The sequence below is a fragment of the Actibacterium sp. 188UL27-1 genome (assembly GCF_016901225.1).
In the GTDB taxonomy this organism is placed as follows: Bacteria; Pseudomonadota; Alphaproteobacteria; order Rhodobacterales; family Rhodobacteraceae; genus 188UL27-1.
Window position 1 is genome coordinate 1 of the sequence record NZ_JAFEUL010000004.1, and the last position, 230,686, is coordinate 230,686.

Below are 230,686 nucleotides of genomic sequence, written 5' to 3' on the forward strand. Positions count from 1 at the left end.
AAAGTAGGGTTCAAGACGCGCCATTTGCGCGTCATCCAGCCAATATAGATCGATCATATCACCACTCGATTTTCGACCGGTGAATCATCCCGCTCAAAGGAAATCAATGGGTCCTGACCCTAGTGAACAGATGGTCTCTTAGTCGTCGAAAATCGATCCGGTGTTGAACCGTCCGATATTGCCAAAGAGCTGCCGCAAGAAGCTGAGCCCCTCGACATTGCTGTCGGTCACCCGGCGGGACAGGGCCACGATATTGCCGTCCTGCAGGCCGAACCGTTCGACATTGCGGACCACGCCATTGGGTTGGAACGTGATGGCCACGACCTGTCGGTCCACAACCTCCGGTTCCTGATAGGCGAATTTCTTGATCCGCTGCTCGACGTAGTAATATCCGCTGTCACGCAGCACACCGGAGGAGGAAGGCGCACCGATGACCTCATCCACGGTATCCTTGGTGTCGACGCCCACCGTGATCTTGGCCAGGTCCTGATCGGTCGGCGTGTAACCATGGGTGCGATACAGGGGCGTGCATGCCGTCACCGCCGCAACACAGAGGATCAGTACAACGGATCGTAAAATCCGCGTTCCGATGAATGCCATACCCGCCCTCTTGTGTTACTCTTTTTCACCTTCTATCGGCACTTACATCAAGGTGCGCCCCCTATTCAAGGAAGGAAGGTCTGACCTATGCGTTATCCAAATGCGGCGGACGATCCAGACACAGTCGCCTTGGCGAAGATCCCCCATGGCAAACCGTTCGATTTTCGGCTGGTGCCGGATCAGGATCTGCGGGACAGCTTGATGGCGCAGCTTGATTTGCTGGATCTGCGCAAGGTGGTGCTGGAGGGGCAGTTGTCCCCGCGGGGACAGCGCGATTGGGCCCTGACGGCCACGCTGGGCGCGACGGCGATACAACCTTGCAGTGTAACGCTGCAGCCGGTGACGACGCGGGTCGATACGGTGGTCGAACGACTTTATCTGGCTGATCTGACAGCGCCGACCGAGGCGGAGGCCGAGATGCCGGAAGATGACCGGGAAGAGCCGCTGCCGGAGATCGTGAACCTCGCGGATCTCATGGCGGAAGCACTGGCCCTGGCCTTGCCGGATTATCCGCGCGCCGCCGATGCCGATCTGGGCACCGCTATCTTTACCGAACCGGGAGCTGAGCCGTTGCGTGACGAGGATCTGAAACCCTTTGCCGGTTTGGCAGATCTGAAAAACCGGCTGGAAAAGGGATAGCGCCCTGAAACGTTGCGTTCTGGCTGGAACTGTCGCGATATTATCCTTGCCCTTTGGGCTAAATCGCGTATTTTCTCGCTTCCTTTCGACCACATACCCTTGAATGGTGTGGTCATGCGGCGTAAGCACGCCAGCAGATTCAATGACAATACGGGTGGCCCCGGTCCCCGACCAAATCGAGGTTGTGACATGGCTGTCCCTCAGAATAAAATTACCCGCTCGCGCCGCAACATGCGCCGTGCCCATGATGCGCTGGTCGCAGGCAACCCGGCGGAATGTTCCAATTGTGGTGAGCTGAAGCGTCCTCATCACGTCTGTGGCGCCTGTGGCCATTATGATGACCGTGAGGTCGTTGCTCAGATCGACGAGATCGATCTGGACGAAGACGCGGCTTAACCACGGCAGCCCGGCGCGATCGCGCTCGCATGACCTCTCCCGCTGATCCCACCCCCGAGGTGCCGGACGTTCTGCGCGGAAAGGTTGTGATTTCGGTCGACGCCATGGGCGGTGACCTTGGGGCCAGTGCCGTGGTGAGCGGGCTGGCCAAATCGCGTGACAAGAACCCCGACATCGCCTTTATCCTGCATGGACCCGAGGCTGAGCTGACGCCGCTGATCGCAAAGCGTCGCCTGGATGATTGCTGCGTGATCCGGGATGCGGCGGGCATCGTGACGATGGATGAAAAGCCTGCCCAGGTGATGCGCCACGGCAAGGGCACTTCCATGTGGTCGGCCATTGAGAGCGTGCGCGACAAGGAGGCCTCTGTCGCGGTCAGTTGCGGCAATACCGGTGCCCTCATGGCGTTGTCCATGGTGCGGTTGCGCAAGTTGCCCGGGGTCAACCGGCCCGCGATTGCCTGTCTTTGGCCGTCTCGCTCGCGCAATGAATATGCCGTGATGCTGGATGTGGGGGCCGACATTCGCGCGGACGAACATGACCTGCTGCAATATGCGCTGATGGGGGTCTCTTATGCCCGGAACGGCCTGGACATTGAAGCGCCACGCGTCGGCTTGCTGAATGTCGGCACCGAAGATCACAAGGGCCGGGCCGAGTTGAAGGCCGCCAGCGAATTGATCGAGGATGCCGCGGCAGAGCACCGGTTTGTCTATGTCGGGTTTGTCGAAGGCGGCGATCTGCCATCGGGCGATATCGATGTGATCGTGACCGATGGGTTTACCGGCAATATCGCGCTGAAAACCGCGGAAGGCACGGCCAAGCTGATCAGTGAATTGCTGCGCAAGGCGTTTCAATATTCGCCGCTTTCCCGGTTTGCGGCGCTGCTGGCCTATACGTCACTCGGTCGGTTGGGCAAGCGAATCGATCCACGCCGGGTGAATGGCGGCGTCTTCCTTGGCTTGAACGGAACGGTGGTTAAATCCCACGGGGCCGCAGATGCAACCGGGGTCTCTGCCGCGATCAAGTTGGCATTTCAACTGGCGAACTCCAAGTTTTCCGATAAGTTGGCCGCCAAGGTTGCGATGCGACCTCAAACAACATCAGACCCCGCCGATCACGGGGCAGAGAGCGGTAAGACTGCATGACAATACGCGCCGTCGTTCGTGGTGTGGGCCACTATCTGCCGTCCCGGGTGGTGCCGAACAGCTATTTCGAAGACCTGGTCGACACGAATGATGAATGGATCCGGGCCCGCACTGGGATCGAGCGTCGCCATTTCGCCGCTGAGGATGAGACAACCTCGAAGCTCGCGGCCAATGCCGCAAATGCCGCCTTGGGACAGGCCGGGATGGCAGCGAGCGACATCGACGCGTTAGTCCTGGCGACCTCTACGGCGGATCTGACCTTTCCGTCTGCGGCGACGATGGTGCAGCACCAGATTGGCATGACCGGCGGTTATGCTTTTGACGTTCAGGCCGTTTGTGCCGGGTTCATCTATGCGCTGGCCAATGCCAATGCGCTGATCGTGTCGGGCCAGGCCCGGCGGGTGTTGGTCATCGGGGCAGAGACATTCAGCCGGATCCTTGACATGACCGACCGGGCGACCTGTGTGTTGTTCGGGGATGGCGCGGGTGCCTTGGTTCTGGAGGCCGAGGAGGCCACGGGCACGGCGGCGGATCGCGGGATCCTGGCCACGGATCTGCATTCGGATGGTACCTTTCGCGATCTGCTTTATGTGGATGGCGGCGTGTCGACCCGGACGACCGGCCATCTGCGGATGCAGGGCAAGGAAGTGTTTCGCCATGCGGTGGAAAAGCTGGCAGAGACGGCGCATACCAGCCTTGGCAAATGCGGGTTGACCGGTGCGGATGTGGACTGGATCGTGCCCCATCAGGCCAATCTGCGGATCATCAAGGCCACCGCCCAGCGGATGGATGTGGCCATGGAGCGGGTGATCCTGACGGTTCAGGATCATGGCAACACCTCTGCCGCATCGATTCCCCTGGCCCTATCCGTCGGGCAGGATGCTGGGCGCTTTACCCAGGGTCAGGTTCTGGTGATGGAGGCCATCGGTGGCGGCCTGGCCTGGGGATCGGTGGTTTTACGCTGGTAGACCAACGGTTTAACGCGCAACTGCAAGCCATTGTTATTGACTCGAAAACGCCCCGCCCCCTAGGTTGCTGAAAACACCGGGGAGTTGAAATGGGTGAAAGAACATTGACCCGCATGGATCTGAGCGAAGCCGTTTTTCGCGAAGTGGGATTGAGCCGCAACGAATCTGCCTCGCTGGTGGAAAGTGTGTTGGGCCACATGTCCGACGCCCTTGTGCGCGGTGAACAAGTCAAGATTTCCTCCTTTGGCACGTTCAGCGTGCGCGAAAAGGCCGCCCGGGTCGGGCGCAATCCCAAGACGGGTGAAGAAGTTCCGATCCATCCCCGCCGTGTGCTGACATTTCGCCCCTCCCATTTGATGAAAGATCGGGTTGCCTTGGGCAACAAGGGTTAGGGTCAGCCCGATGTCGAAAGCGCCGGACGCATTCCGTACCATCAGCGAGGTGGCCGACTGGCTGGGCGTGCAGACCCATGTCCTGCGGTTCTGGGAAAGCAAGTTCAGCCAGATCAAACCGGTCAAGCGGGCAGGCGGTCGGCGCTACTACCGCCCCTCGGATATGGCGCTATTGGGCGGCATCAAGAAGCTGCTCCATGAAGATGGTATGACGATCAAGGGCGCCCAGAAGGTTTTGAAGGATCAGGGCGTGTCGGCGGTATCGGCCATGTCCCGACCGTTGGACGGAGCGCCAGAGGCTGAGCCGACCCCGGAACCCGCGCCCAAGGTCGTGCCGATGCGGCCCGAGCCGAAACCTTCGGCCCAGATCGAGATGTTCGACCAGCCGGATCCCGTTGTGGACACGGATGATGCGCCGGTTGATGCGGTCGACACGGTTCCTGCCTTTCTCAAGGCGCCATCTGTTGAACCGGTGCCCGAGGCAGCGGAGCTTGCCGAACCGGAGGCCCCCGTGGCGGAGGTGAATGAGCCGTTGGCGGAGGTCGAGGCGACATTGCCCGAGCAGCCAGAGCCTGTCGCATTGCCCTCCGCTGACACGCCTGTTCTGGAGGCACTGCATCAGCTGAAACCTGGCCAGGTTCCGGCACTTCAGTTGCAGGCGATCCACCAACAGATGGTTCTGTTGCGCGCCCGGATGGATGGTGCGGCAGCAGCGGGATAACCGCTTGCGCCAGGCGCAGGATTTGCTACACAACCCGAATGTCGGGCTATGGCGCAGCCTGGTAGCGCGTCCGTCTGGGGGACGGAAGGTCGCAGGTTCGAGTCCTGCTAGCCCGACCAATATCACACCGCCCGCCGCCCGACCGGGGCGCGGGCGGTTTGTGTTTACGGGGGGTGGTGCATGACAGGATCGACGGGTGTTCTGCCCAGCCAGGGGATCGCGGCGATGATGTCGGCTGGTCACATCACCGCGACGCCTGCCGTATTACCGGAGCAGATCCAGCCGGCCAGCCTTGATCTGCGCCTTGGTGCCGTGGCCTACCGTGTGCGCGCATCGTTTCTGACGGGGCAGGGACACCGCGTGGCCGACCGGCTGACCGAGTTCGAGATGCACAAGATCGATCTGTCGGACGGGGCCGTTCTGGAGAAAGGCTGCGTCTATGTCGTGCCCCTGATGGAGGTGTTGGCCTTGCCCGCCGACATCACGGCCGTAGCCAATGCCAAAAGCTCTACCGGGCGGCTGGATCTGCTGACCCGGACCATCACCGATGGTGGCATGGAGTTTGACCGGATCGCCGGGGGGTATACCGGACCTCTTTATGCGGAGATCTGCCCGCGCTCCTTCTCGGTCAAGGTGCGGCCGGGGATGCGGCTGAACCAGATCCGGTTTCGCCGGGGGCAGGCTGTGCTGGACGATACTGCGCTGACGGCACTGCATGACGCGGTCAACCTGGTGTCGGGCGAGGCCGTGATCGATGATGGTTTGGGTTTTTCGGTGGATCTGACACCCGGCGCTGGCGCGTTGGTCGGTTACCGCGCCAAACCCCATACCGGGGTGATCGATCTGGACCGGATCGGCCATTACGACCCTGCGGAGTTCTGGGAGCGGATCGAGACAGATGCGGGCCGCATCATCCTGGACCCATCCGCATTTTACATCCTGGTGAGCCGTGAAGCTGTGCATATCCCCCCCGACTATGCCGCGGAGATGGCGCCTTATCTGGCCATGGTCGGCGAATTCCGGGTTCATTATGCCGGTTTTTTCGATCCCGGTTTCGGCCATTCCGCGGCAGGAGGCACAGGCTCCCGCGGGGTGCTGGAGGTCCGCTGCCACGAAGCGCCCTTTGTCCTGGAGCACGGTCAGATCGTGGGGCGCCTGGTCTATGAACGCATGTCCGAACGCCCCGAACAGTTGTATGGCGCGGGTCTGAAATCCAACTACCAGGGCCAGGGCCTGAAACTGAGCAAGCATTTCAAATCCGGTGCGGCGACGCAGACGGTGATCGAGGACGTGGGGCGATAGCATGTGGCGAAGGGGATTGCGCTTGGCGGCGCGGTCCCTTAGCTCGCGGCCATGGCACGCGCACCTCTGTTACAGCTTTCGGATATCTCGCTGACTTTCGGCGGCAATCCGGTTTTCGACAATCTTGGTCTGGTGGTTCAGCCGGGCGATCGGGTCGCCTTGGTCGGGCGCAACGGATCGGGCAAGTCAACCTTGATGAAGGTCATGGCGACGCTGGTAGAGCCGGATATGGGCGAACGGATTGTGCCGCCCGGCAAATCGGTGGGTTATATGGAGCAGGAACCCACGATGGACGGGTTCGCGACACTGGGCGATTTTGCGGCGAGTGAGTTGGACCCATCCGAGGCCTACCGCGTGGAGATGGTGGCCGAGGGGCTGAAACTGCGCCCTGAAGCGGACGTGGCGACCGCGTCGGGCGGGGAACGGCGGCGGGCCGCCCTGGCCAAGCTGCTGGCCGAAGAGCCCGATCTGATGCTGCTGGACGAACCGACAAACCACCTGGATATCCAGGCGATTGCCTGGCTGGAGGCGCAACTGTCCAGCACGCGCGCGGCGTTTGTGCTGATTTCCCATGACCGGGCGTTTCTGACGGCATTGACCAAGGCGACATTGTGGATTGACCGGGGGCAGGTGCGGCGGCAGGAGGCCGGTTTTGCTTCGTTTGAGGCGTGGCGCGAAAAGACCTGGGCCGAAGAGGATGAGGCGCGCCACAAGCTGGATCGCAAGATCAAGGCAGAGGCGCGGTGGGCCGTCGAAGGGATCAGTGCCCGCCGCAAGCGCAACCAGGGCCGCGTCCGCGCGCTGGCGGAATTGCGGGCCGAGCGGGCCAGTCAGATCCGGCGGCAGGGCACGGCCGCGATGGAGTTGGAGAGCAGCGGCAAGTCGGGCAAGCTGGTTCTGGAAGTCCGCGATATCTCAAAGCGTTACGATGAGAAAGTGATCTTGAACACCCTGAGTTTGCGGGTCCAGCGGGGTGATCGGGTCGCCTTTGTTGGGCCCAATGGGGTGGGCAAGACAACCGTGTTGAACATGCTGATCGGCAAGACCGAACCGGATGCGGGCACCGTTAAGCTGGGCACCAATCTGGATATCGCGGTGTTCGACCAGACCCGCGCGCAGCTGGATCCCGAGGCGACGTTGTGGGAGAGCCTGACCGGTGACAAGGCGATGCGGATTTCGGGCAGTGCGGATCAGGTGATGGTGCGGGGCACACCGCGCAATGTGGTCGGGTATCTCAAGGATTTTCTGTTCAGCGAGGCGCAGGTGCGCGCCCCGGTGCGGTCGTTGTCGGGGGGCGAAAAGGCGCGGTTGCTGCTGGCGCGGATCATGGCGCAGCCGTCGAACCTGTTGGTGCTGGACGAGCCGACGAACGACCTGGATATCGAGACGCTGGATCTGTTGCAGGACCTGCTGGGCGAGTATGATGGCACGGTTCTGCTGGTGAGCCACGACCGCGATTTCATCGACCGCGTGGCCACCACGACGATTGCCATGGAAGGCGGCGGAAACGCGGTGGTCTATGCCGGCGGTTGGAGTGATTACCGAGCGCAGCGCAAGCAGGATGCACCTGAAGAAAATAACAATAAATCAAGGGGTAAGGCGGCGAAGCTCACTCAAAAAGAGGCGGCTCAGGCCGGCCTTAGCTTCACCGAACAACACCGGCTGAAGGCGCTGCCCGACGAAATCATGCGCGTCGAGGCCGAGATCGCCAAGCTGGAGGTTTACTTGTCTGACCCCGATCTTTTCACCACCGCGCCTGTCAAATTTCAGAAAGCTACCGATGCCTTGGTCGAACGCCACGACGTGTTGGGCACCCTCGAAGAAGAATGGATGGCACTGGAGGAAAAGGCCGCCGCGGCGGGGTGATACCCGCGTTCTGCAGTTCAGCGTAATGTTTCGGCGAACGGACATGATTGTGGCGCGTGGGTGGAGCAGGCCCGGGACACATCAATGGAACTCTTGCGTGACTTCCATGTGGCCTAAAGCGTCATGCGAAAAACACCGATCACTTAACGCCGTCTGAAATCAAAGATTTCCGCGCGTCAAGTGATGGTTGATGTTTCAGGTATATCGTCGGACGCTATGGAATGGTGTCGTTGAACCTGCTCAGAAGCTCGTTAACCAGTGCCCTAAACTCCAGATGAGTTATCTTACCTGCTTAATGTTCCCCGGTAGGCCCGGTAGGTATGGAGGTGAGATTGAAGGATATTAAGACGGGTGACAGACCCAGCAGCGCTCACTTTTACATTTCAATCACTGGCAGTCTTTATGGCACCTATCACGGCATACGCAGGGCGCCGTCGAGGCGTATGGTTTCACCGTTCAGGTAGTCGCATTCGATAATGAAGCGGGCGAGGGCGGCGAACTCTGCCGGGTCGCCCAGGCGCTTGGGAAAGGTGACGTCGGCTGCCAGGGTGTCCATCACCTCTTCGCCCAGACCTTCCAGCATGGGCGTGCGGAAAATGCCCGGAGCGATGGCCATCACGCGGATCCCTGTGCGGGACAGATCGCGCGCGGCGGGCAGGCTGAGCCCGGCGATCCCTGCCTTCGATGCGGCATAGGCCGTCTGGCCCTTTTGCCCGTCAAAGGCCGCGATGGAGGCGGTGTTAATGATCACGCCGCGCTGCCCCAGGGCGTCTGCAGGATTGTCCGCCATCCGGGCGGCGGCCAGGCGCAGGCAGTTGAAGCTGCCGATCAGATTGATGCTGACGGTGCGTTCAAAGCTGTTGAGCGTGTGTGTGCCGTCGCGGCCCAGCACCTTTTCGGCACGCGCGACCCCGGCGCAATTCACGAGGGTGGTCAGACCTCCCATGGCGTCGGCGGCGGCATCGATCCCAGCCGCCACGTCAGCCTCTTCCGTGACATCGACCTTGTGAAAGTGCGCCCCATCGGGCGGGGCGCCGGAGAGATCGAACACTGTGACCTTGGCGCCTGCGGCCAGCAATCCTTCGGCGGTTGCGCGGCCAAGGCCAGAAGCGCCACCCGTGACGATTGCCTTTGTTTCAGGGAGGTTCATCTCGCGCCTTTCTCAAGCAATTGATCCGTCAGTTCGGCGCTCAATATCTGGCTAAGGGCGCTGAAGTCGCCGTCGGTGAACATGGCCGTGGCGGCATCGTGTATAATTTTATGGGTTGCGCGGGCCAGCCCACCGCCAAGGGAGACGCGCGCGACCCCGATGGCTGCGAAATCCGCCAGCGTTGCCACCGTCATAGGGCCGACCGACAGCACATTGACCGGTTTCGAGGTGGCCGTGCAGATCTGGGCAAGCTCTGCCATGGTGGCCACCCGCGGAACATAAAGACAGCAGGCCCCCGCCGCGTCGAATGCCTGGATGCGGCGCAGGGCCTCTGCGTGGTCATAGTGCCCAGTGAGACATCCGTCGGCGCGGGCTGTCAGAACGAAATCGCGTGGCAAGGCATGGGCGGCATCGGCGGCGGCGCGGATCCGGTCAACGGCCAGGTCGAACGGATATGGTGCGTCGCCCGGCAGGACGGTGTCTTCGATGCAGATCCCGGCCAATCCTGCCTCGGCAGCCAATCGAACGGTTTCGGCAACCGTTTCCGGTGCATCGCCAAAGCCATTTTCGAAATCACCCTGGACTGGCAGGGCGGTCGCGGCGACGATGTCCTGGGCATGGGCGAGTGCCTCATCCCGGCTGAGTTGGCCCATATCCGGACGCCCGATCGTAAAGCCATAGGCGGAGGAGGATGTGGCCAGCGCCCGTGCCCCGAGCGCGGCCATCATGCGGGCGGACCCGATATCCCAGATATTGGCCAGAATGAACGGCTGGCGTGGCAGGTGCAGCGCCCGGAACTCGGCGACGGGATCAGCGGGCATGGTGCATCCTTGCTTTGTGGGTGATCTGCGATTGCGCGAAGGTCAATATGGTCTGAAGGGCGGTCCGGAACGCGGTGTCATCAATGGTCATGGCGATGCGAATGTGACCGGCGGCGGCCGCGCCGAAGCTCTCCCCCGGCATCACGGCGATCTGGTGTGCGTCAAGCAGCGCGCCCGCAAAGGCTTTGCCGCTGAGCCCGGTCGCGCGGATGTCGAGCATCAGGTACATCGCGCCATCGGCAGGCAGGGCGCGCACCGCGTTCTGGCGCGCGATCAGGCTTTGGGCCAGGTCGCGGCGGCGGCGAAAAGGGGCGGCGATCTTTGCTTCGAGGTCTTGGCCCTGTTCGAGGGCAAAGACGCTGGCATCCTGGATATAGCCCGGAACGCCATAGTTGGTGACGGTGGCCAGATCGATCAACGCTGCGATGGCCTCCGCCGGGCCGACAAGCCAACCGACACGGCTGCCAGTCATGGCGTGGCTTTTAGACATGGATCCCACGACCAGGGTGCGTTCTGCCATGCCCGGCAGACTGCGCGGGCTGATATGGGTGCCGGACCATACTTGCGTGTCATAAACCTCGTCCGAGATCAGGCAAACGTCGTGGTCCTGGCAAGCCGCGGCAATTGTGTCCAGGGTTGCGGGGGAATACACGACACCGGTCGGGTTGTTCGGCGAATTGATCAAAAGTGAGGCGCAGCCGGGTAGACCGGCATCAAGGGCCGCACGCGTGGGTTGAAATGCCTGTTCGGCCTGGGTGATGATGGATTTTGCGACCCCGCCTGCGCCGCGGATCGTACCTGGATAAGTGGCATAATACGGATCGATAAAGGCTCCATTAGCACCGGGATCAAGGACGGCGACATGGGCCGCGAAAAGGGCCGCTTGGCCACCCGGGGTGATCAGGACATTGTCACGCGTCGTGTGCTGGCCTGTCCGCTGGGCAATCCGTGCGGCAACGGTATCGCGCAAGGTGTCGGTGCCGGGCACGATGGCATAGCCGGTATGCCCGCCGGTCGCCGCCCGGTGCATGGCGGACAGGATCGAGGGGTCGGTCCGGATGTCATGCTCGCCGATCGTGAGTTCCACGATCGGGTGGCCTGCATCTTTGAGTGCGCGTGCCTTGTAGAACAGACCCCAGCCATCGTCGCCGTCATCCGTCAGCAAGGTGATGTGTCGTGAGAGTTTCATCGGTGTAGGTGGCCATGGGTGTACGGGCTTGTCAAATGGATCGACAGGTTGAGGGGGCGCCCCCGCAGACGGTCGTCCCACCCACCCACCCCCGCCCGCCTGCGGGCGCGCGCCACAGCTTCAAGATCCCGTGACCCATTCCATTATGTGTTCAAAAATATCCCCGCCGGAGGCCTCGGTTTCGGCCAAGCCAGGGCGGCTCATCGGCGTTAAAGCGCATCGCGCACCTTCTTGGTCAAGGTTGCGCGAACGGTCTGGTAAGAGGTCTCGACCCGTTCGGCCAGTTCTTCTCCCTCCATCCTGTCCCACGGGATCAGAACCCAACCACCGCGTTTGAGATATGGGGCTGGTTCGGCGCGCCCCATATCAATCAGCAAAGCAGCCGTATCAGGATTGGCACATTTCAGCGTTGTACCACGACCCTTCGCACCAACTATGGCAAAGATCTTTCCTCCCACTTTCCATGTATCCAGATCATCGCCAAAGGGATGCTCCAGCGTTGCGCCGGGTCGGGCGGCGGCGGTTCGGTTTGCAATATCGCGATCCATCCCCGAAAGATGCCATGCCTGTGGGGCCTTGGCAAAAGGCATTGGCCAAGGTATTGATCTGCCATGACGATGGTTTGCCCAATTACTTGTATCTGCCACTGACACTCTGTCGGTGGGCTGCATGCTTTGGGTAGACCTTTTCGTTTCCTCCCTGTGACATTTGCTGCTAGGCCCGCCGCGCAAAACCGCGAGGACCGACGCCATGGACGCGATCCAGCTTTATAACACCGCCACCCGCCGGAAGGAGGCTTTGGAGCCTTTGGACCCGCAAAACGTGCGGATGTACCTGTGTGGGCCGACGGTTTATGACCGCGCGCATCTGGGCAATGCGCGGCCTGTGCTGGTGTTCGATGTGCTCTACCGATTGCTGCGGCATCGCTATCCTCAAGCAAACGTCACCTATGTGCGGAATTTCACGGATGTCGACGACCGGATCAACGAGACGGCGTTGAAGCGGCGGGAGGCTGGGGCCGAGGGGGCGCTGGAGACGTTGATCCGGGAGCGGTCGAACGAGACAATCCAATGGTACCACGAGGATATGGATGCGTTGGGGGCGTTGCGCCCGACGCATGAGCCGCGCGCGACCGAGTATATCGCGCAGATGATTGCGATGTGTGAGGATCTGATTGCCAAGGGCCATGCCTATGCCGCCGAAGGGCATGTTCTGTTCGCGGTGGAGAGCTATTCCGAATATGGCAAGCTGTCGGGCCGGTCCGTGGATGACATGATCGCGGGTGCCCGCGTCGAGGTGGCGCCGTATAAGCGTAACCCGATGGATTTCGTGCTGTGGAAGCCTTCGGATGATGAATTGCCGGGCTGGGACAGTCCGTGGGGGCGGGGGCGTCCGGGCTGGCATATCGAATGCTCGGCGATGGCGGCGGAGCTGCTGGGCGATAGCTTTGACATCCACGGGGGTGGGATCGACCTGCAATTCCCCCACCATGAGAATGAGATCGCGCAATCCCGTTGCGCGGGCCATGGCTTTGCGCAGATCTGGATGCATAACGAAATGCTCCAGGTCGAGGGCAAGAAGATGTCGAAATCCCTCGGCAACTTCTTCACCGTCCGCGACCTGCTGGACCAGGGCGTGTCGGGTGAGGTCATCCGCTTTGTCATGCTCTCGACCCACTACCGCAAGCCGATGGACTGGACCGAGAAGAAGCGGGAGGAGGTGGAGAAATGCTTGCTTGCCTGGAAGAAGATCATCGATGAGGAGCGGGATGCGGTTTCGGCGGCTTTCACCGGAAAAGCTCCACCCGATGAAATCATCCGCGCGCTTTCCGAGGATCTAAATACGCCCCAGGCTATCGCCGAACTGCACAAGCTTGCGAAAAGCGCCAAACAAGATCTGGAAGCAAAAATTGCCTTGGCCGAGGGATTGGCGTTTTTCGGGTTTGACTACCGAAATGATTGGTCGGTGGCATTTGGCTCTTCGCTAGATCGGATCTTGGGCGCACCGATTGATTTGGGGCCCTATGAGGACATGTTGTTTGAGGCCAGAAAAAAGGCCAAAGAAACCAAAGACTTTGGGGAGGTAGACCGGATCACACAACTTTTTTTGGGAGCAGGACTGGCAGTTCGGGTGTCACCGGAAAGAGTGGAGATGGATTTTACCGAACATTTCGATCCGGAAAAGTTGGACCTTTTGAATTGATCCCGTTTGGTAGATCACTTTGAAACCAGGAACACACCGACAGATAGGTGGATTTGAATGTCGAATGATGTGAAGGCGGTTTTGGCGGCGCGCATTGATGAATTGCTGGAGGAGCGGCGCGCGGCGCGGGAGCGCAAGGACTTTGCACGCGCCGACGCTATTCGGGGCGCGCTGGATGGTGCCGGTATTGAGGTGCAGGACAAGGAGGGTGCCCCGTCGCAATGGGTGCTGAAGCCTGGCTTCGATGCCTCAAAACTGGAGGGTTTCCAGTGAGTTTCGGTTGTGTTGGTTCAGGGGCGTAAGTGGTGCGGGAGCGGCTGAGCCTTTTTGATACTACGCTGCGGGACGGGCAGCAGACGCAGGGGGTCCAGTTCTCGCTGGAGGAGAAGCGGCGGATTGCCGGGCTGCTCGACGGGTTGGGGCTGGACTATGTCGAGGGCGGCTGGCCGGGGGCCAATCCGACAGATAGCGCGTTTTTCGACACGGCTCCAAATCTGAAGCGGGCGACATTCACGGCGTTTGGGATGACCAAGCGGGCCGGACGCTCGGCCGAGAATGACGATGTGCTGGCCGCTGTGTTGAATGCGGGGACGCCTGCGGTTTGTCTGGTGGGGAAGGCCAACGCATTCCATGTGGAGACGGCGTTGGGGATCTCGCTGGAGGAGAACCTGGGCAATCTGCGGGACAGTTTTGCCCATGTGGTGGGGCAGGGGCGGGAGGCGTTGTTCGATGCGGAGCACTTCTTTGACGGTTATAAGACAGATCCGGGCTATGCCTTGGCAGCCTTGCGAGCGGCCCTGGAGGGTGGCGTGCGGTGGGTTGTTTTGTGCGACACCAATGGCGGCAGTCTTCCGGCGGAGGTGGCGCGGATCACGGATGCCGTGATCGCGGCGGGTATACCGGGGGAGAAGCTGGGCATTCACACCCATAACGATACCGAGAATGCGGTGGCCAATACCCTGGCAGCCGTGGATGCCGGGGCCCTGCATATCCAGGGCACGTTGAACGGGCTGGGCGAACGGTGTGGGAATGCCAACCTGACCTCCATCATCCCGACGCTGCTGTTGAAGGAGCCCTATGCCAGCCGGTTTGAGACAGGCGTGAGCGAGGCGGCTTTGGGTGGATTGGTGCGCGCCTCGCGCTTGATGGATGACATCCTGAACCGGGTGCCAGTGAAGGCCGCGCCCTATGTGGGTGCCTCGGCCTTTGCCCATAAGGCAGGGCTGCATGCCAGCGCGATCCTGAAGGATCCGACGACCTATGAGCATATCGACCCGGCGGCGGTGGGCAATGCTCGGATCGTGCCGATGTCGAACCAGGCGGGGCAGTCGAACCTGCGCAAGCGATTGGTTGAGGCGGGGCTGGATGTGGCGCGCGATGATCCGGCTTTGGGGCGCATCCTGGACATCGTAAAAGAGCGCGAGGCGGCGGGCTATGCCTATGACACGGCCCAGGCCAGTTTCGAGCTGGTGGCGCTGGCGGAGCTGGGGCGGCTGCCTGCGTTTTTTGAGGTGAAGCGTTACAAGGTCACGGTCGAACGGCGCAAGAACAAGTATAATCGCATGATCAGCCTGAGCGAGGCGGTCGTTGTGGTGAAGATCGGAGATCAAAAGGTTCTGTCGGTCAGCGAGTCGCTGGATGAGAGCGGCTTGGACCGGGGGCCCGTGAACGCGTTGGCCAAGGCGTTGGGTAAGGATCTGGGGCCCTATCAGGGCTATATCGACGATGTGCGGCTAGTGGATTTCAAGGTGCGTATCACGGATGGCGGGACCGAAGCGGTAACGCGTGTCATCATCGACAGCGAGGATAGCGCAGGGCGGCGCTGGTCGACTGTTGGGGTTTCTCCCAATATCGTGGATGCGTCCTTTGAGGCCTTGCTGGATGCGATACAGTGGAAGCTTGTGCGGGATGGAGCCCGGGCGTGATCCAACGGAGCAGCTGCGCTGCATTTCTATGCTTTTGGGTCGACATAGCCTATTGGGCCATGTTGTTGCTGGGATTTCAGCTTTGGCTCACCAAGGCAGATCTGGCATGAGTGTTGCGGCCTGTGCGGCACTGGTGCAGCGGGGTGATCCGGACCGATTTGCAGCGACGATGGCGGTGCCGGTGGCCGCGCGAGCGGTATTGTTTCCGATCTATGCCTTTGCGTTGGAAGTGTCGCGGGCGCCCTGGGTCACGGCAGAGCCTATGATTGCCGAGATGCGGTTGCAATGGTGGCGCGATGCGTTGGGAGAGATTGCTGACGGTGGTGTCATTCGGCGCCATGAGGTCGTCACGCCATTGGCCGAGATTTTGTCGCCGGATGTTGCGCGGTTGCTGGACGGTGCGGTTGCGGCCCGACGGTGGGATATCTATCGCGAACCGTTCGAGGATGCGGCGCATTTTGAGGATTACCTGCATAAGACGGCCGCGGTGCCGGTCTGGGCGGGGATGGCCACGCTTGGCGCCGCAGAGGAGATGCGCCCGGCGGCGCTGGATTGCGGGTGGGCGATTGGTCTAGCCCGGTTTCTGATGGCGGTGCCGGAGTTGCAGGCGCGCGGGCGGCATCCGCTGGTGCAGGGGCAATCGATCGCAGACCTGGCGCAGCAGGGCCTGGACCGGCTTTCTCGGAAGCGGGCTTTGCGGCGCAGGGTAGGTTCGGTCATCGGCGCGCCCCTGTTGGAAGGGTGGATGGCGGCGCCGATCCTGGATGCGGTGCGGCGAGACCCTGACCTGTTGGGACGGGGCGGGCCATCATTCAGCCCGTTTCGGCGGCACTGGCGCCTTTTGCGTGCGGCGATTGCCCTGCTTTAGGCCGGCGCACGGTTGCGGATGTTCAACCAGATCAGCGCCGCACCGGCCAGGGTAAGGAAAGGCACCATGGCAAGGTTCACGGCTGTCCATCCCTGCACCACGTCGCCGCCTGAGCAGTTCATCAAGCCACCGGAGGCCAGGGAGGCCACGGTGACGCATCCAAAAACGATCGCATCATTCAAGCCCTGGACGCGGCCGCGTTCTTCGACCCCGTGGGCCTGGGCGAGCATTGTGGTCGCGCCGATAAAGCCGAAGTTCCAGCCAATGCCAAGCAGGATGAGAGCGCCGAAGAAGTTGCCGATCTCAACTCCTTCGAGCGCCACAACGCCAGCGGCGGCCAGGATCAGCAGACCCAGCGAAACGATGTTACGCACACCGAAACGCACGATCAGGTGACCGGTAAAGAAGGAGGGCGCGAACATCGCGATGACATGGGCCGAAACGACCCAACCTGCGGTTTCTGTTGAGAAACCGCAGCCTACGACAGCAAGTGGTGTGGAGGTCATCACCAGGTTCATCAGCGCATAGCTGACCATGGCGCAGATGATCGCGACGCTGATCTTGGGATCGGCCAGCAATTGCCGGATGGTGCGACCGCCCGCAGCCCCTTTGGCCGTGGTCTTTGGGCGGGGGATATCCAGAAAGACAAATAGGAACGCGCCCAGCACGTTGATGGCGGCAACTGCAAGATAGGTGCCGAAAAACGGGATCACGTAACTGTCCGCCAAGGCCGTGCCGAGGGGCGGGCCGATCAATGCCGACAGAAGACCGCCCGCCATGACATAGGAAATCGCCTTGGGCCGGTAGCTTTCGGAGGCCGTATCGGCGGCGGCAAAGCGGAAAAAGCCCTGCGCGGACATGTAGACACCGGTCAGGTAGCTGCCGATCAAAAAGATCACAAACGACCCCGCGAACAGCCCGTAGGCCGAGACCAGGGCGCCCAATGCGCCGCCCATGGCGCCGATGACAAAGCCGGTCCGCCTGCCGTGGCGTTGCATCAAGGGCGATAACCAGGGCGCGGTGGTCATGGAGCCAAAGACGATCAGGGAGATCGGTAGCGTCGCCAGACAGGGATTGGGCGCCAGCATCCCGCCTGCCAGGCCGCCGACGGTAAAGATCATGGGCATCTGACTGCCGAGGACCGCCTGGGCCGCAACAAGGACAGCCACGTTGCGTTTGGCGCGACGCTCGTCGGTCAGGGCCGGGTCAGCAATGGCGGTCATGGGATATCCTTCTGGCCGGTCAGGTCACACGGCACGGTCGATCACGTGGGCAAAGCTGCCGCAGACGCGGCCTGTGCGCAAGCCCATCGGCGCCAGATTATCGCCCGCAGCGTCCCGTGCGGCAAACAGTGTTTCTCCCTGAGCGCGGGTCGTGGTGGCATAGTGAAATTCATGACCGCGCCATTGCCCGGCAAAGGGGCCATGGCGCGCCTCAAGCTGTCGGTAGCCCAAGTGCAGCTTGCGTCTGGCGAAGCTGGTATCCAGATCCAGCAGGCCTGCCATGGGGTGGGTCTGGCCCTGGGCGTCAGTCAAGGTCTGGCCGAGCACCATGTAACCGCCGCATTCCCCATAAATATCAGATAGTTTCGACGCATTTCTCAAGCTTTTCAGGAAAGTCTGGGTGCGGGCCAATCGCCCGGCGTGAAGCTCTGGGTATCCGCCGGGAAGAATCACCAAATCGGCGTCTGGGACAGGATCGTCGGCCAAGGGGGAAAAGTATGAGATCTGCGCGCCTCTCTCCCGCCAATCCGCAAGAAGATGGGGATAGGCAAACGCAAAGGCCTGATCCTGGGCCATGGCGATATGTTGTGCTGGAGGAGGTGTGCGCGGGCCACATTCGATGGGGCGCGGGGTGGCATCGGGCAAAAGATCGAGATCGATATGGGCCTCTGCCAGATCCGCCAACCGGTCAAGCCAGTCTGACAAGTCACTCCGTTCGGCGGCCTGTACCAGACCAAGGTGGCGGGATGGGTGGTTGATCTGATCTTGCCGGGGGATCGCCCCTAGAACGGGCGGCAGATCGGTCCTGTCCAATGCGCCCCGCAGCATCGCCTCGTGCCGGGCACTGCCGACACGGTTCAGAATGATCCCGCAAAATCGAACATCGGGCCGGTGATGGACATATCCCCCGACCAATGCCGCAACCGAATGCGCCATGCGCACCGCGTCAATAACCAGCAAGACGGGCAGGTCTAGCAGAACCGCCAGATCGGCGGTAGATCCCTGACCCTGGGGCGGTGCGCCGTCGAACAGGCCCATGGCCCCTTCGACAATCAGGGGCGTGTCGCCGGCGGCCAGCAGGCGGATGCGATCGGGCGTCATGGCCCAGGCATCAAGGTTGATGGATGGATGCCCGCAGGCCGCTTCGTGAAACCGGGGATCGATATAGTCTGGTCCGGATTTTGCGGCGCGCACCGGTCCGCGCCGTGCGAGGGCTCGCATCAGGGCGAGCGACACCGTAGTCTTGCCGCTGCCCGAGGCCGGGGCGCCGATCACCAGCCCCCCTTTTGTGGGGGTCATACCTGTTCGGCGGGAAGGCCGCGACCCAGTGGATCAAGGTTGGTTGGCATTTGGCCCGCCGCCATGGCTTGCCAGTCCAGCACGTCACGCATCTGAACGGCCTTGCCGATACAGATGATGGCCGGAGGTTCCATACCGATCCGCGCAATATCTTTTTCGGCCATGTCGAGGGTGGTCTCCAGCACCCGTTGATCGGTGGTTGTCGCGGTCGTCACGATGGCAACGGGATCCGACGCCGGGCGCCCGGCGTCGATCAATGCCTTGGAAATCCGACCGATATGTTTCATGCCCATATAGATGACAATCACATGGCTGCCCCGCGCAATCGCGGCCCAATCCAATGTGTCAGGGGCCTCCCCGGCCTGATCATGCCCGGTAACGAAGGTGACGGATTGGTTCACATCGCGGTGCGTTACGGGGATGCCAGCATAGGCCAACCCGCCGATACCGGCCGTGATACCGGGAACGATGCGAATGGGAATGCCGTGTTGCACCAGTGTTTGCGCCTCTTCCCCGCCGCGGCCAAACACGAAGGGATCGCCGCCTTTCAGGCGCACAACCTTGCGCCCGTCGCGCGCTAGATCGATGAGCCGCAGGGAAATGTCGCGTTGTTGGGCCGATGGTTTGCCACCGCGTTTGCCCGCGTAGATCACCTCGGCCTGCGGCGCCCAGGCCAGCAATTCCTCCGAGACGAGGGCATCATAGACGATCACATCCGCCTGGCGCAGGGCGTTCATGCCATGCAGAGTCAGCAGGCCGGGATCGCCAGGGCCCGCGCCCACCAGCCACACCCAACCGGGATCCAGAATGGGCCAGTTGTCGCCCGGGAATGTCACATCTGTTTCTGTCATGGCCCGTTATTGCCCGAAGACCGAGCCATGAAAAGGGGGTGAGACGACACGCCCATATCGCAAAGCGACCCGGCCACAGGTGGGGGATGGCGGGGTGACGGGGGGCTGCCTATAATCCGGCCCATGAAGGATCTGCCGAAAACCGAATTGCGGCGTGGCTGGACGACCGGGACCTGTGCCACGGCGGCGGTGCGGGCGGCCTTGGCCCGGTTGCGGGCAGGGTTTTTTTTGGATCCGGTGACCATCACCTTACCCAAGGGGGAGACACCGGTTTTCCCCTTGGCCCACAGGGGTGCGGGCGATGGCTGGGCCGAGGCCGGTGTGACCAAGGATGCCGGAGATGATCCAGATGTGACCCATGGGTGCCTTGTGATTGCGCGGGTGGCACCGGGTGCGCCGGGCAGCGGCGTGACCTTTCGGGCCGGGGGGGGCGTGGGTCATGTGACGAAACCCGGTCTGCCCATCGCCGTGGGAGAGCCCGCCATCAACCCCGTGCCCCGGCAGATGATGGCAGGCGTGGTCGAGGCCGATGCGCCCGGTGCAGATATCGAGATCACGATCAGCATTCCAGGCGGCGTGGAACTGGCGGCCAAAACCTGGAATCCCCGTCTGGGTATTGCGGGCGGTCTGTCTGTATTGGGCACTACGGGCGTGGTGCGGCCTTTCAGTTGTGCCGCCTGGATCGCATCGATCCATCGCGGGATCGATGTGGCACGCGCCGATGGGCTGGCCCATGTGGCCGGATGCACAGGAGCCACATCCGAAGCGGTCGTTCAGGCGTTGCATGCCCTGCCGGACCACGCGATGCTGGATATGGGGGATTTTGCGGGGGGCTTGCTGAAATATCTCAGGCGCCATCCCGTCGCCCATATCACCATCGGCGGAGGTATCGGCAAGATGACCAAACTGGCCCAAGGCGCGCTGGATTTGCATTCTGCCCGCAGCCAGGTGGATTTTGATCGGCTGGCCGCCGATTTGTCCCAACCGGATCTCGCCACCGCCAATACGGCGCTTGATGCGCTGGCCCGGGCAGGAGCCGAGATGGCGGACCTGGTCGCCGCGAGCGCACGCCAGACCGTGGAGGCCGCGTTGGGGGAGGCGGGCGTTACCGTCGACACCGTGGTGATCGACCGGGCAGGCACCATCCTGGCCCGGTCCGGCGCTGTGCCGGGCCTGTCTGCCCCGTGAAGGTTTTGCTGTTGGGCGGCACCGGTGAAGGCCGCGACCTTGCGCATTTGCTGGCCGATAGCGGCCACGAGGCGACCCTGTCGATGGCCGGGGCCACACGGAACCCCGCGCAGATGCCGATCCCCATGCGCGTGGGTGGATTTGGCGGGGCGGAACCCTTTGCACAATGGCTTGTCGCGCATCAGATCGCGGCAATCATTGATGCCACACATCCTTTTGCGACCCGGATCTCTGCCCGGTCGGCTGCTGTCGCTGCGGCGTTGGGACTGCCTTACATGCAAGTGCTGCGTCCGGCATGGGAGGCCGGCACCACGGACACATGGCATCACATCGCCGTGGAAGAAGGGGCCGCGGCATTGATCCCCGACAGCGCCACCGTTTTTCTGGCGACGGGGCGGCAAACACTGCACCGCTTTGCCGACCTGCAGACCCGTACCCTGATCTGTCGCCAGATCGATCCGCCAGACAGGCCGTTCCCCTTTCCCAACGGGCGGTTTCTGGTGGGGCGTCCGCCATTTTCCGTTGAGGAGGAACTTGCCTTATTCGCTGAGCTGGGGGTGGATTGGTTGGTCGTCAAAAATGCCGGTGGCGCGGCCAGTCGCACCAAGCTTGACGCCGCCGCCCGGTTGGGGCTGCCTGTCGCCATGATTGATCGCCCTGCGCCATCCGATGCCCCAACCGTCGCCACATCGACGGAGGCCATGCGCTGGCTTAACGCGTTATGAGCGTCGGGCGCCTCATCCACTCCCATGACTGCGTCGCCGAAGGCGCGGCCTGGCTGGCCAAGGTCGAGCCACGTTTTGCCAAGGCGCTGGATCAGACCGGGCCGCTGCCCCTGCGGTTAAGGAAGGACGGGTTTGAAGCGCTTCTGAATGCAATTGTCAGCCAGCAGGTGTCGGTTGCTTCGGCCCGGGCGATCTGGGGCAGGCTGCGGGCGGCAAAGTTGACCGGACCGCGCAAGGTGCTCCGGGCCAGTGACGATGACCTGCGCGCCTGCGGGCTGAGCCGCCAAAAGATTCGTTACGCCAAGGCGTTGGCGGAGGCGCGGATCAACTATGTCGATTTGCGTCAGGCGCCGGAGCCGGTGATCCTGGAGACGCTGACCGCCGTGCCCGGCATTGGGCGGTGGACCGCGGAGATCTACGCCATGTTCTCCCTTGGTCGGGCGGATATCTTTGCCCCGGGCGATCTGGCATTGCAGGAAGCCGTCCGGATCCTGTGGGACATGGAGGATCGCCCATCGGAAAAAGCCCTGCGGGTCATGGCCGCGGATTGGTCCCCGTGGCGAGGGGTGGCGGCCCGGCTGTTATGGGCGTATTTCAAGGTCGCCAAAGACAGGGAAGGCATCACATGACCCGAGAATTAACTGTCGCGCGCCGGGAGCCAAAATCCGGCAATGTGGCCTCTGCCGTTGTGTTTTTGCACGGCTACGGCGCGAACGGAGCCGACCTGATGGGGTTGGCCGACCCATTGGCCGAGCATATGCCCGATACGCTGTTCCTGGCCGTCGACGCACCCGAGACCTGCGTCAATAACCCAATGGGATATCAATGGTTTCCGATCCCCCACATGGACGGATCCGACCCGCAGGCGGCGGGGGCCTCATTCGCGCAATCGGTGGATGATTTGAACGCGTTTCTTGATCACATGCTGTTGCAGGAACGGCTGGAGCACAAACAGGTTATCCTACTGGGCTTTAGCCAGGGCACTATGATGAGCCTGCATGTGGCTGCCCGGCGGTCTGCACCCTTTGCCGGTGTGGTCGGTTTTTCGGGCCGGTTGTTGCAGCCCGAACGGCTGGCGGCGGAGGTCACATCAAAGCCGCCGGTGATGCTGCTACACGGCGATCGGGACCCGGTCGTGCCCTATGAGAGCATGCAAGAGGCGGCCGAGCCGTTGGCGGACAATGACTTTGACGTTTATACGCACACCATGGCTGGGGCGCCGCACACGATTTCCCCGGACGGGTTGCAACAGGCCTATGCTTTCATGGCAGATGCCTTGCGCAAAGCGGCCATCTGAACCGGCCGTTCGTCGGTTCAAAAACGACGCACAGGCAGATGTCGGCCCGATCCTGTGGATAACCGTCACATCCCTGTAACACCTGCTTTGTAGCAGATGTGACAAATACCGTATCTAGCGGGGGTTGTCCGTCAGGAAACGCCATATATAGTCAGGTGCAGCCGGAACCGACGCTCTTTGTGACGGCAGGGTACTGAGTAAGGCATAGGGCAGGGCATACGAGGGCGGAGACAGGCCAATGACTGCAGAGTTTCGAACGCAATTCGTGCGAGAGCCGAACAATCTGAGGCACCATCCTGCTTTGGTTCTGAATGCTGATTATCGGCCGCTTTCCTATTATCCGCTGTCTCTTTGGCCCTGGCAGGAAGCGGTCAAGGCCGCTTGGCTGGATCGTGTGACTATCCTGGCTGAATATGATGAGGTGGTGCGCAGTCCGTCGACCTCGATCAAGATTCCGTCGGTGGTTGTCCTCAAGGACTATGTAAAGCCGCAAAAGCGGGTGGCGTTTACCCGTTTCAACCTGTTTTTGCGGGATGAGTTTTGCTGCCAGTATTGTGGTGCGCGAGGCGATCTGACCTTTGACCATGTCGTGCCGCGGGCGCGGGGCGGTGTGACGAGCTGGGAAAATGTCGTGGCCGCCTGTTCGAAATGCAACCTGCGCAAAGGGTCGCGATCCTTGCGGCAATCCGGGATGAGCCTGCGTCGCCCACCACGCCAGCCGGCAGCAGAGGAATTGCGAAACATGGGGCGGCGATTCCCCCCCAATTATCTGCACGAAAGTTGGCTCGACTTCCTGTACTGGGACGCCGAATTGGAAGCCTGATCCGGAATTTTTCACACATCGCCATATTTTGTGGCGATGTGTTGCCAGTTTTGGCGCCGGTCATGTTCCATCTGTTGCCCACCAAGTCCGGGCCCTCTCCTCCCTGCAGCTTACCGCCACCGCGAACCACATCATTTGGCGATCCAACGCGTGAAATACCCCAGTTCTGTTCCATGTCTAGTTCGGCTTGGGGCACGGTGCCATGTTCTGTTGGCGGCTCGGGACAATCCTGGCCGCCTATAAAAGAGCAACCAAAGGAGACACCCCATGAAAACGACTGTTTTGGGTCTGGGTATTCTGAGCGCAAGCATTCTTACAGCTCTGGCTGTCAGCGCCGCCACCGAAATGGACACCGATGGCGACGGGATGTTTTCGCTGACCGAGCTTCAGGTCGCTTACCCTGATCTGACGGCCGAGACATATGCATCGCTTGATGCCAATGCTGACGGCATGGTCGATCCCGAAGAGCTGGCCGCGGCCCAGGAAGCCGGCGTTTTGCCAGCCAGCTAAGAGTTATGCCCTTAGAGGTAGCTGAGATCCGCACCCCCCAGCAGCGCGGATAGCAGTGAGCGTGGCCCTCGCCTCCCGAGGGCCACGCTTTTTATTGAGTGCTGCACCCGGCATGAAAAAGTGGTATACTTGGTAGTCAATTCCGCTGCGTCCTGCTTGAACGCGGGTCTGAACACTCTTCTCGTCATGCAGACCGTCCAGTTTCAAGAACACTTTATGCCCGTCTTCGCGAAACCGGCAGCTAGCCAGACAGCAAAACGCCAACATTACCTTTAAAGCACAAGCTATTCAGGAGGCGGGTGTACGATGTCAGATTTTTGGCTCCGGCGGTAGGGATCGAACCTACGACCAATTGATTAACAGTCAACTGCTCTACCGCTGAGCTACGCCGGAACTGGCGTGCCGTATAGCAACCGGGTTTGGGTGCGTCCAGTGGCTTTCGAACCGTTATGCGGACTTTTTTCGCGTGCTGCGAAAATGGCTTTGGACGCTCAACTCACCGTCCGGTTCGACAAGGCCGCGGCCTGCCAAGTCGATCAGATGGGCAAAAACATTGCGTTCGGCGGCACGCAGCAAGGCGGTATCCGTGTCGACATAGATCTGGCGTGTCAGGCTGGGAATGTTCGTCGGCCGGTCCGACACGGTATTGAGGATCTGGGTTTCGCGCATGAGACGATGGTCGATCAGTTCGGCCAGTCTGGCCTTGGGATCGTCGATCACCTCGCCATGACCCGGATAATAGGTGCGTGCGGGATATGCCTGCAGCTTGCGGCACGATGCCATGAACGCGGTCAGATCACCATCGGGAGGCGAGACCAGTGATGTGGCCCAGCCCATCACATGGTCACCGGAAAAGATCACATCGCCCCACTGAAAACACATGTGATTTGCCGTGTGGCCCGGTGTCCAGATCGCAGTGACCTGCCATTCCGGGCTGGTGATGGTGGCGCCGTCAGGCAGACGGATATCGGGGCGAAAATGGCTGTCGATCCCTTCGCCGCCATGGGCGCGGCCGGTCTGCGCAAGTTGCGTCATGATCGATGTGCGCCCGTCCAGATGCGTACCGAATGCATGGATCTGCGCGCCGGTTTCCTGAGCCAGCAATGTCGCGAGTGGAGAATGGTCCAGATGGCTGTGGGTGACCAGAATATGGGTGATCTGCTGGCTGGGTTTCAGCGCCTCTTTGATCGCCTGAAGGTGGGCGGCATCCATCGGTCCGGGGTCGATGACGGCGATATACTGAGCGCCCAGCAGATAGGTATTCGTCCCCCTGAATGTCATGGGCGACGGGTTGGGCGCGGTGATCCGGGCCAGATCGGGGCTCAGCCATTCGGCCAAGCCGACAGGCGGATTATAGTTCGGCACTGGCGTCACTTCCCCTTCGTTCCCGACCACGATACACTTTTTTTATGGAATTCAAATGGCTGAAACACGTGATGCCCCGGGGGCTTTATGGTCGTGCTGCGTTGATCCTTGTCCTGCCGGTCATCGTCATGCAACTGGTCATTCTGGTTGTGTTCATCCAGCGCCATTTTGAGGATGTGACCCGCCAGATGACCAATACGGTGCTGCTGGAATTGCAGCATATCGTGGATCTGGTGGAGCGGGCACCGGATTCCGACGCCGCGTTGATGGCCACGGCCGAGGTGAGCGGTGCATTGCGGTATCAGCTTGATCTGCCATCCGCGCCGCGCAGTGGGTTCGAGCGGGTGTTTTACGATGTGTCGGGTCGCACGGTGGCGGCAACCCTGCGGGAGGAGCTAAGCGGGCTACAGGCGATCGATTTGGCGACATCCTTGCGCCGGGTGGCCATTCAGGTCGATACCAGACACGGGCCGATGATGCTGAAATTTGACCGGCGCAAGGTGTCCGCGTCGAACCCGCACCAGTTGCTTGTGCTGATGGTGTTCACCGGGGTGGTCATGACCGCTGTCGCCTTTCTTTACATGCGCAATCAACTGCGTCCGATCACGCGGCTTGCGCGCGCGGCTGAGGCCTTTGGCAAAGGCCGCGCGGGGCCCTATAAACCGTCTGGGGCCACGGAAGTGCGGGCCGCAGGTGCCGCATTCCTTGACATGCGCCGTCGGATCGAACGGCAAACGGCTCAGCGGACCCTCATGCTCTCCGGCGTCAGCCATGATCTGCGCACCCCCCTGACGCGACTGAAGTTGGGTCTGTCCATGGTGGAGCCGTCGCAGGACATCGCCGAGATGGAGCGCGATGTGGCCGATATGGAGGATCTGATTGACGCTTTTCTGGATTTCGCCCGGGTGGAGACCTTGGACGATCTGGAACAGATCGCACCGTTTTCCTTGGCCCGGGCGGCGGTTGAGGCGGGCAGGCGCGGCGGAGGATCGGTGACGCTTCATCCCCTCCAGGGTGAGGCGGTGAATGTGTCCTTGCGCCCAAGGGCGGTCAAACGGGCATTGGCCAACCTGATTGGCAATGCGTTGCGGTATGCCGGGCGGGCCGAGGTGTCTGTCCATGTGACGGACAAATCCGTGTATTTCCGGGTGGAGGATGACGGGCCGGGCATCCCCCCGGAACGGCGGGAGGAAGCCACGCGTCCTTTTGCCCGTCTGGACGCGGCCCGCAACCAGGACAAGGGCACCGGTGTGGGGCTTGGCCTGTCGATTGCTGCTGATATCGCCCGTGGCCATGGCGGGGCGCTGCAATTGGGGGAAAGTGCAACCTTCGGCGGCCTGCAGGCAGATCTGGTTTTGGCGCGTTAACTGGCCTCAATCGCGGACCTTGGCAAATCCCAACGGCAGATCCGGCGGCCTTTGCTACCCTACTATGCATATGCTGACCCGAAAGGACGTGTTCCTGTGACGAGTAGTTTTGTGTGCGCCCCACGAAAGATGCAGCCATATCGATCGTTTTTTCGAAAGTCTGCGGGCATGGGGTAATGCGATGAGCGTGATCCCGTTTCCGCAATCCGCCCCGCCCATGACATTTCGTTGGGACCGTGTGTTGCCGCGCCGCGTGACGCGCCCGGTGACGGTAGGACTAGATGGCCTGACGGCTTTGCTTTCGGCTGGTTTGACCGTTGATGCAGTGTTGGATCTGTCATGCGCCGCTCACATCCCGACCCTGCGGGGAGATGGCGAAACCGTCGGGCGACGGGCGCCGCTTCTTACCGTGACCATTGGCCAGGGTAATTGTGACGCACAGGCCTTTGAGGCGCTGTGCAACAATCCCGCGACGGATTGGGTTATCACGATGGTTGAGGCGTCCGGTGGGTTTTCAAAGCTCTGCCAGGAGCCTGTCGTGTTGACGACGGAGTATGTTCACCGAACTATTTTGAATACACGCGATCCCCATCTGGCATTGCGCAATGCATGTCTGGCGGTGTTTGCCCGCAGTCCGACGGCGTTCATGGTGCTTTCTCCGTCAGCCCGATCTGCGATGGGGTGTTACAGGTGGGAATGCGGAACCCGATTTGTGCGTATCGGTGGCCCAGAAAGCCCGCCGCGCCGGTCACAGGGTCTGCTATAAACAAACACAGCGCTATTGCGGGATGGTGGTAGGCCCGGCAGGACTTGAACCCGCAACCAAAGCGTTATGAGCGCTCTGCTCTAACCAATTGAGCTACAGGCCCGCCATTCGCGTTGAGTAACAGACTGCTCGGTCGGGTCAAGATCTGCATCAGCCCGGCGGAATGATGGAATAGATCTGACGCCCCATGGGGCAGCATTTTGCATCACCTTGCAGGTAGACCAGCATCTCAATCTCGATCCGCCCGATCTGCCAACTGTGGATGCGCTGGGGAAATCCAGCCTCCATCCCCTCCACCGTTCCGGAGTGAACCAACCGTCCCTCGACCCGGGTGAACAACTGTGCCTCGGTGATCACGCCATTTCCCCCCGCACCCATCAAGCGGAAGATAAAGGCCAGGGCATCGGGCGCACCGTCACCTGTAAAGTCACCTTCATAGACCGTCGCACCGGTATAAAGATCACCGTATTGGGCCCCGCCGAATGCTTGGATCTCCGCTGGGACAACGGCAGCCTGCCGCTGGGCGGCGGCGTGAAGCGGCAGGGCGAGGAAAGCGGCACTCAGGACCCGAAACAGCATTGGCAACATCTCACCTTGGAAACCGACGCTTGACCCTAGCGTGCGGGCCTGGCTTCGATCAATCGTCCTATCGGATTGCGGCACTCTCACCCATGCGGTATCGCAGCGAAAACTGCAGACGGAGCAACGATGTCTGACACTCAAAAGAACGGACTGACTTACGCCGCCGCGGGCGTTGACATCGATGCGGGCAATGCCTTGGTCGATCGGATAAAGCCCGCGGCCGCCGCCACCAACCGGGCTGGGGTGATGGCAGGGCTGGGTGGTTTTGGTGGATTGTTCGACCTAAGAGCTGCGGGCTTTCAGGATCCGGTTCTGGTTGCGGCAACCGATGGTGTGGGCACCAAGCTGAAGATCGCGGTGGAGACCGGCCAGGTTCAACATGTGGGCATCGATCTGGTGGCGATGTGTGTGAACGACCTGATCTGTCAGGGAGCGGAGCCGCTGTTTTTTCTGGATTATTTTGCCTGTGGGACGCTGGACGTGGATCAAGCCGCGACCGTGGTCGAAGGGATCGCACAAGGGTGTCAACTGGCGGGTGCTGCGCTGATCGGCGGTGAAACGGCAGAGATGCCGGGCATGTACCGGGGGGATGACTTCGATCTGGCGGGCTTTGCCGTGGGCGCCATGGAACGTGGCGCCACTTTGCCCAATGGCGTTGCCGAGGGGGATATTTTGTTGGGCCTGGCCTCAGACGGGGTGCATTCGAACGGGTATTCCCTGGTGCGCCGGGTGGTTGACCTGTCTGGGTTGGATTGGAAGAACGCAGCACCCTTTGCCGATGCGTCATTGGCGGAGGCGCTTTTGACGCCGACGCGGATCTACGTGAAACCGGCCTTGCAGGTCATGCGCGGCGGTGGGGTGCGTGGACTGGCTCACATTACTGGCGGCGGCCTGACAGAGAATGTGCCCCGTATGTTGCCCGATGGGTTGGGGGCAGAGATCGATCTGGGTGCCTGGACTCCCCCGCCCATCTTTGACTGGCTGTCCGAGACCGGCGGCATTAATGGCGACGAGATGTTGAAGACCTTTAATATGGGGGTTGGTCTGGTGATGGTGGTCGCACCCGACCAGGCCGACGTCATCGCGGACGGTTTGCGCGCGGCGGGTGAAACCGTCCATGACCTGGGCCATGTGCAGTCCGGTACCGGTGTCAGCTATGTCGGATCATCTGCATGAAAAAGGTGGCGATCCTGATTTCGGGCGGCGGCTCAAACATGGTCAAGCTGGTGGAACGCATGGCCGACAGACCGGGCTGGGTCGAGCCGTGCCTGGTGATATCAGACATGCCGCATGCGGCTGGTATTCACCGCGCCGAAGCATTGGGCCTAAAGACACGGGTCATCAGCCGGCCGCAATATCGGTCACACCGTGAAGGGTTTGAGGCCAAGATCCAGGCGGAGCTGGTCGAGGCACAAACAGATCTCATTTGTCTGGCGGGTTTCATGTATGTGCTTTCGCCAGATTTCGTTGATCAATGGGCCGGGCGCATTCTGAACATCCATCCCTCGCTCTTGCCGAAATACCGTGGTTTAAAGACACATGCCCGCGTGTTGGAGGGGGGCGATACCGTCCATGGTTGCACCGTGCATGAAGTGACGGCGGCCTTGGATGACGGCCCGATCCTGGGGCAGGCCAAGGTGCAGGTCCTACCAGGGGATACTGCCGATACGCTGGCGGACCGGGTTCTGGCCATGGAGCATCAACTGTATCCCCGCGTGCTTGAGCGATTTGCCCAGGGTATCACCGATCCGATCTATTTGCCGTAGTGCTTTCCATTTATTCGGAACTTCCATACCATCGGAGAAATTGCCGCATCGGCCCCTGAAACTGGGCAGAAGAAAAAGAACCCGAGCCGACTCAATGAGAACGATTACAACCACCGAAGATCTTGCCACTTTTTGTGACGAGGCCGCAAAAGGCCCCTACGTCACCTTGGATACCGAGTTTCTGCGCGAGCGAACGTATTACTCGAAACTCTGTCTGGTGCAGATGGCCCTTCCAGGTGAGGGGGAGGCGGTGCTTGTCGACCCCCTGGCAGAGGGGTTGTCGTTGGCGCCACTATGCGAGCTTTTCAAGGTCGAGACCTGCGTAAAGGTCTTTCACGCGGCCCGGCAGGATCTTGAGATCTTTTTCTTCGAAGGCAACGTGTTTCCCAAACCGCTTTTCGATACCCAGGTGGCGGCCATGGTCTGTGGTTTTGGTGAACAGGTCGGCTACGAAACACTGGTGAAAAAGATCGCCAAGGCAAGCATCGACAAGACCAGCCGGTTTACCGACTGGTCGCGCAGGCCGCTATCCGATGCCCAAAAAAACTATGCCTTGGCCGACGTGACCCACTTGCGTGTGATTTATGAACACCTCGCGGCTGAGATCGCCAAGACCGGACGCCAGCATTGGGTGGAAGAAGAGCTTGCGGTGCTAGTGGACTCACAGACTTACATGATCGAACCGGAGGAAGCCTGGCGCCGGGTCAAGACACGGACCCATTCCGGGCGTTTTCTGGCGCTGGTCAAATGCCTGGCTGCGTTTCGCGAAGACTATGCCCAGACCAACAATATACCGCGCAGCCGGGTCTTGAAGGACGATGCCTTGCTTGAGGTCGCCTCGACCCGGCCCAAGACGGTGGGGGATCTGGGTAAATCACGTCTTTTATTGCGGGAGGCGCGCAAGGGTGTCATCGCCGAAGGGATCCTGAATGCTGTCCGGCGCGGGCAGGACATGGATCCTGCCGATTTCCCGCGCTCCGACAGGTCGCGTGAGAACCTTACCGTCAATCCGGCCCTGGCCGATTTGCTGCGTGTGTTGTTGAAGGCCAAGTCCGAAGTGGCCGGTGTGGCGCAAAAGCTGATCGCCAGTGCCCATGATCTGGATGCCATCGCAGCGGGGGAGCGGGACGCGGCGGCCTTGCGCGGTTGGCGCAAGGAAGTGTTCGGTGACGATGCCCTTCGTCTGTGCGACGGCAAGATCGCCCTTGCTGCCAACGGTAGCCGGGTCACGGTCATCCCGGTCTGATTGCGCAGGCGCTTGCCGATCTGGTCTTTCAGAGTTGCCTTGGGGCGGGCAGAGGATAGGGTTTTGAGATGATCAAATTGACCCGCCGCTTGTTTGCTACCTCTTTGCTGGCCTTGCCTGCCGCTTGCGGGGCCGGCCCCGAAGACCCGCCGCCGCGCCGCCCCGAACCGCCGCTTTATCCGAATGAAACCCCGCAATTGCGGAACTTGATCAACGCGGCGGCGGTCGAAAATCAGATCCCGGTCACATTGCTGCACCGCGTGATCATTCGCGAAAGCACCCATCGCCCGGGTGCACGCAACGGGCCCTATTACGGGTTGATGCAGATCCTGCCCGCGACGGCGCGGTCGATGGGGTTCCGCGGTAGCCCGTCCGACCTTCTGGATGCCGAAACCAACCTGCGCTATGCGGGACGCTATTTGCGCGGGGCGTGGCTTGTTTCGGGTGGGGATGAGGGCAAGGCCGTCATGTGGTACGCGCGCGGGTACTATTTCGAGGCCAAGCGACTTGGCCTGCTGGAGGAAACCGGTCTGCGAGGCAGCCTTTATCAATAACGTTCGGGTCGGGCTGATTGCGAGACACGGGCCCGGGTGAACGTCACATGTAGAAATCTGGGGTTATCGCACGGCGGCAATCGGCCCCTCGGCGCGACCATTGATGAACTGGTCAACATACGGATCACCGCAGCTGTCCATCTGGCTGACCGGACCGGTCCATTGGATTACCCCGTCATGGAGCATGGCGACGGCATCGCCAATGGCGCGCACCGATGTCATGTCATGGGTGATGGTGACCGCGGTCGCGCCCATCTCCACCACGATTTCCCGGATCAGGTCGTTGATAACCCCGGCCATGATCGGGTCAAGGCCAGTGGTGGGTTCGTCGAAAAAGATGATCTCTGGCTCAGCCGCGATTGCGCGGGCCAGGCCCACGCGTTTTTGCATGCCACCGGATAACTCGGCGGGATACAGATCGGCCACATCTGCGCCCAGACCCACGCGGCGCAACTTGTCGATGGCTATCTGTCGGGCGGTGTCCTTGGGCTGTTTCAGGGCGCCGCGCAACAGCCGGAATGCCACGTTTTGCCAAACGGGCAGGCTGTCAAACAAGGCCGCCCCCTGAAACAGCATCCCGAACCGGGCGAGAAAGGCATCGCGATCACCAGTGCCGGTTTCCTGCCCGTCCACCGTGATCGTGCCCGCATCGGGGGCCACGAGGCCCAAGATGGTCTTGATCGCCACGGATTTCCCCGTGCCCGATCCGCCGATGATCACCATTGAGGTGCCACGTTCGACAAACAGATCCACGCCGCGCAGAACACGTTTGGAGCCAAAGGATTTATGGACATCTGCGAGACGGATCATATCGAAAAGAATATCCCCGTGAGCGCAAAATTCGCGGCAAGGATAAGGACGGCCGTCGCCTCGACACTGCTTTTGGTGGCGCGACCCACACCTTGGGCGCCGCGGGTCGAATTCATCCCGAAATAGCATCCCATCAATGCGGCAAGACAGCCAAAGACCGCCCCCTTGATCAATGATGACGTAATGTCACGCATTTCCAGGAAGTCCACCGTATTGCGGATGTAGGTCGCCGGATTGAAGTCTAGCGTTCCGGTAGCCACCGCATACCCACCTAGGACACCAATGACATCCCCGATGGCGACCAGCAGGGGCACCACGAGTGTGGCAGCCACCACGCGGGGCACGGTCAGGTATTTCATCGGATGGGTCGACAGGGTAACGAGCGCGTCGATTTGTTCCGTCACTTTCATCGTGGCGATTTCGGCAGCAATGGAGGAGGTGACGCGGGCAGCGATCATGAGGCCGACCAGAACCGGGCCCAGCTCACGCACGATGCCGATGGCAACGATCTGTGGGACGACGGCTTCGGCATTGAAGCGCGCACCGCCAGCATAAATTTGCAAAGCGAGGGCGCCACCGGTGAAAATCGCAGTGAGACCAACCACAGGAAGGGAAAAGTATCCAATGTTCAGAACGGCCTGCAAGAACTCTTTAATGTAGAATGGTGGCCTGACCACATGGCCCAGTGTTTGTCCGGTGAAGAGCGCGATGCGCCCCGTTGCGGCCAGCAGCCCGATGATCTGCCGCCCCAATGCGCCAAGGAAATGGGCGATGGCGCCCATCGGATTAAACCGCGCCGCCTGTGTAAAGGCGGCTGTATCGGGGGCCGAGGGCGGTCAGGATCTCATAGCCGATCGTGCCCGCATGACCAGCCAGGGCATCAATGGTTTGTTCGGGGCAGAGAATGTTGAGGGTTTTGGGCGCGTCCGGCAGCTCCGTCACATCGACTGTGATCAGATCCATGGAGACGCGGCCCACGACCGGGCAGGGTGTGCCATCGGCATAAAGCTGGCCCTTGTTGGAAATGGCGCGGATCAGGCCATCGGCGTAGCCCGCAGATACGGTTGCGATGCGGGAGGGGGCCTGCGCCGTCCAGGAGCCGCCATAGCCCACGGTCTCTCCTTCCGCCACGTCGCGGATCTGGATGACGGGCAGGGCAAGGCGTACAACCGGGCGCGCATCGGCGAAAGGCAGGCCGCCATAAATCCCGATGCCGGGGCGGGTCAGGTCGAAATGGTAATCCGCGCCCAAAAGTGTGCCGCCTGTGGCCGCGAGGGAGCGGGGGACCTGTACACCATCCGTCATGTCGCGAAACGCTTTTAACTGGGCGGCGTTCAGCGGATCGTCCGGCGTGTCGGCGCTGGCGAGATGGCTCAGGATCAGGCGCGGTTTCTGGGCCAGGGCCAAGGCGCCGACGGCCTGCCATTCACTTGGCTCCAGCCCCAGGCGGTTCATTCCGGTATCAAGCTGGATGCCGAATGCGCCACTTGGCAGCGCCTCGAAATGGCGGGTGAGTTGATCGACCGAGTTGAGAAGCGGGATCAGGTCCAGATCGTGGATCATATCGGTATCGCCGGGCATGTGACCGCCGAAGACGTAAATCTCCGGTCCGCGCCCCAGGGCTTGTCGGATCTCTGCGCCTTCCTCGGCCACGGCGACGAAGAACCGACGCGCCCCCGCCTTGGCCAGCGTGAGTGCAACACGCGATGCGCCCAACCCGTAACCGCTGGCCTTGACGACGGCCCCGGTTTCCGTCGTTGCGGCGGAAATTGCATCCAGCGCTCGCCAGTTTTCGGCGAGTGCATCAAGGTCGATTGTGAGAATTCCCGTAGCCATGGCGGTCGTTTTGACAGGCCCGGTCGCGAGGTCAAGGGGGAACATCCTTGCTTGGGCGGCGCTGCCGCCGTCGCGCGGATGTCCGCGACGGGGTCGCGGGGCGCAGGTTGCGCGGTGACGCCCCAAACCATTATCCCGGCTTTCTTATCGGGGAAGATACCTGTGGGATGTGTCCGCAAAGCAGGCTGAAGCCTCTATACAAACGTTTTGAAATTTTAGATCACGGGCGCGTTTACGGGATGTCGAACCCGAGGGGTGCCAAGTGAAACCCCGAAAACTGAAAACCGGGCGAGACAGTGCATCCGACCAGTGTCCAATCACCGGTTGTCCGAGCGGCTTGCCAATGGTGCCGCGGCACAACCACTTGCGGAAACTGACCCGCCTCTAGATCAGGGCCCAGACAATGGGTATGAGCTGGGCCGTCATCCGTTGCGCTGATCCGCAGGGTCAGCGGGGACCCTGCGTAATAGTGCCAGATCTCGGCCGCATCGACCCGGTGCCAATGGCTGTACTCCTCTGCTTTCAGCAGGAAATAGATCGCCGTCCCCGCGGAACGCCCATCCCCATCGGCCATCCAGGTTTGACGGTACCATCCACCTTCGGGATGGGGGGCAAGGCCAAGATGGGCTATAATCTGATCAGCGGTCACAGGTCGATGTGATAATACATAAACTGCTTCGCCGCGGCGTCGGGCAGCGACTGATAAGGCCCCCGTTCTTGAAATCCCAGCCGATCATAGAGGCGGCGTGCCGTTGTAAGGGATTTCGACGTTTCAAAGCAGAAGGATCTATAGCCGTCGGCCCGTGCCTGGTCCATCAGGGCCAGACATAGTGCCTCCCCCGCGCCTAGACCGCGGGCGACATCGCTCACGAACAGGCGTTTGGATTCGACCACATCATCGGTCAGAGGGCGGCTCATGGCACATCCCACCATTCGATCTCCGATTTCTGCCACCATGATGGCGCCTTTCGGTCGCGCATGCTCCTTGTCCAGACGGTGCATCAAGGCCGCATAATAGGGGGCCGGGTAGATGGCGCTGATTGCAGCACGGTCCTCGGGGCTGATCCCCATCAAATAGCTTCGATAGGCCCAGCACAGGCTTTTTACCCGGGTCAGGTCCAGGTCGCTGTCGACTAATCTGATGGCTACTTTTTGCGGCGCTTCACGAGCGGAGGATTGATGTCCCCGCATAGGTTGCTGTTTCGCCAAGTGCTTCTCCAATACGCAGTAACTGGTTATATTTCGCCAGTCGGTCTGTTCGCGCCACACTCCCCGTTTTTATCTGACCGCAATTGGTTGCGACTGCAAGGTCTGCGATGGTGGTATCTTCGGTTTCGCCGGATCGATGTGACATCACATTTGTATAGCTCGCGCGGTGGGCCATATCGACGGCCTTGAGCGTCTCTGTCAGGGTGCCGATCTGGTTGACTTTCACTAGCATGGAGTTAGCGCAGCCTTTGGCGATGCCATCGGCCAGGCGGGTCGGGTTGGTGACGAACAGATCGTCGCCCACAAGCTGGCAGCGATCCCCCAGTGCCTGGGTCAGGCTGGCCCAACCGTCCCAATCATCCTCGGACATGCCGTCTTCGATCGAGATAATGGGATAATCGTTCACAAGGGCTGTCAGATAATCGACATTCTCGTCAGCGGTGAGTGTTTTGCCTTCACCGGCAAGGACATACTTGCCGTCCTTGAAGTATTCGGTGGCGGCGCAATCGAGGGCCAGGTACACGTCCTTGCCCGGGGTGTAGCCAGCCTGTTCGATGGATTTCAGAACGAAATCCAAAGCGTCCCGGGTCGAACTCAGGTTGGGTGCAAATCCACCTTCATCCCCGATCCCGGTATTGTGACCCGCGGCGGTCAACTCTTTCTTGAGCGTGTGAAAAATCTCGGACCCGGTGCGGACGGCTTCCGCAATGGAGGTCGCGGCGACCGGCATGATCATGAATTCCTGGATATCGATCGGGTTGTCGGCATGTTCGCCGCCATTGATGATGTTCATCATCGGCACTGGCAGGATACGGGCCGAGGTGCCGCCCACATAGCGAAAAAGCGGCTGTTCGCAGTAATCTGCGGCCGCCTTTGCAGTGGCCAGGCTGACACCGAGGATGGCATTGGCACCCAGACGACCTTTGTTTTCGGTCCCGTCCAGTTCGATCATGGTTTCGTCAATGGCAACCTGCTCGGTGGCGTCAAAGCCCACGACGGCCTCGGCCAATTCGCCATTCACAGCCATCACGGCCTCGCGCACGCCCTTGCCCTTGTAGCGGTCCATATCGCTGTCGCGCTTTTCCACGGCCTCGAACGCGCCGGTGGAGGCGCCCGAGGGCACGGCGGCCCGTCCCATCGTACCGTCCTCCAGCGTGACATCAACCTCAACCGTTGGGTTGCCGCGGCTATCCAAGATCTCGCGGGCGAAAACGTCGATAATGGTGCTCATGGTGGGTCCCTCGCCGAAAGTTGTTTGGCGACCGTGTAGCAGGGGCGTTCCCTGGGGAAAACCGGTTATGCGGTTTGGGGATGGCGGGCGGGACGCAAGGTCGCCATGATCCACAGAGCCATGAAGAGGAGCGAGGCAATAGCGTTCCAGCTGGCCATCGACAGCCCCAGCATCGACCAGGCGACCTGATCGCACATGACCACACCGCTGGGGCCGTCCAAGCTGAGCAAATCAGCGCCGCTGAGGCCACCCAGATCGCCGCCACCCGAGCATGAACTGGGGCCCGGCCACCAGGCACGCTCGACCCCGGTATGGTAGATCCCGATGCTTGCTGTTGTGGCAGCGGCCGCGGCCCCGACCAGGGGAAACCACCGCAATGCGGTCGCTGTTGCCAGCACACCCACGATTATCGCCGCCATATGGGGCCAGCGCTGCCAGTAGCACAGCTTGCACGGGGCCAGACCGCCCAGGAACTCAAACCCCCAGGCGCCCAGAAGCAGGACCAATGATCCGCCAGCGGCCAACCATATCAAGCCGTTTCGCGTCACAGATAGCGCACCAGGAAAAAGCCTCCGATCAGAACAGCCACAAACACGATAAACATAAGGCCCAACCGCTTTTCGATGAAATCACGAATGGGTTCCCCAAACTTCCATAAAAGCCCGGCCACGATAAAGAATCGCAGGCCCCGCGCGATGATCGAGGTTACGATAAAGGTGCCCAGTGGCATCGCGGTCCAGCCCGACATGATGGTGATCACTTTGTAAGGAAAGGGAGTTAGCCCCGCGATCAGCACGGCCCAGAACCCGAAATCATTGAAACGTTCGTTGAATGCCTCGATCTCTTCACCTTTGCCCAGGCTTTCGAGGATCGGCTGGCCGATCTGTTCAAAGGCGAAGGCACCGATCACATAGCCCAAGAGCCCACCCAGGACGGAGGCTACGGTGCAAACGCCTGCAATCAGGAATGCCTTGCGCGGTGCTGCCAGGATCATCGGGATCATCAGCACATCGGGCGGGATCGGAAAGATCGAACTTTCGATAAATGAAACAATCGCTAGGGCAACCAAAGCATAGGGACCCGCGGCCAGGGACAGGGTCCAATCGTACAATCGACGCAGCATCAAAAACCTCATCAGAAACTGCATGTCTCCCACCATGCCGTTGCGTGAGGGTCAAGTGACGAACTGTTGCAAGGCAGGCGAGGGTTGAAATGCGCGGCACAGTCTGTCTCTGATATGCGCAAGGCCGAAAGGCCATGTTTTGGGAGGATACCGTATGACACATGTTTTCAAGGTGCTTGTTGGCGCCTCACTTCTGGCGCTGACGGCGGGGGCCGGTCTGGCACAAGATGTCACGCTGCGCTGCCAGCACTTTTTGTCGCCCAAGGGGTCAGTCCCCGCATTCTTCATCACGCCATGGGCCGAGAAGGTTGAGAAGGACAGCGATGGGCGGATCAAGGTCGAGATCTATCCGGCGATGCAACTGGGCGGGAAGCCTCCGGCGTTGTTTGATCAGATCCGCGACGGCGTGATCGATTGTGGCTGGGCGTTGCCCGCCTATACGCCGGGGCGATTCCCCGAGAGTGAAGTGTTTGAACTGCCCTTCATGACGTCAATGAGTGCCGAGGCATCGTCGAGGGCCGCCTGGGACTTCACCGAAAAATACATGCAGGAGCGTCTGTCGGAGATCCAGGTCCTGGCCGTTCACGTCCACGGCCCCGGTGTCATCCACAAAAAGGGTGAGCCCGTGACGACGACCGCAGACTTTGATGGCTTGAAGCTGCGCGGCCCGTCGCGGCAGGCCAACGCCCTGCTTGAAACGCTGGGTGCCACGCCAGTTGGCATGCCTGTGCCGGCCTTCCCCGAAGCGTTGAGCAAAGGCATCGTCGATGGCGGCGTTATCCCGTGGGAGATTGTGCCACCGCTCAAAGTGCACGAACTGGCCGACAGCCACACGCAACTCAGCGGTGACCGCGCGCTTTACAACACGTTTTTCATCTGGGGCATGAACAAGGCCAAGTATGACAGCCTGCCCGATGACCTCAAGGCCGTGATCGACGCCAATTCGGGGATCGAAACCTCTGCCTGGGCAGGATCTGCCATGGATCAGGGCGACGATCTGGGTGAGAAAGTCGTGGCCGACAAGGGCAATGCGATCCACACCCTGGATGACGGTGTTGTGGAAGAGTTGAAAACAATCGGCGCGGCCCAAACCGAGGCTTGGATTGCCGAGGTTTCTGGCAAGGGGCTGGATGGTCAGGCCATGGTCGATGATGCCAAGGCGCTGGTCGCGAAATACAGTGATCAGACCAACTAGGAGGAGGCGCACCGCTCAGGTGCGCGCCCTGATACCATGACTGTTCTGATTGCCGGGGCAGGCATTGGCGGGCTCAGCCTTGGGTTGAGCCTGTACCAGTTGGGCATTCCGTTTCGCATTTTCGAGGCGGTTGAGACGCTCAAACCCCTCGGGGTGGGCATCAACCTACAGCCGCAAGCGGTGCGAGAACTCTTTACCCTGGGGCTGGAGGATGGTCTGGACGGGATCGGCTTGCGGACTGAAGAGGTCGCCTATTTCTCGGTCCACGGTCAACCCATTTGGTCGGAGCCGCGAGGGCAGTCGGCTGGCTATACGTGGCCCCAATTCTCGCTCCACCGTGGCAAGCTGCAGATGCTGCTTCACGATACCTTGGTGGCGCGCGCCGGGCCGGTCGTGACAACTGGCGCTGCCGTCACCGGATGGGTGGAGGACGGGCAGGGCGTGCGGATCACCCTGACAAATCGTGGTACAGGCAAGGATCTAGGGCAGGAAGAGGGCGCGGTTCTGATCGCCTGCGATGGCATCAATTCCATCTTGCGCGCCCTGCTTTACCCCGATGAAGGCCCGGCGAAATGGGGCGGCACGATGATGTGGCGCGGCACCACGCGCGGCCCGCGGTTTTTGACCGGACGCTCCGTCGCTATGACGGGAGAGAAGGACCGCAAGTTCGTCTGCTATCCCATCGCCGATGACAGTGAAGGCAGCGTGCTGAATTGGATCGCCGATCTGACGATGCCGCCCGATTATGACTGGCGCAAACAGGATTGGAATTGCGACGGTGCATTGGATGACGTGCTGCCGCATTTCGCCGATTGGTCATTCGACTGGCTGGATATTCCCGCCGTGATGCGGGCCGCTGATGGGATCTGGGAATATCCAATGGTGGACCGGGACCCCCTGCCGCAATGGACCCATGGTCCGGTCACGCTGCTGGGCGACGCGGCTCATGCGATGTATCCGATCGGCTCCAACGGTGCGTCCCAGGGTATTCTGGATGCGCGCATCCTGGCCCGCGCGCTGAAAGAGTACGGACAGACCCGTGATGCGTTGCAATCCTATGAAAGCCAGCGGCGGGAGGCGGTGAACGCCGTCGTCGTGGCGAACCGCGGCGATGGCCCCGACAAGATCCTGGATATCGTGGCAGACCGCGCGCCCAACGGTTTTTCCGATATCGAGGATATCATGCCACTGGCAGAGCGGCAGGCCCTTGCTGATCATTACAAATCCGTGGCGGGGATGACGATTGCCGCCGTTAACGACACGGCGCCGATCCTAAAATAGCCGTCTCCGATCCCAACTGGTGAACAATCCCTTCCGACTGTTTTTAGGTAAACAGAATATTGCCAGCTTTCGGTCAAGGCAGGGTCACGCTGCCGGGGGTATAGTCGTGGTTACGGGACTTGGTCTCCGCCACGTCCCGTAACTGGTTGGAAATACGTTGCGTTGCACAGGGCAGGTTACGCCCTGCCTGCGGCTGCGGATCTGTCGAAGGATTTTCTTCGGTCGATCTGCGCCGCTTGTACAGGACCTGAGCTGCTGGACAGCCGGGTCGTGAAGGACAAGCCGCAATTGACGTATGGATCACATCCGGTTCGCAAGGCATCGGAGGGGCGGTGCTGCTCCTGCGGTGGAGTATGCGAACGGGATAGCTGGCCGGGTCTGGCCGGCCGGCGGCGCAGGCGGACTTCGGTAAATCGCTTTTCCGGTCCGCCTGCGGTCTTTCCGGGACGCGTTGGGATGGGGGCGCTGCATGCGGCCTGTCGGGCGTTGCGAAGCCGGGGTCGTTTGGGTATAGCCGATGGACTTCCGAACAGGACCGCAATGATGCCGCGCAAGCTTTTTATCAAGACCTATGGCTGTCAAATGAATGTCTACGACAGTGAGCGCATGGCCGAGGCCATGGGCGCGGCGGGGTATGAACAGACTGCTACAGCGGAAGAGGCTGATATGATCCTGCTCAACACGTGTCATATCCGGGAGAAGGCGGCGGAAAAGGTCTATTCCGAATTGGGGCGCTTTAAGGGGCTCAAGGCGGCGAACCCGGATCTGAAGATCGGGGTGGCAGGATGTGTCGCCCAGGCCGAGGGGGAAGAGATCATTCGCCGTCAGCCCCTGGTCGATCTGGTCGTGGGGCCGCAAAGTTATCACAGGCTCCCTGCGATGGAGGCCAAGGTGCGGGATGGTGGCCGCGCTGTGGACACTGATTTTCCCGAGGAAGATAAATTTGCCCATCTGCCCGCCCGCCCTTTGCCGGACCGGGCGCCTACGGCGTTTTTGACGGTGCAGGAGGGCTGCGACAAGTTCTGCGCGTTTTGCGTGGTGCCTTACACGCGGGGGGCAGAGGTCAGCCGCCCGGTCGCACGGATCCTGGCGGAGGCCGAGGATCTGGTGACGCGCGGCGTGCGGGAGATCACCTTGCTGGGCCAGAATGTGAACGCCTATCACGGGGAGGGCGAGGTCGGGCCCTGGGGCCTGGCACGGCTGATCCGGCGCTTGGCCAAGATTGACGGGCTGGCGCGCATCCGCTTTACCACCAGCCACCCCAATGACATGGAAGACGACCTGATCGCAGCCCATGGTGATTGCCCCAAGCTGATGCCGTATCTGCATTTGCCCGTGCAATCGGGCAGTGACCGGATCCTGAAACGGATGAACCGCAAACACACGGCCGAGCAGTATCTCAGGCTGATTGAACGGATCCGGGTGGCGCGCCCTGACCTGCTGCTGTCAGGCGATTTCATTGTCGGCTTTCCCGAGGAGACGGAGGCGGATTTTCAGGCCACGCTCGATCTGGTCGAGGCTGTGGGATATGGTCAGGCCTATTCGTTCAAATACTCCGCACGTCCCGGTACACCCGCTGCAGAACGCGCCACAGTGGATCCAGATGTGGCAGATGACCGGCTGCAACGGTTGCAGGCGCTGTTGAAGCGGCAGCAGATTGCGGCGCAGGAGGCCATGGTGGGCCGCAATGTGACCGTGCTGTTGGAAAAGCCTGGGCGGCTGCCTGGCCAGATGATCGGCAAATCGGATTACCTGCACGCGGTCCATGTGACGACAGATCAACCACGCGGGACCCTGCTGCCCGTGCGGATCGCAGCCTCAAGCGCGAATTCGCTGGCGGGTGAGACGATGACTGGTCTGTGACGCCGTCTTACGCAATGTGGCGGTACCGATCTGATTTTCGTGTCAGCGCGGTAAAATTTCAGGGTGGCCCCTTGCCAGACAGGCACGGCGGTTGCACCATAAATTTAGGTGTTGCGCTCAAAACCGGAGCTATATTTGGCCATTTCAGACCTTACTGTGCCCCCTGATCAAGGTTCGCCCTTGGAAAGCCTGATCGAATTTCCCGATAACCGCCTGTTAATTGAGCTTTGTGGTGAATTTGACCGCAACTTGGCGCAGATTGAGCAGGTCACCCAGGTGCAGATCATTCGCCGGGGCAACCAGCTTGTCCTGCATGGGGAGGCCGCGGCCCAATCGCAGGCCCAGCAAGTATTGCAGGGTCTTTACGAGCGGCTTGAGGCCGGGCGCAGTGTTGAGATCGGCGATGTCGATGCGGCATTGCGGTTTGAGCCTGCCCCAGAAGCCCCCGATGAGCGTGGGTTTGATCAGCTTGAGATGTTCAAGGGTGGTCGGGTCGAGATCAAGACCCGCAAAAAGATCGTTGAGCCCCGGACCGAGGCGCAAAAGGCCTATGTGCGAGCTTTGTTCGACCATGACCTGACCTTTGGCATTGGCCCGGCGGGCACCGGCAAGACCTATCTGGCCGTAGCTGTGGCCGTGAACATGTTCCTTGGGGGCCATGTTGACAAGATCATCCTGAGCCGCCCCGCCGTCGAGGCTGGGGAGCGGTTGGGTTTCTTGCCCGGCACGCAAGAGGACAAGGTCGATCCCTATATGCAGCCGCTTTATGATGCGTTGGGGGATTTTTTGCCTGGCAAACAGGTGACCAAGCTGAAGGAAGAAAAACGGATCGAGATTGCGCCCCTGGCCTTCATGCGCGGGCGGACTCTGTCGAACGCGTTTGTGGTGCTGGATGAGGCGCAGAACGCCACCACGATGCAGATGAAGATGTTCCTGACCCGGTTGGGTGAAGGCTCTCGCATGGTGATCACGGGAGACCGCAGCCAGGTCGACTTGCCGCGCGGCGTGCAATCGGGATTGCGAGAGGCCGAGCAGTTGTTGACGGGGATCGATAAGATCTCTTTCAACTACTTCACTGCCGATGATGTGGTGCGGCATCCGCTGGTGGCGGCGATCATCAAGGCCTATGAGGCGCAGGACGTTTGAGGACGCGACATTTGGTTTTGTGCCTCCGGCGGGAGTATTTTTACCAATAAGAAAGTGCGGGCGGTGTCTTTGGAGATTGATGTGATCGCTGAAGATGCATCTTGGGGTGTCGCGGATCTGCCAGGGATTTGCCGTCGCGCCGGAGCGGCGGTTGCGCGGCACCTGGTTTTACCTGTTGGCTGCGAGGCTGTGGTTCTGGGCGGCTCCGATGCGCGGATTGCAGAGCTTAATGGTCAATTCCGGGCAAGGCATCAGGCGACCAATGTGCTGTCTTGGCCGCAGCACTCCCTGGCCGCAGACGCGGCGGGCGATGTGCCGCGTGTGCCTGCCTCCGACCCGATGGAAGACGGAATTGCCCTGGGTGATATCGCGCTTGCTTTTGAGACCTGCCGCATCGAGGCGCGGGCGGCCGGCATCCCATTTGAGGCGCATATCACCCATTTGGTGGTTCATGGTCTTTTACATCTCTTGGGGTATGACCATATTCGCGATAAAGATGCGGACTTGATGGAAGCGCGCGAGGTTGAGATACTTGCGCTATTAGACGTGCCAAACCCCTATGGTTAGGGACCGCGGCGGAACTTTGGACAGGACATATGGGCGACACACCGGACGGATCTTCTAACGCAGCGCAACGCGCGCCGGATATTGATCACGCCCCCGACAAAAAAGGCCTCTTTGGTCGCCTTCTATCGGCGTTTGGCCCGCAGCAGGACCCTGAATACGTGGAACAGACCGTGGTATCAGCGAACGGATCCTCTGTTGACATTATGCCGATCGGGATCGGCAATCTGCGATCCATGCGGGTGGAAGACGTCGCCATCCCGAAAGTGGAGATCGTGGCGATCCCGTCGGATATCGACCAGAATTCCCTGATCCAGGTGTTTCGCGACAGCGGATTGACCCGCTTACCCGTCTACGATGGCACGCTCGATAGTCCGCAGGGGATGGTGCACCTGAAGGACCTTGCGCTGCGCCACGGCTTTGACTGCAACGAGACACCGTTTGAGTTGAAGCCGATGGTGCGCCCGCTGCTTTATGCGCCACCTTCGATGCCGATCGGTGTTCTGCTGCAGAAGATGCAAACTGAACGCATGCATATGGCGCTGGTCATCGACGAATATGGCGGTGTCGACGGACTGGTTACAATCGAGGATCTGATTGAACAGGTCATTGGCGAGATCGAGGATGAACATGACCCGGCCGAAGGGTCCACTTGGTCTGAGGAGAAACCAGGTTGTTATCAGGCCCTGGCGCGCACTCCCTTGGATGAGTTCGAACAGGTGATCGGCTTTCGATTGGCGGATCCTGAAGATCAGGAAGAGATCGATACGTTGGGGGGCCTGGTCTTCATGCTGACGGGGCGGGTGCCAGCCCGCGGCGAAGTGGTGCCGCATGCGACCGGGGCGGAATTTGAGGTCGTGGACGCCGATCCCAGGCGCATCAAGCGATTGCGCGTGCGGCTGCCCAGTGCCAAAGCAGCAGAGTAGCGCGGCTCGTTCAGGGCACATGCGCTTGGCGCTGATTGTGACCGGTCTGGTCATGGCGACGGGACAGGCACCGCTGGGTTGGGCCTGGCCCGCTTTTTTGGGGCTGGCGGTCGGGCTGTTTCTGGTCACGCGCGCCGATACCGTCCGCAGCATGGCTTTTCGTGGCTGGTTGCTTGGCTTGGGATATTTCGCAGGTGCGCTTTTCTGGATCGTTGAACCGTTTTTCGTGGATGCCGCACGCCATGGATGGATGGCGCCGTTTGCATTGTTCCTGCTGGCGGGCGGGATGGCGCTGTTCTGGTCCGCGGGTTGTGCGCTGGCGGCTTGGCTGGGGCGTCGGCATCGGGTGATCTGGATCGTTCTGACCCTAACAGGTGCCGAACTGGCGCGGGGCTATGTTCTGACCGGTTTCCCCTGGGCATTGATCGGCTATATCTGGGTCGATACGCCCCAGTTACAGGTCGTGGCGCTGGTCGGGCCTTACGGTCTGACATTTCTGACAATCGCTGCCGCGGCGCTTCCTGCGATCTTGGGGCAGGCACGGATCCTCTTGGGCGCTTTTATCGCGGGTGCAGCGCTGTCTGCGCCCGCCGCCTACGGTCTGTGGCAGTTGTCGCAGCCGATGCCCGTGCGGGAGGTGCCCCTGACCATGCGCCTGATCCAGCCCAATGCGCCGCAGCACTTGAAATGGGATCCGGATCATATCCCAGAATTTTTCCAACGGCAGTTGGATCTGACCGCGGAACGTGGTGCTGCTGAGCCGGATCTGATCATCTGGCCCGAAACGGCTGTGCCCTATATGCTGGAAAATGCAGGCCAGGCGTTACAAGTCATGTCCCATGCCGCAGGCGGTACACCCCTCGTGTTCGGTGCACAAAGGCGGGACGGATATGCCGCTCATAACAGCCTTGCCGTAATCGGACCAGACGCCACCGTGACCCATCTTTATGATAAGCATCACTTGGTGCCCTTTGGTGAATATTTCCCGATGGCCCATATCTTTGGACGCTTTGGTCTGCGCGGTCTGGCAGAGGTGGCGGAGTTTGGCTACACGCCCGGTCCGGGCGCGCAGGTGCTTGATCTGGGGCCCTTGGGAAAGATGCTGCCGCTGATCTGTTACGAGGCGATTTTCCCCCAAGATCTGCTGGCCGCGCCGGAACGGGCGGATTGGATCCTGCAGATCACAAACGATGCCTGGTTTGGCAATATTGCGGGGCCCCATCAGCACCTGGCCCAGGCCCAGGTGCGTGCGGTTGAGCAGGGCCTCCCATTTCTGCGATCCGCCAATACCGGCATTTCGGCGGTGATTGATGCGCGGGGGCGGGTCATCGATGCCTTGCCGCTCAATACGGCAGGATCGCTGGATGCCAACCTGCCTGCCGGCTTGCCGCCGACGCTGTATAGCCGGATTGGCGATCTGCCTATGGCAATGTTTTTGGCGGTGCTTGCCAGTGTGCTCGCTTTGTTGACCCGGCGGAAAGCGGTTGACGGTACCTCTCAAGGCACCTAAGGCCGACGGAACTCTGCCACAACGGCTTCCTGGCGTGGCAGGTGAAACACCAGTGGAGCATCCCCATGGCACGACAGAATTATATCTTCACCTCCGAATCTGTTTCGGAGGGGCATCCCGACAAGGTCTGCGACCGCATCTCGGACGCCGTCCTGGACGCATTTCTAAGCGAAGAGGCGCAGGCCCGCGTCGCGTGCGAGACTTTTGCCACCACCAATGCGGTGGTGATCGGGGGCGAGGTCGGCCTCAGCGATGCCGCCAAGCTCAAGGACTACATGGGCCGGATCGATCAGATCGCCCGCGATTGCATCCGCGACATCGGGTATGAGCAGGACAAGTTCCATTGGGAAACCTGCCAGGTGCAGAACATGCTGCATCCGCAATCAGCGCATATCGCCATGGGTGTTGACCGTGACGGCGCAGGTGACCAAGGTATCATGTTCGGCTATGCTGTCGAAGAGACTGAGCAGTTGATGCCAGCGCCCATCCATTACTCCCATGCGATTCTGCGCCGCCTGGCTGAGGTCCGCAAATCCGGGCAGGAACCCACCTTGCGCCCGGATGCGAAAAGCCAGATCTCCCTGCGATACGAAGATGGCAAGCCGGTTGAGGTCACTTCGGTCGTGCTGTCGACCCAACATGCCGATGAAAGCCAGACCAGCGACGATATCCGTGCCATTGTCGAGCCTTATATTCGGGAGGTTCTGCCCGATGGCTGGATCACCGGTGCGACCGAGTGGTGGGTCAACCCGACCGGCACCTTTGTGATCGGTGGGCCGGATGGCGATGCGGGCCTGACCGGGCGCAAGATTATCGTCGACACCTATGGCGGTGCGGCGCCCCATGGCGGTGGCGCGTTCTCGGGCAAGGATCCAACCAAGGTGGACCGGTCCGCCGCCTATGCCGCGCGTTATCTTGCAAAGAACGTCGTTGCCTCTGGCATGGCCTCCCGCTGTACGATCCAGTTGAGCTATGCAATTGGCGTGGCAAAGCCGCTGTCGATCTACGCGGATACCTATGGCACCGGTCAGGTGGACGAGGTCGGGATCGAGCGCGCCATCGCCCAGGTGATGGATCTGACCCCGCGCGGAATTCGCGAACATCTGCATCTGAACCGGCCGATTTATCAGCGTACCGCAGCCTATGGCCATTTCGGACGCGCACCCGATGCCGATGGTGGCTTTAGCTGGGAAAAGACCGATCTGACTGAGGCGCTGAAAAAGGCCGTCGCCTGACGGTTCAGCGCCGAAGCAGCACTGTGGCGAAACCGCTCAGGCATAGGCCCACCAAACCCACCAGTGCCAACGTGTCTGGGAATGTGCCGAACAGGCTCCATCCCAGCACGGTGGCCGCGACAAGCTGGAAATAAACCAGCGGGGCCATGCGGGATGCGGGCGCTTGGGCATAGGCGAGGATCAACAGCAGGTTGCCCAGCATCGACAGCAGGGCGCTGGCCGTGATGAGAAGTAGGCTCGCGCCGGTGAAGGGTGGCCACCAGGCTGCACCGAGCGGGGCCAGAACCAAGGTGGCCACCACCAGCTGGGTCAAGAGCAGTTCCTCTGCCGGTGCCGCATCCCGTGCCCATCGGCTAGCTGTCAGATAGGCCCCGTAGAACAGGCCGGCCAAAACCGCCAGGGCCAATCCGGGTGTCATGCCGAAACCCGGCTGAACCACCAGTAACACACTGATAAACCCGCAAAACAGCAGGATCGTGCGGGCGAGTGTCACAGGCTCCTTCAACAGCCAGGCTGACAGCAGGTAGGATAGGATCGGCCCAATAAAGAAGGCACCGAACGTGTTTGCCAACGGCTCGGTCCGCAAGGCGGAGACGATGCAGGCAACGCCCCCGCCGATCAGCACCCCCCGCAGCCACAGCCGCCAATCGGCAAAGGCCCGCCAGCGGGGTCGGCGACCCAGCACCAGAAGGCCAGCCAACACGACGATTGCCCCCAATCCGAAGCGGCTGAAACCCACGAAAAAGGGCGAGGCGCCGTAATCCTGCATCAGGACCTTGCCCGCCGCATCGCCAGCGGGAATGCAGGTCATGGCCAGCAGCATCAGGAACACGGCGCGAAGTGGGGTCTGGGACATGGAGCCGCTCTTAGGCTGCGCAGGCGAGAGGTGAAAGGTCAGAAGCTTGCAATCGTGACAAAACGGTGAAAAGGCCATCGTAGCGCTTGCCCCCGGCGCGCAGCTTTGATTGGATTACCCCATGAAGCGTAACGATTTTTCGCCTTCGCGGCGGTGGGTTCTTGCAGGTTTGATGACGGGCGTCGCCGATTGCGCGCTTGCCAATGCGCCCACGCGGTCGCTTTATCCGCTCCCCCGTCCGGGCGGCGCATCGACCGAGGTCTCAAAGGCCCGGCGTGCCCCCTCTGTCACGCAGTTGATCGCCGATGCCAATCTGGGCGGCAAGGTTACCTTTGTGGTGGCCGATGCCAAGACCGGAGAGGTTCTGGAAGCCCATAAACCGCTTTACCCGATGCCGCCTGCCAGTGTGACCAAATCGTTGACGGCGCTTTACGGTCTGTCTGCCTTGGGGGCGGATCACCGGTTCCGGACCTGTCTGATCGCAACCGGACCCATCGAAGACGGCACGCTGAAAGGCGATCTGGTTCTGGTGGGTACGGGGGATCCCACGCTGGATACGGACGGGCTTGCCGATCTTGCCAGTCAGATGAAGGCCAATGGCATCCACGCGGTCCAAGGGCGGTTCCTGACCTATGGGTCGCGGTTGCCGCACCTGCGCCTGATCGATCCCGACCAACCCGACCATGTCGGATATAACCCGTCGATTTCGGGCCTGAACCTGAATTTCAACCGGGTTCATTTCGAATGGAAGCGCGCAGGCGAAGGATATTCCATGGCGATGGATGCCCGCACAGCCAAGTATCGCCCGGCGGTCAGCGTGGCGCGGATCTCTGTCGCGGATCGCAAAGGGCCAGTTTACACCTATAACGACCTCGGCGGAACCGATGATTGGACCGTGGCCCGCAGCGCGTTGGGGCAGGGGGGCAGCCGCTGGTTACCGGTGCGCTATCCCGATGCCTATTGCGCTGATGTGTTTCGCACCCTGGCGCGCTCCCACGGCATTACGCTGACCAAGGCCGATCCTGCCAGCGATGCGCCAAGCGGAGAGATGTTGGCCGAATGGACCAGCCCACGCCTCGAAGAGATCCTGCGCGGAATGTTGAAATATTCCACCAACCTCACGGCAGAGGTTGTTGGCCTTGCGGCTTCCCTCGCCCGTGGTGCGCCGCAAGACAGTCTGCGTGCGAGCGGTGGACAGATGACCGATTGGCTGTCTGAGAAGACCCGGATCAACAAGGTGCGCTTTGTCGATCATTCCGGGTTGGGGGATCAATCGCGGATCTCCGCCTCTGAAATGGTGGGGGCGCTGGTGCGGCTGGGGCCGGATGCTGGGCTGCGACCGCTGTTGAAACAGGTTCCGATGCTCGATCAAAAGGGCAACCGGGTTGACAATCACCCAGCAAAGATTCGGGCCAAGACAGGCACATTGAATTTTGTCAGCGCTTTGGCCGGCTACATCGAGGCGCCGGATGGCACTGATCTGGTCTTTGCCATTTTCTGTGCTGATCTTGACCGCCGCGCCAAACTCACCAAGGCGGAACGGGAGCGTCCTGAAGGCGGCAAAAGCTGGACCCGCCGCGCACGCCGTCTGCATGGTCAGCTGATCGCCCGGTGGACAGCCGTCTATGGGGCCTGACGGTTGGTTTGCGAATGCGCGCAAAGTGATCGCCACCCGCGGCGCCGCACCGCTGCTTTGTCCACACCCTTAGAAAACGGCGCCAAAAGGTCGGGTATTCCAGAGAATTCAGCGGAAATTTCTGGGGTAAACCGGCTCCGGCCTTGAAATTGCCACCAGTTGCAAGGACTTCTGCGGTTGAGTTTCACGGAAAGAGTGACATGGCCCGGTTGGCAACTGACATTCTGCAAGGTCTGCGCCGTCCCTTTCTGGACGTGACCCTGTCGACCGGCGCCGGATATGTGACCCGCATTGTGGAGCGACCGGGCGCCTGGATGTCCGCCGATGAACTGCAAGAGCTTTCGGCGCAATTGCGCGGGATTGCGGCCAAGACGCTGCCGGCGGGTGGACTGACCTATGGCGTTTTCTCTGGCGATGCGCACCGCATGGGTCATTCGATCATCACCCTGATCACCGACGGCAAAACAGGTGCGCCTGTCGCCTTCAACGCCCTGGCCGTGATTGAGACGGACCTGAACCAGGCGCAGATCGATATCCTGCATCTGGGCTTGGTCATGGTCGATCCCGATGTGCGCAGCAAGGGCCTGGCCTGGATCCTGTATGGCCTGACCTGTATTCTTTTGTGGCTGCGCAATGGGCTGCGGCCGGTTTGGATTTCGAATGTGACCCAGGTCCCCGCGGTGGTTGGTATGGTGTCCGAGACGTTCAGCGATGTCGCCCCGCGCCCCGATCTGGAGGGCCCCCGGGATTTCACCAAGGTTCTGCTCATGCGGTCCATCATGGCCGATCATCGCCATGTCTTTGGCGTCGGGCCCGAGGCGCGCTTTGATGAAGTGCGCGGTGTGATCGAGAATGCCTATACCGGCGGATCCGATGACCTGAAAAAGACCTTTGAAGAGGCGCCCAAACACAGGGATCACGTCTATAACGACTTTTGCGCGGCCCAACTGGATTATCAACGCGGCGATGATTTCTTGCAGATCGGTCAGCTCGACCTGTTTGCGGCCAGTCGCTACATCTCTCGTTCCGTCCCACGGGGGTCCCTGGCTGCCTTGCTGGCCCTGACGGTCGTTGTTCTGTTGCAGCGGGTCGGGCTGCCGCTGATCCAGTGGTTGTCGCCGCGCCGGTCTTTTGGTGTTCTGCGGGCGCGGGAGAAGTGATGTTTACCTATGAGGCCTTGACCACCCGCAATATCGGTTTCGTTACCGAGGAGGAACAAGCCAAGCTGCGCGACGCAACCGTGTTTGTTTGCGGCACCGGGGGTATGGGCGGGGCCGTGATCATGGCCCTGGCGCGCGCCGGTCTGGGGCGTCTTTTGATCGCCGATATCGATGAATTCGAAGTGTCGAATCTGAACCGCCAGGTCTTTTGCACCATCGAAACGGTCGGTCGGCACAAGGCGGAGGCGACCCGTGATGCCTGCCTCAAGATCAATCCCGAGATGCAGATCGAGGTATATCACGGGGACTGGGCCGATCACGTGACGGAGTTGGTTGCCCAATCGGTGATCGTGGTCAACGGCACCGATGATCTGGGTGCGTCCTTGCTGCTGTACCGCACGGCGCGGGCCGGCGGGAAAGCGGTGGTTGATGCCTATGCCTCCCCGTTGCCGTCGGTCTATGTCACGCCGCCCGACGGAACAGACCATGAAACGCGGCTGGGTTATCCAACAATCGGCACCGACTGGGACAAGCTCACCGGCCTTCAGCGGCAGGCCGCGTTCCAGCGGGAGGCCGAATATGTTCTGATCCATTCGTCATCGCGCCATCACATCGATCTTGATATGGCCGGACAGGTCGCGGCCGGGCGGCGCAGCCGAATGTCATTCGCCCCCATGGTGCTCAGCACAGGCATGTTGATGGCCTATGAAGTGATCGCCGCCATCCTGGACAAACAGACGGCCACCGATGCGCGAGGCTGGTTTTTTAACCCCCATCGCGCCCGAGTCGAACATCCGCGTCCGGCCTGGCTGGCGGCCCTTTTGCGGCCTGTCATCCGGCGCGTGCTGGCACGCATGATGGCATGACATTTCTGATCCCGGATATCGCATTATCCGTCGCGGCGATTGCCGGGATGGCGACGGTCCTGTGGCACCTAGGGCGGTCACCGGGGCAGGGCGCTGTCGCCCGCCAGTTCCAGATGATCCTGATCACGGTGATCGTCTTTCAATCGGCGCGGATCATGACCTGGTTGGAGTTCACCTGGTTCTTCCGTTTTGCCACCTATGCAAGCGCGGCCCTGATCCCGTTGATGGCGCTGCTTTTGTGTGAGGTTCTACTCCGTCGCCACGCCCCGATCTGGGCGAAGGTCACGGTAGGTGGCCCGGCAGTGACCCTGATCTGCCTGGCCGCCTGGCCCGGCGTCACGGCCATGTCGGGCTTTATCGCGGCGCTGCTCTTTGCGCAGCTATGGGGGTTTGGCGTCGTGGGTTGGCTGGTCTGGCGGCGCGATCGAGGCAGCCTGTCGCGGGTCGAAAACCAGCGTATCGCATGGCTGGGCCTGTCGCTGGTTTTCATCCTGCCATTCCTCGCCTCAGACTACCGGCAGGATTGGGCTCCCGTGCCGGTGCGTCTGTCGGGCCTTGCCATTCTGGTGACCTGTTGGTTGAGCCTTTGGGGGCCGCGCAATCCGGTCACGCCGGTCTGGACGCTCGGATGGATCACTTGCGCCAGTGTGATCTCGTCTGCTGTTTTGTGGATCCACCTGGACTTGACCCCGGTCGAGGCCGTGCAGGTGGGCGTTCTGTCCATGGCGCTGATCCTTGTTTTTGACCTCTTCCGCCGGGTTGCCGTCTTGCAGCAAGACATACGACAGGCCGCGCTGCTGACCCGGCTGGCCGGGGCGGCGCACCAACCGTTCGATGATTACCTCACCCATATTAGCAACAGCGCCACGGCCGAGGGTGTGTTGATCCTGCACCGAAACGAACTGCTGGAATTCAGCACCGATGCCCTGACGGGCCTGCTGCACCGGACCGGCGGATATGGGCGCGATGACCTGCCGCCCCGTCCCGGCGATGACACGCTGGCGCAAAGCCAGATCCGCATGTTGATGCGTCGCTACCAGGCGGATCAGGTGTTCTTGTTGTCGGACGAGCCTGTCTTGCTGGCGGTCGCACGGGGGGACGGGATGGGCGGGCGCGGTCCCTCACCAGAATTATGCGCTGCATTTGCCATGGCCCGTCTGATTGCGAGGCATGGCCCGCCAACAAAGGACGCAACCGCATGACAGTGACTGTGCAGGTCGAGAATTTCGAGGCGTTCTTTGAGGCGCCCTTACAGGCGTACGGCGCAAACACGCCATATGTGTCCCCGCTCAAGGCGGATCTGGCCCGTTTCCTGTCGATCAAGGACAATCCCCTGTTTCGCGATGACAGCGCATTGACCTATTTCACGGCCCATCGTGACGGGCGGATTGTGGGGCGGATCACGGCCCATCTCCATGGTGAGTCCAATAGGCTTCATGACTGTAATCGTGGATATTTCGGCTATTTCGATGTGGCTGATGATTCCGATGCGGCAGTCGCGCTGCTGAACGCAGCAGAGAGCTGGTGCCGTGCGCGGGGCCTGTCGGAGATTGCGGGAAATTTCAACCTCACCGCGATGCAGCAGATCGGTGTCCTGACCGACGGGTTCGAGGAAGCACCATTCACCGATCAGGTCTGGTCACCCCCCCATGTCGCGCGCCTGTTGGCGGCGCATGGATATGCGGCCACCTTTCCCATGGCGACCTTTCGCACGGATCTGCGCACGACCCCGCCCCCCGCGCTTGGCCCCAAACAGCAGGCCATCGCCGGGGATCATGACTTTACCTTTGCCCCCGTCACCCGCCGCCTCGTGGATCAGCGGATGGAAGAGGCGCGGCAGATCCTCAACGCCTCCTTCGCGGAGAACCCGATGTTCGTCCCGGTCACGGCAGAGGAGTTCCATTTCCAGGCCAAAGACATGAAATGGGTGATGGATCCCCGCATCTCAGCCGTTTTGCACCATCGCGGGCAACCCGCCGCTGCGATCATTTGCGTGCCTGACCTCAACCCACTGCTCAAGGCGATGCGGTCCCGGATCGGCCTGACCACCCCGGTTCACTATCTCCGCCACCGAATGACATGCCGGCAGGCGGTGCTGATATTCTCGGGCGTTGTCCCACATCTGCAGGGGCAGGGTATCGGGCCATATGTGCTGCGGCATGTGGCGCAGGCGGCCAAGGCGGCGGGTTATCACCATATCGCCAATACATGGATCGCCGATGTGAACGCTGCGAGCCTGGCGCAAAAGGAAAAGGCAGGCGGGATATTGCAGCACCGGCTTCATCTGTTCGGAAAAAGCTTATGATCGTTACTCCTGATTGGGAAGTGGTCGTGGGTCAGGCGAACCTTTCGCCATCGGTCCACAATACCCAACCCACACGGTGGCGGATTGAGGATGGTCTGGTTCACCTGTCCCTTGATCCCGGCAGGCTGCTTGCCATCGGTGATCCGACCGGGCGCGATGCCCGGTTCAGCCTGGGTGCCGCTTGGCAGGGCACGCAGCTGGCGTTGCAGGCCAACGGATTTGATCTGGTTGAGGCAGGGCGGGAGCCTACGGGTGAACACGGACGGTGCATCACTGGTGAGGTTCTGCCAGAGGTGAAGGCCGCCTTGCCACGCTTTGACATTGGCGCGCGTCTGACATGGCGCGGCGGTTTTGCTGACGCCTCCGATCCCGCATTGCGGCACTTGCGCCAGATCACTGATGCAGCTGACTGGGCGACCTTGCTGACCCAAGCCACCGATATCGCCCATATTGCGGATCGAAACGATGTTGTTAGCCTCGCCTTCTTTCGTGATCCGGCCTATCGGAGCGAACTTTTATCCTGGATGCGGCTGGCCCGTTCCAACCCGCACTGGGCGACCGATGGCCTAAATGCCCAGGCGCTGGCCCTGTCGCGGATCGAGGCCTGGGGCGCGAACATCGCCTTACGCAAACCGGTTTTTGGCCTTCTGGATCGCGCGCGCCTAGCGGGGGGGCTGACCTCGGAGAAAGACAAGACCTTGACCGCGACCGGTATCGTGCTGTTTCACCGCCCGCAGGCTGAAGATCCGCTCGACAGCGGTGCGGCCTATTACGTGCTTCTCCTGGCCCTGGCTGCGGTGGGATTTGCCACCTGGCCCATGGCCGTGCTTGCGGATGATCCGGCCTGCCGGGCCGATCTGGGACGCCATTTCAACCTGCCGGACCAGGATCGCCTCATCACCGCCCTGCGCGTGGGGCCCATACCGCGCGTGGCGCGGCCCGGACGGGCCCGCTTGCCCGTCTCTCAAGTGCTGGACCGGCACGCATAGACACAGGATCGCCGACGCCTTGCGGTCCGCGCTTGACAAGTTTCACGCCCCCGGCTGTTGTCGGGATCAGTTTGCCGGAGGTATTCGTGTTTAAGTTCGTTGTCATGTCCGATCTGCATATCGTTGCACCCGGCACGCTGAGCCACGCCATCGACACGACCGACCGATTGCGCTGCGCCGTAAGCCATATCAATGAAAACCACAGTGATGCCGCGTTTTGCGTGCTTGCGGGCGATTTGACGGATAACGGCGACGCACCGTCCTATCACCGGATGGCGGATGTGCTGGCCGATCTGTCGATCCCGGCCCATATGACCTTGGGCAACCATGACAGTCGTACTGTGTTTCTTAAGCATTTCGGAGCCGATCAGGCCTGCGCCACCGGTTACATCGACCGAAAGATCGATATGGGCGATTACCGCGTGATCATCCTTGATACGCTGCAGGAAGGGCAGGGTGCGGGTGCCCTGGACGATCTGCAGCTGGACTGGCTGCGCCAGCAACTGGCCGGTGCCGCGGGCCGCCCCGTGATCATCGTCATGCACCACGGACCTGCCGCATTGGGTGTGCCCATGGATTTCATTCGATTGCAGCACAGCGATGCCTTTGTAGATGTGCTGAAAACGCATAGCGACATCCGCCAGATCATCAGCGGCCATGTCCACACCTCTGTGGCAGGCAGCTTTTGCGGGCTTCCGTTCACCACAATTTCTGGGAACCATTACAATATCTTACCCAAGCTGGGCGGTGATTTTTCGGATGTGCCACGCCGCGAGGGGCCCGGGCAGATCGGCCTTGTCCTGGCGACGGACGATACGGTCGTTGTGCATCACGAAACCTTCTTTGACCGTCACGCGATTCAACCGGCTGAGCTGCATTCCTGGCAACCGGCAGACGACACGCCCTAGCGCCCCTTGCAACCCCCTGCCTCTCTGTCCAGACTGGCGTCACTTCAGGAGGCGCCGATGCCAACAGATGACCCGTTGCTGCAGGCCGCCCGCGCGGTGCGCGACCATGCTTACGCGCCCTATTCCGGGTTCAAGGTTGGCGCGGCGGTCCGCACCGTGTCTGGAGCGATCTTTGTTGGATGCAATGTTGAGAATGTGGCTTATCCCGAAGGCACGTGTGCAGAGGCGGGGGCCATTGCGGCGATGGTGGCTGCCGGGGAGCAAAAGATTGCAGCCGTGGCCGTGATCGCCGACAGTCCCGCACCAGTCCCCCCATGTGGCGGTTGCCGGCAAAAGTTGGCGGAATTCGCCGAGGGGTCGACCACGGTCACCCTGGCTACGACGGGCGGTGAACAGCGCCAGATCAGCGTTGCCGATCTGCTGCCCGGCGCGTTTTCAACTGTCCATATGGAGTGAGGCTCGGATGCAGGCGCGTCGTGTCCTCAGCCATCTGCGCATGGGTCAACCCCTAACTTCGGACGATGCCAGGTGGATGGTAGAGGCGCTGAGCGCCGGTGATCTGAGCGATGCCCAAGCCGGAGCCTTTGCCATGGGCATCTGCCACACCCCCCTGTCGATGGAGGCGCGCACGGCCCTGACCCGCGCCATGCGGGATAGCGGCGACGTTTTGACATGGGATCTGCCTGGCCCCGTATTGGACAAGCATTCGACCGGTGGGGTGGGCGATTGTATCTCACTGATCCTCGCCCCGGCCTTGGCAGCGTGTGGCGCCTATGTCCCCATGATCTCGGGTCGCGGGTTGGGTCATACGGGCGGAACGCTGGACAAGCTGGAGGCCATTCCAGGCTACCGGGTCGAGGTTTCGGCGGATCGCCTGCGGCAGGTCACCCAAGACGTCGGCTGTGCAATCGTCGGCCCCAACGCCGATATTGCCCCGGCGGATAAGCGTCTTTACGCGGTGCGTGACGTGACCGGCACTGTCGAAAGCGTCGATCTGATCACGGCCTCGATCCTGTCGAAAAAGCTGGCGGCTGGGCTGGAGGCCTTGGTTCTGGACGTCAAGCTTGGCAATGGTGCCTTCATGACCACCCGGGAGGAGGCGCAGATGCTGGCCCGTTCGCTGGTCGAGACGGCAAATGCGGCAGGGTGCCGGGCCACAGCGTTGATCACCGACATGTCGCAACCCTTGGCCACTGCTGCGGGCAATGCGCTTGAGGTGATCGAGGTGATGGAGACGCTCACACGCAGCGGCGTCACCCATGCGCTGTGGGAGTTGACCTGCGCCTTGGGCGGTCAGGTCCTGCACGCCGCTGACCTTGTTCTGACACCTGAACAGGGGGCGGATGAGGTCTCCACCGCATTGTCGAGCGGTGCCGCCGCCGAAACCTTTGGCCGTATGGTCAGCGCGCTGGGTGGGCCCGCCGATTTCGTCGACCGGTGGCGGGATCGCCTGCCAGCCGCCCCGGTGATCCGTCAGATCAGGCCGCCACGCGCCGGGTTTGTGGCTGGGCTCGATACTCGGGCCATCGGGGAAGTGGTCGTGGGATTGGGGGGCGGGCGGTTGCGGGAGGGTGACCGGATCAACCCCGCAGTCGGGTTGTCCCAGATCGCGGGCCTGGGGGAAGAGGTTAGTCAGGATCGCCCTCTGGCCCAGCTTCATGCCGCATCCGAAGCGGAGGCTGATCGTGCCGAAAATGCCGTGCTTCGTGCCTACCGCATCGGTGATGTCCCGCTAGATCCGCCAACCCTGATTCTGGGGAGCGTCTACCCATGAGCCGCGCCTTTCTGGTGGTGATGGATTCGGTCGGTTGCGGTGGTGCACCTGATGCGGCGGCCTTTGGCGACGAAGGGGCGAACACGCTGGCCCATATCGCCGAGGCCTGCGCCGCTGGGCAGGCGGAGGAAGGGCGCAGCGGGCCGCTAAGCCTGCCTACCCTGGATGCGCTGGGTCTGGGTGCCGCGATCCGCTTGGCGTCTGGCAAGGCCGCGCCGGGCTTGACGGCTGTTCCCACTGGCCTCTGGGGGGCCGCGACCGAAGTTTCCAACGGCAAGGATACCCCGTCGGGCCATTGGGAATTGGCTGGCGTGCCGGTCCCTTGGGATTGGCATTATTTCCCACAAACGGTCCCGGCCTTTCCGCGCGATATTGTGGATCTGGTGACAAAGGCTGTCGGAACAGGCGGCATTCTCGGCAATTGTCACGCGTCGGGTACTGCGATCATTGCGGAACATGGCGCTGCGCAGATCCGCTCCGGCTGGCCCATCTGCTATACGTCTGCCGACAGCGTGTTTCAGATCGCCGCGCATGAGGATCATTTCGGCCTCGACCGGTTGCTCGCGCTATGCGCTGATATCGCACCTGCGCTCCATGCGATGAAAGTCGGGCGCGTTATTGCGCGTCCGTTCATTGGCACCGTAGGGGATGGCTTTACCCGCACCGCAAACCGGCGCGACTACGCCATTGCGCCGCCGTCGCCGACCTTGTGTGACTGGGTGCAAGCAGCGGGCCGGACGGTGCATGCGGTGGGCAAGATCGGCGACATATTCTCGGGCCGGGGGATCGATACCGTGGTCAAAGGCGACGACCTCACGCTGATGGAGCATCTTAGCGACCTCATTCACAGCGCCGATGAAGGCAGCCTGACTTTCGCCAATTTCGTGGAATTCGACAGTCTATATGGCCACCGCCGTGATGTTGCCGGATATGCCCGTGCGCTCGAATGGTTTGATCGGGCCATCGCCCCGCTGATCGCCCGGCTGCGCCACGATGACCTGATGATCCTGACGGCAGATCACGGCAATGACCCGACATGGCGTGGCAATGACCATACGCGGGAGCGTGTGCCGGTTCTGGTGGCTGGCCGGGGCGCGGGTCAGATCGGGCAGGTCGCCTTTTCCGATGTGGCCGCCAGCATTGCCACGCATCTGAATGTCACGCCATGCGGGCCCGGACGGAGTTTTCTATGACCGATATCCCCAAGATCGAGCTGCATTTGCACCTGGAAGGCGCGGCTCCTCCGGCGTTTATTCGGGGCCTCGCGGCTGAAAAGGGGATAGGCCTGGATGGCGTCTTTACCGAGGACGGACGGTATGCTCATCGCGATTTCGCCCATTTCCTGCAGGTTTATGAGGCCGCGACGGGGGTGCTGCAGACCCCACGGGATTTTGCGCGGCTTACGACCGAAGTCTTGGAAAACTGTGCCGAACATGGCGTGATCTATGCCGAAACCTTCCTGTCGCCGGACTTTTGCGGGGGTGGGGATCTGTCGGCGTGGCGCGATTATCTGGCGGCGATGCAGGAAGCAGCAGATGGTATGGTCGACATTATCCAACTGCGCGGCATCGTCACCTGCATCCGCCATTTCGGCCCGGAAAAGGCCAAGCCCATCGCGACCTGTGCTGCAGAAACGGCGGGTGACTTTATCACTGGGTTTGGTATGGGCGGGGCCGAAGATGTGGGTCATCCCAGCGACTACGCCTGGGCTTTTGATTGTGCGCGCGAAGCGGGTTTGCGGCTGACCACCCATGCCGGAGAATGGGGCGGGCCGGCTTCGGTGCGCGACAGCCTGGATCACCTGAAGGTCGAACGGATCGGGCATGGGGTGCGCGCCATCGAGGATCCGGCCCTGGTCGAGCGTCTGGCCGCTGAAAGCGTCGTGCTTGAAGTGTGTCCGGGGTCGAACATCTCCCTCGGGGTCTATCCGCAATGGTCCGATCACCCGATTGAGACCCTGCGGGCAGCCGGGGTGCTCGTCACCGTCTCAACCGACGATCCGCCGTTTTTCGACACCACGATGACCCGGGAATATGAGCGCCTTAGCGAAACCTTTGGCTGGGACGAGGACGTGTTTACCGCGGTGAACCGGGTTGCAGCCCGCGCCGCCTTTTGCGACGAGGCCACCAGAGAAGCGCTTCTGAAACGACTGGACGCGACATGACCGATCACCTGACCATCGTCGACCACCCTTTGGTACAGCACAAACTCAGCCTGATGCGCGACAGGGAGACGCCGACGGCAGTGTTCCGGCAGTTGCTGCGTGAGATCAGCCAGTTGCTGGCCTATGAAATCACCCGCGAGCTGGACATGACGACCCGCGCGATCGAAACGCCGATGCAGGCGATGGATGCGCCTGTGCTGGATGGCAAGAAGCTGGCCCTGATCAGCATCTTGCGCGCCGGTAACGGGTTGCTGGATGGCGTGTTGGAACTGATCCCTTCAGCCCGTGTGGGCTTTGTGGGCCTCTACCGGGATGAGGAAACGCTGCAACCGGTGGAATATTACTTCAAAGTGCCGACCGAGTTGGAGGATCGCCTGGTCATCGCATTGGATCCGATGCTGGCGACGGGCAATTCCTCTGCTGCGGCGGTCACCCGGTTGAAAGAGGCAGGCGCGCGCAACATCCGGTTCCTGTGTCTGCTGGCGGCACCCGAAGGCGTGGCGCGCATGGCCGAGGCCCATCCGGATGTGCCGATCGTGACCGCCGCCTTGGATCACAAGCTGAATGACATTGGCTATATCGTGCCGGGTTTGGGGGATGCAGGGGACCGGATGTTTGGCACAAAATAGAGTGTGTGTCGGGCGGTCAAGGGTTTCGGATCGCTGACGCTGATCCGACCGGCTGGGGGCGCTGCCCCCAGACCCCCGGAGTATTTTTACCAATAAGAAACAGGGCTGGTCAGTAATGGGGTGGGCGTTCAGAGCCTATGATGACGCCGCCTGAGGCCTCTTGTTCGGTTTCGGCGGCGCGTTCCAGCAGGAGGGCGACCCGTTGGGTGAGGCGGGCGATTTCCGTATCCTGGCGGGCAACCACGTCTGACAGATCCTCGACCATGCGGGTCAGATGGGCCAAACGTTCCTCAATCTGGTGGTTCATGTGGCACCCCTCGGTTGCAGCGGTCTGGGGCTTGGGATAGACCGCGCGCGAACCATTTGCCAAGGACCTAGCCGCAATGGCCAAGCAGAAAAAGCAGCCTCGCCCCAAGGCGGAAGCACCGAAAGGTTTTCCGGATTATTTCGGCCAGGACGTGATGGAACGCACCGCGATGCTGGCCAAGATCGCCGAGGTTTACCATCGCTATGGCTTTGATCCGCTTGAGACATCGGCGGTGGAGACGGTGGAGGCCCTGGGGAAATTCCTGCCCGATGTGGATCGCCCGAATGAGGGCGTGTTCGCCTGGGAGGATGACGATGCCGGTTGGGTCGCCTTGCGTTATGATCTGACGGCCCCCCTGGCGCGGGTTGCGGCGCAGTATCGCAATGATCTGCCGAGCCCCTACAGGCGCTATGCGATGGGGCCGGTCTGGCGGAATGAGAAGCCGGGGCCGGGGCGGTTTCGCCAATTCTATCAATGCGATGCCGATACGGTGGGCGCACCGTCCGTGGCCGCCGATGCCGAGATCTGCGCCATGCTGGCCGACACGCTGGAGGCTGTGGGCATCCCCCGTGGGGACTACGTGATCCGGGTGAATAACCGCAAAGTACTGAACGGCGTTTTGGAGGTGGCTGGCCTATCGGGTGACGACAAGGCGGCCGAGCGCGGTATCGTCCTGCGCGCGATCGACAAGCTGGACCGACTTGGCTCCGACGGTGTGCGCGCGTTACTGGGTGAAGGCCGTCAAGATGAGAGTGGTGATTTCACTAAGGGTGCGAGACTTGATGATTGGCAGATCGACAAAGTTATGGCTTTTGTCGGAGCACCTGATGCAGTGCAGGAGTTGTTAGCAAATCGGATAGGCAACAATTTATCCGATAATCCTGCCCTGACCTACTCGACACTAGCGGTGAAGACTTCGCATGATCGTCGCTGGGACGGGTCGGTCTTTACTCAACATGACCGGCGGCGCTTGAATGAGGAAATGCTCACATACCTCAGTTCGTTGGTAGGAGAGTCCGAAGCCGGTCTATCCGGCATTGACGAACTCACTAATATTTCGGATTTGCTTAATGTCCAAGGTTATCGTTCGGATCGGATCTTGATCGATCCCTCCGTCGTGCGGGGTTTGGGGTATTACACCGGGCCGGTTTACGAGGCTGAGCTGACCTTTGAGATCCAGGACGAGAAGGGGCGGCCCCGGCAGTTTGGCTCGGTCGCGGGCGGGGGGCGCTATGACGATCTGGTCAAGCGGTTCACCGGGCAAGTGGTTCCGGCAACGGGCGTTTCGATTGGGGTGGACCGCTTGTTGGCTGCCCTGCGGGCGAAGGGGCGGCTGTCACAGGAGGCTGCAGGGCCAGTCGTGGTGACGGTCATGGACCGGGATCGGATGGCGGATTACCAGGCCATGGTCGGCGAATTGCGTCAGGCCGGGATCCGAGCTGAGGTTTATCTTGGCAATCCAAAGAACTTCGGTAACCAGTTGAAATATGCCGACAAACGCGGCTCCCCCGTCGCGGTGATCCAAGGCGGGGACGAGGCGGGTCGCGGGGTTGTGCAGCTCAAGGACCTGATCCTGGGCGCCAAGATAGCCGAAAGCGCCAGCCTTGAGGAATGGAAAGCCCAGCCTGCCCAAACGGAAGTGCCGCGGGACCAGTTGGTCGCCCAAGTGCGCGCGATCCTGGACCGCGACTGATGCAAGACAGAACGCGCGTGCGGGCCGAGGCGGAGCGCCTGACGGCATTGTTCGAGGAGACCGGCGCGGTGCCGTTCCGGACCAGCATTCTGCAGCCTGCCGAAACCCTGCTGGACCTTTATGGTGAGGATATTCGCGCCCGCGCCTATGTTACTCGCGATCCGTCGGCGGGTGAGATGATGCTGCGCCCGGATTTTACGGCCCCGCTGGTGCAAGCACATCTTGCGGGTCGGGGGGGCATCACCCGCTATACCTATGTCGGTGAAGTCTTTCGGATGCAGGATGGCGGTGGGTCGGGGCGGCCGATCGAGTACCTGCAGGTCGGGTTGGAACTGTTCCCGACCGATGATCCGGCGGCGGCGGAGGCGGAGGTTTTTGCCACCATATCGCGCGCGTTGCAGGGTCTGAACCTGCGGGCAGCGATGGGGGATATCGGGCTGCTGCAAGCGGCAGTGTCGGGGCTGTCCACCAGCCCCGCGCGGCGGGCGGCCTTGTTGCGTCATCTGTGGCGACCCCGCCGGTTTCGGGCCTTGCTTGAGCGGTTTTCGGGCCGGACGGACACATTAGAACATCGTGTTAAGCTTCTGAAAAAGTTGGAAACTGCTAGCGTATCCGATGTCATGGCAGAAGCGGCACCGATGATCGGGATACGGTCAGGGGCAGAGATTGAAAACCGGATCACAGCGCTGAAACAGGATGCCCAGACACCGCCCATTTCGCCCGAGGAAGTCGCCTTGATCGATGACCTTTTGGCGATACAGGCGGCGCCCGCAGATGCCTTGGAACGGTTGCGGGATTTGGCTGTGGACATGCCGGCGATTGAGCCTGCCGTGGCCTGTGTGTCAGCGCGGTTCGCCGCGCTTGACGCGTTGGATATAGATGTCAGCGCGGCCCTGTTCGAGGGCAGTTATGGACGCACCAGCCTGGAGTATTACGATGGCTTTGTCTTTGGTTTCTATGCAGAAAATCGGCCTGACCTGTCGCCGGTCGCCACCGGTGGACGCTATGATGCGTTGACCCGCGCGCTGGGGCAGGAGGTTGCCGCGGTGGGCGGGGTCATCCGTCCGGCGCTGGTGCTGGAGGTGCAGGGATGACGCTGCTGTTGGGCCTGCCGTCGAAGGGGCGGCTGATGGAAAAGAGCTTTGACTGGTTTGGTAAAGCTGGTCTGCGGTTCGAGCGTGAGGGATCAAACCGTGAATATGCGTTCCAGACCAATGGGTTGCGCGGTGTTCAGCCGGTGCTGCTATCTGCAGGAGAGATCCCGCGAGAGCTGGCTGCGGGGCGGATCCATCTTGGTGTGACCGGCAGCGATATGGTCCGGGAGCGGATCCCTGACTGGCCCAGCACTGTGGAGGATGTCACTGGAATGGGCTTTGGCCGCGCTGATCTGGTGCTGGCCGTTCCGGGCTGTTGGATCGATGTGGACTCCCTAGATGATCTGGATGCGGTGGCTGCTTCTTTTCGCGCGAAGCATGGGTTTCGACTGAGAATTGCTACGAAATATCATAGGCTTGTGCGCGAGTTCTTACGTGACTTCGGGGTCGCGAATTACCAGCTGATGGACAGCCAGGGCGCGACCGAAGGTGTGGTCAAGAACGGCACGGCGGAATGCGTGGCGGATATTACTTCGACCGGTGAAACCTTGCGGGCCAATCATCTGAAGGTCCTGAGTGACGGGTTGATCCATTCCAGCCAGGCGACCTTGTTCCGTTCAAGAACCGCCGACTGGACCACGGCTAAGTCTGTGCTGGAGGTGCTGGCCGCGCGTCTTGGGCTACCGGTCTGATCCGCTGCATGGGTGATGCAGAACCCATGCAGAAACCATACACATCCCATACATATGCATCGCACGGTCCGTTAAGGCGGTGGTGACAGTGCAGGGCAGGTTTGCTGTTTGCGAAATTGACAGGGGTCACGCCGTCAGCCCACGCTCTGGATCGATGTAAAGCGCAGATCCGGGAGCACTGCCGTGGCCAAACCTGACATTCTGTTCGAGCCGATGCAGCTTCCATGTGGGGTGGTGTTGAAGAACCGGATCGCGAAATCCGCGATGTCGGATTCTTTGGGCGACGGGACAGGCCATCCGACGGACACCCAGATCCGGTTGTATGACCGCTGGGCGGAAGGTGGTCTGGCCGTGGCGATTGTGGGGGAGGTTCAAGGCAGTCCGTATTTTGCCGAGAAGCCTGGAAATCTGGTGTTGAATGGCGATGCCGATCTGGACCGGTTTCGGCAACTGGCGGAGGCGGGTGCCCGCAACGGCGCCCAGCTTTGGTTGCAACTGGGCCATGCGGGCGCGATGGCTTACCCGCCGATCAGCACGCCAAAGGGACCAAGTGCGCTTGATATGCCAGGCCTGACCTGTGCCCAGATGACGGCGGAGGACATCGCAGCCTTGCCCGCCATGTTTGCGCGCACCGCCATGTTGGCGCAGGAGGCCGGGTTCGGCGGTGTGCAGGTTCATGCGGCCCATGGGTTTTTGCTGAGCCAGTTTCTGTCGCCGCTTTTCAACAAACGGACGGACGCTTATGGCGGGTCGATTGACCGTCGGATGCGGCTGCTGCTGGAGGTGATTGTCGCCATACGTGCTGCCGTCGTGCCGGGTTTTGTGGTCGCCGTGAAACTGAACGCCACGGATCAGCTGGATGGCGGATTGGTGGAGGATGACGCGCTTGAGGTTATCCGCGCGCTGGAAGGGACGGGGATTGACCTGCTGGATATCAGCGGCGGGACGTATTTCCCCGGTGCCACCTCGTCCTCGGACAGTGGCGGTACCGGCCCCTATTTTCTGCGCTTTGCCGAGCGCGCGCGGCCGATCACGACCAAACCGCTGATGGTGACCGGCGGGTTCAAGACGCGGGATCACGCGATTGCCGCTGTCGCCTCCGGTGTGGTCGATCTGGTTGGCCTGGCCCGTGCCTTTGTCCTGCAGCCTGATTTCCCGGTAAAATGGCAGCGGGCGGATATTGCTTTACCCTTCCCGAAATTTACAGATCCGCCGGAAGGTGGCATCACCGCATGGTATACGATGCGCCTAACCGAAATTGGGGAGGACCGCGAGCGCCAGGAGATCAGCGACCTGCACCAGACAATTGCGACCTATGAGGCGCGGGACCGTGAGCGGGCCAAAACCTGGGCCGCGTATTTCAAGATGGGCCTTTGCCCCGTCACCTGATGTACCGGATCAATGGGGAGACCGGGGCCTGTCATTGATGATGCTCCTGTCTGACCGATAAAGTCGCGTCAACGGAAGGTCGCGTGCGGAGCTTTGGTGCTGTCCCACTGCGTCTTCCAATCGCGTAAGAGCCGGGTCCAACCGATCTTTGCGGATCACAGGACACCGATATCGGCGAGCGCGGCCTGGAGATTGGGGGGCAGAGGCGTTTCGTCTGCTTTTGTTCCGGTCAGGTCGGCGGGCGCGTCGGCGGGTTGCAGGTAGCGCCAGCCCTGGAACGGGCGTTTGGGGGCAGGTGCCGTGCGGTGGATCTGGGGGTCGAGGACGAGCGCGCAGCACCGGATGCCATCGTCGCGCGTGACCTCGTCGAGGCGCGTAATGCGTTGGCGGCACAGGATCAGGCCCTTGATGACCCAGTAGATGGACCCGCCATTCAGGAGCGCATCGGATTGCTTAGGCCACATGCGGGTGACATGGCGGGGGGCGCCGTCCGGGCCCCTGGCGCGGGGATTGGCCTGCCAATCGACAAGGTCCTGGACGGTTTCGGCGCCGACGCAGAGTTTGAGCAAGTTGATTTTGTCCACAGATTCCTCCACACCATTGCTATATATCGTAGTGGAATTACGTCTGCCTTCAAGCTATTGTAGTCGCCTGCTAAGAGTAGAGGAATCACCGATGAGCCGCTTTGCCGCCCCCATTGCCGCGCAGATCTGGGACATGAAGTATCGTTTCAAGGAGGCGGATGGAACGCCCATCGATGGCTCTGTCGAAGAGACCTGGCGGCGGATTGCGCGGGCCCTGGCGGAGGCCGAGGCGGAGCCGTCGGTCTGGGAAGACAGGTTTTACAGCGCTTTGGAAGATTTCAAGTTTTTGCCTGCTGGCCGGATCATTGCAGGCGCAGGAACGGCGCGGTCGGTGACGTTGTTCAACTGCTTTGTGATGGGAACCATCCCGGATTCAATGGGCGGCATCTTTGAGATGCTCAAAGAGGCCGCGCTGACCATGCAGCAGGGTGGCGGCATCGGCTATGATTTCTCGACCATCCGGCCCAAGGGCGCGGATGTGAAAGGCGTCGCGGCGGATGCGTCGGGTCCGTTATCGTTCATGGATGTGTGGGATGCGATGTGCCGCACGATCATGTCCGCAGGCTCGCGCCGCGGAGCGATGATGGCCTGCATGCGGTGCGACCACCCCGATATCGAGGATTTCATTGCCGCCAAGTCAGATCCGGCGCGCCTGCGAATGTTCAATGTCAGTGTCTTGGTCACGGATGCGTTCATGGCGGCGGTCAAGGCGGATGACGCGTGGGATCTGATCTTTGACAGCAAGGTCTATCGCACTGTACGGGCGCGGGATCTGTGGAATGGGATCATGCGGGCGACATTTGAGTATGCCGAGCCGGGGGTGATTTTCATCGACCGGATCAATGCGGCCAATAACCTGAATTATTGCGAGGCGATTGCCGCGACCAATCCCTGCGGAGAGCAACCCTTGCCTCCCTATGGGGCCTGTTTGCTGGGGTCGATCAACCTTGCGCGGCTGGTGCGAGATCCGTTTGGGGAGGCGGCGGCATTGGACGAGGCGGCGTTGGACGATCTGGTCGCCGTGTCGGTGCGGATGATGGACAATGTCGTGGATGTGTCGCGCTTTCCCCTGCCCGAGCAGCAAGCCGAAGCACAGGCCAAGCGACGGATCGGGTTGGGTGTGACCGGCTTGGCCGATGCATTGGCCATGGTCGGCGCGCGATACGGTGATGAGGAAGCGGCGCGTCTGACGTCACGCTGGTTGCGCGCGGTCGCCCGCGCCGCATATCTGGCGTCGGTGCAATTGGCCAAGGAAAAGGGGGCGTTTCCATTGTTTGAGGCCGCGCCCTATCTGGACAGCGGCACAATGCAGGCGATGGATGCGGATGTGCGCGATGCCGTTGCCGCGGATGGCATTCGGAATGCTTTGCTCACCTCGATCGCGCCAACGGGGACGATCAGCCTTTATGCCGGGAATGTCAGTTCCGGGATCGAGCCGGTCTTTGCCCATGCCTATACCCGCAAGGTGTTGCAGAAGGATGGCAGCCGGACCGAGGAAGAAGTCGTTGATTACGCCGTGACTCTCTGGCGCGAGATGTTTGGCGACACCCCTTTGCCGGACCATTTCGTGAGCGCCCAGACATTGGATCCGGCGGACCATGTGCGGATGCAGGCAGCTGCGCAGGAATGGGTGGATTCGAGTATTTCGAAGACGATCAATTGCCCGGCCGATATCAGCTTTGATGCGTTCAAGGATGTCTACATGCAGGCCTGGGATCAGGGCTGCAAGGGCTGCACAACCTATCGGCCCAACGCGGTGACCGGATCCGTGCTGAGCGTCACCGAAAAGACCGAAACTGTGCCCGAGACCGATACGGGGGCCGATGTTGTCTATATTTCCGAGCCATTGGACAGGCCCCAATCCCTAGAGGGGCATACCTACAAGCTGAAATGGCCCGATAGCGAGCATGCGATTTACATCACCATCAACGATATTGTGATTGGCGGGCACAGGCGGCCGTTTGAGGTTTTCATCAACTCCAAGAACATGGAGCATTTTGCCTGGACCGTGGCCTTGACACGCATGATCAGCGCCGTTTTCCGGCGGGGCGGCGACGTGAGTTTTGTGGTCGAGGAATTGAAGGCCGTGTTCGACCCGCGCGGCGGGGCTTGGATGGGGGGAAAATACGTGCCTTCGATCCTTGCGGCTATCGGTGGCGTGATCGAGCGCCATCTGATCGCGATCGGCTTCATCGAAGGCGAAGGGATGGGCCTGAAAACCGATCCCCAGGCCGAGGTCGTTGCGGTCGGCGAACGCCCCCGTGGACCGGCTTGTCCGAATTGCGGTAGCTACGATCTGCGTATGGTTGAAGGATGCATGACCTGCGGGAGCTGTGGCAATTCGAAATGCAGTTGAGACGAGGAACCGTATAATGTGGTGAAACGTGTTACCCGACATGACCTTTTGGGTCAGGAAACAGCCGTTGCTTTAGACCTCCATAATCCCTACGAAGCAAAAAATATTTTTGCATCAGAGGATTAGCTGTCTCGAAGTAGGTCTGTGATCTCAGAGACATCCGCACCCATCGTGATCTCAAGTCCCTCGCTGAGCCCGTTATGACGTCAAGCGTAGGTTGTCCCTGGAGCTCCGTCTGCAACGGTTTTAGGAAGAAACAGCGAAGTCTGGTAAACGCTGTTGATTGTGACCGAGAACAGACCCGGTAATTTCGCCGAGATTCAATCGGCCTCCAGTTATCAATCGCTGTCTTATTTTCTATTTTCGTTGCCGCCTCGAAGCGGTAGCTGTCGTTGCCTATTGCGAGAATGTGGTAGCGATGCGTCGATCCGCACATGTTCACAGGCTGTTTGCGTTTCGGCTACGGCTAGGTCTACCAGCTATTGGGAATAGACATGCAAGCTGACACGACGGTTGGCAAAACTGGCAGGCACGCTACAGCGATTTTGCTCGAATACGATCAGGCACGTCGGTGATATTCGTTGATGTGTTCAATAAAGCCATCGAAGGTGCCATCGGTTCGTGCAACCAATGGCGGCGGCTCAAACACGTCGTGGTTGGCTATCGCCTTGAACCGGATTGAATATCGCGCTGCCTGCCTTTGCCAGCAAGATCAACCGCGGTCTTCGCGTCCATTGTCCTTGGAGCAATGCCGGACAGTTCCCGCCATCGTAGATACCACGACCGTAATCGTCGGGTCTCCCCGTTCTGTCGCCGATGGCTATGACCAGATACTGCTCATTTAAAAGATAATGGACAGTTCGTGAGGGATGATTGGGCAAGAAGCGGCGTCTTCGGAATCGGTCTGACGAAGAGAAGTGGAGGATTGGCGCGCAGACGAAGACTTGGCTAGCCGTAGCCGTAGGCGTCACGGACATGCGCAAGCAGTTTGATCATTGCCCGGCAGGCGATTTGAGAGGCAAATTTGCTGAGAGGGAGGTGTCAGCTCTGGCCGAAAGCGTTTTGAAAGAGGACCCGCAATCGGAGCATCTGTTTGTATTCCGCGGTCGCGATCAGTCCTGCGCAATTGTCCATGCTGCTGGAGCGGATTGACTGGCGGAAGTCACAGCGCACCTGTCGGCCTTTGAAAGTTGGTAATTTGAAAGCAAATCCGATACTTTAGAATTCGCATTTCCTAGGCGCTCGGCGATAAGCCACAGCATGGTCGACGCGCCCATATCCCCGCCATCGATCCTGGTGAGTTACGCGTCATGGCGGAAGGTTTGATCGAACTGGCCAAGGCGCAAGCCGCTGCCGTCCGAATAGCCGCGTCATGAACAGATGCTGAGCCCGGGCGAGGCGTACAACTCCGGCGTCGCGTTGCGTGCCATCAGCGATGGGGCCTGCCTTTGTCGCGTGATGCCGGACCGTGGACTTAGGTGGCCTCAGAACCGTGAGACGGACATGACCAGGAAGACCAGGCGGCGGTTTGCGCCGCAGGACAAAGAGCAAGCGGTGGCGCGGCTGGCGTGACCTGTGCAAGCCTGTCGGCAGATCTGGGGGTGACCTGTGGTCAATCGAAGACCTGGCCCCTTGTGACTTGCTGTCGGCAGGTTCGGCGACGGGGATCGCTCAGAGCAAGTCTGAGGTGGTCGAGCTGGCGACGACAGAGCGGATACCACCGCCGGAGTCGCGTGATAAGTCCATCCGTGGAAAGGAAAAACTCGGTCAGGACAGGCTTTGTGCAACAATACCATCGCATGGTGGGTTACAAGCCGGGGATGCCGGTCAGGCATAGTCTGGCGACCAGGGCGGCATAGCTGCGGCGGGCTTCTTCATCCGCGGTGGGGTTCCACATGTAAAACCAGTTGAGCATGCCGAAGACAGACATCGTCGTCGCACGTAATTTGGCGGTATCGCCGTCAAAGACGTCGGGTGCCACCGCGGCGATCAGATCGCTGACATGGGCCACGACATCACGCTGATACCCCAGCAGCACGACTTGGCGTTCTGCCGACAGACGGCGCAGGCTGGTGGCCTGAAGACGGTGGGCATGGTCGGCACCTTGATAATCCAGCAGAATGTCCACCAGCGTGCGGCGAAACCGATCCTCGGCGGACGGGCTGGTCGGATCTGGCTGGCACACACGGTTTCGTAATCCGCAGAGCCGCTGATCCAGAATGGCGAACAGGATGTCATCCTTGCCGCCGTAATAGTGATAGATGCTCGCCTTGGAGATCTGGCACGCCTCGGCCACCCGATTGACGGGGGTGCCATCGAACCCGTCCTCCGCAAACAGCCGGGCGGCATGGTCCAGGATCGCCTGTCGTTTGGCGTCGTGGTCCTTTGCAATGGGCCGGGCCACCCGTTACGCCTTGCGGCGGTCGATCACACGCACGGCCTTGCCCTGGGACCGTGCCACCTGACCCGGCAGATCCACATGGACCTCCGTTGACAGACCCACACTGTCCTTGATCCGGCGCTCCAGGGCGATAGCGAGGGTTTGGCGGCTGGCCTCATCCGCACATTCCGGCGTGGCCTCCACATGGACGCGCATCGCATCCCTGCGATCCTGGTGAAACAGCTCGATCTGGAAATGCGGTGCCAACCCGTCCATGGCGACCAGCTGTTCCTCGATCTGGGTTGGGAACACATTGACCCCACGCAAGATCATCATGTCATCGGAGCGCCCGGTGATCTTGGCCATCCGCCGCATCGACCGCGCCGTCCCGGGCATCAACTGGGTCAGGTCGCGGGTCCGGTAGCGGATCATCGGCATCCCTTCCTTGGTCAAGGTGGTGAAGACCAGCTCTCCGCGTGCGCCATCAGCCACGGGCTCTCCGGTTTCGGGGCTGATGATCTCTGGGTAGAAATGATCTTCCCAGATATGCAGCCCGTCCTTGGTCTCCACACATTCATTGGCGACGCCGGGCCCCATGATTTCAGAGAGGCCATAGATATCGACGGCGTGCATATCAAAGGCCTGCTCGATCTCGGCCCGCATGGCATTGGTCCAGGGCTCGGCCCCGAAAATGCCGACTTGAAGGGAACTTGCCCTGGGGTCCAGGCCTTGGCTGTGGAACTCCTCCAGAATATTCAGGATGTAGGACGGCGTGACCGTGATCGCCTGGGGTTGAAAATCGTTGATCAGGGTGACCTGTTTGGTGGTCTGGCCCCCGCTCATGGGGATGACCGTGGCGCCCAACCGCTCGATCCCATGATGCGCACCCAGTCCCCCGGTGAACAGGCCATAGCCATAGGCGTTATGCACCATATCCCCTGGCCGCACACCGGCGGCGCGCAGGGACCGGGCCACAAGATCGGCAAAATTCTCGCAATCCTGCGCGGTGTAACCCACCACCGTCGCCCGCCCGGTTGTACCGGATGAGGCATGGATGCGCCGGATCTGGCTGCGGGGCACGGCAAACAGCCCGAACGGATAGTGATCGCGCAGGTCGCTTTTCATGGTGAACGGAAATCGCGCCAGATCTTTGAGCGATGTCAGGTCACCGGGATGCACGCCCGCCGCGTCAAAGCGGGCCTTGTAGAACGGCACATTCTGATAGGCATGGTGCAGCGACCATTTCAGCCGGTCCAATTGCAGCGCCTCGATCTCGTCCCGTGACGCATATTCAATCGGATCAAGCTCTTCCCTGCGGGCACCTAACTCTTTCACGTCTCAATCTCCTGCGAACAAACCTGTCCCTTCAGGGTGCGCGAGGCGCCCCGAAACTCGGCAATCACAGCACCCGTCTGGTTGGTCACGGTGACATCCGTCAACCCGCTGCGGCCGGTCAGGGTGATTTCGCGCGCGCTGGCGGTCAGTCGGTCGCCGGGCTGGGCGGGGCTGATATAGGTGATCGTGTTGTGCTGGGCGACGGTCGATTGATTGCGGCTGTTGCACGCAAAGGCAAAGGCGCTGTCGGCTAGGGCAAAGATCACGCCGCCATGGCAGATCCCGTGGCCGTTCAGGTGATGCGCCGCCACGGTCAGGGTCAGCACGGCGCGGCCTTCATCGATCTCTGCCAGCTCCATCCCAAACCAGGGGCTGGCCTGATCCGCCGCCCACATATGGTCGGCCACGGATTGAGCGCGTTCTTTTGGTGTCATGTCTGACGCAACCTTGTTTTCCAGAACCGTTGCATAAGCCGACCGCTTGGTCAATTAATTGCAGGAACGGGATGGAGGACAGTATGGGCATTCGGGATATCGCGAGTTTTGCAGCCGGGCATTGGGTCCCGCCGGGATCGGGTGCACGGGAGATCGAGGATGCCGTGACCGGCAACATCATCGCCCGCGCGGGCGATGGCGCCTTGGAGGTCGCGGGAATGCTTGATCATGCGCGGCGGGTTGGCGGCCCGGCCTTGCGCGCGCTGACCTTCCATGACCGGGCCCGGATGCTCAAGGCGCTGGCCCTGGATCTGGCGCAACACAAGCCGGTGCTTTACGACCTGTCCTTTGCGACGGGTGCCACCCAGGCCGACCACCTGATCGATATCGATGGCGGCATCGGCACGATGCTGGTCTTTGCCTCCAAGGGGCGGCGCGAGATGCCGGATGGCCATGTCTATCTGGACGGCGCGGTTGAGCAACTCAGCCGTAGTGGCACCTTTCTGGGTCAGCATATCTGCACCCCGCTCCAGGGGGTTGCGGTTCATATCAACGCGTTCAACTTCCCCGTCTGGGGCATGCTTGAAAAGCTGGCGCCGACCCTGCTGGCCGGTATGCCCGCCATCGTCAAACCCGCCACCGCAACCAGTTATGTCGCCGAACATGCGATGCGGATCATGCTGGACAGTGGCCTGTTGCCCGACGGGGCGGTGCAACTTGTTTCGGGCGGGTTGGGCGACATGCTGGATCACCTCACATGCCAGGATGTGGTCAGTTTCACCGGGTCCGCCAATACCGCGTTCAAGCTGCGATCCCAGCCCCACTTGATGCGTAATTCGGTCCGGTTCATTGCAGAGCAGGACAGTTTGAACGCCACGATCCTTGGCCCCGATGCCGATCCGGGTTCACCCGAATTCGATCTGTTCGTCACCGGGATCCACCGGGAGATGACGGCCAAGGCCGGTCAGAAATGCACCGCAATCCGCCGGATCATCGTGCCCGATGCGCGGGTGGAGGCGCTTGGCGCCGCCGTCACGGATCGGTTGCGCCAGACGGTGATCGGAGATCCCCGCGCCGCCGAGACGCAGATGGGCGCGCTGGTGTCCCAGGCGCAGCGCCGCGATGTGCTGGACAAGGCCGCCCTGATCGCCGGGGAGGCCACAGCACTGTACGGAGATCCGGGCAACTTCGCGGTGCAGGGGGCCGATGCCACCCGCGGCGCGTTTGTTCCGCCAATGCTCTATCACTGCCCTGATCCCGACGCCGCGCAACAGATCCATGAGGTGGAGGCTTTTGGCCCCGTCGCGACCGTCATGGGATACCGCGATCTGGACCATGCGGTTGCGCTGGTGAATCGGGGGCAGGGCAGTCTGGTCGCCTCGGTCATCACCCATGACAGCCAGGTGGCCCGTGCCGTCGCGCTGGGGGCAGGGGCCTTCCACGGGCGGCTCTACTTTGACAACCGGGACACGATGGCAGAGGCGACGGGCCATGGCGCACCCCTGCCGCACATGGTCCATGGCGGTCCCGGTCGCGCCGGCGGAGGAGAAGAGATGGGCGGCATCCGCGGTGTCATGCATTACATGCAGCGGACCGCGATCCAGGGCAGCCCCGACATCCTAACCGCCATCGGCGGCAGTTGGGTTCCGGGCACGGCACCGGTGAGCAAACCCCACCACCCGTTCACGCGGGGTTTCCACGACCTTGAGATCGGGGAGACGATACGAACCGCCAGCCGCACCGTCACCCTGCAGGACATCACCCATTTTGCCGAATTCACGGGCGACACGTTTTACGCGCACATGGATGCCGCGGCCGCGGAGCGGAACCCGTTCTTTCCCGGACAGGTGGCCCATGGCTATCTGCTGTTATCCTTTGCGGCGGGGCTTTTCGTCGAACCGGCAGAAGGGCCGGTCCTGGCCAATACCGGGCTGGATGAGTTGCGTTTTATGAAACCGGTGGCGCCGGGTGATGCGATCAAGGTTCAACTGACCGTAAAGAAAAAGACAAAGCGCACGGAAGACTACGGTGAAGTGCGCTGGCACGTCATCCTGACCAACCAGGACGACGATTCCGTTGCGGAATATCAATTGCTGACCATGAACCGCTACTGACGTCACCGGGGCTTTGCCTTAGACTGGTGGCATGAGTGTTGTCACCGCCACGTCGATCAAGGAAGACCTGACCACGTTTGGCGATCTCAAGGTCTGGTCGGTCCTGGTGACGCTGTTTGGCGATATGGCCGCAACGGATGGCGCCCATATCCCCGGGCCAACCCTGACCTTGATCGGGTCAGAGATCGGTCTTCGGCCCGAGGCGCTGCGCGTCGCCCTTCACCGTCTGCGCAAGGATGGGTGGCTGACGGCGGACAAGGTCGGGCGGACCAGCCAATACCGGCTCAGCGACCGGGGGCGGGCCGAAACGCTGGACGTGTCCGGCCATATCTATCGCGCGACTGTCCCCGCGGGGACAGAATGGTGGCTGACCATTCCGAACCCGGCCAGCTTTGCCGATCCTGACCCGGATAGCTTGCCTGTCGCGCCCGGGATCCTTCTGGCCAGCCGCCCGCCCGCCGATCAGGACACCCTGTTGGCGCGCGTGAACGCCCAGACCCTGCCGCGCTGGGTGACCGGGCGGGTGATGGCGGCGGAGATCACGCAAAGATATGCGGCATTGCACAGCGTTCTGTCGGGTCATCCCATACCAAGGCCGGATCTGCCGCCTTTGGAGCGGCTCGGGCTGCGGATCCTTGTCCTTCACCATTGGCGCCGCACCGCATTGCAGCACCTACCGGAGGCCGCGAGCCTGATGGGAACGGATTGGAGCGGGACGATGTGCCGCGACCTGGTACATCGCTGGCTAAAGGCGTTGCCACGGCCCGATCTGGACAACCTGACGGCATAGGCCCTTAGCTCAGCCGACGAAGCAAAAGCGCTATGGCCGCCTTGAACCGGTCGGGGTCTTCCTCTGCCCGGGCCGCCAACTGACCGCCTTCGAGGGTGGCCAACATGGCCGATGCTTCCAGCCGCGGTTCCTCCACAGCCTGAATGGTGCCATCGGTCTGACCCAAGGCAAACGTTGCCTCCATCCAGGCCAGAACCATCCCGCGAAACCGCCTGAGCTGAGCAATCACATCTTGGTTCAGGCTGTCGCGGCTGGCGGAAAACGACACGCACAGGCACAGGCTCTTACCATTGTTATGGGCCTCCCGATATTGGTGGATCAACGCCTGCAACCGGCCGCTGGCTGTTACTTCGGTTGTTTCAATCCGATGGCAAAGCTCTTTCAACTCTTGGGTGTAGCGCTCCATCAAGGCGACGGATAGATCGGCCTTTGTCGGGAAATGGTGGTGAATGCTGGCTTTGCGGATGCCCACTTCAGCCGCCAGATCGGCATAGCTGAACCCATCAAAGCCCCGGGATCGGGCAGAGCGTTCGGCGGAGTCGAGCAAGGCGGTTTTGGTTTTGGCGGGCATGGATCGGCCTGTTCTGTCTGACTTGCTGTATTTAGTCAGCCTTTCGAGGGTTACAAAGGCGCCTGGTGGCCCCCCTGTCCAGCTTGCCGTGGCGTGAACTTGCCGACGGCGCGGCGAGCCGCTTGCAACCCCTGGCCGAAATGGCGCCAATTTTAGCAAAGATCTTTGCATTCAACCGTGAGGTGTTGTGACCGTGTTATCACCTGCACGGTACGACAGGATCAGCGCCACGTGCTGGTGGCGGATTATGACGAGTAACCGTGGTGGTTGGGTGTTAGGGGAAGGGCCGGGCTGATGCCCGGCTCTTTTTACATGGGCCGCGATGTCACCCCGATTGACCCTCCGCGTGTCAGGAGGCCATCATTAGGTCACTTGCCTTTTCGCCGATCATGATCGCGGGCGCATTGGTATTGCCCGACACGATCTCTGGCATGATCGAACAATCGGCCACGCGCAGCCCGTCAATGCCGATCACCCGCAGGGTCGGATCCACCACGGCCTGATCGCCGGACCCCATCCGGCATGTTCCAGCCGGATGATAGATGGAGGAGCTGTTGCTGCGCGCCCAATCCAGCGTGCCGTCGTAATCATCCATGCCCAGGCTCGCATCGGGCCGGAACTCAGTCGACACTTTCGAGGCGAGGGGGGCATGCTGCGCGATCCGCCGCGCGATCTTGACCCCTTCTACGATCGTCTGGCAATCCGTCGTGGTCGACAGATAGTTCGGTATTATTTTGGGATATGTCTTTGGGTCAGGCCCGTTCAGCCGGATCTCCCCACGGCTTTCCGGGCGCAACTGACAGACCGACATGGTGAACGCCGAAAACGGATGAACGCCCTCACCGGGGCTGTCAGCCGACCAGGGTTGCACATGGAACTGGATGTCGGGGGTTTCGACCTCGGGCCGGGTTTTCATGAAACCGGTCGCCAGGCTCGCGGCCATCGTCATGGGACCTGCGCGGAACAACGCGTATTTCAGGCCGATCTTCATCTGGTTGACCAAGCTGCGGACCTCGTCATTCAGGGTTGGCTCGTTGCATTTATAGACCAGCCGGGCCTGAAGGTGATCCTGCAATCCCTGACCCACCCCGGACAGATCGTGCCGCACCTCGATCCCGTTCTGATTGAGGTGATCTGCCGGACCAATGCCCGACTGCATCAGGATCTGCGGCGAACCGATGGCGCCCGAAGACAGCACAACCTCGCGCCGGACATGGATCGTTTTGGTCAGCCCGTCACGGCCCGCATAGGTCAGCCCGGTGATCTTTTTGCTGTCATCCATCAGCAGTTTTTGCACATGGGCGCGGGTGATGATCTTGAGGTTGGGCCGACTGCGCACCGGGTTCAGATAGGCGACCGCGGCAGAGCAGCGCCGACCGTTTCGCGTGGTCAGCTGAAAATATCCCACCCCTTCTTGCTCTGCTCCGTTATAGTCGGGATTGAACGGATAACCGGCAGCCTGCGCCGCGGCCACCCAGGCATCGCAAATCGGGCGTTGGATCCGCATGTTTGAGACCGAGAGCGGCCCGTCATCGCCGTGATAGGCATCGGCGCCGCGTTCGTTGTTTTCGGCCCGGATAAAAAGGGGGAGCACATCATCCCATCCCCAGCCGACATTGCCCATCTGCCGCCAGCGGTTGTAGTCTTCCGCTTGCCCCCGGACGTAGAGCAGCCCGTTCAACGACGACGATCCGCCCAGCACCTTGCCACGGGGCCAGTCGATGGAGCGACCGTTCAGGCCGGGATCGGGCTCGGTCTTGTAGCACCAGTCGACGGAGGGATTATGCATGGTCTTGAAGTAACCCACGGGGACATGGATCCACGGGTTGAGGTCGCGTCCGCCGGCCTCCAGCAGGATCACCTTGACGGATGGGTCCGCGCTCAGACGGTTGGCCAGAACGCATCCGGCCGACCCAGCGCCGACCACCACGAAATCTGCATCCATTGGACATCCCCCCATTCGTTATTTTTCACATTTCAAAAAACTGTATACAAAACCGCTTTTGCCGACTAGTATTTTTTGAAACCAAAAGTCTCAATAACACGACACCAATCGGGAGGAACGACTATGGGTGTAGGTGATAAACTGGGCCGTATTACGCGGCGTGACCTTATGAAACTGTCGGGGCAGTACGGGCTGAGCTCGACATTACTGGCTGCGGGCAGCTTCGGGGGCGCGATGAGCCTGGCCAATCTGGCAAGTGCTGCGGAGTCGACCTATGAGCGTCGCTTTTCCAAAGAAGCCAAGCACACGCTGAAGTTCGGCGCCGCCGGTTTCAACGCGCGCAACCTGTTGATCGAGCGGGCCGGCGCCCTGGAATTTGCCCGCGACCTGGAAAGCCGCACCGATGGCGAGATCCGGATCGAATTCATTGGCGACAACCAGATCTGCAACCAGCCTTCTTGTGTGGAGAAAGCCCAGCAGGGCATCGTCGATATCTATGCGGCCTCTACCCAAAACTCTGCCGGTGGTGCCCCTTACCTGAACGTGCTGGACTACGCCTACATGTTCCCGGGCCGTGCGTCGCAGTACCACTTTTTGTACCACCCGGATTCCGTCAAGATCCTGCGCGATCCGTTTGAGCAGCGCCATGGCCTTAAATTCCTGTTCAGCCACTGCGAATTGCGCGGCATCCAGATGGGTCTCGCCTGGCAGGACAAGCCGACCATCACCAAAGTCGAAGAGATGTTCGGCACCAAGAACCGCGTCACCGGCACCCAGTTGGGCCGGATCGCGATGCAGGCCTTGAACCTGAACCCCGTGCCTGTTGCATGGGAGGAAACGCTTGATGGTCTGAAGCAGGGCCTGATCGACGGGGCAGAGACCTGGGCCTCGGCCGTGGCTTACGCCAACATGTCGCCGGTTGTGTCGCAGTCGGTCGACCTCAAGTTCTTCTGCGGCACCGAGCATACCGCCATGAATGCATCCGTCTTTGACGGCCTTGAGGGTTATTTGCAGGACGCTGTCATGGAAAGTGCCTACTGGGCGCAGGTCCATGTTCAGGCCGCCAACGAGGCCGCGCTGGTCAAGACAGTGGGATATTCTGACCCGCAACTGCCTGACACGATCTTTGCCAAAAACAACGTCCGGATCGCCTTCCTAGAGGACGCGGAGATAAAAGTGGCCGAAGAGATGTGTTCACCCGAATTCCAGCCGCAACTGTGGGAGCAGTGGCGCGAGCGTCTGAACGGATGGGCCGGTGGCATCGACACCTACCAGGAAATCTACGATATCGCGCGTGAAGTTGATGCGGATATGCTGCCCGAAAATGTCGAGCCGCGCCGCTGGTGGAAAGGCTGATCCGACCGGATCTAACAAGAAAGGGGCCGGTCCGCAAAAAGACCGGCCTTCTGACCAACAGACCGCGTCAAACGCGGCATTAGAACAAAAACGGGGGAGTTGCGATGTCCATCTGGGCAGAAGCAGGTGCGGTGATTGCATCAATCACGACGTTTGATTCCTTTGAGATGCAAACCGCATTTCGAAGCAGCGGCGTCTGGATTGTCTTTGGCGTTGTCACGGCGCTTGGTGCGGTCGCGACGATAGGTCTGTACCGTCTCATCCCGTGGCTGGACCGAAATCTGGAACGGTCTATTATCGTCTACACGTATCTTGTGATCGCGGGCATCATCTTTGCCGGTGTCATCCAGCGGTTCTACCTGAATGGTCAGCCCCCCTGGTCCACAACGATCCCGCCCCTGTTGTTCATGGTCATGGCGTGGTTCGGTTGTTCTTATAACGTGCGGCTGCGCACGCATCTCAGCTTTAGCGAATTCCGCACCAACATGCCCCGGCCGTTGCAGATGGGCTGTCTGATCCTGGATGCCGTTCTTTGGTTCGGGTTTTGCGTCATCGTGGTCACCACCACGGCGCGGGTCACGGCAAACTCCGCCGCCAACTTCCAGATCGTCCTGGGGACCGACAATTTGCTGCAGTGGTACTTCATCATCACGGTGCCCGTCGCCTTTGTCCTGATGGCCGGGCGCGTGCTGGAGAATTTGATCGAGGATCTGCACAATTTTCGAACCGGCGAACCGCTGATCAAACAAACCGTCATCGGGGGGGATGCGTGATGGATCAGGGCACCTGGGTCACCATTATCTCTATCACCGTGACGTTCCTGTTCATGCTGGGCGTCCCCGTTCTGCTGGTGATCATCTACTGGGTGATCGGTTGCAGCTTTGTCATGGGGCTGACGCTCGACAATATGGGGGCGGAGCTGCTGAACGTGTTCAATAAGGGGTTTGCCCTTTTGGCGATGCCGCTCTTTATCCTGACCGGTGACTTGATCAACAAGTCCGGGATCGCTCGGCGATTATCGGACTTCGCCTATGCCTGCCTCGGTTGGCTCCGCGGCGGTCTCGCCATGGCGAGCCTGGGGGCGTGCGGTCTGTTTGCGGCGATCTCCGGGTCGAACTCTGCCACCACGGCCACGATCGGCTCCATGCTGCACCCGGAAATGGTGAAGGGCGGCTATGACGAACGCTTTTCTGCGGCCACGGCGGCGGCAGGTGGAACGGTCGGGATCATCATTCCGCCATCGATCATCTTTATCGTCTATGGCTTCCTGATGAACCTTCCGATCTCGGACCTGTTCGTGGCCGGGATCATTCCGGGCGCGTTGATGGTCATCGCCATGCAGGTGGCCTGTTGGATCATCTGCACGATGAATGGCTGGGGATATCTGATCCCATTGCAGCTGACGCGGGTGCTGAAAACCGGCTTTGGTGCCTGGCTGGGCTTTTTCGCCATCGGTCTGGTCCTGTGGGGCATCTACACCGGCAAATTCTCCCCGACAGAGGCGGCGGGCGTGACCGTCGGGTTCTGCGTTATCGTCGGCATGATCTGTTGGCCCCTGAACAAGGTGATGGGGGCCGATCCTGATCAACCGGTCTCGGAAAAGAGCTTTGCCTCCATGTTCGTCGTCGGTGGTTTTACCCCGCTTGAGATCCCGTCCATCGTTGTCCGTTCGGCCCAGATCACTGGCATTCTTGCGCCGTTGATCGCCGTGTCGGTTGTCATGCAGCAGATTCTGTCGCTGCTCGGGGCCCAGCAGGTCATCGGCGATTTCGTCACCTCCATGGGCGGCTACTATGCCGTGCTGTTCACCGCGATGATCATCGTGTTCGTCTCTGGCATGATCTTGGAAAGTCTGCCGGTCACGATTATTCTCGCCCCCATCCTTGCGCCCATTGCGGCCTCTGTCGGGATCGATCCCATCCACTTCTCGGTGATCTTCCTGGTTGGAGCGTCTATCGGTTTCATCACACCGCCCTATGGTCTGAACCTCTATGTGGCCAGTGGTGTGACCGGTGTGCCGTATTTCCGGTTGTTGCGCTACACGGTTCCGTACCTGGTGGCTTTGATCAGCATCTGGATCCTGGTTTCGCTGACGCCCCAACTGGCCCTGGCGCTGCTGCCAAACAGATAGGGAGTTTTCTATGGCCGAAGACGGCTCAGCTGCGAAGACCGACCAGATACCGACCAACTTGCGGCTTCTTCTGCTCTTGGAAGAAGTCGTAAGGGCAGGGGAGCCGGTCACTCCGACTGAGGTGAATGCCAATCTGGGGCTGCCCAAACCCACCATCCACCGTCTGTTCCGGCGGTTGGAGGATGAGGGGTTTCTGCAGCGCGACCTGGATGGACGGTCCTACAGCCCCGGTCGCAGGCTGCGGCGCCTGTCGATCAACACCCTGTCGGCGCGCCATATCCGGATGGCCCGCTTGGCCATCCTCAAGATGCTGGCGGACAGCATCGGGGAGACTTGCAACATCGCCGTGCCCGACCGGGATGACATGGTCTATCTGGATCGGGTCGAAACCAAGTGGCCCTTGCGGATCCAGTTGCCCGTCGGGTCCCATGTGCCGTTCCACTGCACGGCCAGCGGCAAGATGTATCTGTCGACCCTGCAACCGCGATACTTGAAATCATATCTCGCGGCGGCGGAATTGAAGCCCTATACGCGCAATTCAAAGACCGATACCGATCTCTTGACCGAAGAGATCAGACGCATCCGCAGCCAGGGCTATTCCACCGATGATGAAGAATTCATGGATGGCATGGCCGCTATCGCCGTGCCGGTCTGGGACGATATGGGGCGGCTTTTGTCCACGCTCGCTGTCCACGCTCCGATCCAGCGCAACGGCCTGGCCGAACTCAAGGCGTATCTGCCGCTCCTGCAGGATGCAGCAGAACAATTGCGGCTGATGGTCATCAACTAGGTGTTCAGCTCCGCAGGTAGACACCTGACCATTTGCCTGACTTTGCTGGCAGGTCGCGCATAGATGAGATGAACGGATCAACGGCCGCCCATGTCGCAATGTGATGGCCGTTGTCAAAAGGCCTGACCCTCTGTGCCGCTCCGTTAAATAATCGTAAAACTTTGCCTGCGCCTTGTCGGGTGCGGCTGCTTGCAGGCAGGGTTGGCCAAGGCATATGGCGCGAATTGGGGGATGGCATGCAGAAATGGACCAAACGGAAGACGGCATTCAAGGGCACTGCGACGGACATTGTCGAACCCTATGAAGATTGGGATTACGCCACACGCCCCCCGATGGCGGATGCGGCCACCCTGTGGCAGCCGGTCTATATCAGGCTGTGCCCTGACGGATCCGGCGCCTTTACCCCCGCGGCACTGGCCCTGCTTGATCATATGGCGAAAGGGGTCGGGCAAACCGTTGCCATGGCAGGCGATGCGGTGCGGCGCCTCAAAACCGTGATCGCGCGGGAGGCGGCGGACACCTCCGCCGCCCCCTATGATCATTTGTTTGTCTACCGGCCCGAGATGGACAGCTACACGCCGCTCTCCCTGCCAGGCGACGCCCCGGTTTATGAGGTGATCCATGTGGGCATCGCCGTCCCCGGCAGTGATGTTTCAGCACAAGCTGGGGCTTTGCCAGAGGCATCCGCGCATCCTGTGGCGGACGCTCCGGTCGTGACGGCTGTCATCGATGATGCAATCGGCATCGCCAATGAACGGTTTCGCGCAGATCGCACGACCACCCGTATCCAAAAATACTGGCTACAGACGCTGGAAGAGGTCAATACATCCGCCCCGGGGGCCGGTGTCATGCTGGGCCGTGAATATGACGCGGCTCAGATCAACAATATGCTTGCAGCATCGCCCACGGAAGATGCCTTTTACCGCGCCCTGCGTCCGGTGCGCATCGACGGGGATCAACCCGTGATGCGCCGCGGATACCGGCGCCCCTTTGCCATGATGCAAACCCACGGAACCCATGTGATGGATCTGGCAGGCGGCGCCCCGTGTGACACTTTGAACGCTCAAGACCACCCTCTGGTCGCGGTGGAACTGCCACCTTTGGCGACGATTGAAACGACGGGCGGGCGGCTGGACACCTATATCCTGCAAGCCTTGCAGCGTATCCTCGACTGGGTGGACCATTGGCCCGGTGCCAACGGCCCGATCCGCGTGCCGGTGGTCATCAATCTCAGTTACGGCGTGACGGCTGGCCCTAAAAACGGGTCAGGCTTTCTGGAACGCGAGATGGCCCGGCTGATCGATGCCCGCTCTGCCGAAGGGGTGCCGACAAAGGTGGTCCTGCCTTCGGGCAATGCCTTTCGCGCACAACTCACCGGGGCGTTCCGGGTGCGGGGCGGTAAGGCCAAAGGGTTCGACTGGCAGGTGCAGGCCGGCGATCAAAGCATCAGCTACCTGGAGCTTCGCGTGCCCAAAGGCGCGCCCTGCACGATAACGCTGACGCCGCAATCGGGGCCAGCGGCAACGGTCAAACTGGATGGCAGCGCAACGTCGCAGCTGTGGCAATGGGCGGGCGGCGCAGCACCGCGCGGCGCGGTCTATGTGCAGCCTGCTCCGGCCAATGCGGGGTTGATGCGCGTCACCATCGCTTTGGCGCCGACAGCCACGCCCGGTTTGCCGGGGCGCAGCGCACCTGCCGGGACCTACCGCGTAACAGTCGCCAATCGCGGCAAGCGCGGCGCCACCATGGATGTGGCGGTCGATGTGCAACGCGATGACACGCCGTCGGGATACCCGATCTATGGGCGCCAATCCTTTATCGACGATGCCCAGATGGGCGCGCGGGACCGTGTCACCCAAAGCTACACCAGACCCCGCGCCCGCTCTGCCGTGACGCGGCGGGGCACGCTGTCGGCCTTTACCACAGGCGCCAGTGACAACATGTTTGTCATCGGCGGTGCCCATGCGGATGACACCCGGTTTGGCCGTGACAGCACCACTGCGCGGCAGCCGGCCCGCTATACGTCCAGCGGCGGCAACGGGCGTGACCCCGACCTTGCCTATGTGTCGGAGGAGGGCCGGATGCTTGAAGGGGTCCTGGCGGCGGGCACGTTTTCCGGCGGGGCGGCTACCTTGTCGGGCACCAGCGCCGCGGCACCTCAAGCCACGCGTGCCGTGGTCGACGTGCTCACCGCGACGCCACAGGTCAGCAAGGCGCAGATCATCGATCAGATCCTCAGGCCCGATCCGGTCTCATCCTCGCGCCGCCGATTGGGGGCAGGCGTTGCCGCCAGCGCCCCGTCTACCGCCGGGCGTGTGCCCCGCAAACGCAGCTGACGCGTTTCTGGGCTGGCGCTCGCACGAAACGAGGAAGCTGGCCCATACCGGGCCGTCTTCCATGGTTTGGTGACGCAAGATCCAGAACAACGCGCTGTTTGGATCAGGGGATGCCGTGGCCGATCCGAGCGGGCCGTGGTGCAGGGTCTCCGCGCCGGAGAGCCATCCACTTATCGCGTCGCAGTGCTGCGGCGTTCGTCTTCGGCCAATTTCCAGGCCGTGGCCAGGATCGTGTTATCCGCCGATCCGTCTTTCTTCAGCTTGGGTTCGGCCACCAAACCTGCCAGCCAGTCAAGCGAAAAGTCATCCGCATCGCCAAAGTCACCCTTGCCAGATCCGGCCGCAAAACCGGGCAGGGGGCTTTTAAAGGTTTTCCCCTGGGCCAGTGCATGGACATATTCGCCGATGGCACATCCCAGCACGGCCCCCGCCGCGCTGTCTGACGGAAAATGTACACCCGCCACGGTCCGGTTGGCGGCCATGCGTTCGGCCACGCGGAACGGATGGGCCTGCTTGGTCACCCCGTCCTTGGCGCTTTCGCCTGTCATCAGCCGGTGCAGCACGGTGGCCACGGCAAAGCTTTCGCAGGAATGACCACTGGGAAAGCTGCTATGGTCGGGCGTCTGGATCATCGGTTGCACTTCGATGGCAAAATCGATGGGCCGCGGGGTGCGGCACATATGCTTGACCTGCATTTCGGCAAAAACCGCAAGGCGTTCCACCACATCCAGCAGATCCGCGGTGCGGGCCCGGCGCTGGTTGTCCATATGGGCCAGCGCCCCAAAGAACGAGATGCCGTCCTCCAACTGGATCGAGATTTCCGCCATCCGGTCATCGCGCAGGTCGGCATAGGTCCGCAGCCAGGCCAGTTGCGTCTTGAAATGGCTGGGCTTGGGCTGGTTGATCGTCACAATGGGGCTGCCATTGCCGTTCAATGTCGCAACGCCCCATGTGACCGAACCGTCGCTCTTTTTGGCGGTCGAGGTGCCCGTGACCGTGACATTGGACATCAGCGCATATTCCAGAAGACGCGCCCGGATATCCGCTTCGAGGTACAAAATATCATCCGGCGTGTCGCTGAATGGGAATGCCGGGTCAAAACTGGGCGTGCCATCCCAATAGCCCAACGTGCCGTCACGGGTGGTATTCAGGGCATCGTTCAGCAGTGTGGAAGAGGGGCTGCCAGCATGATCAGGGCCATCATCGCCCCCCATTTTGCCCATCTTTCCCATTTTGCCCATCTTTCCCATTTTGCCCATCTTCCCCATTTTTCCCATCTTGCCCATCTTACCGCTGGTCGCCATGACGATTCCCCCGTGCTGCGCTGTCAGTTTTCGTGGGGGAAACGCTTGTTCAAGGGCCGCGCGCGCACCAGTCCTTGATAGACAAAGCGCTGTTATTGACGATAAATTCACGGGACGTGGGGTGACTGGGGGAATACGGACCTTGACCGTCAAACGATCAATACCGCGCACATGACCTGTCTTGCTGCCTTGGGGGCCGCCCCGTGATTGATGTCGTGCGCATTGAGCTTTACGGTCCGCTGCGGGTCTTGGCGCCGGACGGGGCCGATCTGACCCCCCGCTCGGCCAAGGCGCAGGGGCTGACCGCACTTTTGGCAACGGGCATGCGGATGTCGCGGTCGCGCACATGGCTGCAGGACAAGCTGTGGAGCGACCGGGGCCGCCCCCAGGGATCTGCCAGCCTGCGCCAGGTCCTGACAGAGATGCGGCGCGTTCTGGGGCCGCACAAGGATTGCCTGATCGCCAATCGCAAGACCGTGGCCTTTGATCCTGTACGTGTCTTGATCACCCATACCGCCCCGTCAGAGACGCAGCCCGAATTCCTGGAAGGGATCGATGTGCGCGATGAGGAGTTCGAGGAATGGCTCCGGGTCCAGCGCAGCCGCATGCGCGCCCATCAATCCGTCGAGGTGAGCGAAGCCGCCGCGCGGGAGGTCACCGCCCCGACCCGGTTGAAAAAACGGCGGCTGCTCATGGTGAACGAAACCGCGCAATCACCTGGGATGGAAGGGTTTTTCGCAGATCACTTCGCCGATGCCGTGGCACGGTCCCTGTCTGAACAGATCAGCGTTCATGTGATGCGGGGCGATGCGTGCAAACCGGTGGAACCCGATTTCGTGCTGCGCACTCGGGCCAGTATCCAGTCCGGCATGGCGGGGTTGCGCGTCTCGATGGAGCAGGGGGCAAAGGGCGTTCAGCTGTGGTCCGGCTCCAAGCTGGTCCAAGCCGCCGGCGCGCCCCCCGTCGACAGCGAAGATGTGCTGCGCCTCGTGCATGAAGCGACCGAAGGCGTGTCAGAGGCACTTTATACCGCCGCGCGCCTGGGCAATGAAGGGTTCGACGCCGCCGTGCTTGCCCGGATCGGTCTGCGCAAGCTCTTTTCCATGAAGAAATCCGAACAGCTCGTCGCCGATGGCATGCTTTCCACCGCCTTCGATCTGCATCCCCGCGGGGTGTATCTGGCGTGGCGGGTGCTCTTGCGGATCGTCATGCTGATCGAACGCCATGACGGGCTGCCGGATGATTACGAGCAGGAAGCCTGCGACATGGCGCGCCGGGCTTTTGAACTGGAACCCATGAATTCCATGGTGCTCGCCGCTTGTTCAAATGCCGCTCTGATCCTGCAAGGCGACGATGATGGCGGTTTGGAATATGCGGAACGCTCCGTTCAGGCCAACCCGGCAAATCCCTTTGCATGGGACTGCCTGAGCATGGCCGCCCTTTACAATGGTCGCCTGAACAAGGCGCATCGCAACCAGGTCCGCGCCCGCCACATCGCAGGCAACACACCGTTTGGCCATTGGTTCGACATGGGCTGCGCCATGACCGCCACCACCAACGGCCTGGTGGATGAAGCACTGGTCTGGGCCCGCCGGTCCGCAGCGACGTCGCCGTTTTTCCACCCACCGCTGCGCTACCTGATTGCGCTTTACGTCCATTCGGGGCGGATGGACCAGGCCCGTGACATCGTCAAACAGCTCAAGATGATGGAACCGGATTTCGCGGTCAGCCAACTGGTCGAGGATGACGCCTATCCCGTCAACGACCTGCGCCGCTCCAAGCTGCTGACCAAATCCGCCCTGTCGCCGCTGGGGTAGCTTCCAGAGCCGTGGCTAACTTGCGGCCGCCAACAGGCTGGCATTGCCGCCCGCTGCGGTGGTGTCGATGCAGATATGACGCTCCAGCATACAGCGCTCCTCCAGGTCCTCCTCGGCCATCAGGGGCAGGATCGCGCCATCTCGTTCCGCCAGGGCCCGGCGCACCTGGCGCAGGTCATCGTCATCGCTCCACAGTGCCACCCCGTCAAAGCCGTTCAAGCGGGCCAGCGCATCGCGGGCCAGGGTGCCATCCACCGCATGGCTGCCGATGGCCCCCGGTGCCACGATCACCGCTGCACATCCGCGGGCTGTGACACGGGCGGCCTGGTCGGCGGCATCCTGCGCCGTTGGCCCCAGGCACAGGATCACCCCGCGCCCCAGCCAGGACAGGCGGTTGGATTCGCCAGTGGGTCCCGGCAGCGAAACGGTCCGTTGCACATCGCGGCCCGGTCCCGCGGCGTCCAGCAACCGCTGCACCTGATCGGCATCGGCCACCGTCCCGGGTGCCGCGCCATGCACCACCCGCTTGGGCCGCGTGAAGCGTGCCACATAATCCGGCCCGCCCGCCTTGGGCCCCGTTCCCGAAAGCCCCTCACCGCCAAAGGGTTGCGAGCCCACGACCGCGCCGATTTGGTTGCGGTTGATATAGGCATTGCCCACCTCGATCCGGTCCGTCACATGGGCGATCCGGTCGTCGATCCGCGAATGCAGCCCAAAGGTCAGGCCATATCCGGTGGCATTGATGTCATCGATGACCGCGTCCAGATCCTCCGCCCGGTAGGTGGCGATATGCAGGACCGGGCCAAAAACCTCGCCGCCCAGATCGCGGATACCGCCCACCTTGATCGCCGCGGGCCCCAAGGCAAAGCCGCCGCTGCGGGCGGGGCAGTGTTTCAAAACCCGTCCCTCCGCTGCGGCCCCGTCGATATGCGCGCTGATTTCATCCAGCGCCGTCTGCGTGATCAGCGGCCCCAGATCGGTGGCAAAGGCCCACGGATCGCCCACGGTCAGTTCGTCCATCGCACCGTAGAGCATCGCCAGAAACGGCGTGGCGATATCCTCCTGCAGGTATAGCATCCGCAAAGCCGAACAGCGCTGTCCCGCAGATTGAAAGGCCGAGGTCACGATATCGCGCACCGCCTGCTCGGGCAGGGCGGTGCTGTCCACGATCATGGCGTTCAGCCCGCCGGTTTCCGCGATCAGCGGTGCGGTTGGCGGCAGATGCGCCGCCATCGCGCGGTGGATCGCATGGGCCGTGGCGGTCGATCCTGTGAAACACACCCCATCGATCCGCGGATCCGAGGTGAGTGCGGCGCCAATTTCCGCCCCCGTGCCAGGCAGCAGCTGCAGCGCGGTGCGGGGCACGCCAGCCTCGTGCAGCAGCGCCACGGCCCGGCAGGCGATCAGGTTGGTGGGTTCCGCCGGTTTGGCCAGCACCCCATTGCCCGCCGCCAGGGCCGCCGCGATCTGCCCCGTAAAAATCGCCAACGGGAAATTCCACGGCGAAATGCAGGTGAAAACACCGCGCGGCGGGTCTGTCAGCACCACGGCCTGCGCCGCGTAATACCGCAGGAAATCAACAGCTTCCCGCAATTCGGCCACGGCATCCAGGGGCGTCTTTCCGGCCTCTCGGGTCAGCAGCGCGAACAATTCGCCATGGTGGTCCTGATACAGGTCTGCCGCCTTGGTCAGGATCCGGGCGCGCCCCCGGGCGGTATCGGTCCAGGGGCGGGCCGCTGCGATGGCCTGCTGTGCCTCTGCCGGGCGTGTCCACTGAACCTTGCCCACATGGTCCCGGGGCAAGCCGGGGTTGTTCACAGGCGTCGTATCGCCTTCTTCTACCGCAGTGCTCAGCATCGGGGTGGCGCGCCAGGTGTGACCGGCCCAGCCTGCGCGCGCGGCGTCGATGGCGGCCTGATCTGCCGGGTCCTGCAGATTCCAGCCATGGGAATTTCGCCGCGCGTTTCCATAAATCTGCGCGGGCAGCGTCACGACGGTCGCTGCCTCTGTCGCCATCGCGGCTGGAAACGGATCGGCGGCCACAACCTCCGCCGGAACCTCCGGATCCACGATCTGGTTCACAAAAGAGCTGTTGGCCCCGTTCTCAAGCAAGCGCCGCACCAGATAGGCCAGCAGGTCGCGATGGGCGCCCACGGGCGCATAGATCCGGCACCGTGTGGCATTGCCCGCCAACACCACGTCATGCAGCGCCTCGCCCATGCCATGCAGGCGCTGAAATTCGAACGCGGTCGGATCCTCGGCCAATTCCAGGATCGCAGCCACGCTGTGGGCATTATGGGTGGCAAATTGCGGGTAGATCCGGTCGGACATGGCCAGCAGCTTGCGGGCGCAGCACAGATACGACATGTCGGTCGCGGCCTTGCGCGAGAAAACCGGAAACCCTGTCAGCCCCATGACCTGCGCCTGCTTGATCTCGGTATCCCAATAGGCGCCCTTGACCAGCCGCACCATGATCTTGCGGTCCAGATCCGTGGCCAGGTCATAAAGCCAATCCAGCATCGGCCCGGCCCGCTTGCCATAGGCCTGGACCACAACCCCGAACCCGTCCCATCCCGCCAGATCCGGATCGCGCAGAACCGCCTCGATCACATCGAGTGAGAGATCCAGCCGGTCCGCCTCCTCCGCATCGATGTTCAGGCCCATATGGGCGGTCTTGGCCTGCTGAACCAGTGTTCGGACACGCGGCACCAGCTCTGCCATGACCCGGTCCCACTGGGCGGTTTCATAGCGGGGATGCAATGCCGATAGCTTGATCGAGATGCCGGGATTGTTGCGGATGTCATCGCTGGTCGCATGGGGCGCCAACCGCGAAATGGCATCGGCATAGGCGTCGAAAAAGCCCGTGGCATCACAGGCCGTCAACGCAGCTTCGCCCAGCATGTCATAGGAGAATGTGTAACCCTGCGCAGCACGCTTGGCCCCGCGTTTGACCGCGCTGTCGATCGTCTCTCCCAACACGAACTGCGCCCCCAGCTCCTTCATGGCGCGGCTGACGGCGACCCGGATCACCGGCTCGCCCAACCGTTTGACCGCCCCCCGCAGGACAGAGGCGACCCCGTCGCCGTCCTGCAACACCTTGCCCGTCAACATCAGCGCCCAGGTGGACGCATTGACCAGCGACGAGCTTGATTTGCCCAAATGGCTGCCCCAGGCCGATGGCGCGATCTTGTCCTCGATCAGCGCATCCATCGTGTCGGCATCGGGCACCCGCAACAAAGCCTCGGCCAGGCACATCAGCGCCACGCCTTCCTTGGTCGACAGCCCGTATTCGGCAAGAAACACCTCCATCAATCCCGGATCGGCATGGGTGCGGATCTTGCGGACCAGGTCGGTCGCCCGGGCGACGGCGCGCGCCCGGTCATCGGTCGAAATCGCCGCTTCGGCCTGTAGGCGGGCCAATACGGCCTGGTCCTCTTCCAGATGGGCGCCGCGAATGCGGGTGCGGCGAGACAGCAGATCGACCATGGCAATGCCTCCCGTTGGGGTCTGTTTTCAACCTATATGGATTTTTCTGGGCGATCTGGCTAAAGATCGCAGATAAACATGCCGTTTTCCTAATTTATGCGCGAGTTTCAGTCGAAATGAACGATACTGCCGCCGAACCCAGCACACTTGACCCGTTTGATCTGCGCATTCTCGCCGCCCTGTCGCGGGATGGCCGCATGTCGATCACCGATCTGGCCAAACAGGTCGGCCTGACGAAAACCCCGTGCCAGATCCGGCTCAAGCGGCTTCAGGGTCAGGGCTATATCCTGGGGTTTCGCGCGCAGCTCAACCTGGGCAAGTTGGGGCGGGACCATATCGCCTTTGTCGAGGTTCGCTTGCAGGACACCACAGAACAGGCGCTGACCGCGTTCAATGGCGCCGTCAGCGCCGTGCCCGAAATCGAGCAATGCCACATGATCGCCGGCGCCTTCGATTATCTGCTCAAGGTGCGCACGACCGATATCAAAAGCTACCGCCAGGTGCTGGGAGAGGTCATTTCCGCCCTCCCGCATGTCGCGAGCACCTCCACCCATGTGTCCATGCAATCGGTCAAAGACGACTCGAATACGACCTTTAACCAAATGGATGCATTCGGCCCCTAACGATCCGTCCACCCGCCCGACCACGGCACCGCATCCCAAGGGGCTGCAAGCCTTTGCAGGCGGGGGAGGGGAGAGGGATATGACCAGGCTGATCGTCCATGCAGGGACCCATAAGACCGGCACAACCGCCATTCAGACCTTTGCTGCCCGGCACCGTGGCGGCCTGTTATGCCGCGGGTTGCTCTACCCGCATGAGGAGACAGTGATCGATGGCGGCATGGGCCTGTCGCACCACGCTTTTGCCGATCTGCTGACGCATCCCGATGCCGACATCCCCCAGGCGACGGCGATCCTGCACCAATGGGTTGAGGTGGCCCATGCGTTGGACGCCGATATCCTGCTCAGCGCTGAATCGATCTATCGCCATGCGGTGCGGCGGGGCGCGCCACCGTTCGGCCTGGCTGCCCGTCGCGAATATCTGGGCCGGTTACAGGCCGTGCTGGCCACGGCCGACATGCCCATTCAGTTCGTCTTGGTATTTCGTGATCCCGTCGCCTTCATCCAATCCCTGTTTCAGGAGATGGTGGCCGTCGAACATCGCCCGCGGTGGCAGAATTTCAAATCCTTCCGCGATGATCTGGACAGCCGCGACCTCAACCCGCTGCATTACCGCGCCCATGTGGCGATGATGCAAGGCTACTTCCCCGATCTGCACATCCTGGTTTACGAGGATCTGCGCGGTGGCGATGGCCTCATCCGCAACTTTTTCGCCCGGATCGGGCAGGATTGCTCTGGTCTTGAGGATGTCGATGTCGTCCGCCAAAGCGTGCCGCCCCTGGCCACGCAGCTCAAGATATTCGTCAATTCCTGTCAGTTCGACCCGGTGCATTGCCAACGCCTGAACACCTGGCTGTCCTCCCCCGACGTATTGACCGCCATCGAAAGCCAGCTCGATCCCGGCCCGTTCGACCTATGGGACAGCGCAGAGGAGATTGCCGATTTCCAGCAGGCCCACAGCGCAGAGATTGATTTCCTCGCCCAGCACCGCCTGACCGAACCGGCGGAGTCGCACGCAAAACCCAGCCTCAAAGGGCGCCCCGTGCCCCCGATCACCGATGATCTCAAGGCGATGCTCCTGCAATGCGCCCTGGGCCTTGCCGCTCCGGGCGCGGACCCACATTCACACGCTTAAACAAGCGCCAAAAACCTCGTGCCAGCTTCGCGCAGGGCGTGGCGGGACGTGGGCTATTGGTCATATCGGCAGTTTGCTGGAAACGAGTGATGGTTGGCCGACCATGATCCAACCGGAGCATCAACCGCGCGCTTAACAACACCTACCGCCGGTGTTGACATCACTGCCTGAAAGCGGATCAGCGGGCAGGCAGGCTGGCCCTCAATACACCCGCAGTCCAGCGCGCCAGACAGACACGACATGGTTCTGTCCGTTCCGCCGCCGCACCCGCACCAGATCGGCACGCAGGCCCGGGGCGATCCGGCCGCGATCCGTCAGCCCGGTCATCTTGGCCGGTGCATCGCTGACCAAGGCGATGGCCTGGGGCAGGTCATACGGCAATGCGGGATCTTCGGCGATGCGGAAGGCGGCATCCAGCGGGCTGCGCGGGATGTAGTCAGAGGCCAGCGCATCGACCACGCCCGCAGCCAGCAGATCAGCCACCGCAACATTGCCGGATTGCGACCCGCCGCGCAGGTAGTTGGGCGCACCCACCACCACCTGCTGTTTGCAGTTGCGCGCCTCCCGCGCGGCGTCCAGTGTCGTCGGAAATTCAGAGATTGCGATACCTTCATCCCGCGCTTCATGGATATGGGCCACGGTACGGTCATCATGGCTCATCAAGGGCTGACCGGCCTTCTGCGCTGCGGCGATGACATGGGCCCTGACGGTTGCCCCAACCCGGGCGGAGCGGTCCAGCAATTCGGTCAGTTTCTCGCGGGCCTCCGCATTGTCGATCTGCATCTCGACCGCGGTGTGGTGGAGCCATTTGTCGACATCGACGGATTGCCGGTCGCCGGGCGTGTGGTCCATGACCGAGGCGAGGCGCGTCAACGGATGGTCCATCGTCTGGTCGACCAGTTCCATCGTGTCAGGGTCGCAGATCTCGCACCGCAAATGCAGCAGATGCTCCGCCCGAAACCGACCCTCCGCCGCCGCCATGCCCAACGTCTTGATCAAAGGGAGCAGCAATTTGCGTCGCTCGGGCTTTTGCATGCTGGCCCCAACGCTCAGACTGTCGAACACTGTGGTGGTGCCACCCGAGATGACAACCGCGTCATGGGCGGCCAAGGCGGCGTCGAAATCCCAGATCACGCCGGCGCGGGGAAAGACATGGGTCTCAACATGATCGGTATGTAGATCGACTATGCCTGGTATCAGAAAATCTTTTTCAAGGTCAGTGCCCTCAGCGGCGAAGTTCAAGTCGCCAATCTGGCTGTTTTCGACCGAGAGCGCACCTGTGTGGATCCCGTCCGGCGTGACGATCCGGGCATTGGTTAACCGAAAATTCGGTGCGGTGGTGGTGTCGAACATGGTCTTGACCCTTGTGCTGATCCGTAAGTTACAAAAAACCGTCCGCCCGGAGCCTGGACCGCAAGCCCGCAGCGCCCTCAAACAGGTGGGTCCGCAACCCGACGCTGGCAGCTCCTTTCAGATAGGCCGCACTATCATCGGTGAACAGGCAATCGGCGGCCACCAGGCCATTGCGGGCCAGGACCCGCTCAAAAATCTGTGGGTCGGGTTTTTTGACCCCTTCCAAGCCCGAGACGGCAACATCTTCGAACCGGGCCATGATCGGATGCTGGCGGGGGACGACCTCGTCCGCCTCGGGCGGGGCGTTGGTGATAGCAAAGACCCGAATGCCCGCCGCGATCAGATCCGTCACCAGATCCGCGCTGCCTTCCATCGGATCACGGGTCGCCGCGGTGAAGCTGGTCAGGTAATCGTTGAAAATGTCAAACCTGTCCCCGCGGGGACAGTCCTCCAACCGGGCTTCCCAAGGCCGCGGATCGGTGCGCTTGCCATACCATCCGGCAAAGTCATGCTCCGCAAGTGCGGCATCAAGGGCTGCCTGGTCCGCGAAACGTCCCCCGAACTGCCGTTCGGGTTGCCAATGGATGATGACATTGCCGACATCAAAAATAACTGCGGCCATGGACTGTTCCCTGTTATCTGCCGAAGACAGGGCTTGCACTCCGAACTGTAACGGGGTCATGACGATCCGGGATTTTTTGAGACGGAGCCGGGATGACGCTGTCCCCGCGGGGACATCTATGGCTAAACACTACATTTTGCGCAAAGCGGTCCCGGCGGATGCCGATGTGGTGGTCGATATCTTACGCGGCTGGATCGATGAGACCCCGTGGATGCCTATGCTCCATGACCGGGCCGACATGATCCGGTTTTGGCGAAATCGACTGTCAGAGGCGGAGGGGACCTGCGCCATGTGGGACGACACGGTCTGTGGTTTTTCGGTTTTGGACGGAGAGACGTTGACCGCGCTTTACCTAGCGCCAGACCACCGGGGGGCAGGGCTTGGCGCGATGCTGATGGATCGGGCCAAGGCCAAGGTGCCGCGGCTGTCGCTGTGGGTCTTTCAGGCCAATATGGGGGCTGTGACATTTTACACCCGGCACGGTTTCCGCGACGTGGCGCGCAGCGCGGGTGACAATGAGGAAGGTTTGCCTGACCTGAATTTGGTTTGGCACTTACAATCCTGAATTGGTCGTAAGCGGCGGGTCGCCGCATGGGGGAGTCCCATACTTGCAGCGGGTTGGTTGAGGTCATTAAGTGGTCACATTGATGTTATTTGGTCCGAGTCATGAACAGTTTAGCCAACAATAGTTTTAACCCAGACCTGTGCCCGCACCCTTTGGGCCAGCATGTTATCGCCGAATTCTACCACGCCCGTAACCTGGAAGAGGTTGGCGCAGGTGAGACGGCGCTGCGCAGCGCAGCGGAGGCTGTTGGCGCCCATGTGTTGGATGTTCGCGGCCACGATTTTGGCGAGCGCGCTGGATTTACCGCTGTGGCATTGCTGGCGGAAAGCCATATTTCGGTCCATACGTGGCCGGAACATGGATATGCGGCCATCGACATCTTTATGTGCGGCCCCGTTGATATCACCCGGGCGGTGGACGCGTTGAAAGCCCATTTTCAACCGGGTGATGCCGATGTCACGATCCTGAAACGGGGCAGCCCTGACCGGCTGACCAACCTGTTGGCTGCCGATGCCAAGATTGTCGAATGACCTGTGGATCTAGCGCGCCAAGGCTGGGCGACGCTGACCCTTTGCGCCATCTGCCTGATCGTTTTCGCGATCGAGGGCGTCAGCATGGTCGGCGATGCCGATCCGAGCCTGTTGGATATGGGTGTGAACCAGTTTCGCCACGGCACGCAAATACATCTGGCGGGCAATATCGGCATTTTGCTGTTCGCGGGCCTGCGGGTGGAACGCGAGATCGGGTTTACCAACACGCTGATCCTGGTTTTTGCCTGCGCGGTACTGGGCGGCGTGGTTCAAAACGCGCTGGTGGGCCCCAATTTTGTGGGGATTTCGGGACCGGCCTATGGGTTGGCGACCTTTGCGGTGGTGCAGCATGCGCGACCGGAATTTCGGGTCTGGATCGGGATTTTGCTGTTTGTCATCGCGGTCGCCGAAGTGCTGACCCTCGGCGACCGGATTGCCGTCTGGACCCATGTGATTTCGATGTTTGTGGGAGCCTTGGCGGTGTTTGGTAACCTTTTTGGCAGTTCGGAGCCGACCCTGAAGCCGATGCAGATGACGCATCTGTCCAAGGTGGTCGCAATCATCAACGAAACTGACGAGGATGATGCGCTGGATGCCGAAGAAACGCTTTTGAAGCGTGGCATGGATGGCATGTTCGTTCTGATGCAAAAACAAGATGTTCTGGGCGTCACCGGCTATGCGGTTGACGAGGATACGGACGGGTCGGCCTGGCTGTCCTGGACCTACCTGACAGAGGCGCGGCGCGGCGAGGGTTTGGGCGGTCAGATGATGAATGACCTTCTGGGCAGGCTGAACGAGATGAGCGTGCGCAAGATATTCATGGCGACAAGCGATTACGCCGAAGACGGCGTACCGATTTATGCGGATGCATTTAAGCTATATGAAGAATTCGGGGCCGATATTGAGCTGAAGGTTCCCGATTACCACAGCCCGGGGGAGACGAAGATCGTCTATGGGCTGAATAACCCCGAATACCCGGAGGAGGCGCCGATCCAGCGCGATCCCCCCAAGGGCGTTCGGTTCACCGGGGCCTATCTGGCACCGGAAGCCGAAGGCACGATGGGGATCGACTGGCAGGAAGCCGATGACGGGGTCAGTGGGTTGGCGGAGGCCACGGCCTCGGCCGCCAAGAAAAAGGGTCATATGGCCGTTCTCGCCCTACCCAGCGACTTGAGCGACCTGGCCCAGGAGACCTTGTCGGCGGAAGGTTACGCCAATTGCGGCAAACTGGCCGATTTCTATCAAACGGGGTTGCACCAGGTCTGGTGGAGCCGTCATCTAAAGCAATGATCAATTCATTGTGACATGTTAAATATGAGGACAATCTGATGTTCAATCAAATCAAATTGGTGGCCATCATCGCGGTGGTCGGCTTTGTGGGATACTCGTTTTTCGCCGATAGTGGCGGGGAGCAGACGGCCGATCTGGGCCAGGTGCTGGACCGGACGGAATACGCGCTGAACGAGTATCAGGGCTATCTGACGGACAACAAGGTCGAGGCAGCGGGCGACAGCGAGCTGTCCGAATTCACCGCGTTCTATACCAGCGTTCTGAACGCCGATCCGCGGTTCTATGACCAGCCGCTGGGCCTGAGCGTCCAGCAGGATGCGTCGTTCCTGGGCTTTGCCGACAGCAATGGCAACGGGACGCAGGATGATGGCGAAGGCAAGGTCTTTACCGTTGAGATCGACGAGGAAAACAACCGTTTGATCGCCACGGACGAGGCTGGGAATTCGTCGGGCCTGCGTTTCTCGGGTGCTGGCTTTCTGGCCGGTGCGTTGCTGGGCACGCTGCTGAACCGTCAGCGCGGTGCCGGTGTCCAGAAAGGCGCGTTTAACAATCGTAACGTGACGCCGCGCAGCGCCTACAAGGCACCGTCGAGCGCCCGTTCGGGCGCTCGCTCCGGTGGTTTGCGCGCCGGTAAGTAAGCGCGTTTTACGCTACGATGGGCCCGGTACCTGCCAAGGCGCCGGGCCTTTTCATGTCAAACCCCCGACTGTCCGATCCGGTGCGGTTTGTGTTCCAGGTTTCGGGCGAAATGTTTTACGGATGAACCATGCACAGCGCTGATACATCATCGGACACCGAATATGTCGATCTGCCATCGGCGCAGAAGATCATCCTGTTGTCATCGATTCTCATCGTGGCGATGTGCGGGATCGTGTACGAGCTGATCATCGGGGCCGTGTCGAGCTATCTGCTGGGCAATTCGGTCTATCAATTCTCGCTGACAATCGGGTTTTTCATGTTCGCGATGGGCGTTGGCTCCTACGCGTCGCGATTCATCATGGGTCGGTTGATCCAGTCGTTCATCTATGTGGAATTGCTGCTGGCGATCATCGGCGGGATCTGTTCGATCGCGTTGTTCATGCTGTTTCCGGCGGCCCCGTGGCTGTACATGTTCGGCAAGTTCTTTTTTATCTGCACCATCGGGTTCCTGGTGGGGCTTGAGATCCCGTTGCTGACCCGGGTTTTGGCGCAAAAGTCGACCACGCGCGAAAGCATCGCCGATGTGCTGAGCCTGGATTATATCGGCGCGCTGTTCGGGTCGGTTGCGTTTCCGATCCTGCTATTGCCGTCATTGGGGTTGATCGCCTCGTCCTTTGCCATTGGGTTGGTCAATGCCTGCGTGGCGGCGGTCAACGTGATCTGGTTGCGCCAGCATTTGTCCAATCCGCGCGGGGCGATGGTGGCTGTGGGGCTGACGGTGCTGGCCTTGTTCGTGCTGACCCTGCAATCCTCCCGGGTGACGTCGTTTGCGCAGCACCATCTGTTTTTTGATCAGGTCGTGTGGAAGGAGCAGTCGCCGTACCAGTCGCTGGTGGTGACGAACAACTGGCGCAAGGGCGATATCCGGCTGTTCATTGACGGGCATTTGCAGTTTTCGGAAACCGATGAATACCGGTATCACGAGGCGCTGGTGCATCCCGTCATGTCCATGGGGAATGCGCCTGCCACGGTTCTGGTTCTGGGCGGTGGTGACGGGTTGGCCGTGCGGGAGATCCTGCGCCATCCGTCAGTGACGCGCATCGATGTGGTGGATCTGGACCCGGCCATGACCGAGCTGGGGACGGAATTTGCCCCGGTGGTGCGGTTGAATGAAGGGGCGATGCTGGATGAGCGGGTGACGATCATCAATGATGATGCGTTCAACTATGTCCGGCAGGTGGATATCGCCTATGATACGGTGATCATCGATTTCCCCGATCCCCATAACGAGGCGCTGTCAAAGCTGTATTCGGTCGAGTTCTACACCATGGTCGGGCGGATCATGGCGGAGGATGCGGCGCTGATCACCCAAAGCTCCTCACCGTTCTTTGCGCCCCGCAGCTATTGGACCATTGCCGAGACGTTGGATGAGGTCTTTGCCGGGCGGACGAGTTTCCAGATCAGCATCCCGTCCTTTGGGCTATGGGGATTTCACATCGCCACCAAAGAGGAGGATGCAGGTATGCGCCCGTTCCCGGATGGTCTGAAATCGATGGATCCGCAGATCTTTGCAGCGGCCCAGGTCTTTCCACGGGACATTGCGCAGCCTGAGGGGTTGGCCGTGAACTCCATCTTTGATCCGACGATTTACCGGTTGTATGACGCGGATCTCAACAACCGTTAACCCGGTGTGAGATACGCCAGGGGTTCAAAGTGGTGCATGTCCTTGAAGGTGCAAAACTCGATGGGGCCCAGGGTCAGTGTTGATATATCGGCCTGGAGGGCCAGGAATGTATCGGCGGACAAGGCGATGACGGCGGCGGCTTCTTCCGGTGTCAGCCAGCGCAGCAGGTAGCCGAGCGTGATGTGAAACCGGTAGGTCCCGTGGCTGGGTCGGTGGATCGCCACGGCATCTGCGATAATGTCGCGGGTGGCGCGCAGGATCGCCTCATCTCCTTCGGTGGCCCCGGTCAGCGTGACACCGAAGCCGCCAAAGATCTGTGTTGGGCGAAGGATCAGCCGTTGCGGCACCGTCACCGCCTGGAGCCGTGGCAGCATATCGTTGGTCACGTCAGGGATAGCCGTGTCTGTTGGCAGGTGCCGGGGCCAGGCATCTGGTAGGCGCGTGGTTTCAATCACGCCTTCAAAAACGGTCATGTGAAAGCTGGCAGGCGGTAGGAAGGTGAAGGCATTGGCATGGGGCCCGGCCTGCAGCGCCCGTTGCGCCCGGACGAGTGCGGCATGGGCTGGCGAAGCGGGGTCGATATGGGCCAGCGTGGTATTGCCGGGGCAGGGCAGGACCGCGCCGTCTGGTGTGAACTTTTGGCCCACGGCTGTGGGATGGGGGCTGTTCTGGGCGGCACCGGTCAGGAATGCGCGGGAGTCATCGATATGGCTCATGCGGCCAGTCCCGCATTCGTCAGAAAGGCCATGGAGGCGGGAATATCAGCCTTGTTGCGCAGTTCGAGCAGCAGGCGCGGCTGCGTCGGAAGATCGGCGATGGCCTTGAAGACCGCGCCCCAGGGGAGGGAACCCGCCCCGATGGACCAGTGGCGATCCGCATAGCCGTCGGCATCTTGCAGGTGAACGTGATCCAGCAGCGCCCCGGCGGACCGGATGAAATAATCGACCGGTGGCGCGCCGTTTGAGCCATGGGCATAGGCCGCATGTCCTGTATCGACCGAGACGCGGATGGCATCGGATGCGAAGCTTTCAGCCAGGGTCTTGCGGGAGTTGGGATCGACATCATCGACGTTTTCGAGAACCAGTGTGACGCCTTGATTGGCAGCGCGTTTGACGGCGGCGCCGATGTTTTTGTGGGTGTCTTCGACGACGTTGTCGAAGGAACCGAGGAAATTCAGAAAGTTATGGTGGTCCCATGCGGTGAACGGCGAATGGATGACCACCTGGGTGGCCCCGGTCACCATGCAGACATCCAGAATCTGGTCGAGCCGCTTTGCGATGATCCGGCGTATATCCGGATCCTGGCTGTGGAGCAGGAAGCCGCGGAACGGCCCGTGGAGCCCGAGCCGACCGGTATGGCCCGCCAGCAGTGTTTTGGCGCGGGCGGCGAGGTCCTCCCAGTCACCGGTCAGCATATCGGGGTGATGGAAATCCTGAAGCTCCACGTCGCGTTGGTGGTCGAGGATCCAATTGCGGTAGACCTCTAGGTCCTTGATGTCGAGGGCGGCGCCGATGAGGGGCAGGGACATGGGGAACTCCGGTATCTTTGTTTTGGGGAGGCCTAGCGTATCTGTTGCGACTGTTTGATGACGGTGATCCTCCCGCCCAAAGGGCTTGCCCTGGCGGGCTGTCCCTTTGGTTGGGGGTAGCGCGCGCCCGGGCGTTGCGCCTGTGGCGGGCCGGTCTCTTGCGCGCGCCTGCGGATGGTGCACGGTTTGGCGGGCGGGGTCTTGCCCCCGGGGTGAACTGGTCTATGGTATACCAGACAACCAGATGAGTCGTTGTTCGATCCCATGAAGTTAAAGCCTATCGCCGCCAATTTCACGCTGAAGGATCACCTTTACGGTGTTCTGCGGGAGGCGATCACGAACATGAACATTTATGAGGATGGCGCCGACCTGCGGCTGGACGAGCGGCAACTGGCGGATCAGTTGGGGATCTCTCGGACCCCGTTGCGGGAGGCGTTGGCCCGGCTGGAACAGGACGGGTTTCTGGATATCCAGGCGCGCAAGGGCGTGTTCGTGCGGCGCAAGTCGCTGGATGAAATCCTGGAGATGATCGTGGCCTGGGCCGCGTTGGAGAGCATGGCAGCCGAATTGGCCGCGAGCGAGGCGTCGGAGGCGGCCCTGGCGCGGCTGCGCAAGCATGCGATGCGCCACAGTGCGGACAGTGCGCGCGCCGATCTGTCGGAATATTCCGAGGCCAATATCAAGTTTCATCAGTTGATCCTGGAGATGTCGGGCTGTGCGTTGCTCAAGACCATGGCGGATGGCCTGTTCGTTCATATGCATGCGGTGCGCCGCCGTGCTATGGAGGAGGATGACCGTGCCACCCGTTCTGTCGTGGACCATATGAGTATCATCGAGGCGTTGGAGGCCAGGGACGCGGCCTTGGCTTCGCGCCTGGTGCGCGACCATACGATGCGGCTGCACGCCCATGTGCGCCGCACCTGGACCGAGTTGGAAACCAAGATGGCCGCTCAGCCGTAATTGCGAAGGCCGGGGAAACCGGCCACGTCAGGGAGGATCACCATGAATATCACAAGCGCCGCGCCCGTTGCCCAAACCGGCCCGTTAACCGACGGGTTTCACCTGTTGATCGATGCGTTGCAGATGAATGGGATAAACACGATTTATGGCGTGCCCGGCATTCCGGTCACCGATTTGGGGCGGATGGCACAGGCGGCCGGGATGCGCGTGATCTCGTTCCGGCATGAGCAACATGCGGGGAATGCGGCGGCGATTGCGGGATACCTGACGAAGCGACCGGGGGTTTGCCTAACCGTCTCGGCGCCGGGATTTCTGAACGGGCTGACGGCGCTGGCCAATGCGAATACGAATTGCTTTCCGATGATCCTGATCTCTGGCTCGTCTGAGCGGGAGATCGTGGATCTGCAGCAGGGCGATTACGAGGAGATGGACCAGTTGGCCATCGCCAAGCCGTTATGCAAGGCGGCCTATCGCGTGTTGCGGGCGCAAGATATCGGCATTGCCGTGGCGCGGGCCATTCGGGCTGCGGTGTCGGGGCGGCCTGGCGGGGTGTACCTGGATGTGCCCGCCAGCCTGTTGGGACAGGCGATGGATGCGGCAGAAGGGGCCGCGTCGCTGGTCAAGGTGATCGACCCGGATCCGGCGCAATTGCCCGCCCCCGATGCGGTGGCGCGGGCCCTGGACGTGCTGCGCGGGGCCAAGCGGCCGCTGATCATCCTGGGCAAGGGGGCGGCCTACGCACAGGTTGATGACACGATCCGAGCCTTTGTCGAGAAAAGCGGCATCCCGTACCTGCCCATGAGCATGGCGAAAGGTCTGTTGCCTGATACGCATGCGCAATCGGCGGGGGCGGCGCGGTCCCTGGCGCTGAAAGAGGCGGATGTGGTCGTGATGATCGGGGCGCGGCTGAACTGGTTGCTGTCCCACGGGAAGGGGAAGACCTGGGGGCGTGCGGCCAAGAAGTTCATCCAGATCGACATCGAGCCGAAGGAGATGGACAGCAATGTCGAGATCGCGGCGCCGTTGGTGGGCGATATCGGGTCCTGCGTGACGGCATTGTTGGACGGGATGGGCGACTGGACGTCGCCACCCGCGGATTGGACCGATGCGATCCGCGCCAAGGTTGAGGCGAATGTCGCCCGCATGGCGCCGAAGCTGCAGAACAACAACGACCCGATGGATTACCACGGGGCACTTGGCGCGCTGAAAAAGATCATCGCCGACCGGCCCGAGGCGATTTTGGTCAATGAAGGGGCAAATACGCTGGATTTTGCCCGCTCCATCATCGACATGCACCAGCCGCGCAAACGGTTGGACGTGGGCACATGGGGGGTCATGGGGATTGGCATGGGCTTTGCCATCGCCGCCGCCGTTGAAACCGGCAAGCCGGTGCTGGCGGTGGAAGGGGACAGCGCGTTCGGGTTTTCCGGGATGGAGATCGAAACGATCTGCCGTTATGACCTGCCTGTTTGCATTGTTGTGTTTAATAACAACGGGATATACCGCGGAACGGATGTAGATCCGACGGGCCGGGACCCGGGCACTACGGTCTTTGTCAAGGATAGCCGCTATGATCTGATGATGCAGGCCTTTGGCGGGGAGGGCGTGACCGCGACCAACCCCGATGAATTGCACCGCGCCGTGGCCCAGGCCATGGATAGTGGCAAACCCACGCTGATCAATGCCGTGATCGACCCCGAGGCGGGGACGGAAAGCGGGCGGATCGGTAACCTCAACCCACAAAGCGTGGTTTCGAAGCCGTGAAACCCCGCCATCTTTTCACCCTGTCAGTAACAGGAGCCCTGCCATGAAAGCGCTAGACGGCGTCAAGATCCTCGACTTCACCCACGTGCAATCCGGCCCGACCTGCACACAGCTTTTGGCGTGGTTCGGGGCCGATGTAATCAAGGTGGAGCGGCCTGGCGTGGGCGATGCGACCCGTAAGCAGCTGGTCGATGTGCCCGGTGCCGACAGTTTGTATTTCACCATGCTGAACCACAACAAACGGTCGATTGAGCTGAACTCAAAAAACGAGACCGGTAAAGAGGTTCTGACCCGCCTGATCGAGACCTGCGATGTCATGGTCGAAAACTTTGCCCCCGGTGCGTTGGACCGGATGGGGTTTAGCTGGGAGCGGATCCAGGAGATCAATCCCAAGATGATCCTCGCCTCGATCAAGGGATTTGGGCCCGGCAAATACGAGGACTGCAAGGTTTACGAGAACGTGGCGCAATGTGCCGGTGGCTCGGCCTCGACCACGGGGTTTCTGGATGGGCCGCCACTGGTGACGGGCGCGCAGATTGGCGATAGCGGGACGGGTTTGCACCTGTGCCTGGGGATCGTCACGGCCCTGTTCCAGCGGGAGACCACGGGACGCGGCCAGAAGGTAAGTGCGGCGATGCAGGACGGGGTGCTGAACCTGTGCCGGGTGAAGCTGCGCGACCAGCAGCGCCTGGATGCCGGGCCGCTGAAGGAATACAGCCAGTTCGGCGAAGGCATCGAATTTGGCGAGGCGACCCCACGTGCGGGCAATGACAGTGGCGGCGGACAACCCGGGCGGATCCTGAAATGCAAGGGCTGGGAGACGGATCCCAACGCCTACACCTATTTCATCACCCAGGCCGCCGTTTGGGAAAAAATCTGCGACGTGATCGGCAAGCCCGACTGGAAAGAGGCGGAGGGGTACAAGACCCCGCCAGAACGCCTTGATAAATTGAACGAAATCTTCGGTGCCATCGAAGAGTGGACCATGACCAAGACCAAGTTCGAGGTCATGGAGATTTGCAATCCCATGAATATTCCGGTCGGTCCGATCCTGTCGACCAAGGAGATCATGGAGGATGAGGGCCTGCGCAAGACCGGCACCATTGTGGACGTGGAACATCCGGAGCGCGGCACCTATGTCAGCGTTGGCTGTCCGATCAAGCTAAGCGATAGCCGGGTTGAGGTCGTGCGCTCCCCCTTGCTGGGTGAGCATACGACCGAGATCCTAGAACAGGTTCTGGGCTTTGGCGGGGAGGATCTGGACCGGATCGTCGCCTCCGGTGCCGTGGGTGATGTCAAGAAAATGGCTGCTGAATAACGACTTACGGGGCAGCGTTGACGTCAGATCAGCGCATCCGGAACAGGGAAGGACATGATATGCGCATCGTTGTGCACGGGCAGCAGGCCTTTGGCCGGGCTGTTCTGGAAAAGCTGCTGGACCGGGGTGAGGATGTCGTGGCTGTCTGCTGCGCGCCAGAGCCCGAGGGGCGCCCAGATCCGCTGGCCGAGCTTGCGCGTGAGAAGGGCCTGCCCCTGCACCAGCCTGACAGCTGGAAGACACCCGAAGCATTGGAGCTGATGCAAAGCTTTAACGCGGATGTCTGCATGATGGCCTATGTTCTGCTTTTCGTGCCCGAGGCTGTGCGCGACGCTCCGACCCATGGCACGTTCCAGTATCATCCGTCTTTGTGCCCGGATCATCGGGGGCCATCCTCGATCAACTGGCCGATTGCCATGGGCAAGACGCGTACGGGTTTGACGATTTTCTGGCCCGATGACGGCTTGGATGAGGGGCCGATCATGTTGCAGAAAAGCTGTGAGATCGGCCCGGACGAAACATTGGGCGATGTCTACTTTGGCAAGCTCTTCCCCATGGGGGTCGATGCGATGCTCGAAGGGCTCGACCTGGTCAAGGCTGGCGTCGTTATCAAGCACGACCAACGGCTTGACGATGGATCCTATGAGAGCTGGTTCAAAAAGAAGGCTGCCGCCATCGACTGGGCCAACCCTTCTGCCCAAACATACAATACGATCCGTGCGGCCAACCCGGCACCTGGTGCCTGGACCCTGCACCAGGGCAAGACGCTCAAGATCTACGACAGTGCCCATGCGGCTGGCACCGGTACGCCGGGCGAGGTGGTCGCGATGGATGCCGATGGGATCACCGTGCAAGGCGAGGGTGGGCGCATCCTTCTGAAACGGGTCCGGCCCGAGGATGGCGGCAAACAGCCCGCCGCCGAATGGGCGGCCAGCGTCGGTCTAAAGGTGGGCGACAGGTTGGGCGCATGATCCGCAAAATCGTGGTCCCCGTCCGCGGCGACGGCAAGGGCGACAGTGTCCTGCGCCATGTTGCCGTCTTGGCAGAGCGGACGCAGGCGATGATCGAGGTCATTCATTGCCGTGCCCGGCCCGAGGATCTATTGCCCTTTGGTGTGCCAATCCCCGATTTCCTGCGCAAACAGATCGTGGAGCAATCCTACAAGGTCGCCGATCTGGAGGAGGCCAATTTGCGCAATGAATTGACAGCCTTGGCGCGCGATCTTGATGTGCCAGACGACCGCATCACCTTTGTGGAAGAGGTCGGTCGGCAGGTCGATGTCATCAAGCGCCATGGCCGCTTGGCGGACGTGATTGCGGTACCGAAACCGGATCGTGACCGCAACATCGGCACCAATACCCTGAAGGCCGCGCTGTTTCATTCCGGCCGACCTGTTTTGATGTGCCCGCCGACGGCGACCAAACCCGCTGCAATGGGCGCACGCGTGACGCTGGCTTGGAATGGCAGTGCCGAAGCTGCCCGCGCCCTGGCCAGCAGTCTGCCGCTTTTGCACCAGGCCGGTGAGGTGGTTGTGCTGAGCACAGGGGGCGATGCAGGGCCGGGCACAGACGCCACATCCCTGCTGATCTATCTGGATCAGCACGGGGTCGACGCCAGTCTGCACAAAATCGATGCAACGGGCACGGTCGGTCCATTGCTGCTGTCGGAAACCGCTGCTTTGGGCGCAGATATGCTGATCATGGGTGCCTATGGCGACAGCCATGAACGCGAGACGGTCTTTGGGGGAAACACCCAATCGGTTGTCGATACATCAACACTGCCGGTTCTGCTGGCGCACTAGGCCCACACCGGGCAGAAGACGGCCTGGGACAGGCCCAATAGGAGATACGCGATGCGCAAGGCCGAACTTGTTACGGCTGTTTTATTAGGACTTATGTCGCTGTATTTTATGTGGAAAGCCGGGGAGCCGCCCTCGTGGAACCCCGATGTGGGGCGGTTCGCCAATATCGGTATGATCGAAGGCGAGGGGCCCGGCAGCGGTTTCTGGCCGTTCTGGCTGTCAGCTGTGATGCTGGTTTGTTGTATTTGGATCTTTATCAACGGTGTGCGGCGCACTTCACCGCCGTCGCAATCGACGGAGCCCTTCTTGGATGCCTATGGCCGCCGGATGCTTGCCTTGGTCGGTGGTGGTCTGATCGGTTTCCTGATTTTGATCGAGTTTGCAGGGTTTTACGGCGCGATCTTTGTGTTCATGATGTACTATCTGTTGGTGCTGGGCCGACATTCGGTGGGGGTGACCCTGTCGATCTCGACCGCTTTGCCCGTTGTGTGCTTCTTTTTCTTTGATGTCGCGATGCGGATCGTGCTGCCCAAGGGGTATCTGGAGCCGTTATTCATCCCACTATACGAGATGTTTTTGTGAGCTGCGGCGCACAACCATCTGAGACTATTGGAGCTGTCTGATGGATGTTCTTATTCAACTGGGATCTGGGATCCTGGTCGCACTGGAACCCATGAATCTGGGTTTGGCTGTGCTTGGTGTTGTCGTGGGTTTGTTCGTCGGCGCGATGCCGGGCCTGGGATCGGTCAATGGGGTCGCGATCCTGTTGCCGTTCACGTTCGTGATCCAGCAGGCGACCGGGTCGGCGACATCGCCGATGATCTTTTTGGCCGCAATTTATTATGGCGCGATGTATGGCGGGGCGATCTCCTCGATCACGCTGGGGATTCCGGGCGCGTCGACGGCGGTGGCGACCACGTTTGATGGGCGCCCGATGGCGCTGAAAGGCATGGCGGACCGGGCATTGGTCACCGCTGCCGTGGCGTCTTTTGTTGGCGGCACGATCTCCAACGTGCTGTTCACGGCATTTGCGCCCCCTTTGGCCAGCGTTGCCTTGCAATTCGGCGATCCCGAGATTTTCGCGCTGATGTTGCTTGCTTTCGCGACCTTCGTGGGCCTTGGCGGCGATGACATTCCCAAGACGATCTTTTCGATCTGTTTTGGCCTCGTCCTTGCAACGGTCGGCTTTGACATCGTGTCCGGCGAGCCACGCCTGATCTTCTTTGACAGCGTCGAATGGTTCAGCCGTGGCATCCAGTTTCTGGTCCTTGCCATCGGTGTTTACGGTATCGGAGAGATGATCTGGACGATCAACTCCTCCCGCTACGGCACATCCATGGCCAATGTCGATGTCAGCTTCTCGCGCATCATGGCCAGTATCCGTAACTTTCCCGAAGCCTGGAAAGGTACTGCGATCGGCTCCTTTCTGGGGTTCTTCGTGGGTATTTTGCCTGCCGCCGGCGCAACGCCCGGCTCGCTGATGAGCTACGGCGTGGCCAAGATGACGGCAAGGGATCCTGGTCAATACGGCAAGGGCTCGGTCGATGGGATCGCCGCACCTGAGGCCGCCAACAACTCCGCTTCCACCGGAGCGATGCTGCCGATGATGACACTCGGTATCCCCGGTTCGCCCACCACGGCGGTCCTGCTGGCGGGCATGGTCATCTGGGGCTTGCAGCCGGGGCCGCTTTTGTTCAGTGAACAGCCGGATTTCGTCTGGCCCCTGATCGGCAGTTTCTACATCTCAAACGTTGTGGCGGTGCTGGTGAATTTGGCCTTTATCCCGCTCTTTCTGTGGATGCTGCGGATGCCGTTCACCATCCTGGCGCCACTGATCTTCGTCTTAAGCCTGGTCGGGGTTTATGCCGCTTACCAGAACATTTATGATGTGCGGCTGATGGTACTCGTGGGGTTCGGGGCGTTCTTCATCCGCATCCTTGACTATCCGCTGGCCCCCGCGGTCCTCGCCATCGTGCTGGGCCCCATTGCCGAACCGAAACTGCGCCAATCGCTTCTGTTCTCGGACGGCGATTTCAGCATTTTCTTCACGCGGCCCATCGCAGGCCCGATCACCGTGATCGCGATCATCCTGATCCTGCTGCCGCTCTTCAAGATGATCCGAAACAAGATCCGTGGTCCAAGCCCCGCGGAGTAACTCTTTCTTGTTGGCGAAAATACTCCCGCCGGAGGCTGAAATGACAATCGTCGCCGCGCCTTGCGCGGCGTCTGCCAGATCACTTCACGACGTCACATCATAGCGGGAATTGCCCCGGCGGTTGGCGTCAATCGGCAAGTCGAAGAGCAGCGGTTGATGGGCCCGTTGAGAGCAATCCTGGCGCGGGCAAAGGTGACAGTTGATCCCGATCTTGCCGAAAATCCCGGTATCCTCGGTCTCGAAGCCGCGCGCGTAGCTGATACCGGGGGCGTATTTCAACGCGCATCCCAGGGCCAGGATCAAGCGCCGGTCCTGGGTCTCCTGGCTGAAAACAGGCCGGTGCGCTGTCCGGCTGATCGTAAAGAACCGCCCGCCATCAGGCAGTTCCACGAATTGCGGCACCACGACGCCGGGATTGGAAAACGCCGTATGGATGTTCCAGACCGGGCAGGCCCCTCCATATTCAGCCAATTGGAATGAGGTTGAATTGAACCGCTTGGTCACATTCCCCGCCCGGTCAACGCGCAGAAAGAAGAACGGAATGCCCTTGGCCCCCTCGCGCCCCAATGTGGTCAACCGGTGGCAGACCTGCTCGAAACTGACATCGAACACGCTGGCAATCCGGTCCAGATCGTATGTGTTGCGCTCTGCTGCGGCCAAGAAGGGGGCATAGGGCATCATGGTGGCTGCGGCGAAATAGTTGGCCAGCTCGACCCGGATGCGCGACCGGCCCGCCTCACTCTCGATCCCGCTAGCGCTCAGCAGATCGTCCAGCAGGTCTGAAAACTCGATCAGACACAGCATATGGGCCAGTTGAAACACCCGGTTTTCGTGGTTCAGGGCCTGGCTCAGCAGGATGGTCCCGGTCTCTTCGTCGTAATATCGCAGCGTATCCCCCATGGCATCGATGGGTTGGGGTCGCACATCCAGGCCGTGGCGCTTGGTCAGCCGGGCCTTGAGCGCGCCGTAAAGGGCCTCCGGCTCAATGGCGCGGCCTTCACCCAGGCTTTCTGCTGCGTCTTCCAATTGCGGGAAGTAATTCGAATGGTCGCGGAAATAGTCATGGATCAAGGTCTCGGGCGAGGTGCGCATAATATCGGTGGCTTTGCCCGTGCCATCCAACCGCATCATTTTGTCCAGCGCGGCCCGGTGGCCGCGATACAGATGCAAAAAACTGCCCACCAGACCCGGCGCATGTTCCACGGCGCCGCGCAATTCAGCGATATCGGGGCGACCTGCAAAGATTGGGTCCGACAGGGCGGCCCGCAAATCCGCGATCTGACTGGCCGTGTCGTCCTGTGTGAGGTCGCGCCAGTCCACATCATAGGCGTCACTCAGCGCCATCAGCATCTGGACTGACAGGGAGCGCTGGTTGTTCTCTAGCAGGTTCACGTAGGACGCGCTGACGCCAAGGGCCTGGGCCATCTCAAGCTGTGTTTGCCTTCGGTCCCGTCGCAACTGCCGCAGCCGGGGGCCAATCAGTGTCTTCCCCATGCCTCGCCTCAATGATTTTACAACATTACAAAATGAGTAACATGTTTTGTCGACAGATAACACAGTGACCCGAAATCAGTGGCGTCCTGTGGCGGATCCGTTAAGCCAGCCGACGGGTAGACCGAAGCCGTGATGGCCAAGGCGATGGAAAGAGGACTGAGGCGATGGGATTTCGCATTCTTATTTTGGGGGCGTCCTACGGCTCCCTGCTGGGCACCAAACTGGCGATGGCAGGTCACGATGTGACACTCATTTGCCGTCAGGTGACCGCCGATCTGATCAACGGCCAGGGCACCGAAGTCCGTATCAAGCTGCGCGGTGAAGAGAGCCACCGCGCCATCCGATCTGCCGATTTGCCGGGTAAGGTCGATGCGGCGACGCCGGCGGATGTTGACGTCTCCGGCTATGATCTGGTCGGGCTGGCCATGCAGGAACCCCAATACCGCAATGATGAAATCCGCACCTTGCTGGAACGGGTTGCCACGGCCCGCATCCCATGCTTGTCGATCATGAACATGCCGCCCCTGCCTTACCTCAAGCGCATTCCGGGCCTGGACACGACCGCTCTGCGCTCCGCCTTTGTCTGCCCGGAGGTTTGGGATGCTTTTGATCCCGAACTGGTGACGCTGTGCAGCCCCGACCCGCAGGCCTTCCGCCCGCCGGAAGAGGGCGCCAATGTGCTCCATGTCGGGCTGCCGACCAACTTCAAGGCGGCTGGCTTCTCCGACCCGTCCTACAACGCGATGCTGACCCAAATGCAGGACGATATCGCCGCCGTAACGCTTGACGGCACGGATGTGCCCGTGAAATTGCGCGTCTTTGACAGCTTGTTCGTACCCTTGGCCAAGTGGTCCATGCTGCTGACCGGCAACTATCGCTGCGTCCAGTCCCAGGGGGTGCGTCCCATCCGGGAAGCCGTGCATTCCGACCTTGACGCCTCGGCCGGGATTTACGCCCATGTCGATGCGATCGCGGCCAAGTTGGGGGCCGATCCCGCCGACCAGGTGCCGTTCGCCAAATATGCAAAGGCGGCCGAGAACTTGCTGAAACCGTCATCCGTGGCCCGCGCCATCGATAGCGGCACCGCCCATGTGGAGCGGGTGGATCGGTTGGTGCAGCTGTTGTCCCATAGCCTCGACATGCCACTGGCCGAGATCGACCAGACCGTCGCCACGGTCGATGCGCGTCTAGAGATAAATGCCGGTAAAATCGCCGCGTGACACACGTAATCTAGGGAGGAGAGACACATGCCAGGACAAAAGGGATTAGCCGTACCAGGCCCCACAAACATGCCCTTCGCCGTACGTCAGGCCATGGATCTTCCATTGGAAGATCACCGTGCGCCAGGCTTTCCAGACCTTGTTGTGCCGCTGCTGGCGGACCTGAAAAAGGTGTTTCTGACGGAAACAGGTCAGGTATTTTTGTTCCCTGGATCCGGGACGGGCGGCTGGGAGAGTGCGTTGGCCAACACCTTGTCCCCCGGTGATACGGTCCTGGCGGCGGTGTTTGGGCAGTTTTCCCACCTGTGGGTCGATATGTGCCGGCGCTTTGGCCTGAACGTACACGCCATCGAGACGCCTTGGGGGCAGGGCATCCCGCTGGACGCCTATGAGGCCGCATTGCGCGCCGACACAACCCACCAGATCAAGGCCGTTCTGGTCTGTCACAACGAAACGGCCACCGGTGTCACCAGCGATGTGGCTGCCGTGCGCCGCATTCTGGACGATACCGGTCATCCCGCCTTGTTGTTTGTGGATGGGGTAAGCTCCATCGCGTCCATCGAATTCCGGATGGAAGAATGGGGCGTCGATGTTGCCGTGTCAGGCTCTCAGAAAGGGTTCATGTTGCCGACCGGCCTGACCATCGTTGGTGTCAGCCAAAAAGCGCTGTCGATGGCAGACACGGCGCAATTGCCGCGCTGTTTTTTCGACTACCGCGATATGGTCAAGATGAATGCTCAAGGGTATTTCCCCTATACACCAGCCACAACCCTGCTGCGCGGTTTGCGCGCCTCGGTCGACCTGCTGTTGGAGGAAGGGATCGAGAATGTGTGGGCCCGTCACAATCGGCTGGCCCGCGGCGTCCGCGCGGCTGTTTCGGGCTGGGGCCTGTCGCTCTGTGCGCAGGAGCCGCAATGGTATTCCGACACGGTCAGCGCGATTATGGTGCCCGACAGATTTGATGCCAACGAGGTGATCCAGATCGCCTATCACCGCTACAACCTCTCCCTCGGGGCCGGCCTGTCAAAGGTCGCGGGCAAGGTCTTCCGCATCGGGCACCTGGGTGATCTGAACGAGATCATGGTGATGCAATATCTGGGTGGTGTCGAACTTGCCATGCGGGATGCTGGCATCGCCTTTACCTCCGGTGCGGGCGTTGGTGCTGCTGTCGATGTACTCAGCGATACCGTCGCGGCCCAACGGATCGCCGCAGAGTAAACAGAGGCGGGCGGCTGTCGTCAGTCGCCCGGTTCACATACCGATTTTGTCAGCGAAGTGTGCGTGGACAGCATCCCACGTTGCTTCGTCATTTGCGGCCATCATATAGCCATCTTGGATCAGGGGCGTGTAGGGGCGACCGTCCATCATGCGGACGACACCACCCGCTTCGGTCGTGATAAGGGCGCCCGCCGCATGGTCCCACGGCATCAACATTCCGTTCAGATTGAAATCGACCCGACCTGACGCCAATGTGCGGTATTCGTGGCAGGAGCAGCGCAAAGCCAGGATACGGCGGAAGGCGGGGAAGCTGGCCGCAATCTTGGCCTGGCGATCCTTGCGGAACAAGAACAGCGAGATATATCCGGTGAGGTCCTCAAGACGCGGTTCGACGGCAGAGGTTTGAAGCCGATCTGCCGGTTGGCCCTGACGGCAATACCACGCACCACCACCCGCACTGGCCATGATCCAGTCATCCAGCAGGGGATCGTAAAGCAGCCCGAAAATCGTATGGCCATCGCGGGTCACGGCGAGGATCGTGCCGAACGCGGCAATTCCGCTGGCGAAATTCCAGGTGCCGTCCACGGGATCTATTATCACGCACAGACCCGGTGCGGCGACATTCTGCATCACGGCGGGATTATCGGATACGGCTTCCTCGCCCAGAACCTTGGCGTCGGGCAGGATGTCGGCGATGGCTTTGGTCAAGCGCGCCTCTGTCCGCAAGTCCGCCTCGGTCACAAGGTCGTCTGGGGCCGTTTTGGCGTGGACCGTTTCCGGGGGCATGGCGCGAAAGCGTGGCAGGATCTCTGCCTTGGCGGCGTGCCGCACTGCATCGATCAATGCGTCAATCCGGTCTTGGGGTAGGGGGGACAGGTCCAAATTATTAGCTCCCGCTTCTGGTTGGGCGGGATATGCCACGGTCACCCGCGGTTCGACAGCGAATAATCAGGAGCTTGGCTTAACGACCCCAGGTGCGTACCGGGCCGCAATCCATATGCACGAAGTTCGACCCGGAATAGCGTCCGACACCGCCAGCACGACACGCCGCAGCAGCACGGGCCATCTGACTAACCGAGCGACCGCTGATGCGCAGATCAGCTGCCTGACCCTTCATGTGCAGGGAATTCTTTGCCACACCACCGGACCGGGCCCGCAGCATCGCGTTGGTCTGGGGAGACCGATATCCCGATAGCAGCATGTATGGCTCAGAGATATCCATTAGGTTATGGGCTGCCGCCATGATATCAACAGTGCGAAGGTCCATCCGCATGGATGTGCCGCGTCGCCAATCCCGCATGAAGTGGTTCACTTCGTTTACGGCATCCTTGATGTAATTGCCTTCCAGCCAGTAAATCATGTTGATCGATTCACCGGTGCGGCCGGAATACATGCGGATGCGCCGAATATCGCCAGCGCCCCTTAAAATCCCGAATGCGGTCCCTGATGTTGGTGCTGCTGTTATGACTGTTGCGGCGAATGCCGCTAAAATACCACGCCTTGTCATGCCCGTCTTTGCGGTGCTGTTTGTCATAGGTGCCTGTCCCATCGTCACACTCCGTGATCGTGCGGAGCTTGTCGCCATCTATCCCCAGATGTTGGCTAACCCTATGCCACAAACCGATTCTCGGTCCAAGGGCGCATTTCAACAGCCCGCATTCGCGGCCCCTAATAAGCAGAAAACTGCTTAAAATCGCGTTACGGTAGTGAATGGCATTTTTGACACACGTCGTTGCGGTTGTGCCACATTGGCGTCTTTCGCCTGTCGGATTTAGGCTCCATCAAGGAATTCCATGCATTGACGATACGACAAAACTGCGGGATGACCCTGTTCTGTCGGGATTGTGAATAGACACAATTACAGACCTTTGTGACCATCGAACCAAGATAAAAAGTTATTAGAACTCAAAAGGATCGGGACATGAGCGTGATTACCCAGTCAACAGGTCTCCCCCACGTTGCAGCGCGATGGATGGCCATTCTGGCGGCGCTTTTTTTGCCCCTGATGGCGGCGGCTGAGGTTACGGCGTTCAAACAGGCGGTGGCAGAGGCGGCGGCGGATGACCGTGGCGTAGCCGAGTTCTATCGATCCAACGGCTATCAGCCGATTTTCACCGGACAAGATGATCAGATCCGCCGCGCGGCCCTCATCAAGGCGCTCAACGCGGCTGAGATACATGGCCTGCCCGCGCAACGCTACAGCATCGATGCGCTCACAACAGCCTTCACCGATGCCGACACACCGCGTTCCCGCGGCTATGCAGAGGTTGTGGCCGCCAAGATGTTTGCCAGCTATGCCCGCGATTTGCAGACCGGCGTCTTGGAGCCGCGCAAAGTCGATGCCGGTATCGTGCGGGAGATACCGCGCCGTGATCCGACCAAGCTGCTGACGGATTTTGCCAAGGCCTCCCCTGATGCATTCCTGCGCAGCCTCGCTCCGCAAACTCCTGAATATGCGCGTCTGATGAAAGAAAAGATCCGGCTGCAACAGGTTGTGTCACGCGGTGATTGGGGGGCCAAGGTGAATGCCAAGGCGCTCAAACCCGGCGAGACGGGTCCGGCCGTGGTCGACCTTCGCAATCGGCTGACCTCGATCGGCTACATGAGGCGCTCTGCCAGCCAGACCTATGACGCGTCCTTGCAGAAGGCGGTTCAGCAATTTCAGTTGGATCATGGGTTGGAAAGCGATGGTGTTGCCGGGGCAAGTACGATTGCGATGGTCAACATCAACGCATCAACCCGGCTTGAGCAGGTCATGGTGGCGATGGAGCGGGAACGGTGGATCAACTTTCCCAGGGGTCAACGGCATATCCTGGTCAACATCACTGATTTCTCGGCTGCAATCATGGATGACAACAAGGTCACCTTTCGCACGCGGTCGGTTGTTGGAGCCAATCAGGGGGACCGTCGGACGCCGGAGTTTTCCGATGTGATGGAGCATATGGTCATCAACCCAACTTGGCATGTGCCGCGGTCCATCGCGACCAAGGAATATCTGCCGATGTTCAAGCGCAACCCGAATGCCGCGTCCCATCTGCGGCTGATTGATCGTCGCGGACGGGCAGTGAGCCGAGCCAACATCAACTTTTCCCGCTACACCGCACGGAACTTTCCCTACGCCGTGAAGCAGCCGCCGAGCCGCAGGAATGCACTGGGGCTGGTGAAGTTCATGTTCCCGAACAAGTACAACATTTATCTGCATGACACGCCCGCCAAGAAGCTTTTCGCCCATGAAAGCCGGGCCTACAGTCATGGATGCGTGCGCTTGAACGATCCGTTCGACTTTGCCTATGCGCTGCTGGCCAAGCAAAGTGATGATCCGGTGGGCCTTTTCCAATCGAAACTGGGCACCGGGCGCGAAACATTGGTAAAGCTGGAGCAGCCGGTGCCGGTCCACCTGATCTATCGCACGGCCTTTACCCCGGCCAAGGGGCGGATCAATTTCCGGCGCGATATCTATGGCCGTGACGGTCGTATTTTCGACGCGTTGGTCAGTGCTGGGGTGGCGGTCAACGCCACCGGGAGTTAAGCCCGCCGGAGCAGATCCCGGAGGGCTGATAATGGGCCACACAATTGCACAGATCGCCCAGGCATTGGGCGCGCAGGCCGAGGGGGACCTCGGCCTTGTCGTGTCCGGTGCGGCTGAGCCCGCTTTGGCCGGTCCGACCGACCTGGCCATAGCGATCGATCCGAAATACGCCATGGAGCTGAGCCGTGGCAGCGCCGCGGCAGCGCTGCTGTGGGAGAAGGCGGACTGGGCTTCCCTTGGTCTGAAAGCGGCCATCCTGACACCTCGGGGCCGGTTCGCAATGTCGGGCGTCACGCGGATGCTGGACCTGGGGCCGCAGATTGCCGGTGGACAGCATCCGACAGCGGTGATCGATGCATCCGCCCAGATTGGCCATGGTGCTGCTATTGCGCCTTTTGCGGTGATCGGCCCAGGCGCGGTCATTGGCAGCAATGCCTGTATCGGGGCCCATGTCTGCATCGGTCCCGCGGCACGGATCGGGGAGGATGCGCTGATCCTTGATGGGGTCCGTATCGGCGCCCGGGTCCGGATTGGTGACCGCTTCATTGCCCAACCCGGCGCGGTAATCGGCGGTGATGGCTTTTCATTTGTCACTCCTGAAAAGGGCGCGATAGAGGCCGTGCGCGAAAGCCTGGGCCAAACCCAAGGTCTTTACCAACAGAAATACGCCCGCATCCACTCGCTGGGCGCGGTCCGCATCGGCGATGATGTGGAGATCGGCGCCAACAGTTCCATCGACCGTGGCACGATCCGTGACACCCAGATCGGCACCGGGACCAAGATCGACAGCCTGGTTCAGGTCGGCCACAATGCCGTGGTCGGGCAGGATTGCCTGCTATGCGGTCAGGTCGGTATCGCAGGCTCAACCGTTCTGGGGGACCGGGTGGTTTTGGGCGGGCAATGCGGTGTGACGGATCATCTGCAGATTGGCGATGATGTCATTGCGGGCGCGGGCACCTTGCTGCGCACCAATCAGCCCGCGGGTCGTGTCATGCTGGGCAATCCGGCCATGCCGATGCAGGCCAGCATCGATGCCTATAAAGGTCTGCGACGCCTGCCGCGGCTCATGCGTGACATCGCGGCACTTAAGAAGGTTCTTTCAAAGCCTGATGGGAGCGACTAAATCTCCTTCACACTGAAGTGAGGGCGGACATAAAATGACGGGCAGCGTGCAGGACAGGGTCATCGAGATCATCGCAGAACAGGCCGTGCTGGACGTGTCCGATGTCACCATGGCATCGACGCTGGAGGATCTGGGCATCGATAGCCTTGGCCTTGTCGAAAGCATCTTCGCGATTGAGGAAGCCTTTGATATATCAATCCCGTTCAATGCCAATGACCCGCAGGAGAGCGATTTCGACATCTCGTCGGTCAGGTCGATCATCACCGCCGTCGAAGGGTTGGTGCGCGAGCAGCACGCGTCCATCACATGAACCGTGTGGCAATCACGGGGGCCGGCACGATCAACGCGTTGGGTGAAGATGTCCCCCAGACGCTGGAGGCCATGCGCGAGGGCAAGTGCGGTATCGGCCCGGTCGAAATGCGCGATGTCGACCGGCTGACCGTTCAGATCGGTGGCCAGATCAAGGGATATGACCCTGAGGCACATTTCAATCGCCAGCAAATCGCCCTTTATGACCGGTTCACGCAATTTACCCTGCTGGCCGCGCGCGAGGCCATTGAGCAATCGGGGCTGAGCTTTTCAGGCGATCTAGCTGCGAATACCGGCGTTGTGCTGGGTACCGCGGGCGGCGGCGTCAATACCTGGGATGAAAACTACCGGACCGTCTATGAGGATGGCAAAAACCGGGTCCATCCCTTTGTCGTGCCCAAGCTGATGAACAATGCCAGCGCCAGCCATGTCTCGATGGAATACAATCTGAAGGGGCCCAGCTATACCGTCGCCACGGCCTGTGCCAGCTCGAACCACGCCATGGGGCAGGCCTTTCACCTGATCCGCGGTGGGGCAAGCCCCATTATGATCACCGGCGGGTCCGAGGCGATGTTATGCCTGGGCGGGATCAAGGCCTGGGAAGGGCTGCGCGTGATGTCCAAGGATGCGTGCCGCCCGTTCAGCGCCAACCGAAACGGGATGGTGCAGGGCGAAGGCGCGGCGGTGTTCGTATTCGAAGACATGGCCCATGCCAAGGCGCGCGGGGCCACCATCCTGGCCGAAGTGGTAGGGTTCGCCATGACCTCCGACGCCTCCGATATCGTGATGCCATCCATGAAAGGTGCAGCTCGCACCATCGCCGCGGCGCTCAAGGATGCCAAGATCGCACCGGATGCCGTGGGCTACATCAACGCCCACGGGACGGGTACGGCCGCCAATGACAAGACGGAATGCGCGGCGGTGGCCGATGTCTTTGGCCCCCATGCCGATAACCTCATGATCTCATCCACCAAGTCCATGCACGGGCATCTCATCGGTGGCACGGGCGCTGTGGAGCTGCTGGCCTGCATCATGGCCTTGCGCGACGGCGTGGTGGCCCCGACGATCGGCTATCAGGAGCCCGATCCGGAATGCGCCTTGGATGTCGTACCCAATACCGCGCGCGACGCCGCCGTCGATGTGGCGCTGTCAAACGCATTCGCCTTTGGCGGGCTGAATGCGGTTCTTGCCCTGAAAAAGGTTTGATGGTGGGTTGCACCCGGCTGATTGACCGGGGGCAACCGCGACTTGTGTGTTCAGTTCTGCGTTTCGCGGGCGGCCGCGATGGAATTTGCCGTGTCCTGGATCGATTTGAACCCGGCGGTGAAGCCGGACAGGGACACGCCCAGATCAACCGTCACGTCGTCGGGTGCGCCGACTGGCACAATTGTTAACGTCGCCTTGTTGCCCGCCCGGAAAGAGGCCACATCCTGCGGTGTGAAACCGACCTGCGCGAAACACCCGATCCGCGTACAGAACGAAAACTGGTAGCGCTTGGCCGATCCGCCATCGACCCGCAACGTGATTTGCCGGGTCAGCAAGGTTTCCAGCGGGGTGATGATCTGCGCACCTGCGGCGGCTTCATTGCCGGGGGGCAACGCAAACATCGTGATCTCGGCGACGTTGTTGCCACTCTCGTCCTTGAGCAACTGGTAAAGGTTGCAGGGCTCGATCTGGCCTTCCTCGACGCGCACACAGCGCACCTCCCAATCGCCAGAGATCTCTTTTTGGTAAACGGAGCCCGGTCCCGTTTCGGGGGCCTGTGCGTCACTGTCGCCAGTATTGACATCCTCGCCCAGTTGCAGCCCCTCGATGGGTCGGCTGGGGGGTTGATCGGTGGCAGCTCCGGCCTCGGGGGTTGCCGTGTCCTGCGCCAATGCCGTGCCGGCTGTCAAAACCAGCGCCGCGATCGTGGTCTTCCAATAGGTCTGCATGTGTCCTCAACGCCTGCTTATTCTTGAGATACTGCCTGCTGTACCATGCACTGCGCACAGTGTCAGGGCAGAAAAACAAGGATCGGCGGAGTTCGCGGGCGCATTGAAACCGCATTAAAAAAGGGCCCTTCCGAAAGGACCCTTTTCATTTGTTTTTATCTCCCTGTCGGACGGGCCGACGTTGTGCGCAAGACGCTATTATGCCCGCGACGGTGCGTCAACAACGAAGTCAGTGGCTGTCAAGAATTTGATCTTGCGGAGGAATTGTCGGAGATCGTTTGTATGAAAACGAAAAGGACCGCGCCGGGGGGCGCGGCCAGTCTGACAGGGAGGAAGTCATTCCTGAATACGAAAGCGAACCTTCGTATCGGATGGCTACATACTGGCACATATTCATTAACGGAGTATGTTCGCCCCATAAACGATCAATTCCGGGGGGCAGGCGCAATGGATCAGGCAATTTTCGTAGGCGGCGGCGGTGACGATTATGCAGAGCCGCAGCAGCTTTTGTTGAAATACGGCAATCGTCACGGACTGATCGCCGGTGCCACGGGCACTGGCAAAACCGTGACGCTTCAAATACTTGCCGAGGCCTTTTCAACGGCGGGGGTCCCCGTCTTTCTGTCGGATGTCAAAGGGGACCTCAGCGGTCTGGCGGCCAGCGGATCGCCTGAGGGAAAGTTGCATGGTGCCTTTACCGAACGGGCCCAAACCATTGGGTTGGACTTGTCCTATGACACATTCCCCGTGGTCTTTTGGGATCTTTACGGGGAGCTGGGCCACCCCGTTCGTGCGACCATCGCCGAAATGGGCCCGTTGCTGTTGTCCCGGCTTCTAGAATTGAGCGAGGCGCAGGAAGGCATCCTGAATATCGCCTTTCGGGTGGCCGACGAACAGGGATTGCCGCTCCTGGACCTCAAAGATCTGCAATCCCTTTTGGTCTGGGTGGGCCAGAACCGCGCAGATCTCAGCCTCAGGTTCGGTAATGTCTCCACCGCGTCGGTCGGCGCCATACAGCGCCGCTTGCTGGTTTTGGAAAACCAGGGCGCCACGGGTTTTTTCGGGGAGCCTGCCCTGGCATTGGACGATTTGTTCCAGACCGATGCCGCGGGCAGGGGGCAGATCAACATCCTTGCCGCGGAAAGGTTGATGGGAGCGCCGCGCCTTTACGCCACTTTCTTGCTGTGGCTGCTCAGTGAATTGTTCGAGACGCTGCCGGAGGTCGGCGATCCGGATAAACCCAAATTCGTGTTCTTCTTTGATGAGGCGCATCTGCTGTTCGATGACGCGCCCAAGGCGCTGGTGGACAAGGTCGAACAGGTGGCTCGCCTGATCCGGTCAAAAGGGGTCGGGGTTTATTTCATTACCCAGAACCCGGCCGATGTCCCCGAAGATATCCTGGGCCAGCTTGGCAATCGCGTGCAACATGCCCTGCGTGCCTTCACCGCCAAGGACAAACGCGAGCTGCGTCAGGCTGCGGACACCTATCGCGACAATCCCCGATTCGATACCGCGGAGGCCATATCCGAGGTGGGTGTAGGGGAGGCCGTGACCTCTTTCCTGATCAAAAAGGGGATGCCAGGCGTCGTCGAACGCACGTTGATCCGCCCGCCTTCATCTCAGCTTGGCCCGATCTCGAAAACGGCGCGGGCCGGGGTCATCAAGGCGTCCCCCCTGGCGGGCAAATATGAAATGGCACTGGACCGTGACAGTGCCTTTGAAATGCTGGGGCGTCGCGCGCAAGAGGCAGCCGCGGCTGCCGCCGAAGCGGAGGCCGCGGAAGAAGACGCATCTGCCGCCGAACGCGAATACCGGGCCGGGCGGCGCTTTACGGGGGGGCGGGTCAGCCGCTCTACATCTGTGCGGCGCCGGTCAGGTGGACGGTCCGACAGTATCGGTACGGCCTTTGCCAAATCCTTTGCCCGCCAATTGGGGTCCAAGGCGGGCCGGGCCGTGGTGCGCGGTGTGCTGGGCGGCCTTTTCAAGGGCCGCTAAAACATCACGCGATAAACTAGATCACCAAGCGCTGTCTGACATCAAAGATTTCAGCGCGTCAAACGATGTCTCATGTGTCAGGTATCTCGTCAGATGTTCTGGGTGCGGATCAGGGCCGCGCAACCACGCCAATCTCATTCATTAGCTTTTCAAACGCCGATTGATGCGGGTCATGTGCCTCTGCCACCAATCTGTCGAACCGTTTGCGCAAGGCGGCCTTTTCAGCCCCCTTGCAATCGTTCCACGGTCGGCCCTGCAATCCCATTTCGATCACGTAATATCCGATGAAATGAGGCCGCGTGCCGCCAGCCAAAAGCCTGCGATAGGCGTCATCTGTGCCAAGATCTCTCAACATCTGTGCAGAGGTTATGCCAACACGGGCAAAGGCCTCTTCCATGGCGGGGCCAAGATTGCGAATGGCTGAGACAGGCTCGGTCATTCGCCAAGCATACCCCGCACGACTGGCCTACGCCACCGACCCGCTGCGCATATATCCACCGTGTGACGGCGGTATGATCAGATACTGGCCCAATCGGTGATGATTGGCGGCATATCCGTTTCGGATCCTTGGCCAAGTTGACCAAAGTTATAATGGGGCTGCTGTGCCGGTGTTGTATCCGACATTTGTTTTTGATCGTCAGCTGGTGTTTTCTGCTCTTGATGGGTCATTACTACGTTTCCTGAACTCTTAAAAAATTGAGACGCCAAGACTTGATTTGCGTCAACCTAACGATAGCACATTGCCTCCTGACGCGTGAGACACATAGGTGTTAGGAAAGTGACATACTGTTCAAATTACGTGAAAAATTGCCGAAACCTGGGCTTTGGTGAGGAAATGACCGGGTAAATGAGGGATTGTGTTGCGAAACCGCAATAATGCCGTTGGATTTGCGCAACTGGAAACGGTTTGTTTATCTGCATTTTGACAACAGTCTGCGCAGATTTTGGACATTATTTTGAATTGGATCACGGTCGATTACGCCACTGCTGAGTCGTCTGTCTGATCGAAACATGCACATCCACAGCTCTGACAGCGTAGTAAGCGGCGTGGAGATCCCTTATATAACATGCATTCTTATCATGGAGGTTCTTATGAAGGTCCCGTATTTGACATTCGCCGCGTTCCCTATGGCGCTGGCGGTTACCCTTGCGACGGCCACGGCCCAAGGCAATGACGCAAACCCCATCACCGATAGCAGCGCATTATCGGCGGAGGAGTTGCAGGAGCGGTTCCTCAAGCAAAGCACACGCGGCATCACCATCATTGGTGAGGATGGCGAAAGTCAGACCGGCGCGATCGAGAATGTAAAGCCCGTCAGCAACGATTATGTCGAATTGCCGATCAACGAACAGGTCTTTGTCAGTGTGTCGTTTGATTTTAACTCCGATGAGTTGCGCGATGACCAGAAACCCAAGCTCACCACCCTATGTCAGGCCATGACCAATGTCGCGGTGGAGCAATTCCGGGTCGTCGGGCACACCGATGCATCAGGCGGAGCGGAGTATAACATGGAGCTGTCTATGCGCCGTGCCGAAGCGGTGCGTGGCTATCTGATCTCCAGCTGCGGGCTGGACGCATCCCGCCTTTTGGCCATCGGCAAGGGTGAGGAAATCCCGGTGAACCAGGCCGATCCGCGCGCCGTGGAAAACCGGCGCGTCGAATTCCAAGCGGTCCAGACCAACTGACACCCGTCGCCGGGGGTGGGTCAAAGCCTTCCCCCGATGCACAGTTAATCGTCCTGATCCAGGAATAGCAGTGGCAAGATCACGGCGGCCAACCCGACCCCGATCACCTGCATGACGATGAAAAGCGGCATATGTACCGGGTTGATGCCTGCGAACGTGTCGCTGAGGCTGCGCGCGATGGTCACCGCCGGGTTCGCAAAGCTGGTGGAGGATGTGTACCAATACGCCCCCGTGATATAAAGCGCCACCAGCGTTGGCACGGCTTCGGGCCGCGAATAAAGCCCGCCAAAGATCACGAACAGCAGGCCGAACGTGGCCAGCACCTCGGATGACCACAGGGCGATCCCTGTGCGGTCCGTGGTCGAGATCTGAAGGATCGACTGGTCAAACATCAGATGGGTCAGCCAGACCCCGACGATACCGCCGGCGACTTGGACCGCCACGTATTTGGCCGCCAGGGGCAGCTCGATCTCCCCCCGCAGGATAAAGGCCAGGGTCACGGCCGGGTTGAAATGCGCGCCCGAAACCGGGCCCAACGTCGTGATGATCACATAAAGGATACAGCCCGTGGCGATGGCATTGGCCAAAAGCGCGATGGCGACGTTGCCGTCTGCCAATGTCTCTCCCATGATGCCCGATCCCACGACGCCGATCAACAGCATGGCGGTGCCGACGAATTCGGCCAGCAAACGGCGGGTCATGGCAAGGTTCCCACGCGGTCGAGCGTGGATTTCAAGGCGGCGGGATCCATCGCCTCAACCGGTTCGGCCAGGAATGCCGCGGCACGGCGGCCCAGAATATCATAGGCTTGGGTAAAGGCCGTGTCCCAGTCGGGTTTTTCCGCCTTGGCCGGGTCTTCCACGCCCCAATGGGCGCGCACAGGGGCGCCGGGCCAAACCGGGCAAACCTCGCCCGCGGCCGACCCGCAGACGGTGATTACCGCATCCATGGCCGGGGCATCGTCAGCTGCGAATTCATCCCAGCTTTTGGACCGGGCGCCGCTGACATCATGGCCCTGCGCCGTCAGCAGGGTGATCGACTGGGGATGCACCTGACCTGCAGGCTGCGACCCTGCGGAATAGGCCGTCACGCGACCGTCGCTGGTGCTGTTCAAGATGGTTTCCAGCAAGATCGAACGCGCGGAATTGCCGGTGCAGAGAACCAGTACATTCATTCAAAAATCCTTTGATCAGAATTCAATGGGTCTGTTGGGTGCCGATATCGTCAAGGGCATGTTGAAGCGCGCTGCGTTCCAGGGTGCTCACGGGCAAACTCGTAAAGGCCACGATCCTGTTGACCAATGTGCCATAGGCGCTTTGGAACGCATAGGCCCGTTCTGCGTCATTGCGATCGACCTTCCCGGGGTCTGGCATCCCCCAATGGGCGGAGACGGGGTGCCCGGGCCAGCTTGGGCATTCCTCATTCGCGGCCTGGTTGCACACGGTAAAGACGAAATGGAGGGCTGGCGCGCCCTCCGCCCGGAACGCGTCGATATTCTTTGACCGAAGCGGGCCGGTATCCAGCCCCTTCTGGCGCAGCATTTCCAAGGCGTGCGTATTCGGCGTCGATGTTGGCTGTGTCCCCGCAGAGAAGGCATTGAACCGGTCGCCCGCGACATGGCGCAGGATGGCCTCGGCCAAGATCGAGCGGGCGGAATTGCCGGTGCAGATGAACAGGACGTTGAATTTATCACAGGTCATTTTGGGCGGGCCGCCCGGGGCCGTACGCAGGGCAAAGGCGCATAGGTCCGGCCGTCCCCGACAGCAGTCATTCGCCAGATAGCCCAGCATGGACCGCGTGGCAGACAGGTTGGCCCGGTATCCGATGGAAGTGCCGGTACGCTTGCTTTCGATCAGATGCGCCGCGCCGAGGGCCGATAGATAGGTCGATGCTGTATTGGCCTTCAGATCCAGCGCGCGCGCAATTTCACCCGCAGGCACATGGTCGGGGTAGCGGCGCATCAGCAGCCGGTAGATTGCCATGCGCTGGGGATGACCTAGCGTCGACATCTGGGTAATGATCTGTGTTTCCATATTTCATGAATGTCGGAAATATGGATCTCACGCAACGGCTATTTCCTGATTTGATCGGGTCAGCCGATGCGTTTGGCCAGGGCAGGGTAATCCACCTTGGACCGATGGCGACGATCCAGCGGAATGGCCGCAATGATACGAATATCGGTGAGCCCAAAGGCTGCGGCCCGACCATGGCAGGCTTGCAGGTCGATGCCATCCCCCTCAAGCACCAGAACCGGGGCGCCATGGCTCGCCGACAGGGCTGCGCGGCGCACACCGGGCCAAAGACGCGCCGCCGTCTCAACCGCAAAGGGGTGGAGCGGCCCCCGATCTGTGCGCACCACTGCCCCCGTGCGCCCCAACAGCCAGAGGCGGCCCTGATCATCCAACCGTCCCGCATCACCGGTCCGGTGCCAGATCGTGGCCCGCTCGCGGATCTTGGTCTCCCGGTCCTGCGTCGGGTCCAGATAGCCGTCATTCACATGGGGGCCGGCCACCACGATCTCCCCATCGATGATGCGCACCTGGACGGTTGACACCGGCGCACCGGCCAGCAATCCATGCCCCTTCGTCATGGCCTGCCGGTCCGCATCCGTGACTGTGCTTGCCTCAAGCTCGGCAATCGGCTCGGCTTCGGTCGAGCCATAGACCGACACGATCCGTAAATCAGGGCAGCGCGCCTGCAGCCGCTGAACCAGATCGGGAAAGACCGGCCCGCCCCCGGTGAATATGGTGGTCAGGTCCGATGGCAGATCCGCCTGGGCCGCTGTTTCGCATAGGGCAGGGGGCAGCAAGGCGCGTGTCACATCCTGTGCCCTGATCCACCCGATCAGGCTGTCCGGTGTCACACGGTCCATCCGCCGCATCGGCCAGTTCGGCAAGACCGATGTCCGGCCTGCCGCCAGATTGATCAGCACAAAGACGGGAAAGGCGACCAGGTCAACCTCGGGTCCGTCGCTGTCCAAGAGCGGCACCACCGCCCTTTGTTGTGCCATCAGAAAATCATGGCTGCGGGGGATAGCCTTGGGCAAACCGGTCGAACCGGACGTGAACGAGATCAGCGCCAGATCGCCCCCGGCACCGGGACGCGCATCAACAGGCCCGCGCTGTGCCTGGCCTGGCGCAAAAGTCGGCTTGGTCCACAAATCCGGCAACAGCAGGCGCAACCACCGATAGGGTCCCGCAGCGCATAAGCCCTTGATCCCGCCGACCCGCACGGCATGGCGCAGCCCGGAAAGGCCCATGGCTGGCTCTGGCAGCACCGCAACCGCGCCAACGGACCAGAGCGCAGCCAAGGCAGCATAAAGATCCGCACCGACGGGCATCGCGATCAACACCCGGTCGCCATGGCCCAAACCGCGCGCCGCCCAGCCCGCCGCCAGCGCCTTGGCCCGGCGGTCCAGTTCTGCAAATGTGACGTGGTCCCCTGTGCCCTCGATAATCGCTGTCCGCTCACCGTAACGGTCAACAGCGCGCGCGAAGGATACCAGCAAACTATCCGTCAAGCCGCCGCCCCATCAATGCATAGCGCCGAAACACCGCCGCCCCGTTCATCTGACTGCGCAAAGCAGACAGGTTGTTGTCATGGATCAGGGCATGGATCGCGGTCCGGTATCCCAGATCGCGCGCGGCGGTATAAAACCGACTGCTCAGCGCGTAGCCCGCCCCGCGCTGCAAACTGGCATAGGTTTTCAGGATCGCCGTGTCGCTCTGGGGGCCCTCCGCGTAATTCGGGATGCCGAACAGGAACCCGGCCAGGTTCTGATCGGGGTCATGGGCAAACAGGATCAATTCCCGTTTCAACAGCGGCACAAACGGCATGTAAAGCGCCAGGAAATCCTCCAACGCGATGGGCTTATAGAACGGATTGTTGGAAAAGGCCCGGCAGGACAGGTCATGGACCTGCGCGAAAAGGCCCTCCGGATCGGTGCCGTCCCAGCAGCTTATGATCAGGGTGTCGGTCGCGCCCGGTGCGCCATGCGGCACCTGATCCAGCGGCACGCTGGCCGAAAAATAGTGGCTGATCGCAATAAATCCGGCGCGTTCAAATGCGGCCTGATCCTCGGTCCCGCCGCTTGGCTCCATCAAAAACGGTTTGCGCCCATCGGTGTCACAGATCAGCCGGTAAGTGTGCCATGTGTCGCCGTCCATCGGTCCGAGCAGGGCCGTTGCCCCATGGATCCGCGCGACCCTGGCGATCTGTTCCAGCAAGTCAGCACCCGATGACGCATCGGTGCATTTGAACTTGCCCACAGTCATGGTGGGCTGGCCCTCCCAATCGGGGCCGTCCAGATACAGCGTCGCCTGCGCTCCCGCGGAGCTAAAGGTTTCTACAGCCATCCCAGATGCCCTCCCATCAAGCCCACATATCCCAGCACCGGGCAGGCCATGGCCAGAACGGTCAGCTTGACCGCGCGCTGGTTTGCAAACTGCGCTGGCCAAACTGCCGGAATCGTGGCGGTGATCGCAGCCGTCACAAGGGCAAGTGCTGTCGGACTGCCCGCCCACATCTTGGTCGCGACATTAAAGGTCATCAGCCAGGTATAAAGCGCCACGCCGCCTGCGATCAGAACCGCCATCGCGGCAACCTGGATGGCGACCGTAAATGCGCCCAAGGACAGGGTCAGGAACGCGATGACCAAACCGGTCATGGTCAATCCGTAAAAGGCCAGCGCATTCATGTCGGTCACCAGGCCAGCGGTGAGCCAGGCAAAACTGACCAGGCAAATCGCCGCCACGATATCCAGTTCGGGATACTGCGCCTGGCACGGTGCCGCCCGGCAGGTCAGCGCATGGGCCGCAAAGACCAGCGCGGGCAGGACGGCATTCTGTACCTGCGTGACCGACAGGATCAGGAACATCGCCACCACATAGACGCGCACGGCATGGGGCGTAAGCCCGACAGACGGGGCAACGCGCAAAAAGATCCAGATCGCCAACGCATAGATCAGGATCAGCAATCCCAGATCCAGGGCCGGTGCCGTCAGGTTCATGTTCAAGAACAGCATCAAACCGGTGGGCAAAAAGAAGTTGTCAAAGCCGCGCCAACTGTCAGCCTCAACCAGCGTGCCGAAAGCCGCAAGGATCACCGCCAACAGGATTACATTGGCGCGCGGCACCTCGGTCAACAGCAACAGGCAGACCATCGACAGGATCAGCGTCACCATGAAAAAGACGGCCGACCCTTCGACGCTTTTCTGCCCGTCCTCGATCTGAAAGAACTGCTTGCCATAGCGCGTCCCGGTCAAGGCGGCGGCAGCATCGGCCAATGTCAAAGTGGCAATGGGCAGGATGTAAAGGATGGCCCGGCCCTCCGACAGGGCAAAGACCACACCGATCGCCAGGGCCAACAGCAGATCGCCCCAGGATTGCCGCTCAACACCGTGGAGGGTCTCGCCCAATCCCCCTTTGGCAAATCGTGGCAGGCGCAGGATCAGCATCACCACAATCGTGATGCCGATCAGCATGTAGACGGGCCATTGATCGGTAAAAAGCCAAGGCAGCCCCAAGGCATAAAGTCCCGTACCAATATGGACCAGCTTGCGCTGCACCTCTGCCGACCAACCGCTGGCACGGGCTTGTCGCCGCACCAGCGCCATCAGTCCCAACAGAATGGCCACGGACCCGAACGCGATCGCGACCTGCATGGCGGGCGTCATGGGTGGTGATCTTCGATGACGAAGTCGGAATAGAAAAAGGCCTTGTCCCGGGCCTTTAGCTCATCTTCCAACGCGGTCTGCGTCTCTATTCGGTGGGCCCAGGCCGGGGGCACCCGGCGGGGCGCCATCATGTTCCAATACACAAACCGCGCGCCGGGATTGGCCGCCTCCAGGATCTGGCCATAGACCGCCGAAAACACGTCCGGCGACATGTATTCAAAGATATCCGACAGGTTGAACCCATCCGCCTTTTCACCGGTATCGACAAAGGCTTCCAACGCGCCCAGTTGAATATCCAAACGGTCCAGACGGTTGCGGATCGTGTTGTAATGTTCGGCCCGCCAGGTCATGGGCAGGGCCGCGCCATGATCCCCTTTGAGGATCCAGTGCAAATAAGGGTTGTCCGCCGGGTCACACGCAACGGCGGCATGGCGGATGCGGCGGGCTACATGGTCGGCCACACTGCCCTCCACATGGTCAAAGAACGCCTTGTCCCGCCCCATCCGCCCCATGACAAAGCGCGAGAAAAAGAGGTTCAGCAAAAGCCGCCACCGCCATGTATTGAACCGCTGGTCCAGAAAGGCGGCCCGCTCCTGCGGTGGGCGAGAGACGAAGGTGTCATCGATGACCCGCTTGCCATGGACAAGGGGCAACAGCCGGGTGCGAAAGATGCGAAAGTAACGCTCGAATTTGCCAACGCCGCCTGCGCCGTAACGTTCCACCTCTGGTCGCAACGCGCGCCAGAAACTGCGGGTGTCCTCGTCCAGGCCCGTCAGCGCACGATCCAGCAAAGCGCCGCGGCGGGGGCTGGGGCGGGCCCCCATCAGTTCCAGGAATTCCGGGTGCGTCAGGGCGCGAAACGCCCCGATCCGCAGGCGCAGGCAGGCGATCTGTGCAGGCGACAGATCCATCACCACAACGCGTGCCGGGTCCAGCGTCAGCAGGGCCAGCGCATTGTCCCCGGCCGAGCAGATCGAGACCAGCGTCGCCCCGGGCCGTGTGCCCAGCGCCCCGGTCAGCACATCGGCATCCTCCCAAAGCTGGGCATAGCGGATCTGATCGAACCGCGCCTTGCCCGCAATCTCAGCCGTGTTCATCAATCCGCCTGACCCGTCCGGTGGCGCCATCGACCTCCACCTGTTCCCCATCCCGGATCCAGCCGGTCGCCCCTTTCAGCCCGACAACACAGGGAATGCCAAGCTCCCGCGCGACGATGGCCGAATGCGACAGCAGGGACCCGCGTTCCACCACAATCGCCGCCGCGTTCGAAAAGACCGCGATCCAACCCGGATCGGTATGGCGCGCCACCAGGATCTCGCCCGGGTTCAGGCGTTCGGTGCGCGGATCGCGGATCACCCGCGCCGTGGCGGTGACCTGGCCCGCCGAACAGCCCGTGCCGTTGCGTTCCGCACCGGTCTCTGCCGCACGGCCCTGCGCCGGGGCACCTTGCCACAGGGCCGGGCCGCGCATCTCGATCCGTTCCTCGGGGTCGGGCCGGGCGGCAGAGGCCGCATCCTCCGCCTTGCGAAGAGCCACGATCCCTTTCATATCCGCGGACAAACCAAAGCCTTCCACCGCGCCCAGAACGTCCGCCGTGGTCAGATAAAAGATATCGCGCTGATCGACCAACATATCCCGGGCGGCAAATTCGCGCCCCAACGCCACAAAGACCCGCCTGGCATGGCCAAAGATGCGGGTGCGCTCGAACCGCAGGTTTTCCCGGTCTCGGACCCGCGCCTTGGCCCAACCGACAAACCAGCGCGCCACGCCCCGGCGCAACGGCCTGCCACGAAACAAGGCAGCCCAGTCCGGATCCTGATGTGCTGCAGGCGGCACCTCCGGTCGCCCGGCAGCTGCGGCAATGGCAAACATCAATGGCGCCGGAGCTTCGGTCAGCGGCAGGCTTTCCAGTTTCAGCTCTTCGGTGCAGCGATCTCCGAACTTGGCCAGATACCCGTCAATCTCCGCCTGCAATGCGGGATGTTGGGCCAGTTTGCGCCAATCCTGGGCGATCACATCCTCCACGACATCGGCCTCAGCCGCCAGCCGCCCCATGCGGGCAATCCGTTGGGCGGGCTCAGCCGAGATGATGTCGCCTTGCCCGATCATCACGTCGTTATGCAGCGTCAATCCCTGCGGCCCAAGCCACTTTTCCAACAGATTGCGCGACGCACCAAAGGCGATCATGCACAGGAAATCATTGATCAGCGGCGCGTCCCAGCGATCCAGCAAATCCCGTTCGATCCGCCGGTATTCCGCCACCAGCTCTGACGGTCCGGCGGTCTTCAGATCCAGCCCGCTACCCAGCGCCGCATTCAGCCGGGCGTAAAAGGCGCGCCGGGTGCGGGGCAGGCGGATTGCCTCAAAAACCAGCCGCCCGGCAACCCGGGCCAGCCGCAGATATTCCAGGCCCCGGCGCCAGCCCGCCACGGGGGGTGGTCCGATGGCCTCGGTCACCTCGGCGGGCATGGGCTCCGACACGCCCATCATCGTCTCCATATACGATCGGTTCAGGGTAAACCCCGGCAGCAGCGCCAAGGCGCGATACCAATTGACCAAATTGTAATAGACCCGCCCATCCAGCCGCCCCAGCATATTGTCAAAAATGGCGGCATTCCGGGCGATCTCCGCATCGTGCACCCCCAGCAGGCGGACAAAGGCGCGATAGACGCGGGCATAGACATGCACCGCAAAGGAATAGGTCAGGGGGCTGACCATCCCCGGATAGCTCTCAACGATATTCGAATTGTCAAAGATGGTCAGAGTCTGATCGGGGTTTGGCGGATCCTTCAGGGGCGTCGTGATCGGACGGGCCTGCAGAATGTGCAGCCCACCGGCATCAATGGCCCATTCGATGTCCTGCGGGCCGTGCAGCGCGGCTTCGGCCCGGCGGGCGAGAGTGGCGATTTCCAACACCTGCGCCGCGGTCAGCACGGCTGTGCTGGTGGGGTGTTCGGTGATCTGATCGCCCACGACCGTCCAGGTTTGCCCGTCTTCCTCACCCGACACCAACCGGTCACCCAGCCCCGCAATGGCAGAGATCACGCAGCGCCCCCGCACCCCGCTGACCGGATCGGCAGAGAAGGCCACGCCAGACACCGTTGCCGCGATCATCTGCTGCACGATGATAGATGGCGGTATGGCCTCCCCCCCGGCTTTGACGGCGCGGTAGGTCGCCACGGTCTCGGAAAATCCCGATTGCCAGACCTGCTCCGCAGCGGCCAGAACGTCGTCTGCCGCCACGTTCAGAACCGTGTCGAACTGTCCCGCATGGCTGTGCTCAGCCCCGTCCTCCGCCAGGCCAGAGGACCGGACGGCATAGGGGCCAGATCCTATGCCGGACAGGGCCGTCTGCACCTTTTTCGCCAATCCCGGTTTGGCTTTGCCATCCTCAAAGGACTGCGCCAGCACCACGAAAAAGGCGGGTGGGCGGAACCCGGCAATGTTCAACCGACACAGGCTCGCCGCCTTGCCGCCCACCCGGCTGACCGCGGTGTCACCGTCTAACCCGACGATATGCACCATCAGATCGCCCCCAAAATCAGGGGCACGAACCCGGCAGCCGCATAGCACAGAAAAACCCACAGACCAGCCACCATATCCACCCGCTGCTCCCGCGCCACCGTTTGATCCCGCACATACGCTAGGCCCGCCCAAAGGCAGGCGACAAGCCCGGTAAACCCGACCAATGCCAGTGCAACAGGGCTGCCAACGGCCATGCCGAAACCCACCAGCAGGGCAAAGGCCAGCGCGACAAAGCCCAGCCAAACGGCCGTGGCCTGACGTGGCCCCCAAAGGCCTGAATAGGTCTCAACCCCCGCCAGTTCGCTTTCGGGCACCCATAGTTTGCGCCCCAGTTCCAGCACGCATCCATTGGCAAAGGACAGCCCGATGAACCACCACAGGCCGGGATGCGGCGCGCCAGCGGGGCGCCATTCGATACCCGTCAGCATCAGATCGATCAGGGGCATGATCGCCATATGGCTCAGCAGATACAGGACGGGCCGCGCCTTTAACCACCGGGGCATACCGAATTCGGCGGTCATCGCGGCCAGCCACAACCAGACCAGACCCAGCAGCCAGATCAGACCCGCACCCCAGATCACGGCAAGTGCCGCGGCCAGCGGCACCGTTGCCAGGCCCAGCCCCACGATCAGGCGCAGGGACACCAATCCACGGGGAATGGGCCGTTCTGGCCGATAGCGGCGGTCATCCTCCAGATCCTTGACCTCGTCACAGACCCGCATCTGGAAAAACAGCAGGAATGCCAGGCCAAAGCCCACCAGATATGCGCCGATGCCCGGCAACGGCCGGTCGGCCAACACGGCAGATACCGTTATGCTGGCGGCCGAGAAGATCGCCAGCAGGGGCACTGTCTTTTTCAGGGGAAAGCGTTCGGCCTGATAGATCCATAGCCGCGCCACCAGCGATCCGCTCATCTAAGGCGCGCCAGATTTTCATGGGCCCGGGTGAAATGCCCCGCTGCAATGGCCGCCACGATCGAGATCTCGCCACACAGACAGATCGCTGCGGTGACTTCGGCCAAGGCCGCGCCATGGCCCGCACCGCGTAGCCCAAGAATATTCAACCCGGCTGACTGGCTGGGCAGCCCGGTTCCGCCACCCACGGATCCCACAAGGATATTGGGCATCGTGACCGAACAGAACAGATCAGCCCCACGCGCCTCCATCCGGGTAAATCCCACAGCGCTTTCCGACACGCAGGCCGCGTCCTGACCGGTCGCGATGTAAAACGCGGCCAGACCGTTGGCGTAATGGGCCTGCGCGCCCATCTGACCCGACAGCAACGCGCCCATCTGCGCGACCCGGCCATACTCCAGCATTGCCTCTACGCTGGTGCCCAGATACCGCTCTACAACTGCGCCGGGCACCGTGACAGAGGCGCTGACCTTGCGCCCGCGCCCCGTCACCATACCCAGGAACGACGCTTTCTTGTCGCCCGAAAAATTCCCCTCGATATACCAGCGTCGGATCGGGACGGGGCAGGCGGCCTGGATCGCCTCGCACATGGCATGGGTCGCAATCGTCACCATGTTCTGGCCCGACGCATCACCGGTGGTAAACCGCGTGATCAGGAACACGACCTCGTTGTCCACGATCGGCTCGATGGAGATGAGCTTGCCATGGCGCGTCGTGGCTTCTGCCGCGGCGCGCAGCGTCTCCACCTGGGCGACCACCCATTCCACGAACATCCCCGCCTCCAGCAACCCGTCAAAGCAGAAGGCCGGCGTGCGCATCACACCTTCGTAAAGGACCGCTGTACTGATCCCACCCGCCTTGGTCGCCACCGCCGCCCCCCGCCCGTAAGAGGCGACCAAAGCGGCCTCGGTCGTGGCGAGCGGCACATGGTAATCCCCAAGCGCATTCAACCCATTGACCCGCAGCGGTCCTATGATCCCCACCGGGACTTTCACCGTGCCGATGAAATTCTCGATATTGCCGCTATAGCGCTCCGCGATCTCCAGCGTGGCGTCATCGGCCAAGGCGGCGCGATCAGCATCACTGGCAGGACCATGGCCGATCAACTTGTCCCAGTAGCGTAAGACACTGGCCTGGCTCGCCTTGCGCATGGGCCGCAGACCGTGGGGTGCCTGGGATCGCGGCGCCATCCGGTTCCGCAGATTGTCCTCGTTGAACCGCTCCCGCACCCGGCGCAGCATCGCAATCACATGAGAGGGAACCGTCATACCAACCCTTCACCCACCACCGGCACCATAAATCGGGGGCCGCGCCGATCATAGATGCGCATGCCCGCCGGACATGCCAACAGAAAACCGCATTTCAGGGTGACGGTCGTGCCGTATCGGAGGGGTGCGGCCCATAAAAAAGGCCGGGTGCATACACCCGGCCCTTCCCCAATACTCACTCGTTACAGCATTAGCCTTAACTCGTACATGTCGCTCGCAGCACACACCAAACGACGGCTAAAACATACCCTTTCGGCCCTTGAGCTCAAGTGGCAAAGGCCAATCGCCCCCCGGTTTTGCCGCGACGTCTTGAACTAAAGTCGTAATTCTTTGGGAGGAGAGCCGCCCGCCCCCCGCGTTAACCAATTAATGTATTCAATGTGAAAGAATTTGAGCTAACAACTAGGCGTTGTGTTGGCGGTTATTGAGACCGTCTAGCGAATGTTCACCCCCGATTCCCCTGAAAACCGCCAGTTTCCGCCAGGTGATTCGGCCAACTACGCAATCCATCGCCGAACCCGACCATGGTAAACACCCCGTCTGGACAATCCGCCAGGCCGGGCTGCCAAACGCCGGAAATCGGCGATCTGGCCCAATTGCTTGACACCGCCTTGCGAAATTGGCTCTGCTCAACCCCAGCTTCTGGTGTGGGGACCAAAGCACCTCCACGCCGGAAACATAAGCCGATGGGGATTTCCATGAATATGATTTTACGACATCGCATATGGATGGTCCAAACGACCGTTCCACCCATGCTGTTCCTGTGCAGCCTCATATCCTTTGTCCTCTGGCTCATGCCCGCATCCGTGACGCGGGCGGACCAAGCGGGTCTTTTCACCGATAACAGCCAGTCGATTGCCGTGCTGATCGGCAACCGGAATTACCGGCAGACCGTGCCAGTGGATTATGCCCACAACGACGTCGACGCGATGGAAGCCTACATGGTGCAATCCCTGGGTTACCGCCCGGAAAACGTCTTTGTCCTGCGCGACGGCACCCTCAGCGAGATGACCCAGATGTTCGGCTCCCAGGCGCGCCCGCAGGCCGGGCGGCTTTGGCGGGCCGTGACACCGGAGGCGTCCAATGTCTTTGTCTACTATTCCGGTCACGGCGTCCCCGATCTGACTTCGAAAGAGCCGTTCTTGCTGCCCGCCGATGGGGATCCGAATTCCATCGAAAGCGGCTATCCCCTGGAAACGCTCTACCGCAACCTCGACATTGTCAAAGACAAGATCGGGGCGGACCGCCAGGTCGTCGTGATGCTCGATGCCTGCTTTACCGGTGAATCCGGCCGGGGGGAGCCGCTTCTGGCCGTCTCCGCGCCGGGCTTCATGCCATCCACGCCGGATACCGGCAACGGCATCGTCAAACTGGTCGCAACGTCAGGGGCCACCCCCGCCAACTGGGACGAGGAGGCGGAACTGGGCCTTTTCACCAGCCGTTTCCTGATGGGGGCAGCCGGGTTGGCCGGGTCGGGCAAAGGCCCGGTCGGTTGGCCCGCCATGCGCACCTGGTTGACGGATACCGTGTCCGCCACCGCGTTGCGGGAAACCGGGCGCAGCCAGGTGCCAGAGATTGATGAGGCCCCGATCACATTGCCTGCCTCGGCACCCGTCGCACCCGTGAAAGAAGCGGTCGAGGTTGCTTTGGACGAAGCCGCCTGGTCCCGCGCAAAGGAGGATCGCGCCGCCCTGGAACAGTATATCGCCAATTGCCAGGGCTGCCGCTTCCAGGACGAGGCCTTGGCCCGCCTGACCGCCCATACTCAGGGGGCCGCCGCCGAACTGGACCGCCAGTCCTGGGATCGTTTCTCCGCCGCGGGCGATTACAAAGGGTATCTCGACAGTTGCGGGGCGGTCTGTGCCTACCGCTCTGTTGCGGAAACCTACGTCTTTGCTGGGGAGCCGTCCCGCGACCCGCGCGTTGCTCGCTGTGATGCCCTGGCGGCCGCTCCGGGTGATGCAGACCGGCCCGACACGGTCAAAGGTGTCTCATTCTCACGCATGGATGGCCACGGCGCGCGGGAGGCTTGCATGGCCGCCGTCCAGGCCTTTCCACAGGAACGTCGCCTGGCCTACCAGCTGGGCCGCGCCCATGATCGGCTTGGTGATTTCGGCGCATCGATGCAGGCCTACGCAACCGCGCGCGATATGGGATCCATGGCGGCTCTCAACAACATCGCGACGTTGCATGAAAATGGGGAAGGCGTCCCACCATCGCCCGAAACGGCCTTCCCGCTCTATGTCGAAGCGGCAGAAGGAGGCGACGTGCTCGCCATGACCAACGCGGCCCGCATGCTGGAATATGGCCGTGGCACGCCACAGGATGTCACCGCCGCCGCACGCTGGTACCAGGCCGCCGTGGACAAAGGCGACAGTTTCGCGCTCAGCAAGCTGGTGCCCTTCTACCTTGAAGGGCGCGGTGGCATTCCACAGGACACCGAGAAAGGCTTTGACCTCTATCGTCAGGCCATCGCGCGGGGCGATGCCATGGCCATGGCCACGGTGGCCGTGCTGATCGATAACGGCTTTGGCTCCTATTTCCCCGACCTGACGGCCAAGGATGCGCTGCTGGGCGCCTTGTCCGAAGGGGAGACGGGATCGGCTTTTGTTGTTGCAACCACGAATGGCAGCATGAACCTCGCATCCGACACGATCCGCGCGGTGCAGCAAGAGCTTGCCCAGGCGCAGTTCTATACCGGCGATCTCGATGGCAGGTTCAACCCGCTCTTCATCCGGTCGCTCGATGCCTATGCCCGGTCCCGCGCCAGCCAGAAACAGGACGGCTAGGGGCCATGCACCAGCTTTTCTGGGCCTTTGGTGCTGCCATCGCCATGGCGGCACCGCTTCTGGCGGATCCCAAGGTGGACCGGTTCGTCGATGACATTGCCGCCTGCCTGGGGACCGCGCCGCTGGATCTTGTCATCGCCGGTCTGCCCAACGACCAGACCGCGCTGTCAGCGGCCCAGGCGGCCTCCCTGCGCCTGTCGGTTGAGGAGGCATTGTCCGCCACGGGCCGCGTCCGCCTGATCCCGGCCCGGGATGTCAGCCAGTTGCGGGCGTTGCAGGACGGCACGACCGGCCTGACGGGGGCAGAGGCACAGGCGCTGATCACCCGCGCCCATGACGGCGATGCGGCGATCTTCATCGTGGCCCCCAACCGGCAGGATCAAACCGTGGGCTACCGGTTGCAGGCCATAACTTCCGATGCGGCCTGCAAGGCGACCAGCGCCGCGTTCGAGGCTGCCGTGGCGGGATCAGGTGCTGCCAATGTCGACCGCGTGGTTGAGGCTGCCCTGAAACAGTTCGAGGCGGCGACAACCCAAACCTCCGGCCTGACCATCTGCCCCGTTCAAACCACCGGCGGCTATAGCGCCTGCGCCGACGTGCTGGGCAACCGGTTGACCGCCCTTGCAACCAAACGGGCAGGCGGTGCGACCCGTATCCTGACCGGCAACCGTTTCCATGTCAGCACCGCCACCGCCCAGTGCCAGGGGGATGATGGCAACGCCACCCTGCGCACCCGGCTCGGCCATGACCCCCGCAACGGCGCCTGGCTGGAACTGGAATTTGCCCAAGGCCCGCAGATCCTGTCGGCCATGCCGCGCACCCGGGTCGATCTTGGCGCACTCGCATGCGATCCCACCTTGCGTTCTTTGCCGGATTACATCGCGGCCTCCACCCGGCGTGATCGCACCCAGCTTGATATCGCCGCCGCCGCCACACCGTTCCGGCCTGGCCAACGACTGGAGGTGCGCATTGATCTGGGCGCACCCGCGGCCCTCTATTGCTGGGTCCTGGCCCCGGATGAGACCGCCTTCATCGCCTTGCCCGCCACCGCCAGTAACCCAGAGGCGCAGGGCGCGCTGATCTATCCCACCAGCTTTGGCCTGCGCCAGATCGTGCTCGACGGTGCCTTTGAAAACCTGTTTCACTGCTTTGCCGCACCGGCCCCGATCCCCCAGGCGCTTGATGCCCAGTGGCGCGACCTTGGCCCGGCAGGTGGCAATCCCCGGCTTCTGGATCGCGCCCAGATCGAACAGATCCTGGCGCAAATGCGCGCCCAGCCTGGCCTGACAGAGGCGACGGCCCGGATCGTGGTCCGCTGACATGACCCACGCCGCCTCCCACGGGTTCGATGAAGCCTGCGCCGCCGACCTCGCCGCGGTGGTCGAGGCGCGCAACCTGCCACCCTCCGATGCGGCCTGGCTCGCCCGTGCCGTGGCCGGTGCCATCCGGCCCAGCCGCGATCGCCCGCTTTGGGACATGGCCCATGCCATCGCAGCGATCGGCGGTGACCCGGCGGATATCATCGACCTGGTCCTGAACCCGCAGCGCACCTCCGCCTCGGCCCTGCGCGCCCATATCCTGTCGACGGGCCGTGCCCAATCCGATGACAAGGGGCTGGCCCTGGGCGGGGCCGCGCCCTGGCACGGCTCCTGGACGGGCCTGGCCCGTAGCTTTGCCTTGCTGGAATTTCTGCTGACGGCGGATGAACTGGCCCGCTTTGCCGATATCACCGCCCTCCTGTCCGGCCTTGCAGACCCGGCTGCCGCACCAGACACCGCCCGCCGCCTGGCCGCGATGATGACAGCCTACCGCGCGGACCATATGCCCCTGGCCCCGTTCGAGCGTCGCTTTACCGCCATTCGCGGTTTCCTGCGCCAGTTGGGCCGCACCGACAGCTATAATGACGATGACATCCTGACCTTTTGGCAAGGGGGGGAAGACGCGCTTTTCACTACCATCGTGGCCCATTTCGTTACCTATGACCGGGTGGCCGCCGAACTGGGCGCGCTGACCGCGTTGCAGGGGGCCGACTACCTCAGCGGTATCGAAAACTGGGAGGATCGGTTAGAGGCCATCACCCTCCCTGACACCCAATCCGGCGCTGTCGAACAGGCCATGGCGACCCTGTCCGACCTGGCCCCGGGCACGCCCAAGGTGCTGACGGGGGCAGAGCGGGACACGCTCCTGGCGCTTCTCTCCCTTGATCCGTTCCATGCCAACCGCCCGCTCACGGTCCTGCGCGCCTTGGCCTTTGGGCGCATTCAATCGGGGATCGGCAACCGCCTGCGCCGTGGGTCCGGCGGGGCGGACCTGCCCGAACGGGTGACCTGTGCAGACGCGGATTACTCCGCCCTCCTGGCCAGGGCCCGGTCGCTGACAGATCATCTGAAAACCTGCATCACCATCGCCTTGACCCTGCGCGGCGCCACCGGCGAGGTGGCACAGGCGGGAGAGCGCAACCTGGCCCGTATGCGCCGCGCCGGGTTCGACGCCCCGCGCGATCAACTGGCCCGGGCTGTCGCCGCCATCGATGCGGCCCTGGCCACCGCCACTACCGAACTGGCGGCCCATTGCGCGGCGGTTGAACGACTGGCCGAACGCACGCCCCTTGGCGATCTGGTGGAGCGGGATCGCGCCAGCTTCGCGGCTACTTTCACCGCGTTGTATCTGGAAGGACATTCGGCATGACCCCCTCTGACGTCGATGATCAGCTTCTGGCCGAGCTTCATGCGGCCCGTCACCTGATCCTCGCCCGACCCGATGCGCGGGACGGGATCAGCCACGCTGACCTTTGGGGCCACGTCCGGCGGCAGCCGGGGCAGCCGGTATCGCTTGCGATCCAGCGCGGGCTCCGGGATGACCCGGCCTTGGCCCGGCGCTACCGCGCTATGTTGCAGGCTCTGTCCATGGCGCATTCTCCGGTGGCCCTGGCGGCCTCCGATGGCCGCATCCGCCGCACGGTGGGGGACATGGTAGTTGAACTGCTTTGCGAACCCGATCAGATCCCCTTGCTGGTCATCAGCAACGTGGCCGACCCATCGCCCCAGGCCGTTGAACTGGTGGGCGAATCCGGCACCGCCTTGCGCTTGGCCTTGCCCCCTTTTGATGGCGGGGCGATTATCGTCTCTCTCGTTGCCGACGGTCCCGACAGCGATGCAGCTTTGGGCATGTTGCAGGATCCCGGCACAGCCATTTTCCTGCTGCCGTGACCGTACCCGCCGCCCGACAACGCGTTCTGATCGTGGTGCCCACCACGGGTGCGGCCCTCGTCATTCGCAAACTCGCCCCGCGGCCCGGTCTGCCCCATGGCGCAGCCTTTGCCGAAGGGGATTACCGCCCGCTGGACCTGTCGCCGGATTACCGCGCGTTGTCAGGGCCGGAAGGTCCGGTGGCCCGTGCGCTCGGTGCCGCGCCGCCGCCGCACGAACTGCGCTTGTCCGGTGCACCGCAAAGCGGGCGCAGCTGGGAGGCACCGGTGGCCCTGGCGCATATCCTCCTGACCCGCGGCTGGACCCTGACCGATCAACCGGAGGAGGCGGATATGATCCTCTGGGCAACCGGCGCGGTCGACCTGGACCTAAATGTGATCCCGGGCGATTATGCCCTGCGGCGCAAGCTCGAATTGTCCCGCGATCTACTTGATGGCAAGCGGGTCGTGGTCGTCCTACCGCCTGATTCCGGCCTCTCCGACGCCCGTACCGCGTTGGACGAAGGGGTTATCAGGGTCATAACAGCAGACAATCTGAACGCGGCTTTGAGCGGGATTATTGAGGCAGAGAGTCTCGATAACGGCGCTTCACAGCAAGGCATCAAAACGTCCCATCTCAGCTTGGCAGCAGCCGTTGCCGTGCTTGCCGCGGGTGCCGGGATCTGGGCGCTACAACCCGATATCGTGCCGGACGATACGGATCAGGCCGCCATATCCTCCCAAACATCTGTCCCCGCGGGGACGGGGGAACGGCCAAATCCGGATACGCCAAAAACAGACCCCGTCCCGGCAGAAACCGAAACGGCAGGAGCCTCCTCGCAACCTGTCCCCGCGGGGACAGACCGCGCACCAGACGAACCCGCCGCATCCCCGCCCGTAATTTTGGCAGAGATTCATGCCGCGCCGGGCTCCTCCTGCCGGGCCGCCCTTTTTGATGCGGGGCGCCGGGTGCTGACCCGGATCGACAGTGCCGACGGATCTTTTGCCCCGTCGGTCCTGCGCCCCTCCCTGTGTGGTGTCGCATTGGATCCGACCGGCCCCGACCATGTGATTGGCACTGTCACGACCGATCCGCCGGATGCCCTGATGGCGGTTCCGGGACCGTCCAGTATGTACTTTCTCAAGGATACCATGCCGCAAAAGCTGGTCTACGACATCCCTGTGACCGGCAAGGGCGGTGTGGTCACCTTGCGCCACAGTTTCATTACGCCCGAAACCCAGATTACTGAGTGATAGGAGAGACCATGACCGTCACATCGACCTGTTCCGCCTTGGCGCTGACCCTTACCCTTTTTGGGTCCGGTGGCGCCGCGGCGCAGATGGCTCTGTTTGATGCGGCCGATTACGGCAAGGCGCAGTTTCCAGCCCGCGAAAGCACCGGTGATGCCGCGCGCTATATTGCGGCGCGCGAGGGCGGGGCTTTTGAATCTATCGCCGAACTTGCCCCGGCAGATCGTCTGGCCCAGCAGGCCCGTCCCATCGGGCGCATCGACATGCTGATCCGCAATCGCCGCACGGGGGAGGAGGGGACCAGCGCCTGCACCGGTGCCTTGCTGGGCGGTGGTCTGGTTTTGACGAACCACCATTGTCTGCCCCAGGAGGGTGAGATCGAGGTGCTCCAGGCCTCGATCCTGATGGATTACCTGACGCTCGACGGTCGCGCCTCCCAACGGTACGAATTGGATCCCAAACCGCTTGACTGGAATGCCGATCTGGATTTCGCGGTGGCCCGTGTCCCTGCGGGGACACCGTCTGACAGTTTTGGCCATGTCACGATCAGTGCATCACCCGAAGGAGTGGGGACGGCCCGGGTGGTGATCCACCATCCGCTGGGCAAACCCAAGGTCATGAGCCGCTTTCGCTGCATGCACCTGGCCGATCGCAGCTTTGATCCGTTCGTGGCACATCGCTGTGATACCTTGCCGGGCTCATCGGGATCGCTGCTGTTCGATGACCGCGGCATCGCGGTTGCGCTGCACCGGGCCGGTGGGCTGACCCCGGATGATCCATCAAGCTTTAATACCGCCGTTGATATCGCCCGCATTCTTGAGATCAGTCCGATCCTGGCAGAATCCATCGCCGCCCAGGATGCGGCACCCGCGGCACCGGCTGACCCTGCGGATCCCACCACGCCAGCCGCAAGGGATACGGGTCAAACCGGCCTTTCGACAAATCAGATGAACGATATTTTGCGGGGGGAATAGGGCATGATGCACAAAACAGCCTCTGCCCGGTCCCTGATCCCGGTGAGGGGAGACAGCCCCGCAACAAAAGGACACAGACAATGACATGCACCTCCCGCACAGCCTTGCCTCTGTTGGCGCTGATGGGCTTTGTCGCTGCCGCCCCGGCCGTGAACGGACAGTCGGCCTTGACCGATCCGGCCCCCGGGGCCAGCAACGAACAAACAGCGGCGACCCCGCAGGAACCAGTCCAGACCGAACAGGTCTCGGACGGCCGGACCAACCAACCGGCCAGCGACATCATCCGGTCGCTTGCGCCGTTCGAGAATGGCAATCCCGGAGCGCCACGGGTCGTGCAACTGCCCAAGGGCAAGGTGCGGATCGACACCTCGCGCAGCATCGATCTGACGGTCTTTTTTGTCTATGACAGTGCCCAGTTGTTACCGGAGGCGCGCCCGCAACTGGATGCTCTGGCGGCCGCGCTACACTCACCGGAACTGCGCAGCTCAAGCTACCTGATCGCGGGCCATACCGATGCCAAGGGATCGGATGCCTATAACCTGGACCTGTCGCTGCGCCGTGCCCTGAGCGTGCGCGATTATCTGGTGCGGGTCCACGGGATCAGCCCGGACCGTCTGATCGCCCATGGATGGGGAGAGCGTCAATTGCGGCTGCCGTCGGACCCGCATTCGGGTGTGAACCGCCGGGTGGAGATCGCGCTGTTGCTGCCCCGCAAGACATCGCTGTTGCGGACCGAAAAATCACCGCTTGGCCATCGTATCCTGGCGGCAGAGCACCGGTTCATCGAGCCGCCGATCTATCCGACCGCCCCCGGGCATCTGTATGACCCGCGTCACCGTCTGGCATCGGATGCGCTGGATGACTTCCATGCGTTGCCCACGCGGCCAACCCTGTAAATCTCACATATACCATTGATATCATTGAAAGGTTTTGAAAATGACACGTCTTAGAATGCTTCTTCTGGCTGTGCTGATCGGCGTCGGCTTTAGCGTCAGTGCAACGGACAGCGCCCAGGCCCAGGGGTTGAACATGCTGGTGATGGGGGAAGATGCCGACGAGGATTCGGTCGCCCGCGGGAACCGGATTTTCAACCGTGTGATCCTGGCCTTGGGCGAAGAGATGAATGTGCGCGGCTTCAACGTTTTTGACGAGACTGCCGTTGCGCTGAACATCACCCAACCCAACCGGGTGCGCCGCCGGGATGCCGAGCTGATCGACGTTTCGCGCGCCGTGCAAAACCCACCCCTGGATGTTGTTGTGGTCTTTCAGATCTATGCCTCTGCGCGGGATTCGTCGTATTCAGATGTCGTCCGCCCGGCGGTGCGCATCCCCGGTCGGATGTTGAATGTGAAGACGGGGCAGATGATTGGCTCGTTCGAGGTTTCGGGCCTGGAACTGCCGCCTTTGCCGGTGGATTGCGAGCGGGAATGCCTGTTGGAGACGGTGGGCGACAATGCGCGGGTTCTGGCGACCGAACTGGCCGATGCGCTGGCGGTGAAGCTGGAGGGTTTTGTGGGCACTCCGGGGGAGCCTGCCTTGACCGTGGTGGCACCATCCGGGACCGGAGATACCGGTGCGTCCAGTGGTGCAGTCGGTACGGAATGTGGTGGTTTGCCAACGGCTTATGTGATCAAGATGGACGGGTTTGACACGACCGAGATCACCGCGCTGGAAGAATATATGAACGCCTATAGCTGTGTGCAAAGTGCGCGTCCGGTGCGCGCCTCGTCCCGGTCTGCCGAATACTGGTACGAGACACGGTCGGACAGTGCCCGCCTGAACCGCAATCTGCGCCTGACGCTGGAACATATGGGCGTGACCGGGCAGGTCCAGTTTTCGGGCAATACCTTTGTGATCAGCAAGATCGCGACGCGGTAAGACGTCGCCGCAGTCAGCTGGCCCTCGCGGATGTTTTGCGGGGGCCTTTTTGTGCGTGAAGAGCGGCGGCGATTTCGAGAGATGCTCTGGTTTTCTAGCGCTGCTCTGTCTGCCAGTTGGGGTGGATCCAGGGTTCGGCATTGGCGCGGGGCAGGGGGGATTTGCCGAGGATGTGGTCGGCAGCCTTCTCCCCCACCATGATGCTGGGGCCGTTGAGGTTGCCGTTGGTGATGCGCGGAAAGATGGAACTGTCGGTGACGCGCAGGTTGTCCACGCCGATGACTTTCGTGTCAGGGCCAACGACCGCCATCGGGTCATCCGGCGCGCCCATCTTGCAGGTGCCGCAGGGGTGGTAGGCGCTTTCGGCATGGTCCCGGATAAAGCTGTCGAGTTCGTCGTCGGTTTGCAGATCAGCGCCCGGTTGGATTTCGTGGCGGAGATGCGGTTTGAACGCATCCTGGTGGAAAATCTCGCGGGTCAAGCGCAGGCAGGTGCGGAAATCCTGCCAATCCTGATCGGTCGACATGTAGTTGAAGACGATCTTTGGCGCCTCTGCCGGGTTGGCGGAGCGCAGGGTTATGGCCCCGCGGGAGGGGCTGCGCATGGGGCCGGTATGGGCCTGGAACCCGTGCCCTTCGGCAGCGGCCTGGCCATCGTAGCGGACGGCGAGCGGCAGGAAATGGTATTGGATATCGGGGTAATCAATGCCTGCCCGGCTGCGGATGAAAGCCGCACTTTCGAACTGGTTCGAGGCGCCGAGGCCCGTGCGGGTCAGCAGCCAGCGGGCCCCAATGATCCCTTTGGAGATCATGTTCCAGTATTTATAAAGCGTGATCGGCTGGGCGGCGGCGATCTGGAAATAGACCTCAAGGTGGTCTTGCAGGTTCTGGCCGACGCCCGGGCGGTCGGCGATGACGTCTATGTTGTGCTGGGTCAGGTGGGCGGCGGGGCCGATGCCCGACAGCATCAGGAGCTTGGGCGAGTTGATGCTGGAGGCGGCGACGATCACCTCCCGATTGGCGGTGATTGTCTGGGTTGTGCCGCCGGTTTGCAGTTCGACCCCCGTGGCGCGGCCGTCCTGGATGACGATCCGGGTGGCGAGGCCGCGGATCACATCGCAATTATCGCGTTTGAGCGCGGGGCGGAGATAGGCATTGGCGGCGGACCAGCGGCGGCCATTCCAGACCGTCTGCTCCATGGGGCCAAAGCCCTCTTGCTGTTGGCCGTTATAGTCACCGGTCATCTGGTAGCCGGCTTGGCGCCCGGCCTCGACAAATGCTTGATACAGCGGGTTGGCGCGGGGGCCGCGGGTGACGTGCAGGGGGCCATCGGTGCCGCGCCAGGTGGGATCGCCGCCATGGCCGCCATCGTGCCAGGATTCCATGCGTTTGTAGTAGGGCAAGACATCGGAGTAGGACCAGCCGCGGGCGCCGCTTGCCTCCCAATGGTCGAAGTCGCGGGCATGGCCACGGACATAGACCATACCGTTGATGGAGGATGAGCCGCCGATGACCTTGCCGCGCGGGCAGACGAGGCGGCGGTTGTTCAGGTGCGGCTCGGGCTCGGACATGTAGCCCCAGTCATAGCGCGCCATGTTCATGGGAAAGGACAGCGCGCCGGGCATCTGGATGAAGGGGCCAATGTCGGAGCCGCCATATTCGATAACGAGGACGGAGGATCCGGCTTCGGATAACCGATAGGCCAGGGCGCAGCCCGCGGAGCCCGCACCGATGATGACGTAATCGGCCTGCATTTAAAACGGCGCCTCTACATGACCCATGCGGACATAGACGGATTTGAGCTGGCTGTAATGGTCGATCGCGGCCTTTGAGTTTTCGCGCCCGACGCCAGAGGATTTGACGCCGCCGAAGGGGGCCTCTACCGGGGCGTCATTGTAAGAGTTGATGAAGCAGGATCCGGCCTGGAGTTGGGCGATGACCCGGTGGCCGCGCTTGAGGTCGCGGGTGAAGACCCCGGCGGAGAGGCCAAATTCCGTGGCGTTGGCGCGGGTTATGACGTCTTCTTCATCCTCGAAATCGAGGACGGCCATGACCGGGCCAAAGATCTCTTCGCGCGCGATGGTCATGTCGTCGGTGACATCGGCGAAGACGGCGGGCGTGATCCAGTGACCGGGCTGGTCGAGTGTTTCGCCGCCCGTGACGAGGCGCGCACCTTCGGCCTGCCCCTTGGCGATGTAGCCTTGCACGATTTCTAATTGCCGGGCGCTGACGAGGGGGCCGAAATTGGTGGCCTCGTTATGGGGATCGCCGAGGATGGCGGTGGCCAGGCGTTCTGTGAGGCGGGTCAGGAACGCCTCTTTGATCACCTTGTGCACGAAAACGCGGGTGCCATTGGAGCAGACCTGGCCCGAGGAATAGAAATTGCCCAGGATCGCGCCGCCTACGGCATCGTCGATATCGGCGTCATCAAAGACGATGAGGGGGGATTTGCCACCCAGTTCCATCGTGACGTGTTTCAGCCCCGCGGCGGCGGCGGCATAGACCTTGCGCCCCGTGGGGACCGAGCCGGTGAGGGAGACCTTGTTTACACGCGGGTCGGTGACTAGGGCGGCGCCAACATCGCCGCGGCCTTGCAGGACGTTGAAGAGGCCCGCGGGCAGGCCCGCCTCAACCAGGATTTCCGCTACTTTCAAAGCACATAGCGGCGTTTCTTCAGACGGTTTGAAGATGACGGCATTGCCGCAGGCCAGGGCGGGTGCGGCTTTCCAACAGGCGATCTGGGTCGGGTAGTTCCAGGCGCCGATGCCTACGCACAGGCCCAGGGGTTCGCGACGGGTATAGACCCAATCCTCCCCCAGTTGGATATGCTCCCCCGTGAGCGAGCCCGCCAGCCCGCCGAAATATTCCAAAGCGTCGGCCCCGCTGGTCGCATCGGCAACCAGCGTCTCGGACAGGGGTTTGCCGGTATCGTAGGTTTCCAGCACCGACAGGTCGTGGTTGCGGTCGCGCATGATATCGGCGGCGCGGCGCAGGATGCGACCCCGTTCGGTGCCGGTCATCTCAGACCAACCCACTTGTGCCGCGCGTGCGGCAGTGATGGTCTGGTCGATCAGGTCGGGTGTGGCGTCATGCAGGGTCGCGATGACCTCACCGGTTGCGGGGTACTGCACGGGGAGCGGCGCGCCCTCGTGGCAATCGATGTAAGCGCCGCCTACGAAATGGCTGCCTGGGGGTTGCGCGATCATGTCTGGTCCTGTCCCTGTGGGCCGGGGCCCGTTTCGATTATGTGCCGAGGTCGCCTTCCACATCCTGTGCGCGTAGCAGGCAGGATAGGGCCGCCTTGGTGTCGATAACGCCGATAGGCCCCGAGGGATCGGTAACCACAATATCCCGAGGGCTGTCCACCAGCATTTGGATGATGTCGCGCAGGGGCGTTTTCGACGGGATCATGCGAGCATCTGAGCCCATGGGGCCCGCGACCTTTGACATGATCTCGGTCGCGCGCAGAACGTTGAGCGGGTTCATATGGGCCACGAATTCGGCGACATAGGGCGTTGCGGGGTTCAGCACGATGTCCTGCGGTTCGGCGCATTGAACGATCCGTCCGCCTTCCATGATGGCGATGCGGTTGCCGATTTTCAGGGCCTCGTCCAGGTCGTGGCTGACAAAGATGATCGTGCGGCCCAGGCGCTGTTGCAGTTGTAGCAACTCGTCCTGCAGTTTGGTGCGGATCAGCGGGTCGAGGGCCGAGAAGGGCTCATCCATCAGCAGGATCGGCGCATCGGTGGCAAAGGCGCGGGCGAGGCCGACGCGCTGTTGCATGCCGCCCGAAAGCTCTTGCACCTGCCGGTCGGCCCATTCGGTGAGGTTGACGAGGTCCAGCTGTTCGCGGGCGCGGCGGTTGCGTTCTTCCTTTCGGAGGCCCGCGACCTCCAGACCGTAGGCCACGTTGTCCAGCACGGTGCGCCATGGCAGCAGGCCAAACTGCTGAAACACCATGGCGACCCGTTCCGTCCGCAATTTGCGCAGGTCGCGCGCGCTGGCGGTCACGACATCGATCACGCCGTTTTCCATGGTCACGTCAACCTTGCCGCGAATGACGGGGTTCAAGCCGTTCACCGCCCGCAGCAATGTGGATTTGCCCGACCCGGACAGGCCCATCAGCACCAGGATTTCGCCGTTATGCACATCGAGGGTGCAATCATGGACCCCAAGCACCTGATCGGTTTGGGCCTGAATTTCGGACCGCGACAGGCCTTGATCCATGAGCGGCAGGGCGCGTTTGGGCGTCTTGCCAAAGACAATGTTCACCGCATCGAAGCGCACCATGATATCGTTCATGATTTGACCCGGCGCGGTTTGAACATGCGGTCGAATATGATGGCGATGAGGACGATGGCGACGCCGACCTCGAACCCCTGTGCGATGTTGACAGTGTTGAGCGCGCGGACTGTTGGCACACCCAGGCCGTCTGCCCCCACAAGGGCCGCGATCACCACCATCGAGAGCGACAGCATGATGGTTTGGGTCAGACCGGCCATGATCTGGGGCAAGGCGTAGGGCAGTTCAACCTTCCATAACAGCTGTGATTTGGTGGAGCCGAAGGCCGTGCCCGCCTCGATCAACGCGGTGGGGGTGGAGGTGATGCCCAGATGGGTCAGGCGGATGGGGGCCGGGATGGCAAAGATCACTGTGGCGATCAGGCCAGGCACCATGCCGAGGCCAAAGAGGATCAGCGCCGGGATCAGGTAGACGAAGGTCGGGATCGTCTGCATCAGGTCCAAGACCGGTTGCATGATGCGGTAGAGCACCGGACTGCGGGCGGCGGCGATGCCCAAGGGGACGCCGACGCCCATGCAGACGGTGGCGGCAGCGAGGACCAGGGCGAGGGTTTCGGTCGTTTCCTCCCAATAGCCCAGATTGACGATCAGGAGCAGACCCATTGCCGTGAAGATCGTGAAACCCGGGGAGCGGCGCCACCAGGAGATCGCGGTAATGGCCAGGATGACGATGAAGGCATGCGGGGTCTGCAGGACCCAGAGCAGCCCGTCAATGATCCCTTCAAGCGCCGCGGAGAGGCCATCAAAGAACCAGACCATGTTTTGGGTCAGCCAATCGACGGCCGCCTTGGCCCAGGCCCCGATGGGGATCTTGTGCTCTTCGAGCCAGTCCATAACCCTGTCACCCTCTTTGTGTTCTGCGCTGTATTATGCGCAGTTGAGAGCGTTATAGGGACAGTTAGTCTCGTTCGCCACCATTCGACGTAGGGATCGGTCTAGCGTTCTGTTGGAATGCCTTCATCGGCCTGGGAGATCCGTTGGCTGAACTGGGTCATGATGTCAGGGGAGGGCGGCCAAACTCGATCGCGGCGGCATTTTCCTGTGCCTGTTTGGCAATCTTGGCCCCGGGGATTGGCAGAACGCGCGGTGACTTGGCCATATCAGTCAGCACAACGCACCCCGGGCCAAAGTGCGCCCGCCGGTCATCTGCTGGGTCGCCGCGTCGAAGAAATGACCGAGCTTTGCGACGACGATCATGTCGCTTCGGGTTGCCAGGGTCTGACCCAACAGTGTTTCGGAATGACCTGCGCCATAGAGGGCGGATGTGTCAAAAACCCTGACGCCCGCCTCCCAGGCCGCGTCGATGGCCATGCGAGAAGCCTCATCATTGGTGCCGGAATATCCCCTGCAGATATTGCCATTCCAAAAGGGGTCCCCGATGGCCCAACAGCCCATCCCGATGGGGGGCGTGTCAGATTCCGGACCATTGTGTCGCCCCGTGGTCATTGCTTTGGGACGGCGATATTTTCCGATGTATATGTCGCGCCAGACCCGTCCTTGCAATGCAAGTTCCACAAATGGAAGGAGCGGTTTGGGCCTGCCGGGTCTAAATCAGGCTTTCGATGAGGGGGCGGGTGTTCTCCGCGGTCATCGGGATGGGATTGCCACCGGTGCTGGGATCCTTGAGGGCACCTGCCAGGACGCGGTCGATGTCGAAGGTTTTGATGCCGAGCGCGGTGAGGGTCGGCGGGATGTTGAGGCTGGCGTTGAGGTCATCCACGAAGGTGCAGAAGCCCGTATAGCCGCCGGTCAGCCCCAGATAGGCCGCGGCCTGGTCAAAGCGGTGTTCGATGGCGGGGCGGTTGAATTGCAGGACGGCGGGCATGCAGACGGCATTCGTGGTGCCGTGGTGGGTGTGATAGATCGCGCCGACCGGGTGCGAAATGGCGTGGATCGCCCCTAGCCCTTTCTGGAAGGCCGTGGCGCCCATCGCGGCGGCGGACATGAGATGCGCGCGCGCCTCCAGATCCGCGCCATCGGCATAGGCGCGGGGCAGATAGTCTTTGACCAACCGCATTCCTTCCAGCGCCATGCCCTGGCTCATGGGGTGGTAATGGGGGGAGGAGAATGCCTCCACACAATGGGCGAAGGCATCAAGGCCCGTGCCCGCGGTGATTGCCGGCGGCATGCCCATGGTCAGTTCGGGGTCGCAGATAACCTGAGTAGGCAGCATCTTGGGGTGGAAGATGATCTTCTTCTCGGCCGTCTCGGAATTGGTGATGACACCTGCGCGCCCGACCTCTGATCCGGTGCCAGCGGTGGTGGGGACGGCCACGATGGGGTGGATGCCTGCAGGGTCGGCGCGGGTCCACCAGTCGCCGATATCCTCGAAATCCCACAGGGGGCGCGTCTGACCGGCCATGAAGGCCAGCACCTTGCCCAGGTCCAGGCCGGAGCCACCGCCGAATGCCACAACCCCGTCATGGCCGCCGTCGCGGTAGGTTTTGAGGCCAGCGGTCACGTTCACCTCGTTCGGGTTGGGGTCGACTTCGCTGAACATCGCGCGGCCTAATCCGGCTGCGTCCAGCAGGCCGATCGCGGTCTGGGTGATTTCCATCCCGGCCAGCCCCCGATCCGTGACCAGCAGGGGCCTAGTGATCCCAGCGGTTTTACAGGCGTCGGCCAGTTCGGCGATGCGGCCCGCGCCAAAGCGGATCGCGGTTGGGTAGGACCAGGTGCCGGTCAGGGTCATGGGCTCAGCCCTTCTTCAGGTGATAGGATTTGGGGCGGGTCACGGCGTGGTAGCCCAGGACGGACAGGCCTTCGCCTTTGCCGGTATCTTTACAGCCTGTCCAGCAGAGCGCCGGGTCCAGGTAATCGCAGCGGTTCATGAACACGGTGCCGGTGTCCAATTGGTCCCCGATCCGTTCGGCCCGCCCCGGATCCTGCGTCCAGAGGGAGGCGGTGAGGCCATAGGGGCTGTCATTCATCAGGTCGATGGCCTCCCCCTCGGTCTTGACGGGCATGATGCCGACGACAGGGCCGAAGTTTTCCACCCGCATCAGATCCATGTCATGGGTCACGCCGGTCAGGATCTGCGGCATCAGATAGGCGCCACCGTCATTGGGAAAGCGCGCCGGGTCGATATGGGACTTGGCTCCCGCCGCGATGGCATCTGCCGTTTGTTGGCGGACCAGATCGGCGAAACGCGGCTGCGCCATCGGGCCCAGTGTGGTTTCCGCGTCCAGCGGGTTGCCCAGTATGTAGCCGTTCACGATCTCGACGGCCTTGGCGACAAAGTCGTCAAACAGCGGTTCGGTCACATAGATCCGTTCGATCCCGCAGCAGCACTGGCCGGAATTGAACATCGCCCCGTCGATCAGGCTGTCGACGGCGGCATCAAGGTCGGCATCCTGCATGACATAGCCCGGATCCTTGCCGCCAAGTTCCAGCCCGAGGGAGGCGAAGGTCCCGGCGGCAGCCTGTTCCATTGCCTGACCTCCGGCGACGGAGCCTGTGAAGTTCACATGGCGGATCACCTGATCGTCCAACGGGCGGGCGCGGATCATGTCGCGGGTCAGGTCATGGTCCCAGAACACGTTGCGAAAGATATCTTCGCCAATCCCGGCCTCGTGGAAGGCGCGGGCGATGCGTTCCCCCACCAGGGGCGTTTGGGACGCGTGTTTCAGGATGACGCTGTTTCCGGCAATCAGTGCCGGGGCGACCGTGTTGATCGCGGTCATGTAGGGGTAATTCCACGGGGCGATCACCAGAACCACACCTTTGGGCACCCGTTTGATCATGCGGTGAAAATTGTTGGAGTTTTCGATCTGCATGGGCGCCAGCGCCTCTGACGCGACTTTGGCCATGTAGCTGGCGCGTTCGTTCACCCCGCCGAATTCGCCGCCATAGCGGATAGGGCGGCCCATCTGCCACGCGAGTTCGGGCACGATCTCGTCATTCGTGGCGCCCAGGTTTTCGATGCCTTTCAGGACCAGGTCGATGCGGGTCTCTAGCGGTGTGAGCGCCCAAGCCATCTGCGCCGCTTGGGCCCGGGTGATGGCCGTCAGCGCGTCGTCGTGGGACATTGTCGGACGCTCGGCATAGACCGAGCCGTCGATGGGAGAGATGCAGCGGATCATGCGCGTTCGAACCCCCGGGCGATTTCCCAGTCGGTAACGGCTTGGTCGAACGCTTCCTGTTCGACCTCTGCCGCGCGGGTGTAATGGTCGATCACATCATCCCCCATGGCAGCGCGCAGCATTTTCGAGCCGCGCAAGGTTTCGGTCGCGGCGCGCAGGGTGTTCGGAATTTCCGGCGTGGTCGTGTCATCATAGAGGTCACCGTCATTGGGCGGGGCGAGGGGGAGGGTGTCTTCGATCCCCTTGAGGCCCGCGGCCAGCAGTGCCGCTTGGGCAAGGTAGGGGTTCAGGTCCGACCCGCCGATGCGGCATTCGATCCGCACGCCCTTTGTCCCATCGCCACAAAGCCGGAAACCGGCGGTACGATTATCCACGGACCAAGCGGTTTTGGTAGGGGCGAAGGTGCCTTTGCGGAAGCGTTTGTAGCTGTTGACGTAAGGCGCCAGAAAGCACGTGTATTCCGGGGCATAGGCGATGAGGCCCGCCACGTAATGTTCCATCATCTGGGACATGGCATGGGGCCCGTCGGGATCGTGGAAAACGGGGGTGTCGCCGTGCCACAGCGATTGATGGACATGGCTGGAGGAGCCAACCTTGTCGGCGTGCCATTTCGGCAGAAACGACGCGGCGAGGCCCCCGGCCCAGGCGATTTCCTTGATAGCGTGTTTCGCGATGGTGTGGTGATCGGCGCAGGCCAGCGCGTTGGCGTAGCGGATGTTCAGCTCCTCCTGGCCGGTTTCGGCCTCCCCTTTGCTGTTCTCAATCGGAATACCGGCGGCATAAAGGTGATTGCGGATGGGGCGCATCACCGCCTCTTCCTTGGTTGTTTGGAAGATGTTGTAATCTTCGTTATAGCCAGAAATCGGGGTGAGGTTACGGTAGCCGGATTTTCGGATCTGATCAGCGGTGCCTTCGAAGAGGAAAAACTCCAGTTCCGTGGCCATCATCGGGGTCAGGCCCATCGTGTCGGCCCGGGCGACTTGCGCCTTTAGCATCTGGCGGGGGCTGTGCGGGACAGGCGCGTGGGTGTGGTGATCCAGGATATCGCACAGCACCATGACCGTGCCCTCAAGCCAGGGCAGGGGGCGCAGGGTCGAAAGGTCTGGCGCCATGACGTAATCGCCATAGCCCTGCTGCCAGGAGGAAGCGGCGTAGCCGTCGGGCGTGGCCATCTCAAGGTCTGTGGCCAGCAGATAGTTGCAGCAATGGGTCTCCGCATGGCTGTGGTCCACGAAGTTGGCCGCGTGGAATCGCTTGCCCATCAGCCGCCCCTGCATGTCGACGATACAGGCCAGCACCGTGTCGACCGTGCCATCGGCGACCTGCTGTTTCAGTGTTTCGAATGTCAGGGACATGGGCGTTCTCCGTGTGGGGCCGGGTGTCAGAACCCGGCCCGCGCGTGTTCAGGTATAGCGGTAGGGACGGCCGGCCTTTTCCATGTCGGCGTTGTATTTTTTGAAAATCTCCACGACTTTGGCCTTGGTTTCGGACTCGGCGGCGATCTCGTCCCAGAAGGTGCGGGCGGCAGCTTCGACCTGGCCCCATTCCTCGTCGGGGATGGAGGTCAGCTCCATCTTGTCGCCGCCGACGCGCAGGCTGGCTTCCCCGCCCCAATACCACCACTGGCGGTAATAATGGGACTGCTCCATGCAGACCCGCATCAGCATTTGCAGATCTTCGGGCAGTTCATTCCAGCGGTCCATATTGGCAAAGAAATGGCCGATCCAGGCGCCCGAGATGTTGTTGGTGAGGAAATAGTTGGTCACGTCGGCCCAACCCACGGTGTAATCCTCGGTAATGCCGGACCAGGCGATGCCGTCCAGTTCGCCCGTCTGGACCGCAACCTCGATATCTTCCCACGGGAGCGTCACGGGCACGACGCCGAACTGGCTGAGGAAGCGACCCGCGGTGGGGAAGGTGAAGACCCGCTTGCCCTGCAGGTCGGCGAGGGAGCGGATCGGGTCCTTGGTGGCGAAATGGCACGGATCCCACGACCCGGCGGAGATGTGTTTGACGCCGACTTTCTCATATTCTTCGGCCCAGATCTCGTTCAGGCCGTATTGGTTGAACAGAACCGGCACGTCGAGCGAATAGCGCGAAGCGAAGGGGAAGTAGCCGCCGAACACGGTCACCTCGGTCGGGGAGGCCATGCTGTCATCATCCGATTGCACCGCGTCGATCGTGCCGCGCTGCATGGCCTGGAACAGCTCACCCGTGGGGACAAGCTGGTCGGCATAGAACAGCTCGATCTGCATCCGGTCGCCGGCGATGGTGTTGAACATCTTGATCGCCGGGTCGATCACATGTTCGGCCAAGGCCGCACCGGCATAGGTCTGCATCCGCCAGGTGATGGTCGATTGCGCCAGGGCCGGTGTGGCGAGCGTGGCCGCCGGGACCGTTGCGGCACCCGCCAGAAACTTACGTCTTGTCGTCATTGTTACTCTCCTTGTCGGTTGGGGTGGCCCCGTGATCCGGGCTTCTTTTCGTTATTTGTGCGAATTCTGGTGCAAGGATCGCCATGATCCAGTCGTCGTGGCGGGTGGCGCCAAGGCGAACTGCTGCGCGCAGCGTCCCTTCATGGCGAAACCCACAGGCGCGGTAGCAGCGGATCGCCCGAGTGTTAAAGGCCAGAACCCGCAGCGAAACCCGGTAAAGGCCCATCGTACCAAAGGCATGGGCCAGGGTTTGCCGAATGGCGCGCCGTCCGATACCGCGACCAAGGACCTCTTCGGTCAACAGCCCCACGGCAAGGCTGGCGGACTGGTCCGCCATTGAGACGCTGTGCAGACGGATCTCGCCCACGGGGCGACCATCGGCTTCGATGATCCGACCAAAGGGTTGGTCACGCAGCCAGGTGCACCAACCTTCGGACACGACCCGGGAGCGGGTCGAGGGGCTGTCGGGATCGCCCCCGAACATTCGGTGGATCTGGTCCGAGATAGGTAAGGCGGCGTGCCAGTCGGCATCCGCCGCCTTCGGAGGGCGCAAGGTCACGCGAAAGTCGGTCATGGTGTCAGTTCCCATAGACAACCCCCGGCAGCCACAGCGCGATTTGCGGAAAGGCCATGATGACCGCGAGGGCCAGGATCATCACGCCAACGAAGGGCAGGATCGAGATATAGATGTCGCGCAGCCCGATCTCGGGCGGGGCCATGGCACGCATCAGGAACAGGTTATAGCCAAAGGGCGGGGTCATGTAGGCGATCTGAGTGGTGATGGTGTAAAGGACACCGTACCAGATCAGATCGAACCCCAACGCCTTGACCAACGGTACGTAAAGCGGGGCGACGATGACCAGCATCGCCGTGTCATCGAGGAACGTGCCCATGATGATAAAGCTGAGCTGCATCAGGATCAGGATGACCCAGGGGTTCAGTCCCAGTTGATCGGTAAAGAGCGTGTCGATGGCGCGGACGGCGCCAAGCCCGTCGAACACCGCGCCAAAGCCCAGGGCGGCCAGGATGATCCACATGAACATGCAGGTGATGGCGAGGGTCTGGCGGGTCGAGGTTTCGAACACTTGCCACGACATCCGGCCCTTCAAGACGGCGGCGAGGAAGGCCGTGAGCGCGCCCACGGCAGAGCTTTCGACCAGCGAGGTCCAGCCATTGACGAAAGGGATCATCATCGCCGCGAAGATGCCGATGGGCAGGAGGCCCGCGCGCAGAAGGCGGAATTTCTCGGCCCGGCTGACCTGCCGTTCGGAGGGGTCCAGCGCGGGTCCGAGGGAGGGTTGGGCCCGACAGCGCAGGTAGATGTAAAGGATGAAAAGTGCAGCCATCATCAACCCCGGCAGGATACCTGCCAACCAAAGCTGCCCCACGGGTTGGCGCGCGATCATCGCGTAAAGCACCAGGACGACCGAAGGCGGGACAAGGATGCCAAGGCTGGACCCGGCCTGTATGACGCCTGTGACCATGATTTTGTCATAGCCGCGGCGCAGCAGCTCGGGCAGGGCGATGGTGGCACCGATGGCCATGCCCGCCACGGACAATCCGTTCATGGCCGAGACCAGGACCATCAGCCCGATTGTGCCGATGGCCAGCCCGCCACTGACCGAGCCCATCCAGACGTGAAACATGCGGTAGAGGTCATCGGCGATGCGGCTTTCGCTGAGAATATAGCCCATGAAGATGAACATCGGCAGGGTCAGTAGCGGATACCATTTCATCAGCTTCATGGCCGCGGAGAACGGGATATCCTGCCCACCCGTGCCGTAAAGCGCGATGGCCGAGATCGCGGCGACCACCCCGATGGCGCCAAAGACGCGCTGGCCGGTCAGCAGCATCAGCATCATCGTGGCAAACATGAAAAGCGCGATCATTTCATAGGACATCAGGCGGGTGCCTCCGTCAGGCGCAGGATGTCCTTGAAAAGCTCGGATATGGCCTGGAGCAGCATCAAGGTCAGGCCCAGCACGATGACCGATTTGATGGGCCACAGGTAAGGGCGCCAGGCGGTTGGGCTGCGTTCCAGCCGGCCGACCTCGCTTTCACCGGTCAGGAAGCCCGCGAAGAACTCCAGCGGTGGAGCGGTGAAATTGCCGAGCGAATAGGCGGTCGAACCGAGCGCGCCGTAAAGCAGAACGCCCAGGTAGAAGATCAGGAACAGCACCGTGACACAGTCGACCCAGGCTTTGCGTCGGTCGCTCCAGTTGCCGTAGAACAGGTCCATGCGCACATTGGCGCCCAGTTGAATTGCATAGGGCCCGCCGAGGATGAAATAGGCCATCATGGCGAATTGCGCGGTTTCCAGCGTCCAGAGCGAGGGCAGAAGGAAGGTTTTCGAGATGGAGGACCACAGCAGCACGGCCATCATCGCGAACAGGCCGTACATCACGGCGCGGCCCAACCCGTAATTCACGGCGTCAATGGTCCGGATATAGGTGCCCATCGCCCGGGTCATTGCTGTGCCTCCGCCGGGAGGCTGGCCATGGCATCGATCAGCCATGGGCATAGCAGATCCGCGATCTGGGCCTGCGCGTCTGCGGTCTGCAACAGGTCGTTGCGCACCTCGATCATGACATTGGGCAGGTCATTGGCTGCGCCGTACAGGTCCAGCGTGTGCGTCACGCCATCGGCCTGGCTGTAGGGCTGGTTGAGGCGGATGATATGCGCTGAATGATCCTGCGCCTGATCCATCATCGCTTGCGCCAAGGCCGGGTCCGTGCCGTGGAGCACACCGATCTGAACCTCCCGTCGCGTGCCATCATAGATGGGCGTAAAGGAATGGACGGTGATCAGGGCCTTTGGCGCGCGTTTTGCAATCTCTGTGGCGAGGCGGTCGCGGAAAGGCGTGTAAACCTCTGCAATCCGCTCGGCCTTGTCCGCCGCAGACAGGTTGGTGTTGCCGGGGATGGCATAGCTCTCGCTGCGGTCGGGGATGGCATCGGTGGCGTCGGGCGGGCGGTTGCAGTCATAGACAAGGCGCGAGATCGTGCCCGCCACGACAGGTGCATCCAACCGCCGGGCCATCTGCCGGGTGAGTGCACCCGCACCCGGATCCCAGGCGATGTGGCTGTCCAGCGCCGCAGGCGCCAGCCCCAAGTTGTTCAGATGCGCCGGGATATGTTGTGATGCATGTTCACACACCAACAAAAAGGGGCCGGTGCGATCGCCAAATGCCACCTCGACCACCGGTCCGTATCTCTTTTCGATTGATCCTGCCCCACACATAGGAAATAATCTCTTTAGCTGCATCGCGCCTGTCAAGATTTTTTCAGAAGAAACCTCTTCTGGATCTGCTAAAAAGAAGACATCGTTTCGCCGGGAGAGTAGAAAATGGGCAAAGGCGAAAATACGGTCTTTGATCAGGTGCAGGCATTACACGGTGACCTGACCCGGGCGGAACGGCAATTGGCCGACACGATCCTGGACAACTATCCAATCTCAGGACTGGGCAGCATTACGGAATTGGCAGAGCAAGCGGGGGTTTCGACCCCCACCGTGGCCCGAATGGTGCAAAAGATCGGCTATTCCGGTTATCCGGAGTTCCAGGCGGCTTTGCGGGTGGAGTTGCAGGCCATGGTCTCAAACCCCGTGCACAAAAGGGAAAGGTGGGGCCAGGACATCCCGGAAACCCATGTGTTGCACCGGTTTGCCCAGGCCGCGTCCGAGAATATGTACCGCACGCTCGACCAGATCGACCCGGTGGAATTCGATGCGCTGTGCGGGATCATCATCGACCCGGCGCGGCGGTTGCACATCGCGGGCGGGCGCATTTCCGGCACGCTGGCGCAGTACCTGTTCCTGCATTTGCAGATGATCCGGCCGGGCGTCGCGCTGGTGCCGACCCATTCCAATGTCTGGCCGCATTACATGCTGGATATCGGGGCGGGTGACACACTGATCGCGTTCGATGTACGGCGCTATGAAAACTCGACCCTCCTGATGGCGGAGATGGCCCATGAACGGGGCGCTGAGATCGTGTTGTTCACGGACCAATGGCGTTCTCCCATTCACCGGGTGGCGAGCCATACCTTTGCCGCGCGCATTTCGGTGCCGTCCGCATGGGACTCCGCCATGGCGACGATGCTGCTGATCGAATGTGCCATCGCCGCGGTGCAGGAAGGGAACTGGGAAGCGGTCAAATCCCGCACCGACACGCTGGAAGCCTCCTTTGACCGCACAGGCCTGTTCCGCAAGTTTACCTGAGCGGGAATGTCGGGCCGATTTTGACTGGTGCAGTCTGGATCGGCGTATTTATGGTGCAGGCGGCGCTGCGGTTTTATGGATACGGTGTGAAACTGCGGCGCAGATCGGTGGGAGGGAGTGTGAGATGTCGTGGACGGATTTGCCCCCGGATCAGTGGTCAGCGACAGTTGCAGAGGCGGTCGCGCGGCTGGATCCGCCCGCCGGTCCGGGCATTGCCCGGTTCGATATTCAATGACGGATCGAGGATAAAGCGGCGATCCATCGCGGGTCGCTGCGTGTCGAGGGTGATTTCATGTTGCCTTCGGAGATGACGGCGGTCTTTGGCGACCTTGGGGTCGGGGGGCGGATCTCGACAGAGGTGATTGGTGACGACCTTGGGGTGGCGACCCTACCGGTCCTTGGTGATGTGAACTGCGCATCAATGGTGAACGCGTCTGCGGGCCTGATCCTGATCTCTGGTGATCTGTCGGTGCGGGATTGGGTTTTTGCGAATGCCCCGGATTCCTCTCTGGTCGTCGGGGGTGCTTTTGAGACGCCACTGTTCATCGGATCCGATATCTGGGTCGCTGTGGGCGAGACGGCCCGCATGGAAGCCGGGATCGGATATGCCGCGCCGATGGGCGCGGATGGGGAGGAGGATTTCACGCGCATCATTCGTCCCGCCATGAACGAGCGATTGACGCTGCGAATGCTGGACCTGGATGAGCATGAATGGGAGGAGATCTTGGATGAGCAGTTCATCGAAACGGGGACTATTGTGCCCTGACTTTCGCCGCCGAAAAGATCTACTCAGACTGAATTATACCATGCAGTTATTGGAAAACAAACGCGGATGACGGACGATCCTATCGCGCGGCCAAAGGAGGGGACGGTCAAACCCTTCGGTCCGCTAATTCAAGTGCCGTATCGGGCCAACTTCGCCGGCGATGACTTGCGCAGGGTAAAGCAAGGCCTTCTTCCCAAGGCCATGGAAGACAAATGGATCATCTATTGGGCCGATGATGTTGTGCATTTCCACCGATCCTGGACGGGCATGGGGATCTATCAGATCCACCTTGTCGCCGATGGCGGTGGCGCCCGAGTTGATGCCGCGTTTGTTGCGAAGAAAGATGATCAGAGCCCAGAGGATTTGGCGTACCAAGCGCAGTTGCTTGATTTTCTGGTGGGCAACCTGCTGCTGGGGCGGCGGGACCCGTTTCCGCTTCCACTGGGGCATGGGGACAAGCACGACGGTACCCTGCAGCACAGTGTTTCCGGCACTGGCTACCCGCAGAAAAACGCGCGCGATAGCGGGACCTGCGCCACAGACAAAAGCCGGGACTGACGGGAGCCTACTACCCTACTGCGGGGTCAGCAGGCAGACGGCGAAGTCGTCGGCGTCGTCAGTGAGGAATTCGGCCATGTGCCAACCTGCTTTGCCGATGATGGCGCCAATGCTGTCAGGTGTGTATTTATGGCTGTTTTCGGTGTGGATGCTTTCGCCTGATGCAAAGTCAAAGCTGTGTTGGCCCAGTGTGACGGTCTGGCCGGCTTGGCTGACCAGATGCATCTCGATCCGGGCGTCTTCGGCGTTCCACCGCGCCTCATGGGCAAAGGCGTCAAGGTCGAAATCGGCACCCAGCTCTGAGTTCAGGCGCGCAAGCAGGTTCATGTTGAAGGCTGCGGTCACCCCTTGGACATCATCATAGGCGCGCAGCAAACGGTCCGTTTCCTTGACCAGATCGATGCCCAGGACAAAGGACCGGACGTCCGGCCAGTTTCGGGCGCGCTGCAGCAGATCAATGGCGTTTCGCGGGTTCAGATTGCCCAAGGTAGAGCCGGGAAAGAAGCCAACCTTGGCGCGGCCTTTCAGGGCATCGGGGAACGACACGTCAGACATAAAATCACAGGCGACGGGGCTGATCTGCAGGTCGGGATAGTCGGTCTGGAGACCCTTGGCCGTCTCTGCCAGGAAGGCCTCAGAGATATCGAGGGGGGTATAGGTCGTGATCTGGGGGATCGCGTCCAACAGAATCTTGGTCTTGACGCTGGCCCCGCTGCCAAGCTCAACCAGGGCTGTGTCATCGGGCATGTGGGCGGCCAACGTTGCGGTTGCCCCGCGCAGGATCGAAAGCTCTGTGCGGGTCGGATAGTATTCCGGCAATTCGGTGATCTGTTCGAACAGCTCACTGCCCGTTTTGTCGTAGAACCATTTGCTGGCCAGCCATTTGGGCGCGGCGCCCAACCCGTCCACGGCTGAATCCCATAACTCGGTATTTTCACGAAGATGCTTGTTCATAACTTACAGATCCTTTGCAAGGCGCAGGCCCAGCATTTGCCAACGTTGATGGGGGAAAAAGAAAGTACGGTAGCTGCGGCGCATTTGTTGGCGGGGGGTGGCACAAGACCCACCGCGTAGCACCATTTGGTTGACCATGAATTTACCATTGTATTCGCCAATGGCACCGGCGGGTGGGCGGAAACCGGGATACGGGGTGAATGGGCTTTGCGTCCATTCCCAGACATCGCCCCACATGCGGCCACCGGGCAGGGGGCGCAGGGCCGCGGTTTCCATGAAATTGCCGGCGATCAGGTTGTCTGCGCTGGCAACCTCCCACTCCGCCTCTGTCGGCAGGCGGGTCCCGGCCCAGCGGGCAAAGGCATCGGCTTCGTAATAGCTGACATGGACCACTGGCGCGTCAAGGTTGACAGGCTGCGCACCGCGCAGGGTGTAAGACCACCAGGCGCCGTCCTGTTGCCACCAGTAAAGCGGAGCATCCCAGCCTTCGCGTTGGCAGGTGGTCCAGCCATCCATGAGCCACAGGGGTTGCTGGGCATACCCGCCATCGTCCATGAACGCGACCCAGTCGCGGTTGGTGACCGGACGGTCGGCCAATTGGAACGGCTGAAGGAAGGTCTGATGGCGGGGTTGTTCGCAATCATAGGCAAAACCGTCGCCGCCATGGCCGATCTCAACCAAGCCGCCATCGTGGCGGGTAAAAGTCAGGGGCTGTTCTGTGACGACCGGCATCGGTTCGGGGTCGCGATAGGTGGGCAGCAGCGGATTGTGCGACAGACCGTGCAGCAGATCGGTCACCAGCAGTTCCTGGTGCTGCATCTCGTGATGGCAGCCCAGTTCGACAAGATCCAGCAGGCCCGGATCATCATCGCGCTGTTCCATCAGATTTTGTAACGCCTCTTCGACATGGGCGCGGTAGGCGCGCACGTCATCAAGCCCGGGGCGAGAGATCAGGCCGCGCTTGTCGCGCGCATGGCGCGGCCCGGCCTGGACATAGTAAGAGTTGAAAAGAAACGCAAAACGCTCATCCGGGGAGGCGTAATCGGTCACGCGGGGCTTGAGGATGAACTCCTCAAAGAACCAGGTGGTATGCGCGATATGCCATTTGGCGGGGCTCGCATCCTCCATCGATTGCAGCATCATGTCTTCGGGCGTGAGGGGGGCGACCAACGCATCGGTCTGCTGCCGGACGGACCGGAAAAGATCCGGGATATCTGCGGTGTCGGTCTGCGGGCGAACAGATGATCTGGTCATGGTCGGGCCTTTGGACTGCGAACGTGGCTGCTGATGGCGCATGGTCAAGGGTTGCCTCAACGGGGCCCCGAAGCGGAGCGATGAGGTAAAAGTGACGGATCAGCTGCCAGCGCGTGGCAGAGATAGGGTTTGACATGCGGGGGAGAGATATCCGGTCCTGCTGGTTGCGATCGGGCGTTGCGCCGGGTTGGATCCTCAATATGGCGTGTCTTAACGGAGCTGCCAGGATTACCTCTGATCTGGGTCCGGTTCGGCAGCAACTCGCCTCTTGCCCGCGGCAGGAGCCGGGGCTTTGCGCGGGGTGGGGTCGTGCGTCGATCACGATCTTGCCATCCCGATCACGGGGTTCGGCCCTTGCAGCGGGGGCGCCTGACCCATACCCCTGGGACGAAAATTCCTGACGAAGGCAGATCCGATGGCTGAAACCACCCCCTACACCCCGCCCGAAACCTGGACCTGGGACAGTGAAAGCGGCGGCAAGTTCGCCAGCATCAACCGCCCCATCGCGGGCGCAACCCATGACAAGGAGTTGCCGAGGGGTGCGCATCCATTCCAGCTGTACTCCCTGGCCACGCCCAACGGCGTGAAGGTCACGGTGATGCTGGAGGAGCTGTTGGCAGCCGGGCATGTCGGTGCGGAATACGATGCCTGGCTAATCAAGATCGGCGATGGCGATCAGTTCGGCAGTGGCTTTGTCGGGGTCAATCCAAACTCAAAGATCCCCGCCTTGATGGATTAAAGATCCCCGCCTTGATGGATTACAGCGGCGAAACACCGGTTCGGGTGTTCGAATCCGGTGCGATCCTGTTGCACCTGGCAGAGACATTCGGCGCCTTCCTGCCGGCTGATCCGGCAAAACGCCCTGAATGCCTGTCATGGTTGTTCTGGCAGATGGGCAGCGCGCCCTACCTTGGCGGCGGCTTTGGCCATTTCTACGCCTATGCACCGGAAAAGTTCGAATATCCGATCAACCGCTTTACGATGGAGACCAAGCGGCAACTGGACGTGCTGGACCGCCATTTGGCGGACAGCCAATTCATGGTCGGCGATGAGTATACGGTGGCCGATATCGCGATCTGGTCCTGGTATGGGCAACTGGTTCTGGGGCGGCTGTACGATGCGGTGACCTTTCTGGATGTCGAGAGCTATACCCATGTCAAGAGATGGGCCGACGCGATCGACGCCCGGCCTGCGGTTTTGCGCGGCCGCAAAGTAAACCGCAATTTCGGGGAGCCGGAAATGCAGCTTCACGAACGCCATGCAGCCGCCGATTTCGACACAAAGACGCAGGACAAGGTCGCGCCGGAGGGAGCGGATTAATCCACATCCGGTCTGGTAGTTGCGCGTACCGGGGAAGATCACCCGACCTCATTTGTCCTCGGCATGGGGTTCGGGGCGCACATCAATGCATACGGTGTTAAGATACCACCTTGATCTTTGACCGGACAAGGCGGGATCGCGTGCATTTTTGAAATATATTGAAACTCTTGTTTGTCCTGAGCGCGGTATTTTGGTATGTATCGCTGGAGCGCATCGGTGGGCAGGGGTTGTCACATGCCCCCACCACCTGACACCGATCTCACGATCAGAGCCACATGGGAGGCTGTTCATGCGTAACCTGACACGATCTGAGAGTATTTCGTCCGTGCTTGAAAAACTTGGTCCGTTTCCGATGCAGACATTGGAGACGTTCGAAGATTTGGGTCTGAACGATGAGGAGATCTGTGGATATTTCGCGATCTCCGCAACGGATTTGGCGCGGGTGCGCCAGATCGACCAGGTTTTGCCCCATGATCAGACAGATGGGGCGGCGGTCCCACGGTTTACGGGCGTGCCCTTTTCGCATCGCAAACCGGTTTTTAGCGCATTCATGGCAACCCGTGCCAGTTGTTAGGCCCATTCGCTAGGCGGAGCCAAGCTGTAAGTCCTCTACCCGTTGGTCCGGTCTTTCGCTAGACAGGGCCAAGCCAAGTGCGGGGGATAGATGGGACAGGTCGTCATTCTTGGGGTCTTTGTGGCGGATACCACATACCGGGCAACCCGCATGCCAAGGATTGGTGAAACCTTTCTGGGTGACGGATTTGCCTTGGGCCCAGGTGGCAAGGGATCCAACCAAGCCGTGGCCAGTGCGCGTATCGGCGCTGACACCCATTTCATCACCCATCTGGGGCAGGATGATTTCGCTGACATGGCGCTTGGCCTTTGGGATAAGGCTGGGATCACACCACATGTCACGCGCAATGCAGACAGCTACACCGGGGCCGCCTTCATCTTTGTGGAACAGGGATCCGGTGACAATGCGATCATCATCTCTCCCGGGACGGCGGCCTTGATGACCGGGCAGGATATGGAGGCCCACTCCGATCTGATCGCCGGGGCGGATGTTTTTGTCACCCAATTGGAACAACCGGTGGAGGCTGCCTTTCGTGGGTTGGAGATTGCCCGCGCAGCCGGTGTTACGACCATTCTGAACCCGGCCCCGGCGACCGACTTGCCGGACGGGATGCTGGCCTTATGCGATTATGTCACCCCGAACGAGACAGAAACGCAGGAGTTGACCGGGCTGTGCGTCACCACGGTCGAGGATGCGGTACGCGCAGCAGACGCCTTGCGCGACCAAGGTGTTGGGACACCCCTGATCACCCTGGGTGAACGCGGGGTCTATCTGGCAGGGCATGGTCTGGTTCCGGCGATCACGGCAGGACCCGTGGTTGAAACGACGGGGGCTGGTGATGCCTTCAACGGCGCATTCGCCGCGGCCTTGGCCGAAGGGCAACCCCCTGTGCAGGCAGCCCGGCTTGGCTGTGCCGCAGCGGGGCTGTCTGTCACGCGCACCGGCACCGCCCCGTCCATGCCGCACCGGGCAGACGTTGACGAATGGCTCAACTGACCTTAGGGCAAAGATATCGTGATCCCGGTGGGTTGGGCAGTCATGTTACTGTCATGCGGGTGACATAACCGAGTGCAAAACAACATGGCGACGTTGGGCTGGATGTGAAATACCGCACCATCTTTTTGTCTGACATTCATCTGGGCACGCGGGGCTGTCAGGCAGGGTTGCTGCTGGATTTCCTGTCATGCCATGACGCGGATGTCTTTTACCTGGTCGGGGACATATTCGACGGATGGAGCCTGCGCCGTGGCTGGCATTGGCCGCAAAGCCATAATGATGTGATGCAGGCCTTTCTGGCCAAGGCCCATGACGGGGCCAAGATCATCTATATCCCGGGCAACCATGACGAGGTGATGCGCGCCTATCTGGGCACCCATTTTGGCGGGATCGAGGTCATGCAAACCGCCAACTTTACCGCACTTAACGACCGTAAATATCTGGTGACCCATGGCGATCAATTCGACTCGGTCGTGGTTTATGCCAAATGGCTGGCCCATGTCGGCGACCGCGCCTATGTCGCGATCCTGCGGTTGAATACCTGGTTGAACAAGGCGCGCTGGATGTGGGGCGGGCAATACTGGTCCCTGTCGAAGTGGCTGAAAAATCAGGTAAAGCACGCTGTCAGTTTCATCAGCCATTATGAAGATGCCCTGACGGACGAGGCGCGGCGCGGCCATTATAATGGCGTGATCTGTGGCCATATCCACCACGCCAATATCCGCCATATCGGCGACGTCGAATATGTGAATACCGGGGATTGGGTCGAAAGCTGCACCGCCATTGTCGAACGCGACGACGGTGAGTTGCATTTGATCGACTGGGCGTCCTCGAAACGGCTGCGCGAGATGGCCCGCAAGGCCAATGGCAAGCGCAAGAACAAGAAACGCACCGTAAGCGTCGATCCCGACATGCGCGAAAGTGCCTGAGCAGAAGAGAATTCCAGGAATGACGACGACACAATCCACCGAAGAGCGGCTGGGCGCCGCCGTCCATCAGAACACGGCCCTGTCCAAGGATGGCATGTTGGAACGCGCATTTTCACGCCTATTCCGGGGGCTGGTCTATGCGCAGATCTGGGAAGATCCAGTGGTGGACATGGCGGCGTTGCAAATCGGACCGCAGGATAACGTGGTTTGCATCGCGTCCGGCGGGTGCAACATGATGTCCTATCTGACGGCGCGCCCGTCCTCGGTCACGGCGGTGGATCTGTCACCGGCCCATGTGGCGCTGGGACGGCTCAAGATCGCAGCCGCACAGCACCTGTCACAGGCGGAATTTTATCAGCTTTTCGGTGATGCCGATCAGCCGGGCAATCCTGCACTGATTGCCCAGCTTGCGCCGCATCTGGACGCGCAGACGCGGCTTTTCTGGCTTGCGCCGCGCGCGCCCTTTCGGCCCCGGGCGCAGATGTTTCGGCGCGGCTTTTATCGCAATGGCGTGCTGGGACGTTTCATCGGGGCGGCCCATGTGGTGTCTGGCATTGCCGGGGTCAGTTATGCGCCTTTCCTCAGGGCCAAGACGATGGAGGATCAGCAACGCTTTTTTGACAAACGCATCAACCCGCTTTTTGACCGCAAGGTCGTGCGGTGGATGGCCCGCCAGCGCGCGTCTCTGTTTGGCCTGGGCATTCCGCCGGCGCAATATGACAAACTGGCCGCCGATGGTGGCGGTGACGTGATTGAGGTGCTGCGCGAACGGGTCAGAAAGCTGACCTGCGATTTTCCGGTGAGCGAGAATTACTTTGCCTGGCAGGCGTTCAATCGTGGGTATCGGAAGGGGGGGCAGGGGCCGGTACCGCCGTATCTGGAGGCGGATCAGTTCGAGGCTGTCCAATCCAGTGCAGCCCGCGCCAGCATCACAAATCAGTCTGTCACTGATATGTTGGCCGATGCGCCCAGCGGATCGAAATCTTGCTACGTCTTGTTGGACGCCCAGGACTGGATGACAGATGCGCAGTTGAACGCTCTTTGGAGCCAGATCACCCGCACCGCCGCGCCGGGCGCCCGGGTTATCTTCCGCACTGGCGGGGCGGCCGATATCCTGCCGGGCCGCGTGGTCGACGAGACGCTCCGGCGCTGGAGCTATGATGCAGAAGCGTCCGCCACGGGTTTTGCCGCCGATCGCTCGGCCATTTACGGTGGTTTCCACCTTTACCGGTTTCAGGGATAGCCGCCATGACGGATCAGGCGGGGAACCACGCGGAACTTATGAACGCCACCTACCGGCGCCAGCGATTGATCTATGATCTGAGCCGGAAGTATTTCCTGCTGGGCCGCGATCATCTGGTCAAGTACTTGCATCCGCCATCGGGCGGACACGTTTTGGAAGTTGCCTGCGGCACCGGGCGCAATCTGGCCCATGTCGCGCGAAAACGGTTGGGGTGTGACCTTTACGGCCTTGATATCTCGACCGAAATGTTGCGATCTGCTGATCGCAGGCTTTATGGGCGGGCGCAACTTGCCCAAGGCGACGCCTGCAACTTCGACCCGCACGCCCTGTTTGGTGTGGATGGGTTCCACCGGATCATCCTGTCATACAGCCTGTCCATGATCCCCGATTGGGAGGGTGCCCTGCGCGAGGCAGTGCGCCATCTGGCGGAGGGTGGGGAGCTGCATATCGTGGATTTCGGTGACCAAGGCGACCTGCCCGCACCGTTCAAACGCGGGCTGCGCCAATGGTTGGCCAAATTCCATGTCACCCCGCGCGACACATTACCGACAGTGCTTGAGGAGCTGGCCCTGGCCGAAGGCGCACGGGTTGAACAAACCATGCTTTATCGCCGTTACGCCCAATATGCGGTTTTCGTGAAGGCGTGACGGGCCGACGCCACCGCGCCTGGCCCAGTCGCCTGCGCGCGATCATGCGACAGCGAACCCGTGTTTCGTAATCGGCAAGGTCTGGATGCGTTCCCCGGTGGCTTGAAAAAGTGCGTTGGCCAAGGCGGGCGCGACAGGCGGTACGCCCGGTTCACCCAGCCCACCGGGTGGGTGGTCGCTTTCCATGAAGTGGACAGCCTGTACCGGAGCATTGGCGAGGCGCAACATGTCATAATCCGGGAAGTTGCGCTGCTGGATCTGCCCATTTGCCACCGTGATCTCTCCATACAGGGCCGCCGTCAGGCCAAAGATGACGGAGCCCGTGATCTGCGCCTCAGCCGCGTCGGGGTTGATGACCCTCCCGCAATCCACAACGGAGGTCACGCGCGGGACATGCACGGCGCGGCCCGCATCAATGCGGACTTCCACGACCTGGGCCACGATGGTCTCAAAGCTTTTGACCATGGCAATGCCCCGCCCATGTCCTGCGGGCAGGGTGGTCTCCCAATCGGCAACCTCGCGTGCATGTTCCAGAACCGCACGGATCCGCGGATCGCTTGTGTGATCCAGACGAAAGGCAAGAGGGTCCGCGCCGGCCTCCGCGGCAAGGGCATCCATGAAACTTTCGTGGAAAAAACCCATCTGGGTGAAGTCCACCGCCCGCCAGGTTCCGACCGGTAGGGGGCTGGGGCATTTGATGCGGGCAATGTTGCGATTGGGGATATCGTATTGAAGGCCAAAGGGGCGTTCGCTGTCGGGCATACCGCTATCCGCATCGATATAGGTGTGGTGGATCGCAGTGATTTTTCCATCTTCGACGGTGCCTGTCATGCGGCTGAGGATGGCGGGGCGATAGGCACCATTGGCCATGTCCTCTTCCCGCGACCAGATGACCTTGACCGGCTGGCGGATCTTGTCCCCGATCGCGCCCGCGATGGAGATCACGTCCATCTCCGCGCGCCGTCCGAACCCGCCACCCAGGTAGACGGGGTGCATCGTCACTTGATCTGGCGTCAGGTCCAGCCGCCTTGCCGCCCAGTTGCGCGCCATGATCTGGTTTTGATGCCCGACCCAGACATCGCAGGCCCCATCCCGGACCCAGATGGTGCAATTCATCGGCTCCATCGTGGCATGGGCGAGGTATGGGACCGAGAAATTCAGGCTTATGGGGGTACCACGCTCTAATGCAGCGTCCACGTCACCGTCGCGATCCATGACCTCCCGCTCCTTGTCGGTCAGGTCGGCGTCTTGGGCGGCGCGGATGGTATCCGATGACAGGTCGGGTTGGCCCCCGTCCCAAGTGATCTGCAACGCCTCCAACGCGCGGGCGGCTGTCCAATAGCTGTCGGCGGTCACGGCAACCGCCCGGCCGATGTTCACGACCTCCCCCACACCGCCACCGGTGGGCAGACCGCTTTGATCAACGGCTGTTGCCCGCGCACCCAGCACCGGTGGCAGCGCCACGGCAGCGTAGACCATACCGGGCAAGGTGACATCCATGCCGAATTGGGCAGCCCCGGTTACCTTGCCCGGCAGGTCAAGCCGAGGTCGGGAGGTGCCCACGATTGTGTACGCATCCGGGCTTTTTAGAACCGGTTTCAAAGATGGGGTGAAGTCCGCCGCGCGGGCAGCCAACGCGCCATAGGATGCGCTTTGACCGGTCTTTGGATCACTGACCGTGCCCTTGCTGGCGACCAGTGTCCCCGCGGGGACATCCCATTCGACGGCGGCTGCCTTGACCAGCATTTCCCTTGCCGCGGCACCAGCCCGGCGCATCCCGTGATGTCCGGTCAACCGGATCGCGGTACTGCCGCCGGTCAATTGACCGACCAGGTTTTCAGATATCTTGAAAAACGCGAAATCCAGCATCGGGTAGGCAAAGGCGGGGATGCGGGCCCCTTCGCCCACGATGTACCCGCGCCCGAGATCACTGTTGGTGTAGGCATCGGTCGCGGGGGCCTGCACGATCTGGATCTGATCCCAGTCGGCATCCATCTCTTCGGCCAGCATCTGGGCCAGACCGGTGCCAGCGCCCTGGCCCATCTCCGCATGGGGGGTCAGGACCGTGATGCGATTGTCCGGCGTGATCTTGACCCAGGTGTTCAGGATCGTCTCACCCTTTTCCGCCGTGTCCGGATCGGCCATCTTTAACCGGTTGGGCGAAAGGGTCAGCCCCAGGGCCAGACCCCCGCCCACAATACCAGCCGTTGCGAGGAAGGAACGGCGGGTCCATTTGCCCAAGGTCGTGCGTTTCCGGGCCATCCCTTACCCCTCCTTGCGCAGTTGGGCGGCCCGGTGCACGGCGGCGCGGACCCGGTCATAGATGCCGCAGCGGCAGATATTCGTGATTGCCGCGTCGATATCGGCATCGGTCGGGTCAGGCGTTTCGTTCAGCAGCGCCTCCGCCGCCATGATCATGCCAGACTGGCAATAGCCGCATTGCGGGACCTGATGCTCCAGCCAGGCTTGCTGCACCGCATTCAGCGCCCCATCGGTTGCCAATGCTTCGATCGTGCGGATTTGAGCCCCCGCTACGGATGAAACCGGCAACATGCATGTCCGCGTTGCCGTTCCATCGACATGCATAGTGCAGGCCCCGCATGCCGCAATGCCGCAGCCGAATTTCGTGCCTGTCAGCCCCAGCTTTTCCCGCACCACCCAAAGCAGCGGCATGGCCGGGTCAACATCCACCGAAACCGGCTGTTCGTTGAGCAAAAAATTTATGGCCATTGGCGGCTCCATCGCTGCGTCATGGTGCGGGCTGACCTTTGTCCGGTCCTAGACCGACGGGCAGGGCACAGGTGATTTCAAGAGCACTGACGGTTTGCGTCTATCGCTGTGTTGTCGGATAAGTCAGGTTGACGTTGGGAGACATATAGTGGGCTTGCATCGCGGTATCATGGGGGGGCTTCTGGCTTTGGCCGGTTTTTTTTCCGTCCCGTGCCATGCCGATGATCTGACGGTCTTTGCTGCGGCCAGCCTGAAAACGGCCCTGGATGAGGTGGCTGGATTCTATGAAACCACCACGGGGCACCAGATTACGCTTGTCTTTGCCGGATCCTCAACCCTGGCCCGCCAGATCCAGCAAGGTGCCCCGGCGGACATTTTCATCTCTGCTAACGCGGCCTGGATGGATGTTGTGCAACAGGACGGTGGGATCCTCGCCGAAAGCCGGTTCGATCTGGTCGGCAACAGGTTGGTTCTGATTGGCCAGAGCGACGCTGACCCCCTGGCGCAATTCACAGATGTCCCTGAACGCCTGGGGGACAGCCCGCTGGCGATGGCCTTGGTCGACGCTGTCCCGGCAGGGATCTACGGCAAGGCCGCATTGGATCATTTCGGGATCTGGGCAGATGTGATGCCCTATGTGGCCCAGTCGGACAATGTGCGGGCTGCCCTGGCGCTTGTCGCCCTGGGGGAAGCCCCTTTGGGCATCGTCTACGCCTCCGACGCGGTCGCCGATGACAGGGTGAACGTCGTGGCGACGTTTCCCACCGACAGTCATCCCGCTATCCGATATCCCGCCGCATCGACCGGGGACAACCCGTTGGCCGCGTCTTTCCTTGACCATCTGAAAGGGGAGGCCGCCCAGGCCGTTTTTGCCCGTCAGGGTTTCCTGCCGGCGGGTGGTTAAGGTGGATTGGCTCGGGCCAGAGGAATGGCAGGCCGTTCGATTGTCGCTTCAGGTTTCGGTCTGGGCGACGCTGCTGTCTTTGCCCGTTGGTTTGTTGGTGGCCTACGCCCTGTCACGGTGGCGGTTTCCGGGGCGACAGCTGTTGAACGGGATCGTGCATTTGCCATTGATCCTGCCACCGGTCGTAACGGGGTACCTGTTGTTGATGACCTTTGGCACCCAGGGGGTTGTCGGCGGGGTGCTGGAACAGATGGGTGTCGTTCTGGCATTTCGGTGGACGGGGGCCGCCTTGGCCGCTGCGATCATGGCATTTCCACTGATGGTGCGGGCGATGCGGTTGTCGCTGGATGCGATTGACCCGAAACTGGAACAGGCCAGCGCCACCCTGGGCGCGGGGCCCGTTTGGGTCTTTGCGACTGTCACATTGCCCTTGGCCCTGCCGGGTATCATGGCCGGCGGCATTTTGGCCTTTGCTAAGGCGATGGGGGAATTCGGGGCGACCATCACCTTTGTCTCGAACATCCCCGGACAGACCCAAACCGTACCATCTGCGATCTACGCCTTCCTGCAGGTCCCGGGGGGTGAAGGAGCTGCGCTTCGGCTGGTGACGGTCTCTGTCATTCTGGCGATGGGCGCGCTTTTGTTGTCCGAGGTTCTGTCGCGCCGCATCGCGCGACGGGTGTCGGGCGCATGAGTCTGTCGGTGGCCATCACCCACCGCCATGGCGATTTCACATTGGATGTGGCGTTCGAAGCGCCGCCCGGGGTGACGGTTCTGTTCGGACGGTCCGGCGCAGGCAAGACGACCGTCGCCAATGCGGTGGCCGGGATCCTCAAGCCGGATACGGGCCGAATTGCAGTGGATGACCTGGTGCTGGTCGACCAGGCGAAAGGCGTCTGGTTGCCGCCCCACAGGCGCAGGCTGGGCTACATCTTTCAAGAAGGGCGGCTTTTTCCCCACCTGACGGTGCGCCAGAACCTGGCCTATGGCCGCTGGTTCGCACCGCGCGACCGTGCCTCAGATGACATGGCGCGCATTGTCGAATTGTTGGGGATCGGCCATCTGTTGGATCGTCGCCCCGTGGTCCTGTCGGGCGGAGAAAAGCAACGGGTTGCCATTGGCCGTGCTGTGCTCGCGCGACCAACGCTCATCCTTGCGGATGAACCGCTGGCAGCCCTTGATGCCCCCCGCAAGGCCGAGATCTTGACCTATTTCGAACGTCTGCGGGATGAGGTGGCGATCCCTGTCCTTTACGTCACCCATGCCGTGGCAGAGGTTGCCCGCCTGGCCACCACCGTCGTGGCGTTGCGTGATGGTGCGGTGGCGCGGGTCGGACCGGCCGCCGCCGTCTTGGGCGATCCGAGCTTCACGCCTGCAGGCATTCGGGCCGTCGGTGCGGTGCTCGAGGTCGTGGTGGCCCGCCACCATGCGGATGGATTGACCGAAGTGACCGCGGGCCAGGATGCGCTGTTCCTGCCCCGCATCGCCTCGCATGCAGGCACAAGGCTGCGCATCCGCATCGCCGCCCAAGATGTGCTTTTGTCGCGCGACCGACCCACCGGGTTATCGGCGCTCAACATATTGGGCGGCAGGATCGAAACTATTCGACCGGGGGAAGGACCGGGCGCCATTGTCTCCCTTAATACCAGCGCGGGGCTTGTTCTGGCCCGGGTCACCCAGCGATCGGTCAAGGCGCTTGGCCTGACCGAGGGGATGATTTGCCATGCGGTCATCAAAACCGTGGCCACCGCCCCCGAAGATGTCGGCGGTCAGATCAAAGAAGCGCCGCCACCTAAATAAACCAAACTCCAGACAGCCCGATGGTTTCGGCAAAACACCATCATCCCATCATGTGTCCAAAAATATCCCCGCCGGAGGCACAAAACCTTCTCCACCATCTATTCCGGTCACACCGGTGCATCCTGTCGCAACAACCCCTCCGCTTTCAACTCAGCCCAAAGGTCGGCGGGTATTTCGGCATGGGCGGCTTTCAGGTTGCTCTGCGTCTCTGCCGCGCCTTGGCCGCCGGGAATGACGCTGACATGGGCCGGGTGGCGCAAGGGAAACTGGAACGCAGCCTCGACCAAGGGCACGCCATGGGATTGGCAGATCGCCTCGATCCGGGCCACCCTGTCCAGAATGTCCTGCGGCGCGGGGTCATAATTGTAATACGCGCCGGATACCGGCCCCGTGGCCAGGATGCCGGAATTGTAGGCCCCACCCGCCACGATGCCGATCCCGCGCGCCTCGCAAAGCGGCAGAAAGCTGGTCAGTGCGTCCTGTTCCAGCAGGGTGTATCGACCGGCCAGCAGGAACAGGTCGAAATCCCCGCGTTCGGCAAGCGTCTGGCATACTTCCCATTCGTTGACGCCGCCGCCGATCGCGGCGACTGCGCCCTCTTCCCGAAGCTTGAGCATCGCATCATAGCCGCGCTGATCGAAGAATTCGTCGATCCGGGCATCTGACGCCGCCTTTGATCCATGGGTAAAGATACACAGGTCATGCACATAAAGGATATCGATCCGGCTGACGCCCAATCGTTCCATGGAAAACTCGATCGAGCGCATGACCCCGTCATAGCTGTAATCGTAAACTTCCCGGCGTTGCGGGACCTCGAACCACTTGCCCAGGCCGGTCCGACCCTCGGGCGGGCATGGTTGCATCAACCGCCCGACCTTGGTGGAGAGCACGTAGTCATTCCGGGGCTTGTCGCGCAGAAAGCCGTTCAACCGTGTTTCTGACAGGCCCAACCCATAAAGGGGTGCGGTGTCATAATACCGGACGCCTCCGTCCCAGGCGGTGTCGAGTGTCGCACGGGCCTCCGTATCGCTGATCGCCTTATACAAATTACCCAAAGGGGCGGTGCCAAAGCCCAGTTCGGTAAAGGTCAAACCGCCGGTCCCGTGGCGATCCCATTTGCGTGTCTTCAGGGTCATATCGCTCCCCTACTTCTTGGTGCCGGCAACAGGTTCTTCGATGGCCTCGATATCAACGAGGTTCCATTTCATGCCGGCATTGCGATAGATCCGTTTGTTCAAGCGGGTGTAATCGGCCATGTCATGGTCCAGGCGCTGGCCAACGACGATGCAACGAAACGTATCTGTCCCGGTATTCCTGATCGAATGAGCCAGGCCGCCCTTGCGGTAGCCCAGAAAATCACCGGCCTTGATCTCCTGTGCCGTTTCGCCGGTATAGGCGGTTGCGGTCCCGTCCAGCACGTAGACACATTCATCTTCGTAGTAATGCATGTGATGCTCGGTTGTCTCATCGCCAGGTTCGACTTCGATGATATGAAAACCAAGGCCGGTAAGCCCCGTTAGATCGCCCAGGGATTTGTTGACCCGGCGGGCCTGCGGGTTGAGGAAATGGGTCTTGTCCAACCCAGCCATCGCGGCAATCTCCTCTCGCGTGACGAGATATTTATCCGTGTCCATACGCGCCCCCTCTTGGCAAGTTCAGAGGCATCCTTTCAGGCGTCGATGCCCGCGACAAGGTCAGGAACGTTCCGCGCGTTTTGCGGCATCCCACAGCGCGTCCATCTCCTGCAAGGTGGCATCGTTCGGTGTGCGACCATCGGCGGCCAGCGCATCTTCGATGCTGCCAAAGCGGCGGGTGAACTTCGCGTTGGTCCGGCGGAGCGCGGCTTCGGGATCTACATCCATGTGGCGAGCGAGGTTGACCATCACGAAAAGCAGATCCCCCATCTCATCCTCGATATGATGGGCATCCGCGGTCTCCGCGGCTTCGGTTAGTTCGGCGGCCTCCTCGGCGATCTTTGCCAGAACATCGCGGGTCTCCCCCCAATCAAAGCCCACGCGCGCCGCCCGCTTTTGCAGCTTCAGAGCGCGGGTCATGGAGGGCAACCCCAGAGCCACGCCATCCAGGGTCCGAACCTCCCCCTTTGCAGCACGTTCGCTTGCCTTTTGCGCCTCCCAGTCGCGGGTCTGCTGATCTGCGGACTTGTCCCGGCTTTGATCGCCAAAGACATGGGGATGGCGGGCCACCATCTTGTCAGCAATGGCGGTTGCAATGGAGTGGAAGGTGAATCGCTCATCCTCCTCTCCCATCTGGGCGAAATACACGACCTGCAACAGCAGATCGCCCAATTCGCCTTGCAATTCGTCCCAGGCCTGCCGCGCAACAGCGTCGGCCACCTCATATGCTTCCTCGATCGTGAAGGGGGCTATGGTGGTGTAGGTCTGTTCGATATCCCAGGGGCATCCGGTCTGGGGATCACGCAGCCGCCGCATGATTTCCAAAAGGCGCGGAAGACCGCCGCTTGGGTCATGAACGAGCGCGTCGGATATTGGATCGGTCATTGCGTGCGGTCCCTCGATGCGGTTTGGTGAGTTATCCCAAGCGAGAGACCATGCCATGCCCGTCGTCAACCGAATTGCTGACTATTCCGCGGACATGACAGCTTGGCGGCGGCATTTGCATGCCCATCCGGAACTGAATTTCGAATGCCATACGACCGCGGATTTTGTGGTGGAGCGCTTGCGGGAGTTTGGCGTGGACGAAATCCACGAGGGCATTGCCACAAGCGGTGTGGTGGCGGTCATCCAGGGGCGCGGGACCAGCGAACGGATCACCGGATTGCGTGCGGATATGGATGCCTTACCCATCGCGGAAGAGACGGGTCTGGACCATGCCTCCACCGCGCCGGGCAAAATGCATGCCTGCGGCCATGATGGTCACACAACCATGCTGTTGGGGGCCGGGCGCTACCTGGCAGAAACGCGCAATTTCGCGGGGCGCATCGTCTTGATCTTTCAACCGGCCGAAGAAGGCGGCGGTGGTGCGGGTGTCATGGTTGATGATGGCGTGATGGACCGGTTCGGCATTACCGAGGTTTATGCCATCCACAACGTTCCCGGCCTGGTCCAGGGCAGTTTCACAACGCGCACCGGGCCGATCATGGCAGCGGTCGACACGTTCGAGGTGTTCATCACGGGGCGCGGCGGCCACGGGGCCAGACCACAGGAGACATGCGATCCGATTATCGCGCTTTTGGGGATTTCGAATGCGCTGCAGACGATTGTCAGCCGAAATGCCAGCGCCCTGGACAAGCTGGTGGTCAGCATCACGCAAGTTCATGCAGGCACGACCGACAATGTGATCCCCGAAACCTCTTATATCTGCGGGACGGTGCGGACATTCTCCCCCGATGTGCAGGACATGGTCGAACGGCGCATGAAAGAGATCGTTGCGGGGCAGGCGGCGAGCTATGGTGTTGACGCACGTCTGGCCTATACCCGCGGTTATCCCGCCACAGTCAATCACGCGAATCAAACGGCGTTTGCCGCAGAGGTCGCGGCTGAGGTTGCCGGGGCCAGCGCCGTCACCTCCGATGGCCCGATGGAAATGGGGGCCGAGGATTTCGCCTATATGCTGGAGGCACGGCCTGGTGCCTATCTATTCATGGGCCAGGGGGAGAGCGCGGGCCTGCACCATCCGAAATACGATTTCAACGATGCGGTGGCACCAACCGGGGCGAGTTTTTTTGCCCGCCTAGTCGAACGGGCCCAACCGGTGGCGCGATAGATGGCGCTGGAAGACGCTAAAAATCAGGTCGATCTGGCCTTTACCCGCGATGGCCTGAAAGGTCCGGCCAGCGAGAACACATTTGGCGGTGCGGTCTCTTTCCTGCGGCGGCGCTATACCAAGGATCTGACCGGCGTGGATCTGGCAATTACCGGCGTGCCCTTTGACCAGGCGGTGACCAACCGTCCGGGCACTCGGCTGGGCCCCCGTGCGATCCGGGAAGCCAGCACCCTGCAACCCTATGATCCGCCCTATGGGTGGGGGTTTGATCCGCTGTCGGAGTTGGCGATTGCAGATTATGGCGATCTGGCTTTTGACTATGCCAAGGTGCCGAATTTCCCCCAGGCGTTGACGACCCATATCGCTGGGATCCTTGCGGCGGGGCCGGGGGTGATCAGCCTGGGTGGGGATCACTTTGTGAGCTACCCTATCTTGCGGGCATTCGCCGACCGCTTTGGCCCGGTGGCGCTGGTTCAGTTCGATGCCCATTCAGACACCTGGCCCGATGAAGATCGCAGCCGGATCGACCATGGCACCATGTTTTACAAGGCGGTTGAGGATGGGCTGATCCTGCCCGAAGCCTCTGTCCAGATCGGCATTCGCACCACCAATCCCGATCCGCTTGGCATTGCCCAGATCGACGCACGCGCGGTGCATGAGGCGGCCCCGGGTGACGTGGCGGCCCGGATCAAACAGATCGTGGGTGACCGCCCCGTCTACCTGACCTTTGATATTGATTGCCTGGACCCCGCCTTTGCCCCGGGGACGGGCACACCTGTCTGGGGCGGACTCAGTTCGGCCCAGGCGGCGGCGATTTTGCGGGATCTGGCCGGCATCAACCTGGTGGGCGGCGATGTGGTCGAGGTGTCACCCCCCTTTGACGTGGGCAACGTCACGGCCGTGGCAGCAGCCCATGTGGTGACCGAATTGATCTGTCTGTGGGGGTGGACCCGACGATGACCCATCAGCCGCTTTCCGGTAATGATATGCCCCGCTTTGCCGGTCCAGGCACGTTCATGCGCCTGCCCGCCGCAGAGACGGCGGAGGGTCTGGACGTGGCGTTCATCGGCGTTCCCATGGATATCGGCACAAGTTGGCGATCCGGCACCCGATTTGGGCCAAAGGCGATCCGCGCCGAAAGCGCCATGATCCGCCCCCATAATATCCAGACTGGTGCGGCCCCGTTCGATAAGCTGCATTGCGCCGATATCGGCGACGTTGCAATTAACACCTTCAACCTGACCGACAGTCTGACGCGGATCAAGGCGGCTATTTCAAAGGTGCTATCCGCCGGTGCGATCCCCATGACGTTGGGCGGCGATCACACATTGACGCTGCCGATCCTGCGGACGATGGCCGCCGCCCATGGCCCGCTTGCCCTGATCCATATCGATGCCCATGCGGATGTGAACGACACGATGTTTGGTGAGGCCGAGGCCCATGGCACCGTCTTTCGCCGCGCCTATGATGAGGGTCTGCTGATCCCCAACAAGGTCTGGCAGGTGGGACTGCGGGGCACAGGCTATGGCGCCGATGACTTTGAAGAGCCGCGCGGCTGGGGCTTTAATCTTGTGACTGCGCCCGAGATCTGGCACCGGTCGCTGACGCCGCTGGGAATGCAGATCCGCCACCAATTGTTGGGGCACAAGGTCTATATCACCTATGACATCGACAGCCTTGACCCCGCTTTCGCCCCAGGGACGGGCACACCCGAAATCGGCGGGCTGACAACACCGCAGGCGATGGAATTGATCCGCAGCTTTCGTGGCCTGGATATCGTCGGATGCGATCTGGTCGAGGTTTCACCGCCCTATGACACGAGCGGCAACACCGCCCTCGTCGCCGCCAACCTGATGTATGAATTGCTTTGCATATTGCCGGGTGTTTGGTCCGACTGAACGCAATCCTGGCCCAGCGCGCCGCTGAAGCGCTGAATTGACCTTTCCGGGAATGACAGGTTTCACGCTCCGGAACGGACATCGATGGCCGCCGTTCTGGCGCTGGTCGGGCGGGGACGCGGCCCCTTGGCGAAAAACGCCGCTTTTGCGGATGGGCGCGTTGCCTTGAACCATCTTCAAACCCATATCCGATGGGTCAGGGACAGGATAAGACATCATGAAAAAGGTCGGTAAAATTTTGGGATATTTCATTCTCTTTGTAGCCGTCGTGTTTGTGGGGGCAGGGATCTGGTTTCGCATCGCACCGTCTGATCCAACCGTCTGGCACACCGACCCGGCATTGGCCGAACCCGGGCCGGGCCGCGTCGTTTTGAAAGCCGACGGTGGGGATCGGGCAGGGCCAGAATTTGACATGGCACCGGAAGCGGTTCTGACGCAATTTGATGCGATTGCTATGGCGGAACCGCGCACCACCCGACTGGCCGGTGGTCCGGACAAGGGGCGGATCACCTATGTGAGCCGTTCGCTTGTCATGGGCTTTCCCGATTACACGACTGTCGAGGCGGTCCCGACAGAGACGGGCACACAGCTGATCATCCATGGGCGGTTGCGCTACGGGCAGTCGGATATGGGCGTCAACTCAGCCCGCGTCGACCGTTGGCTGGCTCAGTTGGGGCAGGGATGAGGTTGAACATCCCGATTGCTGCTCGCGCCACATCGGCACATTCAGTGACATTTCGCATCGCGCCATAAAGAGCCGCCCGTCAACCTGTAGACAGATCAATTGCCCCAATTCGACGCGACTGCCGGAACTATCGGTGCAATAGCAATCTTCGGTTTTCTTTTGAGCGTGTTGTGCGATGCCGCTGCCAGCGGACAGACACAACAACAGGGATAAAACAACCAAACAGCGCATTGAGAAATCGTAGCACAAGCTGTGCCCTTGACCAAGTCTGCGCAATGGGTAACGACACGCGTCATGGTTCCGAAACACAGATTGGATGAGATCACGGCGCGCTTTCAGTTTCTGGAGGCGAAGATGGCCGATGGCGCGGCAGGGGCGGACATTGCCCAACTGGCGCAGGAATATGCTCAGCTCAAACCTGTTGTCGCTGAAATCACCACTTACAAACAATGCCTAGCCGACCTGGAAGATGCCGAAGAGATGCTGGCCGACCCAGAGATGCGCAGCTTGGCCGAAGAGGAGCTGCCTCGCCTCAAGCGGGCATTGCCGGAGCTTGAGCATTCGTTGCAACTTGCCCTTTTGCCTAAAGATGATGCAGATGAACGCGCCGCCATGATCGAAATCCGGCCGGGAACGGGTGGTGATGAGGCGTCTCTATTCGCTGGTGATCTGCTGCGGATGTATCAACGCTATGCCGAAGGGCAGGGTTGGCGGTTCGAGATCATGGAAGAAGCGCTGACCGAACTGGGCGGCGTCAAGGAAGTGACAGCGCATGTGAAGGGGCAGGGGGTCTTCGCCCGGTTGAAATACGAATCCGGCGTACACCGCGTCCAGCGTGTACCCACCACGGAAAGCGGCGGGCGCATCCACACCTCTGCCGCAACCGTGGCCGTATTGCCCGAAGCCGAGGAGGTCGATATCGACATTCCCGCAACGGATATCAGGATCGACACGATGCGTGCCAGCGGGGCGGGCGGTCAGCATGTGAACACCACCGATTCAGCCGTTCGGATCACCCATATGCCCAGCGGGATCGTCGTGACCAGTTCCGAAAAGTCACAGCACCAGAACCGGGCCATCGCGATGCAGGTTCTGCGGGCCAAGCTATATGATCTGGAACGACAAAAGGCCGATGATGCGCGGGCGGCGGATCGCAAGTCTCAGGTGGGCAGCGGTGACCGGTCTGAACGGATCCGCACCTATAACTTCCCCCAGGGCCGGATGACCGATCACCGCATCAACCTGACGCTTTATAAGCTGGAACAGGTCATGCAGGGCGATTTGACCGATATCGTCGATGCCCTCACAGCCGATGAGCAAGCCCAGAAACTGGCGGAGTTGAACCCGTGAACCCAATTTTTATGCCCGGCCAACAAGGCAATCAGGTGATCGCGACGGCTGTGCGCTGGTTGCGTGATGCCGGTGTTGATGACGCCCCGCGGGATGCCAGGATCTTGCTTGCCCATGCGCTGCGGATTTCTCCTGCTGCGCTGACGCCGCGCATACATGATACGCTGACGGACGCAGAGCTTAAATCCTACGGCAGCCTGATCGAACAACGCCGTATGCGGCAACCCGTTGCACAGATCGTGGGGTATCGCCGTTTTGCGACCCGCACGTTCAAGGTCACACCGGATGTGATGGACCCGCGGCCAGAGACAGAGACATTGATCGAACTCGCCAAGGCGGAACCCTATACCAATGTGTTGGACCTTGGTGTTGGATCCGGTGCGATCCTGCTGACATTGCTGGCCGACCGGCGCGGGCAGGCGCGGGGCACAGGCGTCGATCTGACCGAGGAAGCCTGTGCCGTGGCCTATGCCAATGCCCAATCCACCGGCGTTGTCGAGCAGGCAGACATCTTCATCTCGGACTGGTTCCAATATGTGGAAGGCCAGTTCGATCTGATTGTCAGCAACCCCCCGTATATCGCTGCGCAGGAAATGGAGCTGTTGCAACCCGAGGTTCATGACTGGGAGCCGCATACAGCCCTGACCGATGGCGTAGATGGTCTGACAGCCTATCGCCGGATTGCTGCGGATCTTTTGACCTATCTCAGCCCGGGTGGGCGCTTTCTGTGCGAGATCGGACCCAGCCAGGGCGCAGCCGTAAGTGAAATTCTATCGGCTGCTGGCCTTGCGGATGTGACCGTTCATACCGATATCGATGGCAGAGATCGCGTGGTCGCAGCACGACATTCGACCGGTTCGGTCTGATTTGATGCACAATCCCCCGCGCAAAGCACCCAAACACATAAATTTGGGCTTGTTTAACCGGACGGGTCGTGTTTACTCGCACGGCGGGATGCAGGATGGTAATCCTCCCTGTCGAATAGCCATAACATGGTTGGACCTCACGCGCAGCTTTCAGGCGCAACAGGCTAAACCCAATCAGGTCCACCCCCTACCGCAACAAGGCGGGACATAAGAAACGTATGAGATCAAGCAAGTCACGGTCGCGGTCGAAATCGAACCGCTCACGCTCCATGGGCAATGTTGTCAATCGGGTGTTTGATAGTTCTGGCCCCGAGGGTAAAGTACGCGGGACCCCCCAGCAGATCATTGAAAAATATACCCAACTGGCGCGCGATGCGACCTTGGGCAATGACCGGGTTGCGGCTGAAAACTTTCAGCAACATGCGGAGCATTACACACGCATGCTGGCAGAAGCGCAGCGGGAACAAGAAGCCCGGCGTGAGCAGCAGGAACAGCAACAACAGCAGCAGCGGGACCGTCACCGCGAACGCAATGAGGGGGATGGCGGGCAGAATCGTCAGAACCGTAATGATGGCCAATCAAACCAGACCACCCCCGAAACACCGCAACCCGAGGTGACGGTCGAAGAGCCCCAAAACACCGAACGGCCTCCGGTGCCGACGGACCCACAAGACGCGCCCCAACCCGATATCGCACAGGCGCAGCCGCCACAGCCCGATGTGATCGACCTGGATGACAGCAACAGCGATAGCGGCCTAGTAGAAACGCCGGAAAGCAAGCCAAAGCCCAAGCGGGCGCCCCGGGCCAGGAAACCGCGCACTCCGAAACCGAAAGCTGACAAGCCCGCAGATGAGGCACCGTCCGAGGGCTCTGCTGAGCCGACATCAACCGAAACGCCGCCGCGCGTATCAGACGCTCCGGAAGCTGCAGAATAACCGCGATCACGCCTGTCAAACCTATGGGAGCGGATCGGTTTTATCGGACCGCTTTGTGATCCGCGGCGAGTGTCTTTCGGACCGCAGAAGGGGTTTTCACTGGACGTTAACGCTGCGGATGAGAGATACGACGCCTATCGTGTTGTAACGTTCGTCCGGCCTCAGAACGCACCAGACCAGATTGCTGACCGCGAGAAACTTAGTGGCCCAGTCGCACGGCAAACGGGCCGTAGCGTCTTACGAAATATCTGAAACATCCAGTATCACTTAACGCGTTGAAATCTTTGGTTTCAGGCAGCGCTAAGTGATCCAGACTTTCAGACTAACTGCAAGACGCCCCTTTTCACCCGTTTCTGGCTTGGGCACCCGCAATGATCCGAGCCAAGGCGGCGAACCGCTCCAGATCGATTTGTTCAGCCCGGTCCGTGGGTGCTATGCCGGCAAGCCGCAGCAGGTTCTCGATGTCGGGGGATATCCCTTTCAGGCTGGCGCGCAGCATCTTGCGGCGTTGATTGAACGCTGCCGCCACGACCCGGCTAAAGACAGCCGGATCAGCCGGATATCGAGGGGTAGCCAGCGGTGTGAGGTGAACAACCGCCGAATGCACCTTTGGCGGTGGAGAGAACGCTTCCGGTGGCAATGTCATTGCGATATGAACATCTGCCTTCCATTGAGCCAACAGCGCGAGCCGCCCGTAGGCCTTGCCGCCTGGTTGCGCCACGATCCTGTCCGCGACCTCGCGCTGGAACATCAGTGTCAGACTGCTCCAGAACGGGGGCCAGCGGGTCGGGGTGAGCCAGCGCACCAATAGCTCTGTCCCCACGTTATAGGGCAGATTGGCCACGATATGGATGGGGTCGCTCAGGTGCTGCGTCGGATCAATGTCCAGCGCATCACCGTTGAGCACCTCAAGCCGGTCTGGATATGCCGCTCCGATCTCGGCCAATGCGGGTAGACAGCGCGTGTCTTTCTCGATCGCCAGAACCCGGCGCGCGCCTTCGGCCAACAAACCGCGGGTCAAGCCGCCGGGGCCGGGGCCAACCTCCAACACGTCCGATTGGCTGAGGTCGCCGGGAATGCGGGCGATCTTGGCCGTCAGGTTCAGATCGCGCAAAAAGTTCTGACCAAGTGCCTTTTTCGGAGCCAGTCCGTGGGTCGCAATCACCTCCCGCAGCGGTGGCAGGTCGTCTATCACGCTTGGCGCGCCCGGGCCATACTGGCCGCCATCCGCATCGCTTCGACCATGCTGGACGGGTTGGCGATGCCTTTGCCCGCAATATCCAACGCCGTGCCATGGTCCGGCGAGGTGCGGATAAAGGGCAGGCCCAGCGTGACATTCACGCCCGTGTCAAAGGCCAGCGTCTTGATCGGTATAAGCGCCTGATCATGGTACATCGCGATGACCGCATCATAGGTCTGGCGGGCTGCAGCATGAAAGAGCGTATCGGCAGAATGTGGACCGGTGAGCACATAGCCCTGTTGCTGCATCTCGGCGATCACGGGGGCGATGAGCGTGATCTCATCATCGCCCATCGCGCCGCCTTCGCCAGCATGGGGGTTTAACCCGGCAATGGCGATCCGCGGATGGGACAACCCGAAATCGCGCTGCAAACCGTCCGCAGTGATCCTGATCGTGTCGCACAAAAGGCTGGCGGTGAGGGCCTGTTTCACATCCGCAAGCGCGATATGGATCGTGGCTGGCACAACGCGCAAACCGTCGCTTGCCAACATCATCACGACGCGGCCCGCGCCTCCGAGATGGGCCAGAAACTCCGTATGGCCGGGATAGGCGAAGTTCGCGCCATCCTGAAGCGCCTTTTTATGAATGGGCCCTGTGACGACCCCGCCAGCGGCACCTGATTGCGCCAAGGCCACGGCGCGCTCGATCACTTCGATCACGCTGGCGGCGTTTTCCGGGGTGGGATGACCGGGCCGATTGGATTGGGGAAAAGGATGCGGCAGAACGGGCATGCTGTCGCCCCTGGTTGCTGCTTGCTTCGGATCTGTGATCTCATGCCAACCCGTGTCCGGGGGCAGGTGGTCTGGATCACCAATATAAAAGGCCGGCACCGCACCGCGCAGTTGCCGATAGGCGGCCACGGCAATTTCGGGGCCGATCCCCGCAGGCTCCCCGCAAGTCAGCGCCAAGGGCGCGATCATGGGCGTCGGATGATGGCATTTGCCTTTAACTCGGCCAGGTAGCCATCTGCAAAGGATGCGACACGCTGGCTGACCAGACGATCCCGCACGCGGCCCCGGCTGACCTCTTCTTCCAAAATAGGAGTACGGCCGCACAGCATAAGGAACATCAAGGCATTGCCCCGGGTCAACGCGGTTGAGCTTTCGCCTTCATCCAGCTTGGCCAATTCCATGGCGACATCGGTTGGTACCTCGGTGATGGCCTGGGTCTCCACGACAAGCCGTTCTTCGGGCTGTCCTTTGGCGATGCCATAGAGATCATCACAGGTGTCGATGCGCATTGCGATCTTTTGCGCCTGTGCCAGCGTATTATCCGTGCGTCCGCCTGGAATGAAATATTGCGCATATTCGAGGGAGATATTCTCGGTCTCTTGAATGCCGGTTTCACGTAGTTCCCGCAGTTGAAAAACCGCGATGGCATTGGGCACCGGGATCGGATCGGTCACGCCACCGGGGGGCAACGTGACGATCTGGCTGGCGACAGCCGGTGGCAAGTTGCCGATGGGGATCGGGTTTGCCACCCGCCCCCCCGCCCCCCGGGAAGGGGAGGCAGAAAAGCGGCGGGCAAAGCCAGAAAAACCTGCGGTTGTGGTAACCGTGTTTTTGATCTGTGCGGCAATCTGTTCCGCGCGGGCCGCGGCTGCCGGGGTATTCGCGGGTAGGATGATTTCAGAGATCAGCACCTCTGCCCCGCCGCGTTGGGAACTTAGGGCGAGGGCGCGATCAACCTCGGCTTCCGTCACACGGCCACGGGGGCCAAAGCGGGTGCGCACCACCGCGCGCCAGGCGACACCAGCGGTGATAAAGTCGCGAAAGCTCTCTTCGGACACACCGGCCTGTCCGATGGCCTGCAAGAATTGTTCGGTTGACAGATTTGCCCGACCGGCAAATTCTTCCATTCCGGCGGTGATCGCCTCTTCCTCCGGAAGCAGATCAAGCTGTTCGGCCGCGGTCAGGCGCAGACGGTCATCGATCAGGCCATCCTCGGCCTGCTGATCCAGATCCCCCGCTGTGCGAAACGCCTCCAAAAGGGCGCGCCGCTGCGCCACTTCGTAATTGGTGATGACCTTGTTGTTGACATAAAGGGCCGGACCAAAGGGGTTATTCTGGGCTACCGCAACCTGCGGTCCCGCCATGATGGCCAATACAGCCACCAGCATTTGTAGAACCTTCACCATGTCATGCCCTGTCTGCTCTTTGTCGTTCTGCTCATTCTCTATCCTCGGCAGGCCCGGCGTCTTTTGGGTCGGTCGCCATCCCCCTTGCCAAAGCCCGCCAACGCCACTGTCATGTCGAAATTCGTAGTTGGTCGCACACTATCTGACGACGTGAAGCGACGCGAGAGGGAAAGACCAACTGTCACGCACTCGTTCTGATAGGCCAGACCAAACCGGGCCGAGGCGGCACGGTCTTGCTCAAAATCATACCGAACATCCAGATCCGTCTTCCAATAGTCGTTTATACGGTAGTCACCATCCAGTGTGAGTTCGGATGTGACATCGGCACGGTTCTCCGCCAAATTTTCCCGCAACCAGATAAAGGAACTGCCCACGGACCAGATCTGTTGATCGTAATCCATGCGTAATTCGTTGCGGTCAAATTCAAAATTATCGTCGAATACGGCTCGGTTGACCAATGTCAGGCTGCCGGGGAGTTTGACATGGGCTGCGGCAAGCCAGTCTGATGTTTGCCCATCAAGTGCGGGATAGCCGTCGAACTGGCCCAGATCCATGTCGCGCAAGATGCGACCAACCGTAACGCCAAGTTGCCAACCAGTCGGGTCGTAACGGGTATAGCTAAGCCCGACATTGGCGCGAATACCGCGTTCGAATCTATCACCACCAGGGAACCGGTTGAAGGAAAACAGGTTGCCCTCGTCCAGCTCCAGCAATGTGCTTTCTTCATTGGGGACGTCCGGTGACGTGTCACTGCTATAGACCAGTTGCATTATGGGTTCGATCACATGGGACGCGCCGCCGGTATACCGCACGAGCGGCCAGCGCAGCTCAACCGCGCCGGTGCCGGTGAAATGACCCACCGGATCTTCAAAGTCTGCATCATCGCTGATCGTGGTGTAATCATACCGCAGATCGGTCATAGCAGCCCAGATCATGCCATTTGTCGTCAGCCAATCGCTGCGCCAATCGGTTTGCAGGGTCAATCTCGTCACGTCGCGCCCGTCAACGAACGTGTCATCATCGGGGCCATCCACGTCCAGATCAGATGGCCGGTAATGCGTATGAGCCTTGATCGCAAAACTGCCCGTGCCGCCGATATAAGCTGGTTTGAAGCGGCGGCGGGATTCCAGATCACCGATCACCGTCGGGCTGGTTTTGTTGTCTTCATTATTGCGCAAAGAGCGCAGCACCAGCAGATCGGCTTCAAAAAAGCTGTCCCGCTTCGTGCGCGCCAGATTGATCGCGCTATCAAGGCGATCTTTCCCGGAATAGTCGTAATCCAGCAGATAGGATCGGTCCGACACAGTCTCGATATCGAATGACAGTTTGTAGTCACGGGGCAGGTCAAAACGGCCTTCTCCAAACAGGTAGGCCCGCGTGTCATCCGGCCGGATATCATCGTTGCTGACGGCCATGTTAAGTTCAATTTCACCGGTGCGGAAGGCTTGGCGGTAGCGGGCCTCCAACGTCGTGGTCCGGCTGGTCGACAGATAAGGCGTCAATGTCAGGTCGGCATGATCGCCAAGGCGGATGAAATAGGGGGTCTTGATGCCAAATCCCAGTTCATCGGTCGTTCGGATCGCTGGCGCTAGAAAACCTGTGGCTCGATCCAGGGACGGATCGGGAAATCGCAAACGCGGAAGATAAAGGACCGGTATCCCGACAACCTCGAACCGGGCGTTCTCAAAGTAGATCTGCCGCTCTTCTTCATCATGGATGATGCGGCGCGCGCGGATTTGCCAAAGTGGCGTGGGATGCGCCTCGCAGACATGGCACGAGCTGGCGACGGTTTTGTAAAGTTGCGTGTAACGGCCATCGACGCGGTTGATCTCGGTCGCGGCGAGTTGCAGTTGCTGATCCAGCACCAGGCGCGCCGATGTCAGAATGCCGTTGCGCAAATCCTGGCTCAGTTCAGCGGATGACGCGAAAAAGACTGTGTTGCCATCGGCGCTGGTGATGGTCAAAGGCCCGTCGATCTGCAGGCTTTCGTTTTCACTGTCGTAGGTGATGGTCTGCGCCTTGACCCGGTCCCCCTGATACAAGACTTCCACATTGCCGGAAGCGATCAGTCGGCTGTCCTGCGCAATCTCGAGCCTGTCGGCCACCAGCGTAGCGAGATCTTGCGCCGTGGCACCGGACGCGGCCCATATCAACGCCAAAACCCAGATCAACCGCCGCATGTCAGCCATCCTCCAGGTGTAACAGCAGCGCGAGCGAGAGCAGGATGGCCGCAATCGGCGGGGCCCAGGCGGCCAGCAGGATGGGGATCTGGCCGTTCTCTCCGAGGATTTGTGCAAAGTTACGTATGAAAAACACGCCGAGGCCAAGGAGTAATGCCAGCAAAACCATCTGGCCTGTCCGGCCAAATCGGGTGTGCCGCATGGTAAAGCCTGCCCCGATCATGACCATCGCGGCCAGAAAGGCGGGCATGGCCATTTCGGTGTGAAACCAAACCCGGTGGGACCGCGCGGAAAACCCGGCTCGGTCCAGGTTTTCGATGAAGGCTGGCAACTCCCATATGGGGATGGAGGAGGGGGTTCCGAAACTGTCCCGGATCTGATCACGGGTCAGATTGGAGGCGACCTCATACCTTGCATGGGTTTCGGCCTGACGTTCGGGGTTTTCCGTATCGACAAGGGGCCAGATCTTGGCATTGGTGAGTTGCCAGACCCGGCGTCCCAGATCGGCCCGCTCCGCCTCGATCCGGCGGATGGGCTGGCCGTTCGTGTCAAATTCCAGAAAGGTCGCCCCAAACAGTTCGGTTCCGTCAAGCGACGTGCGCGCGGCCCGGATCACGCTTTGACCGTCTGCGCTGCCCTGGCGCAACCACAACCCTTCATCATTGACCGAGATCACCCGTCCACCATCCAGCCGGTATTGCTGTGATCGGATTTCATATTGCTGCTGGGTCGCGGCCACGATGGGGTTGAGCACGGCAACACCCAAACCTCCGATCAGAATGGCCGTCACGACAGGGGCCACCAATGCCCGCAATGCCGATCGACCAGAGGCGCGGGTCACGACCATTTCGGATGTGCGCGCCAATCCCAGAAACAGGGCCAGCGTCGCCAGGATCATGATCAGGGGCAGGATCTTGTAAAGCGTTTCGGGGACGGACAGGACCGACAGACCCAAAGCACCGGCAAAACTGATATCGGCACCGTCAAAGCGGCGCATTTGTTCGACCGTATCGACCAGGGTGAGCATGCCGAAAAACACCAGCAACACGCCCCCGAAACTAAGGGCGAACTTCTTTGCAAAATAGATATGCAGCCTCATGCCTGTGCCTCCGGCAGGCGGGGGCGTCGCCGGAACAGGTTTGGCCGTTCCGCCAAAACCAACAACACGCCCGCCATCATCAGGCCGACAGCCGGTGGGACATAGACCAGATACCACAGTTCGGCATCCTTGCGTGCCGCGTTGGCAGCCATGTTTTCGAGGACCTGCACACCGATCAGCAGGAAGATGGCCAGGATGATCTGCTTCCAAACGCCAAATCGGCTGAACCCGCCTACCATCAACGCGGCAAACCCGATCAAGGCGGCAACCAGCGGTGACAAAGGCTGCGCCAATCGCAGATGGCCCTCGTACAGAAAGACCGCGCGATCCTTGCGGGTCGCCGCAAGCGCCTCTGGTGTCGGAAAGAAAAGCGCCGGGGTCAGGTACTCGCGCACGTCGCGCTTGTCGCGGTCACCGCCAACGATCAGCCGTCCGATATCATAGGAGAAGTCATCGAAGTTCGTCGTGAAAAGTCGTTGGTCGGCATAATTAAAGGTCTGCGCCGTCCCATCGAACATCACCAGTTTTGGTCCGTCCTCTTCGCGGATCAGATAGGCTTTTCGCGCCAGATAGGTCGTGCGGCTTTCCTCCGCCCGATCATCTGACAGGAATACGTCCAACAGTTCGCCCTGCGGCGTGATTTCCCGAAGATAAAAGGTGATGCCGTTCGCGGGATGCAGAAACTGCCCTTCGGTCAACATGCGGGCCGTGATATTGGTTTGAATTTCAACCTCACGCTCAGCCAACTGGGTTCGGCTGATCGGCACCAGCAGGTTGACCAGCACCGCCATCATGAGGGAGGCCATGATCCCGAACACGGCCACGGGTCGCGCCATGCGAAAGGCCGAGACACCGGTGGCCCGCGCCACCACCAGTTCGCTTTCGCTACTCAGCCGGTTGGTCATGTAAACGGCCGCAATGAAGGCCGCCATGGGAAGCACAAGCCGGATCACGTTGGGCAGGGACAGGGCCGTGAACTCAAAGAACACGCTGGCCGACTGCCCATCTGCGATCAACTGGTCAAACAGGATGACTGCGCGGTTGATCCAGTAGACCGACACCAAAACCAGTGAAAAAAATCCGAACAGGACAGTCAACTGAGCCAAAAGGTATCTGTCAAATCTGGACACCCTGACACGACCCTCGCTTTACCGTTCCACCCATTTTCGCCAAGTTAAACGAAACCTGCCGCAGGGAAAACTGCAATCTGGTCACTGCTCAAGGGGCGGGCTAGATTGCCACAAAATGAAAGGATCCCCCATGACCGACATGCCCCAGCTGAGCGCCGCTGCCCTTGATCTTGATGCGATTGCAACCTTCACGGGCCGGGTCGTTGTCTTTGTGGGGGAGGATGGCAAGCTGGACCAAGCCGCGCGCCGGGTGAATCGTCTGACCAAGGGCGCACTGGAACGGTGCGTGGCCGGGGATGCCTTTAGTAAACTGAAGCCGGGCGACAGTGTCAGTCTGGCCTATCCCACCGGCGTGGCGGCAACGGGCGTTCAGGTGATCCGTCTGGAACGCAGGCCCAGTGTGGCCCAAGCACGCAAGGCCGGTGGCGCCATCGGCAAGGGCCTGGGCAAAGGGGGGGCGCTGGTTCTGGCCGGCACGTTGAACCATGCCGCCGAAGTAGCCCTTGGGGCGGCTTTGCGCGCCTACCGGTATTCCGAGATGCGCAGTGAAGAGGCCCCGGAACAGGGGGATATCACCTGCATGGTCTCCAAACCTGATGACCTGACCGCGGCATTATCCGGCATCGAGGCCCTGGCCGGTGGTGTCTATTTCACACGTGATCTTGTGAACAAACCTGCAAATGTCCTAACCACACAGACTTTTGCCGACCTGCTGGAGGCGAATGCCAAGCTGGGCCTGAAGGTTGAGGTCTTGGAGGAGCCCGATCTGGAAAAGCTGGGGATGAACCTGCTTTTGGGCGTTGGCGTGGGATCTGAGACACCGACCAAGGTGGTTGTCATGGAATGGAATGGCGGCGGGGATGAGCCGCCGCTGGCGCTGATTGGCAAGGGCGTTGTCTTTGACACAGGCGGGATCAGCCTGAAACCCGGCGCGGGCATGGAAGACATGACCATGGATATGGGCGGCGCTGGCGTGGTGTCCGGCGTGATGCAGGCCCTGGCCGCTCGCAAGGCAAAGGCCAATGTGGTGGGTCTGGTCGGTCTGGTTGAGAACATGCCCGATGGGCGCGCGCAACGGCCGGGCGACGTGGTGACATCGATGAAGGGTGACACGGTCGAGGTGATCAACACCGATGCCGAGGGGCGTTTGGTGTTAGCCGATGTCATGTGGTACGCCGCCGACCGGTTCAAACCCGTGGGGATGATCGATCTTGCGACGCTGACCGGAGCGATCATCGTGGCACTGGGTCATGAAAATGCGGGCGTCTTTTCCAACGATGATGCGTTTTGCGCCGCCTTCCTGAAAGCAGCCGAAGCCGAAGACGAGGGTGCGTGGCGGATGCCATTGGGTGAGGGCTATAAGAAGCTGCTGAAATCCGACATTGCGGACGTCAAAAACATCGGCGGGCGCTGGGGCGGGTCCGTCACCGCTGCGGAGTTCCTGCACCGGTTCGTGCCCGAAGATATGCCCTGGATCCACCTGGATATTGCGGGCGTCGCCAAACCGCTGGGGGAAACGACGCTGGCGCCCAAAGGTGCCACAGGTTGGGGTGTCCTGGCGCTGGATCGGATGATCCGCGACACCTATGAGGGCTGATGGGACAGGCGCTGTTCTATCATCTGACCCGCCGACCGCTTGAACAGACCCTGCCGGTTCTGCTTGAGCGCTCCTTGGCGCGCGGCTGGAACGTTCTGGTGCGCGGGGCCGAACAGACCCGACTGGATTGGCTGGACGAAAAGCTGTGGCTGATCAGTGATGAAGGCTTTCTGCCCCACGGTATTGTAGGTGGCCCCCATGATGCGGCCCAGCCGATCCTGCTTTCGATCGAGGCTGCACCCGTAAATGGCGCACAATGCCTGATGTCGATCGATGGTGCAGAGGTCACGCCGGAGATCGCCCAACCATTTGAGCGCGTTTGCCTGCTTTTTGACGGCCATGATGAAGGCGCCGTGAACCATGCGCGCGGTCAGTGGACGGCGCTCACAGGGGCTGGCATTGCCGCGCAATACTGGTCAGAAGATAGCGGTAAGTGGGAGATGAAAGCCGAATCCGGAGCCTGACCCCCCACGGATTTGCCCACAGCTGAAATGCGGCGCCAGCCCATGTTTGGCGGCGCAGGGCTTGTTGTGCAGCCCTGACTTGTCAACGCGTGAGAACCATCCGGTTTCCGCCAAATTCAACCCGCGCCCAGCGGCTGAGATAGGTCATGCCAAGTAGCGATATGTCCAATTCGCCGCCATTCACCACGGCGGACACGCCGGTTTCGGTAATGCCGCCCAGCTCCACTTCTTCCAACCGGACCCGTGCGGTTTCGACCCGACCGTTGGCCGTGCCTGCCACACCGTCATACCGCAATGTATCGGGGTTCAGCCCGGCCCGGCGCGCATCCTGTTTGCTCAGCACAAGGTCAGTGGCCCCGGTATCAACCACAAAATCAATGGGTTGTCCGTTAATGTTGAGGGTCAGGTGGTAGTGACCATCATTGCCCAAGGGCACTTCGATCCGCTCTCCGTTGTCAAAACTGGCTTGTCGCGGATTTACCGTATTCGACAGATCATTCCACAGCCCGTAGCCAACGATGACACCGACAAAGATCAACCCCCAGATTGCAGCCTGTTGCGCGGTTTTACTCAGGTTCTGCCGACCTGACATGAAAAAGTAACTCGCAATGACCGTGCCCAATAGAACCAGGTAAATCAGTGACGCAAAATTATCCCCAGACATAAAACCTCCTCAACTCACCCTTTGGATATTTAGGTTGGGGCCGCTGGAATTGAAGCGGCTATCCCGTCAGATTGAAGCTGCGCAGACCGTCCAGCACGAACTGTACCGACAAGGCGGCCAGCAACATGCCCAAAAGCCGGGTGACGACATTGATGCCTGTCTTGCCCAAGGCGCGTTCCAACAGGGGTGCAGCCAGGAAAAAGACCAGTACCACTCCGATGACCGCCACCATCACCAGATGCACCCCAAGAGAAACCTGCCATATTGCCCCAGAGGTCAGAAGAATCATCGATGCAATGGCCCCCGGTCCCGCGATCAGCGGGATCGCCAAGGGAAAAACGGACGGGTCGGGGCGGTCATCCTCGGCCTGATCCTCGCGCCGCTTGGTGCGGCGTTCGAACAGCATCTCCAGCGCTGTCAGGAATAACAGGATCCCTCCTGCGATGCGAAAGGCGGGCAGGGAGATCCCGATAAACTCCAACACCGCGTCGCCCAAGACCCCGAACAGGATTAGCAGGCCAACTGCCAAACCGCAGGCGCGCAAGGCGATGGCGCGGCGGCGACGATAGTCTTCTCCCGCGGTCAGCGCCACAAAGATCGGGGCCAAGCCGACAGGATCAATCACCACGAACAAGGTGACAAAGGCGCTGATGTAAAAGGTCAGATCCATCAGGTAGTGGCTTTTTCCAGCTTGTCCTGGGCCCGCAGCCACAGATCCTCGGCTCGGTCCAGCGCGTTCATAACCTCCGAATACTTGGCCTGCCAGGCTTCGAGCTTGGCTGAATTATCCTCATCATAGACCGAAGGGTCGCCCAGGCGGCGGGCCAGTTCATCGCGCATCTCTTCCAGCTTTGTCATGCGCGTCTCGCATTTGCGGACCTCTGCCTTCAGATCCTGCACCACGGATTGACTGACCTTCTTGGGCTTTGGTTTTGTCGCCTCCTTCGGGCTTTCGCTGGACAGCAAGGATTTTCGATAGGTTTCAAGATCCTCCTCATAGGGAGTGACCCGCCCATCCTTGACCAGCCACAGCCGGTCGGCGACCAATTCCAGCAGATGCATGTCATGACTGACCAGGATGACCGCGCCGGTATAGTCGGTGAGGGCATCGACCAACGCTTCGCGGCTTTCCATGTCCAGGTGATTGGTGGGTTCGTCAAGGATCAGCAGATGCGGCGCATCCAGCGTGGCCAGCATCAGCGACAGGCGTGCCTTTTGCCCACCCGACAGGCGCGCCACCACCGTATCGGCCTGTTCGGCGCCTATCCCGAACCCACCCAGCCGGGCGCGCAGTTTGGCTGGGGTTTCAGCCGGAAAATGGCGGCGGACATGGTCCAGGGGGCTTTCGTCGATATGCAACTCGTCGACCTGATGCTGGGCGAAATAGCCGATCCGCAGCTTGTTAGCGCGCGTGACGCGGCCACCCTGTTTGTCCAACCGGTCCGATAGCAATTTGGAGAGCGTCGATTTGCCCTGACCGTTCTTGCCCAAAAGCGCGATCCGGTCATCCTGATCGATCCGCAGGTTTAGGCGGCTCAGGATCGTGGTCTCGCCATAGCCCACACTGGCGCTTTCCATGTTGATGATGGGCGGGCTCAACTCCTCTGGCGTCGGGAAGGTGAAAGCGCGCAAAGCCGCTTCTTGCGGGGAGTTGATCGGCTCCATCCGGGCGATGGCTTTCAGCCGCGATTGGGCCTGACGCGCCTTGTCGGCCTTGTAGCGAAAACGGTCGACATAGGATTGCAGATGCGCTCGGCGTTGTTCCTGTTTCTTGGCCTCCGCCTCAGCCGCGGCCAACCGGGCGGCGCGTGTCTTAGCAAATGTATCATAGGCACCCTGGTACAGGTGCAATTTGCGGTCTTCCAGATGGAGGATCGCACCCACGGCCCGGTTCAACAGGCCGCGGTCATGGCTGATGATCAGGACGGTATGGGGATATTTGGCCAGGTAGCTTTCCAGCCAAACCGCCCCTTCAAGGTCAAGGTAGTTGGTCGGTTCGTCCAGCAGCAGCAGATCGGGGGCTGAGAAAAGGACAGCCGCCAAAGCCACCCGCATCCGCCACCCGCCCGAGAAATCAGAGCATGGTTTGGCCTGCTCTGGGTCGTCAAACCCAAGACCCTTGAGGATCGAGGCGGCGCGCGCCTCTGCCGACCAGGCATCGATATCTGTCAACCTGGTCTGGATCTCGGCGATCCGTGTGCCATCGGTCGCCGTCTCGGCCTCGGCCATCAAGGCGGCGCGTTCCGTGTCGGCGGCCAGGACGGTATCCAGCAGTGATGTGGCCGAGGCTGGCACCTCCTGCGCCACCCCGCCGATCCGCGCCTTGGTCGGCAATTCGATCTTGCCGCCTTCCCGAATCAACTCGCCCCGGATCAGACGAAAGAGGGTGGTCTTGCCCGTGCCATTGCGCCCGACCACGCCAACCTTATGGCCCGTGGGAATGGTGGCGGAGGCGCCAACCAGCAGCGGGCGGCCTTCAACGGCATAGGAGATGTCGGAAATACGAAGCATATCCTCCCATGCCGCAGGATTGCGGGCGCGTAAAGGGCATGTTACGGGCGCGGCGATTGATGGCAGGCGCAGTGTCTGCCAATCGTAAGTAAGAGGCTGACATGGCGACCGAACGCACCCTTTCGATCATCAAACCCGACGCGACCAAGCGCAATCTCACCGGTAAGATCAACGCCAAGTTCGAGGATGCAGGTCTGCGGATCGTAGCACAAAAGCGGATCCACCTGACCAAGGCGCAGGCGGGCGAATTCTACAAGGTCCATGCGGAACGCCCGTTTTATGACGAACTGTGCGACTTCATGGCCTCGGCCCCGGTCGTCGTCCAGGTGCTGGAAGGTGAAGGCGCCATTGCCAAAAACCGCGAAGTCATGGGGGCGACAAACCCGGCCGATGCAAATCCGGGCACGATCCGGGCCGAATTCGCCGAGTCCGTTGGAGAAAACTCGGTCCATGGCTCCGACGCGCCGGAAACGGCAGCGGAAGAGATTGCCTATTACTTCTCCGGCCTCGAACTGGTCGGCTGATATCTATTAGAGCGAGGCGCTGGCGCGCCACGTGATGCTTTGCGGTCCCGGAGCGGGACCGCGCGTGCCTCCGGCGGGGATATTTCAAGACACATGATGAAAGCTTTTGCTTAGACTGATCTACGGATCATGGTGTCATCATGTGTCTGACAAATATCCCCGCCGGAGGCACAAAATCTTTAAAGCGGCCGAATTTTCAGACGTGTCAGGCGATTGTCTTTGCGGGCCAGGACCTCGAACCGGTAGCCGTAGAAGCTGAAGACCTGTCCCTGGGTCGGGATGGTTTGCGCTTCGTGAATGACAAGGCCGGCAATCGTGTTGGCCCACTCATCGGGCAGGTTCCAGTCATTGGCACGGTTCAAGTCACGAATCGTCATCGCGCCGTCGACGAGGTAATCCCCTGTATCGGTGCGGCGGACGGGATGATCGGCATCGATATCAAACTCATCCGTGATCTCGCCCACAATCTCCTCAAGGATGTCTTCGAGTGTGATCAGCCCTTTCAGGGCGCCATATTCGTCAACAACCAATGCGAAATGCGTGTGGCGGCGCAGAAATTCCCGCATCTGGTCGTCGAGTGTTGTGGTTTCCGGCACGAAATAGGGCTTCATCGCCACGTCCAGGATCTTGAAGGCTGATAGCGCGGCTTCCGACGCGTCGGGGCCGCGCATGAGACGGTCCATGGCGCGTAGCAAATCCTTGGCATGGATGACGCCAACGATGTTTTCCGGATCTTCGCGGTAGACGGGCAGGCGGGTATGGGGGCTTTCCAGGGCCTGGCTCAGGATCTCTTCGGGCGTGGCGTCGGCGTCGACCATTTCGATCTGCGATCTGTGCAGCATGATCTCTTCGACCATGCGTTCGGACAGGTCGAGCGCGCCCAGCAACCGGTCGCGATCCTCCTTTTCGACAACGCCTTCGGAATGGCCAAGGGCGAGGGCGCCAGCAATCTCGTCCCGCACGTTCATAATGTTGAGGTCGGGATCGGCATTCACCCCGAACAGCCGCAACACCTGTCGCACCAAAGCGCGAACCGCCAGCACGATGGGTGAAAAGATCCCGATTACAATCCGGATTACCGGGGCCACGCGGGAGGCTGCCGTTTCAGAGTTGGTGATCGCGTAAGTCTTGGGCAGAACCTCGGCAAAGATCAGGACTAGGAGGGTCATGACCAAGGTCGCAAGCGCCACGCCGCTTTCGCCGAAAGCCCGTGTAAACAACGCGGTTGCCAGCGATGTGGCAAGGATATTGACCAGGTTGTTGCCCAGCAGAACCGCCCCGATCAGCCTCTCGTTATCCTCTGTCACGTCAAGGGCCGCCTTGGCCCCGTTCGAGCCCTTATCGGCCAAGGACCGTAATTTGCCGCGCGACGCCGCCGTTAGGGCCGTTTCCGACCCGGAAAAGAACCCGGACAGGACAAGCAAGGTCAAGATAGCGGCGGCCGTCAGCCAGAAAGCGGTGTCCATGGAACTCCTCGTTTGTCACATTTCGGGGCGCGCAGAGCTGTCCCGAAATGTTTTGGATCTGCCTGTTGTTATGGGGTGATCAATTCTGCCGGGCAAGCGGATGATGGGTCAACACCAGTTCTTTCAGCCGCTCATCCAGAACATGGGTGTAGATCTCGGTCGTGGAGATATCGGCATGGCCAAGAAGTGTTTGGATCACCCGCAAATCGGCACCACCTTCCAACAGATGAGTGGCAAAGGCGTGGCGCAAGGTATGGGGGGTGACCAAGGCGGGATCCACACCGGCGGCGACCGCGATTTCCTTGATCAGCATGTAAAACCGGTGGCGTGTGAGATGGCCGGCCTTGCCCCCGGACGGAAACAGATACCGCGACGGTGGTCGCCCCTTTTTTTGGGCGAGGTCGGCGGTCTTGTCCCATGTGGTCAACCAGGCTGCCAGGGACGCGCGGGCCGGGGGGGATAGGGGCACCATCCGGTCCTTGCCCCCTTTGCCGTTGATCATAAGCATGCGGGGATCGCCCCGCGCTGCGGCTACCGGCAAGGAAACCAATTCAGTTACGCGCATTCCGGTGGCGTAAAGCAGCTGCATGAGGCAGGCATTGCGCTGTCGGTCGCGGGCATTGCGTCCGGCCTGTTCGGATGCCGCCAAAAGCGCGCTGACCTGGGCGGTAGAGAGTGTTTTGGGCAGGCTCTTGTCCCGGCCGGGGCCCTTGATCTGCAAGGCAGGGTTATCTGCGCGCAACCCTTCCTCAAACGCGAAACGGTAGAGTTGTTTGATCGCGGACAGCCGCCGGGCGCGGGTGGCACGGGACAGCCCCTGTTCGTCGCAATTGATCAGGTAGGCTTCGACATCCGTACGGCTGGCAGCCTCAAAATTCAGCTTGCGGGTCGCCAGCCAGTCTTGAAAATCCTTCAGGTCACGGCCATAGGCCAACTGGGTGTTGCGGGCGGCGTCTAGTTCGGCTGCCTGCGCCTCAAGAAATGCGCTGATCCAGGTCTGTCCCACGGCGTCAGCCCAGAAGCATCAGGTAAAGTGCGGTCTGGCGTGCAACATGTTCCAGGCCAATCTGTCGCAATAGGCTCAATCCCTCCACCAGATTATCGAGATCACCGTTGATGTCCGTGGGCATCTCGGCCAGGGCCAACACTAGCGTCTCGCCCACGAGGCCGTCATCCAGCCGGGCTTGCTGCGCAGAGGAGAGGGCGGCTGATGGGGTCGCAAAGCCATCGACGATGGCTTGGCTTAGCGGATTACCAGGCAATGCCGTCTCCGGCTGACCGCGGGCAATATCGATTAAAAACTGGTCCTCGGCCGAGGCAGATTTCGCCTGCAGGGCGACCTCTTCCGACTGGATTGAAAGCAAACCGATGCGCATGGCCACGGGTTGATCCGCACCGATTAAAGCTGCCAGCTCCGCACCATATAATTCGGCAAATGGAATAGCGAGGTCAGCGGCCTTCATCATCTGCCAGGCCGGAGCCATGGCATCGGCGGCCGCGTTCCGGTCACCGCGTTTCATAGCGGTGTCGAGGGTCTGAACGGCATCGATCCGGTCCCATGCCCCGCCCGAGGCAGCAGCCTGACGCTCCGTGTAGACGCCAAGCAAGGCGTTCGGGTCGAGGGCGCCGGACTTCGCCAGCCGTTCGGCCGCCGCGATCCGGGTCTTCCACCCCGTATTGGGTCGCATCAATCCGTGGGAGAATGCTAGGGGCAACCCAGCCAAGGGCAGCGGTTCTCCTATGGCTTCCAACATTCGAAAGGTCAGCGGGCTGGGTCGGTCCGGCCGGGGCAGGGGGGGCTCCCCCTCGAACAATTCGGGATCCAGAAAACGGGTCAACAAATCGATCTCCGCCTGGGAGACCTGTCCGAGCGCTTCGGCCGTGCGCAGTGTCACCGCCGCTGCAGGCCAATCGCCGTTGCGCGCCAAGCAAAAGATGCGCACGGACAGTGATGGTGTGATACCCGGCGTGGCCTGCAGGCGGGTGCATCCGCGATCTTCCCGGCCAGTCAGCAGGGCCAGATCAAAGAACCGGCGAAAGACATCTGTGTCTGTGATACCTGCGCGTTCGATCAGGCCGGTCGCCTCTTCAACGGCCCCGCGGGCCATCAGCGCGTCCACGCGCGTCAAAAATAACTGTCCCGGTCGACCTTCTCCCAGCGGGGCATCCAGTTCCGCGATCAGGATTTTTTCCAGCAGATCACCAATCGGCGGGATCGCATCGGCGGGGACCGCGTTGATGGCGCGGCTCAGATCCACCACATTCGACGTGCCCCACAGATCGGCCTGCAACCCGGTGACCGCATGGGGCAGAAGGCCAACTGCATCGGGCGACGGCGCGCCCAAGGGCTGCACGGTCACCTGTTCGATAGCCGCGCTTTGCGCCACGGGCGCCTCTGTCGCGGATGGCAAGGGTCGGGCAGGCGGGGTAGCCGCAATATCCGACAGCCAGTCGATGGCCGATAGCGGCTCTTCTGCCACAGCAGAGCTGGCCCATGCTACGCAACAGATCAAAGGGAGGAAAAGCCTAGTCGACATCCAGGGTCACAGGTTCCTTCACATTCTCGATCTGCGGGGACAGATCACCAAGATATGCAAAGCCAACCAGCCCCACAAATCCCAATAAAAGCAGAAAAAACAACAGCTTTAACAGTCGTATCATGCCTGTACCTCATCGGATACGCTTCTTGGCGAGCGTATTTCTGCCGATCATATATGGTAATCTATCGAAGTTCACGCCATTGAGTTCATGATTTTTTTGTTAGGCAGGAAGGTGCCGCACAGTTTGGGGTATCGACTGAAAAAGACTGTGGTCATGGTCGGAATGATGGGAGCAGGCAAGACAGCGATTGGCACGGCGCTGGCCAAGCGGCTGGATGTCCCGTTTCTGGACAGCGATGCAGAGATCGAACGGGCCGCTGATCGCACGGTGGCGGAAATCTTTGACCGCGATGGCGAGGCGTTCTTTCGCACCAAGGAGACGCAGGTCATCGCGCGCCTGCTCCAGGGGGAGCGAGGCATTCTGTCCACCGGTGGTGGCGCGTTTCTGGCGGCGGGCAACCGCGATTTGATTGCTCAATACGGTGTAGCTGTGTGGCTGAAGGCAGATCTGGATCTGCTATGGCAACGGGTCCGTCACAAGGATACCCGCCCCTTGCTGCGCACTGCAAATCCCTTTGCGACGCTGGCCGAGATCAAGGCGGTGCGCGATCCGATCTATGCTGAGGCCGCATTGAGCGTAACCGCCGCACCTGAGTTAAGCATCGCAGAGATGGCGACCCGGGTGGTCAATGTGCTGGCCGATCACCGCGATATCCTGGAGGTGAGTTAAATGTCAGCTATCGCAACGGTTCATGTGCCCCTAGGAGAACGCGCCTATGACATTAAGATCGGCCCGGGGTTGCTGAACCATGCCGGGGCACAGATCCGGCCATTGCTTGCGCGATCGCGGGTTGCGGTGATCACGGACGAGACCGTCGCCAAGCTGCATCTGGCGACGTTGCGGGACGGTTTGGCGGCGGACGGCATCGACATGGTCTCCCTGGCCTTGCCGCCAGGGGAGGCGACCAAAAGCTGGGCATGCCTGGGCCAAGCCGTGGAGTGGCTGTTGGAAAACCGGGTTGAACGGTGGGATGTCGTGATTGCCTTGGGGGGTGGTGTGATCGGCGATCTGGCGGGATTTGCGGCGGCCATCTTGCGGCGTGGTGTGCGGTTCGTGCAGATCCCCACGACGCTTCTGGCGCAGGTCGACAGTTCGGTTGGTGGGAAGACGGGAATCAACTCTCCCCTCGGCAAGAACCTGATCGGCGCCTTTCACCAGCCCGGTCTGGTTTTGGCGGATACGGCTGTATTGGGGACATTGACCGCGCGTGATTTCCTGTCGGGTTATGGCGAGGTCGTGAAATATGGCCTTTTGGGAGATGCGGCGTTTTTCACCTGGTTAGAAAAGGTTGGCCCGGATCTGGCAGCAGGCGACATGGCCGCGCGGATCGAGGCGGTGCGCCGCTCCTGCCAGATGAAGGCCGATATCGTTGTGCGGGATGAAACCGAGCAAGGGGACCGTGCCTTGCTCAACCTGGGGCACACATTCGGCCATGCGCTGGAAGCAGCGACGGGGTATTCAGACCGATTGCTCCACGGGGAGGGCGTGGCGGTCGGTTGTGCGCTTGCCTTTGAAGTCTCCGCCAAGATGGGACTATGCGCGCAAGAGGATCCGAGCCGCGTCCGCGCGCATCTGCGAGACATGGGCATGAAGGTGGATCTGGCGGATATTTCCGGTGACCTGCCCGATGCCGATGGACTGCTGGATCTGATGGGGCAGGACAAGAAAGTGATGGATGGTCAGTTGCGCTTTATTCTGGCGCGCGGGATCGGCGACGCCTTTTTGACGGCGGATGTGCCGCGGGACATCGTGCGATCTGTTTTGGCCGAGGCACAGGCCATGCAGAAATGATGCACAAAGCATACATAAGGCGTATGTATCAGTACGTTTTCGATCTACGCCACGCGACAGATCCAGCAATCGATGTGCCTGGCCCAACGACACCGGGACAATCTGACGAAATCCGATAAAAGCCCGCTTGACGCGCGCGGGTGGCGGGCCTAAACACCCCCTCACGCCGACGCGATGCGGCGAACAGTGGGCGGTTGTAGCTCAGTTGGTTAGAGTACCGGCCTGTCACGCCGGGGGTCGCGGGTTCGAGCCCCGTCAACCGCGCCATCACTGTTTTCACACATCCCGAAGAAAACTAACCAGGCGGCGCGCCCGCTGGGCGCATTACATGCCCTCCTCTTGGCGTGACTGCTACGTCAACATCAGAAGCGTGCGCTCTTTCGAGGGATAATGGCTTTGGGTTTCACCAGCCCATTTGTAGGCCCCGGCTGCTGTTCGCAACTGAGGTTTTGACGTGGCTTACTGTCGTCATTCATAATTCATATATACACCCGGCATGTTTATCGGCTCGCCGGACGTGGCCATGACGGGTTACGCACGTGCTATGATTTTATTGGTGACCGGACCAATGACAATCATTTGGGCTTTTGTCGTTGCCACCCGTACAGGTGACAAATGTCGACCTGACCTTTCGGAGCCGCGCCTTTCCACCTGACGCATGCAGCATTCGCACAAGCCGAACCAAGCGGCGAAGTTTCACCCGCATCAAAAGATGTCCAATGGCGGGGCGAAGGCGCCGACCGCCATGGAGGAAAGTGAGCCAACCCCGGGTATCGTCTGGAGCCGTGGTGACATAACTGACGGATGCGACCGGGGATGATTCTTCCGCTTGTGTTAAACTGGCGCCGTGCCAGGCCGATCCCCGTTGCCCGGCAGCGCATGCGCGATAGGGGGGACCGGCCATTACGTTGCCGCTGTTCTTTTTTGAGCAGCCAGGACATCCCATGAGTATGGTTCAGGTCAACGCAGCGAGGATCCGGGCCCAGCTGCGGGTGCCCTTGTGAAAGCATTCGACGTCGTATTTTTCATTTGGGCTGTGGATCTGATCATCATCGCGGCCAAAGCCGATGAGCATGGCATCCATGTCGAGATATGTTTTGAAGTAGCCGGCAATCGGTATGGAACCGCCGCAGCCCGTATAAGCGGCGTCTACGCCCCATTCCTCGGACAAAGCCTGGCGGGCCTTTTCAAAGGCCGGGCCCGACGTATCCATCTGGCCAGCGGGGCTGGCCCCGTGGGGCGTGAAACTGGCCGTGCAGTCGGCGGGCAGCATCGATTGCACCATGGTGCGAAAGCTTTCGCGGATCGCGTGGGGGTCCTGTTGGCCGACAAGGCGAAAGCTCACCTTGGCATGGGCCTTTGACGGCAGCACCGTCTTGAAACCATCGCCGGTATACCCCCCTTCGATCCCGTTGATTTCGCATGTTGGGCGGGACCAGATCTGTTCGAGGGCTGTGCGCCCCGCTTCGCCTGCCAGATGTGACAGGCCCACATCCCCCAGAAAGGCGCAATGGTCAAAGTTCAGCCCGTCCCATGCGGCTTTGAGAGTGTCCGGGATCTCGGGCACGCCATCATAGAAGCCCGGAATAGTGACGCGCCCGTCATCGTCATGCAGGCTGGCAAGGATCCGGGTCAGAACGCGGATCGGGTTCATGGCGACCCCGCCATACATGCCGGAATGCAGGTCCTTGGTCGGGCCTTCGATCGTGATCTCTTCACCCAGCAGGCCGCGCAGCCGGGTGACGATAGCGGGCACGCGATCCGCAAACAGGCCCGTATCGCAGATCAGCGCGATGTCTGCCTTAAGCTCATCCGCGTTGTCCTTGAGGAACGGGATGAGGGAGGGGGAGCCGCTTTCCTCTTCCCCTTCCAGAAACACGGTGATGCGGCCCGGCAGGGCACCATGGGTCGCCTTCCAGGCGCGACACGCCTCCAGAAAGGTCATCAGCTGGCCCTTGTCATCAGCGGCACCGCGCCCCCGGATGACCTTGGCCTTTGCCGTTTCCTCGATCTGCGGGGCGAACGGGTCGCGTGTCCAAAGGTCAACCGGGTCAACGGGTTGTACATCATAGTGACCATAGAACATCAGGTGCGGCCCCGCATCGCCGATATGGGCCACCACCATGGGATGACCTGATGTGGGGCGCTTGCTGGCGGTGAAACCCAGTCCCGCCAGATCCGCGACCAACCAGTCGGCGGCCCGGTCACAATCCGCCTTGTAAGCCGGATCGGTTGAGATCGAGGGGATCCGCAGCAGGTCGAGTAACCGGTCGAGGCTGGCGGGAAGGTCAATGTCGATCCGGGTCAGCACGGCATCAAGGGTCATCGGGCGCTCCATTTTGTAGTGGCTTGACCCTAACGGAGTGTTCGGGGGGTTCAATGGGGTTGCCAGCGGCGGCCCGGCTGGCCGATATAGCAGCGCAGTTAGGGTAATAAGCGGGAAAAGCCATGGTGCGTTGGGTTGCAGTCGCGATTGGGTTGGTGGTGGCGACAGTCGCCCAGGGTGAGTCGGTCACAACCAAGGTGGCCCGGGGGCAGCTGTTCAGCCCCAAGGGCAGCTCGGTTGAGGTGTTTCCCACCGATTTCCTGGGCGAGGCAGAGGCCAAGGCCGTCAAAGGGTATGCCGCGCAGTTCGAATACTATGCGGCTTTTGCCGTCAGCCCCGGCGATCCCGCCGATAGCGGCAGTGCGGTCGGGTTGGCGAATTTCCACAGCGAGGCCGCGGCGCGTACCGCAGCCCTGGGGGCCTGCAATGCCCGGCGGCAAACGGGACGGCCGTGCATTGTTGTCGCCGTGACCCGGCCAAAAGGTTGGAAACCGCGCAACATTCAGTTGTCGGCGGAAGCCACGGCGGCCTTCCGCAAGGAGTATCGCAAGGCCAGGGCACCCAAAGCGATGGCGATCTCACCCAGCAGCGGTGCCTGGGCCATCGGTCGCGGGGATGGAAGCCGGGCCTTGGCCACCTGCAATGACCGGGCTGCCAAACGCGGTCGGCAGGACTGCCAGATCGCGATTGCCGACCGTTAGATCTGTCATTCAACTACCGGTAATGTCTGCGCCGATTGTGTCGCCTGTGACAGGAGCATGATCAATATTTGGGCACATTACCGTCAGAGAATGAACGCATCCCTAAGGTAACATCGCTATTCCCCCCTGCACCTGCTGCCACATCGTGTTAGTATTCCTGAAATGCCGGTGAGTCGCACAATCATATCGGCAATCTGGGGACAGCAAACGTGGCAGAATACAGGTCGGGTACATGCTAGGGCGGAGACAACCGCCCCAACCGCCGCAAAAGGCAGAACCCAAGCGGTTCGACGACTTCGACCTGCGTCTGGGAGACATGATGCGGGGGGAGCGTGCGACTCTTGGCAAATCTTTGCTCGACGTGCAACGCGACCTCAAAATCAAAGCCACTTACATCGCTGCTATTGAGAATGCGGACGTTTCAGCCTTTGAAACGCCGGGATTTATTGCGGGCTATGTGCGCTCCTATGCACGCTATCTGCAGATGGATCCCGAATGGGCCTACGAGACGTTTTGTCAGGAAGCGGAATATACACCCCGGACCGGTCTGGATCCGAAGGGGCAGGCGGCGGCCAATCCAAAGGCCACCGCCAAGGCACCGCCCCATGTCAGCGATTCCATCTTTGACAATGCGGTGTTCTTTGCACCCCGCAGCGATGGGATCCTGTCGCGGATTGAACCGGGTGCCATTGGATCATCCCTGGTGCTGTTGGCGTTGATTGGGGCCATTGGCTATGGTGGATGGGCGGTTTTGCGCGAAATTCAACAGGTCCAGGTGACGCCGGTCGAGCAGGTGCCAGGCGTTGTGGCTGAGGTTGATCCGCTCAACGGTGCCACGGATATGGTGGAAGTGACCTCGGATTTGCCGGGCATGTCGCCGGCGCGCCCCGATGCGTTGGACCGGCTTTATCGTCCGCAGGCGCTGGATGTGCCTGTGATGGTGGCCCGCGACGGACCGATTGTGACCATTGATCCCGGGATGAGCGGTGCGTTGCGCGGGCAGATTGATCGCCCGGCGGATCGACTTGCGGCAACGCCTGCCAAGCCGGATCGCCCGATTGGACCGGAAGCCGCTGTTGATACCGCATTTGTCGAACCTGGCCTGACAGATCGGCCTTCGCCCCAGGTGCTGGCTGAGAATGCGCCTGATGTTTTGCTTGTGGCGGTGAATGACGCCTGGGTACGCATCCGCAGCGCCGATGGCACCACAATTTATGAGCGGACCATGGCGGCGGGCGATACCTTTGCCCTTCCCCCGACAGAGCAACCCGCAACCCTGCGCACTGGTGCGGGGGGCTCGATCTACTTCATGGTGAACGGAGAAACCCACGGGCCCGCCGGGTTGTCGGGTGAGGTGATCGATAATATCGCGCTGGAATCTGGCACCTTGGCAGATACGTACGCCAAGGTAGATCCGGCGGCCGGCGGGGCCGGTCAACGGGCTGTCGAAGTGGCGGAAGCCGCATTGGCCCCGTTGCAGGCCAATCCGGCCGACTAGGTTTTGGGGGCGACTGAAATGTCGCATACCGTGGACAGTCTGACAGCGTATCCTTATCCTGCATTGCAAATGTGTCGTTTCACCGTGACAGGGGCCTGTCAGCTATGTCGATCAATCACATAAGACCGTGGCGCAACATTTATCGACGGGACAGCCGCCAGATCAATGTGGGGCCGGTCAAGGTCGGGGGGGATGCGCCGATCAGCGTCCAGACCATGACCAATACCCTGACCACGGACGTTAAGGCCACGATTGAACAGGTTCAGGCCTGTGCCGAGGCGGGGGCGGACATCGTGCGGATCTCTGTCCCGGATGAAGCGTCATCCAAGGCGCTGCATCAAATCATCCCCGAGGTGAGTGTTCCGATCGTTGCGGATATTCACTTTCACTACAAACGCGGGATTGAGGCGGCCGAGGCCGGGGCTGCCTGTCTGCGGATCAACCCTGGCAATATCGGGGATGCGGCGCGCGTGCGCGACGTGATCGCAGCCGCCCGTGACCATGGGTGTTCCATGCGGATCGGGGTGAATGCCGGATCCCTGGAAAAGCACCTGCTGGAGAAATATGGGGAGCCGTGCCCTGATGCGATGATCGAAAGCGGACTGGATCACATGCGGATCCTGCAGGATAACGACTTTCATGAATTCAAGATCAGCGTGAAAGCATCTGATGTTTTCATGGCTGCCGCAGCCTATCAGGGTCTGGCCGAGGCGACGGATGCACCGATCCACCTGGGCATCACCGAGGCAGGCGGCTTGACCTCTGGCACGATCAAATCGGCCATCGGACTTGGCAATTTGCTTTGGATGGGCATCGGCGACACCCTGCGCGTCAGCCTGTCAGCTGATCCGGTCGAGGAGGTGAAGGTCGGGTTTGAGATTCTCAAAAGCCTTGGCCTGCGCCATCGCGGGGTCAATATCATCAGTTGCCCCAGCTGCGCCCGCCAAGGTTTTGACGTGATCAAGACTGTCGAGGCCCTGGAAAAACGGTTGGAACATATCAAGACACCCATGTCGCTCAGCATCATCGGCTGTGTCGTGAACGGCCCGGGCGAGGCGTTGATGACCGATGTCGGCTTCACCGGCGGCGGGGCCGGGTCCGGTATGGTTTATCTCGCCGGTGCGCAAAGCCACAAATTGAGCAACGATCAAATGGTCGACCATATCGTGGAGCAGGTGGAACGGAAGGCCGCTGAACTCGATGCCGCCGCCGATGAGGGCGCAGTCGCGGCTGAATAGTGAGCGCCTGATAAAGCAGAAGGTCATCAGCCTGCGAATTTCCATGGAACGGGTGTCATGAAACACCAGTCATGGAAATAGGAAGGCTAATATCCAGCGAGAGCTCACAACATCGCGCGTGCACCCATGACATAACTTGCGATTTGCTGGCGGGTTATGCCGCGTTCCGCAAGCTCAGCATCGCTGAGGGCGCATAGCGCTTCGATCTGGCGGTTGAACGGATGACGTTCGCCCATGCGGATCAACATGTTGAAAACGGTTCGAAATGGTGTGGTCCAGGCAGGTCCGGCAGTGCTGCCAGCATGTTCAAATGTCGTGGCCATGGCGATGGCTCCTCTTGGTCTAACTGTGTTGTCCTAAATCTAGGCGGCATGCTGCAACGCGGCAAGACCATCCTGCGCAAAGCCGGTTTGCGTTCAAATCATAGTTTAAAATGATTTCTATCGGGCCAAACCAGCCCAAATCAATGATCAGGCGATATGCTGCATCGCAGCGTGTCGCCTGCACAGCCTCGGTCAGTTGGCCGTGTCGCGTGCCTCGGCCACGATCTGGCGCATACCATCCAACGGTAGGTATCCTCGGATCATCTGACCGCCCATGACAAAGGTCGGTGTGCCGTTGATCTGCAACCGCTGGGCCAGCGCGCGGTTCTGGGCGATGACGCCGTCGATCTCTGGGGCGGCCATGGCGTCCATCACTTTTTCGGTTTCCATACCGGCCGCATCGGCGATCTCGCGCAGGGCGGCGTCGTTTACCTCACCCTCCAGCGTGATCAGCTTGTCATTGGCAACCTTGTAGGCCGCGGGCCCTTCGGTTTGCAGCGCGGCAATGGCAAAGCGTGACGCGATCAGGGATTGCTCTCCCAGTATGGGGAATTCCTTGATGATCAGGCGAATATTGCCGTCGCTTTCAACCAGCTCTGTCACCTCGGGATGGGCCCGTTTGCAGAACCCACAACTGTAATCCAGGAATTCCACGATGGTCACATCCCCTTCGGGATTACCACCGATCCAGCTATAGCCGTCATCGTACAGGTCCGCCGTATTGGCCGCTACCAGCGCTTGGTCGGCTTCGGCCTGTTCCGCCTCCTGCCGCTGTTCCAAAACGGCAATCGCCTCCCGCAGTACTTGCGGGTTTTCCAGCAGATACTCGCGGATCTGAGCACCAAACGCCTCCTTTTCCGCCGCGGTCATGTTCGTCAGATCCAGCGCGATGGCGGTCAGGGGCGCCAAGACAAGGGCAGTGCTTAGCAACAGGGCTTTCATCAGGGTTTCCTTTGTTTGCTCTGCCGTTTGGCAGCATCAAGAATATCCAGGGCGCTGCGCGATCCGATAGAGCCCCGCGGCAATTGATCAAAAGCACGTTGGGCATGGAACGCCGCGTCCTTCAGTCGTCCGCGCATGACATAGCGTTTCGCCGTCGCCAAGGCAGCCTGGTCATCTTGGCCGGTCTGGGCATAAGCCAGCCCAAGGGACCGCATGAGGCGCAGGTTGACCGGATCCCGGGCGCGGGCCTTTTCCAGCACATCAAAGGCGACTTTGGGCTGTCCGGCGGCCAACAGGGATTGGCCATGTCTTGCTTGGATCAGCGGCTCTTTCGGGGCAAAGAGTGCGGCGCTTTGATAGCTGCCGACAGCTACTCCGAAACCCCCGCTCTCCAAAAGGATCTGGCCCCGTAATTCATGGGCATAGGCATCTTTGGGAAGATGGCTAAGCAGCACATCGAATTCGGCCAAGGTTTTTTGCGTTTTGCTGTCCTTTTGGAAGGCCATCGCGCGTGCGGTCCGGGCCGAGTTTGAGCTGCCTTTGCGCATCCGCCGCAGCGCATAGCTGGGCTCGCTGATATAGGCGGACAGCTTGTCCCGGACCCGGGCAAACCAGTAGGCCGCTGTCGGATCGGTCGGCAATGCGTCCTTACAGGCGGCTGCAAATCCCGGGATCTGCCGCAACCGGTCCCAAGACAGCGGATGGGTGCTGGCATAGGAGCATGGCCGTGTACGCGACAGGATATCCTGGCCCGCTAAAACCTGTATCATTTCGACGCGGCCTTGGCATTGTTGGGCAAGGCGAGCGCGAAAGCAACGGCCATGGCCGCGCGGAAAAACCAAAGATGGCGTGCCATTGACCGCATCCTGGCCCCCTGTAACAACGCTTAGGCGTAAGTGTAGGGAGAGTGGGATGCGGAGTTCAAGGCGAAGTGAGGTCGATCCCTTCATCGTGATGGATGTCATGGAAGCCGCCCGCCAGGCCGAGGAGGCCGGGCGCCACGTGATCCATATGGAGGTGGGTCAACCGGGCACACCCGCGCCGCAAGGGGCACGCGATGCCTTGGCCCGCGCGCTCCAATCCGATGCGCTGGGATACACCGTCGCGCTTGGCCTGCCCACATTGCGTCAGCGGATCGCCCGGCTTTATGGCGATTGGTATGGGCTGGACCTGAACCCAGACCGGGTGATCGTCACGCCGGGGGCGTCGGGCGCGTTCATTCTGGCATTCACCGCACTGTTCGAGGCGGGGGACCGCGTCGGGCTGGGCTTGCCCGGCTATCCGTCCTACCGGCATATCCTGACGGCCCTGAGCCTTCAGGCCGTTGGGCTGCCTGCCGCGCCTGAGAACCGTCTGCAGCCGGTCCCGTCAGATGTACCAGCCGACCTGAGCGGCCTGATCCTTGCCAGCCCGGCCAACCCGTCCGGGACCATGCTGGACCGCACCGCGCTGAGCGGGCTGGTAGAGCGTGCCGAGCAGATCGGGGCGGCCGTCATCTCGGACGAGATCTACCATGGTCTGCATTACGACAACCGGGCGATCAGCGCGCTGGAGGTCACCGATGATGTCGTGGCGGTGAATTCCTTCTCGAAATATTTTAGCATGACGGGGTGGCGCATCGGTTGGATGGTCGTACCCGAAAGCCAGATCCGCACCTACGAGCGGCTGGCCCAGAACCTTTTCATCTGTCCCCCCCACGCCAGTCAGATCGCGGCCCTCGCCGCCCTGGACTGCATAGAGGAATGCGAGGCCAGTCGCACGGTCTATGCCGCCAACCGTCAGTTGATGATCGACGGATTGCCCAAGGCCGGGATCACCAATTTCGCGCCCCCTGACGGGGCGTTCTACATCTATGCCGATGTCAGTGACTTGACCAATGACAGCCGGGAATTCGCCAGCCAGATCCTGGCCGGAGCAGATGTGGCCGTCACACCGGGATTGGACTTTGACCCAGCCCGGGGCGGCACAATGCTGCGCTTTTCCTATGCCCGCGCGACAGAGGATATTGCCGAAGGTCTTTTCCGGTTGGAAAGGTTCATGGCACAGCGATAGGGTCTTTGTCCGAACTGGACCGTGCATTCTGCGATCATGCTCAAGCGGTCAAACCACCATTCATATGTATCTTATATGCGTGCTTTGTGTACGCTGCGTGTCGTGCAGAGGATCCCGGACGCGGCACTGGGTCTCAATCCGCCGATCTGAGGGAAAACTGCACAACCTGTGTTTTGACCGCCGGGGTCTAACGCCATATACTTCTGGTTAACAAACAAAGGTTAGAGGCAGGGCGTGACCCGTTTTATCGCAAGTTTCTTCGGCGGCATTTTCGCCATGATCACCACCGGGGCCTTGTTTGCCGCGCTGATGATCGTGGCCGTCTTCTGGATGTACGGGCGTGATTTGCCCAATCATGAAGAATTGGCCCAGTATAGCCCTCCCACAATCAGCCGGATCTATTCGGGTGAGGGGCGCCTGATCGATGAATTTGCCCAGGAACGCAGGCTTTTCACGCCCGCCACCGATATCCCGGAAATGGTAAAGCAGGCCTTCATCTCCGCGGAAGACAAGAATTTCTATCAGCACGCGGGCTACGATCCGATGGGCATGGTCTCTGCGGCTGTGGATGCGGCCCAAGGCGGGCGCCTGCGCGGGGCGTCGACGATCACCCAACAGGTCATGAAGAACTTTTTGCTGTCAGGCGATCGGTCGGCCGAGCGCAAGATCCGGGAACTGATCCTGGCGGCGCGTGTGGAGCAAGCCCTTGATAAAGAAAAGATACTTGAGCTGTATTTGAACGAAATCTACCTGGGCGCAAATTCCTACGGCGTATCCGCTGCCGCCCAAACCTATTTCAACAAGACACTGTCGCAGTTGGACATTCATGAAGCCGCCTATCTTGCCGCTTTGCCCAAGAAGCCGGCAGATTTGCACCCCGTGCGCAATCAGGATGCCGCGGTAGGGCGGAGGAACTTTGTCCTGAAAGAGATGTACGAGAATGGCTACATCACCAGAGATATCTACGAGGCAGAAAAGCAGGAGCCGCTTCGGTCGGTCCAAAACGGCGATTTCGACAGCTTCCGAAAAGGTCTGCCGCCGCGCGATTATTTCACCGATGAAATTCGCCGTCAGCTGAGCCGCAACTTTGGCCAGGATGAGTTTTTTGGCGGTGGTCTTACGATCCGCGCCACGATTGATCCGGAGCTTCAGGCCGAGGCCGCCGCGGCATTGCGCCGCGGATTAGAGCAGTTTGACCGCGGTACCAAACGGTGGCGCGGCACGGGCGAAACCATCCCTCCCGAACAGCTGACGGATGAGGGCTCGTGGCGCGCGGCATTGGCCAAAGTCAAGGTGGCCCGCGATATCGACCTGGTCTCCCAATGGCATCCGGCAGTTGTGTTGGAGGTGAACGAACAGAGCCTAAGCATCGGAATTGAAGGTGTGACCGAAACCGATGCGGAACCCTTCACGGTTCCGCGCAAAGACATCGCCTGGATGCGCGGTGATTTCTTTGAGAATTTCGAGATCGGCGATGTGGTTCATGTGCGCCGCATGGTCGAAGATGGGAGTGGCACCTTTATTCGGTGGACACTACGCCAGGTGCCCGAGGTGCAGGGCGGCTTCATGGCCATGGACGTGAACACCGGGCGCGTGCTGGCCATGCAAGGCGGCTTTTCCTATCAGCATTCGGTGTTCAATCGCGCGACCCAGGCAACCCGGCAGCCCGGATCGGCGTTCAAGCCGTTTGTTTATGCTGCCGCGTTGGACAGCGGCTATACACCCGCAACAATCGTTGTCGACGCCCCGATCGAGATCAACACGCCCCAGGGAGTCTGGCGACCCAAGAATGCATCGAACCGGTTTTATGGCCCGACCCCTGTCCGCACCGGGATTGAGCAGTCGCGCAACCTGATGACAATCCGTCTGGCCCAAGAGGTCGGCATGGATACTGTTGCGCGCTATGCCGAACAATTTGGCGTTTACAACAGTATGAACCGGTTCCTATCCAACGCGCTCGGCGCCGAGGAAACGACCTTGTTCAAGATGGTCTCGGCCTATGCAATGTTTGCCAATGGCGGGGAGCGGGTGGAACCCACCCTTGTCGACCGTGTTCAGGATCGCTGGGGCAAGACCGTGTTCCGCCATGATCAACGCACCTGCGAGGATTGTCGGACCGCATCCCTCAACGTGGGAGAAACACCGCGGATCACATCAGATCGTGATCGCGTCATTAATGCGATCACTGCGTATCAGTTGACCTCTATGATGCGCGGCGTGGTGCAGCGGGGCACGGCGCGAAAGAACGTAAACCTTGGTGATGTTCCCGTGGCGGGCAAAACCGGCACGACGAACGATTCCAAAGACGTGTGGTTCGTGGGTTTCACGAACTCCATCGCCGCTGGCTGCTATATTGGATATGACCGGCCACGCAGCTTGGGGCGCAGCGCATCGGGCGGCGGGATGTGTGGCCCTGTGTTTAACAGCTTCATGAAAAAGGCGACGGCCAAATACGGTGGCGGCGATTTTGATGTCCCCCCCGGTGGGCGTTTCATCAAGATTGATCGCTTCAGCGGCGCTCGGCTGAGCGACAGCGCGGGCGGTGCAAACGTGGTTGCGGAATATTTTCGCGATGGTGAAGAGCCGACCTTTGGCCTTGCCGCTTTTGTTGATGGCGGCTTTGCCATGGGCTCCGATCTGCCGCTCTTTGCCGCCGGCGATGATGATTTGAGCGGCTCGACTAAGACGGTCACGACATCGACGGGCCGCCGGGTGAAAATCGCGCCGAAGGCCAGTATCCAGTCGATCCGCTCCCGCTCCGGCTTGTACTGACGGCTGATCCCGGCACCGCTCGCCACCCTTGTGGTGCGCCGAGCGGCGCTGTATCACACCAGCCTGACCCCAAGATCCGAGATGCCCCATGCGCGCCGAAGCCCAAAACACCGCTGATGCCATTCGCAAGTCGCTTGCCCTTCTTGGTCAGCGCCTGAACTGGGACACCGCACCCCATCGGCTTGAAGAATTCAATGCCCGTGTCGAGGATCCGGATCTTTGGAACGATCCGACAGCTGCGCAAAAGCTGATGCGTGATCGCCAGATGCTGGTCGATGCCATGGAAACCTATACCAGCATTGAGCGGGACCTGAACGACACGTTGGAACTGATCGAACTGGGCGAGATGGAAGAGGATACAGAGGTGGTGGCCGATGCCGAGACCTCCCTTTCTGCGCTTGCCGAAAAGGCTGCGGCCCGGGAATTGGAAGCCCTGCTCGACGGGGAGGCCGATGGCAACGATACCTTCCTTGAGATCAATTCAGGCGCAGGCGGCACCGAATCCTGCGACTGGGCCAGCATGCTGGCGCGGATGTATGTCCGCTGGGCCGAAAAGAAGGGCTACACGGTCGAGCTGCAGTCAGAGACAGCAGGTGAAGAGGCGGGTATCAAATCCGCTGCCTACAAGATCAGCGGACCCAATGCTTATGGCTGGCTGAAATCAGAAAGTGGTGTGCACCGCCTGGTGCGGATCTCTCCGTTCGACTCAGCGGCCAAGCGCCATACCAGCTTTTGTTCCGTCTGGGTTTATCCGGTGGTTGACGACAATATCGAGATCGAAGTGAACCCTGCCGATATCCGCATCGACACCTATCGCAGCTCGGGCGCAGGCGGGCAGCACGTGAACACGACCGATTCAGCTGTGCGGATCACCCATAACCCGACCGGCATCGTGGTGACATCATCTGAAAAGTCCCAGCATCAGAATCGCGACATCGCCATGAAGGCCCTGAAGTCACGGCTTTACCAGATGGAGCTGGACCGTCGGAACGCTGCCATCAACGAGGCACACGAAAACAAGGGCGATGCCGGCTGGGGCAACCAGATACGGTCCTATGTCCTGCAACCTTACCAGATGGTGAAGGATCTGCGCACGAATCATGAAACGTCGGACACAAAGGGTGTTCTGGATGGGGACTTAGATGGCTTCATGGCGGCGACCCTGGCCCAGGGCGCAGCGGGCAAGGGACGGGACGAGGCGCAGGCCACCGCCTGACCCTGCGGAAAGATCTTGTCGGGCCGCTCGACCCTCGGGCATTATGAGGCCGAGGCCTGCCTAAGGATTGCGTATGTGGACCAGCTGACAGATTACATTCCGCCCCGGGACGCATCGCCGCGCCCCTCCATCCGCACGCTCACCTTTCAGGATCTGGTGACGTCGCTTTTTCGCGGATGGCATGACGCGCGACGCGCCTGGCCCTTTGGATTGATATTTGCGGGCTTTTACGTAGCGGGTGGCTTGATCCTGACCTTTCTGTCACCGGGCTTTTTGTGGCAGATTATTCTGCTTGCCTTGGCCTTTCCGCTTTTCGCACCTTTTGCCGCTGTGGGGCTCTATGAAGTCAGTCGCCGGTTGGAACGCAGCCTCAGGCTCGACGGGTCAGAAATCCTGGGCGTGCTTTGGCGCGAGCGGAACCGTGAAATCCCATGGTTGGGCGGCCTGATCGTCTTTTATTTTCTGTTCTACAGCTTCTTGGCACATATGATCTTTGCGCTGTTCATGGGATTATCGGCGATGACCAACGTCTCAACCTCGTGGGAGGCGTTTCTGACGCCGAATGGCTTGACCATGATCGCCGTGCAAGTGCTGGTGGGGGCGGTGCTGGGGTTGCTGCTTTATGCGTTGACGGTGATCTCCTTGCCGCTGGTGCTGGACAAGGAAATCGATTTTGTCTCAGCAATGATTTTGAGCGTCGGAGTCGTTCGTCAGAACCCGGCTGTTATGTTCACATGGGCCTTTATCCTGGGTGCGGTGATGCTGTTGGCAATGATCCCAGCCTTCCTTGGCCTCTTGGTGGCGCTGCCGGTCCTGGGTCACGCATCCTGGCACCTTTACCGACGCGCATTGAGCCACCCCGTGGCATGACGGGGCCAGCCCGCCGCCGGATGGAGGCAACGCTGACCCGTATTGATACGTGCAACGATACAATCAATGCCATCGTTTCACTGCGCGACCCCGATACACTGTTGGCCGACGCCGACCGCGCTGACAGATCAGATCTGATAGGTCCGCTCCACGGTATCCCAATGGCCGTTAAAGATCTGGTCGCCACCGCCGGGATCCGCACGACCCTTGGTTCCCCCATCTTTGCCACCCATGTGCCAAGCGCTGATGATGCCGTTGCACGACGATTGCGACAGGCCGGGGCCATCCTGATCGGCAAGACGAATACGCCCGAATTTGGCCTTGGCTCCCATTCCTATAACCCGGTGCATGGGGTGACCCGAAACCCCTATGATACCCGATTGACGGCAGGCGGATCATCGGGCGGCGCGGCGGCGGCTTTGGCCTGTGGTATGGTCGACCTGGCCGATGGGTCTGACATGATGGGCAGCCTGCGCAACCCGGCGGGCTGGTGCAATATCTATGGATTTCGGCCAAGCTGGGGTCTGGTTCCTGCGGATGCCGTGGGCGACAGCTATCTGCACATGCTGGCCACGGACGGGCCCATGGCACGCAGCCCCGCAGGCTTGGCAAGACTGTTACAAGTGCTTGCCGAGCCCGAGCCGTTGCGCCCCTTCGGACGCAAGCCCGAGGATTTCACGGCCGCGCTGGCGCACCCAGCAAGGCGATCACGCATCGGATGGTTGAACGATTGGGATGGGGCCTATCCCATGGAGCCGGGCATTCTTGACCTGTGCCGCGATGCGCTGGCGATATTCGATACGCCGGTGGAGCGGATGTTGGCCCCTTTCGATGCCGCCCGATTGTGGACAAGCTGGACAACCTTGCGTGCCTTTTCCGTCGCAGCAAAACTGGAGCCGCTTTACGCCGATCCGATCAAGCGCGCCCAATTGAAACCGGAGGCGATCTGGGAGGTCGAGCGCGGGCTCGCTCTTTCGGCCATGGATCTGCAACGGGCCAGCCTTGACCGGTCCGACTGGTTTCGAACCGCCATGACACTGTTTGGCCAGTTTGATTTTTTGGCCCTGCCCACGGCACAGGTTTGGCCGTTTCCGGCTGACTGGCATTGGCCGAAATCGATCGACGGTACCGAGATGAACACCTATCACCGCTGGATGGAAGTAGTGATTCCGGTCAGCCTGATCGGGTTGCCCTGCATTGCTGTGCCTGCCGGGTTCGGTCCGGCGGGGCTGCCCATGGGGGTGCAGCTTTTTGGGCCGCCGGGGTCTGATGTGGCGCTGTTGCAGTTGGCACAACATTACCATGAGCGCACCGATTGGACGGGTCAGCGTCCGCCCATACTTTGGGGTTGAGTGGCGGCGCGCGGCAGGTAGATCAATGCGCCAATACAGGACAGCCCGGCCAGAACCGCCGCAACCCCGCATAGCAGGGTAAAGGCGCGCGTTGTCGCAATGGCATGCGCGGCATCCGGATCCGCGGCGCCAAAGCTGAGCGCGCCGCCATAGGCCCCATAAACAACCGCAGCGAGGCTGCCCATGGCCGCCACCGCGATCAACCCGGCCAGACGACTGACCGCATTGTTGACGCCCGATGCCGTGCCGGTCGATGCGGCAGGCACCGAGGCCATAATGGTCGTGGATAATGGCGTGACAATCAGGGCCATGCCAGCGCCAAGAACCACGCAGCCCGGAAACGTCCGGGTCCAGAATTGCATGGCAGGAGCAGTGATTGCGATAGCGACGTAGGCGATGGCCAACAGGCCGCATCCCGTGGCGATCAAGGGGCCTGCGCCAAACCGCGGCTCTAACCGGCCGATCCGGGCCGAAAACAGCCCGATAAAGACCGATAGGGGGGCAAAGGCTGCGGCCGCTTCGATCGCGGTGACACCCCAGGTGGAGATGACGGTCATTGGCAGGTAAAACAGCAGGGTCGATAGCGCGAAATAAATGGTAAACGTGATCGCATTGGCCGCTGAAAAGGCGCGGTCTGCAAACAGGCCAAGGGGCAACATGGGGCAGGGGGAGTGGGCTTCGACCCATAGGAACAGTGCCAGTGCTGCAATCCCGAAAGTCGCCAGACCAAGGGATGCGCTTTGTCCATGTTCGGCCCCCGTCAACGCCCAGGCCAAGGCACCAAGCCCAAGGGTCGCCAAGGCCGCGCCGGGCAAGTCCAACCCCGCTGTTGCTGTATTGGGATCCCGATCAACATGGCGGATCAACAGCCACAATGCCAGGGCACCCAGGGGCAGGTTCACCGCAAAGATCCACCGCCAGATGCTATCCGTGCCAAAGGTCAGCAGGAGACCACCAATGATCGGGCCGGCAGCCGTGGTGACGGCGGATGCGGCGGCCCAGGTTCCGATGGCAGCGCCCCGTTCACCGTCAGGATAGGCGCGGGCGATCAGCGCAAGGGATCCCGGGACCATGAAGGCCGCACCCACTCCCTGGACCAAACGCGCGATGATTAGAGACTGCGCATTGGGAGCCGCGGCACAAAAGACAGAGGCCACGACAAACAGCGCAATCCCGCCGCCAAAGACCCGGGCCAGCCCAAATCTGTCGCCGAACGCGCCGCCAACCAGGATCAAAGCCGACAATGTCAGCAGATAGGCGTTGGAAATCCATTGGGCCTGGGACAGCGTCGCGCCCAGATCAGCGCGCATGGCTGGCAGTGCAATGGCCACTACAGATCCGTCGATGAACCCCAGGGCAGAGGCCAGGATGGCCGTCACCAACAACCATCTCCGATTGGCAGTTGCACAGATCGGAAACGAAGACACCGCCGAAGGCGGCGGTGTCGGGTGTTGGATATGCTGGGTGATCCTACCCGCCAGCGGCGGCGGGTTTCGCAGCTGGTGCACCAGCCACTGGCTTGCTCGCATTGGCATTGAGCGGATCGTCCTGCCGTTGGACCGATCCTTCGAAATGCGCACCGCTTTCAATGGCGATGGTCTTGTGGATGATGTCCCCTTCGACCCGCGCGGTCGAGGTAAGGCGGACCTTCAAGCCACGTACCCGGCCCACGATCCGACCATTGACGATGACGTCATCGGCCACGATCTCTCCCTTTACGGTTGCGCCTTCGCCAACAGTCAGCAGATGGGCGCGGATATCACCTTCGACCGTGCCTTCGACCTGGATATCGCCCGACGTTTTGATGTTGCCGGTAATGGTTAGATCGGACGAGATGACCGATGCAGGCGGTTTTGCCTTTGTGGCGGATGGTTTACTATCCATCGCGGGCTTTGCGGCCGCTGCCGGGGCGTCTGACATGCTGGTCTTATCTCCTTCACCGGGCTTTGCGGCGCCGGGCTCGTTTGTCCTGCTTTTAGAAAACATCGTTTGCTGCCTTGATGTAGATCATCGGATTGACGGGTTTGCCTCCGACGCGCACTTCATAGTGCAGGTGGGTGCCGGTCGATCGGCCAGAATTTCCCATATCACCGATCCTGTCCCCGCGCGAGACCCTTTGGCCGACAGAGACGCGAATCTGGGCAAGATGGGCGTATCTCGTTTCGATCCCGAACTCGTGCTGGATCTTTATTAGACGTCCGTATCCTGATTGCCAACCGGCATGGATGACCACCCCGTCTGCGGTGGCGGTGATCGGCGTACCGTGGCTTGCTGCAAAATCGGTACCGTTATGCATGCGGCCCCAGCGCGGCCCAAAGCCGGAGGTGTAGCGAAAGGCTGACTTCACCGGAATATCGAAAGGCGCCTTTTGCGCTGCCAGCCGGTACAGGTTCACCCGGTCCAGGCTTTTCAGGATATCGTTGGCGCGCTGGCTGTCCGGATCCAGTGGCCCGCCCTTTGTCGACACGATCAAGGGTGTCAGCGGCCCGCCTTGGCCGGAATATCCCCGGCGCACGGTTTCGATCAGCTGTTCGGGGGGGAGACCCGCCGCGCTGAACATCTTATCCAGCGGTGCCACGGATACGGTGACCGCCTCTTCCAACTGGGCAAAGATCTTGTCATTGCGGTCCAGGATCAATTCGCGCTCGAAGGCGATGGCTTCCATCTCTTCCCGGGCGAAATCGGCCTCATCCGCCAGATCATCCCGCTCCACCGCGGTGGTTTGCAATGCGGCTGTCAGAAAATCCAAGGTGCCTGCAATATCCTGGGCAGAGGCGACAGCGGTTGACGTTTCCTCACTCTCACCGGCGATTTTGGCCACCAGCCGGGACGCTTCATCGCGGGCTGTGTCACGCTCTTTGGTAGTGCGGCGCAGGGTCGACTGGATGACACCGATGCCGGTTTCCAACTCGCGCCTGCGGTCTTCGGATGCCAATAGTTCGGACTGCATCTCCGAAATGGTGCGCAAGGCCGCGTTGAACCGTTCCTGCGCTGCGACCGCTTCTGCCGCACGGGCGTCACGCGTATCGGACAACTCGTTCAGCCGCGTTTCGTAGGTTGCCTGGTTCCGCTTTGCCTGATCACGGGCATTCCCCGATCCGATGCTATCCATCAGCAAAACTGCTGTGACGATGATCGTCCAGCCCAGCAGCATTGCACCCCCGGCCAGAACCATGGCCTGCGTCGCAGATCGCAGTCGAATGAATCGTGTTTCGGTGTCGGAACGCAAGAAGAGCCGCTGTTCAGGCAGGCGACGTTCTAGATACGTATGGAAACGGTGCTTAAAGCCAGCTCGCAATGACTCGTCCCTGTTGACCCTGTCCTCGATCTTGCCTCTCGTATCCCCCCGGACGGGCAAGCTCGACCCCAATTAGCTTTGGGGGCGGTCGGGCGCAAGAAAATTGGCTATATTTTGAGGACTTGCGAGGTATTGTTGGCGTTATGCGCAAGTTTTTGCCGATGACCCTAGGGCGTTAACCCTTCTGAAAGGGGCCAGTAGAAATCAGGGGGAATCCCTGCTTCGGCCCGCTTTTCCTCGTTGAAAGGCGGCTTCAGTTGACCGTGGAAGTAGTGCCGGACCAGTCGGTGGAACGCCTCCTTGGGGTCGGCATCTTCGCGCCCACACAAAAAGTGAAACCACTTGGAGCCATAGGCGACATGGCTCACCTCCTCGCCATAGATGGTCTCAAGTGCGGCAACAGCGCGGTCATCCTTGGCATTCTGAAAGATCTTGATCATGCTTGGGGTCACGTCCAACCCGCGGGCTTCCAAAACCATGGGCACGACGGCAAGGCGACCCATCAGATCATCCACAGTGTTTTCGGCTGCCCGCCACATCCCTGCATGGGCCGGCAGCGCGCCGTAATGGCTGCCCATCGCCTCCAGACAATCACTGACCAGGTTGAAATGCTTGCTCTCTTCATCTGCGGCCTTCACCCAATCGTCGTAGAATCCCGGCGGCATCGGGATATGGCCAAACCGTGCGATGACGTCCCAGTGCAAATCCACCGCGTTCAGCTCGATATGGGCAACGGCGTGCAGGATTGCGATGCGCCCCTCAACCGTGCCAGGCTTGCGGCGGGGCACGTCACGCGGGCTCAGCAATTCAGGTTTTTCCGGCCGGGCAGGGCGCAGGGGCGGAGTGGCTGTGCCGGTTTCTGGCAGTTCACCATTGGAGCGAGCCGCAAACCAATCGGCGGCATGGGCGCGTGACAAAGCTGTCTTCGCGCGCCCATCGGCAGTGGTCAGAACCTCGGTTGCCAGTTCGGCCAGGGCGCGCATGGGATCCTCGTCGTGGATGGGGCGTTCCCGCTCCATCCCATTGCGATCGCGCCATGGCAAGGGTCAGAGCGCTTTGACAGCCTCCAGCACCTTTTCCACATGGCCAGGTACCTTAACCTTGCGCCAGGCCTCGCGCACCGTGCCGGTGCCATCGATGATAAAGGTCGACCGCTCTATCCCCATATATGTCTTTCCATACATGCTCTTCTCGGCCCAGACGCCATATTGCTCGCACACGTCGTTGTCTTCATCCGACAGCAACGCGATCTTCAACGCATGCTTGTCCCGGAACTTGTCGTGTTTTTTCACGCTGTCTTTTGAGACACCCAGGATAACAGCGCCCGCCGCCTCGAACGCGTCCAGATGTTCGGTAAAGCCGATAGCCTGCTTGGTGCAGCCCGACGTGTCATCCTTTGGATAGAAATAGAGGACAACCGCCTTTGGCTTCAGGTTGGAAAGTGTGACGCTGTCGCCGCCATCGCGGGGCAAGGTGAAATCTGGTGCGGGTTGGCCCGTTTCGATCATGGGGTCGTTATCCTATATCAACGTTATGCTATTCATTTTTAGTGCCGGGCGGGCAATGATAAAGGTCTGAGGACCCGATAAGAGCAGCACACAGACGTGACCGAGCCATCAGACGCAGATCCAAAGGCGAAAAAGCAGCCTCGGCGGACCCGGTCTGCTGCCAAATACATGTGCATCTGGACCTTTGATGTCGTGGTGATTGTCGCGCTGTTATTCGGTCTTGCGGTCTTTGCCTTGCCGGAGCGGGAATTGGGCGCCCCCCGCTGGGTCACCGCCCGCGCGGAGGCCTGGCTATCGGGCAGCTTGCCCGGAGCGACGGTGGATGTCGCGCGCATCGGTTTGATCTTTGGCGATCTGGGCACGCCGCGGGTTGTCTTTCACGATGTTGGTCTGACCAATGCCAGCGGGATCCGGGTGATGCGGGTGCCGGAATTGCAGGTGGGTCTGGCCAAGGGCAGCTTTCTGCGCAAGGTGCCGCAGCTTGAACGGTTGGAAGTGTCCGGTGCCACGATCGTTGCCCGCCGCGACCGGGACGGGCATATCGATCTGGGCTTTGACATGGGTGGCCCGGCAACCGCCAATCGCGATCTGCCCGATATAATCGAGACCATTGACGCAGCCCTACTGACCGATGGGTTGTCGAGCCTGGACCGGATCGTGATCGATGATGCGATGCTGTTTTTCCGCGACGAACGCGCCGGGCGGACCTGGCGGGCGGATGATGGCCGTCTGACCATAGAAAACAGCGCCCAGACGCTGGAGGTGCGCGCAAGCTTTGACATTGATGGTGGGCGCATCGAAAGCTCAATGGCCTCCGCTAAAGGTGACCGGGCCGCGCAGTTTTCGGCCCGCATGGACAATGTGCGTATTCGCGATATCGCGGCACAATCCGACCTGCTGAGCTGGCTGCGCTCGGTCAGCGCCCCCCTTTCGTTTTCGGTTCGGGGCCGGGTGGACGAGGCTGGCGGGCTAGGGCAGATGGATGGTCAGATTACCGTAAACGGCGGACAGATCACGCGATCCGATGCAGATCCCGTGCCATTTGACGCCGCACAAATTTATCTCAGCTACGCGCCAGAGACGGGGCGGATCGATATCGACGATCTGCAGGTTCGCGCGCCCCAGGCCACCGTTGTCGCTGCCGGCCACGCCTATCTGGAGCGTGACAGCGATGATCGCGCCGTGGGCAGCATCGTGCAATTGCAGTTGTCCCAGGTGAATGCCGATCCCAGCGGTGTTTTCGAACAGGCCGCGGTTTTTCAAGAAGGAGCCCTTGACCTGCGCGCGCGTTTTGACCCGTCGCAGGTCGATCTGGGTCAGCTTTACCTGAAAACCGTTGATGCCAAGACCGGCGCGCCAACGCATATTCGCGCCACGGGCAAAGGGCATCTGACCTCCGATGGGTGGGATGTGGCACTCGACGCCACCGTGGACCGGGCCGATTACAGCACTGTTCTTGCCCTTTGGCCGCAGACCGAAGGGCCCCGAACGCGGCAATGGCTGATCGAACATCTAAGTGCTGGCACGATCTTTGACGCCACCGCCGCGTTTCGGTCCAGGCCCGGGCAAAAGCTGGAAAGCTCTGTCGTTTATGAATTTGCCGATGCCACTTTGCGCCCCATCGACACATTGCCGCCCATCACCGGCGCAAGTGGTTATGCGTCAATTCGCGATCACGCTTACACGATGACGCTGGATCAGGGGGGCACTTTACCCGATCAGGGGGGGCAGATTGACCTGGCGGGCTCTGTCTTTCGGATCCGCGATATGCGCGAACAACCGACCCCCGGCAGTCTCACCTTGCAAACCGATGCAACGATCACAGCCACGCTGTCTTTGCTGGATCTGCCGCCGTTCAACGTCATGTCCCGCGCGTCGCTTCCGGTCGATCTGGCCCAGGGGCGCGCGGTTGCAACGTCCCAAATCGATCTGCCCCTGCGCAAGGTCACCATCGATGACGTGCAGTTTGCCGTAACCGGCACCTTGTCTGACGTTCAATCGGATATCATCGTGCCGAACCGGATCCTCGCGGCCCAGACGCTCGATCTGCAGGCCTCCAACCAAGAGGTCTCGATCGGTGGGGCAGGGGCGCTGGATACGGTTCCGCTTCGGGCGACATGGGTCAAGGCACTGGGGGAGGAGGCCGCAGATCAAGGCTCCCGCGTCGAAGGCACGGTTGAGTTGAGCCCAACCTTTGTCGACCGGTTCAATATCGGCTTGCCTGACGGCATGATCAGCGGCGCCGGGCAGGGGCAATTCGCCGTCAACCTGCCACAGACCGGCCCGCCGCGTTTTGAACTCACCAGTGACCTCAACCGCGTGGGGTTGCGCATTGCCGAACTGGGCTGGCGCAAGGATGCGGCGCAAAAGGGCAGCCTGGCAGTGGCCGGTCAACTGGGCGATACGCCCCGGATCGATACACTGTCCCTGAAAGCGGGAGGTTTGACGGCGGAAGGCCGGGTTTCTGTCACACCTGGCGGCAATCTGGAGGCCGCAACCTTCAGCCGGTTCGCCCTGGATGGATGGATCGATGCGCCCGTGACCTTGCGGGGACGCGGCGGCGACAGTTCACCTGCCGTGGCCATCCGTGGCGGCTGGGTGGATCTGCGCCGGGCCAATATCGGCGGGGGATCGGGCGGCAGCCGGGCCGGGGGCCCGATGACTGTGGCGCTCGATAGTCTGATCATCTCCGAAAATATCAGCCTGGGTGATTTTCGCGCGACCCTGAACCGGCGCGGCGGTCTGAACGGGGAATTCGAGGGCAAGGTGAATGGGACGGCTCCCGTCACGGGTCAGGTGGCACCGGGACAAGGCGGAGGTACGGCCGTGCGCATGACATCCGGCAATGCGGGCGCGGTCTTTAGCGCGGCGGGCCTGTTTCGAAAGGCGCGCGGCGGTGACATGACCCTTGTGCTTAACCCCACCGGCAAGGCCGGCAGCTATAACGGTCAACTCAAGGTAAAAAACACCAAAGTACAAAGCGCGCCGGGCCTGGCGGCGATCCTCAACACGATCTCGGTAGTTGGTCTGTTGGAACAGTTGAACGGGCCCGGACTGTTGTTCAACGACATCGACGCTGTCTTTCGATTGACGCCCAACGCCGTTCAGATTACCCGCGCGTCCGGGGTCGGGCCATCGGTCGGGATCTCTTTGGCGGGCGTGTTTGATATCGAGGGCAACCGGATGGATGTGCAAGGCGTGCTGTCGCCGATCTATGTGCTCAACGGCATTGGTCAGATCTTCTCCCGCCGGGGGGAGGGGTTGTTCGGCTTTAACTACCGAATGCGCGGCGCCATGGATCGCCCTCGCGTGACGGTCAATCCGCTCTCCGTTCTGACGCCCGGCATGTTTCGGGAGATCTTTCGCCGTCCACCGCCATCGCTTGGCCAATGAGGCTGTCGGATTTCGACTTTGACCTGCCGGAGGGCCTAATCGCCACCCGGCCCGCCCGGCCCCGTACCGCGGCACGGCTGCTGATCTGCCAGGGCGACAGATTGGATGAGGCGCGCGTGGCCGATCTGGGGCGCTATTTGCGGGCAGGCGACAGATTGGTCCTGAACAATACAAAGGTCATTCCGGCGCGGCTGACCGGGCAACGTTTTCGCGACGGGGCCGAGGGACGCACCGCCGCCCGGATCGAAGTGACCTTGCTGGGCCCGCGCGCCGACGGCACCTGGGCCGCGCTGGCCAAACCCCTGAAGAAAGTGCGAGACGGAGAGGAGATCGCGTTCGGAGTGGGGTTCTCTGCCCGCGCCACCGGCCGGGCAGACGGGCAGATCCACCTGGCTTTTTCCGTCGAAGGTGCCGCTTTCGATGCGGCGCTGGAGGCTGCGGGTCAGATGCCGCTGCCCCCTTACATTGCGGCCAAGCGTGCCGCCGATGCCCGCGACAGGGATGATTATCAGACCGTCTTTGCCCGCAGCCCTGGCGCGGTGGCGGCCCCCACGGCGAGCTTGCATTTCGATGACGGCTTGCTGGCGGATCTGCGCGGTATGGGCGTGGACATGACAGAGGTCACGCTCCATGTCGGGGCGGGCACGTTCCTTCCCGTCAAGGTCGATGATGTCAGCGATCACCAGATGCACGCGGAATGGGGGCAGATCACCGAAGAGGCCGCGGCACAGATCAACGCTACCAAAGCCGCTGGTGGGCGGATCATTCCGGTTGGCACCACGGCGCTTCGCCTGCTCGAAAGTGCCGCCACGGGACCGGGCCAGATTGGGCCGTTCCACGGCGAAACAGACATCTTCATCACGCCCGGCCATACATTTCGCATCACCGATGGACTGATGACCAATTTCCATCTGCCAAAATCCACGCTCATGATGCTGGTCAGTGCCCTGATGGGAATCCAGACCATGCGCCAAGTCTATGACCACGCAATCAAAAACGGATTTCGGTTCTTTTCCTACGGCGATGCTTCGCTGCTTTTCCCGCCAGAGACGGAATTCGACATCGGCGAGGCGTTTTCGCGAGATCCTTGACCGGTAAGCTGCGCTAAAGCGCAGGAAACAGTACCGCGCGAGCAAGCCATGATCCAAGTTTTCTTCCGCACGTGGCCCCTGTTGTTGGGGATGCTTCTTTTGATGGTTGGCAATGGCGTGCAGGGCACGCTTCTGGGGATCCGTGGCGGGATCGAGGGGTTCTCCACCTTCCAGATGTCGATCATCATGTCGGCCTATTTTCTGGGCTTCCTTGGCGGTTCCCGTCTCACCCCCGAGATGATCCGCCGCGTCGGCCATGTTCGGGTCTTTGCGGCGTTGGGGTCGTTGATCTCGGCCATCCTGATCCTCTACCCGGCGCTGACCGACCCCATCAGCTGGACCCTCGGCCGGATCATCATCGGTTTTTGCTTTTCGGGCGTCTACGTGACGGCAGAAAGCTGGCTCAACAACTCGGTCGATAACTCTATCCGCGGCAAGGCGCTGTCGCTTTACATGATCGTTCAGATGGCGGGTATCGTGGCCGCCCAAGGCCTGGTGGGCATCGGTGATCCATCGGGTTTTATCCTTTTCATTATTCCGTCCGTGCTGGTTTCGATCGCCTTTGCCCCGATCCTGCTCAGCATCAGCCCCACGCCTGCTTTTGACACCACGAAACCGATGACCTTCCGGGAACTTTGGACATTCTCCCCCTTGGGCTGTGTCGGCATGGCCCTGTTGGGTGGCGTCTATTCGGCGCTTTTCGGAATGGCCTCGGTCTATGGGTCTGAGGCGGGTCTGAGCGTGCCTCAGATCTCCATCTTCATCGCAGCGATCTATACGGGTGGGTTGCTGCTGCAATATCCGATCGGCTGGGTGTCTGACCGGGTCGATCGGCGCCTGCTGATCCTGTTCGTCTCTGCCGTCAGCACCGTCGCGGCGTTTGGCGCCATGGTGCTGAGCAGCAATTTCACGACCCTGTTGATCATGGCCTTTGTGATCGGTGGCATGACCAACCCGCTTTATGCCCTGTTGATCGCCTATACCAACGACTACCTGGAATACGAGGATATGGCGGCAGCGTCCGGTGGGCTGATCTTTATCAACGGGCTGGGCGCCATTGCGGGGCCGATCATCACCGGGTGGATCATGGGGCTGATCGGGCCCCAGGGGTTTTTCCTTTTCCTGACGCTGCTGATGTCGGCGATGGTGCTTTATGCAGGCTACCGGATGACACAGCGTGCCGCGCCCTCTGTCAGCGATACCGGCAGTTACGCGCCGATCCTGGCAAGCGCCACGCCGGTCGCTCTAGAGGTCGCGCAGGAAGTCTTTATCGAAGCAGCACAGGAAGACGAAGAGGGGAACCAACCCGAAACCGGGACGTAACCCCAAGGAGGAGGCGTTATGGTGAACCCGACAGAGATCCTGCATTTTTGGCTGCAAGAGCTTGAACCCAAGGACTGGTATCAAGCGACCGACGCGCTGGACCGGACTTGCGCAGACAGATTCGGGGCCAGCCTGACAGCCCTTAATGCCGGGCAGCTTGAACATTGGCGCACCCGGCCCGACGGCGCGTTGGCCTATATTTTGCTGGCCGATCAACTCTCCAGGAACATCCACCGCAATCAGGCCGCGGCCTTTGCCACCGATGCCCGCGCCCGCATCGCCGTGGGCCAGGCCATCCGGCGAGGATGGGATCTCAGTTTCCCGGAACCTGAA

212 protein-coding genes, 4 tRNA genes, 1 pseudogene and 1 riboswitch (1 of these 218 cut by a window edge) are annotated in these 230,686 nt (G+C 61.1%); of the genes and pseudogenes, 125 read left to right on the plus strand and 92 right to left on the minus strand.

From position 1 onward, the window contains the following. Positions 1-138 precede the first annotated feature (138 nt). Positions 139-600, minus strand: a complete 462-nt coding sequence (locus IU397_RS06900) for an outer membrane protein assembly factor BamE (protein WP_204411986.1) — start codon at positions 598-600, stop codon at positions 139-141. 87 nt (positions 601-687) lie between these two features. Between IU397_RS06900 and IU397_RS06905 the strand changes: the two genes are divergently transcribed. From IU397_RS06905 to IU397_RS06945, 9 genes are all read left to right on the plus strand, one after another. Continuing rightward, positions 688-1,239 carry a DUF177 domain-containing protein gene (locus tag IU397_RS06905; RefSeq protein ID WP_204411987.1) on the plus strand — a complete coding sequence of 184 codons (552 nt, stop codon included), beginning with the start codon at positions 688-690 and terminating at the stop codon, positions 1,237-1,239. Positions 1,240-1,428: 189 nt separating this feature from the next. Next, positions 1,429-1,635, plus strand: coding sequence for a 50S ribosomal protein L32 (gene rpmF, locus IU397_RS06910; RefSeq protein WP_204411988.1), 207 nt, complete (start codon positions 1,429-1,431; stop codon positions 1,633-1,635). A 29-nt stretch (positions 1,636-1,664) separates the two neighbouring features. Continuing rightward, positions 1,665-2,780, plus strand: a complete 1,116-nt coding sequence (plsX, locus tag IU397_RS06915; protein ID WP_204411989.1) for a phosphate acyltransferase PlsX — start codon at positions 1,665-1,667, stop codon at positions 2,778-2,780. Then, positions 2,777-3,748, plus strand: coding sequence for a beta-ketoacyl-ACP synthase III (locus tag IU397_RS06920; protein ID WP_204411990.1), 972 nt, complete (start codon positions 2,777-2,779; stop codon positions 3,746-3,748). Before plsX ends, IU397_RS06920 begins: the two co-directional genes overlap by 4 nt. Positions 3,749-3,837: 89 nt before the next feature. Beyond that, positions 3,838-4,140 carry an integration host factor subunit alpha gene (ihfA, locus tag IU397_RS06925; protein ID WP_204411991.1) on the plus strand — a complete coding sequence of 101 codons (303 nt, stop codon included), beginning with the start codon at positions 3,838-3,840 and terminating at the stop codon, positions 4,138-4,140. 10 nt (positions 4,141-4,150) lie between these two features. Further along, positions 4,151-4,861 (plus strand): MerR family transcriptional regulator, encoded by a 711-nt coding sequence (locus IU397_RS23245; RefSeq protein ID WP_239479663.1) that lies wholly within the window; start codon positions 4,151-4,153, stop codon positions 4,859-4,861. A 42-nt stretch (positions 4,862-4,903) separates the two neighbouring features. Beyond that, positions 4,904-4,980 (plus strand) — tRNA-Pro (locus tag IU397_RS06935). Positions 4,981-5,041: 61 nt separating this feature from the next. Then, positions 5,042-6,163, plus strand: a complete 1,122-nt coding sequence (locus IU397_RS06940; RefSeq protein ID WP_204411992.1) for a 2'-deoxycytidine 5'-triphosphate deaminase — start codon at positions 5,042-5,044, stop codon at positions 6,161-6,163. A 51-nt stretch (positions 6,164-6,214) separates the two neighbouring features. Then, complete coding sequence (locus IU397_RS06945; RefSeq protein WP_204411993.1) at positions 6,215-8,029, plus strand: ABC-F family ATP-binding cassette domain-containing protein; 1,815 nt, start codon at positions 6,215-6,217, stop codon at positions 8,027-8,029. Positions 8,030-8,441: 412 nt separating this feature from the next. On the opposite strand, the gene IU397_RS06950 is transcribed toward IU397_RS06945, so the two are convergent. The 4 genes from IU397_RS06950 to IU397_RS06965 all read right to left on the minus strand — a co-directional run bounded on the left by IU397_RS06950 (position 8,442) and on the right by IU397_RS06965 (position 11,737). Next, positions 8,442-9,179, minus strand: a complete 738-nt coding sequence (locus IU397_RS06950) for an SDR family NAD(P)-dependent oxidoreductase (protein ID WP_204411994.1) — start codon at positions 9,177-9,179, stop codon at positions 8,442-8,444. After that, a complete protein-coding gene (locus IU397_RS06955; protein ID WP_204411995.1) occupies positions 9,176-10,000 on the minus strand; it encodes an isocitrate lyase/phosphoenolpyruvate mutase family protein in 825 nt (274 codons plus the stop codon). Before IU397_RS06955 ends, IU397_RS06950 begins: the two co-directional genes overlap by 4 nt. After that, positions 9,990-11,189 carry a pyridoxal phosphate-dependent aminotransferase gene (locus tag IU397_RS06960; RefSeq protein WP_204411996.1) on the minus strand — a complete coding sequence of 400 codons (1,200 nt, stop codon included), beginning with the start codon at positions 11,187-11,189 and terminating at the stop codon, positions 9,990-9,992. The genes IU397_RS06955 and IU397_RS06960 overlap by 11 nt, the downstream gene beginning before the upstream one ends. A gap of 209 nt (positions 11,190-11,398) precedes the next feature. Next, positions 11,399-11,737: an MmcQ/YjbR family DNA-binding protein gene (locus tag IU397_RS06965; protein WP_204411997.1), complete on the minus strand. Its 339-nt coding sequence runs from the start codon at positions 11,735-11,737 to the stop codon at positions 11,399-11,401. A 202-nt stretch (positions 11,738-11,939) separates the two neighbouring features. Here IU397_RS06965 and cysS point away from each other — a divergent pair, with 202 nt between their 5' ends. The 4 genes from cysS to IU397_RS06985 all read left to right on the plus strand — a co-directional run bounded on the left by cysS (position 11,940) and on the right by IU397_RS06985 (position 16,184). Further along, complete coding sequence (cysS, locus tag IU397_RS06970; RefSeq protein WP_204411998.1) at positions 11,940-13,391, plus strand: cysteine--tRNA ligase; 1,452 nt, start codon at positions 11,940-11,942, stop codon at positions 13,389-13,391. Between the two features lie 57 nt (positions 13,392-13,448). Next, positions 13,449-13,664 carry a hypothetical protein gene (locus tag IU397_RS06975; RefSeq protein WP_204411999.1) on the plus strand — a complete coding sequence of 72 codons (216 nt, stop codon included), beginning with the start codon at positions 13,449-13,451 and terminating at the stop codon, positions 13,662-13,664. A gap of 29 nt (positions 13,665-13,693) precedes the next feature. Beyond that, the gene (gene cimA / locus IU397_RS06980; RefSeq protein ID WP_204412000.1) at positions 13,694-15,316 is read left to right on the plus strand and encodes a citramalate synthase; all 1,623 of its coding nucleotides are present in this window, start codon (positions 13,694-13,696) and stop codon (positions 15,314-15,316) included. A gap of 106 nt (positions 15,317-15,422) precedes the next feature. Continuing rightward, positions 15,423-16,184, plus strand: a complete 762-nt coding sequence (locus IU397_RS06985; RefSeq protein ID WP_204412001.1) for a squalene/phytoene synthase family protein — start codon at positions 15,423-15,425, stop codon at positions 16,182-16,184. Here the strand turns inward: IU397_RS06985 and IU397_RS06990 are convergent. Genes IU397_RS06990 through cobA form a run of 3 tightly spaced genes read right to left on the minus strand, consistent with a single transcriptional unit; the run spans position 16,181 to position 19,557 of the window. Next, positions 16,181-17,407, minus strand: a complete 1,227-nt coding sequence (locus IU397_RS06990) for an MFS transporter (protein ID WP_204412002.1) — start codon at positions 17,405-17,407, stop codon at positions 16,181-16,183. The genes IU397_RS06985 and IU397_RS06990 overlap by 4 nt on opposite strands. Before the next feature lie 24 nt (positions 17,408-17,431). Next, on the minus strand, positions 17,432-18,706 hold the full coding sequence (locus tag IU397_RS06995; protein ID WP_204412003.1) for a cobyrinate a,c-diamide synthase: 1,275 nt from the start codon (positions 18,704-18,706) through the stop codon (positions 17,432-17,434). Continuing rightward, positions 18,703-19,557 carry a uroporphyrinogen-III C-methyltransferase gene (gene cobA, locus IU397_RS07000; RefSeq protein WP_204412004.1) on the minus strand — a complete coding sequence of 285 codons (855 nt, stop codon included), beginning with the start codon at positions 19,555-19,557 and terminating at the stop codon, positions 18,703-18,705. Before cobA ends, IU397_RS06995 begins: the two co-directional genes overlap by 4 nt. 123 nt (positions 19,558-19,680) lie before the next feature. Here cobA and IU397_RS07005 point away from each other — a divergent pair, with 123 nt between their 5' ends. The 6 genes from IU397_RS07005 to IU397_RS07030 all read left to right on the plus strand — a co-directional run bounded on the left by IU397_RS07005 (position 19,681) and on the right by IU397_RS07030 (position 24,100). Then, positions 19,681-20,745, plus strand: a complete 1,065-nt coding sequence (locus IU397_RS07005) for a cobalt-precorrin-5B (C(1))-methyltransferase (RefSeq protein WP_204412005.1) — start codon at positions 19,681-19,683, stop codon at positions 20,743-20,745. Next, complete coding sequence (locus tag IU397_RS07010; protein WP_204412006.1) at positions 20,742-21,470, plus strand: cobalt-precorrin-6A reductase; 729 nt, start codon at positions 20,742-20,744, stop codon at positions 21,468-21,470. The genes IU397_RS07005 and IU397_RS07010 overlap by 4 nt, the downstream gene beginning before the upstream one ends. Next, complete coding sequence (locus IU397_RS07015) at positions 21,467-22,099, plus strand: DNA-3-methyladenine glycosylase (RefSeq protein ID WP_204412007.1); 633 nt, start codon at positions 21,467-21,469, stop codon at positions 22,097-22,099. Before IU397_RS07010 ends, IU397_RS07015 begins: the two co-directional genes overlap by 4 nt. Then, positions 22,096-22,767: an alpha/beta hydrolase gene (locus IU397_RS07020; RefSeq protein ID WP_204412008.1), complete on the plus strand. Its 672-nt coding sequence runs from the start codon at positions 22,096-22,098 to the stop codon at positions 22,765-22,767. The genes IU397_RS07015 and IU397_RS07020 overlap by 4 nt, the downstream gene beginning before the upstream one ends. A 238-nt stretch (positions 22,768-23,005) precedes the next feature. Then, the gene (locus IU397_RS07025) at positions 23,006-23,590 is read left to right on the plus strand and encodes an HNH endonuclease (RefSeq protein WP_204412009.1); all 585 of its coding nucleotides are present in this window, start codon (positions 23,006-23,008) and stop codon (positions 23,588-23,590) included. A 267-nt stretch (positions 23,591-23,857) separates the two neighbouring features. Continuing rightward, positions 23,858-24,100: an EF-hand domain-containing protein gene (locus tag IU397_RS07030; RefSeq protein WP_204412010.1), complete on the plus strand. Its 243-nt coding sequence runs from the start codon at positions 23,858-23,860 to the stop codon at positions 24,098-24,100. A 318-nt stretch (positions 24,101-24,418) separates the two neighbouring features. On the opposite strand, the gene IU397_RS07035 is transcribed toward IU397_RS07030, so the two are convergent. Both IU397_RS07035 and IU397_RS07040 read right to left on the minus strand, forming a co-directional pair. After that, positions 24,419-24,493, minus strand: a tRNA-Asn gene (locus IU397_RS07035). A gap of 54 nt (positions 24,494-24,547) precedes the next feature. Next, complete coding sequence (locus tag IU397_RS07040) at positions 24,548-25,495, minus strand: MBL fold metallo-hydrolase (RefSeq protein ID WP_370541629.1); 948 nt, start codon at positions 25,493-25,495, stop codon at positions 24,548-24,550. A 14-nt stretch (positions 25,496-25,509) separates the two neighbouring features. Here IU397_RS07040 and IU397_RS07045 point away from each other — a divergent pair, with 14 nt between their 5' ends. Then, on the plus strand, positions 25,510-26,832 hold the full coding sequence (locus IU397_RS07045) for an ATP-binding protein (protein WP_204412011.1): 1,323 nt from the start codon (positions 25,510-25,512) through the stop codon (positions 26,830-26,832). A gap of 181 nt (positions 26,833-27,013) precedes the next feature. Next, positions 27,014-27,598: a hypothetical protein gene (locus IU397_RS07050; protein WP_204412012.1), complete on the plus strand. Its 585-nt coding sequence runs from the start codon at positions 27,014-27,016 to the stop codon at positions 27,596-27,598. Positions 27,599-27,624: 26 nt separating this feature from the next. Here the strand turns inward: IU397_RS07050 and IU397_RS07055 are convergent. Further along, positions 27,625-27,701: transfer RNA gene (locus IU397_RS07055), tRNA-Ile, on the minus strand. Between the two features lie 47 nt (positions 27,702-27,748). Continuing rightward, a complete protein-coding gene (locus IU397_RS07060) occupies positions 27,749-28,177 on the minus strand; it encodes a hypothetical protein (RefSeq protein ID WP_204412013.1) in 429 nt (142 codons plus the stop codon). A gap of 129 nt (positions 28,178-28,306) precedes the next feature. On the opposite strand from IU397_RS07060, the gene purM reads away from it, so the two are divergent. From purM to IU397_RS07080, 4 genes are all read left to right on the plus strand, one after another. Further along, on the plus strand, positions 28,307-29,356 hold the full coding sequence (gene purM / locus IU397_RS07065) for a phosphoribosylformylglycinamidine cyclo-ligase (protein ID WP_204412014.1): 1,050 nt from the start codon (positions 28,307-28,309) through the stop codon (positions 29,354-29,356). Further along, on the plus strand, positions 29,353-29,946 hold the full coding sequence (gene purN, locus IU397_RS07070) for a phosphoribosylglycinamide formyltransferase (protein WP_204412015.1): 594 nt from the start codon (positions 29,353-29,355) through the stop codon (positions 29,944-29,946). Before purM ends, purN begins: the two co-directional genes overlap by 4 nt. Positions 29,947-30,040: 94 nt before the next feature. Further along, positions 30,041-31,192 (plus strand): ribonuclease D, encoded by a 1,152-nt coding sequence (gene rnd, locus IU397_RS07075; protein WP_204412016.1) that lies wholly within the window; start codon positions 30,041-30,043, stop codon positions 31,190-31,192. Positions 31,193-31,260: 68 nt separating this feature from the next. Further along, a complete protein-coding gene (locus IU397_RS07080; RefSeq protein ID WP_204412017.1) occupies positions 31,261-31,746 on the plus strand; it encodes a lytic transglycosylase domain-containing protein in 486 nt (161 codons plus the stop codon). 63 nt (positions 31,747-31,809) lie between these two features. On the opposite strand, the gene IU397_RS07085 is transcribed toward IU397_RS07080, so the two are convergent. The 8 genes from IU397_RS07085 to IU397_RS07120 all read right to left on the minus strand — a co-directional run bounded on the left by IU397_RS07085 (position 31,810) and on the right by IU397_RS07120 (position 37,955). Then, positions 31,810-32,556, minus strand: coding sequence for an ABC transporter ATP-binding protein (locus IU397_RS07085; protein WP_204412018.1), 747 nt, complete (start codon positions 32,554-32,556; stop codon positions 31,810-31,812). Then, a complete protein-coding gene (locus IU397_RS07090) occupies positions 32,553-33,338 on the minus strand; it encodes an ABC transporter permease (protein ID WP_204412019.1) in 786 nt (261 codons plus the stop codon). Before IU397_RS07090 ends, IU397_RS07085 begins: the two co-directional genes overlap by 4 nt. Positions 33,339-33,342: 4 nt before the next feature. Beyond that, the gene (gene alr, locus IU397_RS07095; protein ID WP_204412020.1) at positions 33,343-34,392 is read right to left on the minus strand and encodes an alanine racemase; all 1,050 of its coding nucleotides are present in this window, start codon (positions 34,390-34,392) and stop codon (positions 33,343-33,345) included. A 232-nt stretch (positions 34,393-34,624) separates the two neighbouring features. Beyond that, the gene (locus tag IU397_RS07100) at positions 34,625-35,041 is read right to left on the minus strand and encodes a cupin domain-containing protein (RefSeq protein ID WP_204412021.1); all 417 of its coding nucleotides are present in this window, start codon (positions 35,039-35,041) and stop codon (positions 34,625-34,627) included. Next, on the minus strand, positions 35,038-35,583 hold the full coding sequence (locus tag IU397_RS07105) for a GNAT family N-acetyltransferase (RefSeq protein WP_204412022.1): 546 nt from the start codon (positions 35,581-35,583) through the stop codon (positions 35,038-35,040). The genes IU397_RS07100 and IU397_RS07105 overlap by 4 nt, the downstream gene beginning before the upstream one ends. Next, the gene (eno, locus tag IU397_RS07110) at positions 35,555-36,832 is read right to left on the minus strand and encodes a phosphopyruvate hydratase (RefSeq protein ID WP_204412023.1); all 1,278 of its coding nucleotides are present in this window, start codon (positions 36,830-36,832) and stop codon (positions 35,555-35,557) included. The genes IU397_RS07105 and eno overlap by 29 nt, the downstream gene beginning before the upstream one ends. 65 nt (positions 36,833-36,897) lie before the next feature. Then, a complete protein-coding gene (locus IU397_RS07115) occupies positions 36,898-37,380 on the minus strand; it encodes a disulfide bond formation protein B (protein WP_204412024.1) in 483 nt (160 codons plus the stop codon). Then, entirely contained in the window at positions 37,377-37,955 is a 579-nt protein-coding gene (locus IU397_RS07120) for a YqaA family protein (RefSeq protein WP_204412025.1), read from the minus strand. The genes IU397_RS07115 and IU397_RS07120 overlap by 4 nt, the downstream gene beginning before the upstream one ends. 154 nt (positions 37,956-38,109) lie before the next feature. Here IU397_RS07120 and IU397_RS07125 point away from each other — a divergent pair, with 154 nt between their 5' ends. The 8 genes from IU397_RS07125 (at position 38,110) to metK (ending at position 47,675) form a co-directional block, all read left to right on the plus strand. After that, on the plus strand, positions 38,110-39,150 hold the full coding sequence (locus IU397_RS07125) for a TRAP transporter substrate-binding protein (RefSeq protein WP_204412026.1): 1,041 nt from the start codon (positions 38,110-38,112) through the stop codon (positions 39,148-39,150). A 36-nt stretch (positions 39,151-39,186) separates the two neighbouring features. Continuing rightward, the gene (locus tag IU397_RS07130) at positions 39,187-40,431 is read left to right on the plus strand and encodes a flavin-dependent oxidoreductase (RefSeq protein ID WP_204412027.1); all 1,245 of its coding nucleotides are present in this window, start codon (positions 39,187-39,189) and stop codon (positions 40,429-40,431) included. 543 nt (positions 40,432-40,974) lie between these two features. Further along, positions 40,975-42,294, plus strand: coding sequence for a tRNA (N6-isopentenyl adenosine(37)-C2)-methylthiotransferase MiaB (miaB, locus tag IU397_RS07135; protein ID WP_204412028.1), 1,320 nt, complete (start codon positions 40,975-40,977; stop codon positions 42,292-42,294). Between the two features lie 135 nt (positions 42,295-42,429). After that, on the plus strand, positions 42,430-43,440 hold the full coding sequence (locus tag IU397_RS07140) for a PhoH family protein (RefSeq protein WP_204412029.1): 1,011 nt from the start codon (positions 42,430-42,432) through the stop codon (positions 43,438-43,440). A gap of 75 nt (positions 43,441-43,515) precedes the next feature. Next, positions 43,516-44,007 carry an rRNA maturation RNase YbeY gene (ybeY, locus tag IU397_RS07145; protein WP_370541642.1) on the plus strand — a complete coding sequence of 164 codons (492 nt, stop codon included), beginning with the start codon at positions 43,516-43,518 and terminating at the stop codon, positions 44,005-44,007. Between the two features lie 29 nt (positions 44,008-44,036). Continuing rightward, positions 44,037-44,930, plus strand: a complete 894-nt coding sequence (locus IU397_RS07150) for a hemolysin family protein (RefSeq protein ID WP_204412030.1) — start codon at positions 44,037-44,039, stop codon at positions 44,928-44,930. A 19-nt stretch (positions 44,931-44,949) separates the two neighbouring features. Further along, positions 44,950-46,440 carry an apolipoprotein N-acyltransferase gene (lnt, locus tag IU397_RS07155; protein WP_204412031.1) on the plus strand — a complete coding sequence of 497 codons (1,491 nt, stop codon included), beginning with the start codon at positions 44,950-44,952 and terminating at the stop codon, positions 46,438-46,440. 10 nt (positions 46,441-46,450) lie between these two features. After that, positions 46,451-46,500, plus strand: a riboswitch (SAM-SAH riboswitch). A 5-nt stretch (positions 46,501-46,505) separates the two neighbouring features. Next, positions 46,506-47,675 carry a methionine adenosyltransferase gene (metK, locus tag IU397_RS07160; RefSeq protein WP_204412032.1) on the plus strand — a complete coding sequence of 390 codons (1,170 nt, stop codon included), beginning with the start codon at positions 46,506-46,508 and terminating at the stop codon, positions 47,673-47,675. A gap of 4 nt (positions 47,676-47,679) precedes the next feature. Here metK and IU397_RS07165 read toward each other — a convergent pair whose 3' ends face one another. After that, positions 47,680-48,531: a DMT family transporter gene (locus tag IU397_RS07165; RefSeq protein ID WP_239479664.1), complete on the minus strand. Its 852-nt coding sequence runs from the start codon at positions 48,529-48,531 to the stop codon at positions 47,680-47,682. Between the two features lie 121 nt (positions 48,532-48,652). On the opposite strand from IU397_RS07165, the gene dacB reads away from it, so the two are divergent. The 12 genes from dacB (at position 48,653) to upp (ending at position 60,962) form a co-directional block, all read left to right on the plus strand. Next, the gene (dacB, locus tag IU397_RS07170) at positions 48,653-50,167 is read left to right on the plus strand and encodes a D-alanyl-D-alanine carboxypeptidase/D-alanyl-D-alanine-endopeptidase (protein WP_204412033.1); all 1,515 of its coding nucleotides are present in this window, start codon (positions 48,653-48,655) and stop codon (positions 50,165-50,167) included. Between the two features lie 200 nt (positions 50,168-50,367). Then, the gene (locus IU397_RS07175; RefSeq protein WP_204412034.1) at positions 50,368-51,327 is read left to right on the plus strand and encodes a hypothetical protein; all 960 of its coding nucleotides are present in this window, start codon (positions 50,368-50,370) and stop codon (positions 51,325-51,327) included. After that, positions 51,327-52,193 (plus strand): ThiF family adenylyltransferase, encoded by an 867-nt coding sequence (locus tag IU397_RS07180; protein ID WP_204412035.1) that lies wholly within the window; start codon positions 51,327-51,329, stop codon positions 52,191-52,193. Before IU397_RS07175 ends, IU397_RS07180 begins: the two co-directional genes overlap by 1 nt. Beyond that, positions 52,190-53,395, plus strand: a complete 1,206-nt coding sequence (locus tag IU397_RS07185) for a hypothetical protein (protein ID WP_204412036.1) — start codon at positions 52,190-52,192, stop codon at positions 53,393-53,395. The genes IU397_RS07180 and IU397_RS07185 overlap by 4 nt, the downstream gene beginning before the upstream one ends. Continuing rightward, positions 53,392-54,498 carry a GNAT family N-acetyltransferase gene (locus tag IU397_RS07190; protein ID WP_204412037.1) on the plus strand — a complete coding sequence of 369 codons (1,107 nt, stop codon included), beginning with the start codon at positions 53,392-53,394 and terminating at the stop codon, positions 54,496-54,498. Before IU397_RS07185 ends, IU397_RS07190 begins: the two co-directional genes overlap by 4 nt. Then, positions 54,495-55,487, plus strand: coding sequence for a hypothetical protein (locus IU397_RS07195; protein ID WP_204412038.1), 993 nt, complete (start codon positions 54,495-54,497; stop codon positions 55,485-55,487). The genes IU397_RS07190 and IU397_RS07195 overlap by 4 nt, the downstream gene beginning before the upstream one ends. Before the next feature lie 86 nt (positions 55,488-55,573). Further along, a complete protein-coding gene (locus tag IU397_RS07200; RefSeq protein WP_204412039.1) occupies positions 55,574-56,395 on the plus strand; it encodes a metallophosphoesterase in 822 nt (273 codons plus the stop codon). A gap of 57 nt (positions 56,396-56,452) precedes the next feature. Then, on the plus strand, positions 56,453-56,851 hold the full coding sequence (locus IU397_RS07205) for a cytidine deaminase (protein ID WP_204412040.1): 399 nt from the start codon (positions 56,453-56,455) through the stop codon (positions 56,849-56,851). A 7-nt stretch (positions 56,852-56,858) separates the two neighbouring features. After that, positions 56,859-58,169 (plus strand): thymidine phosphorylase, encoded by a 1,311-nt coding sequence (locus IU397_RS07210; RefSeq protein ID WP_204412041.1) that lies wholly within the window; start codon positions 56,859-56,861, stop codon positions 58,167-58,169. Then, the gene (locus IU397_RS07215; protein ID WP_204412042.1) at positions 58,166-59,362 is read left to right on the plus strand and encodes a phosphopentomutase; all 1,197 of its coding nucleotides are present in this window, start codon (positions 58,166-58,168) and stop codon (positions 59,360-59,362) included. Before IU397_RS07210 ends, IU397_RS07215 begins: the two co-directional genes overlap by 4 nt. Continuing rightward, positions 59,359-60,333 (plus strand): adenosine deaminase, encoded by a 975-nt coding sequence (locus IU397_RS07220; protein WP_204412043.1) that lies wholly within the window; start codon positions 59,359-59,361, stop codon positions 60,331-60,333. Before IU397_RS07215 ends, IU397_RS07220 begins: the two co-directional genes overlap by 4 nt. Continuing rightward, positions 60,330-60,962 carry a uracil phosphoribosyltransferase gene (gene upp, locus IU397_RS07225; protein WP_204412044.1) on the plus strand — a complete coding sequence of 211 codons (633 nt, stop codon included), beginning with the start codon at positions 60,330-60,332 and terminating at the stop codon, positions 60,960-60,962. Before IU397_RS07220 ends, upp begins: the two co-directional genes overlap by 4 nt. 109 nt (positions 60,963-61,071) lie before the next feature. Here upp and IU397_RS07230 read toward each other — a convergent pair whose 3' ends face one another. Then, complete coding sequence (locus tag IU397_RS07230) at positions 61,072-61,269, minus strand: SlyX family protein (protein WP_204412045.1); 198 nt, start codon at positions 61,267-61,269, stop codon at positions 61,072-61,074. A 76-nt stretch (positions 61,270-61,345) separates the two neighbouring features. Here IU397_RS07230 and hisS point away from each other — a divergent pair, with 76 nt between their 5' ends. The 4 genes from hisS (at position 61,346) to IU397_RS07250 (ending at position 66,137) form a co-directional block, all read left to right on the plus strand. Then, a complete protein-coding gene (hisS, locus tag IU397_RS07235; protein WP_204412046.1) occupies positions 61,346-62,962 on the plus strand; it encodes a histidine--tRNA ligase in 1,617 nt (538 codons plus the stop codon). Beyond that, the gene (locus IU397_RS07240) at positions 62,962-64,056 is read left to right on the plus strand and encodes an ATP phosphoribosyltransferase regulatory subunit (RefSeq protein WP_204412047.1); all 1,095 of its coding nucleotides are present in this window, start codon (positions 62,962-62,964) and stop codon (positions 64,054-64,056) included. The genes hisS and IU397_RS07240 overlap by 1 nt, the downstream gene beginning before the upstream one ends. Next, positions 64,053-64,748: an ATP phosphoribosyltransferase gene (gene hisG / locus IU397_RS07245; RefSeq protein WP_204412048.1), complete on the plus strand. Its 696-nt coding sequence runs from the start codon at positions 64,053-64,055 to the stop codon at positions 64,746-64,748. The genes IU397_RS07240 and hisG overlap by 4 nt, the downstream gene beginning before the upstream one ends. A gap of 183 nt (positions 64,749-64,931) precedes the next feature. Continuing rightward, positions 64,932-66,137: an NADH:flavin oxidoreductase/NADH oxidase family protein gene (locus IU397_RS07250; protein WP_370541630.1), complete on the plus strand. Its 1,206-nt coding sequence runs from the start codon at positions 64,932-64,934 to the stop codon at positions 66,135-66,137. Positions 66,138-66,292: 155 nt separating this feature from the next. Here IU397_RS07250 and IU397_RS07255 read toward each other — a convergent pair whose 3' ends face one another. Then, entirely contained in the window at positions 66,293-66,721 is a 429-nt protein-coding gene (locus tag IU397_RS07255) for a DUF1489 domain-containing protein (protein WP_204412049.1), read from the minus strand. 91 nt (positions 66,722-66,812) lie between these two features. Here IU397_RS07255 and IU397_RS07260 point away from each other — a divergent pair, with 91 nt between their 5' ends. Next, complete coding sequence (locus IU397_RS07260) at positions 66,813-69,077, plus strand: adenosylcobalamin-dependent ribonucleoside-diphosphate reductase (protein WP_204412050.1); 2,265 nt, start codon at positions 66,813-66,815, stop codon at positions 69,075-69,077. 1,807 nt (positions 69,078-70,884) lie between these two features. Here the strand turns inward: IU397_RS07260 and IU397_RS07265 are convergent. Genes IU397_RS07265 through paaI form a run of 3 tightly spaced genes read right to left on the minus strand, consistent with a single transcriptional unit; the run spans position 70,885 to position 73,226 of the window. Continuing rightward, positions 70,885-71,481, minus strand: a complete 597-nt coding sequence (locus IU397_RS07265; protein ID WP_204412051.1) for a TetR/AcrR family transcriptional regulator — start codon at positions 71,479-71,481, stop codon at positions 70,885-70,887. A 3-nt stretch (positions 71,482-71,484) separates the two neighbouring features. Further along, positions 71,485-72,792, minus strand: coding sequence for a phenylacetate--CoA ligase PaaK (gene paaK, locus IU397_RS07270; RefSeq protein ID WP_204412052.1), 1,308 nt, complete (start codon positions 72,790-72,792; stop codon positions 71,485-71,487). Continuing rightward, the gene (paaI, locus tag IU397_RS07275; RefSeq protein WP_204412053.1) at positions 72,789-73,226 is read right to left on the minus strand and encodes a hydroxyphenylacetyl-CoA thioesterase PaaI; all 438 of its coding nucleotides are present in this window, start codon (positions 73,224-73,226) and stop codon (positions 72,789-72,791) included. Before paaI ends, paaK begins: the two co-directional genes overlap by 4 nt. Positions 73,227-73,309: 83 nt before the next feature. Here paaI and paaZ point away from each other — a divergent pair, with 83 nt between their 5' ends. Together paaZ and IU397_RS07285 are read left to right on the plus strand one after the other, a co-directional pair. Then, entirely contained in the window at positions 73,310-75,340 is a 2,031-nt protein-coding gene (paaZ, locus tag IU397_RS07280; RefSeq protein WP_204412054.1) for a phenylacetic acid degradation bifunctional protein PaaZ, read from the plus strand. 31 nt (positions 75,341-75,371) lie between these two features. Further along, complete coding sequence (locus tag IU397_RS07285; RefSeq protein ID WP_204412055.1) at positions 75,372-76,130, plus strand: hypothetical protein; 759 nt, start codon at positions 75,372-75,374, stop codon at positions 76,128-76,130. 4 nt (positions 76,131-76,134) lie between these two features. Here IU397_RS07285 and IU397_RS07290 read toward each other — a convergent pair whose 3' ends face one another. Both IU397_RS07290 and IU397_RS07295 read right to left on the minus strand, forming a co-directional pair. After that, complete coding sequence (locus IU397_RS07290; protein ID WP_204412056.1) at positions 76,135-76,701, minus strand: TetR/AcrR family transcriptional regulator; 567 nt, start codon at positions 76,699-76,701, stop codon at positions 76,135-76,137. 349 nt (positions 76,702-77,050) lie between these two features. Next, complete coding sequence (locus IU397_RS07295) at positions 77,051-78,646, minus strand: GMC family oxidoreductase (RefSeq protein ID WP_204412057.1); 1,596 nt, start codon at positions 78,644-78,646, stop codon at positions 77,051-77,053. Positions 78,647-78,769: 123 nt separating this feature from the next. On the opposite strand from IU397_RS07295, the gene IU397_RS07300 reads away from it, so the two are divergent. From IU397_RS07300 to IU397_RS07320, 5 genes are all read left to right on the plus strand, one after another. Further along, the gene (locus IU397_RS07300; protein ID WP_204412058.1) at positions 78,770-80,002 is read left to right on the plus strand and encodes a TRAP transporter substrate-binding protein; all 1,233 of its coding nucleotides are present in this window, start codon (positions 78,770-78,772) and stop codon (positions 80,000-80,002) included. A gap of 104 nt (positions 80,003-80,106) precedes the next feature. Continuing rightward, positions 80,107-80,775, plus strand: coding sequence for a TRAP transporter small permease (locus IU397_RS07305; RefSeq protein WP_204412059.1), 669 nt, complete (start codon positions 80,107-80,109; stop codon positions 80,773-80,775). Continuing rightward, positions 80,775-82,133, plus strand: a complete 1,359-nt coding sequence (locus tag IU397_RS07310; RefSeq protein ID WP_204412060.1) for a TRAP transporter large permease — start codon at positions 80,775-80,777, stop codon at positions 82,131-82,133. The genes IU397_RS07305 and IU397_RS07310 overlap by 1 nt, the downstream gene beginning before the upstream one ends. Before the next feature lie 10 nt (positions 82,134-82,143). Next, complete coding sequence (locus IU397_RS07315) at positions 82,144-82,923, plus strand: IclR family transcriptional regulator (RefSeq protein WP_204412061.1); 780 nt, start codon at positions 82,144-82,146, stop codon at positions 82,921-82,923. A gap of 236 nt (positions 82,924-83,159) precedes the next feature. After that, complete coding sequence (locus IU397_RS07320; RefSeq protein WP_204412062.1) at positions 83,160-85,259, plus strand: S8 family serine peptidase; 2,100 nt, start codon at positions 83,160-83,162, stop codon at positions 85,257-85,259. A 170-nt stretch (positions 85,260-85,429) separates the two neighbouring features. On the opposite strand, the gene IU397_RS07325 is transcribed toward IU397_RS07320, so the two are convergent. Next, on the minus strand, positions 85,430-86,563 hold the full coding sequence (locus IU397_RS07325) for a vanadium-dependent haloperoxidase (protein ID WP_204412063.1): 1,134 nt from the start codon (positions 86,561-86,563) through the stop codon (positions 85,430-85,432). Positions 86,564-86,766: 203 nt separating this feature from the next. Between IU397_RS07325 and IU397_RS07330 the strand changes: the two genes are divergently transcribed. After that, positions 86,767-88,380, plus strand: a complete 1,614-nt coding sequence (locus IU397_RS07330) for a hypothetical protein (RefSeq protein ID WP_204412064.1) — start codon at positions 86,767-86,769, stop codon at positions 88,378-88,380. Positions 88,381-88,395: 15 nt separating this feature from the next. Here IU397_RS07330 and putA read toward each other — a convergent pair whose 3' ends face one another. Further along, positions 88,396-91,866, minus strand: coding sequence for a bifunctional proline dehydrogenase/L-glutamate gamma-semialdehyde dehydrogenase PutA (gene putA, locus IU397_RS07335; protein ID WP_204412065.1), 3,471 nt, complete (start codon positions 91,864-91,866; stop codon positions 88,396-88,398). Between the two features lie 116 nt (positions 91,867-91,982). Here putA and IU397_RS07340 point away from each other — a divergent pair, with 116 nt between their 5' ends. After that, complete coding sequence (locus IU397_RS07340) at positions 91,983-92,489, plus strand: Lrp/AsnC family transcriptional regulator (RefSeq protein ID WP_204412066.1); 507 nt, start codon at positions 91,983-91,985, stop codon at positions 92,487-92,489. Between the two features lie 79 nt (positions 92,490-92,568). Then, the gene (locus IU397_RS07345) at positions 92,569-93,621 is read left to right on the plus strand and encodes a hypothetical protein (protein ID WP_204412067.1); all 1,053 of its coding nucleotides are present in this window, start codon (positions 92,569-92,571) and stop codon (positions 93,619-93,621) included. Between the two features lie 201 nt (positions 93,622-93,822). On the opposite strand, the gene IU397_RS07350 is transcribed toward IU397_RS07345, so the two are convergent. Together IU397_RS07350 and IU397_RS07355 are read right to left on the minus strand one after the other, a co-directional pair. After that, a complete protein-coding gene (locus IU397_RS07350; protein WP_204412068.1) occupies positions 93,823-94,974 on the minus strand; it encodes an alpha-D-ribose 1-methylphosphonate 5-triphosphate diphosphatase in 1,152 nt (383 codons plus the stop codon). Positions 94,975-95,002: 28 nt separating this feature from the next. Continuing rightward, entirely contained in the window at positions 95,003-95,596 is a 594-nt protein-coding gene (locus IU397_RS07355) for an HAD family phosphatase (RefSeq protein ID WP_204412069.1), read from the minus strand. Between the two features lie 118 nt (positions 95,597-95,714). Here IU397_RS07355 and IU397_RS07360 point away from each other — a divergent pair, with 118 nt between their 5' ends. The 5 genes from IU397_RS07360 (at position 95,715) to IU397_RS07380 (ending at position 100,304) form a co-directional block, all read left to right on the plus strand. Beyond that, positions 95,715-96,161, plus strand: coding sequence for a GNAT family N-acetyltransferase (locus tag IU397_RS07360; protein WP_204412070.1), 447 nt, complete (start codon positions 95,715-95,717; stop codon positions 96,159-96,161). Between the two features lie 101 nt (positions 96,162-96,262). Further along, positions 96,263-96,691 carry an adenosylmethionine decarboxylase gene (gene speD, locus IU397_RS07365; RefSeq protein ID WP_204412071.1) on the plus strand — a complete coding sequence of 143 codons (429 nt, stop codon included), beginning with the start codon at positions 96,263-96,265 and terminating at the stop codon, positions 96,689-96,691. Between the two features lie 3 nt (positions 96,692-96,694). After that, positions 96,695-97,981 (plus strand): rhomboid family intramembrane serine protease, encoded by a 1,287-nt coding sequence (locus IU397_RS07370; RefSeq protein ID WP_204412072.1) that lies wholly within the window; start codon positions 96,695-96,697, stop codon positions 97,979-97,981. A 38-nt stretch (positions 97,982-98,019) separates the two neighbouring features. Next, entirely contained in the window at positions 98,020-98,619 is a 600-nt protein-coding gene (locus IU397_RS07375; protein WP_204412073.1) for a hypothetical protein, read from the plus strand. A 128-nt stretch (positions 98,620-98,747) separates the two neighbouring features. Then, a complete protein-coding gene (locus IU397_RS07380) occupies positions 98,748-100,304 on the plus strand; it encodes a polyamine aminopropyltransferase (RefSeq protein ID WP_204412074.1) in 1,557 nt (518 codons plus the stop codon). Here IU397_RS07380 and IU397_RS07385 read toward each other — a convergent pair. Continuing rightward, positions 100,301-101,020, minus strand: coding sequence for a DUF1868 domain-containing protein (locus tag IU397_RS07385; RefSeq protein WP_204412075.1), 720 nt, complete (start codon positions 101,018-101,020; stop codon positions 100,301-100,303). The genes IU397_RS07380 and IU397_RS07385 overlap by 4 nt on opposite strands. Beyond that, positions 101,017-101,832, minus strand: a complete 816-nt coding sequence (locus IU397_RS07390) for a sugar phosphate isomerase/epimerase (RefSeq protein ID WP_204412076.1) — start codon at positions 101,830-101,832, stop codon at positions 101,017-101,019. Before IU397_RS07390 ends, IU397_RS07385 begins: the two co-directional genes overlap by 4 nt. Before the next feature lie 264 nt (positions 101,833-102,096). On the opposite strand from IU397_RS07390, the gene IU397_RS07395 reads away from it, so the two are divergent. The 7 genes from IU397_RS07395 to IU397_RS07425 are packed head-to-tail and all read left to right on the plus strand — an operon-like array spanning position 102,097 to position 109,830. Next, positions 102,097-102,792, plus strand: coding sequence for a GntR family transcriptional regulator (locus IU397_RS07395; protein ID WP_204412077.1), 696 nt, complete (start codon positions 102,097-102,099; stop codon positions 102,790-102,792). A 42-nt stretch (positions 102,793-102,834) separates the two neighbouring features. Then, positions 102,835-104,556: an oxalyl-CoA decarboxylase gene (oxc, locus tag IU397_RS07400; RefSeq protein ID WP_204412078.1), complete on the plus strand. Its 1,722-nt coding sequence runs from the start codon at positions 102,835-102,837 to the stop codon at positions 104,554-104,556. 43 nt (positions 104,557-104,599) lie between these two features. Beyond that, positions 104,600-105,874, plus strand: a complete 1,275-nt coding sequence (gene frc, locus IU397_RS07405; protein ID WP_204412079.1) for a formyl-CoA transferase — start codon at positions 104,600-104,602, stop codon at positions 105,872-105,874. A gap of 59 nt (positions 105,875-105,933) precedes the next feature. Then, positions 105,934-106,845 (plus strand): methionyl-tRNA formyltransferase, encoded by a 912-nt coding sequence (locus tag IU397_RS07410; protein ID WP_204412080.1) that lies wholly within the window; start codon positions 105,934-105,936, stop codon positions 106,843-106,845. Next, positions 106,842-107,675 (plus strand): universal stress protein, encoded by an 834-nt coding sequence (locus tag IU397_RS07415; RefSeq protein ID WP_204412081.1) that lies wholly within the window; start codon positions 106,842-106,844, stop codon positions 107,673-107,675. Before IU397_RS07410 ends, IU397_RS07415 begins: the two co-directional genes overlap by 4 nt. A 51-nt stretch (positions 107,676-107,726) precedes the next feature. Further along, complete coding sequence (locus IU397_RS07420; protein WP_204412082.1) at positions 107,727-108,257, plus strand: tripartite tricarboxylate transporter TctB family protein; 531 nt, start codon at positions 107,727-107,729, stop codon at positions 108,255-108,257. 40 nt (positions 108,258-108,297) lie between these two features. After that, entirely contained in the window at positions 108,298-109,830 is a 1,533-nt protein-coding gene (locus tag IU397_RS07425) for a tripartite tricarboxylate transporter permease (RefSeq protein ID WP_204412083.1), read from the plus strand. Positions 109,831-109,914: 84 nt separating this feature from the next. Here IU397_RS07425 and IU397_RS07430 read toward each other — a convergent pair whose 3' ends face one another. After that, positions 109,915-111,324: a short-chain fatty acyl-CoA regulator family protein gene (locus tag IU397_RS07430; protein WP_204412084.1), complete on the minus strand. Its 1,410-nt coding sequence runs from the start codon at positions 111,322-111,324 to the stop codon at positions 109,915-109,917. Between the two features lie 164 nt (positions 111,325-111,488). Here IU397_RS07430 and IU397_RS07435 point away from each other — a divergent pair, with 164 nt between their 5' ends. Then, positions 111,489-112,544, plus strand: coding sequence for a ketopantoate reductase family protein (locus tag IU397_RS07435; protein WP_204412085.1), 1,056 nt, complete (start codon positions 111,489-111,491; stop codon positions 112,542-112,544). A 27-nt stretch (positions 112,545-112,571) separates the two neighbouring features. Further along, positions 112,572-113,762 carry an aminotransferase class V-fold PLP-dependent enzyme gene (locus IU397_RS07440; protein WP_204412086.1) on the plus strand — a complete coding sequence of 397 codons (1,191 nt, stop codon included), beginning with the start codon at positions 112,572-112,574 and terminating at the stop codon, positions 113,760-113,762. Between the two features lie 33 nt (positions 113,763-113,795). On the opposite strand, the gene IU397_RS07445 is transcribed toward IU397_RS07440, so the two are convergent. Beyond that, positions 113,796-114,644: an inositol monophosphatase gene (locus IU397_RS07445; RefSeq protein ID WP_204412087.1), complete on the minus strand. Its 849-nt coding sequence runs from the start codon at positions 114,642-114,644 to the stop codon at positions 113,796-113,798. Positions 114,645-114,723: 79 nt separating this feature from the next. Further along, positions 114,724-115,311, minus strand: coding sequence for a YcbK family protein (locus IU397_RS07450; protein ID WP_370541631.1), 588 nt, complete (start codon positions 115,309-115,311; stop codon positions 114,724-114,726). A gap of 372 nt (positions 115,312-115,683) precedes the next feature. On the opposite strand from IU397_RS07450, the gene IU397_RS07455 reads away from it, so the two are divergent. From IU397_RS07455 to IU397_RS07470, 4 genes are read left to right on the plus strand one after another with little or no spacing between them, the layout of a single operon-like run. Continuing rightward, entirely contained in the window at positions 115,684-117,291 is a 1,608-nt protein-coding gene (locus IU397_RS07455; RefSeq protein ID WP_239479665.1) for a murein L,D-transpeptidase, read from the plus strand. A 31-nt stretch (positions 117,292-117,322) separates the two neighbouring features. Further along, positions 117,323-118,414: a UDP-3-O-(3-hydroxymyristoyl)glucosamine N-acyltransferase gene (gene lpxD, locus IU397_RS07460; RefSeq protein WP_204412088.1), complete on the plus strand. Its 1,092-nt coding sequence runs from the start codon at positions 117,323-117,325 to the stop codon at positions 118,412-118,414. A 34-nt stretch (positions 118,415-118,448) separates the two neighbouring features. Then, positions 118,449-118,724, plus strand: coding sequence for an acyl carrier protein (locus IU397_RS07465; protein ID WP_204412089.1), 276 nt, complete (start codon positions 118,449-118,451; stop codon positions 118,722-118,724). Next, on the plus strand, positions 118,721-119,929 hold the full coding sequence (locus IU397_RS07470; RefSeq protein WP_204412090.1) for a beta-ketoacyl synthase: 1,209 nt from the start codon (positions 118,721-118,723) through the stop codon (positions 119,927-119,929). Before IU397_RS07465 ends, IU397_RS07470 begins: the two co-directional genes overlap by 4 nt. A gap of 50 nt (positions 119,930-119,979) precedes the next feature. Here IU397_RS07470 and IU397_RS07475 read toward each other — a convergent pair whose 3' ends face one another. After that, positions 119,980-120,657: an invasion associated locus B family protein gene (locus tag IU397_RS07475; RefSeq protein WP_204412091.1), complete on the minus strand. Its 678-nt coding sequence runs from the start codon at positions 120,655-120,657 to the stop codon at positions 119,980-119,982. Positions 120,658-121,104: 447 nt separating this feature from the next. Between IU397_RS07475 and IU397_RS07480 the strand changes: the two genes are divergently transcribed. Continuing rightward, positions 121,105-122,652 (plus strand): helicase HerA-like domain-containing protein, encoded by a 1,548-nt coding sequence (locus tag IU397_RS07480; RefSeq protein ID WP_204412092.1) that lies wholly within the window; start codon positions 121,105-121,107, stop codon positions 122,650-122,652. A gap of 109 nt (positions 122,653-122,761) precedes the next feature. On the opposite strand, the gene IU397_RS07485 is transcribed toward IU397_RS07480, so the two are convergent. Both IU397_RS07485 and IU397_RS07490 read right to left on the minus strand, forming a co-directional pair. Next, the gene (locus IU397_RS07485; protein ID WP_204412093.1) at positions 122,762-123,091 is read right to left on the minus strand and encodes a TfoX/Sxy family DNA transformation protein; all 330 of its coding nucleotides are present in this window, start codon (positions 123,089-123,091) and stop codon (positions 122,762-122,764) included. Between the two features lie 77 nt (positions 123,092-123,168). Then, positions 123,169-123,321, minus strand: coding sequence for a hypothetical protein (locus tag IU397_RS07490; RefSeq protein ID WP_204412094.1), 153 nt, complete (start codon positions 123,319-123,321; stop codon positions 123,169-123,171). Positions 123,322-123,744: 423 nt separating this feature from the next. On the opposite strand from IU397_RS07490, the gene IU397_RS07495 reads away from it, so the two are divergent. Next, positions 123,745-124,338, plus strand: a complete 594-nt coding sequence (locus IU397_RS07495) for an OmpA family protein (protein WP_204412095.1) — start codon at positions 123,745-123,747, stop codon at positions 124,336-124,338. A 44-nt stretch (positions 124,339-124,382) separates the two neighbouring features. Here the strand turns inward: IU397_RS07495 and IU397_RS07500 are convergent, their stop codons facing one another. Genes IU397_RS07500 through IU397_RS07545 form a run of 10 tightly spaced genes read right to left on the minus strand, consistent with a single transcriptional unit; the run spans position 124,383 to position 135,719 of the window. Then, entirely contained in the window at positions 124,383-125,039 is a 657-nt protein-coding gene (locus tag IU397_RS07500; RefSeq protein ID WP_204412096.1) for an MIP/aquaporin family protein, read from the minus strand. After that, positions 125,036-125,512: an arsenate reductase ArsC gene (locus IU397_RS07505; RefSeq protein WP_204412097.1), complete on the minus strand. Its 477-nt coding sequence runs from the start codon at positions 125,510-125,512 to the stop codon at positions 125,036-125,038. The genes IU397_RS07500 and IU397_RS07505 overlap by 4 nt, the downstream gene beginning before the upstream one ends. A 22-nt stretch (positions 125,513-125,534) precedes the next feature. After that, positions 125,535-126,371, minus strand: coding sequence for a helix-turn-helix domain-containing protein (locus IU397_RS07510; RefSeq protein WP_204412098.1), 837 nt, complete (start codon positions 126,369-126,371; stop codon positions 125,535-125,537). A 59-nt stretch (positions 126,372-126,430) separates the two neighbouring features. Next, the gene (locus tag IU397_RS07515; RefSeq protein WP_204412099.1) at positions 126,431-127,858 is read right to left on the minus strand and encodes an AMP-binding protein; all 1,428 of its coding nucleotides are present in this window, start codon (positions 127,856-127,858) and stop codon (positions 126,431-126,433) included. Continuing rightward, positions 127,848-128,693 carry a hypothetical protein gene (locus IU397_RS07520; protein ID WP_204412100.1) on the minus strand — a complete coding sequence of 282 codons (846 nt, stop codon included), beginning with the start codon at positions 128,691-128,693 and terminating at the stop codon, positions 127,848-127,850. The genes IU397_RS07515 and IU397_RS07520 overlap by 11 nt, the downstream gene beginning before the upstream one ends. After that, positions 128,684-130,012 carry a hypothetical protein gene (locus IU397_RS07525; RefSeq protein WP_204412101.1) on the minus strand — a complete coding sequence of 443 codons (1,329 nt, stop codon included), beginning with the start codon at positions 130,010-130,012 and terminating at the stop codon, positions 128,684-128,686. The genes IU397_RS07520 and IU397_RS07525 overlap by 10 nt, the downstream gene beginning before the upstream one ends. Further along, complete coding sequence (locus tag IU397_RS07530; protein WP_239479666.1) at positions 130,009-131,139, minus strand: DUF3419 family protein; 1,131 nt, start codon at positions 131,137-131,139, stop codon at positions 130,009-130,011. Before IU397_RS07530 ends, IU397_RS07525 begins: the two co-directional genes overlap by 4 nt. Beyond that, complete coding sequence (locus IU397_RS07535; RefSeq protein WP_204412102.1) at positions 131,096-133,537, minus strand: PEP/pyruvate-binding domain-containing protein; 2,442 nt, start codon at positions 133,535-133,537, stop codon at positions 131,096-131,098. The genes IU397_RS07530 and IU397_RS07535 overlap by 44 nt, the downstream gene beginning before the upstream one ends. Continuing rightward, on the minus strand, positions 133,537-134,451 hold the full coding sequence (locus tag IU397_RS07540; protein WP_204412103.1) for a UbiA family prenyltransferase: 915 nt from the start codon (positions 134,449-134,451) through the stop codon (positions 133,537-133,539). Before IU397_RS07540 ends, IU397_RS07535 begins: the two co-directional genes overlap by 1 nt. Then, the gene (locus IU397_RS07545) at positions 134,448-135,719 is read right to left on the minus strand and encodes a hydroxymethylglutaryl-CoA reductase (RefSeq protein WP_204412104.1); all 1,272 of its coding nucleotides are present in this window, start codon (positions 135,717-135,719) and stop codon (positions 134,448-134,450) included. Before IU397_RS07545 ends, IU397_RS07540 begins: the two co-directional genes overlap by 4 nt. 698 nt (positions 135,720-136,417) lie before the next feature. On the opposite strand from IU397_RS07545, the gene IU397_RS07550 reads away from it, so the two are divergent. The 8 genes from IU397_RS07550 (at position 136,418) to IU397_RS07585 (ending at position 145,798) form a co-directional block, all read left to right on the plus strand. Next, entirely contained in the window at positions 136,418-138,508 is a 2,091-nt protein-coding gene (locus tag IU397_RS07550; RefSeq protein WP_204412105.1) for a caspase family protein, read from the plus strand. A gap of 5 nt (positions 138,509-138,513) precedes the next feature. Continuing rightward, on the plus strand, positions 138,514-139,827 hold the full coding sequence (locus tag IU397_RS07555) for a hypothetical protein (RefSeq protein ID WP_204412106.1): 1,314 nt from the start codon (positions 138,514-138,516) through the stop codon (positions 139,825-139,827). A 1-nt stretch (position 139,828) separates the two neighbouring features. Beyond that, the gene (locus tag IU397_RS07560) at positions 139,829-141,196 is read left to right on the plus strand and encodes a hypothetical protein (protein WP_204412107.1); all 1,368 of its coding nucleotides are present in this window, start codon (positions 139,829-139,831) and stop codon (positions 141,194-141,196) included. Beyond that, on the plus strand, positions 141,193-141,717 hold the full coding sequence (locus IU397_RS07565; protein ID WP_204412108.1) for a hypothetical protein: 525 nt from the start codon (positions 141,193-141,195) through the stop codon (positions 141,715-141,717). The genes IU397_RS07560 and IU397_RS07565 overlap by 4 nt, the downstream gene beginning before the upstream one ends. Then, on the plus strand, positions 141,714-142,949 hold the full coding sequence (locus IU397_RS07570; protein ID WP_204412109.1) for a hypothetical protein: 1,236 nt from the start codon (positions 141,714-141,716) through the stop codon (positions 142,947-142,949). Before IU397_RS07565 ends, IU397_RS07570 begins: the two co-directional genes overlap by 4 nt. An 11-nt stretch (positions 142,950-142,960) precedes the next feature. After that, a complete protein-coding gene (locus IU397_RS07575; RefSeq protein ID WP_204412110.1) occupies positions 142,961-143,920 on the plus strand; it encodes a serine protease in 960 nt (319 codons plus the stop codon). A gap of 80 nt (positions 143,921-144,000) precedes the next feature. Further along, a complete protein-coding gene (locus IU397_RS07580) occupies positions 144,001-144,816 on the plus strand; it encodes an OmpA family protein (protein WP_204412111.1) in 816 nt (271 codons plus the stop codon). A gap of 40 nt (positions 144,817-144,856) precedes the next feature. Next, entirely contained in the window at positions 144,857-145,798 is a 942-nt protein-coding gene (locus IU397_RS07585) for a hypothetical protein (protein ID WP_204412112.1), read from the plus strand. A gap of 94 nt (positions 145,799-145,892) precedes the next feature. Here the strand turns inward: IU397_RS07585 and betA are convergent, their stop codons facing one another. From betA to IU397_RS07650, 13 genes are all read right to left on the minus strand, one after another. Then, complete coding sequence (gene betA, locus IU397_RS07590) at positions 145,893-147,551, minus strand: choline dehydrogenase (RefSeq protein WP_204412113.1); 1,659 nt, start codon at positions 147,549-147,551, stop codon at positions 145,893-145,895. Further along, on the minus strand, positions 147,552-149,003 hold the full coding sequence (gene betB, locus IU397_RS07595; protein ID WP_204412114.1) for a betaine-aldehyde dehydrogenase: 1,452 nt from the start codon (positions 149,001-149,003) through the stop codon (positions 147,552-147,554). 37 nt (positions 149,004-149,040) lie between these two features. After that, a complete protein-coding gene (gene choV, locus IU397_RS07600; protein ID WP_204412115.1) occupies positions 149,041-150,099 on the minus strand; it encodes a choline ABC transporter ATP-binding protein in 1,059 nt (352 codons plus the stop codon). Next, complete coding sequence (gene choW / locus IU397_RS07605) at positions 150,096-150,932, minus strand: choline ABC transporter permease subunit (RefSeq protein WP_204412116.1); 837 nt, start codon at positions 150,930-150,932, stop codon at positions 150,096-150,098. Before choW ends, choV begins: the two co-directional genes overlap by 4 nt. Positions 150,933-151,202: 270 nt before the next feature. Next, a complete protein-coding gene (locus tag IU397_RS07610; RefSeq protein ID WP_370541632.1) occupies positions 151,203-151,544 on the minus strand; it encodes an aldo/keto reductase in 342 nt (113 codons plus the stop codon). A 100-nt stretch (positions 151,545-151,644) separates the two neighbouring features. Next, complete coding sequence (locus tag IU397_RS07615) at positions 151,645-152,790, minus strand: iron-containing alcohol dehydrogenase (RefSeq protein ID WP_204412117.1); 1,146 nt, start codon at positions 152,788-152,790, stop codon at positions 151,645-151,647. Between the two features lie 4 nt (positions 152,791-152,794). Beyond that, the gene (locus tag IU397_RS07620; protein WP_204412118.1) at positions 152,795-154,180 is read right to left on the minus strand and encodes an aldehyde dehydrogenase family protein; all 1,386 of its coding nucleotides are present in this window, start codon (positions 154,178-154,180) and stop codon (positions 152,795-152,797) included. Further along, the gene (locus tag IU397_RS07625) at positions 154,177-155,535 is read right to left on the minus strand and encodes a glutamine synthetase family protein (protein WP_204412119.1); all 1,359 of its coding nucleotides are present in this window, start codon (positions 155,533-155,535) and stop codon (positions 154,177-154,179) included. The genes IU397_RS07620 and IU397_RS07625 overlap by 4 nt, the downstream gene beginning before the upstream one ends. Positions 155,536-155,583: 48 nt before the next feature. Continuing rightward, entirely contained in the window at positions 155,584-156,615 is a 1,032-nt protein-coding gene (locus IU397_RS07630; protein ID WP_204412120.1) for a TRAP transporter substrate-binding protein, read from the minus strand. Continuing rightward, complete coding sequence (locus tag IU397_RS07635; protein ID WP_204412121.1) at positions 156,599-157,189, minus strand: GNAT family N-acetyltransferase; 591 nt, start codon at positions 157,187-157,189, stop codon at positions 156,599-156,601. The genes IU397_RS07630 and IU397_RS07635 overlap by 17 nt, the downstream gene beginning before the upstream one ends. A 4-nt stretch (positions 157,190-157,193) precedes the next feature. Next, a complete protein-coding gene (locus IU397_RS07640; RefSeq protein ID WP_204412122.1) occupies positions 157,194-158,516 on the minus strand; it encodes a TRAP transporter large permease subunit in 1,323 nt (440 codons plus the stop codon). Continuing rightward, a complete protein-coding gene (locus IU397_RS07645) occupies positions 158,516-159,085 on the minus strand; it encodes a TRAP transporter small permease subunit (protein ID WP_204412123.1) in 570 nt (189 codons plus the stop codon). The genes IU397_RS07640 and IU397_RS07645 overlap by 1 nt, the downstream gene beginning before the upstream one ends. Beyond that, the gene (locus tag IU397_RS07650; RefSeq protein WP_370541633.1) at positions 159,082-159,807 is read right to left on the minus strand and encodes an N-formylglutamate amidohydrolase; all 726 of its coding nucleotides are present in this window, start codon (positions 159,805-159,807) and stop codon (positions 159,082-159,084) included. Before IU397_RS07650 ends, IU397_RS07645 begins: the two co-directional genes overlap by 4 nt. 153 nt (positions 159,808-159,960) lie before the next feature. Here IU397_RS07650 and IU397_RS07655 point away from each other — a divergent pair, with 153 nt between their 5' ends. The 3 genes from IU397_RS07655 to IU397_RS07665 all read left to right on the plus strand — a co-directional run bounded on the left by IU397_RS07655 (position 159,961) and on the right by IU397_RS07665 (position 162,157). Beyond that, positions 159,961-160,833 (plus strand): MurR/RpiR family transcriptional regulator, encoded by an 873-nt coding sequence (locus tag IU397_RS07655; protein WP_204412125.1) that lies wholly within the window; start codon positions 159,961-159,963, stop codon positions 160,831-160,833. Between the two features lie 292 nt (positions 160,834-161,125). Then, the gene (locus tag IU397_RS07660; protein WP_204412126.1) at positions 161,126-161,599 is read left to right on the plus strand and encodes a hypothetical protein; all 474 of its coding nucleotides are present in this window, start codon (positions 161,126-161,128) and stop codon (positions 161,597-161,599) included. Between the two features lie 66 nt (positions 161,600-161,665). After that, positions 161,666-162,157 carry a hypothetical protein gene (locus IU397_RS07665; RefSeq protein ID WP_204412127.1) on the plus strand — a complete coding sequence of 164 codons (492 nt, stop codon included), beginning with the start codon at positions 161,666-161,668 and terminating at the stop codon, positions 162,155-162,157. A gap of 15 nt (positions 162,158-162,172) precedes the next feature. Here IU397_RS07665 and egtD read toward each other — a convergent pair whose 3' ends face one another. Both egtD and egtB read right to left on the minus strand, forming a co-directional pair. Next, entirely contained in the window at positions 162,173-163,111 is a 939-nt protein-coding gene (gene egtD, locus IU397_RS07670) for an L-histidine N(alpha)-methyltransferase (RefSeq protein ID WP_204412128.1), read from the minus strand. A gap of 3 nt (positions 163,112-163,114) precedes the next feature. Further along, positions 163,115-164,365, minus strand: coding sequence for an ergothioneine biosynthesis protein EgtB (egtB, locus tag IU397_RS07675; protein WP_204412129.1), 1,251 nt, complete (start codon positions 164,363-164,365; stop codon positions 163,115-163,117). 415 nt (positions 164,366-164,780) lie between these two features. On the opposite strand from egtB, the pseudogene yghU reads away from it, so the two are divergent. The 6 genes and pseudogenes from yghU (at position 164,781) to IU397_RS07705 (ending at position 170,074) form a co-directional block, all read left to right on the plus strand. Then, positions 164,781-165,685 (plus strand): annotated as a pseudogene (gene yghU / locus IU397_RS07680) (glutathione-dependent disulfide-bond oxidoreductase). Between the two features lie 289 nt (positions 165,686-165,974). Next, the gene (locus tag IU397_RS07685) at positions 165,975-166,259 is read left to right on the plus strand and encodes a hypothetical protein (protein ID WP_204412130.1); all 285 of its coding nucleotides are present in this window, start codon (positions 165,975-165,977) and stop codon (positions 166,257-166,259) included. 90 nt (positions 166,260-166,349) lie between these two features. Continuing rightward, on the plus strand, positions 166,350-167,255 hold the full coding sequence (locus IU397_RS07690) for a ribokinase (RefSeq protein WP_204412131.1): 906 nt from the start codon (positions 166,350-166,352) through the stop codon (positions 167,253-167,255). A 104-nt stretch (positions 167,256-167,359) separates the two neighbouring features. Beyond that, positions 167,360-168,184, plus strand: a complete 825-nt coding sequence (locus IU397_RS07695; protein ID WP_204412132.1) for a UDP-2,3-diacylglucosamine diphosphatase — start codon at positions 167,360-167,362, stop codon at positions 168,182-168,184. A 19-nt stretch (positions 168,185-168,203) separates the two neighbouring features. Next, positions 168,204-169,427, plus strand: a complete 1,224-nt coding sequence (locus IU397_RS07700) for a DUF3419 family protein (protein ID WP_204412133.1) — start codon at positions 168,204-168,206, stop codon at positions 169,425-169,427. A 5-nt stretch (positions 169,428-169,432) separates the two neighbouring features. Further along, on the plus strand, positions 169,433-170,074 hold the full coding sequence (locus tag IU397_RS07705; RefSeq protein ID WP_204412134.1) for a class I SAM-dependent methyltransferase: 642 nt from the start codon (positions 169,433-169,435) through the stop codon (positions 170,072-170,074). Positions 170,075-170,116: 42 nt separating this feature from the next. Here IU397_RS07705 and IU397_RS07710 read toward each other — a convergent pair whose 3' ends face one another. Further along, on the minus strand, positions 170,117-172,336 hold the full coding sequence (locus IU397_RS07710) for a molybdopterin cofactor-binding domain-containing protein (protein ID WP_204412135.1): 2,220 nt from the start codon (positions 172,334-172,336) through the stop codon (positions 170,117-170,119). 3 nt (positions 172,337-172,339) lie between these two features. Continuing rightward, on the minus strand, positions 172,340-172,804 hold the full coding sequence (locus IU397_RS07715) for a (2Fe-2S)-binding protein (RefSeq protein WP_204412136.1): 465 nt from the start codon (positions 172,802-172,804) through the stop codon (positions 172,340-172,342). A 169-nt stretch (positions 172,805-172,973) separates the two neighbouring features. On the opposite strand from IU397_RS07715, the gene modA reads away from it, so the two are divergent. From modA to modC, 3 genes are read left to right on the plus strand one after another with little or no spacing between them, the layout of a single operon-like run. Then, complete coding sequence (modA, locus tag IU397_RS07720; protein ID WP_204412244.1) at positions 172,974-173,708, plus strand: molybdate ABC transporter substrate-binding protein; 735 nt, start codon at positions 172,974-172,976, stop codon at positions 173,706-173,708. 1 nt (position 173,709) lies between these two features. After that, complete coding sequence (gene modB / locus IU397_RS07725; RefSeq protein ID WP_204412137.1) at positions 173,710-174,402, plus strand: molybdate ABC transporter permease subunit; 693 nt, start codon at positions 173,710-173,712, stop codon at positions 174,400-174,402. Next, complete coding sequence (modC, locus tag IU397_RS07730) at positions 174,399-175,508, plus strand: molybdenum ABC transporter ATP-binding protein (RefSeq protein WP_204412138.1); 1,110 nt, start codon at positions 174,399-174,401, stop codon at positions 175,506-175,508. The genes modB and modC overlap by 4 nt, the downstream gene beginning before the upstream one ends. Before the next feature lie 107 nt (positions 175,509-175,615). On the opposite strand, the gene IU397_RS07735 is transcribed toward modC, so the two are convergent. The 3 genes from IU397_RS07735 to mazG are packed head-to-tail and all read right to left on the minus strand — an operon-like array spanning position 175,616 to position 178,027. Further along, positions 175,616-176,644, minus strand: a complete 1,029-nt coding sequence (locus IU397_RS07735) for an aldo/keto reductase (RefSeq protein ID WP_204412139.1) — start codon at positions 176,642-176,644, stop codon at positions 175,616-175,618. A 9-nt stretch (positions 176,645-176,653) separates the two neighbouring features. Beyond that, entirely contained in the window at positions 176,654-177,142 is a 489-nt protein-coding gene (locus IU397_RS07740; protein ID WP_204412140.1) for a cupin domain-containing protein, read from the minus strand. A gap of 60 nt (positions 177,143-177,202) precedes the next feature. After that, the gene (mazG, locus tag IU397_RS07745) at positions 177,203-178,027 is read right to left on the minus strand and encodes a nucleoside triphosphate pyrophosphohydrolase (RefSeq protein WP_204412141.1); all 825 of its coding nucleotides are present in this window, start codon (positions 178,025-178,027) and stop codon (positions 177,203-177,205) included. A 55-nt stretch (positions 178,028-178,082) separates the two neighbouring features. Between mazG and IU397_RS07750 the strand changes: the two genes are divergently transcribed. The 7 genes from IU397_RS07750 to IU397_RS07780 all read left to right on the plus strand — a co-directional run bounded on the left by IU397_RS07750 (position 178,083) and on the right by IU397_RS07780 (position 184,986). Next, positions 178,083-179,252, plus strand: coding sequence for a M20 aminoacylase family protein (locus tag IU397_RS07750; RefSeq protein ID WP_204412142.1), 1,170 nt, complete (start codon positions 178,083-178,085; stop codon positions 179,250-179,252). Continuing rightward, the gene (gene speB, locus IU397_RS07755; protein ID WP_204412143.1) at positions 179,253-180,212 is read left to right on the plus strand and encodes an agmatinase; all 960 of its coding nucleotides are present in this window, start codon (positions 179,253-179,255) and stop codon (positions 180,210-180,212) included. Continuing rightward, complete coding sequence (speB, locus tag IU397_RS07760; RefSeq protein WP_204412144.1) at positions 180,209-181,150, plus strand: agmatinase; 942 nt, start codon at positions 180,209-180,211, stop codon at positions 181,148-181,150. Before speB (IU397_RS07755) ends, speB (IU397_RS07760) begins: the two co-directional genes overlap by 4 nt. A gap of 217 nt (positions 181,151-181,367) precedes the next feature. Continuing rightward, on the plus strand, positions 181,368-181,835 hold the full coding sequence (locus tag IU397_RS07765) for a DUF1499 domain-containing protein (RefSeq protein WP_204412145.1): 468 nt from the start codon (positions 181,368-181,370) through the stop codon (positions 181,833-181,835). A 294-nt stretch (positions 181,836-182,129) separates the two neighbouring features. Then, on the plus strand, positions 182,130-183,185 hold the full coding sequence (gene prfA, locus IU397_RS07770; RefSeq protein ID WP_204412146.1) for a peptide chain release factor 1: 1,056 nt from the start codon (positions 182,130-182,132) through the stop codon (positions 183,183-183,185). Next, a complete protein-coding gene (gene prmC / locus IU397_RS07775) occupies positions 183,182-184,051 on the plus strand; it encodes a peptide chain release factor N(5)-glutamine methyltransferase (RefSeq protein ID WP_370541634.1) in 870 nt (289 codons plus the stop codon). Before prfA ends, prmC begins: the two co-directional genes overlap by 4 nt. A 218-nt stretch (positions 184,052-184,269) precedes the next feature. After that, complete coding sequence (locus IU397_RS07780) at positions 184,270-184,986, plus strand: DUF4167 domain-containing protein (protein WP_204412147.1); 717 nt, start codon at positions 184,270-184,272, stop codon at positions 184,984-184,986. A 343-nt stretch (positions 184,987-185,329) separates the two neighbouring features. Here the strand turns inward: IU397_RS07780 and rsmA are convergent, their stop codons facing one another. From rsmA to lptF, 6 genes are read right to left on the minus strand one after another with little or no spacing between them, the layout of a single operon-like run. Continuing rightward, on the minus strand, positions 185,330-186,181 hold the full coding sequence (gene rsmA, locus IU397_RS07785; protein ID WP_204412148.1) for a 16S rRNA (adenine(1518)-N(6)/adenine(1519)-N(6))-dimethyltransferase RsmA: 852 nt from the start codon (positions 186,179-186,181) through the stop codon (positions 185,330-185,332). Beyond that, positions 186,178-187,146, minus strand: a complete 969-nt coding sequence (gene pdxA, locus IU397_RS07790; RefSeq protein ID WP_204412149.1) for a 4-hydroxythreonine-4-phosphate dehydrogenase PdxA — start codon at positions 187,144-187,146, stop codon at positions 186,178-186,180. Before pdxA ends, rsmA begins: the two co-directional genes overlap by 4 nt. After that, positions 187,143-188,363 carry a peptidylprolyl isomerase gene (locus tag IU397_RS07795; RefSeq protein WP_239479669.1) on the minus strand — a complete coding sequence of 407 codons (1,221 nt, stop codon included), beginning with the start codon at positions 188,361-188,363 and terminating at the stop codon, positions 187,143-187,145. The genes pdxA and IU397_RS07795 overlap by 4 nt, the downstream gene beginning before the upstream one ends. Before the next feature lie 38 nt (positions 188,364-188,401). After that, positions 188,402-190,543 (minus strand): LPS-assembly protein LptD, encoded by a 2,142-nt coding sequence (locus IU397_RS07800; protein ID WP_204412150.1) that lies wholly within the window; start codon positions 190,541-190,543, stop codon positions 188,402-188,404. Between the two features lies 1 nt (position 190,544). Continuing rightward, positions 190,545-191,642 carry an LPS export ABC transporter permease LptG gene (gene lptG / locus IU397_RS07805; protein WP_204412151.1) on the minus strand — a complete coding sequence of 366 codons (1,098 nt, stop codon included), beginning with the start codon at positions 191,640-191,642 and terminating at the stop codon, positions 190,545-190,547. Further along, positions 191,639-192,772, minus strand: a complete 1,134-nt coding sequence (gene lptF, locus IU397_RS07810) for an LPS export ABC transporter permease LptF (RefSeq protein ID WP_204412152.1) — start codon at positions 192,770-192,772, stop codon at positions 191,639-191,641. Before lptF ends, lptG begins: the two co-directional genes overlap by 4 nt. A gap of 130 nt (positions 192,773-192,902) precedes the next feature. On the opposite strand from lptF, the gene IU397_RS07815 reads away from it, so the two are divergent. After that, positions 192,903-194,369 carry a leucyl aminopeptidase gene (locus IU397_RS07815; protein ID WP_204412153.1) on the plus strand — a complete coding sequence of 489 codons (1,467 nt, stop codon included), beginning with the start codon at positions 192,903-192,905 and terminating at the stop codon, positions 194,367-194,369. Next, positions 194,369-194,833, plus strand: coding sequence for a DNA polymerase III subunit chi (locus IU397_RS07820; RefSeq protein ID WP_204412154.1), 465 nt, complete (start codon positions 194,369-194,371; stop codon positions 194,831-194,833). The genes IU397_RS07815 and IU397_RS07820 overlap by 1 nt, the downstream gene beginning before the upstream one ends. Before the next feature lie 82 nt (positions 194,834-194,915). Here IU397_RS07820 and IU397_RS07825 read toward each other — a convergent pair whose 3' ends face one another. Genes IU397_RS07825 through IU397_RS07835 form a run of 3 tightly spaced genes read right to left on the minus strand, consistent with a single transcriptional unit; the run spans position 194,916 to position 198,008 of the window. Then, a complete protein-coding gene (locus IU397_RS07825) occupies positions 194,916-195,497 on the minus strand; it encodes a TIGR02281 family clan AA aspartic protease (protein WP_204412155.1) in 582 nt (193 codons plus the stop codon). A gap of 58 nt (positions 195,498-195,555) precedes the next feature. Beyond that, positions 195,556-196,167: a MarC family protein gene (locus IU397_RS07830; RefSeq protein ID WP_204412156.1), complete on the minus strand. Its 612-nt coding sequence runs from the start codon at positions 196,165-196,167 to the stop codon at positions 195,556-195,558. Next, positions 196,167-198,008: an ABC-F family ATP-binding cassette domain-containing protein gene (locus IU397_RS07835; protein ID WP_204412157.1), complete on the minus strand. Its 1,842-nt coding sequence runs from the start codon at positions 198,006-198,008 to the stop codon at positions 196,167-196,169. The genes IU397_RS07830 and IU397_RS07835 overlap by 1 nt, the downstream gene beginning before the upstream one ends. A gap of 101 nt (positions 198,009-198,109) precedes the next feature. On the opposite strand from IU397_RS07835, the gene ndk reads away from it, so the two are divergent. Further along, positions 198,110-198,532 (plus strand): nucleoside-diphosphate kinase, encoded by a 423-nt coding sequence (ndk, locus tag IU397_RS07840; protein ID WP_204412158.1) that lies wholly within the window; start codon positions 198,110-198,112, stop codon positions 198,530-198,532. Between the two features lie 179 nt (positions 198,533-198,711). On the opposite strand, the gene IU397_RS07845 is transcribed toward ndk, so the two are convergent. The 4 genes from IU397_RS07845 to IU397_RS23590 all read right to left on the minus strand — a co-directional run bounded on the left by IU397_RS07845 (position 198,712) and on the right by IU397_RS23590 (position 202,659). Continuing rightward, the gene (locus IU397_RS07845; protein ID WP_204412159.1) at positions 198,712-199,998 is read right to left on the minus strand and encodes an HlyC/CorC family transporter; all 1,287 of its coding nucleotides are present in this window, start codon (positions 199,996-199,998) and stop codon (positions 198,712-198,714) included. 79 nt (positions 199,999-200,077) lie between these two features. Next, the gene (locus tag IU397_RS07850; RefSeq protein ID WP_204412160.1) at positions 200,078-201,004 is read right to left on the minus strand and encodes a site-specific tyrosine recombinase XerD; all 927 of its coding nucleotides are present in this window, start codon (positions 201,002-201,004) and stop codon (positions 200,078-200,080) included. Between the two features lie 4 nt (positions 201,005-201,008). Next, complete coding sequence (locus IU397_RS07855) at positions 201,009-202,535, minus strand: hypothetical protein (RefSeq protein WP_204412161.1); 1,527 nt, start codon at positions 202,533-202,535, stop codon at positions 201,009-201,011. After that, entirely contained in the window at positions 202,525-202,659 is a 135-nt protein-coding gene (locus IU397_RS23590; RefSeq protein WP_255569778.1) for a hypothetical protein, read from the minus strand. The genes IU397_RS07855 and IU397_RS23590 overlap by 11 nt, the downstream gene beginning before the upstream one ends. Positions 202,660-202,746: 87 nt before the next feature. On the opposite strand from IU397_RS23590, the gene IU397_RS07860 reads away from it, so the two are divergent. From IU397_RS07860 to IU397_RS07870, 3 genes are all read left to right on the plus strand, one after another. Beyond that, a complete protein-coding gene (locus IU397_RS07860) occupies positions 202,747-203,328 on the plus strand; it encodes a shikimate kinase (RefSeq protein ID WP_370541635.1) in 582 nt (193 codons plus the stop codon). Further along, positions 203,329-204,450 (plus strand): 3-dehydroquinate synthase, encoded by a 1,122-nt coding sequence (gene aroB / locus IU397_RS07865; protein WP_204412163.1) that lies wholly within the window; start codon positions 203,329-203,331, stop codon positions 204,448-204,450. Between the two features lie 190 nt (positions 204,451-204,640). Next, a tRNA-Asp gene (locus IU397_RS07870) sits at positions 204,641-204,717 on the plus strand. A gap of 688 nt (positions 204,718-205,405) precedes the next feature. Here IU397_RS07870 and IU397_RS07875 read toward each other — a convergent pair. After that, positions 205,406-206,776: a M20/M25/M40 family metallo-hydrolase gene (locus tag IU397_RS07875; RefSeq protein WP_204412164.1), complete on the minus strand. Its 1,371-nt coding sequence runs from the start codon at positions 206,774-206,776 to the stop codon at positions 205,406-205,408. Positions 206,777-206,898: 122 nt separating this feature from the next. On the opposite strand from IU397_RS07875, the gene IU397_RS07880 reads away from it, so the two are divergent. The 3 genes from IU397_RS07880 to ispG all read left to right on the plus strand — a co-directional run bounded on the left by IU397_RS07880 (position 206,899) and on the right by ispG (position 210,213). Continuing rightward, positions 206,899-207,477 (plus strand): 5-aminolevulic acid synthase, encoded by a 579-nt coding sequence (locus IU397_RS07880; protein WP_204412165.1) that lies wholly within the window; start codon positions 206,899-206,901, stop codon positions 207,475-207,477. 232 nt (positions 207,478-207,709) lie between these two features. Continuing rightward, complete coding sequence (locus tag IU397_RS07885; RefSeq protein ID WP_204412166.1) at positions 207,710-208,975, plus strand: helix-turn-helix domain-containing protein; 1,266 nt, start codon at positions 207,710-207,712, stop codon at positions 208,973-208,975. Between the two features lie 104 nt (positions 208,976-209,079). Next, positions 209,080-210,213, plus strand: a complete 1,134-nt coding sequence (gene ispG, locus IU397_RS07890) for a flavodoxin-dependent (E)-4-hydroxy-3-methylbut-2-enyl-diphosphate synthase (protein WP_204412167.1) — start codon at positions 209,080-209,082, stop codon at positions 210,211-210,213. A 104-nt stretch (positions 210,214-210,317) separates the two neighbouring features. Here ispG and IU397_RS07895 read toward each other — a convergent pair whose 3' ends face one another. The 3 genes from IU397_RS07895 to IU397_RS07905 form a co-directional block, all read right to left on the minus strand. After that, positions 210,318-210,536 (minus strand): DUF1127 domain-containing protein, encoded by a 219-nt coding sequence (locus IU397_RS07895; RefSeq protein WP_204412168.1) that lies wholly within the window; start codon positions 210,534-210,536, stop codon positions 210,318-210,320. A 192-nt stretch (positions 210,537-210,728) separates the two neighbouring features. Then, positions 210,729-211,478, minus strand: a complete 750-nt coding sequence (locus IU397_RS07900) for a DsbA family protein (protein WP_204412169.1) — start codon at positions 211,476-211,478, stop codon at positions 210,729-210,731. Beyond that, on the minus strand, positions 211,478-212,248 hold the full coding sequence (locus IU397_RS07905) for a M48 family metallopeptidase (RefSeq protein ID WP_204412170.1): 771 nt from the start codon (positions 212,246-212,248) through the stop codon (positions 211,478-211,480). The genes IU397_RS07900 and IU397_RS07905 overlap by 1 nt, the downstream gene beginning before the upstream one ends. 142 nt (positions 212,249-212,390) lie before the next feature. Here IU397_RS07905 and IU397_RS07910 point away from each other — a divergent pair, with 142 nt between their 5' ends. The 5 genes from IU397_RS07910 to IU397_RS07930 all read left to right on the plus strand — a co-directional run bounded on the left by IU397_RS07910 (position 212,391) and on the right by IU397_RS07930 (position 219,740). Continuing rightward, positions 212,391-213,530, plus strand: a complete 1,140-nt coding sequence (locus tag IU397_RS07910; RefSeq protein ID WP_204412171.1) for a pyridoxal phosphate-dependent aminotransferase — start codon at positions 212,391-212,393, stop codon at positions 213,528-213,530. A gap of 234 nt (positions 213,531-213,764) precedes the next feature. Further along, positions 213,765-216,302, plus strand: a complete 2,538-nt coding sequence (locus IU397_RS07915; protein WP_204412172.1) for a PBP1A family penicillin-binding protein — start codon at positions 213,765-213,767, stop codon at positions 216,300-216,302. Positions 216,303-216,390: 88 nt separating this feature from the next. Then, positions 216,391-217,518 (plus strand): peptide chain release factor 2, encoded by a 1,128-nt coding sequence (gene prfB, locus IU397_RS07920; RefSeq protein WP_204412173.1) that lies wholly within the window; start codon positions 216,391-216,393, stop codon positions 217,516-217,518. A 75-nt stretch (positions 217,519-217,593) separates the two neighbouring features. Then, the gene (locus IU397_RS07925; protein WP_370541636.1) at positions 217,594-218,388 is read left to right on the plus strand and encodes a DUF2189 domain-containing protein; all 795 of its coding nucleotides are present in this window, start codon (positions 217,594-217,596) and stop codon (positions 218,386-218,388) included. Then, a complete protein-coding gene (locus IU397_RS07930) occupies positions 218,385-219,740 on the plus strand; it encodes an amidase (RefSeq protein WP_204412174.1) in 1,356 nt (451 codons plus the stop codon). The genes IU397_RS07925 and IU397_RS07930 overlap by 4 nt, the downstream gene beginning before the upstream one ends. Here the strand turns inward: IU397_RS07930 and IU397_RS07935 are convergent. The 5 genes from IU397_RS07935 to bcp all read right to left on the minus strand — a co-directional run bounded on the left by IU397_RS07935 (position 219,713) and on the right by bcp (position 224,546). After that, positions 219,713-221,119 (minus strand): MFS transporter, encoded by a 1,407-nt coding sequence (locus IU397_RS07935; RefSeq protein WP_204412175.1) that lies wholly within the window; start codon positions 221,117-221,119, stop codon positions 219,713-219,715. The two genes, IU397_RS07930 and IU397_RS07935, sit on opposite strands and share 28 nt — an antisense overlap. A 91-nt stretch (positions 221,120-221,210) precedes the next feature. Then, positions 221,211-221,726, minus strand: coding sequence for a polymer-forming cytoskeletal protein (locus IU397_RS07940; protein WP_204412176.1), 516 nt, complete (start codon positions 221,724-221,726; stop codon positions 221,211-221,213). Then, positions 221,716-223,038, minus strand: coding sequence for a M23 family metallopeptidase (locus IU397_RS07945; protein ID WP_204412177.1), 1,323 nt, complete (start codon positions 223,036-223,038; stop codon positions 221,716-221,718). Before IU397_RS07945 ends, IU397_RS07940 begins: the two co-directional genes overlap by 11 nt. Before the next feature lie 167 nt (positions 223,039-223,205). After that, positions 223,206-224,021 (minus strand): ferritin-like domain-containing protein, encoded by an 816-nt coding sequence (locus tag IU397_RS07950; RefSeq protein WP_204412248.1) that lies wholly within the window; start codon positions 224,019-224,021, stop codon positions 223,206-223,208. A 63-nt stretch (positions 224,022-224,084) separates the two neighbouring features. Then, positions 224,085-224,546, minus strand: a complete 462-nt coding sequence (bcp, locus tag IU397_RS07955) for a thioredoxin-dependent thiol peroxidase (protein ID WP_204412178.1) — start codon at positions 224,544-224,546, stop codon at positions 224,085-224,087. Positions 224,547-224,642: 96 nt separating this feature from the next. Here bcp and IU397_RS07960 point away from each other — a divergent pair, with 96 nt between their 5' ends. The 4 genes in view from IU397_RS07960 to IU397_RS07975 are tightly spaced (at most 48 nt apart) and all read left to right on the plus strand, a layout consistent with a single transcriptional unit that may run on beyond the window. Continuing rightward, positions 224,643-227,939 (plus strand): AsmA-like C-terminal region-containing protein, encoded by a 3,297-nt coding sequence (locus tag IU397_RS07960; protein ID WP_204412179.1) that lies wholly within the window; start codon positions 224,643-224,645, stop codon positions 227,937-227,939. Next, positions 227,936-229,030: a tRNA preQ1(34) S-adenosylmethionine ribosyltransferase-isomerase QueA gene (gene queA, locus IU397_RS07965; protein ID WP_204412180.1), complete on the plus strand. Its 1,095-nt coding sequence runs from the start codon at positions 227,936-227,938 to the stop codon at positions 229,028-229,030. The genes IU397_RS07960 and queA overlap by 4 nt, the downstream gene beginning before the upstream one ends. 48 nt (positions 229,031-229,078) lie before the next feature. After that, positions 229,079-230,353: an MFS transporter gene (locus tag IU397_RS07970; protein ID WP_204412181.1), complete on the plus strand. Its 1,275-nt coding sequence runs from the start codon at positions 229,079-229,081 to the stop codon at positions 230,351-230,353. An 18-nt stretch (positions 230,354-230,371) separates the two neighbouring features. Continuing rightward, on the plus strand, positions 230,372-230,686 hold the 5' portion of the coding sequence (locus IU397_RS07975) for a DUF924 family protein (protein ID WP_204412182.1). It continues 276 nt past the right edge of the window; the window shows 315 of its 591 coding nt (coding positions 1-315); it begins with the start codon at positions 230,372-230,374; its stop codon lies off the right edge, out of view.

Coding starts and splice junctions, on each gene's coding strand:
- IU397_RS06900 (WP_204411986.1), bottom strand. CDS start 600: ATGGCATTCATCGGAACGCGGATTTTACGATCCGTTGTACTGATCCTC.
- IU397_RS06905 (WP_204411987.1), top strand. CDS start 688: ATGCGTTATCCAAATGCGGCGGACGATCCAGACACAGTCGCCTTGGCG.
- rpmF (WP_204411988.1), top strand. CDS start 1,429: ATGGCTGTCCCTCAGAATAAAATTACCCGCTCGCGCCGCAACATGCGC.
- plsX (WP_204411989.1), top strand. CDS start 1,665: ATGACCTCTCCCGCTGATCCCACCCCCGAGGTGCCGGACGTTCTGCGC.
- IU397_RS06920 (WP_204411990.1), top strand. CDS start 2,777: ATGACAATACGCGCCGTCGTTCGTGGTGTGGGCCACTATCTGCCGTCC.
- ihfA (WP_204411991.1), top strand. CDS start 3,838: ATGGGTGAAAGAACATTGACCCGCATGGATCTGAGCGAAGCCGTTTTT.
- IU397_RS23245 (WP_239479663.1), top strand. CDS start 4,151: ATGTCGAAAGCGCCGGACGCATTCCGTACCATCAGCGAGGTGGCCGAC.
- IU397_RS06940 (WP_204411992.1), top strand. CDS start 5,042: ATGACAGGATCGACGGGTGTTCTGCCCAGCCAGGGGATCGCGGCGATG.
- IU397_RS06945 (WP_204411993.1), top strand. CDS start 6,215: ATGGCACGCGCACCTCTGTTACAGCTTTCGGATATCTCGCTGACTTTC.
- IU397_RS06950 (WP_204411994.1), bottom strand. CDS start 9,179: ATGAACCTCCCTGAAACAAAGGCAATCGTCACGGGTGGCGCTTCTGGC.
- IU397_RS06955 (WP_204411995.1), bottom strand. CDS start 10,000: ATGCCCGCTGATCCCGTCGCCGAGTTCCGGGCGCTGCACCTGCCACGC.
- IU397_RS06960 (WP_204411996.1), bottom strand. CDS start 11,189: ATGAAACTCTCACGACACATCACCTTGCTGACGGATGACGGCGACGAT.
- IU397_RS06965 (WP_204411997.1), bottom strand. CDS start 11,737: ATGGATCGCGATATTGCAAACCGAACCGCCGCCGCCCGACCCGGCGCA.
- cysS (WP_204411998.1), top strand. CDS start 11,940: ATGGACGCGATCCAGCTTTATAACACCGCCACCCGCCGGAAGGAGGCT.
- IU397_RS06975 (WP_204411999.1), top strand. CDS start 13,449: ATGTCGAATGATGTGAAGGCGGTTTTGGCGGCGCGCATTGATGAATTG.
- IU397_RS06985 (WP_204412001.1), top strand. CDS start 15,423: ATGAGTGTTGCGGCCTGTGCGGCACTGGTGCAGCGGGGTGATCCGGAC.
- IU397_RS06990 (WP_204412002.1), bottom strand. CDS start 17,407: ATGACCGCCATTGCTGACCCGGCCCTGACCGACGAGCGTCGCGCCAAA.
- IU397_RS06995 (WP_204412003.1), bottom strand. CDS start 18,706: ATGACCCCCACAAAAGGGGGGCTGGTGATCGGCGCCCCGGCCTCGGGC.
- cobA (WP_204412004.1), bottom strand. CDS start 19,557: ATGACAGAAACAGATGTGACATTCCCGGGCGACAACTGGCCCATTCTG.
- IU397_RS07005 (WP_204412005.1), top strand. CDS start 19,681: ATGAAGGATCTGCCGAAAACCGAATTGCGGCGTGGCTGGACGACCGGG.
- IU397_RS07015 (WP_204412007.1), top strand. CDS start 21,467: ATGAGCGTCGGGCGCCTCATCCACTCCCATGACTGCGTCGCCGAAGGC.
- IU397_RS07020 (WP_204412008.1), top strand. CDS start 22,096: ATGACCCGAGAATTAACTGTCGCGCGCCGGGAGCCAAAATCCGGCAAT.
- IU397_RS07025 (WP_204412009.1), top strand. CDS start 23,006: ATGACTGCAGAGTTTCGAACGCAATTCGTGCGAGAGCCGAACAATCTG.
- IU397_RS07030 (WP_204412010.1), top strand. CDS start 23,858: ATGAAAACGACTGTTTTGGGTCTGGGTATTCTGAGCGCAAGCATTCTT.
- IU397_RS07045 (WP_204412011.1), top strand. CDS start 25,510: ATGGAATTCAAATGGCTGAAACACGTGATGCCCCGGGGGCTTTATGGT.
- IU397_RS07050 (WP_204412012.1), top strand. CDS start 27,014: ATGAGCGTGATCCCGTTTCCGCAATCCGCCCCGCCCATGACATTTCGT.
- IU397_RS07060 (WP_204412013.1), bottom strand. CDS start 28,177: ATGCTGTTTCGGGTCCTGAGTGCCGCTTTCCTCGCCCTGCCGCTTCAC.
- purM (WP_204412014.1), top strand. CDS start 28,307: ATGTCTGACACTCAAAAGAACGGACTGACTTACGCCGCCGCGGGCGTT.
- purN (WP_204412015.1), top strand. CDS start 29,353: ATGAAAAAGGTGGCGATCCTGATTTCGGGCGGCGGCTCAAACATGGTC.
- rnd (WP_204412016.1), top strand. CDS start 30,041: ATGAGAACGATTACAACCACCGAAGATCTTGCCACTTTTTGTGACGAG.
- IU397_RS07080 (WP_204412017.1), top strand. CDS start 31,261: ATGATCAAATTGACCCGCCGCTTGTTTGCTACCTCTTTGCTGGCCTTG.
- IU397_RS07085 (WP_204412018.1), bottom strand. CDS start 32,556: ATGATCCGTCTCGCAGATGTCCATAAATCCTTTGGCTCCAAACGTGTT.
- IU397_RS07090 (WP_204412019.1), bottom strand. CDS start 33,338: ATGGGCGCCATCGCCCATTTCCTTGGCGCATTGGGGCGGCAGATCATC.
- alr (WP_204412020.1), bottom strand. CDS start 34,392: ATGGCTACGGGAATTCTCACAATCGACCTTGATGCACTCGCCGAAAAC.
- IU397_RS07105 (WP_204412022.1), bottom strand. CDS start 35,583: ATGCGGGGACATCAATCCTCCGCTCGTGAAGCGCCGCAAAAAGTAGCC.
- eno (WP_204412023.1), bottom strand. CDS start 36,832: ATGAGCACCATTATCGACGTTTTCGCCCGCGAGATCTTGGATAGCCGC.
- IU397_RS07120 (WP_204412025.1), bottom strand. CDS start 37,955: ATGCTGCGTCGATTGTACGATTGGACCCTGTCCCTGGCCGCGGGTCCC.
- IU397_RS07125 (WP_204412026.1), top strand. CDS start 38,110: ATGACACATGTTTTCAAGGTGCTTGTTGGCGCCTCACTTCTGGCGCTG.
- IU397_RS07130 (WP_204412027.1), top strand. CDS start 39,187: ATGACTGTTCTGATTGCCGGGGCAGGCATTGGCGGGCTCAGCCTTGGG.
- miaB (WP_204412028.1), top strand. CDS start 40,975: ATGCCGCGCAAGCTTTTTATCAAGACCTATGGCTGTCAAATGAATGTC.
- IU397_RS07150 (WP_204412030.1), top strand. CDS start 44,037: ATGGGCGACACACCGGACGGATCTTCTAACGCAGCGCAACGCGCGCCG.
- lnt (WP_204412031.1), top strand. CDS start 44,950: ATGCGCTTGGCGCTGATTGTGACCGGTCTGGTCATGGCGACGGGACAG.
- metK (WP_204412032.1), top strand. CDS start 46,506: ATGGCACGACAGAATTATATCTTCACCTCCGAATCTGTTTCGGAGGGG.
- IU397_RS07165 (WP_239479664.1), bottom strand. CDS start 48,531: ATGTCCCAGACCCCACTTCGCGCCGTGTTCCTGATGCTGCTGGCCATG.
- dacB (WP_204412033.1), top strand. CDS start 48,653: ATGAAGCGTAACGATTTTTCGCCTTCGCGGCGGTGGGTTCTTGCAGGT.
- IU397_RS07175 (WP_204412034.1), top strand. CDS start 50,368: ATGGCCCGGTTGGCAACTGACATTCTGCAAGGTCTGCGCCGTCCCTTT.
- IU397_RS07180 (WP_204412035.1), top strand. CDS start 51,327: ATGTTTACCTATGAGGCCTTGACCACCCGCAATATCGGTTTCGTTACC.
- IU397_RS07185 (WP_204412036.1), top strand. CDS start 52,190: ATGACATTTCTGATCCCGGATATCGCATTATCCGTCGCGGCGATTGCC.
- IU397_RS07190 (WP_204412037.1), top strand. CDS start 53,392: ATGACAGTGACTGTGCAGGTCGAGAATTTCGAGGCGTTCTTTGAGGCG.
- IU397_RS07195 (WP_204412038.1), top strand. CDS start 54,495: ATGATCGTTACTCCTGATTGGGAAGTGGTCGTGGGTCAGGCGAACCTT.
- IU397_RS07205 (WP_204412040.1), top strand. CDS start 56,453: ATGCCAACAGATGACCCGTTGCTGCAGGCCGCCCGCGCGGTGCGCGAC.
- IU397_RS07210 (WP_204412041.1), top strand. CDS start 56,859: ATGCAGGCGCGTCGTGTCCTCAGCCATCTGCGCATGGGTCAACCCCTA.
- IU397_RS07215 (WP_204412042.1), top strand. CDS start 58,166: ATGAGCCGCGCCTTTCTGGTGGTGATGGATTCGGTCGGTTGCGGTGGT.
- IU397_RS07220 (WP_204412043.1), top strand. CDS start 59,359: ATGACCGATATCCCCAAGATCGAGCTGCATTTGCACCTGGAAGGCGCG.
- upp (WP_204412044.1), top strand. CDS start 60,330: ATGACCGATCACCTGACCATCGTCGACCACCCTTTGGTACAGCACAAA.
- IU397_RS07230 (WP_204412045.1), bottom strand. CDS start 61,269: ATGAACCACCAGATTGAGGAACGTTTGGCCCATCTGACCCGCATGGTC.
- hisS (WP_204412046.1), top strand. CDS start 61,346: ATGGCCAAGCAGAAAAAGCAGCCTCGCCCCAAGGCGGAAGCACCGAAA.
- IU397_RS07240 (WP_204412047.1), top strand. CDS start 62,962: ATGCAAGACAGAACGCGCGTGCGGGCCGAGGCGGAGCGCCTGACGGCA.
- hisG (WP_204412048.1), top strand. CDS start 64,053: ATGACGCTGCTGTTGGGCCTGCCGTCGAAGGGGCGGCTGATGGAAAAG.
- IU397_RS07260 (WP_204412050.1), top strand. CDS start 66,813: ATGAGCCGCTTTGCCGCCCCCATTGCCGCGCAGATCTGGGACATGAAG.
- paaI (WP_204412053.1), bottom strand. CDS start 73,226: ATGACACCAAAAGAACGCGCTCAATCCGTGGCCGACCATATGTGGGCG.
- paaZ (WP_204412054.1), top strand. CDS start 73,310: ATGGGCATTCGGGATATCGCGAGTTTTGCAGCCGGGCATTGGGTCCCG.
- IU397_RS07285 (WP_204412055.1), top strand. CDS start 75,372: ATGAGTGTTGTCACCGCCACGTCGATCAAGGAAGACCTGACCACGTTT.
- IU397_RS07290 (WP_204412056.1), bottom strand. CDS start 76,701: ATGCCCGCCAAAACCAAAACCGCCTTGCTCGACTCCGCCGAACGCTCT.
- IU397_RS07295 (WP_204412057.1), bottom strand. CDS start 78,646: ATGGATGCAGATTTCGTGGTGGTCGGCGCTGGGTCGGCCGGATGCGTT.
- IU397_RS07300 (WP_204412058.1), top strand. CDS start 78,770: ATGGGTGTAGGTGATAAACTGGGCCGTATTACGCGGCGTGACCTTATG.
- IU397_RS07305 (WP_204412059.1), top strand. CDS start 80,107: ATGTCCATCTGGGCAGAAGCAGGTGCGGTGATTGCATCAATCACGACG.
- IU397_RS07310 (WP_204412060.1), top strand. CDS start 80,775: ATGGATCAGGGCACCTGGGTCACCATTATCTCTATCACCGTGACGTTC.
- IU397_RS07315 (WP_204412061.1), top strand. CDS start 82,144: ATGGCCGAAGACGGCTCAGCTGCGAAGACCGACCAGATACCGACCAAC.
- IU397_RS07320 (WP_204412062.1), top strand. CDS start 83,160: ATGCAGAAATGGACCAAACGGAAGACGGCATTCAAGGGCACTGCGACG.
- IU397_RS07325 (WP_204412063.1), bottom strand. CDS start 86,563: ATGGCGACCAGCGGTAAGATGGGCAAGATGGGAAAAATGGGGAAGATG.
- putA (WP_204412065.1), bottom strand. CDS start 91,866: ATGGTCGATCTGCTGTCTCGCCGCACCCGCATTCGCGGCGCCCATCTG.
- IU397_RS07340 (WP_204412066.1), top strand. CDS start 91,983: ATGAACGATACTGCCGCCGAACCCAGCACACTTGACCCGTTTGATCTG.
- IU397_RS07345 (WP_204412067.1), top strand. CDS start 92,569: ATGACCAGGCTGATCGTCCATGCAGGGACCCATAAGACCGGCACAACC.
- IU397_RS07350 (WP_204412068.1), bottom strand. CDS start 94,974: ATGTTCGACACCACCACCGCACCGAATTTTCGGTTAACCAATGCCCGG.
- IU397_RS07355 (WP_204412069.1), bottom strand. CDS start 95,596: ATGGCCGCAGTTATTTTTGATGTCGGCAATGTCATCATCCATTGGCAA.
- IU397_RS07360 (WP_204412070.1), top strand. CDS start 95,715: ATGGCTAAACACTACATTTTGCGCAAAGCGGTCCCGGCGGATGCCGAT.
- speD (WP_204412071.1), top strand. CDS start 96,263: ATGAACAGTTTAGCCAACAATAGTTTTAACCCAGACCTGTGCCCGCAC.
- IU397_RS07375 (WP_204412073.1), top strand. CDS start 98,020: ATGTTCAATCAAATCAAATTGGTGGCCATCATCGCGGTGGTCGGCTTT.
- IU397_RS07380 (WP_204412074.1), top strand. CDS start 98,748: ATGCACAGCGCTGATACATCATCGGACACCGAATATGTCGATCTGCCA.
- IU397_RS07385 (WP_204412075.1), bottom strand. CDS start 101,020: ATGAGCCATATCGATGACTCCCGCGCATTCCTGACCGGTGCCGCCCAG.
- IU397_RS07390 (WP_204412076.1), bottom strand. CDS start 101,832: ATGTCCCTGCCCCTCATCGGCGCCGCCCTCGACATCAAGGACCTAGAG.
- IU397_RS07395 (WP_204412077.1), top strand. CDS start 102,097: ATGAAGTTAAAGCCTATCGCCGCCAATTTCACGCTGAAGGATCACCTT.
- oxc (WP_204412078.1), top strand. CDS start 102,835: ATGAATATCACAAGCGCCGCGCCCGTTGCCCAAACCGGCCCGTTAACC.
- frc (WP_204412079.1), top strand. CDS start 104,600: ATGAAAGCGCTAGACGGCGTCAAGATCCTCGACTTCACCCACGTGCAA.
- IU397_RS07410 (WP_204412080.1), top strand. CDS start 105,934: ATGCGCATCGTTGTGCACGGGCAGCAGGCCTTTGGCCGGGCTGTTCTG.
- IU397_RS07415 (WP_204412081.1), top strand. CDS start 106,842: ATGATCCGCAAAATCGTGGTCCCCGTCCGCGGCGACGGCAAGGGCGAC.
- IU397_RS07420 (WP_204412082.1), top strand. CDS start 107,727: ATGCGCAAGGCCGAACTTGTTACGGCTGTTTTATTAGGACTTATGTCG.
- IU397_RS07425 (WP_204412083.1), top strand. CDS start 108,298: ATGGATGTTCTTATTCAACTGGGATCTGGGATCCTGGTCGCACTGGAA.
- IU397_RS07430 (WP_204412084.1), bottom strand. CDS start 111,324: ATGGGGAAGACACTGATTGGCCCCCGGCTGCGGCAGTTGCGACGGGAC.
- IU397_RS07435 (WP_204412085.1), top strand. CDS start 111,489: ATGGGATTTCGCATTCTTATTTTGGGGGCGTCCTACGGCTCCCTGCTG.
- IU397_RS07440 (WP_204412086.1), top strand. CDS start 112,572: ATGCCAGGACAAAAGGGATTAGCCGTACCAGGCCCCACAAACATGCCC.
- IU397_RS07450 (WP_370541631.1), bottom strand. CDS start 115,311: ATGGGACAGGCACCTATGACAAACAGCACCGCAAAGACGGGCATGACA.
- IU397_RS07455 (WP_239479665.1), top strand. CDS start 115,684: ATGAGCGTGATTACCCAGTCAACAGGTCTCCCCCACGTTGCAGCGCGA.
- lpxD (WP_204412088.1), top strand. CDS start 117,323: ATGGGCCACACAATTGCACAGATCGCCCAGGCATTGGGCGCGCAGGCC.
- IU397_RS07465 (WP_204412089.1), top strand. CDS start 118,449: ATGACGGGCAGCGTGCAGGACAGGGTCATCGAGATCATCGCAGAACAG.
- IU397_RS07470 (WP_204412090.1), top strand. CDS start 118,721: ATGAACCGTGTGGCAATCACGGGGGCCGGCACGATCAACGCGTTGGGT.
- IU397_RS07475 (WP_204412091.1), bottom strand. CDS start 120,657: ATGCAGACCTATTGGAAGACCACGATCGCGGCGCTGGTTTTGACAGCC.
- IU397_RS07480 (WP_204412092.1), top strand. CDS start 121,105: ATGGATCAGGCAATTTTCGTAGGCGGCGGCGGTGACGATTATGCAGAG.
- IU397_RS07485 (WP_204412093.1), bottom strand. CDS start 123,091: ATGACCGAGCCTGTCTCAGCCATTCGCAATCTTGGCCCCGCCATGGAA.
- IU397_RS07490 (WP_204412094.1), bottom strand. CDS start 123,321: ATGACCCATCAAGAGCAGAAAACACCAGCTGACGATCAAAAACAAATG.
- IU397_RS07495 (WP_204412095.1), top strand. CDS start 123,745: ATGAAGGTCCCGTATTTGACATTCGCCGCGTTCCCTATGGCGCTGGCG.
- IU397_RS07500 (WP_204412096.1), bottom strand. CDS start 125,039: ATGACCCGCCGTTTGCTGGCCGAATTCGTCGGCACCGCCATGCTGTTG.
- IU397_RS07505 (WP_204412097.1), bottom strand. CDS start 125,512: ATGAATGTACTGGTTCTCTGCACCGGCAATTCCGCGCGTTCGATCTTG.
- IU397_RS07510 (WP_204412098.1), bottom strand. CDS start 126,371: ATGGAAACACAGATCATTACCCAGATGTCGACGCTAGGTCATCCCCAG.
- IU397_RS07520 (WP_204412100.1), bottom strand. CDS start 128,693: ATGGCTGTAGAAACCTTTAGCTCCGCGGGAGCGCAGGCGACGCTGTAT.
- IU397_RS07525 (WP_204412101.1), bottom strand. CDS start 130,012: ATGACGCCCGCCATGCAGGTCGCGATCGCGTTCGGGTCCGTGGCCATT.
- IU397_RS07530 (WP_239479666.1), bottom strand. CDS start 131,139: ATGGCGCCACCGGACGGGTCAGGCGGATTGATGAACACGGCTGAGATT.
- IU397_RS07535 (WP_204412102.1), bottom strand. CDS start 133,537: ATGGTGCATATCGTCGGGTTAGACGGTGACACCGCGGTCAGCCGGGTG.
- IU397_RS07540 (WP_204412103.1), bottom strand. CDS start 134,451: ATGAGCGGATCGCTGGTGGCGCGGCTATGGATCTATCAGGCCGAACGC.
- IU397_RS07545 (WP_204412104.1), bottom strand. CDS start 135,719: ATGACGGTTCCCTCTCATGTGATTGCGATGCTGCGCCGGGTGCGGGAG.
- IU397_RS07550 (WP_204412105.1), top strand. CDS start 136,418: ATGAATATGATTTTACGACATCGCATATGGATGGTCCAAACGACCGTT.
- IU397_RS07555 (WP_204412106.1), top strand. CDS start 138,514: ATGCACCAGCTTTTCTGGGCCTTTGGTGCTGCCATCGCCATGGCGGCA.
- IU397_RS07560 (WP_204412107.1), top strand. CDS start 139,829: ATGACCCACGCCGCCTCCCACGGGTTCGATGAAGCCTGCGCCGCCGAC.
- IU397_RS07565 (WP_204412108.1), top strand. CDS start 141,193: ATGACCCCCTCTGACGTCGATGATCAGCTTCTGGCCGAGCTTCATGCG.
- IU397_RS07575 (WP_204412110.1), top strand. CDS start 142,961: ATGACCGTCACATCGACCTGTTCCGCCTTGGCGCTGACCCTTACCCTT.
- IU397_RS07580 (WP_204412111.1), top strand. CDS start 144,001: ATGACATGCACCTCCCGCACAGCCTTGCCTCTGTTGGCGCTGATGGGC.
- IU397_RS07585 (WP_204412112.1), top strand. CDS start 144,857: ATGACACGTCTTAGAATGCTTCTTCTGGCTGTGCTGATCGGCGTCGGC.
- betA (WP_204412113.1), bottom strand. CDS start 147,551: ATGCAGGCCGATTACGTCATCATCGGTGCGGGCTCCGCGGGCTGCGCC.
- betB (WP_204412114.1), bottom strand. CDS start 149,003: ATGATCGCGCAACCCCCAGGCAGCCATTTCGTAGGCGGCGCTTACATC.
- choV (WP_204412115.1), bottom strand. CDS start 150,099: ATGAACGATATCATGGTGCGCTTCGATGCGGTGAACATTGTCTTTGGC.
- choW (WP_204412116.1), bottom strand. CDS start 150,932: ATGGACTGGCTCGAAGAGCACAAGATCCCCATCGGGGCCTGGGCCAAG.
- IU397_RS07610 (WP_370541632.1), bottom strand. CDS start 151,544: ATGACCACGGGGCGACACAATGGTCCGGAATCTGACACGCCCCCCATC.
- IU397_RS07615 (WP_204412117.1), bottom strand. CDS start 152,790: ATGACCCTGACCGGCACCTGGTCCTACCCAACCGCGATCCGCTTTGGC.
- IU397_RS07620 (WP_204412118.1), bottom strand. CDS start 154,180: ATGATCCGCTGCATCTCTCCCATCGACGGCTCGGTCTATGCCGAGCGT.
- IU397_RS07625 (WP_204412119.1), bottom strand. CDS start 155,535: ATGTCCCTGACATTCGAAACACTGAAACAGCAGGTCGCCGATGGCACG.
- IU397_RS07630 (WP_204412120.1), bottom strand. CDS start 156,615: ATGACGACAAGACGTAAGTTTCTGGCGGGTGCCGCAACGGTCCCGGCG.
- IU397_RS07635 (WP_204412121.1), bottom strand. CDS start 157,189: ATGACCGACTTTCGCGTGACCTTGCGCCCTCCGAAGGCGGCGGATGCC.
- IU397_RS07640 (WP_204412122.1), bottom strand. CDS start 158,516: ATGTCCTATGAAATGATCGCGCTTTTCATGTTTGCCACGATGATGCTG.
- IU397_RS07645 (WP_204412123.1), bottom strand. CDS start 159,085: ATGACCCGGGCGATGGGCACCTATATCCGGACCATTGACGCCGTGAAT.
- IU397_RS07655 (WP_204412125.1), top strand. CDS start 159,961: ATGGGCAAAGGCGAAAATACGGTCTTTGATCAGGTGCAGGCATTACAC.
- IU397_RS07660 (WP_204412126.1), top strand. CDS start 161,126: ATGTTGCCTTCGGAGATGACGGCGGTCTTTGGCGACCTTGGGGTCGGG.
- IU397_RS07665 (WP_204412127.1), top strand. CDS start 161,666: ATGACGGACGATCCTATCGCGCGGCCAAAGGAGGGGACGGTCAAACCC.
- egtD (WP_204412128.1), bottom strand. CDS start 163,111: ATGAACAAGCATCTTCGTGAAAATACCGAGTTATGGGATTCAGCCGTG.
- egtB (WP_204412129.1), bottom strand. CDS start 164,365: ATGACCAGATCATCTGTTCGCCCGCAGACCGACACCGCAGATATCCCG.
- IU397_RS07685 (WP_204412130.1), top strand. CDS start 165,975: ATGCGTAACCTGACACGATCTGAGAGTATTTCGTCCGTGCTTGAAAAA.
- IU397_RS07690 (WP_204412131.1), top strand. CDS start 166,350: ATGGGACAGGTCGTCATTCTTGGGGTCTTTGTGGCGGATACCACATAC.
- IU397_RS07700 (WP_204412133.1), top strand. CDS start 168,204: ATGACGACGACACAATCCACCGAAGAGCGGCTGGGCGCCGCCGTCCAT.
- IU397_RS07705 (WP_204412134.1), top strand. CDS start 169,433: ATGACGGATCAGGCGGGGAACCACGCGGAACTTATGAACGCCACCTAC.
- IU397_RS07710 (WP_204412135.1), bottom strand. CDS start 172,336: ATGGCCCGGAAACGCACGACCTTGGGCAAATGGACCCGCCGTTCCTTC.
- IU397_RS07715 (WP_204412136.1), bottom strand. CDS start 172,804: ATGGCCATAAATTTTTTGCTCAACGAACAGCCGGTTTCGGTGGATGTT.
- modA (WP_204412244.1), top strand. CDS start 172,974: ATGGGGGGGCTTCTGGCTTTGGCCGGTTTTTTTTCCGTCCCGTGCCAT.
- modC (WP_204412138.1), top strand. CDS start 174,399: ATGAGTCTGTCGGTGGCCATCACCCACCGCCATGGCGATTTCACATTG.
- IU397_RS07735 (WP_204412139.1), bottom strand. CDS start 176,644: ATGACCCTGAAGACACGCAAATGGGATCGCCACGGGACCGGCGGTTTG.
- IU397_RS07740 (WP_204412140.1), bottom strand. CDS start 177,142: ATGGACACGGATAAATATCTCGTCACGCGAGAGGAGATTGCCGCGATG.
- mazG (WP_204412141.1), bottom strand. CDS start 178,027: ATGACCGATCCAATATCCGACGCGCTCGTTCATGACCCAAGCGGCGGT.
- IU397_RS07750 (WP_204412142.1), top strand. CDS start 178,083: ATGCCCGTCGTCAACCGAATTGCTGACTATTCCGCGGACATGACAGCT.
- speB (WP_204412143.1), top strand. CDS start 179,253: ATGGCGCTGGAAGACGCTAAAAATCAGGTCGATCTGGCCTTTACCCGC.
- speB (WP_204412144.1), top strand. CDS start 180,209: ATGACCCATCAGCCGCTTTCCGGTAATGATATGCCCCGCTTTGCCGGT.
- IU397_RS07765 (WP_204412145.1), top strand. CDS start 181,368: ATGAAAAAGGTCGGTAAAATTTTGGGATATTTCATTCTCTTTGTAGCC.
- prfA (WP_204412146.1), top strand. CDS start 182,130: ATGGTTCCGAAACACAGATTGGATGAGATCACGGCGCGCTTTCAGTTT.
- IU397_RS07780 (WP_204412147.1), top strand. CDS start 184,270: ATGAGATCAAGCAAGTCACGGTCGCGGTCGAAATCGAACCGCTCACGC.
- pdxA (WP_204412149.1), bottom strand. CDS start 187,146: ATGATCGCGCCCTTGGCGCTGACTTGCGGGGAGCCTGCGGGGATCGGC.
- IU397_RS07795 (WP_239479669.1), bottom strand. CDS start 188,363: ATGGTGAAGGTTCTACAAATGCTGGTGGCTGTATTGGCCATCATGGCG.
- IU397_RS07800 (WP_204412150.1), bottom strand. CDS start 190,543: ATGCGGCGGTTGATCTGGGTTTTGGCGTTGATATGGGCCGCGTCCGGT.
- lptG (WP_204412151.1), bottom strand. CDS start 191,642: ATGAGGCTGCATATCTATTTTGCAAAGAAGTTCGCCCTTAGTTTCGGG.
- IU397_RS07815 (WP_204412153.1), top strand. CDS start 192,903: ATGACCGACATGCCCCAGCTGAGCGCCGCTGCCCTTGATCTTGATGCG.
- IU397_RS07820 (WP_204412154.1), top strand. CDS start 194,369: ATGGGACAGGCGCTGTTCTATCATCTGACCCGCCGACCGCTTGAACAG.
- IU397_RS07825 (WP_204412155.1), bottom strand. CDS start 195,497: ATGTCTGGGGATAATTTTGCGTCACTGATTTACCTGGTTCTATTGGGC.
- IU397_RS07830 (WP_204412156.1), bottom strand. CDS start 196,167: ATGGATCTGACCTTTTACATCAGCGCCTTTGTCACCTTGTTCGTGGTG.
- IU397_RS07835 (WP_204412157.1), bottom strand. CDS start 198,008: ATGCTTCGTATTTCCGACATCTCCTATGCCGTTGAAGGCCGCCCGCTG.
- ndk (WP_204412158.1), top strand. CDS start 198,110: ATGGCGACCGAACGCACCCTTTCGATCATCAAACCCGACGCGACCAAG.
- IU397_RS07845 (WP_204412159.1), bottom strand. CDS start 199,998: ATGGACACCGCTTTCTGGCTGACGGCCGCCGCTATCTTGACCTTGCTT.
- IU397_RS07855 (WP_204412161.1), bottom strand. CDS start 202,535: ATGTCGACTAGGCTTTTCCTCCCTTTGATCTGTTGCGTAGCATGGGCC.
- IU397_RS23590 (WP_255569778.1), bottom strand. CDS start 202,659: ATGATACGACTGTTAAAGCTGTTGTTTTTTCTGCTTTTATTGGGATTT.
- IU397_RS07860 (WP_370541635.1), top strand. CDS start 202,747: ATGATTTTTTTGTTAGGCAGGAAGGTGCCGCACAGTTTGGGGTATCGA.
- aroB (WP_204412163.1), top strand. CDS start 203,329: ATGTCAGCTATCGCAACGGTTCATGTGCCCCTAGGAGAACGCGCCTAT.
- IU397_RS07875 (WP_204412164.1), bottom strand. CDS start 206,776: ATGACCCTTGATGCCGTGCTGACCCGGATCGACATTGACCTTCCCGCC.
- IU397_RS07880 (WP_204412165.1), top strand. CDS start 206,899: ATGGTGCGTTGGGTTGCAGTCGCGATTGGGTTGGTGGTGGCGACAGTC.
- IU397_RS07885 (WP_204412166.1), top strand. CDS start 207,710: ATGCTAGGGCGGAGACAACCGCCCCAACCGCCGCAAAAGGCAGAACCC.
- ispG (WP_204412167.1), top strand. CDS start 209,080: ATGTCGATCAATCACATAAGACCGTGGCGCAACATTTATCGACGGGAC.
- IU397_RS07895 (WP_204412168.1), bottom strand. CDS start 210,536: ATGGCCACGACATTTGAACATGCTGGCAGCACTGCCGGACCTGCCTGG.
- IU397_RS07900 (WP_204412169.1), bottom strand. CDS start 211,478: ATGAAAGCCCTGTTGCTAAGCACTGCCCTTGTCTTGGCGCCCCTGACC.
- IU397_RS07905 (WP_204412170.1), bottom strand. CDS start 212,248: ATGATACAGGTTTTAGCGGGCCAGGATATCCTGTCGCGTACACGGCCA.
- IU397_RS07910 (WP_204412171.1), top strand. CDS start 212,391: ATGCGGAGTTCAAGGCGAAGTGAGGTCGATCCCTTCATCGTGATGGAT.
- prfB (WP_204412173.1), top strand. CDS start 216,391: ATGCGCGCCGAAGCCCAAAACACCGCTGATGCCATTCGCAAGTCGCTT.
- IU397_RS07930 (WP_204412174.1), top strand. CDS start 218,385: ATGACGGGGCCAGCCCGCCGCCGGATGGAGGCAACGCTGACCCGTATT.
- IU397_RS07940 (WP_204412176.1), bottom strand. CDS start 221,726: ATGTTTTCTAAAAGCAGGACAAACGAGCCCGGCGCCGCAAAGCCCGGT.
- IU397_RS07950 (WP_204412248.1), bottom strand. CDS start 224,021: ATGCGCGCCCTGGCCGAACTGGCAACCGAGGTTCTGACCACTGCCGAT.
- bcp (WP_204412178.1), bottom strand. CDS start 224,546: ATGATCGAAACGGGCCAACCCGCACCAGATTTCACCTTGCCCCGCGAT.
- queA (WP_204412180.1), top strand. CDS start 227,936: ATGAGGCTGTCGGATTTCGACTTTGACCTGCCGGAGGGCCTAATCGCC.
- IU397_RS07970 (WP_204412181.1), top strand. CDS start 229,079: ATGATCCAAGTTTTCTTCCGCACGTGGCCCCTGTTGTTGGGGATGCTT.